Genomic DNA, 226,422 nt, shown 5'->3' with positions numbered 1-226,422 from the left:
ATGCGTGCTTGCGCGAGCAGCGCCTAGGGGTCTTCCCCAGGGCCGCATTACATGCGGAAATGCTCTCCCAGATAGACCCGGCGGACGGCGGGGTCGCCCACGATTTCATCGGGGTGGCCGTCGGTCAGCACCTTGCCTTCGCTGATGATGTAGGCGCGGTCGCAGATGCCGAGGGTTTCGCGCACGTTGTGGTCGGTGATCAGTACGCCGATGCCGCGTCCCTTCAGGAATCGCACGATGCGCTGGATCTCGATGACCGCAATGGGATCCACCCCGGCAAACGGTTCGTCCAGCAGGATGAAGCGCGGGCTGGTGGCCAGCGCGCGCGCGATTTCCACGCGGCGGCGTTCACCGCCCGACAGGGAGATGGCCGCGTTGCTGCGGATGTGGCCGATCTGCAGTTCTTCGAGCAGCGATTCCATCTGCTCGTTGATCTTGGGCGTGGACAGCGGGCGACCATCCGGCCCCAATTGCAGCTCCAGGACGGCGCGGATGTTCTGCTCGACCGTCAGGCGCCGGAACACGGAGGCGTCCTGCGGCAGGTACGACAGGCCCATGTGCGCGCGCTTATGGATCGGCATGGCCGTGATGACCGAACCGTCGATCTCGATGCGGCCGGCGTCGGCGGGCACCAGGCCCACGATCATGTAGAAGCTAGTGGTCTTGCCTGCGCCGTTGGGACCGAGCAATCCGACGACTTCGCCACTGACCACGGACAGGGAAACATCCTGTACCACGGTCCGGCCGTTATAGGTCTTGCGCAAACCGGTTGCGCGCAGGCTGCCCTGCTTGACGCCCGAAGGGGCGGAGGTTACCGGAGTCGGCACTGAAGGTTGGTTCATCGTGGCTGCGAGTGGTGTTGCATGGGAGACGTTCAACGTCCCTTCTTGGCGGCCTGTTGCTTGCGGCATTCGGCGATGGCGGCATCCGATTTGGCGCGTGGCTCAGCCACCGAGCGAACCCGGCCGCCCGCGGCGGCGGAGTTGGGGCCGCCGTGAGCTTCGTAAGTGCCGGTCTTCTCGTTGTAGCGTACCCGCTCGCCGCGAATGGTGTCGAACGGTTTCCCACAGACGTAGCGGATCACGACCGCTTGTCCGATCAGGTCGAACGTGCTCTTGGATCCGTCGTACTCGGCGCGCAGGCCGGTACCTTCGATGAGTTCGAAAGTTTCCGGGCGTTCCTGGCGGATGGTCACGATCTTGCCTTTGTTGGCGGTGGCCGTGCCGAACTGGTTGCCTTGCGCGTCTTCGTTCATTTCCAGCACGTCGGACGTCAGGGTCATGAGGCCGCGCGTCATGTTGACGTTGCCCGTGAAGACGCTTTTCTTCTTCACGTCGTCGTAATGCAGGGTGTCCGACAGGATCAGCGTGCTGGGCTCTTCGGCCGGCGCCGCCGCCTTGGGCGCCGGATCCGCGGCATGGGCCGCGGCGGACGCCGTCAGCAGGAGGGCGCCGAGCAAACGAGTCGTCGGAGCAAGGAGAATCCGGAGGTCGGTCATGGTTTTTTCTGATCAGTGTTGTTGGCGGGAATTTCGGTCCGGCGTTGCTGTTTGCCTTCGGAACCGGCAATTTCCACATCGGTCGATGCCGAAACCTGCAGTTGGCGCGTCTTGTTGTTGTAGTGCATGCCCGTGCCGTTCATGCGCGAACGGCCCTTGATGACTTCCGCCGGCAGGTCGGTGTAGACCACGTCGTCGTCGGGCAGGATGATCAACTGCTGGCTGCGCACGTCCAGCAGGTCGTTATTGGCGTCGGGCTGGCGCCGCACGTGGGCGTCGCCGTTCATGATGATGCGCTTGCCGCCTTGTTCCATGACGGCAGTCTTGGAGACGGCGACGGTGATGGGGTTGTTCTCATGTTGCCCCACGGCGCGCGGAGTCGTCACGTGGTAGGAGTCGTCATCGGGGAAATGTTCCGCGTATACGCCTTCCAGCCGGTTGATGGGACGCCCGTTGGGATCCGTGCGCAGCATGACGAAGTCGCGCGACCAGGCGTCCATCTCGTGGGTAATGCGGCGCGGCGGATCCGTCTGGATGGCCCGCTGCGCATAATCGGCCGCCCACCATGAGCCGGTGACCAGCACCAGCAGCAGGAACAGCGCGATCAGGGAGGGAAAGCGTTCTTTCATCGGGTTTGCCACAAGGGCTTAGGGGTTGCGGCGGCGGTCATTGGATGGCGCCGGGGCCGAGCAGGCCCGGCGCCGCCAGGAAGGCGCCGAGACGCCCCTGGGCCGCCAGCAGCAGATCGCAGCATTCGCGCACGGCGCCGTTGCCGCCGGTATGCGTGGCCACCCAATGCGCGGCCTGGCTGACATAGCCGGGTGCGTTCGGCACGCTGGCGGCGAAGCCGGCGCGCTGCAGGGCCGGCAGGTCGATGACGTCATCGCCCATGTAACCGGTCTGGTTAAGTTGGACACCGGATCGCTGCGCAAGTTCGGCCAGGGCGCCGCCCTTGTCCCGAACGCCCTGGATGACCTCGGCGATGCCGAGCTCGGCCGCGCGGCGCGCCACGATGGGGCCGGAGCGGCCCGTGATCAGCGCGACCTTCAGGCCGCCTTCCATCAGCAGGCGCAGCCCGTGGCCGTCCAGCGCGTTGAAGCGTTTTTGCAGCTCGCCGTTTTCTCCGTAGTAGAGGCTGCCGTCGGTCAGCACGCCGTCCACGTCGAACACCATCAGACGCACGGCGGCGGCGCGTTCGCGCACGCCGGCCGGGATGCGGGCAAGGACCAGCGCTTCGGCCGGATGAGTCACGGGAGCAGAAAGAGTCATAGTCATACCACTTTAGCGGCCATCAGGTCATGCATGTGTAGGGCGCCGAGCAGAACGCCGTCGTCATCCAGCACCAGCATGTGGTTGAGCCGTAGTTTGTCCATTTGCTGGGCGGCCTCGACGGCCAGCGCGTCGGGGGTGATGCTGCGCGGCGAGCGCGTCATGCCGGATTCGACGGTCAGGCTGCGAATGTCGCCGTGCCGGGCGATCAGGCGGCGCAAGTCGCCGTCGGTGAAGATGCCTACGGGGCGGTGTTGCGGGTCGGTTACGACGGTCATGCCCATACCCTTGGCCGACATGACTTCCAGCGCCTGCGATACCGGCGTGCCGGCGATTACGATGGGCAGGGCGTCGCCTTCGCGCATGACGTCGCGCACGTGGGTCAGCAGGCGGCGGCCGAGCGCGCCGCCGGGATGTGAGCGGGCGAAGTCCTGTGGTCCGAAACCGCGGGCCTCCAGACAGGCGACGGCCAGGGCGTCGCCCAGGGCCAGTGCCGCCGTCGTGCTGGCCGTGGGGGCCAGGTTCAGCGGGCAGGCCTCCTGGGCCACGCTGGCGTCCAGGTGGATGTCGGCCAGATTAGCCAGTTCGGACTGCGGATTGCCGGTGATGGCGACGAGCTTGGCGCCCATGCGGCGCGCCACCGGGAGGATGGTCAGCAGTTCCTGGCCGGAGCCCGAATAGGAAATCGCGATGAGGACATCGTCCTGGGTGATCATGCCCAGATCGCCATGGACCGCCTCGGCGGCGTGCACGAAAAAGGCCGGCGTGCCGGTCGAAGCCAGGGTCGCCGCGATCTTGCGGGCGATGTGGCCGGTCTTGCCGATGCCGCTGACGACCACGCGGCCGCGGCAGGCCAGCAGCATCGCGACGGTTTGCGTGAAGCTGTCGTCCAGCCTGGCCGACAGGTCCAGCAGGCCCTGGCATTCAATCTGCAGCGTTCTACGCGCAGATGCCAGCGCGGTCTCGGACGATGTTGTGGGATGGTCAGTCATACGTGGATTTTAATATCAGTATGCGGGTTTGCCCCGGGAAGGGGGCTATGGCATCCTGGCGGCTCATTTCAACGGCTTTCAATCCTTCTTTCCAGGCCCGCTCCATGTCCAGCATTTCCAGCCCCGTCCTTGGCACGCCCCTGTCTCCCCTGGCCACCCGAGTCATGCTGCTCGGCTCGGGCGAATTGGGCAAAGAGGTCATCATTGCCCTGCAGCGGCTGGGCGTGGAAGTCATTGCCGTGGATCGGTATGCCGATGCTCCGGGCCACCAGGTGGCGCACCGGGCGCATGTGGTCTCGATGACGGACCCGCAGGCCCTGCGGAAGGTCATCGAACAGGAACGGCCCCACGTTATTGTCCCCGAAATCGAAGCCATTGCCACCAATTTGCTGGTGGAACTCGAGGCGGCCGGAGTGGCCCGGGTGACGCCGACCGCGCGCGCCGCCCAATTGACCATGAATCGCGAGGGCATACGCCGCCTGGCGGCCGAAACCCTGGGGCTGCCCACGTCGCCTTACCGCTTCGTCGACACGGAAGAAGAACTGCGCCAGGCCATTGACGGGGGCATCGGCTATCCCTGCGTCATCAAGCCGGTCATGTCGTCCTCGGGCAAGGGCCAGTCCGTCATCAAGAGCGCCGATGACGTCGAATGCGCCTGGCGCTACGCCCAGGAGGGCGGCCGGGTGGGCGGCGGACGCGCCATCGTCGAGGGCTTTATCCGTTTCGACTACGAAATCACCTTGCTGACCGTGCGCGCCCGCGGCGCCGATGGCCAGGTCGAGACCCGCTACTGCGACCCCATCGGCCACAAGCAAGTCGACGGCGACTACGTGGAAAGCTGGCAGCCGCATCCGATGTCTCCCGCCGCGCTGGAACGCTCCCGGGAAATCGCGCTGGCGGTTACCTCCAACCTGGGCGGCCTGGGCATTTTCGGTGTGGAACTGTTCGTGGCCGGCGACCAGGTCTGGTTCTCGGAAGTCAGCCCGCGTCCGCATGATACCGGCATGGTCACGATGATCACCCAGGTCCAGAACGAATTCGAACTGCATGCCCGGGCACTGTTGGGCCTGCCCGTGGATACCAGCCTGCGCCAGCCCGGCGCCAGCAGCGTCATCTATGGCGGGGTCGATGCTGGCGCGGTTTCGTTCCACAACGTGGCCGAAGCACTGACCGAGCCCGGCACCGATATCCGTCTCTTCGGCAAGCCTGAATCCTTCGTCAAGCGTCGCATGGGCGTGGGGCTGGCCGTGGCCGAGGACGTGGCGGCGGCCCGGGCCAAGGCCAAGCGGGTGTCGGCCGCGGTGTCCGTCAAGGCCGGCTAACGCATCCCGCTTCCCCTTTTTCAGCAGCGGCCACCAGCTCCAGGGCAGGTGGCCGCTACCGTTTGGGCGCAGCAAATCGGCGCGGCAAACCCGCGCGGCGGCGGCTGCGCCTCAGGCGCTCAAACCTTGCGGCCATACCCCTTCCCATAGTGTGGTTTGCGCTTTCGCATAGTTTGTTCGATAATTTCAGAAATTTCTGAAAGCGGTGTAACTGCATTTATCAGCCGGGCCGAAGGCCCTGGCTTCTGCCGGTGTAGGTCGATCCATGGCTCTGTCCCCCCAAAACGAACGCTTCGTCCTGCATTTCGGCGAGATGGGTAGCCGCTGGGGCGTGAATCGCACGGTCGGCCAGATCTACGCCTTGTTGTTCCTGTCGCCCAAGCCATTGAACGCCGACGACATAGCCGAAACGCTCGGCTTTTCGCGCTCCAACGTCAGCCTGGGGCTGAAGGAGCTGCAGTCCTGGCGCCTGGTCAAGCTCATCCACCAGGTCGGCGACCGCCGCGACTACTTCGAAACTCCCAAGGACGTCTGGGAGATCTTCCGCATCCTGATGGAAGAAAAGCGCAAGCGCGAAATCGATCCCACGCTCACCCTGCTACGGGACACCTTGCTGGAGCCCCCATCGGGTCCCGATGAGGCCTACGCGCAACAACGCATGAACGAAATGCTGGAGCTCATCGAACTGTCCACCGGATGGTTCGATGAGGTTCAACGACTGCCGCCGGAAACCTTGCAGAACCTGATGAAGCTCGGTTCGAAAGTACAGAAGGTGCTGGGTTTCGCCGGCAAATTGCGGGGCAAGGGCTGACCTTGATCCGCCTCGATTTTTCAGGGAACCTCTATGAAGTTGTATGCAACGCTCGTAACATGGCGCGAGAGACGGCCTGGGAACCATGCCGGTTGCCGCGGCACCTCAACTGCTTGGGAGCGACCCAATGATTGATCTCGACGTCGTAAATCTGTCGCGATTCCAGTTTGCCGCGACCGCGCTCTACCACTTCCTCTTCGTCCCCCTCACGCTCGGCCTGTCGTTCATCCTGGCCATCATGGAAAGCGTGTACGTCATGACCGGCCGCGCCATCTGGAAGCGGATGACCATGTTCTGGGGCACGCTCTTTGGCATCAACTTCGCTCTGGGCGTCGCCACCGGCGTCGTGATGGAGTTCCAGTTCGGCATGAACTGGTCGTACTACAGCCATTACGTGGGCGATATCTTCGGCGCGCCGTTGGCGCTCGAAGGCTTGATGGCCTTTTTCCTCGAAGCCACCTTCGTCGGTCTCTTCTTCTTCGGCTGGAACCGCATGTCCAAGGTCAGCCACCTGGTGGTGACCTGGCTGGTGGCGTTTGGCACCAACTTCTCGGCGTTGTGGATCCTGATCGCCAACGGCTGGATGCAGAATCCGGTCGGTTCGATCTTCAATCCCGACACGATGCGCATGGAGATGACCGACTTCGCGGCGGTGATCTTCAATCCGGTGGCTCAGGCCAAGTTCGTGCACACGGTCAGCGCGGGTTACGTCGCTGGCGCCATGTTCGTCATGTCGATCAGCGCCTGGTATTTGCTGAAGGGCCGTCACATCGACCTGGCCAAACGCTCGATGGCGGTCGCCGCCAGCTTTGGCCTGGCTTCGGCTCTGTCGGTCGTGGTGCTGGGTGACGAAAGCGGCTACCTCACCACTGAACATCAAAAGATGAAGATCGCGGCGATCGAGTCCATGTGGCACACCGAGCCGGCGCCCGCGTCCTTCAACCTGATCGCCATCCCCAATCAGGCGGAGCGCAAGAACGACTTTGCGATCGAGATTCCCTACGTCATGGGCATCATCGGCACGCGTTCGCTCACCACGCCGCTGCTGGGCATCGACGACCTGATCCGGCGTGCCGAAAACCGCATCCGCGATGGCATGGTGGCTTATGACGCGTTGCAAAAGATCCGTGCCAATCCCAAGGACGTGGACGCGCGCATGGTCTTCGACAAGACCTGGCCCGACCTGGGTTACGCGCTGCTGGTCAAGCGCTACCAACCCGACATGAGCAAAGTCACCGAAGACGACATCAAGAAGGCGGCGGTCGACACCGTGCCGAATGTCGCGCCGCTGTTCTGGGCGTTCCGCATCATGGTGGCGGTGGGCATGTACCTGATCCTGTTCTTCGGCGTGGCGTTCTGGCTGGCCTCGCGCGGGCGGCTGGACAGCCGGCGCGGCCTGCTCAAGGTGGCGCTGTGGAGTTTGCCGCTGCCCTGGGTAGCCATAGAAAGCGGCTGGTTCGTGGCCGAATACGGCCGCCAACCGTGGGTGATCGAAGGCGTGTTGCCGACTTATTACGCGGCTTCCGGCCTGACCATCGCTGACCTGGCCATCAGCCTGACGATCTTCCTGGTGCTGTACACGGTGCTGCTGATCATTGGCGTGAAGGTGATGCTGCACGCCGTGAAGGCTGGACCGAAATCCGATGGGCCGGCGCCCGGCACTGCCGCCGCCGATCCTGTTCGCGCCGCCGTGCGGGCCTGAAGGAGAAGACAGCGATGGATACTCTTATTCCTTTCGACTACGGCACGCTGCGCGTGGTCTGGTGGGTGCTGCTGGGCGCGTTGCTCATCGGCTTTGCCGTCATGGACGGCTTTGACCTGGGCGTGGCCGCGCTGCTGCCCGTGGTCGCCAAGACCGACGTCGAGCGCCGGGTGGTGATCAACGTAGTGGGGCCGGTCTGGGAAGGCAACCAGGTCTGGCTCATCACGGCCGGCGGCGCCATTTTCGCTGCATGGCCTTTGCTGTATGCCGCTTCGTTCTCCGGGTTCTACCTGGCAATGATGCTGGTGCTGATCGCGCTGATCCTGCGGCCCGTGGGCTTCAAGTACCGCAGCAAGATGGAGGGCACGAGCTGGCGCAACCGCTGGGACGGCGTGCTGTGCTTCTCGGGCGTGGTGGCGTCGCTGGTGTTCGGCGTGGCCATGGGCAACATCATCCTGGGCGTGCCGTTCACGTTCGATCCGGTCACGCTGCGTCCGGTCTACGAAGGGCACTTCTATCAGTTGTTCATGCCCTTCGCGCTGCTGGCCGGCGTGCTCAGCGTGGTGATGCTGGCCATGCACGGCGCCGTGCTGCTGGCCTGGCGCACGGAAGATCCGGTCTCGTCGCGGGCCCGCAACTGGGGCAGGCTGTGCGCCTTGCTCACGGCCGCGTTGTTCGTGGCGGGCGGCTTCTGGGTGGCGGGCGGCGTCCCGGGCCATGTCATCACCAGCACGGTGGACATGGCTGGTCCGTCGGATCCGATGCTCAAGGCCGTGACGGTGCAGAACGGCGCCTGGATGGCCAATTACGCGAAATGGCCGTTGATGTGGATCGCGCCCGCGCTGGGCGTGGGTGGCGCACTGCTGGTGGCGCTGCTGCTGAGCGCGCGCGCCAACGTGCTGGCGTTCCTGGCGTCGTCGGTGTCGATCGCAGGCGTGATCCTGACGGTGGGCTTTTCGCTCTTCCCGTTCATCATGCCTTCGTCGACGAAGCCCCAGGCAGGCCTGACTATCTGGGACGGTTCGTCCAGCCACCTGACGCTGTGGATCATGGTGATCGCCGTCGCCGTGTTCCTGCCCATCGTGACCGTCTATACCGCCTGGGTCTACCGTGTTATGCGCGGCAAGGTCACCCAGGAATCGGTGGGCGACACGCCCAACTCATACTGAAAAAGGAGCCTCCACCATGTGGTATTTCTCGTGGATACTCGGTCTGGGCCTGGCGTGCGCCTTCGCCATCCTCAATGCAATGTGGTTCGAGCTGCGCGAGGGTCATACCCATGATCCGCGCGCCAGCCGTAACGACGAGTGAGCGGCGGTACTAGCAGCCTCGAGCACGATCCCTCGGCAACCCTGAACAAACCGCCGCGCGCTCAGTCGCGGTGGTTGATGGCGCTCGCCAAGGCGGCCAGGCTGCCGCTGATGCTGGCGGGCGCCGCGCCCCTGGTGAGCGGCGCACTGTTGGTCGTGCAGGCCTGGTTGCTGGCCAGCGTGCTCGACGCGGCCATCGTCCGGGACGTGCCCCGGCAGGATCTGCTGAGTGACATCTTGGCCATCGCGGGGCTCATGCTGCTGCGAGCCTGCATTACCTGGGCGGGGGAACGCGCGGGGGCGGACGCGGCCGAACGCATCAAGCGCCACGTGCGCCAGTCGCTGTTCAAGCGCCTGGTGCGGAAGGGACCTTACTGGAGCCGGGGCCAGGCATCCGGTGAACTGGCCAGCGCGGTGGTGGACCAGGTCGAAGCCCTGGACGGATTCTTCGCCAAATACCTGCCCGCCATGGCCGCGGCCGCCATGCTGCCCGTTGCCTTCTCCGTCGTGCTGCTGCCGATGGATGTGATCGCCGGACTGGTTCTTCTGATCACGGCGCCCTTGATTCCTTTATTCATGGCGCTGGTGGGCTGGGGCGCCCAAGGCGCGAGCCGCCGGCATTTGCGCGCCTTCGCACGCCTGTCGGGCTTTTTTGCCGACCGGTTGCGGGGCCTGTCCACTTTGAAGCTTCACGGCCGGGCCGAGGCCGAAGCGGCGTCCGTGGTCGCGGCCAGCGATGCCCTGCGCCAGCGCACGATGTCGGTGTTGCGCATTGCTTTCCTCTCGTCGGCGGTGCTGGAGTTCTTCGCGGCGCTGGGCGTGGCCGGGGTGGCCGTCTACATCGGTTTGACCTATCTGGGATTCCTGGACCTGCGCTGGTCGCCGCTGACGTTGCAGGCGGGGCTGTTCTGTTTGTTGATGGCGCCCGAGGTTTACGCGCCGCTACGCCAGTTTGCGGCGCATTATCACGACCGCGCGGCCGCGCTGGCGGCCGTTTCGCAGATCTCTTTGCTGTTCGACGGCTTGCCGCAGGAGGGCGATGTCTCGGCCGAGACCGTTTCGGACGGCCGCCAGCCCGCGCGCCAGGGCGGAGGCGCCGCTCTCGCCATTGCCGGCCTGCACCTGGATGCTCCGGGCCGCAGCCAGGCGGTACTGTCGGACGCAGGGCTGACCTTGGCCGCGGGCGAGCACGCCGCGCTGATGGGACCCAGCGGCATCGGCAAGTCCTCGCTTATCGAGGCGATCGCGCGGCTGCGCCCGTTTGAGGGAAACATACGCATCGATGGCTTGCGCTTGCCCGAATGGGACGAAGCGGCGCTGCGTGAGCGGGTGGCGCTGATCGGACAGAAGCCGCAATTGCTGGCTGGGTCCATCGCCGACAACATACGCCTGGGACGCCCGGATGCCTCCGAAGCCGAGGTGCAGGCCGCCGCGCGCCGCGCCTGTGTGCTGGAGTTCGCAGACGCCTTGCCGCAGGGGCTGGCGACGCCGCTGGGCGGGCGCGGACATGGCCTGTCCGGCGGCCAGGCACAGCGCGTTGCGCTGGCGCGGCTGTTCCTGCGCGATCCGGGCCTGATCCTGCTGGATGAACCCACGGCGCATCTGGACGAGGCCACGCAGGCGCGCGTGCTGGACGCGATCCTGGAATTTTCGGCCGGGCGCACCTTGCTGATGGCGACGCACGCGCCCGCGGTGGCGGCCCGGTTGGGCCGGACCCTGCGCGTAGCCGCCGGGAAAGTGGAAGACGCATGAAGAACCTGTTGCTGCTCCTGCCGCTGTATGCGCGCCGAAAAAGCGGGCTTTTACTCGCATTGTTCTGTGCGCTGGCTACCGTGGCTGCCGGCGTGGGCCTGTTGGGCGTTTCGGGTTGGTTCCTGACGGGCGCTGCCCTGGCGGGGGCGGGCGGCGCCTTCAATCTGTTCGCGCCATCTGCGCTTGTGCGCGGCTTGTCGTTTCTGCGCATCGTGGCGCGCTATGCGGACCGCGTTGTCGGCCATTCCGCCACGCTGCGCCTCTTGGCGGACCTGCGCGCCAAGGTGTTCTCGGCGCTGATCCGGCTGACGCCGCGGCAGCTGGCGCGCTACCGCGATGGCGACCTGGTGGCGCGCATGACGGGTGACGTCGACGCCCTCGACACAGTGTTTCTGTTCGTGCTTGCGCCGCTGGCCACCGCCGTGCTGGCGGGCGCGATATTGACCGCGGTATTGGGACTTTGGGTGCCCGCCGCCGCGCTGGCCTTGGCGCTGGCTTTGCTGGTGGCTTGCGTGCTGGTGCCTTTGTGGCTGCTGCGCGCGGCGCGCAAGCCCGGCGCCGCCGCTCAGGAAAGCGCGGCAGGCTTGCGCGCCGCAACGCTGGACGCGGTGGACGGGCATGCGGACATGGTGGCCTTGCATGCACAGGCGCAGACGGCGGCGCATTTCGAGCGCTTGTGCGAGGCCAGCGCACTGGCGCGCCGCAGCCAGGCACGGGTTGCCGCCCGCGGACAGTTCTTCCTGCAGGCCGCCGCTGGCGCCGCGGTGCTGGCCTTGCTTTGGTTCGGACTGGACACGATGGAGTCGGGACGGATCGAGGGCCCGGCTTTGGCTGGCCTGCTGCTCGCGGTTATCGGTATTTTCGAGGTTGCGGGCCCTATCATGCGGGGGGCGTCGCGCATGGGTTCGGCAATTTCGGCGGCGGGACGCATTCGTGAAGTAACGCAAAGCGAGCCGGACATGCAGGATCCGCCCGCGCCGCGGGCATTGCCCGACACCGGCGCGCTGGAACTGGATGGCGTGCGCTTTGCCTACTCCCCTCGAGACACGGCTGCGAGTCCGGCTGTGCTTGACGGCGCCAGCCTCCGTGTTGAGCCGGGTGAGCGAATTGCCATCCTGGGGCCCAGCGGCGCCGGCAAGTCGACCCTGCTGCACTTGCTCTTGCGCCTGGAGGATCCCCAGGCGGGGCAGGTGCGTTTTGGCGGCTGCGACGCGCGCGACTGCACACAAGCCGACTGGCACCGGCGCATCGCGCTGCTGTCACAGGACGCTCCGGTTTTCCTGGGAACCTTGCGCACGAACTTGCTCATCGGCGACCCCGAGGCGGACGATGCCGCCTTGTGGCGCGCATTGGACGCCGCAAGGTTGGGCGATTTCGTGCGCGGCTTGCCCGAGGGGCTGGATACCTGGGCCGGCGAGACGGGGTCGCAGCTGTCGGCCGGGCAGGCGCGCCGCCTGTGCCTGGCGCGGGTGCTGCTGTCGCCCGCGGCGGTCATCGTGCTGGATGAGCCCACTGCCGGGCTGGATGGCGAGGCCGAGGCGGCATTCTTCAGCGATCTGGCAGGCGCCGTGCGGGGACGCACCGTGGTGCTCGCCACCCATGCGGTCTTGCCTCCAGGGGCTGTCGACCGGCGCTATATCCTGCGGGCTGGCCGGCTACATGAATATGAATTGTCATCGGGGACGGCAATCCTGGCTTAAGCTCGGTTGCGAGGTTATAGTTCGCCTTGCTTCAATTCTTCAGGGCCGTCTTCCATGCAGACCGACAACGCCGAGTACATCCGGCGCACCATCCGCAGCGTTCCAGACTGGCCCCAACCCGGTGTCATTTTTCGCGACATCACGCCCGTGCTGCAGGATCCTCGCGCATTTCGGGTGCTCATCGATCTCTTCGTCTATCGCTACATGCGCCAGCGCCTGGATCTGGTTGCCGGCGTCGATGCCCGCGGCTTCATCATAGGCAGCGTGTTGGCCTATGAACTCAACCTGGGCTTCGTGCCCGTGCGCAAGAAGGGCAAGCTGCCGTTCCGCACCGTGGCCGAGGAATATTCCCTTGAGTACGGCAATGCGTCGGTCGAAATGCACACGGATTCGGTGCGCACCGGCCAGCGCGTTCTGCTGGTGGACGACCTGATCGCCACCGGCGGCACCATGCTGGCCGCCATCAAGCTGCTGCAGCGCCTGGGCGCCAACGTGGTCGAGGCTGCCGCCATCATCGACCTGCCAGACCTCGGCGGTTCGGCCCGCGTGGCCGCCACGGGCACCCCGCTGTACACAGTCTGTCAATACGGCGCTGACTCCCCGGCGTAGGAGTTACGCGTCCGACAAGCGCGGCTGGATGAAGTCCAGGAAAGCCTTGGTCTTCGCCGGCAGCATACGCGAAGGCAGCAGTGCAAAGAGCGGCAGGGGAGTCAGGCTCCATTCCGGCAGCACCCGCACCAGGCCGGCCTGCTTGATGGCGCGCTCCATGGCATCGAAGACCAGCAGGGGAGTGATGCCCAGGCCTTGTCCGGCCAGCCGTCCGAGCATGCCGACATTGTTGGCCGACAGGCGCCCCGACACCTGGACCCGCTCTACCTTGTCGCCCGAATGCAGCATCCAGAAGGAGGATTCCTCGCGCATGGTGGGGCGCAGGCATTCGTGGTGGCTCAGATCCGCCGGTACCCGCGGTTCGCCATGGCGGGCCAGGTATTCGGGCGAGGCATACAGCTGATGGGCCATCAGCACGATCTTGCGCGAGATCAGGCTGGAGTCCGGCTGTTGGCCAAAGCGCAGGATCAGGTCGAAGGGATTGCTGATCGGATCGATCGGACGCATGCTCAGGTCGAAGTCGCACTCGATGTCCGGATGCTGCTCGCGGAATTCGCTGATGACGGCGGGCAGGAACAGTTGCGCCAGGCTGGTGGGCAGGGAGATGCGCAGGCGACCCTTGGGCTGCACCGCCATGTCCAATAGTTGATCGTGCGCGATACGCGCTTCTTCCACGATATGCCGGCAGCGCTCGAAGTAGATGGCGCCCGCCTCGGTCAGGTCGATCTTGCGCGTGCTGCGGTTCAGCAGGCGCATGCCGATGCTGCGTTCGAGTTCGCTGACTCGGCGCGAGAGCGTGGATGTCGGAATATTCAAGGCTTCGGCCGCGTGGCTGAAGTTCTTGCGCTTGGCGACTTCGACAAATAGGGCGATGTCGTTAAGCTGGATATCCATGGGGCCCTCGATGTTCAAAATTCCATTTCTGGGGGATTTGTATGATAAATGGAATAATTGTCCCGCCAGCAGAAATGTCTATTTCCCCAAGCTGGATGGCGCGCCCGCCACATCGCCTGCGGATGTTTCGTTACCGAGCTTGCTTATGGCTGAACGCTGGCAAGGCTTGTCGTTGCTTGATCCGGCCCGGGAGTGTGCAGAAAATGCGCAGATTTTGGCGGTAGCAACCCGTAATTGTCCCATCTGTGCAAATATGTTCACCAAAATAAGGGTTTTTACTAGGCTGCAATCGCCAGATACTTCGTCCCAGCAATCAAATTGTCACATCGCACCTGCCAGCCTGGCAGAAGACGGTGTGCAAGGTTTAGGATGGAGTCATCTCAATGAAAGCCCTAGCTACCGCACTCATGGTTACCGCAACGCTGGTGGGTATGTCCGCCGCTCACGCCGATGGCAAGACGCGTGAACAGGTCCAGCAGGAACTGCAAGCCGCCAAGGCCGCCGGCCAGGTCACGTTTGGTGAACTGGACTACCCGCCCGCCACTGTCCAACGCACCAGCCTGTCGCGCGAGCAGGTTCAGCAGGAACTGCAAAGCGCCAAGGCTGCTGGTCAAGTGACCTCCGCCGAGCTGGACTACCCGCCCAAAGCCGCGGTGTCGCAATCCGGTGGCAAGACCCGCGAGCAAGTGCGCCAGGAACTGGCCGAGGCCAAGGCACGCGGCGAATACACCTTCGGCGAACTGGATTACCCGCCCCTGGGCCAATAAGTCGCCCCGCCCGCAAGAAAAGCCCCTCATGACGCCGAGGGGCTTTTTTCATGGCGGGTTGCCGTGGCCGGAACCTGCCTGCAATAGTGTCGCGTTTCCGCATCAAAACTATTCGCCGCTCACAACAACTGTTGTTGGTCTTTCATGCGCGGCAGGAGAATATCCAAGGCCCGCAGGATGTTTTGCGAGCCTTAATTCGCATTTGATATCAACACGTTAACGCAGGTTTCCAAAGAGAGCAGCTTGTAAGAAGGCCGTCATTATCCCAACCATGGAAAGTAGTTCTTCGAAATCCGGGTTACTTCGAATTGGCGCAGGCTGGACACTGATTCCAGTGCATGCGCCGCTAACTTGTTCGCAGCGGCACGCAGATTCCCGGCCCTGTGCGCGGTGGGTTTGCGGTTTGCCTTTCATCTCGCCATTTTGGGGACTTATATGAAGAAGACGCTATTGGCTGTCGCGCTGCTGGCTGGTTTTGCCGGCGCCGCGCAAGCCGCAGACTCCGTGACGCTGTACGGCTTGATCGACGCCGGTATCGGCTACGAGAAAGTGAAGTTCGACGGCAATTCGCAAAGCCGTTTTGGCGGCGTCCAGGGCGTGAGCAGTGGCTCGCGTTTCGGGCTGCGCGGCACTGAAGATCTGGGCGACGGCCTGCGCGCCGTGTTCACCTTGGAAGGCGGCTTCGGTCCCATGAACGGCAAGTCGTTGCAAAACGGCCGCCTGTGGGGCCGTCAGGCCACCGTGGGCCTGGACAGCGATACCTGGGGCCGCCTGGAATTCGGCCGCCAGACCAACCTGGCTTCCAAGTACTTCGGCTCGATCGATCCGTTCTCGATCAGCTACAACACCGCCAACATGGGTACCACGTTCGGTAGCGCCAACACGATGCGCCTGGACAACATGGTCCTGTACCAAACCCCCAGCATGGGCGGCTTCAAGCTGGGCGTGGGCTACTCGTTCAGCGCCGACGACGCGGTCAGCGACACGTCGCAGACCGGCTTCCAGACGGGCGACAACAACCGTGTGCTGACGGCGGGCGTGCAATACGTCAACGGCCCGCTGAACCTGGCCGCGGCGTATGACCGCTTCAACCCGTCCAATGGGCAAACCGGCGGCAAGTCCGAAGCGCGCATCCAGGAATACATCGTTGGCGGTTCGTATGACTTCGAAGTCGTGAAGGTCGCGGCGGCGTTCGGCCAGACCCGCGACGGCTGGTTCGTCGGCCAGAACATGGGCACCACGCCCGCCGGCATGCAGAACCTGGGCACGTTCAAGCTGGCCGATGGCTTCCGCGCCAACTCGTACATGATCGGCGCGACCGTGCCGCTGGGCCGCCACGCGGTCTTCGGTTCGTGGCAGCGCGCGACCGCGAGCAACGACAAGCTGACGGGCGACGATGCAACGTTCAATGTCTACAGCTTGGGCTACACCTACGACTTCACCAAGCGCACCAACCTGTACGCGTACGCCTCTTACGGCGACAACTACGCGTTCCAGCGCGATGCGACCGACACGGCTGTCGCCGTGGGTGTGCGTCACCGTTTCTAAGCCATAGGACGTCCGGCAAGACCTTGCTGAATGCGCGGCTCATCTCCGTGGGCCGCCGAGTGACAGCGAACCCCCCTACTGGTTGCCGCCGGACGTTTCTAGAGCTGGGAAGGGAAGGGCCTCCGCAAGGAGGCCCTCTCGTTTTGGCGGGGCGTGGAGGCGCTTTACAGGAACAGCTTATAGGCCGGGTTTTCGGTTTCGTTCCAGTGGGGATAGCCCAGTTCCGCCACAAAGCTGCGGAACTGTTTTTTGTCCGCGGGCGGGACCTGGATGCCGATCAGGATGCGGCCATAGTCCGCGCCCTGGTTGCGGTAATGGAAAAGGCTGATGTTCCAGTCCGGATTCATGGCGTTCAGGAAGCGCATCAGAGCGCCCGGGCGCTCCGGAAATTCGAAGCGGTACAGCAGTTCGTTGCGTGCCAGCGCCGAGCGCCCGCCCACCATGTGGCGCAAGTGGGTCTTGGCCATTTCATCGTGGGTCAGGTCCAGCGTGTCAAAGCCATGGCGGCGGAAGTTCGCGGCTATCTTGTCGGGCTCGGACGCCGATGACACCTGGATGCCGACAAACACGTGGGCGCGATCCGCATCGGAGATGCGGTAGTTGAACTCGGTCACGCTGCGCTCGCCCACCAGTTCGCAGAAGCGGCGGAAGCTGCCGCGCTGCTCCGGCATGGTGACGGCGAATACGGCTTCGCGCATTTCCCCCACCTCGGCGCGCTCGGACACGAAGCGCAGGCGGTCGAAGTTCATGTTGGCGCCGCAGGCAATCGCCACCAGCGTCTTGCCCTTCAGATTATGTTCGGCCGCATATTGCTTGGCGCCCGCGACCGCCATCGCGCCGGCAGGCTCCAGCACGCTGCGGGTGTCCTGGAAGACGTCTTTGATGGCCGCGCAGATCGCGTCGGTGTTGACGACTACGAAGTCGTCCACATACTGGCGCGTGAGCTTGAAGGTTTCGGCGCCCACCATCTTGACGGCCGTGCCGTCCGAGAACAGGCCCACGTCGTTCAGCTGCACGCGGCGGCCCGCGCGCACACTGCGCAGCATGGCGTCGGAGTCTTCCGTCTGCACGCCAATGATCTTGATTTCCGGACGCAGCTGTTTGATGTAGGCGGCCACGCCCGCGATCAGCCCGCCACCGCCGATGGCGACGAAGATGGCGTCGATCGGGCCGGGGTGCTGGCGCAGTATCTCCATGCCCACGGTGCCCTGGCCGGCGATGACGTCGGGATCGTCGAAGGGGTGGACAAAGGTCAGCTTTTCTTTCTTTTCCAGGATCTGCGCGTGGGCGTAGGCGTCGGAGAAGCTCTCGCCGGCCAGCACCACTTCGCCGCCCAGGCGGCGGACCGCGTCGATCTTCACCTGCGGGCTGGTGGTGGGCATGACGATGACGGCGCGGCAGCCGAGCCGGCTGGCCGCCAGCGCGACGCCTTGGGCGTGGTTGCCGGCGGACGCCGCGATGACGCCGCGGTTGCGCGCGGCCGGCGTCAAGTTGGCCATCTTGTTGTACGCCCCGCGCAGCTTGAAGCTGAACACCGCCTGGGTATCTTCGCGCTTGAGCAGCACCGTGTTCGAAATCCGTTGAGACAGCAGAGGCGCCGCTTCCAGCGGTGATTCGACCGCGACGTCGTAAACCTTGGAAGTCAGGATGCGTTTCAGATAATCAGTTGACATGGACTGCGGCTGGCGGCAAGAGTGGGGGGTGGACCAGATTATTGCACCCGCGCGCGGCTACACTCGCTCCACTATGGAAGAAAGTCTGTTATCCGCTGTGCATTGGATGCTCGGGGTGCTGGCGCTGCCCTCGGTGGGCCTGTCCGCGATCTTCACGGTCTCACTGGTGTCCGCCACCTTGCTGCCCATGGGCTCGGAGCCGGCCGTTTTCGGCTACATCAAGCTGGCACCGGACATGTTCTGGCCGGCCATCCTGGTGGCGACCCTGGGCAATACCGTGGGCGGAGCCATCAGCTACGCCATGGGCCTGGCGGCCGAACGCGCCGTGCAGCGCTGGAAGGAACATCATCCCCATCCGCATCCCGATTCGACCGAAGGCGGCCGCATGCGCGGGCGCTGGAACGAGCGCGCCCATGACTGGATCCACCGCATGGGGCCGCCGGCCTTGCTGCTGTCCTGGCTGCCGGCCGTAGGCGATCCCCTGTGCGCCGTAGCGGGGTGGCTGAGGCTGTCTTTCTGGCCTTGCGTGCTCTACATGGCCATCGGCAAATTCCTGCGCTATCTGGTCATGACCGCCAGCCTGCTGTGGTTTTTTCCAGGCCAGGTCTAGCGCTGATATCGCATTTAATTGGGGACATATAGTCCCCGCCATTCCCGGGTTTTGAGCGCGTCCTTAGGGGTATTAGGGGCCGGACTCCGCCAATGGCATAAAATAATTTTTTAAGGGCCCCCTCTTGCAGCCATGAACGCCCCACTCGCTAGCCACATCTTGAACGGGGCGATGCCGCCCGCAGCACCCGCGCGCTTGCGCGAAATCCCGTACAACTACACGTCGTTCTCCGACCGCGAGATTGTCGGCCGGTTATTGGGCGAAGACGCCTGGAGCCTGCTGAGCGATCTGCGCGGCGAACGCCGCACCGGCCGTTCCGCCCGGATGCTGTACGAAGTGCTGGGCGACATCTGGGTGGTGCGCCGCAATCCCTATCTGCAGGACGACCTGCTCGACAACCCCAAGCGCCGCAAGCAGCTCATCGAAGCCTTGCATCACCGCCTGGGCGAGATCGACCGCCGCCGCGAGCCCGACGTGCCCGCCGAAGCCGGCCATGATCCGCACCGCGATGAGAAGGTTGTCGGCCTGCTGGCGCGGGCGCGTTCCGCCATTGCCGCATTCGAGGGCGAGTTCGACCAGACCGCCATGATGCGCAAGCAGGCCCAGAAGGTGCTGGGTCGCATCACCGCGCGCGACAACATCAAGTTCGATGGCCTGTCGCGCGTGTCGCACGTGACCGACGCCACCGACTGGCGGGTGGAGTATCCCTTCGTGGTGCTGACGCCGGACTCGGAGGACGAGGTCGCCGCGCTGGTTACCGCCTGTATCGAGCTGGGACTGACCATCATTCCCCGAGGGGGCGGCACCGGTTATACCGGTGGCGCTATCCCGCTGACCTGGAAGTCGGCGGTGATCAACACCGAGAAATTCGACAAGCTGGGCAAGGTCGAGTCCTGTCTGCTGCCCGGGCTGACCGAGCCCGTGGCGGTCATCCATGCCGGCGCCGGCGTGGTGACCAAGCGCGTGTCCGAGGCCGCCGAAGCGGCAGGCTTCGTGTTCGCGGTCGACCCGACCTCGGCCGAAGCCTCCTGCGTGGGCGGCAACATCGCCATGAACGCGGGCGGCAAGAAGGCCGTGCTGTGGGGCACCGCGCTGGACAACTTGGCCTGGTGGCGCATGGTCGACCCGAACGGCAACTGGCTGGAAGTCAGCCGCCTGGACCACAACATGGGCAAGATCCATGACGTGGAAGTGGCGCGCTTCGAGCTCAAGTGGTTCGACGGCCGCGGCAAGCCGGGCGAACGCCTGCTCAAGACCGAAACGCTGGAAATCCAGGGCCGCGTGTTCCGCAAGGAAGGCCTGGGCAAGGACGTGACGGACAAGTTCCTGGCGGGCCTGCCGGGCATCCAGAAGGAAGGCTGCGATGGCCTGATCACGTCGGCGCGCTGGGTCCTGCACCGCATGCCCCGCCACACGCGCACCGTCTGTATGGAGTTCTTCGGCCAGGCGCGCGATGCGATCCCGTCGATCGTCGAGGTCAAGGGCTACCTGGACGGCGAAGGCCGCGCCCGGGGTGCCATCCTGGCAGGCCTTGAGCACCTGGACGAACGCTATCTGCGCGCGGTTGGCTACGCCACCAAGAGCAAACGCGGCGTGCTGCCCAAGATGGTCCTGATCGGCGACATCGTCGGCGACGACGAGGACGCCGTGGCCGCGGCATCCAGCGAAGTGGTGCGCCTGGCCAACACCCGCCATGGCGAAGGCTTCGTGGCCGTGAGCCCCGAAGCGCGCAAGAAGTTCTGGCTCGACCGTTCGCGCACCGCTGCGATCGCGCGCCACACCAACGCCTTCAAGATCAACGAAGACGTGGTGATCCCGTTGCCCCGCATGGGCGAATATACGGATCACATCGAACGCATCAACATCGAACTCTCGACCCGCAACAAGCTCAAGCTGCTGGGCGAGCTGGACGCGTATCTGTGCACGCCGCTGCCGGTCGGCAAGATCGATGACGCGGACATTGAAACCACCCGCGCGGAAGTGCTGGCCGAGCGTACCCGCGAGGCGCTGGAACTCCTGGCCGCGGTCAGGCAGCGCTGGCAGTGGCTGCTGGACAATCTGGACCTGCCGCTCTTGCAGGCGCTGCCCGAGCTGCATGGCCTGGGCCTGGGCGACCTGCAGCCGGCCTTGTCGGACCGCCTGGCGGCGCAGCCTGGCGCGCGGGTCTTCGACGTGGTGCAGGATCGCACCATCCGCCTGTCGTGGAAGACCGAGGTGCTGGCCGGACTGCAGCGCACGTTCTCGGGCGCGGCCTACAAGAAGATCGTCGACGAGATGATCGCCATCCATGGCCGCGTGCTCAAGAGCCGCGTGTTCGTGGCGCTGCACATGCACGCCGGCGACGGCAACGTGCACACCAATATCCCGGTCAACTCGGACGACTACGAGATGCTGCAGGAGGCCCATCAGGCCGTCGAACGCATCATGCAGATTGCCCGTGACCTGGACGGCGTGATCTCGGGCGAGCACGGCATCGGCCTGACCAAGTACGAATTCCTGACCGAGGCCGAACTGGCGCCGTTCCAGGACTACAAGCGCCGCGTCGACCCCAACGGCCACTTCAATGCCGGCAAGCTGATGCCCGGTGCGGATTTGCGCCACGCCTGGACCCCCAGTTTCAACCTGATGGGCCACGAGTCGCTGATCATGCAGCAAAGCGACATCGGCGCTATCTCGGAATCCATCAAGGACTGCCTGCGTTGCGGCAAGTGCAAACCGGTGTGCGCTACCCACGTGCCGCGTGCCAACCTGCTGTATTCGCCGCGCAACAAGATCCTGGCCACCTCGCTGCTGGTGGAAGCCTTCCTGTACGAAGAACAGACCCGGCGCGGCGTGAGCCTCAAGCACTGGGAAGAGTTCGAAGACGTGGCCGACCATTGCACGGTCTGCCATAAGTGCTACAACCCCTGTCCGGTCGACATCGACTTCGGCGACGTGTCCATGAACATGCGCGCCGTTCTGCGCCGCATGGGCCGGAAGTCGTTCAATCCGGGCACGGCCAGCGCCATGTTCTTCCTGAACGCCAAGGATCCGGCCACCATCAACGCCACCCGCAAGGCAATGGTGGGCGTGGGCTACAAGGTCCAGCGCGCCGCGCACGACCTGCTGTCCGGCCTGGTGAAGAAACAGACTTCCGCCCCGCCGGCGACGGTGGGCAAGCCGCCGTTGCGCGAGCAGGTGGTGCACTTCGTGAATAAGAAGATGCCTGGCGGACTGCCCAAGCAGGCGGCGCGCAAGCTCTTGGACATCGAGGACGCGAACTACGTGCCCATCATCCGCGATCCCAAGGCCACCACGGCCGACACGGAAGCGGTGTTCTATTTCCCGGGCTGCGGCTCCGAGCGCCTGTTCTCGCAAGTGGGCCTGGCCACGCAAGCCATGCTGTGGCACGCTGGCGTGCAGACCGTGCTGCCGCCAGGCTATCTGTGCTGCGGCTATCCTCAGCGCGGCAATGGCATGACGGACAAGGCCGAACAGATCATCACCGATAACCGGGTGCTGTTCCACCGTGTCGCCAACACGCTGAACTACCTGGATATCAAGACGGTCGTGGTCAGCTGCGGCACTTGCTACGACCAATTGGCGGGCTACGAGTTCGACAAGATCTTCCCGGGCTGCCGCCTGATCGATATCCACGAGTACCTGCTGGAAAAAGGCATCAAGCTCGAAGGGGCCAAGGGCGTGCGCTACATGTACCACGACCCCTGCCACACGCCCATGAAGCTGCAGGAGCCCATGAAGACCGTGCGCGCCCTGGTCGGCGATGACGCCATCAAGAGCGACCGCTGCTGCGGTGAATCGGGCACGCTGGCCGTCAGCCGCCCGGACATTTCCACGCAGGTGCGCTTCCGCAAGCAGGAAGAGCTGCTCAAGGGAGATGCCGCATTGCGCAGCGATGGCTTTACCGGCGACGTGAAGGTACTGACCTCCTGCCCGTCGTGCCTGCAAGGCCTGTCGCGCTATGAAGGCGACACCGGCATGGACGCGGACTACATCGTGGTCGAGATGGCGCGTCACATCCTGGGCGAAGGCTGGATGGAAGAGTACGTGCGCCGCGCCAACGCGGGCGGCATCGAGCGGGTGCTGGTCTAGGCCGGCGGTCCACGCAAGAGACGCGCAACAAAAAACCGCGGCCAGCGATGGCCGCGGTTTTTTGTTGGGGCACGGCTGGAAGGATTACTCCAGCTTGATGCCGGCCTTCTTGATCACGTCCGCCCAGGCGGCGCGTTCCTGTTCGGCGTAGGCCTTGAATTCCTGCGAGGACAGCGGCATCGGGATGACGCCCATGTCCAGGATCTTCTGCGAAACGGCGGGCGACTTCAGCGTGGCTTCCAGGTCGGTGGCCAGCTTCTTGACGACGGGCTCCGGCAGGCCGGCTGGGCCGACCAGGCCTTGCCAGGCATAGGCGGTGAAGTTGGGCACGCCTTGCTCGGCCATGGTGGGCACGTCCGGCAGCGCGGCGACGCGTTCCGGGGTGGCCGCGGCCAGGACGCGCAGCTTGCCCGCCTTGACGTTGGGCAGGCCCGATGCCAGGTCGATGAACATCAGGTCCACCTGTCCGCCCAGCAGGTCCTGGACGGCGGGAGCCGCGCCCTTGTAGGGCACGTGCAGCACGTTGGCGTTGGTGCGCTGCTTGAACAGTTCCAGCGCCAGATGATGCGGCGAGCCCGCGCCGGCGGAGGCCGCCGACAACTTGCCCGGCTCTTTCTTGGCGGCCTGGAGCACGTCGTCCACCGTCTTGAACGGCGAGTTGACGTTCACGGCCAGCAGCAGCGGGAACTTGGCGATGCCGCCGATGTAGGTGAACTTGGACGGATCGTAGGACAGCTTGGCGTACAGCGACGGGTTGAAGGCCAGCGTGCCCGAGTCGGCCGTGCCGACCATGTAACCGTTGGCCTCGGCCTGAGCGATGGCGGTGGCGCCGATGATGGTCGCCGCGCCGGGCCGGTTTTCGACCACGATGGTCTGGCCCAGCGGCTTTTCCAGGCCGCTTGCCACCGTGCGTGCCACGACATCGGTGCCGCCGCCGGCCGGGTAGGGCACGATCCAGCGGATCGGCTGGGCGGGCCAGGATTGGGCGGCGGCGGTGCCGGCTGCCAGGGACAGGGCGGCTAGCGCCAACAGGCGCTTCGCGTGCTTGTGCATGGGGTGTCTCCAAGTGCGGAATTGAGTATGGGCCGCCGCCGCAGGGCGTGCGGGGGGCCTGTTATGCGCCGATATTATGCCTTGCGTCCCCGGCAATCGGCGGATGTTTTGTGCCCTGTTTTCAGCGGCTTATTGCGGATCGGGGTAGTGGCGAGCCCCGAAAATCGCCGAGCCTATGCGCACCTCGGTCGACCCTTCTTCGATGGCCAGCTCGAAATCTCCGCTCATTCCCATGGACAGGCGGTCCAGCGATACGCCGGGCAGGTTCTCCTGGCGCAGGCGGTCGCGCAACTCGCGCAGGGCGCGGAAGCACGCGCGCACTTCGGCGGGGTCGGGTGAATTCACGGCCAACGTCATCAGGCCTTGCACGCGCAGCGTCGGGAAATCGGTGGCGACGCGGCGCAGAAAGCCGGCAACGTCGGCCGGATCCATGCCGTACTTGCTGGGCTCGGGCGAGGTCTTTACCTGCACCAGCACGTCCAGGGTCCGGCCTTCGTTCGTTAGGCGGCGATGCAGGGCTTCGGCGAGCTCCACGCGGTCCAGTGACTGGACCTCGGCAGCGTCGCGCGCGGCGTCGCGAGCTTTGTTGGTCTGCAGATGGCCGATCAGCACCCATTGCAGGCCCAGGCCGGCCAGGGCCGTGGCTTTCTGGCGGATTTCCTGCGTCTTGTTTTCGCCGTAGCGGGTCAGCCCCAGCGCCATGGCTTCGCGGATGGCGTCTTCGCCGAACGTCTTGCTGACGGGCAGCAGCGTCACGCTGTCAGGGCTGCGCCCGGCGCGCTCGCAGGCGCTGGCGATGCGTTGCTGGATCTGGGCAAGGCGCCCGGCCATGGTGTCTACAGCGGTCATTCAGCTCTCGGGTAGATACGGGATGTCCCATAGTGTAGGACTGTGCCGGATCGTTTAGCCACAACGCCCGGGCGCATCGTTGACCCTGTGCAATCGGCAGGCTTAGAATTTGAGGATATTTGTTTATATTTCAATGTTCTATGCCGTCCGGCGCCGCCCCAGCGGGCGACACGGTTTCCCACTTCCATAGTCTCCCGCCATGTCCACCGCAGCGCCTGAATACGCTTTTGCCACGCCTTTCCTGAATCCCCCCGCTTCCCCCATCCGATCGCTCATGCCGTATGCCATGCGGCCGGGCACCATTTCGCTGGCGGGCGGCTATCCCGCCCAGGAACTGTTCGACGTGGAAGGACTGTCGGTTGCAAGCACCCAGGTCCTGGCCCGCCTGGGCGCATGCTTGCAGTACTCCAATATCGACGGCCAGGCCAGCCTGCGCCACGAACTGGCGCGCCTGTCCGCCGAGCGCGGTCTTATCTGCAATGCCGATACCGAGCTGGTCGTGACCGGCGGTTCGCAGCAGGCTCTGGCGCTCCTGACCCGCGTCATGTTGCAGCCCGGGGACCACGCAATCATCGAGTCGCCCGCGTTTCCCAATTCCGTGCAGGCGCTGCGCTACACCGGCGCAACCGTGCATACGGTGCAATCCGGCCCCGAGGGCATCGACGTGGACGCGTTGGATGAACTGGCCGGCCGCATCAAGCCCAAGATGGTCTGCGTCGTCGCCTCGTTCTCCAACCCCTGCGGCGCGACCCTCACGCGCGAGCGCCGCTTGCGGCTGTTGGAACTGGCAGTCAAGCATCGTTTCCTGATCGTCGAGGACGATCCCTACAGCGAGCTGCGTTTTGCAGGCGAGGCGGTTCCGCCGATCGCTGCGCTGGCGCAAGGCGAGGCCCGCCATTGGGCCGTGTACCTGGCAAGCATGTCCAAGACGATGGCGCCGGCGTTGCGCATCGGCTGGCTGGTGGCTCCGCCCGAAGTCCGCCGCCGCTGTGTCAGCGCCAAGGCGGCCGACGACATGGCTTCGTCCGCCTGGATCCAGGAGGTCGTGGCCCAGTACCTGGCCAACGGCCGCTACGGCGAACACGTGCCGCGCATCCGTGCTGCCTACGGCCTGCGTTGCGACGCCATGGCTGAATCGCTGGCCCGCGAACTCAATGGCCGCGTCACCTTCAGCAAGCCCGAAGGCGGCATGTTCTTCTGGGCTCGCCTGACCGGCGAGATCGATGCCACGCGCCTGTTGCCCTATGCCATCGAGCACGAGGTCGTCTACGTACCGGGCAAGGCGTTCTATGCGGACGCGGCGCAGGCAGACCTGCATGCCATGCGCATGTCGTTCGCCACCATGAACGAAAGCCAGATCGCCCAGGGCATGGTGCGATTGGGCCGCGCGCTGGACGCCTGCGAAGCCAACGAGCCGGTATCGATCTCGCTGGCGGCCTGAACCCGGCTTGACGGCGCGCATCCGCCGCCGTCTTGCCTGTTGCTATGCTTTCTTGCCTGTCCGTCCCCGCGCTGGCGCGCAGGGACGCGCATACCTAAATAAGCGCTTGTTATTTGGTTTGGGCGCTTCATGTCTATAAGCTTCTTGCCTCGGCGCGTTATGGCGCCCGCAAAGCAGAACAGGAAACGAGGTCATGAACATTGCAAAAGGGTTGATCGGCGCGGCGTTGTTGGCGGCTGCGGCGCAGGGCGCGCAGGCGGCCACGCTGGACGTGGTGCGCCAGCGCGGCGCGGTGGCTTGCGGCACGACCACGGGCTTCGCGGGCTTTTCCGCGCCCGACGCGCAAGGCAAGTGGCAGGGGCTGGATGTGGACCTGTGCCGCGCCATCGCCGCCGCGGTGTTCGGCGACGCCAACAAGATCAAGGTAGTGCCGCTGAACTCGCAGCAGCGCTTTACCGCCCTGCAATCCGGTGAGGTGGACGTATTGACGCGCAACACCACCGTTACGCAGCAGCGCGACACCGCCTTGGGCATCATCCACGCCGGCATCAACTTCTATGACGGCCAGGGATTCCTGGTGCCGAAGTCCCTGGGCGTAAAGAGCGCCAAGGAAATCAACGGCGCCACCATCTGCCTGCAAACCGGCACGTCCAACGAAAATACGCTTGCCGATTGGGCGCGCGCCAACAACGTGAGCTACAAGCCCGTCGTGATCGAGACCTTCAACGAAGTGGTCAACGCCTTCGCCGCCGGCCGTTGCGACGTGTTCAGCACGGACGCATCGGGCCTGGCCTCGATCCGCATCTCCAAGCTGCAGAACCCCGACGACTACGTGGTGCTGCCCGAGATCATCTCCAAGGAGCCGCTGGGTCCGTTCGTGCGGCAGGGCGACGACGCCTGGTTGAACATCGTGCGCTGGTCGCTGTCGGCCATGATCGAGGCCGAGGAATACGGCGTGTCGTCCGTCAATGTGGATGAACAGACCAAGAGCGCCAACCCCAACATCAAGCGCATCCTGGGCGTCACGCCCGGCAGCGGCGCCAACCTGGGACTGGACGAGAAGTGGGCCTATAACATCGTCAAGCAGGTGGGCAACTACGGTGAGAGCTTCGAGCGCAACGTCGGCCAGGGCAGTCCCCTGAAGATCAAGCGCGGCCTGAATGCGCAATGGACGCAGGGCGGCCTGATGTACGCGTTGCCGATACGGTAATGGTGAGGGGGCTGCGCGCGCTGGGCATCGATTGCCCTGCGTGTAGCCCCGGAGGCTTTACCCGCGCCGGTAGAGTTCGGCGATCTTCACGAAGGCGGCGCGCAATTCCCGCGTGCCGCCCTGGAAGATCATCGGCCGGCCGCGATGCGTGAACACCACCAGCCGCTTGGAAAACAGCATAGGAACAAAGCGCGCGTAGCGCACGTCTTCCCAGGCGACCTCGCGGCGCGTGAACCAGGTTTGGCGCAGGCCGCGTTCGTCGATGGTGGTGATGGACGTCTGCATGTGCCACGACACGAAGAGCAGCCCAAGGAAGCACACCGCCACCACGGCGGCCAAGAGTGTATCGAAGGGTTGCGAGGGCGCGCGGATGGCCGTGGTGACCACCTGCACGCCGAGTACCGCCAGAATGACCCACGTCAGGATGCGGACCCAGTCGGGCCAGGCCTGGCCCGACAAGGGCAGGGGGCCGATGGCCCGCAGCAGCGCCGCGTGGTCCTCGGCGGAGGGCGTGCTGGCGGAAGCGCTCATGCGGTCCGTCATGCCGCCCGTTTGGCGGCAATGGCGTTGCCGGCGCGGCTGGAACCCTTGCGGTTCAGGTGAGCCGACATCCACTGGCCGATGTCGACCACGGCGTCGAAGTCCACGCCGGTATCGATGTCCAGGCCGCGCAGCATATACAGCACGTCTTCGGTAGCGACGTTGCCGGTGGCGCCCTTGGCATAGGGGCAGCCGCCCAGGCCGGCCACCGAGGTGTGGAAAATCGAGATGCCGGTTTCCAGCGCCGCCAGGATATTGGCCAGAGCCTGTCCGTAGGTGTCGTGGAAATGGCCGGAGATGCGCGCCGGATCAGCGACTCGGGTTACTGCCGTCATGACTTCGCGCACGCGCTTGGGCGTGCCCACGCCGATGGTGTCGGCCACGTCGATTTCATCCACCTGCATCGCCAGGTAGCGCTGCGCCACGTCCACCACCGCTTCCACCGGCACTTCACCCTGGTAGGGGCAGCCCAGCGCGCAGCTGATGCTGCCGCGCACGCGGATGCCGGCCGCCCGCGCGGCTTGCACCACGGGTTCAAAGCGGGCGATCGATTCGGCGATGGAACAGTTGATGTTCTTCTGCGAGAAAGCCTCGCTGGCGGCGCCGAAGATCACGATCTCGTCGGCGCCGGCGGTCAGCGCGCCCTCGAAGCCCTTCATGTTGGGTGTCAACACGGAATAGATGGTGCCGGGGCGGCGGTCGATGCGCGCCATGACTTCGGCGCCGTCGGCCATTTGGGGCACCCATTTGGGCGACACGAACGAGGCGGCTTCCACGTTGGGAAAGCCCGCGGCGGCCAGGCGGTTGACCAGTTCCACCTTGATGTCGGTGGGCACGAATTCCTTTTCGTTCTGCAGGCCATCGCGGGGCGACACCTCGACGATCTTCACGCGGGAGGGCAAAGCCATGTCTATTCCTGTCTCGGGATGGGAAGCGCGCCACGGCAATGCGGCGACGCAATCTGCACAATATTAGCGCCATAGGGCAGACGCTGTTTGCGGGATCGGCAAAGGCCAATGGCCTTGGGAGAGTCCCCTAATTCAGGCGTTGGTACCGGCCGTCGTCCAACCGGACGATACGGCCTTGCAGCTCCAGTTCGACTAGTTGCGCCTGCAGGCTGGCGGTGTCCATCCCGCTGCGCGCCTGGACCGCGTCCAGGTGCAGCGGATCGTAGCCCAGCGCATCGAGCACGGGGTGGTCAGGCAAGGGGGCGGCAGCGGGTTGGGCGCGTGTGGCGGGAGTCGGGTTGCCGCCCAGTTCGTCCGTGATGTCGCGGGCGGTTTCGACCAGCTTCGCGCCCTGGCGGATCAGGGCGTGGCAGCCGCGCGATAGCGGCGAATGTATGGATCCGGGAATGGCGAAGACCTCGCGCCCGCCTTCGGCGGCTAGGCGGGCGGTGATCAGCGATCCGCTCTGGCGGGCGGCTTCCACTACCAGCACGCCGCGCGCCAGCCCCGCCACGATGCGGTTGCGCTTCGGAAAGTGCTGCGGCAGCGCGCCGGTGCCCAGCGGTAGTTCCGATACCAGCGCGCCGTGCGCGGTAATGCGGTGCGCCAGGTCGCGGTGGCGGGCGGGGTAAATCCTGTCGATGCCGGTGCCCATGACCGCCACGGTGCCGGCGCCTTCGGGGCCGGCGTCCAGCGCGCCTTCATGGGCCGCGCCGTCGATGCCCAGGGCCAGGCCGCTGACGACACGCCAGCCGTGCCCGGCCAGATGCCGTGCAAAGGCCCGGGCGTTCTCCTGGCCGCCAGGGGTGGCGTTGCGCGCGCCCACCACGGCAAGCGACGGTCCCTGCAGGAATGCCGGATCGCCCGCGACATAGAGCAGGATGGGCGGATCGGCAATGGTCAGCAGGCTTTGCGGATACGTCGGGTCCGCCAGCGTCAGGACGTGCCGTCCCGGCGCAGCCGCCCATTCCAGCGCGCGCTCGACCTGCTCAGCCATCTCTGGCGGCATGGGCGCGGCCAGCTGCCGCGCCAGCGCCTCGGGCAGATGACGCGACAGTGCCGTGGCGCGCTGCGCGTAGATCTGTTCCGGCAGGCCCAGGGCACCCAGCAGCGTGCAAGCGGTGGCGGAACCGATATTCGGCTCCAGGGACAGGCGCAGCCAGGCGGCGAGTTCAGAAGGGGATTGCGTAAGCGGCATGGGGCGGGCGCGTAAGAGCGTCGATGGGGCGAGAGTGTCGCATGCGGGGCGCGCGGGCGCCGGGCCGGGGGGACTGATTTGCGCCTCAGGAGGGCAGGAATACGCGGGTCTGCGCAATGCCGCCAATCCCGAAATTAGCCGAAAACTATTAGAAATCAAGAGTCTAATGAATTAAACTCTTATGTAAACCTGACTACCGGCAATTCCCCCGCAATGGCTTTACTTCCTATTCTCCGCTACCCGGACCCGCGCCTGCATAAAAAGGCCAAGCCGGTCGCCGAGGTCGACGACCGCATCCGTCAACTGGTGCGCGACATGGCCGAAACCATGTATGACGCTCCGGGTGTAGGCCTGGCCGCGACCCAGGTCGACGTGCACGAGCGTGTCGTCGTGATCGACGTCTCCGAGGAAAGCAATCAGCTACTCGTGTTGATCAATCCCGAGATCACCTGGCGCAGCGACGACTACAAAATCTACGAAGAAGGGTGCCTGTCGGTGCCTGGCATCTACGACGAAGTCGAGCGTGCATCCCGCATCCGCTGCAAGGCGCTGGATATCGACGGCAAACCGTTCGAATTCGACGCCGACGGGCTGCTGGCCGTGTGCGTGCAGCACGAACTGGACCATCTGGAAGGCAAGGTGTTCGTGGAATACCTGTCCAACCTGAAGCAGAACCGCATCAAGACCAAGCTGAAGAAAGCCGAGCGCGAAGCGCTGCGCGCATAGGGGGCCCATCCCTCCAACCCGCTGCGCGGGCCCCTTCAAGGGGGCCGCGCTGGCGGACCGGCGAAGCCGGATCCGCGGCGCCCCGGATCGGTCAGTGTCCCTGGCTGCGGGAAAGCCCTTCTTTGAACATCTGTTCCATTCTTTGTTCTCCATCCCATGCGCCTAGTCTTTGCCGGCACGCCGGAATTCGCCCGTATCGCCTTCGACGCCTTGCGCGCCGCCGGCCATGAAATTCCCTTGGTGATGACCCAGCCCGACCGCCCGGCCGGCCGCGGGTTGAAACTGACGCCCAGTCCCGTCAAGCAGGCGGCGCTGGAAGCGGGTATCGAGGTCGCCCAGCCGCGCAGCCTGCGCCTGGACGGCCGCTATCCCGAAGAGGCCAGCGAGGCCCAGGCCCTGCTGCAGCGCGTGGCACCCGATGTCATGGTGGTGGCCGCCTATGGCCTGATACTGCCGCAATGGGTGCTGGACCTGCCGCGCCTGGGGTGCCTGAATATCCATGCCAGCCTGCTGCCGCGCTGGCGCGGCGCCGCGCCCATCCAGCGCGCCATCGAGGCTGGCGACGCGCAGACTGGCGTGACCATCATGCAGATGGACCAAGGCCTGGATACGGGCGACATGCTGCTGGAACGCGTCGTGCCCATAGCAGGCGACACCACTGCGGCCGAATTGCATGACATGCTGGCGGTTGCCGGCGGCGAGGCCATCGTCGAAGCATTGGCCGCCCTGTCGCAGGGCGGCCTGACGCCGCGCAAGCAGCCCGAGGCCGGTGTCACCTATGCGGCCAAGCTCGACAAGGCGGAAGGGGCGCTGGATTGCACCCAGCCGGCCGAGTTGCTGGCCCGCCGCGTGCGCGCTTTCAATCCCGTGCCGGGCGCGAGCATCCGTCTGCCCGGCCTGGCTGATCCGGTAAAGGTCTGGCGCGCGCAGGCGCTGGACCAGGCCACCTCGGCCGAGCCCGGCAGCGTCTTGCGGGCCGATGCCTCAGGCATCGATATCGCTACGGGCAACGGCGTGCTGCGCCTGCTGGAACTGCAGAAGGCTGGCGGCAAGCGCCAGCCGGTGGACGTGTTTGCGCGCGGCTGGCAGCCCGCCTGAACGATGCCGGAGCCGGGCGGCTCCGGGGCCCGATTTCAATACAGGGTGCTGGCCACGCGAGCGGGCAGTTCGCGGTCGTAGGTGACGCCGTCGAACGTGCCCGCCGTCAGGTCCGACAGGATGCGGCCGACGCTGGGCAGTGCGTCGCGCGGCACCTGCGTTGCGGGGTCCCACAGCTTGGAGCGCAGCAAGGCTCGCGAGCATTGGAAATACACCGTGTGCACGTCCACGATCAGCACCGACCGCGGCAGCTTGCCGTCCATTTCGAAGCGCGCCAGAAGCGCGGGGTCGACGCTGATCCGCGCCGCGCCGTTGACCCGCAAGGTCTCGCCCACGCCGGGTACCAGGAACAGCAGAGCGACTCGCGGATCCGCCAGGACGTTGCGCAGGCTGTCGATGCGGTTGTTGCCGCGGCGGTCCGGCAGCAGCAGCGTCTTGTCGTCCTCGACCACCACGAAGCCGGCGGGGTCGCCGCGTGGCGAGGCGTCCAGTCCGTCGGGCCCCGCGGTTGCCAGCACGGCGAACGGCGCGGCTTCGATGAAGGCGCGGTAGTGCGGATGCACGTGATCCACTTCCTTCTTGAGAGAGGCTTCGCCTGAGGCGCCATACAGCGCTTGCAGGGCGTCTGCGTCGGTGACCAGATGGGCGGGATCAATGTGCATGGCTCGGGTTCCAGGTTCAGGCCAGCGCGGCTGGCAGGTCGGCAACGGTCAGAAAGAGTTCATCGGGGCCGCGCCCGCGCAGGGCCTCGACATGGTTGTAGCCCCAGGCGACGGAGCCGACGCGCACGCCGGCCTTGCGGGCGGCGTCGATGTCGCGCATTTCATCGCCTACCAGCAGGAAGCGTTCAGGGGCGGTACCGTGCTGCTTGAGCAGGCGGTCGATCTTGGCGGACTTGCCGAATAGATCGGTGCCGCATTCGTAGTCGTCGAACAGGGCGGCGGTTTCCGGGCCCAGCACGCGTTGCACGTTTTCGATGGAATTCGAGCTGACCACCGCCAGGCGCAGCCCGGCGCCCTTCAGGCGCGCCAGCGCGTCCGGAATGCCGTCGAACATATGCACGCTGGGATCGATTTCCTGCATCAGCGTGCGCACGTGGGCCATGATGGCTGGCAGCTTCCACAGCGGTATGCCCAGGAATTTGAGGATCTCGGCGGCATCGCGATGGCGCAGCTGGTCGCGTTCCGACGCGTCGATCTTGCGGAAACCGTACTTGTCGGCGACGGTGTTCAGGATGGAGTTGAACCAGGGCATGGTGTCCGCCAAGGTTCCATCGAAGTCGAAAGCGGCAATGTCGTATTTCAAATCGCGGATCTCTAGATGCCGTTGGGATGCAGCAGATAGTGGACAACGGGCGCCAGCGCCTCGAGCGGCGGCGCGCTGGACACGACGCGGGCGGCGTTGGTCCAGGGATAGTCCAGCCCCAGCAGCCAGCCGAACACCGCTTCCATGTCGTGGGCGGGCAATGACACCATGGTCTCGATGGTGATGACGAGATGAGTGGCGCGATAGGGCTCCGCCTGGAACTCCCAGTCGTAGCGGCCACAGCCCACGCGCACATTGCCGGTGGCCTTTTCCGTCATGCCCACGATCCAGTCGCACTGGTAGGTGGGCAGCCGGGATCCCGCCTCGGGGCGCGCCAGGTAGAACGTGTAGACGTTGTCGTAGGTCTGGCCGAACTTGCGCACCAGCGTGTCGGTTATTGCGGCCAGGCCATGGGACTCGGGCGGAAAAGCGATGGCCTGCGTGCGCAAGGCCATCTTCAGCACCGCATCCGGGGCGAACGCACGGGCCATGTAGTGCGGGCGGTTCTCGTCCTTGGCGTGAAAGTAGTCGCGCAGTACGGACTCGGTGCTCGCGGGAGTCAACGCATGGGTAGACATTGCGGGGCTTCCGTTGGGGTCTGGTTAGGGGAGGGCGTCAGGCCTTGATCTGTTCGAACCATTTCGAGACATTGGGCGGTTCGTACATGGCGTAGCGGTCCAGCAGCAAGGCGGGATCCTCCTCCACGACCAGCATATCGCGATGCTGGGGGCGGATGAATTCTTCCTCGACCGCGTGGTCCACGAACTGGACCAGCGCATCGTAGTAGCCGGCGATGTTCAGCAGGCCGCAGGGTTTCTGGTGCATATTCAGTTGCGCCCAGGTCCAGACTTCGAAGAACTCTTCCAGGGTGCCCGCGCCGCCCGGCAACGCGATGAATCCGTCGGCCTTTTCCATCATCATGGCCTTGCGCTCGTGCATGTTCTGCACCAGGTGCAGTTCGGTCAGGCCACGGTGCGCCTGCTCTTTCTTCATCAGCAGCTCGGGGATCACGCCGATCACGCGGCCGCCGCCAGCCAGCACCTCATTGGCCACCACGCCCATGATGCCTACGACCGAACCGCCATACACCAATCCCAGATCGCGCCGCACCAGTTCCCGGGCCAGCACGCGGGCCTGTTCGATGTAGTCCGGCCGGGCGCCCGGGTTCGAGCCGCAATACACGCAGATGTTCTTCAGAGTCATAGATATTGGGTGATGCCTATCCCGTTACAGATTGCGTCACGGGTTTTGGGAAGCCCATAGTTTACGCAAGGTTCGAAAACCGTTTTGGCCACCTCAATTTAGGGCCGGAGGCAATGTTTGGACACAGCATGTTCCGCCACGATCGGTAGACTGGGTTGTTCGGAGAGACTGGAAATCCAGTGTCGCAGTGCTTTCACTTAACCAAGAGGAGCCACGATATGGAACAAGCAACCCGTACCCCCCAACAGGCCGGCCGCCCGTTCGAGATGGACGTCAAGGCGATACGCGCCAAGGCGCGCAAGGACATCGAGTCCGGCGCCGTGACCGACACTTATCGCGCCGACCGCCAGACCGTGCTGAAGCTGCTGAACGAGGCCTTGGCCACCGAGATCGTCTGTGTGCTGCGCTACAAGCGCCATTACTTCATGGCGCGCGGACTGAACGCCGAGCCCGTGGCCGCGGAATTCGCGGAACATGCCACGCAGGAACAGGATCATGCCGACAGGCTGTCGGAACGCATCGTGCAGCTGGGCGGCGAGCCCAATCTGTCGCCCAAGGGCCTGCTGGAGCGCAGCCACTCCGAGTACGTCGAAGGAACGTCGCTGGAGGACATGATCAAGGAAAACCTGATCGCCGAGCGTATCGCCATCGATAGCTATCGCCAGATGATCGAATACATCGGTGAGCAGGACTCCACCACGCGCCGCCTGCTGGAAGACATCTTGGCCGTGGAAGAAGAGCACGCCGACGACATGTCGGACTTCCTGGCCAAGCGTTAGCGCGCGCGCTGCGCTGCCGCGGCGCGCGCGTCGTGGTGGCGCGCCGCCGCGTCGAGCGCCGCATGATGCGCTTCGGCCCAGCGGTCCAATGCGATCAAGGCCACGTTCAGGGACTGGCCCAGCTCGCTCAGCCGGTAGCTCACATGCGGCGGCACGGTGCCCAGGTCCTCGCGCAGCACCAGGCCATGGCGCTCCAGCTCCCTGAGCGTCTGCGTCATGACCTTTTGCGAAATTCCATCCAGCCTGCGCAGCAGCTCGCTGTTGCGCAGGGGACCTTGCTCCAGCGCGGGCAGGATCAGCGGCACCCATTTCCCGGCGATCAATTCCAGCGCGCGCCGCGACGGGCATGATGCGTCGAAGACGTCGCCTGCGGACGGGGATATCGAGGGCTTTTTCATGGTTACCAAAAGGTGCGTACTTGTTCTTTGGTAACTATAGTCTCTAAGCTAGCCGTTCCCTAATCCTGGCAGGAGGCCGTGATGGCCTGGTTGATTCTGGTCGCCGCGAGCGCGGTGGAAATCGTGATGGCGCTGGCATTGAAGTACGCGGACGGGTGGACGCGTTTCTGGCCCAGCGTGATCGGCATTGCCGCCGCGCTCGGCAGCGTATTCCTGCTTACGTTGGCCATGAAGCAGCTGCCCGCGGGCACGGCCTATGCCATCTGGACGGGTATCGGGTCCGTGGGCATCACCGTGCTGGGGATCATGCTGTTCGGGGATTCGCCATCGGCCGCGCGCCTGCTTTGCATCGCGATGATCGTGGGCGGGGTGGCGGGGCTCAAACTGCTGGAAGCCTGAGCCCCGGGGACCGAGTTCAGATCGTGTCGGCCCAGAGGTCGTACTCGTCGGAATCGGTGACGCGGGCGCGCACCAGATCGCCCGCCTTCAGCGGCTTGTCCGAACTGACATAGACGCAGCCGTCGATCTCGGGCGCGTCAGCGCTGCTGCGGCCCACGGCGCCATCTTCGTCCACTTCGTCGATCAGCACGTCGATCTCGCGGCCCACTTTCTTTTCCAGGCGCGCGGTGGAGATCGATTGCTGCAGCTCCATGAAGCGTTCCCAGCGATCTTGCTTGACTTCGTCCGGCACGGGATTGTCCAGCAGGTTCGCGGGCGCGCCTTCCACCGGCGAATATTGGAAACAGCCCACACGGTCCAGTTGCGCTTCCTGCATCCAGTCCAGCAGGTACTGGAAGTCTTCCTCGGTCTCGCCGGGGAAGCCAACGATAAAGGTCGAGCGTATCGTCAGGTCCGGGCAGATTTCGCGCCAGCGCTTGATGCGGGCCAGGGTCTTGTCCTCGAAGGCCGGGCGCTTCATGGCCTTCAGGATGCGCGGGCTGGCGTGCTGGAACGGGATGTCCAGGTAGGGCAGGATCTTGCCCTCGGCCATCAGTGGAATCACCTCGTCCACGTGGGGATACGGATACACGTAATGCAGGCGTGTCCAGACGCCCATATCGGACAAGGCCGTACAGAGTTCGGTCATGCGCGTCTTCACCGGACGGCCATTCCAGAAACCGCTGCGGTACTTGACGTCCACGCCATAGGCGCTGGTGTCCTGCGAGATCACCAGCAGTTCCTTCACGCCAGCCTTGACGAGGCGCTCGGCTTCGCTCAGCACGTCGCCCACCGGCCGGCTGACGAGGTCGCCGCGCATGGAGGGGATGATGCAGAAGCTGCAGCGGTGATTACAGCCTTCCGAGATCTTCAGATAGGCATAGTGGCGCGGCGTGAGCTTGATGCCTTGCGGCGGCACCAGGTCCAGATACGGATTGTGGTCCTTCTTGGGGGGCGCGGCCTGATGCACGGCTCGCACCACTTCTTCGTATTGTTGCGGGCCGGTCACCGCCAGCACGCTGGGGTGCACGTCGCGGATCACCGATTCCTCGACGCCCATGCACCCGGTCACGATGACCTTGCCGTTCTCGGCGAGGGCTTCGCCAATGGCTTCCAGCGATTCCGCCTTGGCGCTGTCGATGAAACCACAGGTATTGACGACGACCACGTCCGCGTCGTTGTACTCGGGCGTGACGACGTACCCTTCGGTGCGCAGTTGGGTCAGGATGCGTTCGGAGTCGACCAGGGCCTTGGGACATCCCAGGGAAACGAATCCCACCCGTGGGGTTCGGCCGTCGGCGTTGGCGGCGGCGATGGTGTCGGCCAGGGCGGAGGTGGCGGACGCGTTCGCGTCAGCGTTGTTGGCCTTGCCGGGGCCCTTGCCAGGCCGGGAAGTTTCGAGGATTTCCAATGTAGTTCACCAAAAAATCGCGCGGCGAGCAGGTGGCGCGGCGGATGTGTTGTTCGTGTTAAGCGAGGCCCGGGGGCGGGCCTCAAATAGGTTCAGCGTGTTCGTTGGCGGGCCACGGGGGCAGCTCTCGCAGGGTCTCGGGATGCAACATGGCTACTTGCAGCAGGGTTTTCGCCGCGCCCGAGGGGGTGCGCCGCCCTTGCTCCCAATCCTGCAGGGTGCGTACGCTCACCCCCAGCAGTTCAGCGAAATCTGTTTGCGGCAGGCCCACGCGGCTGCGTGCTTCGCTGATGTGCGACGCCTGCCACGGTGCGCTGGACGCAGTCGGGGCTGCATTCTTCATGGATCTTCAAAAGTCGGGTGGCGCCTGTGTGATGTCCCGGGTTCAGGGCGTTGCGCCGTGATGGCGGCGTAGGCGAATTTTGAATTATACGGCATTGCCGTAGTCCCGAGGGCGGGAGTCCATGCGGAATGGGAACTGCCGGTGGCTTGACGGGCCGTGGAATGCTTTCTGCCCTGCACGCCAAAGTTCAAGAGAGCGGCGTACTGCGCCGGTATAGCGCCAGCGTTCCCGCCAGTCCGATCAGCAGGCCGCCGCACACTCGGTTCAGCCAGCGCAGGCCGGCGCCCTGGAAGGCGCGCACCATTTGCGCGCCCAGCGTCGCGTAGGCCAGCATCACGGCGACATTCATCAGCGCCATGACGCTGGCCAGCACGGCGTACTGCGCAAGCAGCGGCGCGGCCGGATTGATGAACTGGGGCAGGAAGGCGGACATGAACAGCAGCGCCTTCGGGTTGGTCAGGGCCACCGCGAAGCTGCGCAGGCCCAACGCCAGGCCGGCGGGGCGCCGGGTTTCCGCTTGCGCGGCCGGCATGACCAGCGCCGCGTCCGAGCGCAGCATCTTCCAGCCCAGGTAGGCGAGGTAGGCCGCGCCCACCCATTTGATGAGCTGGAAGGCGATTTCGGACGCCGCCAGCACTACGCCCAGGCCTGAAGCGACCGCGCCGATCAGGACCAGGTCGGCCAGCACCGCGCCGCCCATGCCCCAGCAGGCAGCGCGCACGCCATGACGCGACCCATTGCTCATCGCGAGCAGGACGGTGGGGCCCGGGGTGATGATGGTGACGGCCGAGGCCAGGATGAACAGCAGCAGGGTGGCAAGGGTCATTGGGTGGCTCCGTGGCTGGGGCCAGTGTGCCGCGACGGCCGCCGTTCGTCCAGGTCCGGCTACCATAGCGGTCTTATCTCCTGAATTCGCATCATGTCCACCCGTCCCGACTCCCCCAATCTGGCCCCTCCGCTGTCTTCCGTCCTGCTTTCCAGCGCGGAGGTGGTCGAAGGCGTGCTGGACGGCCGTTCGCTGACGGACGCGCTGGCCGACGTGGAGTCGTCCCTGCGGCCCGCCACGCAGGCCTTGTCGTTCCATGCCATGCGCTACCTGGGCTGGGCCGACGCCGTAGGCCGCGAGATGGTGCAGCGCTATCCCAGCGTGCTGTTCGAATCCTTGCTGCTGGTATCGCTGACCCTGTTGAAGGAAGAGGGCGAGGCCGCCTCGGCCCTGCCGGGCATGCCGGTCTACGCTGCGCACACGGTGGTGGATCAGGCGGTGACCGCCGCGTCCCGCACCCGTGCCCTGGCTTCCTATAAAGGCATGCTCAACGCCTGCCTGCGCCGTTTCCTGCGGGAGCGCGCGGCCCTGGGGGCCGCCGTTGCCGACAGCCCTGAGGCCCAATGGAATCACCCTGGCTGGTGGGTCAAGCAGCTCAGCGTGGCCTACCCGCAGCAATGGCGCGAGATCCTGGCTGCGGCCAATCTGCCCGCTCCGCTGACCTTGCGCGTCAACCGGCGCCGCGCCAGCCGCGAGCAGGTACTGGCGGCCTTCCAGGCTGCCGGCCTTGCCGCCGAAGCCGTCGGACAGGCCGGCCTGGTGCTGGCCACCCCCAAGCCGGTGACGCAATTGCCCGGTTTCGCCGAAGGCTGGTGGTCGGTGCAGGACGCCGGCGCGCAGCTGGCGGCCGAATTGCTGGCGCCCGCGGATGGCATGCGCGTGCTGGATGCCTGCTCGGCGCCGGGCGGCAAGACCGCACATCTGCTGGAGCTGGCCGATATCGACCTGCTGGCCCTGGACGCCGACGCCAGCCGGCTGGACCGCGTCGGGCAGAACCTGGACCGGCTGGGCCTGGCAAGCAACCGTGTCCAGTTGAAAGCGGCTGATGCCGCCGATCTGGACGCCTGGTGGGACGGCAAGCCGTTTGATGCCGTGTTGGCGGATGTGCCCTGCACGGCGTCGGGCATCGTGCGGCGCCATCCGGACATCCGCTGGCTGCGGCGCGAGAACGACGTGCGTCGCACGGCCACCCTGCAGGCCAGGATCCTGGATGCGCTCTGGCGCACCGTGGCGCCCGGGGGGCGGCTACTCTACGTGACCTGCTCGATCTTCCCTATCGAGGGAACCCGCCAGGCACTGGAGTTCATGCAGCGGCACCCCGAGGCGCTGCGGCTGGATGCGCCCGGCCAGTTGCTCCCCGTTGCTGTCGATGCAACACCCGCGGCCCAGCATGACGGGTTTTTCTATGCCTTGTTTGCCAAGCAGTCCTGAATCGCCAAGAATAGGGGCATGACGTAGTTCCGGTGCCGTATGTCCATTATTCCGCGCTTATTTCTCGGGTTGTTGCTCGTATCTGCCTTGCTTTCCTTTGTGCCGGGCGGCGAGGCGCATGGGGCCGAACCCAAGGTCACCGAGGTTCGCCCGGCGGTGCGCGACGGCAAGCTCGAAATCGACGCGGACATCGAGTTCGAATTGAACTCCCAGTTGCGGGAAGCGGCCCAGCGTGGGGTGCCGCTGTATCTCACCGCCGATCTCACCATCACGCGTGAACGCTGGTGGTGGTTCGACAAGTCCCTGGTTGACACTTCCCGTACGTGGCGCATCATCTACAACGCCCTGACCCGGCAATGGCGCGTAGGCGTGGGCGAGTTGACCTTCCCGGTCGCCTCGCTGGATGACGCCATGGGCGTCATCCGCCACATCCGCAACTGGCCGGTGGCGGACGCCGGCGACTTCGACGCCGACGTCCTGTACGGCGGCCAACTGCGCCTGCGCCTGGATACCTCGCTGCTGCCGCGGCCCTTCCAGGTCAACGCCCTGAACAGCAGTTCCTGGGTGCAGGCCACTCCCTGGATGGACTTCACGTTCGTGCTCAGCGACAAGGAGAAAGACCCATCATGAGGCTTTTGCTTCGGCTGGCCCTGATGGTAGGCGCGGTAAGCGGCCTGGCGCTGCTGGGGTTGCTGGCGTGGTCCACCGGAAACGCCTCGCGCTTTGCGCGCTATTACGACACGCTGCTGGTGCTGAACGGCATTTTTGCGCTGGCACTCTTCATCTGGGTGGTCGCGCTGACCGTGCGGTTGGCCCGGCAGATTCGCAGGCGGCAGTTCGGCGCTCGCTTGACGGCCCGTTTTTCGCTGGCGTTCGCGTTGATCGGCGTGGTGCCCGGCGCGCTGATCTACACCGTGTCGGTGCAGTTCATGTCGCGCTCGATCGAATCCTGGTTCAACGTGCGCGTGGACACGGCCCTGGAAGCCGGCCTGAACCTGGGCCGCGCCGCGCTGGATTCGCTGCTGGCGGATCTGGACGCCCGCGCGCGCTCCATGGCCATGGAATTGAACCGCAGCTCCGACAGCGGCGTAACGCTGGCCTTGACGCGCTTGCGCGAGGCCAATGGCGTGCAGGAAGCCATGGTGTTCACGGGCAGCGGGCGCATGATCGCGTTCTCGACCAGCCAGTACGGCCAGTTGCTGCCGGCCACGCCGCCATCCACCGTCATGAACCAGCTGCGGCTGGCGCGCGGCTACTCGGCCGCTGAAGCCGACGACCCCGTGGCGCCTGGCGCCGAAGGCGGCCTGCATTTGCGCGTGGTGATTCCGCTTACCGGTCCGGACCGCTACGACAACCTGCTGGGACCGGCCTCCGAACCTCGCTGGCTGCAGCTGCTGCAGCCGGTGCCCGAGCAGATCGCCCATAACGCCAACCTGGTGCAGCAAGGCTTTCGCGACTACCAGGAGCTGGCGCTGTCGCGGCTGGGCCTGCGCAAACTCTATGGCATCACCCTGACCCTGGCTCTGTTGCTGGCGGCGTTTGGCGCCATCGCTGTGGCGTTGTCGTTGTCCAAGCGGTTGGTGCGGCCGCTGCTCAGCCTGGCCGGCGGCACGCAGGCCGTAGGGGTGGGCGACTACCGGCCGCTGCCCGAACCTCCGGAACGCGACGAAGTCGGCCAGCTCACGCGGTCCTTCAATGCCATGACGCGCCAGCTCGACGAGGCCCGCCGCATGGTCGAGAGCAACCGCCAGCAGCTGGAGCGTTCCAATGTCTATCTGGAAAGCGTGCTGTCGAACCTGTCCTCCGGGGTGCTGGTGTTTGACGAATCTTTCCGCGTCACCACCGTCAACCAGGGTGCCCAGACCATATTGGGCGCGGACTTGCGCTCGGTGATCGGCCGTCCGCTGGAGACGGTGAGCGGCATGCTGGAGTTCGCCAACATCGTGCGGCAGGCATTTTCCGCCCATGCCGCGGTGGGCTCCGAACGCCAACATTGGCAGCAGCAATTTGAAATCGCCCCGGGCCAGGGCGACGCGCCCGCCGCGGCCCAACCCCTGACCCTGCTTGCGCGCGGCACGCACCTGCGCGTGGATGGGCGCGGCAACGGCTATCTGGTGGTGTTCGACGATATCACCGAAGTGATCTCGGCCAACCGGACCGTGGCCTGGGGCGAGGTCGCCCGCCGCCTGGCGCACGAGATCAAGAACCCGCTGACGCCGATCCAGCTGTCGGCTGAACGCCTGGCCATGAAGCTGGAGGGCAAGCTGCCCCCCGCCGAGGCCCAGATTGTCGAGCGTTCCACCAATACCATCGTCAATCAGGTGGCGTCGCTCAAGCAGATGGTGGACGACTTCCGCGAATACGCCCGCACGCCGCCCGCCGTGATGCAGCGGATCGATTTCAACGCCCTGGTGGCCGACGTGCTGTCGCTGTATGGATGGGACCCCGAAGGCGGTTCGCCGCGCCTGGCTGCCGAGAAGGCCCTGAACCTGGACGTGACGCTGGCGCCGGACCTCCCGCCCATCGAGGGCGATCCCACCCAGTTGCGTCAGGTGATCCACAATCTGATGTCCAACGCCCGCGACGCGATCGCCGAGCAGGGCGGGCAAGGCCGGGTCAGCGTGACCACGCAGCTCATGCGCAGCGAACAGCCCGACCGGGCGGCCCATCAGGCGCTCAGGTTCACCGTCGCCGACACGGGACCGGGCTTTCCGCCCCAGGTCATGCAGCGCGCGTTCGAGCCCTACGTCACCACCAAGTCCCACGGGACTGGGTTAGGATTGGCTATCGTACGCAAGATCGTGGAAGAACACGGCGGCCGTATAGACCTTGCCAACCGCAAGGAGGGGGGCGCGCGGATCTCCATATTGTTGACCCGGCTGGCGTCCGAGGCCGATACTATGGACGCGACCGCGCAAGAAAAGGATAATGCGGCTACGCAATAGGTGGATGCTTTATGGCCAGAATTCTGGTGGTTGACGACGAAGTCGGTATACGCGAGCTTTTGTCGGAAATCCTATACGACGAAGGACACACGGTCGAGCTGGCTGAAAACGCGGCGCAAGCGCGCGCCGCACGCTTGCGCATGCGTCCAGACCTGGTGTTGCTGGACATCTGGATGCCCGACACGGACGGCGTCAGCCTGCTCAAGGAGTGGGGCTCACAAGGCCTGCTCGACATGCCCGTGATCATGATGAGCGGTCACGCCACCATCGATACGGCAGTCGAAGCCACGCGCATCGGCGCCATGGATTTCCTCGAAAAGCCGATCACGCTGCAGCGCCTGTTGAAAACCGTCGCCGCCGGCTTGGCGCGCGGCCGCGCGCCGCACCCGGCGCCCGCCGCTGCGCATCCGGCAGTCGCCAGCGCCGCCGTCGCGCTGGAAGACGAACTGGATCCTCCGGTCCTGGCCGCCGCTCCCGCCAACGAAGTTCCGGTCACCTCCAATGGCCAACTGGGCAGCATCTCGCTGGACCAGCCGCTGCGCGAAGCGCGCGATGAATTCGAGCGCATCTATTTCGAATACCACCTGGTTCGCGAAAGCCACAGCATGACCCGGGTGTCGGAACGCACCGGGCTGGAACGTACCCATCTGTACCGCAAGCTCAAGCAATTGGGCATCGAGTCCGCCCGCAAGCGGAGCTCATGAAGATCCTGATCATGGGCGCTGGTCGCGTAGGCACCAGCGTGGCCGAGAACCTGGTGTCCGAAGAGAACGACATCACGGTGATCGATTCGGATCCCGTCCAACTGCAATACCTGCAAGAACACTTTGACCTGCGGGTCGTCCACGGCGACGGCTCGCAGGTATCGGTGCTGGAAGCCGCCGGCGCCGCCGACACCGACCTGCTGATCGCCTGTGCCGCGTCCGATTCGGCCAACATGGTGGCCTGCAAGATCGCGCGCCAGTTGTTCAATATTCCCCGCCGCATTGCCCGCATCCGCTCGGTCGAGTTCGCCGAACACCCGGAACTCATGAGCGAAGAGGGCTTTTGCATCGATGCGCTGATCAGCCCCGAGCGCAGCGTCACCACGTATCTGCACAGCCTGATCGAGTTTCCAGAGGCGCTGCAGGTGGTGGAGTTCGCCGAAGGCCGGGTCAGCGTCGTGACGGTGCGGGTCGGGGCGGGCAGCCCCATGGCCCATTCCCCCGTCGACAAGCTGCGCGATGTCTGGCCCGACGTCAAAGCGCGCGTGATCGATGTGCTGCGCGGTGGCCGGCCGCTGAGGGCTGGCAGTGGCACGGTGATCGCCCCGGGCGACGAAGTGGTGCTGGTGGTGGATTCGCGCGATGCGCGCCGCGCGGTGCGGCAGCTGCGTGAAGCCGAGCGCGCCGTGCGCCGCGTGATGATCGCGGGCGGGGGCAATATCGGCCTGCGCCTGGCGCGCCAACTGGCCGAGGAAAAATACAGCGTCCGCATCATCGAACGCGACCAGAAGCGCTGCGAGTACCTGGCAACCCAGCTGCCCGACAGTGTGCTGGTCCTGCACGGCAGCGGCACGGACGAAGCGCTGCTGGAACGCGAGAACATAGAAGACATGGACACGTGGCTGGCACTGACCAGCGACGACGAAGACAACATCATGTCCTCCCTGCTTGCCAAGCGGCTGGGTGCGCGCAAGGTGATCGCGCTGATCAACCGCCAGGCCTACGGCGAATTGATGCAGGGCAGCCATATCGATATCGCGGTGTCGCCGTCCCAGGCCACCATGAGCGAACTCCTGCGCCACGTGCGCCGCGGCGACGTGGCCGCCGTGCACCGGCTGCGCCAGGGCGTGGCGGAAGCGCTGGAGGCCATCGCCCATGGCGACCGCTCCACTTCCAAGGTGGTCGGGCGCGCGGTCGGCCAGATCAGCCTGCCCAAGGGTGCCAGCATCGGCGCGCTGGTGCGCGAGGACGAGATCATCCTGCCGGACGCCGATACCGTCATCGAATCCGACGACCACGTCATTGTCTTCGTGCCCTCGCGCCGGCAGATGCCGCGCGTGGAAAAGCTGTTCCAAGTTTCGGCGTCCTTCTTCTGATGCGCGCCGCTTCCTTCCTTCTGCGCGAGCCGCGCGCGGCCGGATAGCTCCATGAAGCGCGTCCTGGGCACCCTCTATATCCTGGGTCTGACGATGGTGATGTTCGCCCTCACCATGCTGATCCCCTTGACCGTCGCCTATGTCGGGGGCGATGCGGCGCGCGAGGCGTTCCTGGACGGCTTCCTGATCTCGGTGGGCATTGGCGGGGGGCTGGCGGCCGTGACGCGTCGCGCCCGTTGCGAGCTGCGGGCGCGGGACGGTTTCGTGCTGGTGTCGGCCGTGTGGGCGGGCCTGCCCCTGCTGGCTGCCATTCCGCTGCTGCTTTACTTCCACGGCGCCGGCTTGCCGCTGTCGTTCACCGGCGCCTACTTCGAGGCCATGTCGGGCCTGACCACTACCGGCGCCACGGTCCTGACCAACCTGGACACGCTGCCCGCCTCGATCAACCTGTGGCGCGCCACGCTGATCTGGATCGGCGGCATGGGCATCCTGGTGCTGGCCGTGGCCATCCTGCCCCTGCTCGGAGTGGGCGGGCATCAGGTGGTGCGGGCGGAAACGCCCGGCCCGATGAAGGACGAACGGCTCACGCCTCGCATCGCCAGCACCGCCAAGGCGTTGTACGCGGTCTATTTTGTCTTTTCCATCCTGTGCTTCCTGGCCTATCGGGCGGTGGGGTTATCGTGGTTTGAAGCCTGGTGTCACATGGCCACCACCATGGGTCTGGGAGGCTTTTCCACTTGGGACGACGGTTTCGCCCATTTCGATTCCGTGGCGGTGGAAATGGTGGCAATGGTGTTCATGCTGATTGCCGGCATCAACTTCGCCACCCACTTCAACGCCTTCCGCCAGCGCAGCGGGCGTGCCTATCTGCGGTGTCCGGAGGCGATTCCCTACCTGGTCGTGGTGCTGGGGGTGGGCCTCGTCATCTCCGTGTTCCTGTTTCTGAAAGGGGTCTATACCGATCCGCTGCAGGCGCTGCGCTACGGCATGTTCAACACGATTTCCATGGCTACCACCACGGGCTACGCCAATACCGACTTCGCGCAGTGGCCGCTGTTCGCCCCGTTGACCATGTTGCTGCTGTCGGGTTTTGCCACCTCGGCGGGGTCTACCGGGGGCGGCATCAAGATGATCCGGGCGATCCTCCTGGTCAAACAGGCCCGCAACGAGCTGGTAACAATGTTGCATCCGCACGCCGTGAGTCCGGTGCGCATCAATGGCCGGGCGGTCGAGACCCGCACCATGTCCTCCGTACTGGCGTTCATGCTGTTCTACGGCCTTTCCATTGCGGTTTTCACGAGCCTGCTGCTGCTCTCCGGCCTGGACCCGATCACGGCTTTCTCGGCCGTTTTCGCCAGCGTCAACAACACCGGTCCCGGGCTCGGCCCGGTAGGCCCCATGGGCAATTTCGCCGTGCTCTCCGATTTCCAGATCTGGGTCTGCACCTTCGCGATGCTGATCGGGCGCCTGGAGCTGCTGACGGTGCTGGTGCTCTTCACCCCGATCTTCTGGCGGAAATAGAGTGGGGGGGGCCCACGCAGCGCACGCTGCGCGTGCTTGCTGCCCGACGAAGCCGCGGATTTCCTAGGTAATAACCCTAAAAAGGGTTTTCCCGCCCCCTCCCGAAAGCCCCGTCCTGGCTACCTATGCGGGCATCGCGGGCCGGGAGGCCGCGCCATTTCTACGCCGTGAGCACTCGCTCACTTTCCTTCACAGGGAAAAACCGATTGCTTCGTGATGTTGCACATAAATGTCACGATTTTCCATCTTTTTGCCATAAAACAGCGGCTATCATGCGTGCACAAGCTGCCGTCTAGTGCCCCCCGGGAAGTTTCCGGGCTTCAAGGTCGAACGGCGCATACCCTCATCAAACATTCAGAAAGGAGTCCGAGATGGAACAGATCCCGTTCATTTCGTCGGCCCCCAACACCCTGGGCATCGAGCTCGAGCTGCAACTGATAGACCCCCGCAGTTTTGACCTGACCGCAGCCTCGGACGAGCTGCTGGCCCAAATGGCCAACCATCCCATCGCCGACCGCGTTAAACCGGAAATCACGCGGTCCATGATCGAACTGAACTCCTCGGTGCATGAGCACCCCATGGGCCTCTTGGCCGAGATGCGCGAAATGCGCGATGCGCTGATCGAAGCGGCGGACGCCGTGGGCGTGTCGGTTGCCGGCGGCGGCGCACATCCTTTCATGCGCTGGCAAGAGCGCTCTATTTCGGACACCCCGCGCTTCCAGTACCTGGCCGAAATGTACGGTTACCTGGCGCGTCAATTTACGGTTTTCGGCCAGCACATCCACCTGGGCGTCAAAAGTGGCGACGATTCCATCAAACTGTTGCGCCGCCTGTCGCCCTATGTGCCGCATTTCATCGCGCTGTCGGCCTCGTCGCCGTATTGCGAGGGCGTGGATACGCTGTTCTCGTGCTCGCGCCTGAACGCGGTCAACAGCTTCCCGCTGGCCGGGCACATGCCGCCCGAAGTGAAGGATTGGTACCAGTTCGAGGCGCATCTGGCGCAGCTGCGAGCCTACGGCCTGGCGGAAAGCATCAAGGACCTGTACTGGGACATCCGTCCGAAGCCGGAATTCGGCACCGTCGAGATCCGCGTTTGCGATACGCCGCTGACAGTCGAGCGCGCCTGCCAGATCGCGGCCTTTGCCCAAGCCCTGGCAGTGCTGCTGATGCGCGAGGGCGATCCCGGCGACGGCGCCTGGCTGTCCTATCGCAGCAACCACTTCCAGGCCTGCCGCTTTGGCCTGCAAGGCAGTTACGTGACGCCTGACGGCCAGCGCCTGCGGCTGATGGACCACCTGCGCAACCTGTTCCAGCGTCTGATGCCGGTGGCCGAGGAACTGGGCACGGGCGACATGATCGCCGCCTTGCGCGATGAATCCATGCGCAGCGGCAACGATTCCCGCTGGCTGCGCAGTCAGTTCCATCGCTTGCGCGATCTGCCGCTGGTGGTGGAAGCCATGTCCAGTGCATGGCGGGGCATTGCTTCGCCCGGGGTAGGACCGGCCGAGCCCACGGCAGTCCTGAGAAGGCGCATCCGCGCGACCTCCGAGCCCATGTCGTCCCTGCCGGCTTCCGAGCCGGGGGTCAGCGTGCCCATTCCGGAACGTCTGCACTGACAAGGCGGCCGGCAGGCGAAAGCGTGCCGGCCATGCCCGCTGAGCGCGGCTGGGCCGGGTTCAGGGAGCCCGGTGCCGGCCGCCGATGGCGCTGACCGACAGCCGGGTTTCGCCGGCCGTGGTGCGATGCGCGGCCGCGCGCCAGGCATGACCGTAAGCGACCTCGATGCTCAGGACGATCAGGCCGTCCGGCCGGCGCTGCGCTTCCAATGCGCCGCAAAGACGGTCGCGCCAGTCCCGGCCCACCAATCCGCCGCGCCGGCCTTCGGCAGGGTTGCCGCCCAGCGCGCGCACGTCCTGCAGCAGCTTTTCGGGGCTGCGGTAGGTCAGGGTCAGGATCTCCTGGTCCATGACCGGGTCCGCGAAGCCGTTTTCCACCAGCAAGTCGCCGAAGTCATGCATGTCCACGAAGGATGGCGTGGCTGTGCGCAGGCCGGCGTCGTCCAGGGCCTGCCGCAGCTCGCGCAGCGTGGCCGGTCCCAGACAGGAAAACATGGCCAATCCGCCCACTTTCAGGATGCGCCGCCATTCCGCCAGCACGGCGTGGGGGGCGCGGTGCCAGTGCATGGCCAGGTTGGACCAGACCAGTTCCAGCGATTCGGGCGCCAGGCCCGTGCCCGCCAGATCGGCGTTGACGAAGGCCGGAGCGGCCGGACCGCGCCGCGCCAGCTTGCCGATCCAGGCCGACAGACCGGCCGGCGCATGGCGCTTGCGCGCCTGCTCCAGCAGCGGTTCACAGTTGTCCAGGCCGGTATAGGCGGCGTCGGGATAGCGTTCGCGCAGCAGCGGCAGGTTGTCGCCCGCGCCGCAGCCTGCGTCCAGCATCGCCTGGGGCTGGACACGAATGTATTGCAGGCGCCCCAGCATGCGGCGGGCGACTTCCCCATAGAGAAACTGGGCGTCGGACAGGTCGCCGCGGCGGGCGAACTGCCTGGGGACGTCGGCGCTGACGATGGGCAGGGTGGGGAGCGTTGCGGATTCTGGCAGGGACATTTCGGTCGCGTCCGCGTCTTCGTCGCGGGCGGATCATGGTTTCATGAGGGATGGCATCCATTATTGCGCATCCCGGCCGCGGCTTCCGATTGCCCCTACGGGCAATGGGGCGGTGGCTGTTGTCGCGGGTAGGCTGTGATTGCCCGTTGTGCGGCGCCCGCGTGGCCGGCGCGCGCCTCTGCGAGGGGTGCGAGGCGGATATCCGCGGGGGCCCGCCGCCGCGTTGCCCTCGTTGTGCCTTGGCGCAGCGGCCGGACACACCGCATTGTGCCGCCTGCCTGGGCACGCCCTGGGCGTTTTCGCGCACGGTTGCGGCCTTTGACTATGCGCCGCCCGCCGATACGCTGATCCTGATGCTCAAGACCCGGCTACGGCTCAGCATGGCGCCCGTGCTTGCCCGGCTGATCGCTGCGGCGGCGGCTCGCGACGCTCCCTTGCTGGACGGCGCCTTGCTGGCGGCCATACCGGCCAGCCGCGCGTCGCTGCGCCAACGCGGCATGAATCCGGCCGCCGAAATCGCCCGCAGCCTCGCGGCCGAGCTCAACCTGCAGGTGGCGCGCGGGCTATTGCGGCGCCGGCGCGAAGCCCCCCGGCAGACCGGACAGGGCCGCCGCGCCCGCCGGCTTGGGGCGCAAAACGTGTTTTATTGCGTGGGCGACGTCCGCGGACGGCACGTGCTTGTCGTGGACGACGTCATGACCACGGGCAGCACGGCCAATGATGCGGCTTCGGCGCTACTGGCCGCCGGAGCGGCGAGCGTCACGATGCTGGTGGCCGCGCGCACCCCCTGAGTCCGTCCCCGGGTAAATCGGCGACAATTCCGGGTGTGCGGCGTCTCCAGCCGCAAGCCGTCTTGAGTTCCTAGCGCCATGTTCCACGTCATCCTCGTCTGTCCCGAAATTCCCCCCAATACCGGCAACGCCATCCGCTTGTGCGCAAATACGGGCGCGCAGCTGCACCTGGTGCGCCCCTTGGGGTTTGAGCTCGACGATGCTCGCATGCGCCGCGCGGGGCTGGACTACCACGAATGGCAGCCTGTCCGCGTGCATGACTCGCTGCAGGAGGCCTTGGCCGACACGGGCGCCGCGCCATCCAGCATCTACGCACTGACCACGCATGCGCAGCGCAGCGTGGCGGATATCGGCTTCAAGCCGGGCGATGTGTTCGTGTTTGGGCGGGAAACGGCGGGCTTGTCGGAAGAACATCAGGCGATGTTTCCGCCCCAGCAGCGCCTGCGGCTGCCGATGCGTGCCGGCCAGCGCAGCCTGAACCTGTCCAATGCCGTCGCGGTGACGGTGTTCGAGGCCTGGCGCCAGCAGGGGTATGAAGGGGGAGTGTGATGGGGGCGCGTTGCATCCAACGCGCGTGACCCATCAACGTGGCGCCGGAATCAATCCAGCGACAGATTCAGCTTTTCGATCACCTGGTCCCAGCGCGCCTTTTCGTTCTTGATACGCGCGGTGAGGGCTTCGGGCGTGGACGGCGCGGGCGTGAAGTACTGCAGTGCCAGCTGTTTGCGCACCGCTTCGCTGTCGATGATGCGCGCCAGTTCGCTGTTGAGCCGTTCGACGATAGGCGTGGGCGTGCCGGCCGGAACCAGTACGGCGTTCCAGGAAATGGCTTCGAAATCGGGATAGCCCTGGGATGCCATCGTAGGCACGCCCGGCAGTGCTTCGCTGGGCTGCAGGCTGGTCACTGCCAGCAGCTTCACCTTGCCGTCACGCGCCTGGGGCACGGCGATGGCAGGCACCATGAAACCGGCCTGAACGTCGCCACCGATGATGGCCGAGATGACCTGCGGAAAACCGGAATACGGAATATGGGCCAGGTCCACGCCGGCGCTTTCCTTGAACATTTCCATCGCCAGGTGAGCCGAGCTGCCCGGGCCGACGGAACCGTAGTTCAGCGAATTACCGCGGCCCTTCACCAGCGTGACGAAGTCCTTGACGTTATCGACCTTCAAGCTGCTGGGCACCACCAGCACATTGGGGCTGGTGCCCACCAGCGAGACCGGTTGCAGGTCGCGCAGCGGATCGTAGCCCAGCGTCTTCTTGTACAGCGTGGGCGCCGTGACCAGAGGACCGTTGATCGTGTAGAGCAGGGTGTAACCGTCCGGTTTGGCCTGGGACACGATGCGGGTGCCGATGTTGCCGCCGGCGCCCGGCTTGTTGTCGATCACGATGGGCTGGCCCAGCGCCTGGGACAGCGGTTCCGAAATCGTGCGCGCCAGGATGTCCGGCGACGAGCCGGGCGGGAAGGGGACGACCATGTGGATCGGACGGTCGGGCCAGTCGGCGTGGGCGGCGGCCGGCAGGATGGCGGCCAGGCTGAGGCACAGGCCGCGTAGCAGCGGGCCGACCCGGAACTTGCGGGTTTGCGTCATGAAGGATGTCTCCTCGGGGTTGTGCGGGGTGTTTGTTTTTTTGGGCGGGTCAGTGGGGCCCGGGGGCCGTCGCTGCGCCCGGTTGGCCGTCAGTCGCGCCGCTTTCGTAGCGGGCATCGCGCGCCAGCAAGGCGGACACGGCCGTCATGGGAGCCACGCCGTCGAACAGCACGGCGCAGACGGCTTCAGTGATTGGCAATTCGACGCCGATGGCGCGGGCGCGCTCCAGCGCGGCGCGGGCGCAGCGCACGCCTTCGGCCGTGATGCCGCTGGCCAGGATGTCGGCCAGTTTGCGACCGGCGCCGATTTCCAGGCCGACGCGGCGGTTGCGCGACAGCTCGCCAGTCGCGGTAAGCACCAGGTCGCCCAGGCCGGTCAGCCCGGCGAAGGTCTCGGCTTGCGCGCCCAGCGCCACCCCGAAGCGGGTCATCTCGGCCAAGCCGCGCGTGATCAGCGCCGCGCGGGCGTTCGTGCCCAGGGCCAGGCCGTCACAGATGCCGCAGGCGACGGCGATGACATTCTTCAGCGCGCCGCCGACTTCCACGCCGACCAGGTCGGTGCTGGCGTACACGCGCAGGGCCGCGCCATGAAAGGCGGCGGTCGTGGCTTCGCGCAAGGCGGGGCTATCGCTGGCCACGGTCAGCGCCACGGGCAGGCCCTGGGCGACTTCACGCGCGAACGAGGGGCCCGACAGTGCGCCACCCACGGCGCCGGGCAGTGCCTCGCGCATGATTTCGTGGGGCAGCCTGGCCGTGTCGGCTTCGAAGCCCTTGCACGTCCAGACGATGGGGGTGTCCTGCAATCCCAGCGCGGGCAGCCGGCGGGAAAGCTCGTCACAGATGGCGGTCAGCCCCGCCACCGGTACGCCGAGCACGATCAGGCGGCGCGCCCCGGGTTCCTGGAGGCTGCGCAACGTGGCGTCGAGGTCTGAGGAAACATTCAGTGCCTGGGGCAGGGAAATGCCAGGCAGGTAGCGCGCGTTCTCGTGCGTGGCGGCCATGCCGGCCGCCTGCGCGGCGTCGCGCGCCCAGAGTACGGTGGCGTGGCGGCGGCTAGCTGCCGCCGCCAGCGCGGTGCCCCAACTTCCCGCACCCAGGACGGCGACGCGCAGGCGTGGCGGATCGGGATTTTTCATCGCCGAGCCGCCTCAAGATGAAAAGCGCCCCCACGGGGGGCAGCAAGCCGAAGGCGCAGCGTGGGGGCTCTTTTCATGGGACGCCGCGGCCTGCTTACTGGCGGGTCGCGCCGGGAGGCAGGATGATGCCCGAGTCGCTACCGTTGCCGTTGGCGGCGCCTTGTTGTTGTTGCAGCTCGGCCAGGCGCTGTTCGTACAGGGCCTGGAAATTCACTTCGGTCAGGTGCAGCGGCGGCATCGAGGTGCGGGTGATCGCATCGGCGATATTGGCGCGCAGGTAGGGGTACAGCATGGTCGGGCAGACGATGCCCAGCAGCGGATCGAGCTGTTCCGCGGGGATGTTGGCGGCCTCGAAGATGCCCGCTTGCGTGCCTTCGACCAGGTACACGACCTTTTCATTGACGCGGGTGGTGACCGTGACGGTGACCGTGGTTTCGAACACGGTTTCGGCCAGGCGCTGACCGCCCACGGTGATGCTCACCTCGACCTGGGGCGCTTCTTGCTCCAGGAAGACGTGGGGGGCATTCGGCATTTCCAGCGAAAGGTCTTTCAGGTAGACGCGCTGCAGATTGAACGAGGGCGCGTCGTTGCCGCCTTCTTGCTGGGAGTTTTGGTCTTGATCAGCCATGAGTATTTCCGTTGGTGGGAGGGGCAAAAAGGGGAGGTACAGCCTGTGTGTCAGCCGTTGAGCATGGGGGCCAGGCCGCCCGAGCGGTCCAGGGCCATCAAGTCGTCGCAACCGCCGACATGGGTATCGCCGATGAAGATCTGCGGGACGGTGCGCCGGCCGGTGCGTTCGATCATGACCTCGCGCTGGGACGGATCCCGATCGATCTGGATGATTTCCAGGTCCGTCACGCCGCGCTGCTCCAGCAAGGCCTTGGCGCGGGCGCAATAGGGACAATAGTCCTTGCTGTACATGACGACTTTGTTCATAGGCGCTCCTGTGGGTACAAGAATAGGTAGATGGGGGCGCGGCCCCTGGCTTCAACCCTTCTGGGTCACCGGCAGGCTGGCGGCCGACCAGGCGCGCATGCCGCCTTCCAGCGGCACCACGTCGGCGAATCCCTGGGCGCGCAGCTTGGCGGCGGCGCGGGCCGAGTCGCGGCCATTGTCGCAAACCACGACCAGCGGCTTGTTCTTGGGCAGCGAAGCGGCCTTTTGCTCCAGGTCGGCTGCCGGCACGTTGCGTGCCTGGGCGATGTGGCCGGCCTGGAACTGTTCGGCGGGGCGCACGTCGACCCAGACCGCCTGGCGCTGGTTGACCATCTGGATGGCCTCGGTCGTGCTCACTGCCGACCCGGTGCGGCCTTTGCGCAGGGCCGGGATGGCCAGCATGATGCCGGAGATCACGGCAACGGCGACAATGAAGATGTTGTTTTTATCGAGCAAGAATTGCAAAAGGTCCACGGGGCATCCTGAAGTGCGGCGACTAGCCTGGTATAGGCGAACCCTGATGCGCCGCGCCGCGGAAATGGGCGGGTGCGCCGGGGCAAAATCAAGGGCAAAATCGCTCAATTATAAAATGAGCGCATTCCTTCACTTTAACCCGCGTTACAAGCGTCCCAAATCATGCACAAACTCGTTCTGATGCGCCACGGCGAAAGCCAGTGGAATCTGGAAAACCGCTTCACCGGTTGGACCGACGTCGACCTGACCGAGACCGGCCGCGAACAGGCCCGCAAGGCCGGCGAACTGCTCAAGAAAGAAGGCTACACCTTCGACCTGGCTTACTCCTCGCTGCTCAAGCGCGCCATCCGCACCCTGTGGATCGCCCTGGACGCCATGGATGCCATGTACACCCCGGTCGGCGTGACCTGGCGCCTGAACGAACGCCACTACGGCGCGCTGCAAGGCTTGAACAAGGCTGAAACGGCGGCCAAGTACGGCGACGAGCAAGTGCTGATCTGGCGCCGCGCCTATGCCATCGCCCCGGAGCCGCTGGCGCTGGACGATGAACGCCACCCGCGTTTCGACAAGCGCTACGCCAAGGTGCCCGCAGACCAGCTGCCCGCCACCGAATGCCTGAAGGACACCGTGGCCCGCGTGCTGCCGTTCTGGAACGAATCGATTGCCCCGGCCATCCGCGCCGGCCGCAACGTCCTGATCGCCGCCCACGGCAACAGCCTGCGCGCCCTGATCAAGCACCTGGACAACGTCTCGGACGACGACATCGTCAATCTGAACATCCCCACGGGCCAGCCGCTGGTCTATGAATTGGATGATGACCTGCGCCCGATCCGCCACTATTATCTGGGCGATGCCGCCGAGATCGAGGCGGCCATGGCCGCCGTGGCGGCCCAGGGTAAGGCTAAGAAGGACTGATATTCCTATGCGTCGCGCGGCAGGGTTGTTGTTGGCGGTCATGCTGACCGGTGGGGCGCTGTCGGCTCGCGCCGCGCCCAACGACCTCGCCGGCCGCCAGTCGGACGCGGAAAAGCAGCAGGCCGCCTTGCGCGATCGCATCGAGAACCTGCAAAAGGATATCGACGACCGCGAGGCTGCCCGCAAGGAAGCGGCCGACGCGCTCAAGCAGTCCGAATCGGCCATTTCCAAGATCAATCTGCGCCTGCGGGAACTGGCCGAGGCCAACCGCCAGGCGCAGGCCGACCTGACCAGCCTGGAAAAGCAGATCGGCGCGCAACAGGTCGTGCTGGCCAAGCGCCGCACGGAACTGGCCGAGCAACTGCGCACCCAATACACCAGCGGCTTGTCGCCCTGGACGGCCCTGCTGTCCGGTGACGATCCCCAGGTGTTGGGGCGCAACCTGGGCTATCTGGATTACGTGTCTCAGGCCCGCGCCAGCGCCGTGCAGGCCTTGCGCGCCGATATCGAGCGCTTGGCTGCCCTGCAGGAGCGCGCCGACGCCCGCCGGGCCGAGATCGAAAAGGTCGTGGCGGAAACCTCCGAGCAAAAGACCGCGCTCGTCGGTCAGCAGAAGGAGCGGGCCACGCTGCTGGCGCAGTTGGAAGGGCAGATTGCCGCCCAGCGCGCAGAAGCCAACAAGCTGGGACGCGACGACCAGCGTCTGTCGCGGCTCATCACCGATCTGGACGCGGCCATCGCCAAGCAGATCGAGGAGGCCCGCCGCCTCGAGGAAGCCCGCAAGCGGGCCGAGGAAGTCCGCCGGGCGGAAGAGGCGCGCCGCGCCGCCGAAGAAGCCAAAAAGCGCGCCGACGCCGAGCGCCGCGCCGCCGAGGATGCCCGCAAGAAGGCCGAGGCCGACCGCAAGCTTGCCGCCGACAACGCCAAGCGCGAGCGGGATGTCCGTGAGGCCCGCGATGCCGCCCAGGCGCGTGAGCAGGTCGAGGCCGCCAGCCGCCAGAACCGCGGCCCGGTCGCGGTGGCCGACCCGGATGCCGCCGGACTGCGTCCGGCCGAGCAGAAGCAGTCCCGGGTGACCACGCCCGAACCGCCGCCTGCGGCCAAACCCGCGGAACCGCCCAAAAAGGCGGAACCTGTCCAGGAGAATCCCGCTCCAACCCGTATCGAGCCTGCCCAGCAGACCCAGAGCGCGCGCGCCGCGCCGGCGGTGGGCGGCGGCAACGGCTTGCGCCACGGACTTTCCATGCCGGTGCGCGGACAGATACAGGGGCGTTTCGGGGTCGATCGTCCGGATGGCGGCGTATGGCGCGGCGTGGTGCTGCGCGCGCCCGAGGGCACGCCGGTCAAGGTGGTGGCCCCGGGCACGGTGGTCTACGCCGATTGGCTGCGTGGTTTTGGCAACCTCATCATTGTGGATCATGGGCAGCAGTACCTGACCGTCTATGCTTACAACCAAAGTCTGCTCAAACGGGTGGGAGATTCGGTGACGGGTGGCGATACTATTGCTACGGTAGGAGCAACCGGCGGCCAAGTGGAATCCGGCCTATACTTTGAAATTCGCCATCGTGGCGCTCCTGTGGATCCGGCACAATGGCTGGCGCAGTAGATTGATGTCGTTGGTAATTACCAAACCCCATCGGCGAAAACAAAATTCGGGAAGTGTGCATGGGCACTCGTAAGTTTCGCGGTTTCGGTCTGATTGCCATCGGTGCGGTGGCTGGTGTTTTGCTCAGCGTAGGGGTGACGGCCGTCGCCCAGCGCGGCAGCCCCTTGCCCCTGGACGAGCTCAGGCAGCTGAGCAACGTGTTCGCCGCCATCAAGAACAACTACGTCGAGGCAGTCGACGACAAGACCCTGATCGACAACGCCATTTCCGGCATGGTGTCGAACCTGGATCCGCACTCCGCCTACCTGGATGCCGACGCGTTCCGCGAAATGCAGACGGCCACTCAAGGCGAGTTCGGCGGCCTGGGTATCGAGGTCGGCGCGGAAGACGGCTTCGTGAAGGTGATCTCGCCCATCGAAGACACGCCTGCCGCCCGCGCGGGCGTCATGGCCGGCGACCTCATCATCAAGATCGACGACACGCCCACCAAGGGCATGACGCTCAACGACGCGGTCAAGCTCATGCGTGGCGCGCCCAAGTCGCCGATCACGTTGACCATCATGCGCGCCGACCGTCCCCAGCCCATCGTGCTGAAGATCGTGCGCGACATCATCAAGGTGCGCAGCGTGCGCAGCAAGATGCTGGATAACGGCATCGGCTACGTCCGCGTCGCCCAGTTCCAGGAAAAGACGGGCTCCGACCTGGCCAAGCAATTGAAGGACCTGGGCGCCAAGGAAGCTCCCAAGGGCCTGGTGCTGGACCTGCGCAACGACCCGGGCGGCCTGCTGACCAGCGCCATCGGCGTGTCCGGCGCGTTCCTGCCGCCCGACTCGGTGGTGGTGACCACCGACGGCCGTACCCCGGACGCCCGCCACAAGTACCTGGCCACGCCGTCGGAGTACGCACGCGGCGAAAGCAACTACCTTGCCGGCCTGCCGGCCTGGACCAAGACGGTGCCGATGGTGGTGCTGGTGAACGTGGGCTCTGCCTCGGCCTCCGAGATCGTGGCCGGCGCCTTGCAGGACCACAAACGTGCCAAGGTCCTGGGCAACCGCACTTTCGGCAAGGGCTCGGTGCAGGTGATCCTGCCCTTGTCCGAAACCACCGCGGTCAAGCTCACGACCTCGCGCTACTTCACACCCAGCGGCCGCTCCATCCAGGCCACCGGCATCGAGCCTGACTACGTCGTGGCCGACACGGCCGAAGGCGATCTGTTCCGCCTGCCGCGCGAAGCCGACCTGCAGCGCCACCTGTCCAACCAGCAGACGGCCAACGAAGTGAAGTCCAGCGCTGGCGAAGACAACGTCGACGTGCCGGCCAAGGTGTTTGAATTCGGCGGCAAGGATGACTTCCAGCTGCAACAGGCCTTGAACGTGCTGGCTGGCAAGCCGGTGCAGAAGGGTTCGGCCCGCGCCCAGGCCAAGGCGGATGCCAAGGCCGGCGGCGGTGTGCCCCAGCGCATGAAGATCACGCCGACCGGAGTCGAGCCCAACAAGGACAAATGAACGACGAGCAACTGCTGCGCTACGCCCGCCACATCCTGCTCGACGAGCTGGGAATCGAAGGGCAGGAAAAACTGCTGGCGGCGCGTGTGCTCATCGTGGGGGCGGGTGGACTGGGTTCTCCCGCCGCGCTCTACCTGGCCACCGCCGGCGTGGGCGACATCACCCTGGCCGACGACGACGTCGTCGAGCTGAGCAACCTCCAACGCCAGATCCTGCACACTAGCGCCAGCGTCGGCCGTCACAAGGCGGAATCCGGACGCGATATGTTGGCGGCCTTCAATCCACAAACGCGGGTCCATGCCCGGGTTGAACGGCTTGAAGGCCAGGCGCTGTCCGACGCCGTCGCGCAGGCGGACCTGGTGCTGGACTGCACCGATAACTTCGCCACCCGTCACGCCATCAACCGCGCCTGCGTGCAGCACCGCAAGCCGCTGGTTTCCGGCGCCGCGATCCGCTTCGACGGCCAGGTCAGCGTCTATGACCTGCGTGACGATAACGCGCCCTGTTACCACTGCCTGTTTCCGGAAGGCGACGACGTCGAGCAAGCCAATTGCGCGACGATGGGCGTCTTCGCTCCGGTCGTCGGCATCATCGGCAGCATGCAGGCCGCCGAGGCCCTCAAGCTGCTGTCCGGCGTGGGCGAAAGCCTGTCGGGCCGCCTGCTTTGGCTGGACGTGCGCACCATGCAATGGCGCAGCGTCAACGTCCAGCGCGATCCCGAATGCGCGGTCTGCGGCCATCGCGGACACTGATCCAGCGTCCGGGATTGGCCCCGCGGACAATATTAAAGGCTTGAAATACCTGCTATAACGCCAGCCAGCCTACCCGAAAGCGGGTAGATGGCCAGGGACGTGACCGCGTGGATACAGCACTGAAGTTCAGTTTGCCCAAATGGCGCCTGACGCGTTGGCTGACGCATTCCGGGCACGATACCCCTGCGGACATCCGCTCGGCGCTGATCGCCAGCTTGTTCGGCACGCTGCCTATTTTTGCCGGCGGCGTCATCAATACCCTCATGATCGCCGGCGTGGTCGCCTGGCGCCGTCCCGAACCGCTCTACCTGTCATGGCTGGCGATGGAGGTGCTGTTGGCGGTGGTGCGCGTTCTGATCCTGCGGTCCGCCCTGCGCGCCGCGCCCAGGGGCGGGAACACCCATACCGATATCTATATCCTGCTGGCATTGCTGTGGGCGTTCAGCGTGGGCTATGGGGTCTTCGTCACATTCATCAATGGCGACTGGCTGGCTGCCACACTGGCCGGCGTGTCCTGCGGCGCCATGGCGGGCGGCATCTGCTTTCGCAACTATGGCGCGCCGCGGCTGGTCGGCGCCATGATCTTCCTGAGCCTGGGGCCCATGTGCCTGGGCGCGGCTTTCACGGGCGAATACGTCACCGCCATCGTCTTCATCCAGATTCCGTTCTATCTGGTCAGCATGAGCATTGCTTCGCACCGGCTCAATCGCATCCTGGTGTCCACCATGCTGGCCGAACGCGACAGCGAACGCCGCGCCAGCCAGGACGCGCTGACCGGCCTGGCCAACCGTGCCGGCCTGCAGGCCGCGCTGGAGCGCGTCTGCACCAGCGCGCGCGGCCAGGACAGCTCTGCGGCCCTGCTCTATATGGACATGGATGACTTCAAGCTCATCAACGACACCTATGGCCATGCCGCCGGCGACCAGGTGCTGACGACCATCGCCCAACGCATGCGGTCCATGCTCCGGGTGGACGACGTGGCGGCGCGGATCGGCGGCGACGAATTCATCGTGCTGGTGACCGGCATCGACGCCACGGCCGCCCTGCGTTTGGGCGAACATCTGCTGCACGATGTCTCGCAGCCGATCACGCTGATGGACGGCACGCGGGTCAACGTGGGGCTGTCCATCGGTATTTCCATCGTTTCGGGTGCCAATCGCAGTCCCGAGGCGGCGCTGCATTCCGCCGATGCCGCGCTCTATCGCGCCAAGGCGCAGGGCGGGCGCTGCTGCGCCGTGGCCGGGGTCGAAGAGGTCGAGAAGATCGTGCCCGGCGGCGAACCCGCCGTGGCCTGAGCAACCCCCAGCGGGACCGCGCAGCCTTCTTGTTCCACTCGAAAGCAATGTAATTCGCAGCCAAAAAGTTATCAGATAACCTGAAAAGTATGTCTATAATGCGCCAATGTTGACCAAGAGCCTCACGCTGACCGAACAGGTCGCCCGCCAGATAGCCGCCGATATCGCTGGCGGCGCCTATCCCGTCGGCGCCAAGCTGCCTGCGGGGCGCGTCCTGGCCGAGCAATACGGCGTCAGTGCCGCGGTCATCCGCGAGGCTACCGAGCGCTTGCGCGCCCAGGGTTTGATCCAGAGCCGGCAGGGATCTGGCAGCACCGTGCTGTCGCGCACGGGCGCGCAGGGCTTCCAGCTGTCCGCAGGCATCGCCGTGGACCGCAAGCAACTGGCCGGCGTGTACGAATTGCGCATGGAACTGGAAGGCGGCGCGGCCGCGCTGGCGGCGCAACGGCGCGACGACGCGGACCTGACTGCCATGGCGCGCGCCTTGGCGGACCTGGAGTCGCACCTGGAAGATCCGGAGCGGGGCGTGGAACACGACATCGCCTTTCACCGCGCCATCGCCGCCGCCACCCACAACAGCTGCTACCAAGACTTGTTGCAGTACCTGAACCTGCAACTCCGCCTGGCCGTCAGTACCGCGCGCAGCAATAGCCGCCTGCAGGCGGGCCTGACGGCTGCCGTGCACCAGGAACACGTGGCCGTCTTCGAGGCCATTCGCGCGCGCGATCCCGAACGGGCGCGGCATGCCGCTGCCCGCCACTTACAGCAGGCGGCCAGCCGCCTGCAACTCGATCTACTCTCTCCCGCCGCAAGGCAGACATCATGAGCGCATCCGACTTTACGCAACGCCTGGTCCAGGCCCTGGGTCCCGACACCGTCATTACCGCCGAAGCGGACATCGCGCCCTGGCTGTCCGATTGGCGCGGTCTGTACAAGGGCAATGCCCAGGCGGTGGTGCGTCCGCGCACGACCGCCGAGGTCGCCACCTGCCTGGCGCTCTGCCAGGAGGCCGGCGTGCCGGTGGTCCCGCGCGGCGGCAACACCGGCCTGTGCGGCGGCGCCACGCCGGATGGCGGCGTAGCCAATGTGGTGCTGAGCCTGGACCGCATGAACGCGGTGCGTTCCATCGATACCATCGCCAACACCATGGTGGCCGAAGCCGGCGCCATCCTGGGCAACCTGCGCCGCGCCGCGCAAGACGCCGGCCGCCTGCTGCCGCTGAGCCTTGCGGCGGAAGACTCCAGCCAGATCGGCGGTAACGTGGCCACGAACGCGGGCGGCGTGAACGTGGTCCGCTATGGCATGGCGCGTGAGCTGGTGTTGGGCCTGGAGGCCGTATTGCCCACGGGCGAGATTTTTCACGGCCTGCGCACCCTGCGCAAAGACAACACCGGCTACGACCTCAAGCAATTGCTGATCGGCTCCGAAGGCACGCTGGGCGTCATTACCGCAGTCGCCCTGCGTCTGTTCCCGCGCACTGACGTGCGCTCGGTGGTACTGGCGGCCGTCGAGTCGCCGGCGCAGGCGCTGCAATTGTTCGAAATCCTGTTCGAACAATGCGGTGCGCGCCTGCAGGCATTCGAGTATTTCTCGGGGGATTGCCTGGATCTGGTGCTGGCGCACGCCGCAGGGGTGCAGGAACCGTTCGGGCAGCGCTACCCCGCCTATGTGCTGGTGGAGTTGGCGGACACTGCGGACGAAGCGGCGCTGAACGGCCTGGTGGAGAACGTCATCGGCACGGCGCTGGAGCGCGGTCTGTGCCTGGACGCGGCCGTCTCCGCATCGCTGGCCCAGTTGCAGGCGCTGTGGAAGCTGCGTGAGGAAATCTCGGAGGCGCAGCGCGCCGATGGTCCCCACCTGAAGCACGACGTATCGTTGCCGATCGAGCGCATCCCCGACTTCATGGAGTCCGCCGAAGCGCGCGTGCGCGCGCTGTACCCGGACATCCGCCCCTTCATCTTCGGCCATTTCGGCGACGGCAACCTGCACTACAACCTGTCGCGCCCGGCCGGCGCGGACCGAGATTGGGTCGCTGTGCATGGGGAGGCGATCACGGACGCGGTGTTGGATGAGGTAAATCGTTACGGCGGGAGTATTTCTGCCGAGCACGGGATCGGGCAGTTGAAACGGGACCATTTCCTGCACAGCAAGGATGCGCTGGAGCTGCGGTTGATGCGGGAAATCAAGGCTGTGTTGGATCCTGCGGGGATTATGAATCCTGGGAAATTGCTGTAGTTGGCTTGTTGGGCGTGTCAGTCATAGTGACCGCGCGGAGCTTCGTAGGTTGTTTGTCGGTGTGCATAAGCGAAGCTTCTTAGGCCGCACGGCGGCGCGGGCGGCATGGCGGCGAGCGCCCACGATTGCGGTCCGGAGCGTTCGCTCCGGACTGCCCCGTCGTCATCTTCGTCACCGCCTTCGGCGGTTCCTTCATATTCCCTCGGGCGCATCGAGGTTGCTCGCCGCCATGCCGCCCGCACCGCCGTGCTATCTGCGTCTTGGCTTGTTGCGTCGCCAGAGCCGTGTTCAATGGCGAGTCTTGCGGGGCCCGCTCATTGCGGCCGCCCGGGCGGCCGTAATGAGCATGCGCGCTCGTGTGCGTCGTGATGGATGCGCTGGCGCGAATGCGACGAGCGGTTTGCTAGGGGTTGTCGCCGTTTTTTGGGGGCGGTGATGGGTGGCGCGCGTTGGACGGAAGCTTGCGCACGCAGTCCTCTCGCGCGCCGCCCATCGGGTGGTGGAGTTGAAATGACGAACGTTTGGCGCCTCATGACGTTTCCGTGGGATGGGTGAAGCTCCAAGTAAGAACCCCAGCGTCCAGCACACGTAGCCCACGGCCGGACCCTTACACGCTCCCCCCTTCCTGTCCACCTCCACGCACTCTCCACCAGCGCGCAGCGTCATCATCCGACGCGAGACACCGCGTAAGCCCCCAAAGGCCGCCCGGGCGGCCGGCCGGGGGCGGGCCCCGCAAGATCCTCGCCCACCCCCCCCGGTGGCGAGAACGCCAAGCACACCGTTCGCCCCAGCGTCCGTGAAGATTCAATAGCAGAGCCTGTCGCGTCGGGGGCCTGCCATGCGCGGGGCGTCGATAAGCCCGAGGGAATCCGTAGGAGTCGCCGAAGGCGAGGACGAGGATGACGATGGGGCAGTCCGGAGCGAAGGCTCCGGACCGCAATCGTTGCCCCGCGCATGGCAGGCCCTCGACGTGACGGGCGTCTTAAGAACCAACACCCGTCACAAGAACAACATCACTGCCGATGATAAACCTCGGCCCCCTTCTTAACGAACTCGATGGACTTCTCCTCCATCCCCTTCTGCAGCGCATCCTTCTCACTGACCCCCTGAGCCGCCGCATAATCCCGTACATCCTGCGTGATCTTCATCGAGCAGAAGTGCGGGCCGCACATCGAGCAGAAGTGCGCCACCTTCATGGAGTCCTTCGGCAGCGTCTCGTCGTGGAATTCCTTGGCGGTGTCCGGGTCCAGGCCGAGGTTGAACTGGTCGTCCCAGCGGAACTCGAAGCGTGCCTTGGACAGGGCGTTGTCGCGGATCGCCGCGCCCGGATGGCCCTTGGCGAGGTCGGCCGCATGGGCTGCGATCTTGTACGTGATGATGCCGTCCTTCACGTCCTTCTTGTTCGGCAGGCCCAGGTGTTCCTTGGGGGTCACATAACAGAGCATCGCCGTGCCGTACCAGCCGATCAGCGCGGCGCCGATGCCGGAGGTGATGTGATCGTAGCCGGGCGCGATGTCGGTGGTCAGCGGGCCCAGCGTGTAGAACGGCGCCTCGTGGCAGTGTTCCAGCTGCAGCTCCATGTTTTCCTTGATCATCTGCATCGGCACATGGCCCGGGCCTTCGATCATGACCTGCACGTCATGCTTCCATGCCACCTGAGTCAGTTCGCCCAGTGTCTTCAGCTCGGCGAACTGCGCCTCGTCATTGGCGTCGTAGCCCGAGCCCGGGCGCAGGCCGTCGCCCAGCGAGAAGCTGACGTCGTAGGCCTTCATGATTTCGCAGATTTCCTCGAAGCGTTCGTAGAGGAAGCTCTCCTTGTGGTGCGCCAGACACCACTTGGCCATGATGGAGCCGCCGCGCGAGACGATGCCCGTCATGCGGTCGGCGGTCATCGGGATGAAGGGCAGGCGCACGCCGGCGTGGATGGTGAAGTAGTCCACGCCTTGCTCGGCCTGCTCGATCAGCGTGTCGCGGAAGATTTCCCAGGTCAGTTCCTCGGCCTTGCCGTCCACTTTCTCCAGCGCCTGGTAGATCGGCACGGTGCCGATGGGCACGGGCGAGTTGCGGATGATCCATTCGCGCGTTTCGTGGATGTGCTTGCCGGTGGACAAGTCCATGACCGTGTCGCCGCCCCAGCGGATCGCCCACGTCATCTTTTCCACTTCCTCGCCTATGCCGGAACTGACGGCGGAGTTGCCGATGTTGGCATTGATCTTCACCAGGAAATTGCGGCCGATGGCCATCGGTTCCACTTCCGGGTGGTTGATGTTGGCGGGAATGATGGCGCGGCCGCGCGCGATCTCGTCACGCACGAACTCGGGAGTGATGGCGGCGGGAATGGAAGCGCCGAACGATTGGCCGGGGTGTTGGCGCAGCAGTCGCTTGACCATTTTCTCGCCGTCGGGGCCGCTGTCGCGCAACGTCTGCAGATAGTGCTCGCGGCGCAGGCTTTCGCGGATCGCCACAAATTCCATTTCCGGCGTGATGATGCCGCGACGGGCGTAATGCATCTGCGACACGTTGGCGCCGGACTTGGCGCGGCGCGGCGGGCGCTGCAGGTCGAAGCGCATGGCCGTCAGCTTGGGATCGGTCAGGCGTTCCTTGCCGTAGTCGCTGGTCGGGCCCGACAGCACTTCCGTGTCGCCGCGCTCTTCGATCCAGGCGCGGCGCAGTTCGGGCAGGCCGCGGCGGATGTCGATCTTGGCTTCGGGGTCGGTATAGGGGCCGCTGCAGTCGTAGACCGTCAAGGGCGGGTTTTTCTCGCCGCCGAACATCGTCGGGGTGTCGTCCTGTTCGATTTCACGGAACGGCACGCGGATGTCGGGGCGCGAGCCCACTTCATAGACCCGGCGGGATTTGGGCAACGGCGCGACGGCCGCGGCGTCGACTTCGGCGGTGGCGGCCAGGAATTTGGGATTGGCGTTCATGGAAAGCTCCAAGCGAGTGGTTGGAGCCGATCGGGAAGGAATTCCCGCCGCGCGCGCAAGGACGCATGGCGGGAATACGGCTCCCAGCATCGGCATTATCCGTACTGGTACGAAGGGACTCTCTCAACACGTCCGGCCATGTAGGCGGGACGAGTACCCCTGCGCGAAAGCGAAGTATAGAGGCTGGCGCGCGTTCCGACGAATCGCCCGGCTGCTGCGCCGCGTCAGCCAGTGCAGGCGGGAGCTGGTATTACAGCTTTACAATTGGATTCAGACTGGGGCGACACTGTCATTCAGGTTCTGTACACTTTTCCCAGTACCGGGGATGAAGTCGCATCGCCTGGTCTTAGTCCACTTAAGAAGGAATCGAGCATGCAACTGAACCTACGCAAATTGGCGCCCGCCCTTGTAGTCGTGACGTTGGCGCTAGCGGGTTGCAAGACCGCCCCGACTAAGACGTCCGGCGACACGGCCACGCCGCAAGCTGGCCAAGAGGCCACCAAGCCTGCCGTTACCGCGGCATCGGTGGACTTCTATCTGGCGCAGAAGCAACCCGCCGCGGGCCTGCGCGAAATTGCCTTGCCCGATGGCAAGCTGTATATGCAGACCGTGCCCGTCCTGACGCGTGCCGACCTGACCGACGCCGCCGCGCTGGTGGACCGTCAGGGCCAGAACTTCGTCGGCCTGCGCTTCTCGGAAGCCGGCGCTCGCAAGCTCAATGACGTCAGCTCCAAGAACGTCGGCAACATGCTGGCGCTCGTCATCGACCAGGAACTGGTCGCCGCTCCGCTCATCGGTGAGCCGTTGAACCGCGGCGTGCTGGCCTTTGGCGTGCAGTCGGCCCAAGCCGCTTCGGAAATTGCCGCCAAGATCCGTGGCGACGCAGCCGTGCCGCCAGCGGGCGGAGCTGCTCCGGCCCCCGCTGCCAAGCCCTGAGTTGGTACAGTGATAAAGAAAGCCCGGCATGCCGGGCTTTTTTTCGTCTGCACTATGGGGCAGACCGCGATCAGCCCAGCTTGCGCCCGCGCGTCTTCGCGCCGCGGCGGACCAGTATCGTCTTTTCGATGAAGGCCTGCGTAATGGATTCGAGCACCAGGCGGTCTTCAGGCGTAAGCGACTCGAACTGCGAGGGCGAAATGTTCGGGAAGGGCCAGGGCGCCATGGGGCGCGGTCGCATGCCGGGACGTGGCTGGGGTTCCGCCAGGCCCGGTGAGGGAAGCGTATTGCTGAGGTCGTAGCCTTCCACGGGCAGTTCCATGGGGCCCTTGCCGGTTTCCAGCCATTCGGCCTCGACTTTCAGGACTTGCGCCAGCTTGCGGGCCGAGCGGCTTGAATGCCGCAGCCCGCTTTCGTAGCTGCCGATAGCGCTTTGCGAGATGCGCGCCAGACGCGCGAGAGCCTTTTGCGTGTGGCCACGCAGCAAGCGGGCATGCTTCAGCCGGTCTGAGAATGTTTTCACAGGGCGATTGAAGCTTGCTGGTTACATTCTTTGGTGGTTATAAATATTACATAAGTGATATTTATGGGGGAGTAGGAGCATGGAGAAACGGGGCAGCGTGCTCGTCCTGCGGTTTGACGACACGGCGACCGAGGATCTCGCCAAGGCGTTGCGCCTATTGTGTTGGCAGGTCCGCGTCTTCGATTCTTGCGCGGTCTTGCTTGACGATCTGCGTGCCCACGGCGCCGACGTGCTGGTGCTGGACGGGGCCGCGCAGGGCGTGTCGGATACCATCTCGATGCTGCGTGGCGCAGCACCGTCCGTGGCGCTAGTCTGGCGGGCGGTGGCCGCCAATACGTCCGAACGTATTGCCGCACTGGATGCCGGCGCGGACGTGTGCGTGTCGGCCGGCATGGATCCTTTGGAATGGGACGCCATGCTGCGTAACCTGTACCGTCGCTCGTCGCCTGCCGCCTTGCCTTGGCGGGTCGATTCCAGCGCGAGCGCGCTGTCCGGACCTGCCGGAGAGAGACTGCCGTTAACGGCGGCGGAGCGTGCCTTTTTTGTCCGCTTGTTGAACGCACCCGGCTACTGTTTGCGCCGGGAATGCTTCATGCCGGTCGGCGCGCGCGCCTCCCAGGACGGGGCGCGGCGGGTGGATGTGTTGTTGTCGCGGCTGCGCAGCAAGGCGCGCAGCCTCAATATCGAATTGCCCGTACTGGCCGTGCGCGGATGGGGCTACATCCTGCTACCGGAAGGCCGGGCAAGCGGCCTCAGAGCACGACCAGGTTGTCTCGATGCATGAGCTCGGGCTCAGTCATGCTGCCCAGGATGCGCGCGATCTGCGACGAAGGTTGGCGCAGAATGCGGCGGGTGTCGGCCGATGAATAGTTGATCAAGCCCCGAGCGCATTCGCGCCCTTGGCTGTCGACGCAAGCGACCACGTCGCCGCGGCCGAACTCGCCGTCCACTTCGGTCACGCCGATGGGCAGCAGGCTCTTGCCTTCGCGCAGCAGGGCCTGCACGGCGCCGTCGTCCAGCACCACGCGGCCACGCAGTCGCAGGTGGTCGGCCAGCCATTGCTTGCGTGCAGACCACACCGGCAGCACGGCGCGCAATTCGCTGCCTATGCATTCGCCTTGGGCCAGGCGCGTGAGCACGTTGCGTTCGCGGCCGGATGCGATCACGGTATGGGCGCCGCTGTGCGCGGCGCGCTTGGCCGCGAGCACCTTGGTCAGCATGCCGCCGGTGCCGATGCCGCTGCCGGCGCCGCCGGCCATGGCTTCCAGGGCGGGGTCGCCGGCCTGTGCGTGCGACATGAACTTGGCGTCGGGATTCTTGCGCGGGTCGGAGTCGTACAGGCCGCGTTGATCCGTCAGGATGATCAGGGTGTCGGCTTCGATCAGGTTGGTGACGAGTGCGCCCAGCGTGTCGTTGTCGCCCAGCCGGATTTCGTCGGTGACCACCGTGTCATTTTCGTTCACGATCGGCACCACACCCAGGCGCAGCAGCGCGAACAGCGTGCTGCGCGCGTTCAGGTAGCGGTGGCGGTCGGCCAGGTCTTCGTGCGTCAGCAGGATCTGGGCGGTGCGCAGGCCGTACTCGGCAAAGGCCGCCTCATAGGCCTGGCAAAGACCCATCTGGCCCACTGCTGCTGCGGCCTGCAATTCGTGCATGACCGAAGGGCGCTTGCGCCAGCCAAGGCGGGCCATGCCTTCGGCGATGGCGCCGCTGGAGACCAGCACGATCTGCTTGCCTTGCTTGTGCAGGGCGGCGATCTGCGCGGCCCAATGCGCCACGGCGGCGCGGTCCAGGCCTCGGCCTTCGTTGGTGACCAGCGACGAGCCGACTTTGGCGACGAGGCGCTGGGCGTTGGTGACGACGGAAACGGCGGTTGTTTCAGCTGACATGATGGAAGCCGGCTGCGGCGAGAATAAGGACGTAATCGTAAGGACTGCGATTATGGCTTATTCGTCGTTGCCGCGCGGCGCGGGCCGCTGGTCGGCATCCGAGCGCTTGTCGTCGAAGCGCGGGTCGGGGGCGACATAATTGTCGTCCGCCTTGTCTTGCGACAGGTGTTCCTTTTCGCGTTCGGCGTCCAGGTAATCCTGCAGCGCGTAGATCAGGTCCTGCGTGCCTTCGCCCGACAGGCCGGAAATGCCGAACACCGGGCCCTTCCAGTCGTAGAGTTCAAGGAAGCGGCGCTTGGTGTCTTCGGGATCGGGCACCATGTCCAGCTTGTTCAGCACCAGCCAGCGCGGCTTGGCGGCCAGTTCGGGGTCGTAGCGGCGCAGTTCCTCGACGATGGCGCGCGCATCCACCACGGCCTGCTCGACCGGATCGGCATCCGGATCGGGCGTGGACACGTCCACCAGGTGCAGCAGCACGCGGGTACGCGCCAGGTGGCGCAGGAACAGGTGGCCCAGGCCGGCGCCTTCGGAGGCGCCTTCGATCAGCCCGGGGATGTCGGCCACGACGAAGCTGCGCGACGGCGAGGTACGCACCACGCCCAGGTTCGGGTGCAGGGTGGTGAACGGGTAGTCCGCGATCTTGGGTTTGGCGTTGGAAATACGGGTGATCAGCGTGGACTTGCCGGCGTTGGGCAGGCCGAGCAGGCCCACGTCCGCCAGTACCTTCAATTCCATGCGCAGGTAGCGGTGCTCGCCTTCCTTGCCGGGCGTCCATTGGCGGGGCGCACGGTTCACGCTGGATTTGAAGTGGATGTTGCCCATGCCGCCCTGGCCGCCAGCGGCCAGCACCACCTTCTGGTCGTGCTGGTTCAGGTCGAACAGGACTTCGCCGGTGTCGGCGTCATGGATGATGGTGCCGACCGGCACGCGCAGCGTGATGTCGGGAGCAGCGGCGCCATACTGGTCCGAGCCGCGGCCGTTTTCGCCGTTCTTGGCGCGATGCAGGCGCGCGTAGCGGAAGTCGATCAGCGTGTTGATGTTGCGGTCGGCAACCGCATAGATCGAGCCGCCGCGGCCGCCGTCGCCGCCATCCGGGCCGCCCTTGGGGATGAATTTTTCGCGGCGAAAGCTCGCCACGCCATTGCCGCCTTTGCCGGCGACGACTTCGATGGTGGCTTCGTCTACGAATTTCATGATGTCCGCGCGTGTAGTAAGTAGTGGGGCCCAGGCCCGTCATCGGGCAAGGCCAGGAGGCAGGGGCCGGAACCTTCCGGCAGCTGCCCTAAAACAAAAAAAGCTTAAAACAAAAAAGCCCTGCCGCATGCGACAGGGCTTTTGCCGTTCTGGAACGCGGCAAGCCGCGTTACTGACCGTGCTTGTCCGATTACTCGGCAGCGACGATCGAAACGGTCTGCTTGTTCAATGCGCCCTTGAAGCCGAATTGAACCTTGCCGTCGACCAGCGCGAACAGGGTGTGGTCCTTGCCCATGCCGACGTTCACGCCAGCGTGGAAGCGCGTACCGCGCTGACGCACGATGATCGAACCAGCGGGAATCAATTCACCGCCAAATGCCTTGACGCCCAGACGCTTCGATTCTGAGTCGCGTCCGTTCCGCGTAGAGCCGCCGCCCTTTTTCTGTGCCATGTTTAGCTCCTGCTAAGTGGTACCGAGTCGCTTCTTAAGCCGTGATGGCTTCGATGCGGATTTCGGTGTAGTTCTGACGGTGGCCCTGACGCTTCTGGTAGTGCTTGCGACGGCGCATCTTGAAGATCTTGACCTTGTCGTGGCGGCCTTGCGCAAGAACCGTTGCCTTGACCACGGCGCCGGAGACGAGGGGCGTGCCAACTTTCAGTTGGTCGCCTTCGCCCACGGACAGCACTTGGTCCAGGGTGATTTCTTGCCCAATGTCAGCCGGTATCTGTTCTATCTTGAGTTTTTCGCCAGCGGCAACGCGATACTGCTTGCCACCGGTTTTTACGACCGCGTACATGGGGTATTCCTTAAATAGGTAAATGGGTTCATCCGCGCTGTCCGCCCTGCTGGGCGGGTTGCCGCTCCGGCAGGACGCTTTTGTCTCTTGGCGCCAGAGCCTGGCAAGAGAGAAAAGGTCTTGATGCTAGGAAGGTTCAAAACCGGGGTTTAAAGCCGGGGCTGAAGCCTGCTCTTGCACCCAGAGGGGTGGCGCAAATGCAACCGACGTAATTCGGGCATTGCTGACCGAATCTGCGATATTAGCCTGGGACTTTCAGAAAGTCAAAAAGCTGTTGCAGGTTAAGGGCTTAGGTGTCGCGTGCACGCTTCAAGCGCCGGGGATCACGCGCAAGGCGATGTCCCGTGCCACGAGCCGGATGCCTTCCATGGCGTCGCGGCGATGGGCTTCGTCCAGACGATCGGTGGGGATGGATGTGCTGACGGCTATCCGCTTGCCCAGGGGCGTCACGCCTACGTAAGCGGCGAAGCAGACCAGCCCTGTCGCCACTTCTTCGAGATCCTGCGCCAGCCCGGTGTTGCGCACCTGCGCCAATTCCTGGTCGAGCGCGGCGCGGGTGGCGAGACTGCGCTCGGTGACGCGCGGCAGCGTATCCGGCACGCGGGCGGCCAGGTCTTCGGGCGACAGGCTGGCCAGCAGCGCCTTGCCGAGCGCGCAGGCGCTTGCGGGCAGCCGCAGGCCCAGGTCCGACACCAGGCGTACCGGGCGGCGCGCGTCTTCGCGGGCCAGATAGACCACGTCGAAGCCGTCCAGCGTCGCGAGCTGCACCACTTCGTTGTGCCGCGCCACGAAGGCGCCCGCGGCCGCCTGGAAAGCGGTCTGCAACCCATCCTGGCGCAGGTAGGCGGAGCCCAGCGCCATCAGTTCGATGCCCACGACGTAGCCGCCATCGCGCCGTTCGATCCAGCGCCGCTGTTCCAGGCAATCCAGCAGCAGGTACAGGGTGCTGCGGGCGAGCTTGCAGGCTTCGGCCAATTCCGAGGCTTTGACGGGCCTGCGGTGGCTGGCAAGCACCCGCAGGATGTCGTGCGTGCGCCGAATGGCGGGGACGTCATATTCCGAGGCCATAGTCAGGTTGTCCAATATATTGGACATAAATTCATGATGTTGGACATGATAATGGAAGTCTCCTAGACTGCCTCGCAAACCATTCCAACCGAGGCGATACATGGACCAAGCAAGGATGCTGCCTGTCGATCTGGGGCAGGCACTGCTAGTGGGGCGGGTGTGGCGGCCGGGGGCCGTGAATGGCCCCAGCGTGGTGGCGGTGCGCCGGGGCGAAGTCATCGACATCACCGCCACCGTGCCCACCATGGCCGACCTCCTGGACCGTCCCGACCGCGTGGCCCTGGCGGCCAGCGCGGCGGGCGAGTCGCTGGGCGATGCGCAGGCCCTGGTGGCCGCCAGCACGGAGGGGCAGAACGGGTTGCGCCTGTTGGCGCCCTGCGACCTGCAACCCGTCAAGGCGGCGGGTGTCACCTTTGCCATCAGCCTGCTGGAACGGATGATCGAGGAAGAGGCGGGCGGGGATGCCAGCCGCGCCGAGGAAATCCGCGTCCGCATGCAGGCGCTGATCGGTTCCGACCTGTCCCGGCTGCGTCCGGGGTCGCCGGAAGCGCTCAAGCTGAAGGCCGAGCTGATCGAACGCGGCCAGTGGTCGCAATACCTGGAGGTGGGCATCGGTCCGGACGCCGAGATCTTCTCCAAGGCGCCGCCCATGGCGTCGGTGGGGACCGGCGCGCAGATCGGCGTGCTGCCCGAATCCCGCTGGAACAATCCCGAACCCGAGATCGTGCTGGCGGTGGACAGCCGCGGCGAAGTCGTCGGCGCCACCTTGGGCAACGACGTCAACCTGCGCGACATCGAAGGCCGCAGCGCCTTGCTGCTGACCAAGGCCAAGGACAACAACGGTTCGTGCGCCATCGGGCCGTTCATCCGTTTGTTCGACGGCGGCTTCACGATGGACAGCATCCGCCAGGCCGATGTGTCCCTGCGCATCGAGGGCCTGGACGGCTTCGTGCTGGACGGCGTGAGCCACATGCGCGAGATCAGCCGCGATCCGCTGGACCTGGTGCGGCAGGCCTGCGGCAGCCATCACCAGTACCCGGACGGCTTCATGCTGTTCCTGGGCACCATGTTCTCGCCGACCCAGGACCGCATGGGGCCGGGCACGGGCTTTACCCATAAGCTGGGCGACCGCGTCGTGATCGCCTCCGAGCGCCTGGGCGCGCTGGTCAACGAAGTGCGGCTGGCCACGGAGATCGCGCCCTGGAATTTCGGGGTGCGCGCGCTGTATGCCAATCTGGCCGCCCGGGGTCTGCAGGGATCCTGACCGACCGAATACGGCATAGCCGCCGGGGAGGGCGCGCGCCGGGCGCCGCCTGGCCCGGCGATTCCACCAAGGGGCGGCCCGCGCCCGTCACACCCCGTATAATCCTTGGTCGAATCCTCCCGCCGCCTCCGGCGGGCCCAGCGGTAAGAGCCGGTCTGCGTCCGCGCCACGGCTCGTTTCACTCTCCCGGATACGTCTTGAATCTCCCCGAGCTTGTTGCCCCCATTGCAGACGATATGAAAGCCGTCGATGCGGTTATCCGCGAGCGGCTGAACTCCGACGTGGTCCTGATCCGCACGATCGGCGACTACATCATTGGAGCGGGCGGCAAGCGCATGCGTCCGGCCATGGTGCTGATGGTGGCGCGTGCCCTGGGTTATGAAGGCACGCATCACCAGTTGCTGGCAGCCGTGGTGGAGTTCATCCACACGGCCACGCTGCTGCACGACGACGTGGTGGATGAATCCGACCTGCGCCGCGGCCGCGAAACCGCCAACGCCGTCTTTGGCAACGCCGCCAGCGTGCTGGTGGGCGACTACCTGTATTCGCGCTCGTTCGAGATGATGGTGGAAGCGGATTCGATGCGCGTCATGAGCATCCTGTCCGAAGCCACAACGGTGATCGCCGAGGGCGAGGTGCTGCAACTGCTGAACGTGCACGACCCGGACGTTTCCCAGGAACGCTACCTGCAGGTGGTGCGCTACAAGACCGCCAAGCTGTTCGAGGCCGCCGCCCAGGTGGGGGCCGTGCTGGCCGGCGCCACTCCCGAACAGGAAGCCGCCGCAGCCGCCTACGGCCGCCACGTGGGCACCGCCTTCCAGCTGGTTGATGACGTGCTGGACTACAGCGGCGACGCCGCCGCCCTGGGCAAGAACGTGGGTGACGACCTGCGCGAAGGCAAGCCCACGCTGCCGCTCATCCGCGTGATGGAAGTGGGCACCCCGGAACAGCAGCAACTGATCCGTGACGCCATCAAGACGGGCGACGCCGACTTCGCGGCCGTGGCCGCCGCCATCCAGGCGACGGATGCCCTGGAACACGCCCGCCAGGCCGCCATCGCCGAGGCCGACCTGGCCCGTCAGGCACTTTCTGGCTACCCCATTTCCCCTTTTCAAAAATCTCTGTTAGAATTCTGCGCTTTCGCGGTGAACAGAGATCGCTAAGCGAATTAGGCAAAAATTTTTGGAAAACCCGATTGGAAAACCCGATTTGGGGAACCCAGTAGCCTGAAGCGTAGCGGTACCGTCAAAGCGAAAGATGATCTGGTTGCACTGAGCGCAGCCAAATCAAGAAAGTTGAAGTAACCGGGGCGTAGCTCAGCCTGGTAGAGTACTGCGTTCGGGACGCAGGAGTCGGAGGTTCGAATCCTCTCGCCCCGACCACTGATTAGTGGTCACACCCGACAGAAGACCCTTTAGCCGCATGGCCATCGGGTCTTTTTTGTTGCCCGTCGTTATTGTTGACTATGTGGCTTGGCTGTGTAGCACCACCGTGTTGCATGACTGTGGCAACGCGTGCTTGCGTACCGGCATTCTTGCATTCGCATGTCGGACTTGGTCATCCCCTCGTCATCGCGCCTCTCTAGACTCCCGCCTTTTTTGAACAGGCAGCAGAGATGACGAAGCACGGCAAGAACGGACAGATCGGTACGCAAGACGTGGAGCAGGTGGCGGAAACATCGCTGCTCGTACCGGATGACCGGAGGCGTAGCTTGCTGCGCGCCGGCCTGGGGGTGACGCTTTTGCCCATGGGCGGTTTCCTGCTCAGCGGCTGCAACAGCGGTGGCGATGACGACGATGCCGAGGACGGCGATGGCGGTACCGGCAAGCCCCAGCCGGCTCTGGTGTCGAGTTTCGCGCTGGCGGTGTTGCCCGACACTCAGTTCTATTCGCGTTACGCCACGGACGCCGAAAACCAGCAGTTCATGCGCAAGTACGGCAGCGAACCCTTCCAGGCCCAGACGCGCTGGGTGGCCGAGCACGCGCAGGCGCTCAATATTCCCTTCCTGGTTCATCTGGGCGACGTGGTCGACCAGCAGGGCAAGCCTGATCAATGGAAGGTGGCGAGCGCCGCGATGAAGGTGCTGGAAGATGCCAAGGTGCCGTACTCGATCCTGGCGGGCAATCACGATGTGATCGTCGATCGCGACTACGTGGACGAGAGCAGCCAGTCGGCCAACACGGACGCGCAGCGCGATCTGGCCAAGGAACCGTATCTGCAGCATTTCAGCGCCACCCGCGCCAGGCAGCAGGCCACCTTCGGCGGTCGCGACGCCAGCGGCTTCCACGAGTATCACGTGTTCGAGGCCGAAGGGCAGAAGTTCCTGGTGCTGTCTCTGTCTTGGCGCGTGTCGAACGACGCGCTGGCCTGGGCCACCCAGGTGCTGCGCGCCAATCCCACCTTGCCCGCCATCCTGATCAACCACCAGCTGCTCAATATCGACAAGGACGGCATCAGTCCTCTGGAAGTCCCCTACGGCAAGATGCTGTGGGAGAAGCTGATCCGCGACAACGATCAGATCTTCATGACGCTCAATGGCCATTACCACGGCGCGACGCGGCTGACCAAGACCAACGCGTACGGCAATGCGGTGGAGGAAATGGTAGTGGACTACCAAATGGCTTATCAGGGCGGAAACGGCCTGATGCGCTTGTACGAATTCGACCTGGGCAACAACGAGATCCGGGTGCTGTCGTTTTCGCCGTGGGTGCCGCAAAAGCCCAAGGACACGCTCAATGCCTTCGATCAGGCAGTGCTGACCGCGCCCAACGAGCAGTTCACGATCAAGATGGACTTCGCCAGCCGGTTCTCCGGTTTCAACAAGACGTTCAAGGCCGCGAAGCCCTCGCATACCTCGCTGGTCGAACAGGCGACGGCGCTGATCCTGGCCAACTACACGGATCCCGCCACCGTCGAACAGAAACCCGCCGCCAATGCCGATGACTACCCGCTGGTGGCCGGAACCCTGGCGCATTGGCGCTTCTTCGGCGGCAAGGCAGGACAGCCCGTCAAAGTGGGCGAAACCGTCGCGGACGTGACAGGCCTGAACCCGATACGCCGCGCGGCGCTCAATGTGGATGGCGTGGCTGGCGCACAGGAAGGCGACCTGCTTTGGTCGGACGATCATCACTATCTGTCCGCCGCGCCGGGTTCGGTGCGCTTCCTGAACACAGACAAGAACACGGCGCGCATGAGCTACTTCACCACCGATGCCGCCGCTGCGATCAACAGCGCCACGGTGCCTGGCGGCTATACGGTCGAGGCTTTCCTCAAGATCGACAAGGACTGGAGCGCCCAGAAGCATGCCTGGATGAACGTGATGACGCGCGACGGCAAGCGCGGCGACCTGGCGGGCTTCAATGGCGGCGATCCGGAATCCCCGCCCCTGATCTTCGCGTTGTCGAGCCTGCGCGAGATCCAGTGGGAGGTCGTGCCGGTCGTGGCGGGCGAGCGCGGCGGGAAGACGAATTGGTCCGGTGAAATCATCGCGGACAAGTGGCTGCACGTCGCGGTGGTGAACGACGACGCCACGCACGAGACCATCCTCTACATCGAGGGCGCGCCGGTACTGCGCAACGTCAGCAACGCGCCCGGTCTGGCAACGCTGGCCGCGGACATGCCTTGGGTCATCGGGGCAGGTTCGTGGGATGGCGAGCGCGCCGATGGCTTCTTCGGCAGCATTGGCGAGATCCGCATAGTCGACAAGGCGCTCAAGCCGGCGCAATGGCTGACCGCTCGCCGCGCCACGGCATAGCGATCAAGGCGGAATGCGCGAGCGCGTGTTCCGCCTGCGCTCAACGCGTCATGGGGGCGGCCGCTGCCTCGGCCGCTTCCGCGCGCAGGCATTCGATCAAATCCAGCATGCGCGGCGACAGATCCAGACTATGGTGCCGCACGATGCCCAAAGGGCCGAACACGGGCGGCAGTTCGATGTCCAGGATGGCCAGCTCACGGCCGCTGGCCGGGTGGCGGGCGACGCAGCGGGGCAATAGCGATAACAGGTCGCTGCTGGCCATCAGCATCATGTTGTTCAACGCCGAAGCCGATTCGATGCGCGACGGCGGGTACTGGCCATGGCGCTGCAGCAGCATGTCCAGGCCGATGCGCGCGGGGCTGCCGCGGGGCGGCATGATCCAGGGGTAGGCGGCCAGTTGCGTCCACGAGACCTGTGCCACGCCCGCCAGCGGATGCCCGTTGCGCGCACACACGCACATCGGTTCCTCGTACAGCACTTGCGCCATGGTGTCGGGCGTGCGCACGGCTGCGCCCATGCGCGCGACCAGCAGGTCGAGCTTGCGGGTGTGCAGGTCGGGCACCAAGGCTTCCAGCGAACCCTCGCGCACCAACACATTGACATTGGCGGCTTGCCGTTCGAAGCGCAGCAGCGCGCGCGGCACCAGGTAGGCGGCCGCCGCGGAGTTGACGCCGAGATGAATGGTCTCCACGTCCAGGTCGGGCGCGCCGGACCATTCGCCGCTCATGCGTTCCAGGTCGCCCAGGACCCAGCGGGCATGCCGGATCAGGGAGTCGCCGTGGGGAGTGGGGAAAGTGCCTTTTGGCGTCCGGTCGAACAGCCGCGCGCCGAGCATGTCTTCCAGTTCGGCGATCATGCGCGACACCGCGGGCTGGGTGGTGGCCATGCGTTGCGCCGCCGCGCCGACGTTGTGGACTTCATCCAGCAGCAGCATGAGCTGCAGATGGCGCAGGCGTAGCCGGCCGCGCAGATACCAGCCAGGCTGCAGGGTGGGCACGGCGCTGGGAGGATTCATTCTACATACCAAGTCTGATATGGAAAGGCAAAAATATATCATTGGACTGGAATGATGGGCTGGCAGATGATCCTTGCCAGCGAGCTCCCCGGAACGAGGCGAGCCGCAGGATGGAGACAATCATGCTGAAACGTGTGCGCGGCGCGCTGGCCGCCTTGAGCCTCGCGGTGCCCTTGGTGGCCTGCGCGGCCTATCCGGACCGTCCGGTTACGCTGGTCGTGCCGTCTGTACCCGGGGGCGCTGCCGATAACGTGGGACGCCTGGTTGCCGCGGAAATGTCCCGGCAATGGGGCGTTCCCGTCATCGTGGAAAACCGCGCGGGAGGAGCCGGCGTCATCGGCACCCAGGCGGTGGCTCGGGCCAAGCCCGACGGCTATACCTTGCTGCTGGGGCCGGACGCCTCGTTTACGGCGGTGCCGTATCTGATGCAGGACGTGCCGTACCGAACCGAGGACTTCGCGCCGATCGCCACGCTATCGACCCTGCAATACGTGCTGGTCGCCTCGCCTGCCGCGCCGTTCAAGTCCTTGCGCGAACTGCTGGACCAGGCGCGAGCCCGGCCCGACGTTATTACGTATGCCAGCGGCGGCCCGGGTTCGACCCACCACCTGGCAATGGCGCTGTTCGAACACGCTGCCGGCATTTCTCTCAAGCACGTGCCGTACAAGGCCGCGCCCCAGGGGTTCGTGGGCGTCATGGGCAACCAGGTCGACCTGATGTTCATCGTTGCCAGCACGGCCGTGCCGCAGATCAAGGCGGGCAAGGTGCAGGGCCTTGCCAACGCCGGCGCGGCGCCCATCGCGGGCGCGCCTGATTTGCCGATGGTGAAAGACGAGGTGAAGGACTTCACCTTCTACAGCTGGTTCGGCCTGTTCGCGCCGGCGCAGACGCCGCAGCCGGTGCTTGCCGAACTGCAGCGCTCCATCGCAGCCGTCCTTAAGAGCCCGGAGGTTCGGGACAAGATGCAAGCCCAGGGCATGATCGTGGGCGACGAGGACGGGCAGGGCCTGCGCGACCGTATCGCCCACGACATCCGCCTTCTCGCGCCCGTGCTTTCCGACATCAAAACCGCCACCAGCAAGCAGCAATGAAACGTCCCAACATCCTGCTCATCACGACCGACCAGCATCGCGGCGATTGCCTGGGCTTTGCCGGGCGGCGGGTCAAGACGCCGCATATCGACCATCTGGCGCGCAGCGGCACGCATTTTGCGGCCTGCATCACGCCCAATGTCGTCTGCCAGCCTTCGCGCGCCTCCATGCTGACAGGCCTGCTGCCGCTGACGCATGGCGTCTGCGACAACGGCATAGACCTGGACTTGCGCACCGGCGAGGCGGGCTTTGCCGGCAGCCTTGCCGCCGCGGGCTACGACACGGGCTTCATCGGCAAGGCGCATTTCTCCACCCACCACACGTTCCAGGCCACGGGACGGCCCGAGTGCCAGTACAGCGAGGCAGGCATGGGCCCGGGCTGGGCGGGACCGTATATGGGATTCGAGCACGTAGAGCTGGTGGTCGAGGGCCATAACTACTGGCTGCCCACGCCGTTGCCGGGAGGCTTGAACCATTCGCGCTGGCACTATGGCGACGGACTGGGAGAGTTGCGCAACCAGCTGTACCAGACCGATCTGGGGCCGGCCAGCGGCGCGCCGCAAACCTTCCATTCCGCATTGCCGGTGGCCTGGCACAATTCGACCTGGATCGGCGACCGGACCATCGACTATCTGCGGGAGCACCGAGACAGCCCGTTCTGCCTGTGGGCTTCGTTTCCAGATCCGCATCACCCTTTCGATTGTCCTGAACCTTGGTCGCGCCTGCATCATCCCGACGAAGTGGATCTGCCGCGGCATCGCGTCACCGACTACGACCGCCGGCCCTGGTGGCACAGGGCCAGCATGGAGAGCAAGCCCATGGGCAACGCGGAGGTGCAGGCGGTGCGCCAGAATTTCTCGCGGATGCCGACCCAGTCCGACGAGGCGCTGCGCCAAATCATCGCCAACTACTACGGCATGATTTCGCTGGTGGACCACCAGATCGGGCGGGTCATGAAGGCCCTGAGCGAGTATGGCCTGGACAAGAACACCCTGGTGATCTTTACGTCCGACCATGGTGAATGGCTGGGCGACCATGGGCTGATGCTGAAGGGGCCCATGCCGTACGAGGGCCTGCTGCGCGTGGCCATGGTGGCCAGCGGGCCCGGCGTCGTGGCCGGGCAGCGGGTGGAAGACCCTGTGTCCACGCTGGACCTGGCAGCGACCTTTTACGACTACGGCGGCGCGTCCGCCCTGGGGCCGGTACATGGCCGCAGCCTGCGTGCGCTGCTTGAAGGCCGGGATGCCGGCCGTGAGTTCGCGCTGAGCGAATGGGACGTGGCGGCATCGCGCTGCGGCGTGGAGCTGAAGTTGCGCACGGTGCGCACGCGCGACTGGAAACTGACCATGGAACTGGGAAGCGGCGCGGGCGAGATGTATTGCCTGTCCGAAGATCCGGACGAGATGGACAATCTTTTCGATGATCCGGGCTACGCCGCCCAGCGGCGGGAACTGACGGACATGCTCGAAAGCCGGCCCGCCGACCAACTGCCGGTCCGCGTTTCGGCGTCCGGCATCGCCTGAGCGCGTTGCATTGATCGAATCTGTGAAAATACCAACTTCCAGGGATATGCCATGCTGCCGGCCTGAGACATAGTTCAGTCTGGGCAATTCCGCCCGCTCTCATCCGATGACTGCCCATATGCTTGCTTCCGAGTCGACGCTGCCTGCCCCGGTGCTGCTGGTGGAGGACGAACCCCTGATCTGCCGCCGGCTGGAAGGCTTGCTGCTGCAGCTCGGCTATGCGCCGGAAGCGCTGGTGTTCGCGGCTACGCTGGCGCAAGCGCGCGAGAGGCTCGCCAGCCAGCCGTTTGCGCTGGCGCTGGTCGATCTGGGTCTGCCCGACGGCAATGGCACGGAGCTGATTGCAGAGATGCACGCGGAAGATCCCAGCCTGGCGATCCTGGTCATTTCTGCCTGGAGCACCGAAGACGCGATTCTTGCCGCGTTGCGCGCAGGCGCGACGGGCTACGTACTCAAGGAGCGGGACGACCTGGAGGTGTCCCTGTCGATACGCAGTGTGTTGCGGGGAGGCGCTCCCATCGACCCCTTCGTGGCGCGCCGCATCATCGAAGAGCTGCGCCCCAGGCCGGCGAGCCCGGCCAATGCCGGGGGCCCGGAAGCGGGCGATTCCGCCGATCCGGGCGAAACACTGAGCCCGCGTGAAAGCCAGATACTGCGCCTGGTGTCCGAGGGACTGGGCAACCGCGAGATCGCCGAGGAGCTGTTCTTGTCGCGTTACACCGTGGAATGCCACGTGAAGCACATTTATCGCAAGCTCGCCGTTTCTTCTCGGACTCGGGCGATACACGCGGCGCGCACGCGCGGCCTGCTCGATTGAAGTGGCTGGCCGTCCTGTGGCTGGCATTATGGCTGGCGCCGGCCTGGGCGCAGGAGCCGGCGGGCGCCTGCACGGCGCAGGTCTCGTCCGTACAGGTTGCCAAGGGTAGCGATGACGGCCGGCGACCGGATGCGGCCCAGTGGCAGGCCGTGCAGCTGCCGGATGACTGGAGCGCCCGTTGGCCGGGGTACAGCGGCACGGCCTGGTACCGGATAGGCTGGCGCCATGACTGCCATGGCACAGGGCAGGTTGCGCTGGCGCTGGAATCCGTCGTCATGGCGGGCGAGGTCTACATCAATGACCAGCGGATCTGGAGCGATGCGCATCTGACCGAGCCGCTTTCGCGCAGCTGGAACATGCCGCGGTATTGGCTCATCCCCGATGCCCTGGTGGGTCCTGGCGAGAATACGTTGTGGATCCGGGTGGTCGGTGTGGCGGGTCAGTCGCCTGGCCTGGGGCCGGTTCACCTGGGCGGGCAATGGACGGTGCTGCAGTTGTATGAGGACCTGTGGTGGCGCCATCGCACGCTGTTCACGTTGAATCTGATCGTGTCGGCCGTCCTGGGCGGGCTGTGCTTCTGCATCTGGCTCATGCGCCGAGAGCAGCGCGTTTACGGCTGGTATGCGCTGATGGCCCTGTTCTGGGTGCTGTTCATCGCCAACGTCCTGATGACCAGTCCCTGGCCTTTCCCGAACAGTCTCATGGCGGCACGCGCCAACATCATGGTGCTGGTGCTTTATGTCGCCTGTTTCTGCATCTTCACCTGGCGCTTTGGCGGGCAGTCCCTGCCGCGCGTGGAAAAGGCGCTGTGGGTGCTTACAGCCGCGTTGCTGGCGCTGGAGGCGTTCGTGCCGCAGGGACAGCTGGCCAGGGTGCAGTTGGGCATCGTGTTGATCGTGTCAGGGATTTTCTTCGCCAATTGCCTGCAATTCCCCCTGCACGCGCTGCGTACGCGCAAGCCGGAGCACGGAATGCTGGCGGTGTGTCTGCTTGTCTTTCTGGCGGCCAGCGCGCACGACCTGCTGCGGGTGCTTAAGCTCATCGATACCGAAAGCACCTACACGCCGTTTACCAGCGTGGTGGTCACGCTGTGCATGTCTGCCGTGCTGGGGCTGCGTCACGCGCGCAATGTGCGCCGTATCGAACGCTTCAACCAGGAGCTGGCGGACGGCATCGACCAGGCGCGCACGGAGCTGGCCACGACCCTGGAGCGCGAACACACGCTGGCGCTGGCCAACGCCAGGCTGCAGGACAGGCTGCAGATCGCCCATGATCTGCACGACGGCCTGGGCGGCTCGCTGGTGCGCATGATGGCGATGGTGGAGCAGGCCAGCACGCCGGTGCACAGCCAGCAATTCCTTTCCATGCTCAAGCTGCTGCGCGACGACCTGCGGCAGACCATCGACAGCGGATCGAGCGCAGGCATCAAGGTGCCGGCCACGCCACGTGAGTGGATAGCGCCTTTGCGCCATCGCTTCATGCAGCTGTTTGACGAGCTGGATCTGCAGGCCAACTGGCGGGTTCCCGAGCAGTGGCTCGCGCCGCCCAGTGCCCTGCAATGCATGGCGCTGACCAGGCTGGTGGAAGAGTCGCTGGCAAACGTGCTGAAACACAGCCGCGCTCGGCGTGTGGAGGTAGCGCTGCGCCAGTCCGACCCGGATAGCCTGGAGCTGCGTATCGAAGATGACGGTGCCGGTTTCGATGTGGCGGCGGTGCTGCGGGCTGGCATCAGCGTCGGCATGCGCAGTATGCATACCCGTATCGCCCGGGTGGGAGGCCAGCTCAATGTCGCGTCGCGGCCAGGGCAGACGGTGCTGACGGCCACGCTGGCGCTGAGGGCGCCCCAGGGTCAGGCCCTGGCTTGAGGCAGCTACTTGGCGGTGTTTTCGTCGTCCACCGTCAGACCGCCGCTTTTCATGATGCCCTGGGCGATTTCCTCGGCGGATTTCCCGCCAAAGCCATGTTCGCCCGCGGTGATGCGGAAGCTGTCGCCTTCGAGCGGGCTTTGGAGCGTGGCGGATGACAGCAGCACGCCAGCCGAACGCAGCTGGATGCGTTTACCGACGCGATCGCGAGTGAAATCGGCCAGGGCCTGGCGGCTTTCCGGCTTCAGTTCGACGTCCACCATCCTGGCGGAAGTGTGCGGATCGACGCCGGCGGTGGCCCGCTCGACGTGCAGCACGACGGTTTCGGCGTATGCCGCGCAGGGCAGCAGCATGGCAAGGGCCGCGGCGCGGGCGAGTTGTCTCATTGAGGGCATGGCAGACTCCTTCTGGCGCAAGCCCGGGCCCTGCTCCAAGCAGCGTCCGGACGACTCCTCCATCCTAGCCTATGTCGCGCAAGGCCATGGCCTTGCGAGAGAGGGCGCCGCGGGCGTCGTGGCAGACGGGGCAAGCGCGCGTCGGCAATGAGCGCTATGCTTCGCGGCGCGAAATCCGGCCCGGCAAATCCGTCGCAGCGCCGGCGAGGCACCGCTGGACGCAGGCGTGCCCGAGCACGCGGATGGGAGCGCGCTCCGATTTGCGCCTCGGCCCAAGAGCAAGGCTGATGTTTACCAAGGAGAGTCTTATGGCAGTCGTACGGGGTATCTGGCTTTTGTCTGGTCTGCTGCTGGCCGGCGTCGCACATGCGGGTTCGGCGCCGGCGGAACTGAATTGCGTGTCGGAAAGCGGCAAGGTGGCGCTGGAAGGCGTGATCCCGTCGCCGTCTTCGGAAGAGCTGACGCTTAAGCTGCGTTACGCCGACGGCGGCCTGGCATTCAATTCGGACGCGAATGCCAGCTATGTGGTGACGGATTTTCCGCAGTCAGTGTTCACACTGGTAGTGGCAACGCAGGCACAGCCATTGACGCTGTATGCGTTGCCGTCCAGCGTCGCGGTAAAGAAGAGCGAGAACGGCGATGCCGCGGGCAAGTTCCAAGCCAAGCTGACGGCTCCGCGCCCGCAGAGCGTATCGGGCGTGCAGGCCACCACGCCGCTCAAAGCCACGCTGAACTGCGAGTACCGGTATTCGCTGTAAGGCGGTGCAGCGCTGACGCCGGCTGACCGATGGCGGGCCCGCCAGCCCCTTTTCTCCCGAGGATGCGGCCTCTGGTGGAAAAGGGGCTTTTTCTCGTTAGAAGCCGGCGGATGCGCGTTGATGTGCGCATGCTATGAGCACGTTGATGCGTCCGGCTGTTGTTATTGCGCCGCATTTTTCCCCATTATGGGCTGTGAGACCCCTCAAAATTGACAGTTTTCTGAATAAAAGCTGACTATTTGTTGAATGTAAAAATAAGAATACATATCATTGGCGCTCTTAAAAAACCAAAGATCGCGCTGATAGCGCACCCGCCGCGGGGCGGTTTCTGAAAGAGTCCAATGAGCAAAGCAGATCGATCGACGGCCTATGCCAAGGCCGGTGGCAACACTACGGCGTCCATTTATGCGGCGGTATGCGGCGCACTGGTGTCGCCGGGCCTGGCGCTGGCCCAAGGAAGCCTGGCGCCCGGCGCCGTGCACGAATTGTCGCCCGTCCACGTGCAGGGGCAGGCAGTCAGCGATGGCTACGAAGCCAACATCGCTTCCTCCCCGAAAATGACGGCGCCGCTGCTGGATACGCCGCGTTCGGTCACGGTGATCACGGAACAACTGATGCGCGATCGCGCGGCCACGTCACTGATGGACGTGCTGCGCACCGCGCCGGGCATCACTTTCGGCGCAGGCGAAGGCGGAACACCCACTGGCGACCGGCCATTCGTGCGCGGCTACGAGGCCAGCACCGACATGATGGTCGACGGTATGCGCGACCTGGGCCGCTTCTCGCACGAAACCTTCAACCTGGAGTCGGTCGAAATCCTGAAGGGGCCGAGCTCCGCCTATTCAGGCCGCGGTTCGACCGGCGGCAGCATCAACCTGGTCAGCAAGAGCCCCAAGCTCGAGAATTTCGCGGAAGGCACGGTCGGTGTGGGCACCGACGACAACTGGCGGCTGACGGGCGACGGCAACTGGGCCTTGGGGGAAAGTTCGGCCTTCCGCCTGAATTTCATGAAGCAGGGCGGCGACATCCCGGGCCGCGATCACGTCGAAACCGACCGCTGGGGCGTCGCACCCTCGTTCTCCTGGGGCCTGGGCACGCCCACGCAGGTGACCCTCAGCTACTACCACCTGCAGAATGACGACACGCCGGACCTGGGCATTCCGTTCAAGAATGAATCGCGCCCTGGCCGCGTCACCCCGCCCAAGGTGGACCGCGACAATTACTACGGCCTCATCGGACGCGACTACCGCAAGAACCAGGCCGACATGACCACCTTGATGGTCGAGCACAAGTTCAGCGACAAGTTGAAGCTGCGTAACGGCACGCGCTACAGCGAATCGACCAACGAATATGTGATGACACGCCCGTCCTTCGACAATTGCGCGGCGCGCGTGGGCGGCCGGCCCAACCCCGCCTACGGCGTGGCGCCATGCTCGAACGAGGCGGAGGGCGTGCGAATGAGCAAGGCCCTGCGCAGCCTGAACCAGACCAATCGGTCCTTCATCAATCAGACCGACATGTTCGGCGAGTTCACTGCGGGCGGCCTGCGGCACAGCTATGTGGCCGGCCTGGAGTTCAGCACCGAGACGATCAGCAAGCGCGACGGCGTGCCTGCGGGCGGTTTCGACAAGACCCTGCTGGACGATCTGTACAACCCGAACCCGCATCAACCGCATACCGGAAGCCTCAGTTGGGGGCCGCGTTACGACGCTGCCAAGACCATCACGCGCGCTGCTTACGTGTTCGACACGGTCAAGTTCAGCGAGCAATGGGAAGCCAATGCCGGCCTGCGCTATGACAACTACCGTGTGACCAGCGGCAATGTCGAGCGCACCGACAATATGTGGAACTACCAGTTGGGCCTGGTCTATAAGCCCGCACCCAACGGCAGCATCTATGTGTCCTACGGCACTTCGTCCAATCCCTCCGGCGAAACGGCGGGCCAGTCCGGCGGAGCGGATGGCGCGGCAGGCGGCCGCCTGACCGCGGGTACCGCGGCATTGGCGCCCGAGAAGAGCCGCAGCATCGAAGTCGGCACCAAATGGGACGTGTTTGACGAGCGCCTGTCCTTGACGGCTGCCGTATTCGAAACCCGCAAGACCGACGCCCGCAGCTCCGATCCCATCACGGGCGACGTGACGTTGTCAGGCAGCAACCGGGTGCGCGGCATTGAACTGGGCGCGGCGGGATCCATCACGCCCAAGTGGCAGGTGTGGGGCGGGTACAGCTACATGGATCCGAAGGTCACCAACTACCAGAGCGGCGGCACCGACTACAGCGGCAAGCAGATGAAATTCATCGCGCGCCAGAGCGCCAGCCTGTGGACTACCTACAAGTTCATGCCCGAACTGACGGTGGGAGCGGGCGCCACCTACACGGGCAAGCGCTACGTGGATGATGCCAACGTCTACCAGTTGCCGTCCTATTGGCGCTACGACGCGATGGCGGCTTATCAGTTCAACAAGAACTTCGGCCTGCAGCTGAACCTGAACAACCTGACCGACGAAACCATCTACGAGGCGTCGCATGTGGGCTTGTTCAGCTACGTGGCGCCTGGCCGTTCGGCGATGCTGACCGCCACGTTCCGCTACAACTGAGGGACAGCGCGCCGGCGCCGCAGCCGCGGCGCCGGCTTGTCGCATTTGACGCTTAGTCGATGCGCGCGCCGGAGATCTTGACGGCCTGCGCCCACTTCGCGATTTCCTGCTGCACGAAGGCCTGGAACTGTTCAGGCGTGGAAGGCGTGAACTCGCTGCCGGAGGCGGCGAGCTTTTCCTTCGTCTTCGGATCGGCCATGACGTCGCGCATGTCAGCCGAGATTTTCTCCACCAGCGGCTTGGGCGTGCCCTTAGGGGCGAAAAAGCCCGACCATGGCGGCGCGGCATAGCCAGGGAAGCCCTGCTCGGCCACCGTGGGATAGTCGGGCGCGCTGGCAAAGCGTTCGCCCGTGGTCAGCGCCACGATCTTCAGTTTGCCGCTCTTGGCATACGCCTGGACAGCGGGCAGGCCAGTGATGCCCACCTGGATCTGGCCGCCCAGCAGGTCGGTCACCATCGGCGAGCTGCCACGGTAAGGAATGTGCGAGATCTCGAACTTGCCTTGGTTCTTGATCAGTTCCATGCCCAGGTGCGACGCCGTGCCGTTGCCGTCCGAACCATATGAGTAATGGGCGTCGGGCTTCTTCAGCAGGGCGATAAGCTCCTGCAGGTTGTTGGCCGGCACGTCGTTGTTGACGATGATGGCATTCGGATAAAGCGTGGCTTGCGTGATGGCCTCGAAATCCTTGACGGGGTCATAGCGCATGTTCTTGTAAAGCGAGGTGTTGATGCCGTGCGAGCCCGTCACGCCCAGCACCAGGGTGTAGCCGTCCGGCGCGGCGCGCGCCACGTATTCCGAACCGACGTTGCCGCCAGCGCCGGGCTTGTTCTCGACGACTACCGGTTGTCCCCACTTCTTGGAGAGGCCTTCCGCGACCAGGCGCGCGGTGATGTCAGTGGCGCCGCCCGCAGGGAAGGGCACGACGATGGTGACGGCGCGGTTGGGGAAATTGTCCACACCTTGCGCAAAGGCTGGCGCGGCGGCCAGGCCGACAGCGCCGGCGACGAGCGCCAGCAGCGTGCGGCGGATGGCGGGTCGCGCGGGGCGCCCGTGTGTTGCGGAGGTAGTCGTGTACTTCATGGTTCAAGCCCCTTGTGTGATGTAAGCCTTGCGTGAAGTGGGTAGCGGTGGCCGCTGCTTTACAGCGCGGTGTATCCGCCGTCCGCGCGTATGTCCGTGCCCGTAATGAACGAGGCGGCATCGCTGATCAGGAAAATTGCCGTCTGCGCGATTTCGTCGACGGTGCCCAGGCGCCCCGCCGGATACTTGGGCGCCAGTGTGGCTGCCGCGGCCTGGGCGCTGCCGTAGCGCGCGACCAGCCTGCCTGTCAGTACCGCGCCGGGAGACAGGCTCAAGGCGCGGATGCCGTCGGCCGCGTGGTCCACTGCGATGGCACGCGCCAGCGCAATCAGGCCAGCCTTGCTGGCGCCATAGGCGCCGCGGCCCGGCGCGGCCACGCTGCCCAGTTGTGACGCGATGTTCAGCACCACGCCGCCACCTGCGCGCGTCATGTGGGGGATGGCGTATTTGCTCATCAGCCATGCGCCGGTCAGGTTCACGTCCAGGGCCTGGCGCCACTGCTCCAGGGTCAGGTCCGCGACTTTGTTGCCCGGCGTGGCGACGGCGGCGTTGTTCACCAGCGCGTGCATGGAGCCCCAATGCGCTGCTGTTTTTTCGATGGCGTCGCGAGCGTCGTCCGGGTTGCTCACGTCGCAAGCCAGCGTCAATACGCGGGCGCCCGTCGGATCCAATGTCTGGCCGCATTGCGCGAGCAGCGCCGGGTCCCGGTCCAGCAGGGCCACGCGGGCGCCGGCGCGCAGGCAGTGCGCCGCGATTGCCTGGCCTAGCCCGCCGGCGGCGCCGGTCACGATTACTGTCTTGCCGTGCAATGCGGTGATGTCCGTCGTCATAGCGGCACCGTTCCCAGCGAAGCGCCGCCACAGACGTAAAGTGTCTGCCCGGTGATGGCGCCGGCCTGCTCGCCGAGGAAGAAGGCGATGGTTGCCGCGACTTCGCGAGCGTCGATCAGGCGCCCCAGCGGCAGGTCCACCCGTGGCGGCGCGCCGCGCTTGGGATCGTGCAGCATGGGCGTATCGACTGCGCCGGGCGCGACCACGTTGACGGTAATGCCGCGGCCGATGAGCTCGGCCGCCAGGCTGCGCGCCAGCCCGATCTGCGCCGATTTCGTCGCGGCATAGGCGAGACGGTGTGCGCGCCCCAGCACGGCGCGGCTGGACACCAGTACGATGCGGCCGCGCCTGTCGGGCAATTGGGGAGCCAAGACGCGCGCAAGCGCCATCGGCGCGGCTCCATGAAGCTTCCACAGAAGGTCCGCGTCTTCCGGGCGTGTGTCCAGCGCGCCGCCGGTGCGGACCACGCCGGCGCAATGCGCCAGCGCGGTTGGGGCGCAGTCTTGCAGCTGGGCGCCCAGGTCATGCAAGGCGCGGTCATCGGCCAGGTCGCAATCGAGGTGGCGATACTGCGCGTGTCCGTGGATGGCGGCGGGAGCGATGTCCACGCCGGTCACCTGCCAGCCAGATGCCAGCAGGCTTTCCGCCAACGCCAGTCCGATGCCCGAGGACGAGCCTGTCAGGACGCAATGCGCCTGCGCATTCCGCTCAGTCATGACAGTACGCTCAGTCGGCCAGGGTCGTCAGGCGTTTTTCCATGGCGCGCATCTGCTCGTAGCCCATCAATTGCATGATGTCTTCGATGCCCACCAGCAGGTCGGGGCGGTCCGCGGGCACGCCACTGGCGATCACGCCCTGCATCACCTGCAGCGCCTCGCGCATGCCATGTATGGCGGCGGCGGGAAGCATGCGCGGCAGGCTGATACGCTTGACGCCGATTTCCTTCAGGCGCGGCAGCGGAATCAGCGGCGTGGTCGGACGGTTGCGGATGCCGAAGCCCATGTTGATGCTGACGGGAATGCCGGCGGCGTCGACCAGGCGCTTGATGTCGTCCTCGGTGCGGACCGCGTCGGGAAACAGCATGTCGGCGCCGGCCCGGGCGTATGCGCGGGCGCGCTTGACCGCTCCTTCGATGCCTTCGATGGCCAGCGAGTCCGTGCGGGCAATGATGACGAAGTCATCGTCGCGTCGCGCCAGGCAGGCGGCCTCGATCTTCTTGACCATTTCAGCTTCGCTCACCACATCCTTGCCAGGCATGTGGCCGCAGCGTTTGGGGCTGACCTGGTCTTCGAGGTTGATGCCGGCGACGCCGGCTTCCTCGAACATCTGTACCGTGTGATAGACGTTCACGGGATTGCCGTAGCCGGTGTCGGCATCGGCCGTGAGCGGGATGGAGACCGAACGCGCCAGGTGGCGGCAATGGGTCACGTTCTCCGACAGGCCCATCACGCCGATGTCGGCGATGCCCAGCAGCGCGTTCGACACGGCCGCGCCGCTGGTGCAGGCGGTTTTGAAACCCGCGGCTTCGACCAGGCGGATGCTGTATCCATCGTACACACCGGGCGAGACGATGAAGGGTTCGTTCTTCAGCAAATGCCGGAACTGGTGGCGCGGGTTGTTCATGTCGTACTGCTCCAAAGGGCGTTAGGCGGCCGAGACTGGGTGTCCGGCAATGCCGGACGCCCCTTCCGCCAGATGATCAAAAAGATGTTGCGCCGCGCGTTCGATGTGCGAGCGCATGAGCGATTCCGCCAGCTCGGCGTCGCGCGCGCGGATGGCGCGCAGGATCTGCCAGTGCTCGGCGTAGGCGTCGTCCTTGCGCTCCAGCACGGTGCCGGAGTGCCGGCGATAGACGCGCAGCAGGTGATAGAGGTCGCCGCAAAGGGCGTTGATGATGCGGTTGTTGCCGCTGGCCCGCACGATGCGTTCGTGGAAGTCGAAGACACGCGGCGCGGGCGAGCCGCCATTGGACGCGTCCAGGCGGCGCTGGCGGTCCTGTTCCAGCTCGACCAGCAACTGCGCGATTTCCTCGTCGCTCATGCGGCGGGTGGCCAGATTGCAGGCGACGCCTTCCAGCGCCATGCGCATCTGGAAGAGTTCCAGCGCGGATTCCGCCGAGAGGGTCACCACGCGCGCCTTGATGTAGGGCTCGCGCGTGATGAGCTGGATGCCCTGCAGGCGGCGCACGGCCTCCCGCACCGGGCCGCGGCTGACGCCGAATTCTTGTGCCAGCGCGACTTCATTAATGACGCTACCTGGGGCCAGCCGGCCTTGGTAGATCGCATCCAGCACCTGGTCGAACACCACGTCGGCCAGGGGGCCGGAGGCGTCTTCCTTGGTGGCGATGGAGGTCGTGGCGGTGTTCATAGTGTTGACAGCCTATCAAAGGGATCTTAAAAGTGTCAACTCTTTTGAAGGTGACATTGTTTGGGTCCGGATGCCTGCCTGCGGGCAGTTGCATGGATATTTTGTCTATTTTACAGACGGTTATCGGGGTATTCCCTAGCGCTATAGGGCGCACCCATCTATCTACACTTTCAATGCGGTGGCGGTAATCTGTATTCTTGCCATATGAAGCCTCTGGCGGTCCTGGCAATAGTGTTGACACTATTGTTTTGTAAGCCGTAAGATGGCCTCAGTTGAGATTTTCCTTATTACCGCTGCCATGATCCAGTCTTTCCCCTGTTGCGGCAGGACGCTACGCTACGCGGACCTGTCCGCCGCGGCCCATGCCGCTGGCCGGGACATCCGCGACTATCCCTATGTCATCCGCGTGCTGCTGGAGAACCTCTTGCGGCACCGCGCATGGGGGGCTGCCGTTACGGCTGAGGAAATCGGCAGGCTCTGGGCGTGGCGTGAGCACCCCGGCGCTGATCTGCCTTTGCATGTGGCCCGGGTGATCCTGCCTGATTCCAGCGGCCTGCCGGTGCTTCAGGACCTGGCGGCGCTGCGCGACGCCGTGGCGCAGGCCGGGGGAGATGCCGCGCGGGTGGATACCAGGATTCCCGTGGACCTGATCGTCGATCACTCCCTGCAGGTCGATTATTGGGGCGACACGGGGGCGGTGCAGCGCAACCTGCGCCGTGAATTCGAACGGAACGACGAGCGCTACCGATTCCTGAAATGGGCGCAGCAGGCTTTCAAGGGCTTGCGCGTGATTACGCCCGGCATAGGCATCATCCATCAGGTCAACCTGGAATACCTGGCGCCCGTGGTCGCGCGCCAATCGCGGCCGGACGCCGAATGGGCCTATCCCGATTTCGTCATCGGCGGCGATTCCCATACGCCCATGATCAACGCGCTGGGCGTCCTGGGCTGGGGAGTGGGCGGCATCGATGCCGAAGCGGCGCTGCTGGGCCATGCCTACACGTTCCCGATACCGGAAGTCGTAGGGGTGTGCTTGCATGGCGCCATCACGGCTCCCGCGCTCACCACCGATGCCGCCTTGCTGATTACGCAACGGCTGCGCGGGGAAGGCGTGGTGGGCTGCATGGTGGAGTTCTTTGGACCGGCCGCCGAAACGCTCAGCGTGCCGGAACGCGCCACCATCGCCAACATGGCGCCCGAGTACGGCGCCACTTGCGGCTTTTTCCCCATCGACGAACGTACGTTGGACTATGCCCGGATGACCGGGCGCGACGCCGAGCAACTTGCGCTGATCGAAGCCTATGCGCGGAGCAACAGCCTGTGGCGCGCAGCCGGTGAAACCGCGCCGGCTTACAGCCGCGTGATAGAAATCGATCTGTCGGCGGCGAGGCCCAGCATGGCCGGCCCTCGCCGACCGCAGGATCGGATGGACGTCGCTGAGGTCGCAGCGGATTTCCGCCGGCGCCTGACCATGTCCTTGCCCGACGGCGGATTCGGCGTGGACGGGACCGCGCGTCCGCCCAGCCGCGAAGTCCTGGGCCACGGATCCGTGGCGCTGGCCGCCATTACCTCTTGCACCAACACCTCCAACCCCAGCGTGATGCTGGCCGCCGGCCTGGTTGCGCAGAAGGCGCTGGCGCGAGGCCTGACACCGCCCGCCTGGGTCAAGCGGTCGCTGGCACCCGGTTCGCGCGCGGTCACGCGTTACCTGGAATCGGCGGGCCTGCTGCAGGCTTTGCAGGCGCAGGGCTTTCATGTCATCGGGTACGGATGCACCACTTGCGGCGGTAAATCCGGTCCTCTGGATACGGCTGCCGCGGATGCCATCACGCAAGGCGGGCTGGTGGCGGCCGCGGTGCTGTCGGGCAATCGCAATTTCGAAGGACGTATCCATAAGTTGCTGCGCGCCAACTACATCGGGTCGCCCGCGATGGTGGTCCTATACGCATTGGCGGGCAGAATCGATCTGGACTTCGAGCATGAGCCATTGGGGCCGGGCGCCGACGGCGCGCCCGTCTATCTGCGGGATGTGTGGCCCAGCCAGGAAGAGATCGCCGCGTTGCTGCCATTGGCCGCGGCCCCCGGATTGTTCGCCGACGTGTATGACCCCGCCAGTCTGGACAGCACCATCTGGCGCGATCTGAAAGCACCTTCCGGCCTGCGCTTTCCCTGGGATCCGCAGTCGCAGTACCTGGTCGAGCCGCCGTTCTTCAAGACCGAGCCGGGCCGCGATGCGTTGGCGGATCTGGAAGCCAGCCTGACGCGCGGGCGCGTGCTGGCGGCGTTCGGCGACTCGCTGACGACCGACCATATCTCGCCCAGCGGCGAGATTCCGGCCGACACGCCCGCCGGCATGTACCTGATTGCCAACGGCGTGGCGCCGCGCGACTTCAACACTTATGTGGCGCGCCGCTGCAATCACCATGTGATGACCCGCGCCACCTTTGCCAATATCCGCATCAAGAACGCATTGGTGCCGGGCGTGGAAGGCGGCGTGACATGCCATTTTCCCAGCGGTCAGCGCATGGCAGTGGTGGATGCCGCGGAGGCGTACCGCGCCGCGGGCGATGCCAGCGTGATCCTGGGAGGCAAGGACTACGGCATGGGCAGCAGCCGCGACTGGGCCGCCAAGGGGGCGGCGCTGCTGGGCGTGCGCGCCGTGATCGCGGAATCCTTTGAACGCATCCACCGCGCCAACCTGGTGGGCATGGGCGTGCTGCCGCTTGCGTTCGCGCCCGGCGAGGGCTGGCGCCAACTGGGTTTGACCGGCGCCGAAACGCTGCGTTTCGGAAACGTGGCTAACGGCGTGCTCAAGGGCGAACCTATAGACGTCGTCGCCGAGGACGGTGCACGACGCATCCGCTTCCTGGTCTACGCCCAGGTGTTAACGCGGGCCGAACGCAAACTCATGGCTGAAGGCGGCATTCCCGCCAGCGTTCTCAATGGCTTCTTGAATGACACGGAGGCCGCGGGCGCGGCCCATTGCTGAAAAAACGCATTACTCAGGAAACAAGACATTATGCTGGATCTGTTACTCACCAATGCAAGACTGTATTTGCCGCAGCAGGGACTGACCGAAGGCGTGCTCGGCGTCATTGACGGCCGCATCGCGATCATTGCCGAGCCAGGCACGCCACTAGAGGCCCGCGAAACCATAGACTGCCAAGGGCTGTGGGTGCTGCCGGGGCTGATAGATCCGCACGTGCATTTCGGCTTCGGCTCGCCCGAAACGGACTTCGAAACGGAATCGCGCTTCGCTGCGTTGGGCGGCACCACTACCGTACTGTCGTTCCATCGCTCGGCGGACATCCGGGATTCCTTCGAAAAGGTGCGCGACCGCGCTTTGTCGCAAAGCTGCGTGGACTTCGGCTTTCACTTCGGCATCACCAGCAATCTGCACGTGGAAACGCTGGAGGAGATCTCGCGGCGCTTCAACGTGAATTCGTACAAGCTCTACATGATGTACAAGGGCGCGGCGGGGCTGTCCAAGGGCTTTACGGATATCGACGACGGCCTGCTGTATTCGGCGCTGCGCGCCACCGCCGCGATTCCAGGCGCCATCATGGGGGTGCACTGCGAGAACGTCGAGGTGATTCCGGTGCTGAGGGATCCGCTACGCGCGGCGGGCCGCGACGATCTGAAGGCCTGGAACGAACAAAGCCCGGACTTCCTGGAAGCCGAAAACGTGCACCGCGTTTGCTATTTCGCGGCGAAGACGGGCGCTGCGGTCAATATCGTGCACCTGAGCAGCCGCGAAGCGCTGGACGAGGCGCGGCGCCATCGCCGTACGGCGGATGCACCGCCCATCTACGTCGAGACCTGCCCGCACTACCTGTTTTTGAACGACGAGTCGCCCGCCGGCACCTACGCCAAGGTCAACCCGCCGGTGCGTGGGCAAAGCGATGTGGACGCCATGTGGGAAGGCGTGCTGGACGGGTCCATCACCACCATAGGTACCGACCACGTGCCGCGCAAGCGCGCCACCAAGGATACGGACATCTGGGCCGCCAGCAACGGCTTTCCGGGAACCGGCCTGATGTTGCCGATCCTGCTGCATGAGGGCTATCACCGCCGCGGCGTGCCGCTGGAAATCCTGATGAAGGTTGCCGCCGAGAACTCCGCGCGCATCTATCGCATGCCCGGCAAGGGCAGCATCGAGATCGGCAAGGACGCCGACCTGGTGCTGGTCGACCCGGACCTGGAGCGCACTGTCGATCCCGCCACGCTGGAGTCGAATTCCGATTATTCGCCCTACGAGGGCATGACCCTGAAGGGCTGGCCCGTGCGCACTTTGGTGCGCGGCCGCACCGTGGCACTGGACGGCCGCATCACCGATGCGGCGCGCAGCAATCCTGGCGGCCGCTACCTCAAGCGTCTTTGAACTGAACCCACTCTTTTTCTGGCAGGCATTACCATGAGCGAAACCAAGCGAATCTGGGACGACTTTCTGACCGAGCGCGACAAGCAGGTCCTGGCGCAAGCCGGCTATGGCAAGCGCGGCGGCTTCGGCAAGCGTCCGGCTCTGTTCATCATCGACGTTCAATACAACTTCTGCGGCGATACGCCCCAGGACATCCTGGAAGGCCTGAAGCAGTACCGTACCCACTGCGGCCGCGAGGCCTGGGACGCGGTGGCGCACATCGTCCCGCTGCTGGAACTGGCGCGCGACAAGAACATTCCTGTTTTCTACACCGAAAGCGGCCGCCGCGCCGATTTGCTGGATAGCGGCGTGCAGGTGGGCAAGAACCACCGTGGCGGCGAAAAGACCGTGCTGGCCAACACCCATGCCACCCAGACCGTGGAGCCGCTGGCGCCGCGTCCGCAGGACATCCGCATCACCAAGCAGAAGCCGTCGTGCTTCTTCGGCACCATCTTCATGAGCCACCTGAACTTCCTGGATGTGGACACGCTGATACTGGTGGGGTGCACATCCTCGGGATGCCTGCGGGCCACGACGGTGGACGCATACTCGTACAACTTCAAGGTCATCATTCCCGAAGAGGCGGCGTTCGACCGCTTCCAGGCCAGCCATGCGATGAGCCTGTTCGATCTTAATTGCAAGTACGCGGACGTGATTCCGTCGCGTGAAGTGCAGGATTACCTGCGCAACCTGCCGGCGCCCGACGCCGCCAACCAGGGCTGAGCAACGCCATGCCGGTTGCCGCCGAGCCATTGCCGGTCTATCTGCTGACGGGATTCCTGGGCAGCGGCAAGACCACGCTGTTGTCCCGCCTGGTGCGCAGCCCGCGCTTTGCCGACACGGCCGTGGTCATCAATGAGTTCGGCGAGATCGGCCTTGACCATATGCTGGTGGGCAAGGCCGATGACACGGACGTGGTGCTGTTGGATTCGGGCTGCCTGTGTTGCGCGGCTACCAGTTCGTTGCAGGACACGCTGGAATCGCTTTATTACCGGCGCCAGCGAGGGGAGATTCCGCCATACACCCGCGTCGTGGTGGAGACATCCGGCTTGGCAGACCCCTGTCCGGTGATCAACACGCTGTCGGCAGACCCGCTGATCGCCCGTCATTACCGTTTCGGCGGCGTGGTGGCGACGGCGGATGCGCTGCATGGCGCCTCCACGCTGGACGCATACCGCGAAGCCAGCACCCAGGTCGCCATTGCCGACCGTATTGCGCTGACCAAGGTCGATCTGGCCGATGAGGCAACCATCCAAACGCTGCTGGCCACGCTGCGCGGCTATAACGCCAGCGCGGAAATCCGCCGGGTTTCGCCCGATACCGTGGGCGAGGACGCGCCGGCGCTGTTCGATGGATTGCGCGCCGAACACCTGGACGCGGCCATTCTGCAGGTGGGCGCGCCGCCGGTCGCGGGTCCGCTCGCGCACGTGCTGCGCTACGGCATCGTGTCCTACGCCTACCCGCAAGGCCGTCCGGTGGGCTGGGAGGATTACGCGCGCTGGACCCGGCATATGCAGAGGCAGGTCGGCGATCGCCTGCTGCGCGCCAAAGGCCTGTTGCGCTGGACGGATGGAACCCTGCGCGCCGTGCACGGGGTGCGGCATGTCTTCGCCACGCCCGAACCGGTCGCCGTGCCGCAAGGCGCGGCGCAGGCAGGCGCCATGGTCCTGATCGTGCAGGATCTGTCGGCCGAGGAAGTGGACGAGGCGATCCGGCCGTTGGGAATGTGACGCCGGAAAGCGTCGCTGCTCTCAGGAACGGGCGCCCTTGTCCAGGTGCAGCGCCACCACGTCGGTGTCCGCGCCGGCCAGGGCGGGATATCGCATCCTGACCAGCGGATCGTGTCCGGGCACGATGTGGTCGGGAGATTCCGCGAATTTCAGCAAGATCTCGTAGCCCGCCAGCATGTCGGCCACGTTGTCGACGATGGGGAAGGGCGCGTCCCGTTCCATATTGTCGTAGTAGTGGCTGGCATCCGAGGCCAGCACCATCCAGCCGCGGGCGGTGTGCACGCGCACGGCCTGCAGTCCGCGGGTATGGCCGCCGATGTGCAGCAGCTGCAGGCCGGGCGCGATCTCGTCATGGCCGTGGTAGAAGGCCACTCGCTTGTCATAGACGCCTCGCACCACGTCGATCACGTCCTCCACGGCATAGGCGTGGCGCAGCATGTCGAAACGCATGTTGCAACCGCAGGCATAGTGCAGTTCGCTTTCCTGTATATGCAGCCGGGCCTGCGGCAGCTTGCGGATATTGCCGGCGTGATCGTAGTGCAGATGCGTGACGATGACGTCGCGGATGTCGGCGGGCGAGATGCCCAGTTTCGCCAGGGCCTCGATCGGGCAACGCAGGAACTCGCGGCCGCGCGCGCGGGCGGCGTCCTCGTTGAATCCCGTGTCGACGAGGTAGACGCGCGTGCCGTTGCGTATGACCCAGACGAAATAGTCCATCGGCATCGGGCCGTCATGCGGATCCGGTGGGGTGATGAAGTTCTGGTTTTTCCGGCGCGCCACCGTGGCGTAGCGCAGGGCATAGATTTCATAATCGGGCAGCGTCATGCGATGGCTCCGGTTGTGCGCAGGTGGTCCAGTTCGGGCCGAAGATACTCCAGCAGGCGTCGAGGGTTCTCTACCATGGGGAAGTGTCCCAGGTCCGGCATGGCCTGAAAGCGCGCACCCGGAATCAGGGCGGCCACCCGGCGGGAATCCTCGGGGCTGGCTGAATAGTCGTACGCGCCGGTCAGCAGCGATATGCCGAAGGCGTCGGCGTTCAGGCCAGCCAGGTGCGTGGCGGCGTCGAAGTCTTCGCTATAGAACCAGAGATCGTTGGCGTAGACGTTGAAACCGCCCTGCGAGTAGATCCAGGCCGCTTCGCGGCGGGCCTGCAAGGTGGCGGCTGGCCCCATCAGACCGCGCACGTAGGCGGGGTTGTGCGCCGCCTGGTTCACCTGGGGATGGCAAAGCATGGGAGTGCGGCGTCCGGCCGCCCTGTAGGGCGCCTCCAGCGCGACGACGCCGGTCACGTCGGCGGGGCTGCGCGCCGCGACCAGCAGCGCCATCGCCGCGCCCATCGAACAGCCCAGCAATGCCGCTGGCGCGCGCGCGACCTGGCGGATCACCGCCAGGCAGGTCTGGAGATAGGCGTCGCGGGTGAGGCCGGCTTCGGTCCAGGCCTGGCCGGGCAGCGGCATGCTGCGTCCGTGGCCAGGCATATCGAATGCGATCATGCGCCATTGCTCGCGCAACCCGGGGTCGGCCATCAGTGCATGGTACTGGCGGGAGTCCGCGCCGGCCGTGTGCAGCATCAACAGCGGCGGCCCGGCGTCGAGCCCGCTGGTTTCATAGTAGAGGGAGGTCTGGGAAGGCCCGATGTCTATCGTGGCGTAGGCGCCGGAAATCGGGCTGCGGTCCAGCAGTTCGGGCGCCGCGGCGAGCTGGCCGCGAAGGATCTCGAACAGCCGCTCCAGCGCATGCAGGGCCTGCGCGATGGCCAGTGCATCGCCGCTGATGCGCAGGCCCTGCGCCTGGCGACGGGCTGCGGTAAAGGAGTGGTAGCCGGGGGGCGGGGTGTCGTTGAGCAGCTTCTGCCACGTGTCGGGCGGCGCGCTGACGACGATGCATTGCGAGGGGGCGGCGGGTTGGCCGGCCCAGACCGCTATTCTTTCCTCCGGCCCGGGCCCTGCCTGCAGCCAGATGGCGCAGGGCAGGCCGCGGGCGGCCAGGATGAATTCGCTATCCTGCTGAGCCAGGGCTGCCCCGGCCTTTAGTTTCTGGGCGATCGCCTTCACTGTCGGATGTCTCCTGTTGCTGGCGCTTGAGCACTTCGAGCGCAGTGCGTTCCGCGTTCACGATGTGGCTTTGCGCCGCGCTTTGCGCGCCTTGCGGATCCCGAGCCCGGATGCGCTCGAAGATCAGGTCGATTTCAGCCATGCTTTCCGGCAGCCGGTCGGCGCGCGCGAAGGAGGTGGCGCGCAGCAGATTGATCCGCGACAGCAAGCCCGGCAGCATGTCCTTGATCAGGTCGTTGTCACAGCCGCTTAGCAACACGTCGTAGAAGTCGCGCTTGGCGGCCAGCAGGGCCGATTTGTTGTTGCCCTTGGCCTGGCGGTGCAGGGCGTCGACCGCCTTGCGCAGGCGCTCCACGTCGGCATCGCTCGCAAGCCTGGCGAATTCATGCGCGGCAAAGCCCTCAAGCAGGGCGCGTAACGCATAGAGGTCGCGGGCGGCTTTTTCCGTGATGCGCACCACCGTGGGGCCACGGTGCGGCTCGATGGAAATCAGGCGTTCGGCTTCCAGGGTGCGCAGCGCCTCGCGCAGCGTGCTGCGGCTGATGCTGAGTTGATCGCACAGTTCCTGTTCGCGCAGGCGTTCCCCGCCCTTGATCCGCCCGTCCATGATGGATGTGCGCAGGAATTCCTCTACGCGGGTGCGCAGGGTGCCGGGTTTCTCGAATACCGCGCCTGTCGGGGTGGCCATGGCTGTCTCTCGCTTATGCTGGCGGCAAGCCCGCGCGCTGGCGCCGGCTCATCGCCGCGCCGCGGCGAACCGCCGTGTCTACGTAAAGACGCAATATATCCCGTCGGCGGGCCATGGTTACAGCCCGAGGTAGGCCGCGCGCACGCGGCTGTCTTCCAGCAATTCGGCGCTGGGCCCGGACAGCACCAGGGAACCCGACTGGAGCACGTAGGCGTACTCCGCTACCGATAGCGCCAGGCGCGTGTTCTGCTCCACCAGCAATATGGTCAGGCCGCTGCGATGGATGTCTATCATCGCCTGGTGCATTTCTTCGACGATCTTGGGCGCCAGGCCATGGCTGGGCTCGTCCAGCAGCAACAGCCGGGGTTCCAGCATCAGCGCGCGGCCAAAGGCCACCATCTGCTGCTCGCCACCCGACAGCGTGCCGGCCTGCTGGCGGCGTCGTTCGCGCAGCCGCGGGAACAGCGCGTAGATCCTGTCGCAGCCGCGCTTGATCCCCGCCATGTCGCGGCGGCGGGTATAACCGCCCAGGTAAAGATTCTCTTCGACCGTCATTTCCGGAAAGACATGGCGACCCTCCGGCACGTGGGCGATACCCAGTTCGGGGATGCGATGCGGGGGCAGGCGCAGGATCTCCTGTCCGTCGAACTTGACGCTGCCGCCGACCTTGTCCAGCAGGCCGGAGATGCAGCGCAGCAGCGTGCTCTTGCCGGCCGTGTTGGCGCCGACCACGGCGATGAAGCCGCCTGCGGGCACGTCCAGCGTGATGTCGCGCAGCACCGGACTGCGGTCGTAGGCGGCGGTCAGCCCCTGGATCTGCAACAGGCTCATGCCGGCACCTCCAGCTGTTCCAGCGATTTGCCCAGGTAGACCTCGATTACCGTGGGATCGGCCGCGATCTGCGCCGGGCTGCCCTCTGCGATCTTCTGGCCGAACGACAGCACCAGAATCCGGTTGCACAGGCGCATGATGGCGCGCATATGGTGTTCCACCACGATGAAGGTGATGCCCGATTCGTCGCGCAGGGTGCGGATCAGGTCCAGCAGGGCGTCCATCTCGGATTCATTCAGCGCCGCCATCACCTCGTCCAGCAGGAAGACCTTGGGGTCGGTGCACAGCGCGCGCGCCAGCTCCACGCGCGCCTGTTCCGGAAACGAAAGCTCGCCGGCCGGCTTGCGCGCGATGCTGGACAGGCCGACGCGGTCCAGGTTGTCGAGCGCAAGCGCCCGGGCGCGGCTCACGTCATAGCGCAGCAATCCGCCGACCAGCACGTTGTCCAGCACCGTCATTTCGGGGAACAGCGCCACGTTCTGGAAGGTCTTGGTCATGCCCAGCGCCGCGATCTGGTGGGGCCGCAGGCCGCTGATGTCGCGTCCCTCCAGTTCGATGCGGCCGCCGTTGCCGCGGTACAGCCCGACCAGCAGGTTGAACAGTGTGGTCTTGCCCGCCCCGTTGGGGCCGATGAGGCCGAGGATGTCTCCGCGGGCCACATTGAACGACACGTCGTCCACGGCTTTCAGACCCCCGAAGCGGCGCTGGATGTGGGACACCTTTAGGATGTCAGGCATGTTGGCCTCGCGTCAGGTTGCGCAGCCGGGTCCACAGCGCCGACAGGCCGCGCGGCTCGATCAGGATGATGGCGATGAGGATCAGCCCGAAAGCCAGCTGCGATACGCCCGCCGTGTGACCAGACAGCCAGTCGTTGAACACTTCTTCCAGCGGGATGATGACCAGCGCACCGATCAGCGGGCCGGCCACGGTGCCCACGCCGCCGATGATGCAGATCAGCGCCACGCGCACCGAAACGCCGACCAGCGAGAAGACCGTGTCCGGATCGAAGAAATAGATGAACTGCGCGTACAGCGTGCCGCAGGCGCCCATGAGCGCGGCGGAGATGACGGCGGCAAGGATGCGGGTACGGGCGGTGTCCACGCCGATCACCTCGGCCGCCTGCGGATTGGCCTTGACCGCGCGCAGGCGGTAGCCCAGGCGCGAATGGCTGATCAGCGCAAAGACCACCGACGTGATGACCGCGGCCCCCAGCATCAGGTAGTAGTAGGGGATGCTGGATTTGAACTGCATCTGGGCCAGGCCTTCCGAGAACGGAATCGAGACGCCTACCGGCCCGCCCGTCACGGAGGCCCAGGTGTTGGCGATTGCGCGCAGCACCTCGCCGAAGGCCAGGGTGGCCAGCGCGAAATAGTGTCCGCGCAGGCGCATGGTGGGCAGGCTGAGCAATGCGCCCGCAACCGCGGCTACCGCCATGGCGGCGACGATACCCAGCCAGGGCGAAATGCCGTAGCGCATCAGCAGCAGCGTCGACGTATAGGCGCCCAGCCCGAAGAAGGCCGCGTGCCCCAGCGAGATCTGGTTGGCCAGGCCACCCACGATATTCCACGACTGACCCATGGCCGCGAACAGCAGCACCAGCGTCAGGACCCGGATGCCGTAGCCCTGGTCTTCCATCAGCCATGGCACGATAAGGGCGGCCGCCAGCGGCAGCGCCCACAGCAGGAGTTGTCGGTTCTTGGCCATCAGCCCGCCCTTTTCAAAAGACCTTCCGGGCGCACGGCCAGCACCAGGATGAAGATGGCGAACAACGCCAGGTTCTGAAGTTGCATCGGCAGTACCAGCGAGGACAGCGACTGGATCACGCCGACCGCCACGCCGCCCACCACCGCGCCTATCACGCTACCCAGCCCGCCCAACACCACGGCGGTGAACATCAGCACGCTGAACTGCGCGCCGACGGTGGTGGAGGCGGTCAGGTAGGGCAGGATGATGCCGCCGCCCAGCGCCGTCATGCCCACGCCCAGCCCGAACGCCAGCTGATGCACGCGGTGCGTGGAGATGCCGGACAGCCTGGCGGCCATGGGATCCTGGGCGGTGGCGCGCACCGCCATGCCCCACCAGGTTTTCTTCAGCACCCACCAAAGCGCCAGCCCGGCCACGGACGCGACCGCGAAAGCCAGCAGGTAGGGCGCGCTGAGCAGGATAGGTCCCACGGCCAGCGCCGTCATCTGGTAGGGCGTCTGCACCGAGCGGAACTCGGAGCCGAAGAGGATCAAGGCCAGATTCTCCATGACGATGAGCAGGCCCACCGTCAGGAAAATCTGCGCCACCGCCGGCGCCTTCAGTACCCGGTTGATCAGGTACTTCTGCGTCAGTACGCCCAGCACGAAGGCCACCGCGAACGACAGCAGCGACCCCAGCAGCGGGTCCAGACCGAGCAGTTTCCAGGCGAAATACGCCACGAACATGCCCACCATCAGGAATTCGGCCTGGGCGAAGTTGACGATGGACACCACCCCGAAGACGAGCGTGAGCCCGATGGAGATGACCGCGTAGACCCCGCCCAGCAGAATGCCGTCCACCAGTGCCTGCAGGAATTGCATGACTGTTCTCCGCGCCCGGGGCTCAGGAGGCCGTGATGATGCGGCCCTTGGCCAGCGCCTGTGGCCAGACCGACACCAGTTCGCCCTTCTGCCACTGGACCATGATGGGTTGCGCCATGGTGTTCAGGCCATTGGCATCGAAGTGCACGCCGCCGCCCGACATCACGCCTGCCCAGCCCTGGTCGTACTTTTTCGCTCGCAAGGCCTGGGAGACAGCTTCCGGCTTATCGGAGGCGGCGACTTCCAAGGCCTGGGCCAGCACGCCCGCGCATACGGCGTGTTCCAGCGCCTCGTGCGGCATGAAGGTGCCGAAGCGCTTGCGGTAGCGTTCGGTGTATTCGGGCGCCTGGTCGTAGTTGGCCGGGGCGATCGACAGCACGGCTTCCGAGTACTGGCCGAGTGCCTTGGCGAAATCGGGAATGACATAGCCCGCCGCTCCGCCCACGATGGGCACGGTCAGGCGCTGTTGCCGCATGACGCGGATGATCAGCAGGCTGTCGTTCAGGTAAGAGATGGGAAAGACGATCTGGGCGTCCGATCCCCGCAGCTTGCTGATCAGCGGGGTGACGTCGGTGATGCCCAAGGGATAGGCCTCGTCCAGCACGATCTGCGTGCCTGCCGCCTTTGCGGCATTGCGCACGCCGACTGCCTGCGAGGTGCCGTAGGCCGTGTCTTCGTACAGCAAGGCGATTTTCTTGATGTCCGAGGCGCCCGCCACGACCGAGGCGGCGTAGTCGTATTGCGCGCGGCCCAACACCGAACCTTTGGAAACCACCTGGAAGATGTGCTTGAAGCCTCGCTCGGTGAGCACGTCGGAGAACGACATGGTGAGCAGGGGAATGCCGCGGCGCTCGGTCACTTCCGATACCGCCAGCGTCAAGGACGACGCGTAGGCGCCAATGATGGCGACGCAGCGGTTCTGCGTGATCAGCCGCTGCGCCACCGTCGCCGCGGTGGTGGGTTGGGAGGTAGCGTCGGCGATGATGAGCTTGAGCTTGGCGCCGCCCATGGCCTTGATGCCGCCGGCCGCGTTGATCTCGTCGGCAGCAAGCTCCAGCCCCTGGCGCGAGTTGATGCCGAATTGGGCGTTGGCGCCCGACAGCGGCAAGATCACGCCCACGTTGATTTCCGACGGCGCGGCCAGCGCCCGTCCGGGCAAGCTGGCTGCCAGCGCGGCTGCGCCCAATCCAGCGACGAATTCCCTGCGCCCGGGCCGCATGGCCTGTTGGGGTTTTGTCATGTCTGTCTCCTGGCTTTTTCGTGTGCGGCGCAAGGCTGCCGGCCCTGCGCTCTGCGGCACATTATTGTGCTCAAATTTTAAGCAGTCAAGAAGATTGTCTGACAATCTGACTATTGACGATGTTTGGATAATTGACTGACAATCAGACAAAACAGATTGGGCAGACGCCTGATCCGCCGCCCGCCACACCACCACGAAAAGAGGAACTCATGGCAGACATCAAATCCGAAACCCAGGCCCTGTTCGACCAAGGCCTGAACCTGCGCCGCGAGGTGCTGGGCACCGAATACGTGGACGGCTCCCTGGCCCGCGCCAACGAATTCATGATGGCCTTCCAGCACATCACCACCGAATGGTGCTGGGGCTACACCTGGGGCCGCCCGGGCCTGGAAAAGAAGACGCGCAGCATGCTCAACCTGGCCATGCTGACGGCGCTGAACCGTCCCGCCGAGATCAAGCTGCACGTCAAGGGCGCACTGAACAATGGCGTGACGGTCGAGGAAATCAAGGAAATCCTGCTGCAGGCCACGGTCTATTGCGGCATCCCGGCAGGGCTGGATGCGTTCAAGGTCGCCAACCAGGTGCTGGAAGAAGAGGGCGCCTTCAAGGAGTCCAAGGCATGAGCGCCCCGCAAGAGCGCGTGGGCCTGATCGGCATCGGCAGCATGGGTTGGCCGATGGCCGCCCGCCTGGTGCAGGCCGGCTTTTCAGTCACGGTGTTTGACGCCGTGCCGGGCCAGGCCGCGAAGTTCGCGCAGGAAGTAGGCGGCCAGGCCGCCGTTACCTGCGCCGAACTGGCAGCACAGTCGGACATTATCTTCACGATGCTGCCCACCAGTGCGATCGTCGAGCAGGTGCTCAACGGTGAGCAAGGCGTGCTGGCGGGTCTGCGCCCGGATAGCGTCGTCGTGGACATGAGTTCCGGCGTGCCGGCGCACACGCAGCGCCTGGCGCAGGCCGTGGCCGCGGCAGGCGGCGTCATGGTCGACGCGCCGGTGTCAGGCGGAGTGCCGCGCGCCCGTACGGGCGAGCTGGCCATCATGTACGGCGGCCCCGCGGCGACGCTGGAGCGCGTTCGCCCGGCGCTGTCCAGCATGGGCACGTCGATCACGGCGGTGGGCGAGGTGGGCAGCGCCCACGCCATGAAGGCCTTGAACAACCTGGTGTCCGCGGGCGGCTTCCTGATCGGCGTCGAGGCGATGCTGATCGGACAGCAGTTCGGCCTGGATCCGAACGTGATCGTCGACGTGCTCAACGCGTCGACCGGCATGAACAACTCCACCCAGAAAAAGTTCAAGCAATTCGTGCTGTCGCGCCAGTTCAATTCCGGGTTCGGCCTGGACTTGATGGTCAAGGACTTGGGTATCGCGCTGGGCATCGCAACCGATACCGGCACGCCCACGCCGTTCGCCTCGCTTTGCCGCGAGTTGTGGGCCTCGGCCGGCAAGACGCTGGGCAAGGGGCAGGACCACACCGCCGTCGCGCGCCTGTCCGAGCAACTGGCCGGCGTGGAGCTGGGCGCCAAGCCCAAGGACTGACCAAAGCCGCGGCCGGGCGATACGCCCGTGCCGCTCCCATGCCAACGAAGCACAAGTATCCGCCGGAACAAGGCGGAGGGCCGGCTGTTGCCGGCGCAAATGAAAACCGAGGAGCAAAACCATGAGAAAGACCTTACTGGCGTCCGCTGGCGCCTGCCTGTTCGTGTTCAGCGCCCTGGCGGGTGCGCAGACCTACCCCGCCCGCGCCATCTCAATGGTGGTGCCCTATGCGCCCGGCGGTTCCACGGACGGCCTCGCTCGCATTGTGGCGCAGGCCATGGGCGAGAATCTGGGACAGCCCGTCGTGGTCGAAAACCAGGGCGGAGGAGGCACCATGATTGGCAACCAGCGCGTCGTGCGCGCCGCGCCGGATGGCTACACCATCACTTTCGGCAATATGGGGTCGCTGGCAATTGCGCCGTCGCTCTACCCCGCCAGCAAGTTCGACCCGCGCCGCGATATGACCGCGATCGGACTGGTGGCCACCGTGCCCATGGTGCTTTCCGTCAGCAAGGCCAGCGGCATTACCAAGCTGTCCGATTTCGTCGAGCGCTTGCGCAAGCAAGGCAAGGACGTGAACTTCGGCAATGCTGGTTCGGGCTCGACCAGCCACATCGCGGCGGCCTACTTCCTGCACGTCACCGGAACGCAAGGCATGCAGATCCCATACCGGGGCGCGGGACCCGCGATCAGCGACCTGATGGCCGGCACGGTTGATGCCGTTATCGACCAGACGGTCACGATGATTCCTATCCACGAGGGCAAGCGCGTTACCGCCCTGGCGGTGGCCAGCGCGAGCCGGTTGCCTCAGATTCCCGACGTGCCCACCTTTGCGGAGGCGGGCGTGCCCGACTTCAACATGAGCGTATGGAACGGCATTGCAGCGCCCGCCGCTACTCCGCCCGAGGTGGTTGCCCGACTGGAGCAGGCGTTGGCGGCGGCGCTGAAAAATCCGGGCGTGCGCGAGTCGCTGGGCAAGCTCGCCGCCCAGGCGCCCGGAGAAAAGGAGCAGGGGGCCGCCGCCTTTCAGGCGCTCATTGCTCGCGATGTGCCGCGCTTTGCCACGTTGATTAAGGAGGCCGGCATTACGGTCAACTGACCGCCGGCACAAATGGGATAGGGCTGGCTTTCAGTCTGCAAGATGGGCGTGCGTCCGATAAAGCGTGCCCTGCTTGCCGGATGTCTATGCTTTCCTGGCATAGTCTGCTCAGTCCAGCGCGACCGGCTTGCGCAGCCAAAGCAGTATGCCCTCCCCATCCCAGTTTCCCGTTCCTGCAGATGTCATCGCGGCCTTCGACTTCGACGGCACCCTAACCCATCGCGACACCCTCATTCCCTTCCTGGCCCATCTTTCGTGGGGCAGGCTGCTTGCGGCGCTACTGTGCGCCGCGCCCGCGCTGGCCGGGTTTGTGCTGCGCATGCGCAGCAATGAGGAGGCCAAGGCGGCGCTTTGCCGACGTGCCCTCAAGGGCCGCTCGCATTCCGAACTGGCTCGCATCGCGCGCGCATGGGTGCCCGCCATTCCATTGCGCCGCGCGCTGGTGGAGCGGCTGCGCTGGCATCAGCAGCGTGGCGACCATTGCGTCCTGGTGAGCGCCTCGCCGGACATCTACCTGGAAGCGGTCTCGCGGCATCTGTGCTTCGATGACCTGATCTGCACCCGGATGGCAGTGGACGAAAAGGGGAGGCTCTCGGGCGACTTCGACGGACCGAATTGCTGGGGGGCCGAAAAGATGCGCCGCCTGATCGAGCGCTTCGGCCCCCCGGAACGGTATGAGCTGTACGCCTATGGTGACAGCCGCGGCGACCAATGGATGATCGATGCCGCCCAGCACGCCTGGTATCGCGGCCAGGCGGTCAAGCCATGAGCGCCGTCCTTGCGCTGCTGCGTCCGCAGCAATGGCTGAAGAACGCCTTCGTGCTGATGGGATTGATTTTTGGCCACGGGTGGACGGACTCCGAACTGGTATTCGGTGTCGGCCTGGGATTCGTGGCATTCTGCCTGGCCTCCAGCGCGATTTATGCGTTGAACGACTATCACGATTGCGCCGCCGACGCCGCCCATCCGACGAAGCGTCATCGCCCCATCGCCAGCGGGCAGGTCGGGCTGCCGACCGCGCGCGCCTTGATCGCGGTGTTGGCAGGCGCGGCGTTGGGACTGCCGCTGGCTTGCGGGCAATGGCCAGTGGCGCTGGCGGTGGCCGCCTATCTGCTTTTGAACATCGCCTACACGCTGCGCCTGAAGCACAAGGTGCTGGTCGACGTGTTCTGTATCGCCGCCGGCTTCATGCTGCGGCTGGCCTGTGGCACCTATGCGGTAGGCATCACGCCGTCCCGTTGGATGCTCTTGTGCAGTTTCATGCTGACCTTGTTCCTGGGCTTCGCCAAGCGGCGCGCGGAAATCGTCGCGTTGCCAGGTGGCGCCCTCGCCATGCAGGGCAGCACGCGTATCGTGCTGCGCCATTACAGCCCGCAACTGCTGGACAATCTGGTGGCCATCACGGCCAGCGCCAGCCTGCTCACTTACGGCCTGTATTCGGTCGACCCCGAGACCGCGGCGTTGCATGGCACCGCGCATTTCGTCCTTACCCTCCCGATCGTGACGTTTGGCGTCTTCCGCTACCTGCATCTGCTGTACAACGGCGGCTCGGGCGAGGAGCCGGGCCGCGACCTGCTGGCCGACAACCAGATACGCATCGCGGTCGCGGCCTGGGCAGTGGTGGTGCTCTTGCTCGTGGGAACCTGACGGTGGCATATCTGTGGCTGATTCTCAGCGGGGCCTGCAGCGTGGCCGCGAGCGCGGCGCTCAAGGTGGCGGGGTCGGGATCCTCAAGGGCGGCGTCGGCTTCGCTCCTGGCGCAGACATTGCCTTACGTGATGGCCGTCGGCGCCTATGGCCTGGGTTTTGGCTTCTACGCGCTCGCGCTGCGCCAGCTGGACCTGACCCAGGCCTACCCGCTGATGGTCGCATGCGCCATCGTTGGCGTGTTTGGCTACGGCCTTCTGTCCGGTGCCGAGTCCATTTCCGTAATGCGCATGGCGGGCGCGTTCTGCATCGCCGTCGGCGTCTTCCTGATGTCGAAATAGGCGCCAGGGCATTCCATGAAACAGTTTTTCGATAGTCCGGCCTACCGCGGGTTTCTATTATCCTGTGCCTACGTCGTCATTGCGGCCGCTGTCATCAATGGCTTCTACACAAAGTGGAGACTGGGCGATGGGCACCCGTCATTCGGCTTGTCGCAGATGGTGGAGGGAACGGCGCATCGTCCGTACGTGTATCGGCAGTTTGTGCCCGCAATAGCCAATGGCATCCAGAACTTGCTGCCGCCGGCTACCGTTGCGCGCCTTTCCGAGCGCCTGGCGGAACCTCGCAGGCTGAATAGCCGTTCGGGGCTGGCGATGCGTTACCCAGCGTCCGAAGCGCTGGTGCCGGCCTTTACCTTGCGCTATCACCTCGTTTACTACCTGACGTTCTTCGCGCTCCTGGCAGCACTGTTCGTTATGCGGCGGGTATGCCTGGCGGTGGGGGCGGACGCGGTGGCCGCGACGCTCGCGCCGGCCGCAGTCGCGCTGATGCTGCCGTTCTTCCTGACCGAAGGGGGCTATTTCTACGACTTCTTTGAGTTGCTCTTCATGATGAGCGCCATGCTGCTGGCAATGGGCGCGTCCCCAGGCAGGCCGCTGCGGCTGATCGCCCTGCTGCTATTGGCGGGCGTGGCCACCTGGAATAAAGAGGCGTTTTTCTTCTTTGCGCCCGCCCTGTATCCGTTGCTGCGGCGCAATCTCTCGCGCACGCAGGCGACGGCGCTGGTGGCGGGGCTGGTCTTCGTGTGCGGTTGCGTCTATCTGGCCCTGCGCATGCGGTTTGCGGGGAATCCGGGTTCGACGGTCGACTTCCAGTTGTGGGACAACTTGCGCTTCTACGTCGACCCGGGCAATTGGCTGCGTACGGAGAGCACCTACGGCGTGCTGCTGCCGCGCGGCTTCGGAATCGTCAGCCTGCTGGCATGCACGGGTATTGCCGTCTGCGGCTGGGCGCGCCTGCCGCGAACCATGCGCCGGCATGCATTGCTGGCCTTATCCATCAACCTCCCGTTGTTCCTGCTGTTTTGCTCGCCAGGCGAAATGCGCAACCTCAGCATGCTGTATCCCTCGCTGCTGGGCTTGCTGGCGCTGGCCACGATGGCCTGGATACGCCCGGCAGCCGCGTGTCGGCCAGAGCGCGACACCGCCTGAACGCTTCATTCTTGTTACACGAATAACGGGTTTACCCTATGTTCCTGTGCACCTCAAATTTGTATGATGACCCGATAACTTGAACTCAAGAGACACGTCATCATGCTGGCCCCGCAGCCGTCTGTACCGCAAGTCCGCCCCTGCCTTCCAGGGGCTTTCCATGACTGACGAATCCCGCATCCGCGAAGAAATCTGCACCGTCGGCGCCAGCTTGTACAACCGTGGCTACACGGTCGGCGCGGCCGGCAACATCAGCGCCAGGCTGGACGACGGCTGGCTGATCACGCCAACGGACGCCTGCCTCGGGCGCCTGGATCCCGCTGACTTGGCCAAGGTCGATCTGGCCGGCAACTGGGTGTCTGGCGCCAAGCCCTCCAAGACCCTGGTGCTGCACCAGGGCATCTATCGCGCCAGCCCCGAGTCGCGCGGCGTGGTCCATACGCATTCCACCCACCTGGTCGCGCTGACGCTGGCGGGCGTGTGGCGACAGGACGAGGTACTGCCGCCCATCACCCCATACCAGGTCATGAAGGTGGGCCGGATTCCGCTGATCGGCTATCGCCGCCCAGGAGACGCGCAAGCCGCGGCCGAGGTGGCCGCCGTGGCGGCGCAGGTGCGCGGCGCGCTGTTCGAACGACTGGGGCCCGTTGTGTGGGAGCGCTCGGTGTCGCATGCCTCTTATGCGCTCGAAGAACTGGAAGAAACCGCGCGGCTGTGGCTGATGAGCGATCCCCGCCCCGAGCCGCTCGGGCCCGAAGCCATCGAAGAATTGCGTGCCGTCTTCGGCGCGCGTTACTGATCCATTTATTCAGAAAGCCCTCCCGCCGCCTGCCTGCGGACTGGAAAGGCGCATCCTCTTGGAGACTTGCATGCCCCCGATGGAAACCACGCTCGGCGCGCAGCCCGTGCCGCCGAAGCAGGCAGATTCCCGCGAAACCGCGCGGGCCTACGCCAAAGTGTTCTGGCGGCTCGTGCCGTTTCTCATGCTTTGCTACGTGATCGCCTACCTCGATCGGGTGAATGTCGGCTTTGCCAAGCTGCAGATGTCGCAAGATCTGGGCTTCAGCGAAACCGTGTTCGGCCTGGGCGCCGGTGTTTTCTTCATCGGTTACTTCCTCTTCGAAGTGCCCAGCAACCTGTTCATGCACAAGCTGGGCGCGCGCATCTGGATCGCCCGCATCATGATTACGTGGGGGATTCTGTCGGGTCTCTTCATGTTCGTCGAAACGCCCACCGGCTTCTACATCCTGCGTTTTCTGCTGGGCCTGGCCGAAGCCGGCTTCTATCCGGGCGTGATCCTGTACCTGACCTACTGGTATCCGGCTCATCGCCGCGCCAAGATCATCGCGCTGTTCATGTCAGCCATCCCCGTGGCCGGGATTTTCGGCAATCCGCTGTCCGGCTGGATCATGGAAGCGTTTCATGGCACGCACGGCCTGCAGGGCTGGCAATGGATGTTCCTGATCGAAGCCATTCCCGCCTTGGTCATCGGCGTGGTGACCATCATGTACCTGGACAACGGCATCGCCAGCGCCAAATGGCTTACCGCCGAAGAGAAGCAGATACTGACCCGGGAAATCGAACAGGACCAGAAGCAGACCGGCACGCAAAAGCATTCGGTGCGCGCGGTGTTCGCCGACAAGCGCGTGTGGTGGATGTGCCTGATCTACTTCGCCTTTGTCGCGGGCCAGTACGGCCTGACGTTCTGGATGCCTACCCTGATCAAATCCACTGGCGTCACCGGCGCCTTCAACATCGGCCTGCTCAGCGCCATCCCGTTCATCTGCGCCATTGTCGTGATGAACCTGCTGGGCCATTCCGCCGACAAGCGCCGCGAGCGCCGCTGGCACTTGATCGTGCCGGCGCTGCTTGGCGCCGTGGGATTTTCCGTCGCGGCGTCCTTCGCCGACAACACCGTCGTATCGCTGGTCTTTCTGTCGATGGCGGCCGCTGGCGTGCTGACCTGCGCGCCCCTGTTCTGGTCGCTGCCGACGGCCTTCCTGTCGGGCACCGCAGCGGCTGCGGGTATCGCCATCGTCAACTCGGTAGGTAACCTGGCGGGCTTCGCCAGCCCCTACATGATCGGCTATCTCAAGGATCTGACCAGTTCCACCGCGTCCGGCATGTACGTGTTGGCGGGCGTGCTGGTCGTTGGCGCTATCGCGGTCTGGTTCACGCCGGCCAAGCTGGTCAATCGCTGACGCGCCGTTTTCGTTCACAAGGAATTGCAATGCCACGCCTGGCCGCCAACCTCACCATGATGTACACCGAGCACCCCTTCCTGGACCGCTTCAAGGCGGCGGCAGGGGATGGCTTCACCGGAGTGGAGTTTCTGTTTCCGTACGAGTTCACCGCCGCCGAGCTCAAGTCGCGACTGGATGGCAGTGGCCTGGAGCAGGCCCTGTTCAATGCGCCGCCCGGAGATTGGTCCGCCGGCGAACGCGGCATTGCTTCCCTGCCGGGCCGTGAAGGCGAATTCGAGCGCGGCTTCGACCAGGCGCTGGAGTACGCCGCGGTGCTCGGCAACCGCAAGCTGCATGTGATGGCGGGCCTGATCCGCCCGGAACAGGACCGCTCGGCGCACCGCGAGGTCTACCTCAAGAACCTGGCATCGGCTGCGCGCGCGGCGGCGTCGGCCGGGGTCACCGTCGTGATTGAACCCATCAACACGCGCGACATTCCCGGCTTCTTCCTGAACCGCCAGGATGAGGCCCAGGCCATCTGCGCCGAGGTCGGCGCGGACAACCTGAAGGTGCAGTTCGATATCTACCACTGCCAGATCGTCGAAGGCGATATCGCGATGAAGCTGCAGCGCGATATCGCCGGCATCGGCCACATCCAGATCGCTGGGGTGCCCGACCGGCACGAACCCGACCTGGGCGAGCTGAACTATCCCTACCTGTTCGAGCGCATCGACGCGCTCGGCTATACGGGCTGGATCGGCTGCGAGTACCGTCCCAGGGCCGGCACGTCCGCGGGTCTGGGCTGGGCCCACCCCTATCTTGCCAATCACTGAGCATTCCACCATGAAAATCCTGATCACCGGCGGCGCCGGATTCCTGGGCCAGCGCCTGGCCCGCAAGTTGCTGGAACAAGGCTCCCTGACGCTGGACGGCGCGCCGCAGGCGATTACACAGATCGACCTGCTGGACGTCGCCAAGACCGACGCGCTGGCGGACCCCCGCGTGCATTCCATCGTGGGCGATATCGCCGACCCCGCCGTGCTGCGGCAAGCCATAGGCACGGATACGCGCGCCATCTTCCATCTTGCCGCCATCGTCAGCGGCCAGGCCGAGGCGGACTTCGACCTGGGCATGCGGATCAACCTGGACGCGTCGCGGGCGTTGCTGGAAACCTGCCGCGCACTGGGCCACAAGCCCCGCGTGATTTTCACCAGCTCGGTGGCTGTGTACGGCGGCGTCTTGCCTGAAACCGTGCGCGACGACACCGCGCTCAATCCCCAGTCGTCCTATGGCACGCAAAAGGCGATCGCCGAATTGTTGCTGGCCGACTACACGCGCCGCGGCTTCGTCGACGGCCGCGTGCTGCGCTTGCCCACCATCAGCGTGCGTCCCGGCCGCCCGAACGCGGCGGCCTCGTCGTTCGCCAGCGGCATCATCCGCGAGCCCCTCAACGGCGAGGCCGCGGTGTGCCCGGTCGGCGCTGACACGCGCCTGTGGCTGCTGTCCCCGCGCGGCGCCATCCAAGCACTGATTGCCGGCTGCGAACTGCCGGCGCAAGCGGTGGCCGACCGCGCTCCCATCAATCTGCCGGGCGTGTCCGTCACCGTGGCCGAGATGGTGCAGGCCTTGCGCGAGGTGGCCGGCGACGAGGTCGCCGATCGCATCACATGGCAGGCGGACGAACGCGTCGAGCGCATCGTGGGTAGCTGGCCGGGCCGGTGGGACACGGCCCGCGCGACCCGGCTGGGCCTGAAGGGTGACGGCGACTTCGCCGAGATCATCCGCGCCTACATCGCCGACGACCTGCCGCGCTGAGTGCGCGACGCCCTGCTTCCCAGTTTTTCTATGGACGATGTAACCATGAGCCATCCGCAAACTACCCCGCGCCGCGTCGGCGTCATCGGCCTGGGCGCAATGGGCGCCGGCATTGCGCAAAGCCTGCGCCGCGCTGGCCACGAGGTGCACGCCTACGACATCAGGCCCGGCGTCGCCGCCGCCTTTGCCGCTGAGGGCGGGGTGGCGTGCACCACGCTGGCCGACATGGCCGCCGCCTGCGACATCGTCATCAGCGTGGTCGTCAATGCGGAACAGACCGAAGCGGTGCTGTACGGCGATGCAGGCATCGCCGCCTCGCTACGCCCGGGCGCCGTATTCGTGATGTGTTCCACCGTGGATCCCAACTGGTCGATCGCGCTGGAAGCGCGGCTGGCGGAGCAGGGCATCCTGTATGTGGACGCTCCCATTTCCGGCGGCGCGGCCAAGGCTGCCTCTGGTCAGATGACCATGATGACCGCGGCCCGGCCGGCCGCCTACGAGGCCTGCGGCGCCGTTCTGGATTCGATGGCCGGCAAGGTCTATCGCCTGGGTGACCGCGCGGGCGCGGGCAGCAAGGTCAAGATCATCAACCAGTTGCTGGCGGGCGTGCACATCGCGGCCGCGGCGGAAGCCATGGCGCTGGGCCTGCGCGAAGGCGTGGACGCCGATGCGCTGTACGAAGTGATCACGCACAGCGCGGGCAATAGCTGGATGTTCGAAAACCGCATGGCCCACGTCCTGGCGGGTGATTACACGCCATTGTCGGCGGTGGACATATTCGTGAAGGACCTGGGCCTGGTGCTGGACACCGCCCGGCATACCAAGTTTCCCCTGCCGCTGGCGTCGACCGCGCATCAGATGTTCATGCAGGCCTCCACGGCCGGGCATGGCCGCGAGGACGACAGCGCGGTGATCAAGATTTTCCCGGGTATTTCCCTGCCGGAGGCGAAATGAGCATCAAACTGGGCTGTATCGCCGACGATTTCACCGGCGCCACCGACCTGGCCAACAATCTGGTGCGCGCCGGCATGCGCGCCGTGCAGACCATCGGCGTGCCTGGAACGCCGCTGCGCGGGGACGCGGACGCGGTGGTCGTGGCACTGAAAACCCGTACCTTGCCCGCCGCCGAAGCCGTGGCGCAGTCGCTGGCGGCGCTGGAATGGCTGCAGGCGCAGGGTGCCGAGCAGATCTATTTCAAGTATTGCTCCACCTTCGACAGCACGCCGCAAGGCAACATCGGCCCCGTCACCGACGCGCTCATGTCGCGGCTGGGCACGGCCTTTACCATCGCGACGCCAGCGTTTCCGGATAACAAGCGCACCGTATTCAAGGGCTATCTGTTTGCGGGCGACGTGTTGCTGAACGAATCTGGCATGCAGCACCACCCGCTGACGCCCATGACCGATCCCAACCTGGTCCGGGTGCTGTCCGCGCAGACCTCGCGCAAGGTCGGGCTGGTCGACTACAGCGTCGTCGCGCGCGGCAGCGACGCGATCCGCGCGCGCATGCAGGAACTGGCGTCCCAGGGCATCGAGATCGCCATCGTGGACGCCGTGTCCAACGAGGATCTGCTGGTGCTGGGACCGGCCTTGCGCGGCATGCCTTTGGTGACGGCGGGTTCGGGCGTGGCCATCGGCCTGCCGGCCAATTGGGGCTTGTCCGCCGGCCAGACCGCGAGCCTGCCACGAACCCCGGGGCTGCAGGCGGTGGTGGCCGGCAGTTGCTCCGCGGCCACCAACGGGCAGGTCGCCGCGTTCATCGAAAGCGGACGCCCGGCATTGGCGCTGGATCCGTTGCGCCTGGCGGCGGGTGAGGACGTCGTGGGCGAGGCGCTGGCCTGGGCCGAGTCGCGCATGCTGGACGGGCCCGTGCTGGTCTATTCGACCGCGCAGCCCGATCAGGTGAAGCAGGCCCAGGGCGCGCTGGGCGTCGAGCGCGCTGGATCGCTGATCGAGGCCGCCATCGCGCGCATTTCAGTCGGGTTGGTCGAACGCGGCGTACGCCAGTTGATCGTCGCGGGCGGCGAGACTTCCGGCGCCGTGGTGCAGGCGCTGGGACTGGAACAGATGGCCATCGGCGAACAGATCGATCCGGGCGTGCCCTGGTGCTCGGGCTACGCGCCGGCGGCGCAGGGCGATGTCAGCATCGCGCTGAAGTCCGGAAACTTCGGCGTCCGGGATTTCTTCACCAAGGCGTTCAATACGCCTTGACGCCCGGCGGCTAGCGGTGCGCCTGCCGCAGGCGCTTGGCCGCGTTCACCATGTGGATGCGCGCGGCTTCGCGCGCACCGTCCACGTCCTTCTTGCGGATCGCCTCGACGATGGCGATGTGTTCCTGCAGCACGTCGCGCATCAGGCTCGCGTGGCGGGCCTCATTGCCGCGCGTCACACGCGTGGCCGCTTCCATGAACTGGCTGACGAAGGCCAGTGTCGTCATGAAATAGGGATTTCCTGTGGCGCGCGCGATGCTGCGGTGGAACGCCACGTCTTCCTTCACGCCGTCGCCGCCGTTTTCGACTGCCTGCGAAATGGCGGCCAGCGCTGCGTCGATGTCGACCATGTCCTGCTTCTTGCGCACCGCGGCGGCCTGGGCCGCGATCTCTGTTTCCAGCGCGCGGCGCAGGTCCACGATGTGCAGCACGGCGTCCAGCGTAGACAGTTCGGCCGCGTCGATGCGCAGCGCCCGGTTGCCACTGGGGCCGGTGACGTACACGCCGCTGCCTTGCCGGGCTTCCACCACGCCATCTTGGCGCAGCCGCGAGACCGCTTCGCGGATGACGGTGCGGCTGACGCCGAATTGTTCGGCCAGTGCGCTCTCGGTCGGAAGCTTGGCGCCGGGCAGCACTCGACCTTCGTCGATTTCGGCGCGCAGGCGCTTGGCGACGGTATCGGTCAGCGTGGGCGGGGAGGGTAGTCGGGGAAACGCCATTGATGGGGAGGACAGGAAAGGCCGGCCTCCGCTATGGCGGCCAGGGCAGGAGCAGCGTCGATGATAACCGGTAGCCGTCGTGGCCCGGCACACACGCGCTTGGCCCGAGGCCGTGGCGCCATCAGCGTGGCGTCGGCGGCGCGCTGCCGCCCGATTTTGCACGCGCTTCCAGCAGGCAATCGATGAAGCACTGCGCGGCTGGTGTCGGCGGAGAGTCCGCGCGGGTCAGGATCGATACCCGGGCGGCCGGCAGGTCGTGCGCCAAGGGCAACATGCGCAGGCCGCGCGGCAGCAGGCTGTGGTCGAACAGGTTGCGCACGAAGATGCCCAATGCATCGCTTTCGGCAATGATGGCCAACGCAACTGCGATGGATTGGCAGGGGATGACGTCGCGGGGCGCCGGCAGCTTGTGGGCAGCGAAGGCCAGCCGCAGCAGGTTGGCGGGCGCCTGGATATTGCCGGGCAGCAGCCACAGGGCATCGTGCAGTTCGGCCAGGCTGGTGGCCCGGCGCAGCGGATGGCCGGCACGCGCCCCGACCGCGAGCGGCAGCGTGAAGAGCGGGCTGCGCGCGAAGCCGTCGTCGATGTCGCCGTCGTACTCCGTCTGCACCAGGAAATCGTAGCGGCCCGATTCCAGCTGTTCATGGCTATAAGGCGGCGCGACCTCGTTGAATGTCACGGCCACGCGCGGCATGCGCGCGCGGAAGGCGGCCAGCGCGGCCGGCAGGATCGTCAGCGCGGCCGAACTGAAGGCGAGATTCAGCGTGCCGCCTTCGCCATCGCGCATCTGGCCGATCTCTTCCTGCGCCTTGCGCGCTTCCTGCAGGATAAGGATGGCGCGCTTGTATAGGGCTTGGCCGTAGCTCGTCAGTTCCACGCCCCGGGCGCTGCGCCGCACCAGTTCGGCGCCCACGCTCTGTTCCAGCTCGCGCAGGCTGCGCGTCGCCGCGGGCTGGGTGACGAACAGCGCGCGTGCTGCAGCGCGGATGCTGCCGTGTTCGGCCATCAGTACGAAGGCGCGCAATTGGCGCAAGTTCATGGGACGCGCTCCGGATCCGGCGGATCGATTTTCGCCATCGTATAAGAAAAAGTATGCACTGGAACAAAAATGCTGTCTTTTCCTTATCGTCTGTCGTCCGTATATTCGTGTCCACGGGGCAGGCGCAGCGTCCGGATTCACGGACCGGCCGTCACCGGAACGGACATCAAGGGGAAAAAATGTCTATCGCTATCGCCGCCGCGCCGGGGCGGCAGGACCTTCATACGCCGACCATGCGCCGGCGGGTCATCGCCGGCACCACCATCGGCAACGCGCTGGAGTTCTTCGACTTCACCGTCTTCACATTCCTGATGCTGGTCATCGGGCCGCTGTTTTTCCCGGCCGCCTCGGGCTACGGGCAATTGCTCTTGACCACCGCCACCTTCGGCGTCGGCTTCCTGATGCGGCCGGTAGGCGGCATGCTGATCGGATCCTATGCGGACCGCCACGGACGGCGCGCGGCCATGACGCTGACCCTGTGGTTGATGGGTCTGGGCTGCGCACTGATCGCGGCTGCGCCGACCTACGCGCAAATGGGAGTGGTGGGGCCGGTGCTGATGGTGCTGGCGCGGTTGATCCAGGGATTTGCAGCAGGCGGGGAAGTGGGCGCATCGACCACGCTCTTGGTCGAGCACGCGCCGCCCGAGAAGCGCGGCTTCTACTCCAGCTGGCAGTTCGGCAGCCAGTCGCTCGGTGTGATGCTGGGGGCGCTGACGGTGGCCTTGCTGACCGCGGCGCTGAGCAAGGAGCAGATGCAGGCCTGGGGCTGGCGCGTGCCTTTCGTCATCGGCATCCTGACCGTGCCCGTAGGCGCCTACATCCGCCGTAATCTTGAGGAAACGCTGGAGCAGCCCTCCCGTACCGCCGCAGACCATCCGCGGGCCGCGACTGGCCATCAGCCCCTGCGCCGCGTGTTTGCCGAACACAAGGCGCCAGTGGCCAAGGGCATCCTGCTGGTAATCGGAGGCATGGTGTGCGCGCAGATTATCGGGTTCTACATGCCGGCCTACGCCAACAAGGAGCTGGGTCTGCCTGCCACTTCCACCCTGTTCGCCAGCGTGGTGCTGGGCGCCATTGGCTTCCTGCTCGCGCCGTTTGTCGGCATGCTGGCCGACCGGGCCGGGCGCAAGCGGGTGATCTTCTGGTCCCGCGCGGCCACCGTGGCTGCCTTGCTGCCATGCTTCCAATGGCTGGTGTCCGCGCCCAGCACCGGGCGCCTGATGACGGTGATTGCCTTGCTGGCGGTGCTGCTGGCGTTGCAGACCGCGCCTGTCATCACAATGCTGCCGGAACTGTTTCCGAAGGCGGTGCGCACGACCGGAATGTCGGTCGTGTATGGGCTGGGAATATCCGTGTTCGGCGGCTTTGCCCAGTTTTTCGTGACCTGGCTGCTGCACGTCACCGGAAATCCGATGGCGCCGGCCTGGTACCTGATGGTGACCGTGACGCTTTCCACCGTGGTGCTGTTCTGGATCCAGGACCGTACCGGCCATGAAATCGACAACCGCGAGGCATGAGCATGCAGTCCATCACACGCTATTTCTCCTCCAGCTACGCGCAGGCCCGCGACCGCTTCCTGTCCGCCGCGGCGCCCTTGGCCGCGCACGTCCAGTCTTACGCGATCGAGCCGCTGGGCAGCGAAGGCGAACCCCTGGCGACAGACGTGGCGCTGATCGGTGACGCGAACGCCGAGCGGCTGCTGATCATGACCTCGGCCACGCACGGCGTGGAGGGCTTTTGCGGCTCGGGCTGCCAGCTCGCGCTGCTGGATGACGCGCCCATGCTGGAGCGGGCGAGGCGCGCGGGCGTGGCGTTGCTGCTGGTGCACGCCGTCAACCCGTACGGTTTTTCGTGGGTCGCGCGCACGGATGAAGGCAACGTGGACCTGAACCGCAATGCGCAACCCTTCGGCAGCCAGGCATTGCCGGCCAACCCCGGCTATGGCCTGGTTCATGGCCTGCTGCTGCCGCAAGAATGGCCGCCCACGGATCAGAACCGGCAGGATCTCGCGCGCCATATCGAGCAGCACGGCCTGCCCGCCGTGACCCAGGCCGTTTCGCAGGGACAGTACACCCATGCCGACGGCCTGTTCTATGGCGGTGATCGTCCCGCGGCGTCGCTCGTGAACCTGCGCGACATTCTGCAAACCCATGCCAGCCGTTATGCACGCATCGGTTGGATAGACGTGCACACCGGCCTGGGACCGCGGGGCCATGGCGAGAAGATCTATGCGGGCCGCCGCGACGAGGCCGAGGTGGCGCGGGCGCGGCGCTGGTGGGGCGCCGATATCGCCGTGCCATACCAGGGCAGTTCCGCCTCGGTGGACATCACCGGCCATCTGGCAGGTCTGATTTACCAGGCCTGCCCCGATTCCGAACCCACGCTGATGGCTTTGGAGTTCGGCACCCAGCCGTGGGCCGACGTGGTTCTCGCGCTGCGCGGGCGCAATTGGCTGCGCGCCCATCCCGAAGCCGGCGACGCGTTGCGGCGCGAGATCCTGCAGGCGACGCTGGACGCGTTCTATTGCGGCCAGGAAGATTGGCAGGGCATGGTGCTGGGACAAAGCCGGGTGGCGGTGCTTCAGGCGCTGTGCGGGCTGCAAGCATAAGCCCGGAGCAAAACGGCGGCAGCGCTTTTCGGCGGACGTGCTTGGCGCCGGCTGCCTGAGCCGGATGGGGCGTCGGTTGGATGAGTGTCCAAACGGCGCCCTTTTTCTTGCCTTGCAATTGAAATGTTATATCATTTGCTCCTTGTTTGTAATGATATAACATTTAAAGAGGGCAAGAATGAACGGCAAGAAGCAGGGGCGGGTGCGTGAAATTGGCGCAAGAGGCGGTCGGCGGGCACGTTTCACGGGCGGCCTCAAGCCCTTGGCCTGCGCACTGATACTGGCCGCGCCGGCGGCTCAGGCCCAGACGGCGCCGGATGCCGCTGGAGCCAGGACGCTGGCTCCCATCACGGTCTCGGCCAATCCGCTGGGGTTGGACCTGAACAGCACCACGTTGCCGGCATCGGTGCTGGAAGGCGACGAGTTGATCGAGCAGCGCAATGGCACCCTGGGCGACACGCTCAAGAACCTGCCCGGCGTCAATAGCGATACCTTTGGCGGCGGAGCCAGCCGCCCGGTGATCCGCGGCCAGACGGCGCCCCGTGTAAAGGTGCTGTCCGACGGTTCAGAGGTAATGGACGCGTCCGGCATTTCTCCTGACCATGCCGTGACGGTGGAACCGCTGCTGGCCGAGCGCATCGAGGTACTGCGCGGGCCCGCCACGCTGCTGTACGGTGGCGGCGCGATCGGCGGTGTGGTCAACGTCGTGGACAAGAAAATCCCCACGGCGGTACCCGAAAAAGGCATCGAAGCCGAAGCCGAATTGCGCGGCGCCACCGGCACCAAGGAGCGCGCGGGCGCGGTAGGCATCACCGCGGGCGAAGGCCAGTTCGCGGTACGCGTCGAGGGCCTGAAGCGCCGCACCAGCGACTATGACGTGCCGGATTGGCCCGGCGGAAAGCTGGAAGGCTCATACAGCGAATCGTCACAGGGCTCGGTGGGCATGTCATGGATTACGCCGCGCGGCTACGTGGGCCTGGCGTTTACGCACCTGGAAAGCAAATACGGGCTGCCTGGGCATAACCACGAATACGAAGGCTGCCATCCCCACGGCACCCATCTGCACTGCGGCGGCCACGACCATGATCACGAAGAAGAGGGGCACGATCACGACCATGATCACGAACACGGTGGCGTGCCCTACGTTAAGCTGCGCAGCAACCGCCTCGATCTGCGCGCCGAATACCAGGATCCTTTCGCGGGCTTCGAAAAAATCCGCGTGCGCGGAGGGTTGACGGATTACCAGCACGACGAGATCGAAGGCGGCGAGGTGGGCACCCGTTTCAAGAACAAGGGCTACGACCTGCGAGTGGAAATGCAGCACAAGCCAGTTGCAGGCTGGCGCGGCGTGGTGGGCGTGCAGAACGCCTACAGCGATTTCCGCGCAGATGGCGAAGAAGCTTTCCTGCCGCGCAGCAAGACGCGCTCCTATGGCCTGTTCGTGCTCGAGGAATACCAGCTGAACGATTGGCGCTTCGAACTGGGCGCGCGTCAGGACTGGCAGCGCATCTCGCCCACTGGCGGCGCGCAGCGCAGCAGCCTGTCTGGCACCTCTTTGTCGGCCGCGGCCATCTGGGATTTCGCGCCGCAGTATTCGGTGGCGCTTTCCCTGTCGCGCTCGCAGCGCCTGCCCACCGCGCAGGAGCTGTATGCCGACGGGGTGCACCTGGCTACCAACACGTATGAACTGGGCAATCCGGACCTGAGCCGCGAGACTTCGCACAACATCGACCTGACCTTGCGCAAGCACGCCGGCGACACGACGTTCTCGGCCAGCGTGTTCCACAACCGCGTGAAAAACTACATCTACGCCAACACGCTGGACCGCTACGAGGATTTCCGTCTGATCGAATACTCGCAGCGCGACGCGGAGTTCACGGGCGTGGAAGGCGAGCTGCGTCACCAGTTCACGCCGGTGTTTTCGGCTGCCGTATTTGGCGACTACGTGCGCGGCAAACTGACCGGCGGCGATGGCAACCTGCCGCGCATTCCGGCGGCGCGCGCCGGCTTGCGCGCCAACATGAAATGGCAGCAGTGGTCGGGCGGCGTCGAGTATGCGCGTGTGTTCGCCCAGAAGGACATTGCCGCGTACGAGGACAGCACGCCCGGCTACAACATGGTCAACGCAGTGGTCGCGTATCGCGGCCAGTACGGCGCCACGGGCTATGAAGTCTACCTGCGCGGCACCAACCTGCTGAACAAGCTGGCATACAACCACGCGTCCTTCATCTCCACGGTGGCCCCGCTGCCCGGACGCAGCGTGCTGCTGGGCGTGCGCATGACTTACTGACGAATCCATCCCAAGCAGCTAATGCGCCATGGCGGAACGGGTGGATCCCGTTCCGCCATTTTTTCGTTCTACGGGTAGACCCCGATACGTTCCCCGTTGACGCCTACCGGGCCGGGTTCCTAGAATCAAATTTGTGATCACATATCAAAAATAGCATTCAGGGGACGCAGCATGGCCCAACACGATCTCTTCGATCTCCAAGGCAAGGTTGTCTTGATCACCGGCGCGGCAGGCGGTATTGGCGCTGCGCTCAGCCGGGCATATGCCCGGGCGGGCGCGACGCTGGTGCTGACCGACCTGGCGGGGGAAAAGCTCGACGCGCTGGCGTCCGAGTTGCGCGGATCCGGCGCCAAGACCGGAAGCTACGCGCTGCAAGTGGAAGACCGCGCGGCGTGCTCGGCGGTCGTGGCCGAGGCGGTGGCGGCCTTCGGCGGGGTCGACGTGTTGGTGAACTGCGCCGGGGTCAACACCCGCATGCGGCCAGAGCAGTACGCGGAAGACGTCTGGGACCGCATCATCGGCATCAACCTCAAGGGCAGCTTCAACATGTGCCAGGCCGTGCACGCCCAGATGCAGGCGCGCGGCAAGGGCAAGATCATCAATATCGGTTCCATCCTGGCGCTGGCCTCCAATGCCATGACGGCAGCCTACTCGGCCAGCAAGGGCGGCGTACTGCAATTGACCCGTTCCCTGGCCTGCGCCTGGGCCGCCGACGGCATCAGCGTCAACGTTATCCAGCCGGGCTGGATCGACACCGCCTTGTCGCGCCAGGCGCGCGTGGACATTCCCGGACACGCCGAGCGCGTCGTCGCCACCACGCCGATGGGCCGCTGGGGCGAACCCGAAGACCTAGTCGGCCCGGCCCTGTTCCTGGCCAGCGCCGCGTCCGACTTCATGACGGGGGCGAGCGTGGTGGTGGACGGCGGCGTGACGGCGCACATCTGAACGCCTAGCGGCGGCCCGAAAGAACAACGAGGGAACGGCATGCGATTCGAGGAACTCCGGCAGAAGACGCCCGTGCATGAACTGGTGGTGGAAGAAAGCGACTGGGCGCAGCTGACGCGCGCCGAGGCGCTGCGCCTGACGACGCTGTTCCTCGCGGCGCGCCGCTTCGAGGAAAAAATCCTGCAGCTGGACAAGCTGAACCTGGTGCACGGACCGGCGCACTCCAGCATCGGCCAGGAAGGCGCCGCCGCGGGCTGCATCGCGGCCTTGCCGCCGGATACGCTGATGAACGGCACCCATCGCGCCCATCACCAGTGCATCGCCAAGGCCATCAATGCCTTGTACGGCGAGGACCTGGATCCATCCGCGGCGGGCCTGACCCTGGGCATGCGCCAGGAAATCCAGGGGATGATGCATGAGATCCTGGGCCTGAAGGACGGCTGGACCGGGGGGCGCGGCGGCTCCATGCATTTGCGCCGCGCCGAACTCGGCATCATGGGCACCAACGCCATCGTGGCCGGGGGCATCCCGATTGCCTGTGGCCATGCCTATGCGGAAAAGCAGCGCGGCTCGGGCAAGACCATGGTGACGTTCTTCGGAGACGGCGCCGTGCACCAGGGCGCCACCCATGAAGCGATGAACCTGGCGGCGCTTTACAGCCTGCCCATGATCTTCTTCCTGGAGAACAACAAGTACGCGGTGTCCATGAGCGTGGAGCAGTCCACCTACGAAACCGAGCTGCTGACGCGGCCCCAGGGCCATGGCATCGCGGGGGTCAAGGTGGATGGCATGAATCCCTTTGCCACCTGGCTTGCGACGCGTTGGGCGCATGAGCATATTGCCCGCACGGGCCGGCCGGCCTTCATCCTGGCCGAGGTCTATCGCTACTATCACCAGAGTTCGTCGATTCCAGGCAGCGCGTTCGGCTACCGCACGCGCGAAGAAGAAAACGCCTGGAAGGCGCGCGACCCCTGGCTGTTCCTGCAACAGGAGCTGAAGGCTCGCGGCATCCTGCGCGAGAACGAACTCGCGGCTGTCGATGCCACCGTGACCGACGCCGTGGAGGCTGCCGCCGCGTCCTGCATCGAAGGCACCGGTTCGTCGGCGCGCATAAAGGCCAGCCTGTGGCCCGCCGCGGCCAGCGTGGACGAGAACCTCAATAGCGACATGTCGGAGTTCGAGGGCGTGCGCTATGCCGAGGCCGAGGACTATACGCCCGAGGACATGGAACCTCTGTCCTATATCGAGGCGATGTCCCGGGCCATGGGGGCGCGCATGGCCGAGGACGACAGCATCCATGTGTTCGGCGAGGACGTGGCGAACATGGGCGGCGGCACGGTCGGCGCCACGCGCGGGCTGACCGAGAAGTTCGCCGGCCGGCTCGTCAACACGCCCATTACCGAAAACGGATTCTGCGGCCTGGCCACCGGCGCGGCCCTGTCGGGGCTGAAGCCCGTGGTCGAACTGATGTACAGCGACTTCTTCCTGGTGGCGGGCGACCAGTTGCTGAACCAGGCGGGCAAGATCCGCCATCTGTTCAATGGCACGGCTGCAGTGCCGCTGGTACTGCGCGCCCGCATCCCCGGGCCCGAAGGCTACGGCTCGCAGCATTCCATGGACCCGGCTGGGGTATTCGCCCTGTTCCCGGGCTGGCGCATCCTGGCGCCTTCCAACGCCTTCGACTACGTCGGCCTGCTGAACTCGGCACTGCGTTGCAAGGACCCCGTGCTGGTGATCGAGCCGCAGCAACTGCACAAGCGCAAGACACCGGTGCCCAAGGTCCTGGACTATTACATCCCGATCGGCCGCGCCAAGCGCGTGCGCGAGGGTGACCAGATCACGCTGCTGACCACCCTGACCATGGTGGAAGAATGCTGCCGCATGGTGGACGAGACGGGCATCCGCGCGGATGTCATCGATCTGCGCACGCTATCGCAACGCGATATCGATTACGACACTATTGGCCGTTCGGTCATGAAGACGGGCCGCGTCGCCATTGTCGAACAGACCACGCGGGGCGCCAGCCTGGGCGCGCTGATCGCGGATGAGATCCAGCGCCGCTATTTCGATTATCTGGATCAACCGGTCAAGCGCGTCACCGGCCGCTGGGCGCCGCCCGTGGTTTCGCAGGCGCTGGAGCGCGCCGCGCTGGCAGGCGAGGACGACATCCGTTCCCTTATCCAGGAAATGCAGGCCGACAGCGCGCTGTCGGCGGCCCGTTCGGAGAGCGTCCATGCCGCGCGCGCTTGAGGGCAAGACCATACTGATAACGGGCGCGGCTGGTGGAATCGGCCAGGCGACCGCGGAGGTGTGCGCGGAGCAGGGCGCTTCGCTGGTGCTGGCGGACCGCGAGGCCCCGCAGGAACTGGCCGAGCGTTTGGCACGCGACGGCGCGCAGGCACGCGCCATCGCGTTCGACGTGACCGACCGGGCCGCGGCCGAGGCCGCCGTGGCGGCTATTCCGCGCCTGGATGCATTGGTGGCCAACGCGGGCTATTGCCCCTGGGACGATTGGAACGAGACAGGCTGGGACGAGGTTTTCCACCAGGTCATCGATATCAACCTGCTGGGGCTGATGCACTTGACGCGCGCCGCGTTGGCAAAGATGAGCGCGCAGCGCGCCGGCCGCATGGTGCTGGTGTCTTCCGTGGCGGCGCGCATGGGCGGGCTGGCCGCCAGCCCGCATTACGTTGCGGCCAAGGGCGGCACGCACGCCTTCGTCAAATGGCTGGCCCGCAAGGCGGCCGATTCCGGAGTTACCGTCAACAGCGTCGCGCCCGGCGCGACCGAGACGGGCATGACCCGGGGGCAGACTTTCGATGCGAATAGAATTCCGCTGCGGCGCATCGCCCGGCCTCGCGAAATCGCCTTGCCCATCGCCTTTCTCTGTTCCGATGGCGCGAGCTACATCTGCGGCGCCACCCTGGACGTGAACGGTGGCGTCTACATGAATTGAGACGACATGGACAACAGCACACTGGAAGGCCTGCTCGACAAGCAGGAACGCATCACCGTCGCGGACCAGATCTACCAGCGGACCCGCGAGCTTCTGATGAGCGGCGCCGTGCCGCCAGGAGAAAAAGTCACGTTGCGCGGCCTGGCTTCGGTACTGAATACCAGCCCTATGCCGGTGCGCGAAGCCGTCAACAAGCTGGTCGCCGAAGGCGCGCTCGAAATGTTGCCCAGCCGTGGGTTGCGCGTGCCCAAGCCGGGTTTGACCAAGTTCCGCGAAATCGTGCGCATCCGCTGCTGCATGGAGGGCTTTGCTGCGGCCGAAGCCACCAAGATCATGACGGATGCGACGGTTGCGCGTATCCAGCGCCATGCCGACGATTTCGACAAGCTCGGGCATCAGCGCAAGATCGACACCTTGAAGACCATCGAGGCTAACCGCAACCTGCATTTCACGCTGTACGAGGCGGCGGGCATGCCGCTGCTGGTGACCATGATCGAGAACATCTGGCTGCAGATCGCGCCGCTGTTTTCGCTAAGCATGGGCAGCAAGGACCGCAAGTCGGAAAGCTGGGAGTCCTTCAGCCACCACACCGCCCTGCTGGATGCACTGAAACGCCGCGACGCCGAAGGCGCGCGCGCGGCGATCGTGGCGGACATTTCGGACGCTGCCCAGTACATCGAGAAGATAGGCAATCTGGCCAACACATAGAGCGAGTAAGACATGGATATCGAGGTCGTGATGCCCGCCATCGGCGCGGGCACAACGCAGGGCAAGATACTGCAATGGTTGAAGCAGTCCGGCGACACGGTCAAGGTAGGCGATATCCTGGCCGAGATCGAAACCGACAAGGCAGTCATAGAACTGGAAGCCCTGGATGACGGCGTGCTGGACCGCATCCACGTGCCCGCAGGCGATACCGAGGTGCCGGTGGGGGACGTCATTGCGACGCTGATGCGCAAAGGGGGCGGGGCGCGGCCACCCGCCAACCCGCCGCCCGCCGCCGCGCCCGTCAGCGCGCCCATCAGCGCGCCCATTGCGGCGCCCGCTCCGGTTGCCGCTGTCGCCGCGCCTGCCGACGCCCGCTCCGGCCTCGCCGAGCATCGCCTGTTCGCCAGCCCTTCGGCGCGGCGCCTGGCGCGGGCGCTGGGCGTGGACTTGCATGCGCTGGCAGGTAGCGGCCCGAATGGCCGTATCGTCAGGGTAGATATCGAGAACGCCGCGGCCGCGCGGCCCGCGCAGTCCGCGCCTGCCGTTGCGGTTCCTGCCGGCGCCGCGCTGCAGCCGCATACGCCCATGCGCGCCACCATTGCGCGCCGCCTGGTCCAGTCCAAGCAGCAGGTGCCGCACTTCTACCTGACGGTCGATTGCCGCATGGATGCAATGATGGCCGCCCGCGCCGCGCTCAATGCGCGTGGCCAGTCCGCGCCGGAGCCCGTGCGTCATTCCCTGAACGACCTGCTGGCGATGGCGGTGGCGCGGGCGGTGGCACGGGTGCCGGCCATCAATGCGCAATGGACGGACGAAGGCATCGCGCGGCTTGCCCAGGTGGACCTGAGCATAGCCGTGGCGCTGGATTCCGGGCTTATCACGCCCATCGTGCGCAATGCCGACCGCAAGTCCTTGAGCGAGATCTCCGCCGAGATCGCGCAACTGGCCGAGCAGGCGCGCCGAGGCCGGCTGCGGCCCGAACAATACGAAGGCGGCAGCCTGACGCTGTCGAACCTGGGCATGCATGGCGTGCGCGAGTTCGCCGCCATCATCAATCCGCCGCAAAGCGTCATCCTGGCCGCGGGCGCCGTGGTCAGACAGCCCGTAGTCGACGGCGACGACATCCGCGTGGGCCATGTCATGAGCCTGACGCTGTCGGCGGATCACCGGATAGTTGATGGCGCCTTGGGCGCGCGCTTCCTCGGCGCGGTAAAGCAATTGCTGGAGAATCCGATCGAATTGATTCTCTAGCGTCCTGGGCGGGACCTGGACGATTTCCACGGCATCAGCGCGCAGGGTGGACCGCGAACGGCACACAGACCGAGGGCGGAAGCAAGTCGAAGCAGCATTACAAAACGTCTGGAGACAAGGTAATGAAAAAGCAGAAGCAGCTATTCCACATCGCTTGCGCGGCCGCCTTCATGGCCATTGCGCCGGGTGCGTGGGCACAGGCCGACATCAAGATCGGCTACAACAGCGACATGTCGGCCAGCGGCTCGGCCGACTTCGGCGTGTCGGCCCTGTCGGGCGCGCGCCAGGCCGCCGAAGAGATCAACGCGGCTGGAGGCGTGCTGGGGCGCAAGCTGGTCATCGTGCCGCGCGATGACGTGGGTTCGCCGCCCAAATCGATCCAGAATGCCAACGAACTCGTGGACAACGAGAAGGTCGTGGCGATGCTGGGCGGCGTGAACTCCGGCAATATGCTGGCGTGGTTGCATATCGTGCAGCAAAAGAAGGTCCCGACGATTTCGCCGTCGGCCACGGCCACCGAAATCACCAACCGCTATAGCAAGGAACCGGCGAACTACATCTTCCGCGTATCCATGCGCGACCTGGACCAGATTACGCTCCTGGCCGCCTATGCGGCCAAGGCCACCAAGAACAAGAAGATTGCCATCATCGCGGATACCACCGGCTACGGCCAACAGGGCGCCAAGGACGCGGCGCACGTGCTGGGCCTGTACGGCATCACTCCGGTCGCCAACGAGAAGTTCGGTCCCAAGGACACGGACATGTCGTCGCAGCTGAACAAGATCAAGGCCGCGGGCGCGGATACCGTGATTGTCTATGCGCTGGCGGACGCCAATGGGCACCTGATGCGCAGCCAGGAAAAGATCAACTACTTCCCCGTGACGCTGGGTTCCTGGGCCAACCTCAGCCCTCCGTTCCTGCGCATCGCGGGACCGGAACTGGCCAAGAAGATGATCTTCACCGCGTCGATCACCGAGGACTCCACCCCGCAATCCCGCGCCCTTTACGACGCCATCATCAAGAAGGAAGGCAAGCTGCCGACCTACGTTTTCGCCGCCCATGCCTATGACTCGGTCAAGATCCTGGCCGCCGCGATGACCCAGGCCAATTCAACGGACGGCGAAAAGGTGCAGCAGGCGCTGGACAAGCTGGGCAAGGTGGACGGCGTGATCAAGACCTATGCGCCGGCCTTCACCAAGGAAAACCACGAAGCGTTGTCCTACCGCGATTTCCGCCTGGTGCGCTGGATCGACGGCAAGGTCGTGACCGTGGATGACGAGGTCAGCCGCAGCATCAAGCCGGAAGAGCTCAAGCAGTAAGGCGGGCGCCAGCGCCGGCTCCCGGGTTCAGGGCTGGCGCTTGCTCAGGTGGTTGACGAAGAGCTTGGCGGCGGTGGGCAGGGCGTCGAAGGAGCGCACGCAGATCTGGATCTGGCGCCGTGCCCACGGCTCGGTCAGCGGAATGATGCGGATGTCGAACATGACCGAGTAGCGGCGGGCGATGTCCAGGGGCAGCACGCCGATGCCCAGCCCCGAGTTCACCATGAAGCACAGCGCGTCGAAGCCGGTGACCTGCACCTTGAGCTGGATATTGCGCTTTTCGTCGCTGGCCGCGTTGGACAGGATGCGGTTGATTGCGCTGCCGCGATGCAGGCCCACAAAGTCGTGTTCCAGCGCATCGGCGAAGCGGAATCCCGGTTTGTCCTGCAAGGGATGGTCGGCGGGCACCACCAGCGCCAGCGTGTCTTCGCGGTAGGGATGGATCTCCACGTCGTGGTCTGGCGCGGTGCCGGAGAAGATGCCCACGTCGGCCGCGTTTTCGGCGACCGACTTGATGATCGTGGAGGTGATTTTCTCTTCCAGGTCGACCTGTACGTTGGGATAGTCGTTCAGGAAGAGCTTGATGTCCTGGGGCAGGAACTGGGTGATCGCGGAAATATTCGCATGCACTCGGATGAAGCCGCGCAGGCCGCGCGAGTAATCCCGCATGTGCACGGAGATTTCGTCCAGCTCATGCAGGGCGCGCCGCGCCATGGTGGACAGCGCGATGCCCGCCGGGGTCGGGCGGATGCCTTTGTTGGTGCGGATGAGCAGCCGGATCTTGAGGTTCTCTTCCAGCTCGCTGATCCGCTTGCTGATGGCCGCCGCGGCGATGTGTTCGTGTTCGGCCGCCGCGGCGATGGTGCCTTGCTCGACCACGCTGATGAAGAGCTTGAGGGAGGTGGGATCGAGACGCATGGCAAGGCGGGCGGAAAGGCGGACGAGACGGTCCATTGTAGCCATGCCGGGTTTTGTCATCGCGGATGGCGATGGCGGCATCGCTAATCACTGCTGTTGCGGAGGCCGCCGCCAGGGCTATCCTCCCCCAAAAATTTCGCCCGGCCCCAAGCGCGGACCGTGCGGAGCATGACGGATGGAGCGCGAGACAAATGAATCTGCAGAATAGCCAGCTGCTGCGGCAGCAGGCCTACATCGGCGGCGCCTGGTGCGACGCCGACAATGGCGCCACCATCACGGTGCGCAATCCCTTCGACGCCAGCGTGCTGGGCACGGTGCCCAACCTGGGGCAGGCCGAGACCGCCCGTGCCATCGCGGCAGCCGATGACGCCCTGCCGGCCTGGCGGGCCAGGACAGGCAAAGAGCGCGGCGCCATCCTGCGCAAATGGCATGCGCTCATCGAGGCGAACGCCGACGACCTGGCCCTGCTGCTGACGCTGGAGCAGGGCAAACCGCTGGCCGAGGCCAGGGGCGAACTCAACTACGCGCTTTCCTTCGTGGAATGGTTTGCCGAAGAGGCCAAGCGCGTCTACGGCGATGTGCTGCCCCACACCCGCGGCGATCAGCGCATGCTGGCCATCCGCCAGCCCGTGGGCGTGTGCGCGGCGATCATCGCCTGGAACTTTCCCTCGGCATTGGTGACCCGCAAGGTCAGCCCCGCATTGGCCGCCGGCTGCACCGTGGTGCTCAAGCCATCCGAGCTGACCCCCTTTACGGCGCTGGCGCTGGCCTGGCTGGGCGAGCAGGCCGGCATCCCGCCGGGCGTGCTCAACGTGGTCATCGGCGACCCCGCGCCCATCGGCACGGAACTGACGCAGAACCCCACGGTGCGCAAGCTGACCTTTACCGGCTCCACGCAGACGGGCCGGCTGCTGATGCAGCAAAGCGCATCCAACATCAAGAAGCTGTCGCTGGAGCTGGGCGGCAACGCTCCCTTCATCGTGTTCGAAGATGCCGACCTGGACGAAGCCGTGCAGGGTCTGGTGCTGTCCAAGTTCCGCAATGCCGGCCAGACCTGCGTCTGCGCCAACCGCGTCTACGTGCATGCCAGCGTCGCCGATGCCTTCAATGAAAAATTGTTGGCGGAGATACGCCGCATGAAGGTGGGCGGAGGCCTGGAAGACGGCGTCACGCAGGGACCGCTGATCGACCGGCGCGCCGTGGACAAGGTGACCCGCCTGGTGGACGACGCCACCGCGCGCGGCGCGCGTCTGCTGGCAGGCGGCAAGCTGCGCGAGCCCGGTACCCTGCTGTACGAGCCGACGTTGCTCGCGGGTATTACGGATGCCATGGAACTTGCGCGCGAAGAAATCTTCGGGCCGGTGGTGGGCATCAGCACCTTCGAATCCGAAGCGGCCGTGCTGGCGCGCGCCAACGACAGCGCCTCGGGCCTGGCAGCCTATTTCTATACCGCCAACCTGGAACGGGTCTGGCGCATGATGGAGGGGCTGGAGTACGGCATCGTCGGTGTGAACACCGGCGCCGTGTCCAACGAGGTGGGCCCGTTTGGCGGCATCAAGGAGTCGGGCGTGGGCCGCGAAGGCTCCAAGTACGGCATCGAAGAGTTCCTGGAAATCAAGTACGTCTGCCTTGCCGGCAAGTCGTTCAACGCGATTCCCTGACGCCCGCGGATCCAGACATGAGCCAAGCACAGCCCTCCCTCCGCGATGCGGATCAGTTCGATTATGTGATCGTGGGGTCCGGCGCGGCCGGTTCCATCCTGGCCAACCGCCTGAGCGCGGACGGTTCCACCGTTTGTGTGCTGGAGGCCGGTCCGCCTGACCGCAGTCCCTATCTGCACATTCCCGCCGGCTTCATCAAGGCGGTGTTCAATAAGAAGTACGCCTGGCAGTTCAGCAGCGAAGGCACGGCGCAGACCAACGGGCGGCGAGTGCCGATTCCGCAGGGGCGCACCCTGGGCGGTTCGACTTCCATCAACGGCCTGGTCTACAACCGCGGCCAGGCGGCGGATTTCGATCATTGGGCGGCGCTGGGCAACACCGGCTGGTCCTATGACGAGGTGCTGCCGTACTTCAAGTCCATGGAACGGCGCGTGGGCGGCGAGGACCGCTACCGCGGCCGCAAGGGCGAGCTGCCGGTTACGGACATAGACTGGATCCATCCGCTGTGCGAGGCCTTCATTGCCGGTGCGGTGGAGCAGGGCATTCCCCGCAATCCCGACTACAACGGCGCGGAACAGGCCGGTGTGGGTTACTTCCAGCGCACTATCGACCGCGGCTGGCGCATGAGCACGGCCAAATGCTTCCTCAAGCCCGCCATGGGCCGAAAAAACCTGGAAGTGCGGACCTACGCGCAGGCAACGCGCATTCTGTTCGACGGCGGCAAGGCGGCGGGCGTCGCCTACTGCCATCCGGCGCATCCTTCGCAAGTCCGCGCGGTGCGCGCGCGCCGCGAGGTGATCGTGTCCTGCGGCGCGATCAACACGCCGAAACTGCTGCAGCTATCCGGCCTGGGGCCGGCAGAGCTGCTGCGCCAGCACAACATCGACGTGGTCTGCGACCTGCCCGGCGTGGGCGAGAACCTGAGCGACCATTATTCGGTGCGCGTCGTTGCGCGCGTGAAGAACAGCCAGACCATGAACCAGCTGGTCAAGGGGCTGAGCCTGGCCGGCCAGATCAGCCGCTGGCTGATGAAGCGTCCCAGCATCATGGCGTTGAGCCCGTCGCTGCTGCACTACTTCTGGAAGTCCACGCCAGACTTGGCGCTGCCCGACCTGCAAGGCGTTTTCACGCCCGCCAGCTACAAGGAAGGCTATGTGGGCATGCTGGACGACTTCCCCGGCATGACGGCGGGCGTCTGGCAGCACCGGCCGGAAAGCCGTGGGCAGGTGCGCATCCGCTCGGCGGACCCGCTGCAGGATCCCGTGATCCTGGCCAACTACCTGGAGAACGAGCGCGACCAGATGACGCTGGTGCGGGGCATCCGGCTGGCGCGCCAGCTGCTGCGTTCGCAGGCCCTGTCGCCGTACTTCGAAAGCGAGGTGCTGCCCGGCCCGATGTGCGAATCCGATTCCGAACTGCTGGATTTCGCGCGCCGCTATGGCGTGTCGTCCTATCACGTCAACGGCACGGCCCGCATGGGACAGGCCGATGACAAGTACGCGGTGGTCGATCCACAGCTGCGGGTGCACGGCGTTGGCAACCTGCGCGTCATCGATTCCTCGGTGATGCCGGCCATGCCTTCGGCCAACATCTGCGCGGCCACCATGATGATCGGCAACAAGGCCGCCGACCTCATCAAACAATCCTGAATTGCCAATCAGCGGTCACCAGAGTGATCCAGAAGGAGACAAGATGTACCTCAAGCATTTCCCCAAGACGATGAAATCCCTGCTGCTGGCGGCGGCGCTTGCAGGCGCCAGCGGCGCCGCCTTGGCCGACGATATCAAGATCGGCTTCAACAGTGATATGTCGGCCACCGGTTCGGCGGATTTCGGCATTTCCGCGCTGGCGGGCGCGCGCCAGGCGGCCGACGAACTGAACGCGGCCGGCGGCGTGCTGGGCAAGAAGGTCGTCATCGTCGAGCGCGATGACGTGGGCGCGCCTCCGAAGGCCATCCAGAATACGAACGAGCTGGTCGACAACGTCAAGGTCAACGCCATGCTGGGCGGCGTCAACTCCGGCAACATGCTGGCCTGGCTGCATCTGGTGCAGCAGAAGAAGATTCCGACGATTTCGCCGGTGGCCACCGCGACCGACATCACCGGCCGCTACGCCAAGTCGCCGGCCAACTACGTGTTCCGCGTGTCCATGCGCGACCGCGACCAGATCGCGCTCCTGGCGGCCTACGCCGCCCGCGCCAGCAAGACCGGCAAGGTCGCCATCATCGCCGACACCACGGGCTACGGCCAGCAAGGCGCCAAGGATGCGGTCGAGATCCTGGCCCTGCACAAGATCACGCCCGTGGCCAACGAGAAGTTCGGTCCCAAGGACACGGACATGTCGTCGCAGTTGAACAAGATCAAGAGCTCGGGCGCCGATACGCTGATCGTCTACGCCTTGGCGGATTCCAATGCGCACGTCATGCGCAGCCTGGAAAAGATCAACTACTTCCCGACCACGCTGGCCTCCTGGGCCAACCTGAGTTCGCCGTTCCTGCGCATCGCCGGTCCCGAGCTGGCCAGCAAGATGATCTTCACGGCGTCGATCACGGAAGACTCCTCGCCGGAATCCAAGGCGCTGTACGACACGCTGATGAAGCGCGATGGCCGGGTCCCGACCTACGTTATGGCCGCGCAGGCTTATGACTCCGTCAAGCTCATTGCCGCGGCCATGGAGCAGGCTAAATCGGCCGAAGGCGAGGCGGTGCAGGCGGCGCTGCAGAACCTGGCGCAGGCCAAGGGCGTCATCAAGACCTACGAAAAGCCGTTCACCGCGGAAAACCACGAAGCGCTGTCCGTGAAGGACTTCCGGCTGGTGCGCTGGATCGACGGCAAGGTGGTGACGGTCGATGACGAGTACACCCGCGCCATCAAGCCGGAAGACCTGAAGCTGTAAGGCGGCGCGGCAACGATAAGGATCTCTCCCCGGGGCGCGGAAGCGCCCCGGGGAGTCGTCAATAGGGGGGCATCCAGCATGCAAATACTACAAGCCATCTTGAGCGGGCTGGCCATGGGCAGCGTCTATGCCCTGGTCGCGTTCGGGTTCAGCATCACGTACACCACGACCAAGACCTTCAACTTCGGACAGGGCGCGTTCCTTGCGCTGGCCGGCCTGATCGGCATCAGCGCCATTCTGCTGGTCAGCCAGGGCAAGCTGATCGGCTTTCCGAATCCGGAAGACGTGACCTGGGGGACATTCCTGTTCGCCCTGCTGGCCGCGATGCTGGTACTCAGCCTGCTGGGCTACGTGCTCTACGTCACCGCCATCCGCCACTTCGTGGGCGAGGCGGGGCTGTCTTGGGTGATGAGCACAATCGGCTTCGGCATCATCATCCAGAACCTGGCGTTGCTGATTTGGGGCCCGGCCCCCATTGCGGTGGCTTCGCCCCTGGGCGAGGGCGTTATCACCGTCCTGGGCACCGGCGTGCGCCCGCAGGAGATCCTGGTGTTCGGCACCACGCTGGTGCTGATGATCGTGTTCGACTGGGCCTTGCACAAGACCAAGATGGGCAAGGCGGTGCGGGCGGTGGCTTTCAGCAAGACCGCCGCCAGCCTGATGGGCATCAATGCCAATGCGGTGGCGGTCGCCGTGTTTGCAATCAGTTCCGCGCTGGCCGCGATCGCGGGCGTGATGGTTGCGCCGATTGCGACGGCTTCGGTCTTCGTGGGCACGCTGCTGTCGCTGAAGGCCTTCTCGGCCGCGATCCTGGGCGGCCTCGAGAATCCTCGCGGTTGCATCTTCGGCGGCTTCCTGATCGGGCTGCTGGAGTCGCTGATCGGCCTCTGGTATTCGAACCTGCGCGAGATCGCGGTGTTTGCGCTGATCATCGTGGTGCTGTATTTCCGCCCGGCTGGCATTCTCGGCCGCGTGCATGCGGAGAAAGTATGAAGCTCTCCAAAATCCTCATCCCCCTGGTCATTGCGGCGCTCGCCATCGGTTATGCCTACTCGGGCCTGAATGACTTCTATCTGCTGATCCTATTCAACATCGGGGTCTATTACATTGCCGCCACCGGCTTCAATATCCTGGTCGGCCAGACCGGACAGAAGTCCTTGGGCCATGCCGGCCTGTTCGGCGTGGGCGCCTACACGGTGGCGCTCCTGACCGTGAATTATCAGGTCGACCCCTGGTTGGCGCTTGCCTGCGCCGCGGTCGTGTCCGCGATTTTTGGCGTGGTGATCGCGATTCCCGCGCTGAAGGTCAAGGGCCCCAGCCTGGCCATGGTCACCATCGCCTTCGGCCTTCTGATCGAGAAAATCGTGTCCGAATGGACCGACGTGTTCAAGGGGCAGGAAGGTTTTTATGGCATTACTGGCCTGACGTTCGGCGGTGCCACGCTGGACAGCCGCCAGTGGGTAGTGGTGGTCGTGGTGCTCGGCCTGGCGCTGCACGCCATGACCTCGCTGCTGCTGAACGGACGTTTCGGACGCGGCTTTGCCGCCGTGCGCACCTCCGAAATCGCGGCCGAGAGCGTGGGCATCAGCGTGTACCGCTTCAAGATCCTGGCTTTCGCCATCAGCGCGATCACCTGCGGCATTGCGGGCGGGCTGGTGGCGCAGCAGAACCAGTACATCAACTCCGACTTCGTCAATTTCAACCTGTCGGTGTTCTTCCTGGTGCTGGTGCTGTTCGGGGGTCGCACCCCGGGCGGCTCCTTCCTGGGCGCGGTCGTGTTGACGGTTATCGACGCCATGCTGGCGCGTTGGCCGGAAGTTCAGCATTTTGCCTACGGCCTCATCCTGCTGTTCGCGCTCTACGCCATGCCTGAAGGGTTGGCCGGCCTGCTGGCGAAGGTGCTGCCCAAGCGCGGCCAGCGCGAGGCGCTGGCGGCCCGGGCGGGCGATGCCGACTGGACTCCGGCGCCGCCGGCCTCCCGCGGCGGCGCGGCATCCAGCTTCCTGGAAGTGAAGGACCTGTACAAGGCGTTCGGCGGCGTCGTGCCGACCAACAAGGTGTCGTTCACGCTGGAGCAAGGCGCCGTGGTGTCGTTGATCGGCCCCAATGGCGCCGGCAAGACCACCACGCTGAACCTGTTGTCGGGCCTGGTGGTGCCGGACGCTGGCAGCATTCGGTTCAAGAACCGTCAGATGGTCGGCCTGTCGCCCAATGAGATCGCCGCATCGGGTATTGGCCGCACGTTCCAGAACCTGAAGCTGTTCGACGGGCTGAGCGCCCTGGAGAACGTGATGGTGGGTTTCTACCGCGTGCAGAAATCCAGCTTCTTCTCCAATCTGCTGGGCCTGCCCGCGAGCCTGGCTGAAGAGCGGCGCATCCGCCAGCAGGCGTATGCCATCCTCAAGTTCTTCGAGCTGGACCGTTATGCGGACGAGCCCGCCAACAGCTTGCCCTACGGCTTGCAGCGGCGCCTGGAAATCGCCCGCGCGGTCGCGGCGATGCCGGACCTGCTGCTGCTGGACGAGCCGGCCGCGGGCCTGAATCCGGCTGAAACTGAGCAACTGACCGAACTCATCGTGAAGCTCAAGAACATGGGCCTGACCATTCTGCTGATCGAGCATCACATGGACCTGGTCATGGCCATTTCCGACCACATCGTCGTGCTGGACTACGGCGTGAAGATCGCCTCGGGGCTGCCGAACCACATCCAGGAGAATCCGAAAGTCATCGAAGCCTACCTGGGCGCGCCGGCATAGGAGACCGCAATGAGCCGTTTACTGGACATCAAGAACCTGGCGGTGAGCTATGGCGCCGTCAATGTCCTGAAGCAGGTGTCGCTGCATGTGGACACGAACGAGATCGTGACCATCATCGGCGGCAATGGCGCAGGCAAGAGCACCATGATGCGCGCCTTGTCGGGCATCGAGAAATCCACCGGCGACATCGCGTTCGCCGGGCAGGACATGGGCGGAGTCAGCGCACACAAGCGCGTCGGGCTGGGCATTGCCCATGTGCCCGAAGGCCGCCAGGTGTTCCCTGACCAGACCGTCCACGACAACCTGATGCTGGGCGCCTTCCTGCGCAAGGAGTCACCCGCCGAACTGGCCGCGGAAATCGAGAACTGCTTCGCGATGTTCCCGCGCCTGAAAGAACGGCGCGACCAGTACGCGGGCACGCTGTCGGGCGGCGAACAGCAGATGCTGGCGATCTGCCGCGCGCTGATGAGCAAGCCGCGCATCCTGATGCTGGACGAGCCTTCGCTCGGCCTGGCACCGCTGATCGTGGCCGAGATTTTCAAGATCATCAAGTCGCTGAAAGAGCGCGGCATGACGATTCTGCTGGTCGAGCAGATGGCCAATCAGGCGTTGGCGATTTCCGACCGCGCATATGTCCTGGAAGTGGGCTCCATCGTGATGGAGGGCACGGGCCAGGAGTTGTTGGCCAGCGAGCGCGTGCGCGAGGCCTATCTGGGCAAACACAAGAGCTGACGAGGCAATCATGTCATCCAAACCATTGAGCGGAATCCGAGTGCTGGAATTGGGCCAGCTGATCGCCGGACCGTTCGCCGCCAAGATGCTGGGCGAATTCGGCGCCGAGGTCATCAAGATCGAGCCGCCCGGCAAGGGCGATCCGCTGCGCAACTGGCGCCTGATCCACGACGGTACGTCCGTCTGGTGGCAGGTTCAGTCGCGCAACAAGAAGTCGGTCAGCCTGGACCTGCGCAAGCCCGAGGCGCAGGATCTGATCCGGACGCTGGTCAAGGACATCGACGTGGTGGTCGAGAACTTCAAGCCCGGCACCATGGAAGGCTGGGGACTGGGGTGGGAGGAACTGCGCGCCATCAATCCGCGCCTGGTGATGCTGCGCGTGTCGGGCTATGGCCAGACCGGCCCGTACCGTGATCTGCCCGGCTTCGGCGCAATCGGTGAAGCCATGGGCGGCTTGCGCCACCTGAGCGGCGAGCCGGACCGCACCCCGGTACGCGTCGGGGTGTCCATCGGCGATTCGCTGTCGGCGTTGCACGGGGTCATCGGCATCCTGCTGGCGCTGCGCGCCCGCGACCAGAACGGCACCGGCCAGATGATCGACGTGGCGCTGTACGAATCCGTATTCAACATGATGGAAAGCCTGCTGCCGGAATACTCGGTGTTCGGAGAGATCCGCCAACCCGCCGGCAGCAGTCTGCCGGGCATCGCGCCCAGCAATGCCTACCGCTGCCAGGACAACAAATATGTGCTGATCGCCGGTAACGGCGACAGCATCTTCAAGCGGCTGATGGGTGTGATCGGCAGGCTTGACCTGGCCGAGGCCCCCGAGCTGGCGAACAACGCCGGCCGCGTGAAGCATGTGGTCATGCTGGATGACGCGATTTCGCAATGGACGGGCCAGCATCCGCTGGACGAGGTGCTGGCGCGCTTGAACGATGGGCAGATTCCGGCCGGGAAGATCTATGACGTGGCCGACATCGCGGCCGACCCGCATTACCGGGCGCGCGGCATGATCCTGGATGGCGCGCTGCCCGACGGCACGCCGGTGCAGGTGCCGGGCATCGTGCCCAAATTGTCGGAAACCCCGGGCGAAGTGCGCAGCTCCGCGCCGGCGCTGGGCCAGGACACCGACGAGGTGCTGGGCGGCCTGGGCATAGACGAGGCGCAACGCCAGGACTGGCGCGCGCGCGGCATCATCTGAGGAAAGCGGCCATGAATATGACCAACCCCGGAACCAACGCCAGCCGCCAGCGGCTGTACATCCAGGAGGTCGCGCCCCGCGACGGCTTCCAGAACGAAAAGCAGTTCATCGAAACGCAGGACAAGATCGCATTCATCAACCGGCTGTCCACCAGTGGTTTCGCCAAGATCGAGGCGACTTCCTTTACCTCGCCCAAGGCGATCCCGGCCTTGCGCGATGCCGAAGTCGTGATGCACGAAATCGAGCGTCATCCGGACGTCGTCTATACGGTGCTGGTGCCGAACGTGCGCGGCGCGCAGCGGGCGCTTGAGTGCAAGGTTGACGAGGTCAACCTGGTGATGTCGGTCAGCGAGACCCACAATCGCGCCAACCTGCGCATGACGCGCGAGCAGTCATTCGAACAATTGAGCGATGTGGTCAACGCGGTCCGCGGCAGCCGGGTCGCCATCAATGTGTCTCTGTCCACGGTATTCGGCTGCCCCATGGAAGGCGACATCAACGCCTTCGAGGTATTCGAACTGGTGGGACGCTTTGCCGCGCTGGGCGTGGACGGCGTGACGCTGTGCGACACCACCGGCATGGCCTATCCCACGCAGGTCGGCAAGATCGGCCGCGAGGTCCGCAAGCTGTTCCCCGGCCTGACCACGACCATGCATTTCCACAATACGCGCGGCATGGCGCTGGCCAACACCCTGATGGCCATCGAAGCCGGTATCGACCGCTTCGACGCGTCGCTGGGCGGCCTGGGCGGTTGCCCCTATGCACCCGGTGCCAGCGGCAATGTCTGCACGGAAGAGCTGGTGCACATGCTTGAGTTGATGGGCTACGACACTGGCGTGGACCTGGACGCCATACTGGGTATCTCGGCGACCTTGCCCGCGCTGGTGGGGCATGACATCCCCAGCCAGCTGCTCAAGGCGGGGCCGCGCCTGACCCTGCACCCGGCGCCAGACTTTGGCGCTTGAATTCGGCGCCCGATCTGGGCGCTTGATATGACGGCGAGGGCAGGCCGGGCGCGTGTGCTAATTTCCATGCATGCCGCCTGGTCCGGAGCCCGCCATGTTGAAGTTCGCCGCCAATCTTTCGATGATGTACACGGAACACGCGTTCCTGGATCGCTACGCGGCCGCTGCGGCGGACGGGTACACCGGGGTGGAATGCATGTTTCCCTACGAGGCGCCCGCCGCCTTCGTGCGCGAGCGCATGGACGCGGCGGGCGTCACCCAGGTGCTCTTCAATGCGCCGCCCGGCGTTGCCGCGCGCGGCGAACGCGGCCTGGCTGCCTTGCCGGGTCGGCAGGAGGAGTTCCAGGCGGGCATTGAGCAGGCGCTGTGCTATGCCACGGCGCTGGCTTGTCAGAACATCCATGTGATGGCGGGCCTGGTCCCACCCGACGCGTCGCGCGAGGCCATGCTGGATTGCTACCGCGAGAACCTGGATTGGGCGGCGCGCCAGGCGCGCTCGGCCGGGGTCACCGTGCTGATCGAGCCGATCAATACCCGCGATATTCCCGGCTATTTCCTGAACCGCCAGGACGACGCGCACGCCGTTGTGCAAGCCGTCAACGCGCCCAATCTGAAAGTGCAGATGGATCTCTACCACTGCCAGATCGTCGAGGGCGACGTCACCATGAAGTTGCGCGAATACTTGCCCACCGGGCGGGTCGGCCATCTGCAGATCGCCGGGGTGCCGCTGCGCCAGGAGCCCGATCGCGGCGAACTGGACTATGGCTGGGTGTTCGACGTGTTGCGCGAACTGCGGTACAGCGGCTGGATAGGCTGCGAGTACCGTCCTGCCGCCGGCACCTCGGCCGGCCTGCGCTGGTTGTCCGCCGCCCGTACCTGAGGTCCGCGGGACTTCGGGTTTTTCCGGTGATGTGCGCGGACGCTTCGGGTCGGATAATAAATCATTAATATGTTAAATAAATGGGCAAGCGAGGAGAGCGCGACATGTTCAAAGGCGTAGTGCGGCGGGCCTTGCTCGCGGCGGCGTTGACCGGGTTTTCAGCCATTGCCGGCCAGGCCGCGGCCGGGTTTCCGGACCATCCGATCCGCTGGCTGGTGCCATTCAGCGCGGGCGGTGGCAGCGACATCGCGACCCGCATCGTCGCCAAGCACGTGGGCGATGCGCTGGGACAACCGGTTGTCGTGGAAAACCGGCCGGGCGCTGCCACGATCGTCGCCGCGCAGGAAACCGCTCGTGCCGCGCCCGACGGCTACACGCTGTTGACCGCAGGAATGAGCACGCTGGCACTGAATCCCTGGCTATACCAGAAGCTGCCCTACGACCCGGGAAAGGATCTGACGCCGGTTTCCACGCTGGTATCGCTGCCCATCGTGCTGGTCGTGTCGCCGGATTCTTCGATGCATACGCTGGCGGACGTGAAGGCTTATCTCAAGCGCGACAAGCCGGGCAGCTACGCATCGCTGGGCGTGGGCAGCCCCCATCACCTTGCCATGGAGCTTTTTCTGGATACCATCCAGGGCCGGGCCACGGCCATTCCGTACAAGGGCACGCCGCCCGCCCTGCAGGACGTGGCTGCTGGCGTGGTGCCGATGATGATGGCCGACCTGGCCGCCGCCCGTCCGCTGATCCAGGCGGGCAAGTTGCGTGCCATCGCGGTGCCGGCCGCGCAGCGTTCCGGGCAATTGCCGCAAGTGCCCACATTCGCCGAGGCGGGTGGCCCGGCCTTTGAGGCGGCCGCCTGGCAGGGCGTGGTTGCGCCTGCCGGCACGCCCGCTCCGGTGGTCGAAAAACTAAGCGGGGCAATCGCGCAGGCCTTGCGTTCGCCTGAGGTGGCCGAACAGCTCAAGCTGCAGGGCATGGAGCCCACGGGAAGCACTCCGCAGGCCTTCGCGGATTACGCACGCAAGGAATACGAGCGTTGGGGCGCGGTGATCCGGAGCAAGAACATTTCCGCTCAATGACGGCGGACGGTAACAGCCGCCGCAAGGTGTAACCGGCGCGCGCGCGAGCACGGCGCGGGCGTACGATAAAGGCACGTACATCCTGCCCGGCAGCCCGGGCAAGGAGCACATCATGTCTCTGATCGTAGCAGCCCGGTTCGAAGGTTTCGAGGCGGCGCAGGCCGCGGCCGAGCGTCTCTCGGCCAGTGGCTTTCCCCACTGGGACATCAACACCTTCTACGTGAATCCGGCGGGCGAGCATGGCCGCTATCCCTTGGGTGGCGACCGCCGTTCCGACCCGGACTCGGGGCGCGCCGACATCGGGGCGTTCCTGGGCGCCGGCGCCGTAGGGGCCGGCTTTGCGGTGTTTGGCGGGTTCGTGATGTCCGAGATCAGCGACTCCACGCCGCTGATCCTGGCCGCCGCCGGGGTGGGCGCCTATCTGGGATCGCTGTTCGGCGCTTTGTGGGTGACGGGCCACGGCAGCACCCAGCATGGCCACTTCAACCCCGATTCGCATGCCGAGATCCGCCAGGCCGGGGTGATGGTTGCCGTGCGCACACGGCCGCAGCGTGAAATGCTGGCGTGCCGCATCCTGCGTGACGCCGGCGGCGCGGACGTGGAACATGCCAACGGCCGCTGGCGCAACAACCACTGGGAAGACTTCGACCCGTTGGCGCCGCCCCAGCGCGAGATCGGATTCGGCTGAAGCGGCATCGGACCGCGGCGGCGACGCGCGTCCGCGCTCAATCCGGCGCGGGCGTGGGGGCGGTATTTTGCCGTCGGGCCGTGGCGGCGCAGCCCGCGGAAGCCACGATGATGCCGCAGATGGCCAGCCATTGCGTTTGCGACAGCTGTTCGTTCAGTACGATTACACCTGCCAGCGCACCCATGGCGGGCTCCATGCTCAGCAGCACGCCGAAAGTCTTTTGCGGCAGGCGCCGCAACGCCACCATTTCCAGCGAATAGGGCAAGGCACTGGACAGCACGCCCACCGCAATGCCGGCCAGGATCAAGGTCGGATCCAGCAGGGCCGTGCCGGCATGCGCCGCGCCGATGGGCAGCGCCACCAGCGTCGCCGCCGTCAGCCCGAGCGACGTGGCCTGTCCGCCATGCACGTTGCCGGCCATCTTGCCGAAGATGATGTAGAGCGCCCAGCACACCGCCGCGCCCAGTGCAAAGGCGATGCCGACGGGATCCAGGTCATGCACCGATTGCCCCGTGGGAATCAGCAGCACCAGGCCGGCGATGGCGCAGCCGATCCAGACGAAGTCGATGGCGCGACGTGACAGTGCCACCGCCAGGGTCAACGGGCCGATGAACTCGATGGCGATGGCCACGCCCAGCGGCAGCGTGCGCAGGGCCATGTAGAACAGCAGGTTCATGCAGGCCAGCGTCACGCCATACAGCGCGATCTTGGCCGCCGCCTGGCGCGTCAGCGGAAAGCGCCACGGGCGCCAGATCGCCACCAGGATCAGCGCGCCGATGGCGATCCGGTAGGCGGTCGTGCCTTGGGCGCCCACCATGGGAAAGAGCGACTTGGCAAACGAGGTGCCCACGCACAGCGAGGCCATCGCGCCGATCAGCGACAGCACGGGGAGCAGGGTGGAAGAAGACGCGTTGCGTCCGGTGTTCAGGGTGGCGGCGGTCATGGCAAGGGTGGAAAAGCTCGCTACGTATCGGGACGGCAGGGGACTATAGGGACGGCAGGGGGCGTCAGGCGTTTCAGGGCGTCAGGTGTTCGGCGGTGGAGTAGAGCACATACAGGGCCAGGCCGAGCATGACGGCACCGAGCAGGCCCTGCTGCATCCGCAGGAACCAGGGGTTGCGGCCTACCCAGCCCCGGATGCGCGAGGCGCCGTAGGCGAAGAAGCTGCCATAGGGCAGGCTGAGTACCTTCATCGTCACGCCCAGCACCAGCATCTGTATCCACACCGGGCCGTTGTCGGGCGTGGTGAACTGCGGCAGGAACGCGATCATAAACAGCAGCACCTTGGGATTCAGCAGGTTTGTCGTGAATCCCTGCCAGAAGGCGTCGCGCGCGTCCCCGGGCCGCGCCGCCAGCGACACGTCGGCCGAGCGCGCGCAGCGGATGATGGCCTTGATGCCCAGATAGCCCAGGTACAGGCCTCCGGCCGCCTTGATGCCCATGAACAGGGACGGAAATGCCTGCAGCACCGAAGCCAGGCCCAGCACCACCGCCGGCACCTGGATGAATCCGGCGGCGACATTGCCCAGGACACTGTGGAAGGCAGGGCGGAAGCCCTGCGTCATGCCCCGGGAAAGCGTCAGCGCCATGTCGGGGCCCGGCGTGAGTTTGAGCGCCGCGTCGGCGGCGAGGAACAGCAGAAAAAGCTGGAGTGACGGCATGATACGGGGGTGGGACGTACCCGCGGCGCGGGCAGAGGGCTTCCAGTGTAAGCAAGCCGGAAGATAAATTCCTGCATCCCGGCGGGCGGAAATGAAGTTTCCCTTCAAAATGGGGTCGGATTCCGTCGCAGCCGGGCTTAGAATCTATCCGCGGGCGTTTCCCGGCCTGCTTCCAGCCGTTCCGAGACCCGTTCCGAGGCCCTTATGGAACTAGACGATTTCGACCTCCAGATCCTGCAAAGCATGCAGGAAGACAATCAGCGCACGAGCCAGGAAGTTGCGCAGCGCGTGAACCTGTCGCCGGTCTCGTGCCTGCGCCGGATGAAACGCCTGCGCGAGTCCAAGATCGTGCTGGGCGACGTTTCCGTGGTCGACCCCGCCGCAGTGGGCCGGGCGATCATGATGGTCGTGCTGGTGACGCTGGAGAGCGAGCGCGCCGACAAACTCGACCAATTCAAGCGCGCGATGCAGTCCGCGCCGGAAATCATGCAGTGCCTGTCCGTCACGGGCGAGGTGGACTTCGTGCTGACCATCACCATGCGCGACATGGCTGAGTACGAGGCCTTTGCCCAACGCAATTTCTGGGGCAATCCCAACGTCAAGCGCTTTTCCACCCTGGTGGTATTGAATCGAGCCAAGTACGGGATGACGGTGCCGGTGGGCTGATTCCCGGGCGCTGCCTTGCGCCGGAACGCGGCGCGTTTTCGCGACATCCAACCCCATATGCAAGCAAGACGCCACGCCATCCCGGCGAGGGCTTCGCGCCTGCATCCATCGTATCGGGGGCGGAGATGAAAGCGATTCATGCAAGATGGTTCTACGCACTGGCCTTGGTCAGCTGCAGCGTGTTTGCCCACGGCAATGGGCCGACGGATCCGCAGATCGCGGCCATTGTCGTGGTGGCCAATCAGGTCGACATCGACGCCGGCAAGCTGGCGCGGGACAAGACCGGCAACAAGGATGTCCGCGAGTTCGCCACGTTGATGGTGACGGATCATTCCGCCGTCAACAAGTCGGCTAGCGAACTGGTGCAGAAGCTCAAAGTCGCGCCTGAACCGAACGCGACCAGCGACAGCCTGCAACAAGGCGGCGACAAGAACCTGGCCGCGCTCAAGGGGTTGAATGGCGCCGCCTTCGACAAGGCCTATGTCGACCACGAAGTGGCCTATCACGAGGCTGTAATCCAGGCGCTGGACACGACCCTGATTCCCGGCGCGCACAATGCGGAACTGAAGGCCTTGCTGGTCAAGGTGCGGCCCGCATTCCTCGCACACCTGGAACACGCCAGATCCCTGCAAAAGAGGCTCAACGGTGGCTGATCCTTCCCCACTCGCGGCGAGAGGGCGCGCCGCCGTGGCCGCCCTGTGCGCGGGGCTGGCGCTGGCTGGCGGGCCCGCAAGCGCCCAACAGGCCCCGCCCGGCACGCAGCTGGCCGAGCATGTCGTAACCATAGAAGGGATGCAGTTCATGCCAGCGACGCTGATGGTCAAGCGTGGCGACACGGTCACCTGGATCAACAAAGATCTGGTCCCGCATACCGCGACCGCCGTTTCCAAAGCGTTTGATTCGGGTGTGATCGCGTCGGGCGCGTCCTGGACCTACACTGTGCGGGAGGAAGGGAGCAGCGCCTATGTCTGCCTGTTCCATCCGACCATGCAGGGAACCCTGATTGCGCAATGATGCGCGGGCGGAGGCCTGACCCATGACTGCACTTGCGGCGCTGGCGCCGACGCCGGCCGAGGATGATGACCTGGCCCTTGCGCATCGCATTGCGGCGGGCGAGGAAACTGCATTCGAATTGATGATGCGGCGGCACAACCGACGCCTCTACCGCCTGGCGCGCGCCACGCTGCGTAACGATGCCGACGCCGAAGACGCCCTGCAGGAGGCCTATCTGGCGGCCTACAGGCACATCGGAGATTTCCGCGGCGAATCGACGCTGTTCACCTGGCTGTCGCGGCTGTTGCTCAACGAGTGCTACGGCCGGTTGCGCAAGCACAGCCGCCGCGAGGCGCTGTTTCCCATCGCCGACGATATAGAGCATGAGGTTGATGCGATGACCATCAACGACTTCGACCCGCCATACCACGCCGCCGCCCGCGCCGAAATCAGAGGCTTGCTGGAAGCGCGGCTGGACTCCTTGCCCATCGCGTTCCGCACCGTGTTCGTGTTGCGCTCGGTCGAGGAACTGTCCGTAGAGGAAACGGCGCGCTGTCTGGACATCCCCGAGGCCACCGTCCGCAGTCGCCACTTCCGCGCCAATGCCTTGCTGCGTGAAGCGCTCGCGCGGGATATCGGGGCGGTGGAGAAGAGCCTGTTTGAGTTCGATGGGGATGATTGCGACAGGGTGGTTGCGCGGACGCTGGCGCGGTGGCGAGCATAAGCAGCCTGCGCGTTCATTTCGCGCCCCGCAACCGCAGTGCATTGAAAATCACCGAAGCCGAACTCAGGCTCATCGCCAGCGCTGCGATCATGGGCGACAGCAGCCATCCCGTGAAGGGATAGAGCAGGCCGGCCGCTATCGGCACGCCGATGCCGTTGTAGATGAAGGCGAACATCAGGTTCTGCCGCATGTTGCGCACGGTATCGAGCGAGATCTGGCGCGATGCGGCGATGCCGCGCAGGTCGCCCTTGACGAGCGTGACCTGGCCGCTGTTCATGGCCACGTCGGTGCCCGTGCCCATGGCCACGCCGACATCGGCGCGGGCCAGCGCGGGCGCGTCGTTGATGCCGTCGCCCGCCATCGCCACCACGTGGCCGTCCTTTTGCAGTTTTTCGACCAATGCCAGCTTGTCGGCTGGCTTGACCTCGCCGTGCACCTCGTCGATGCCCAGCGCGGCGCCGACGGCTCGGGCGGTGGTCAGGCCGTCCCCCGTCGCCATCACGATACGCAGGCCACTGTCATGCAGGTGCTGAATGGCTTCATGCGTGCTTGGCTTGATGGGATCGGTGACGGCGAGGATGCCAGCGAACTGCCCGTCGACGGCCAAGTGCATGATGCTGGCGCCTTCGCCGCGCAGGCGCTCGCCGTCCGCGCGCAACGCCTCGACCTGCACGCCTTCCTGTTCCATCAGGGCAGTGTTGCCCAACGCCAGGCGCTTGCCGTCCACCGTGCCGCGCACGCCGATGCCGCTGCCGGAGTCGAAGTCTTCGGCCTTGGCCAGCGCAAGGTTCTGCGCCCGCGCCGCGCTGACGATGGCGTCGGCAAGCGGATGTTCGCTGCCCTGATCCAGGCTGGCGGCCAGGCGCAGCACCTCTTCTGGTGTGTATCCTGGCGCGGCGATCGCTTGATCGAAAGCTGGCTTGCCTTCGGTCAGCGTGCCGGTCTTGTCCACGATCAGCGTGTCTACCTCGCGCATTTTCTCGATTGCCCCCGCATCGCGGAACAACACGCCCTGCGCGGCGGCACGCCCCGTGGCCACCATCACCGACATGGGCGTGGCCAGGCCCAGGGCGCACGGGCACGCGATGATAAGCACCGCGACCGCATTGATCAGCCCATAGACCCAGCTGGGCTCCGGCCCGAAGAAGCCCCACACCAGCAGTGTGGTGATTGCAACCAGCACCACGGCGATGACGAATTTTCCGGCCACTACATCCGCCATGCGCTGCATGGGCGCCTTGGAGCGCTGCGCGGTGGCAACCATTTGCACGATCTGCGCCAGCATGGTGGCGGAACCCACTTTTTCCGAGCGCATCACGAGGCTGCCGCTGGTATTGAGTGTGGCGCCGATCAGCTTGTCGCCTTCGCGCTTGGTGACCGGCACCGGTTCGCCCGTGAGCATGGATTCGTCGACGGCGCTGCGGCCTTCGGTGACCACACCATCCACCGGGATCTTCTCGCCCGGACGCACGCGCAGCAGATCGCCCACGTGCACATGGTTCAAGGGCACGTCTTCTTCACCGCCATCGGCATTGATCCGCCGTGCCGTCTTGGGAGCCAGCCCAAGCAGGGACTTGATCGCCGCGGACGTCTGCGAGCGCGCCTTCAGCTCCAGGATCTGCCCCAGCATGGTCAGCGAAATGATGACCACTGCCGCCTCGAAGTACACCGCCACGCGCCCCATCGACACGAAGGAATCCGGAAATACGCCCGGGGCGAGGGTGGCGACGACGCTGTAGACGAATGCGGCCGCCGTGCCCAGGCTGATCAGCGTCCACATGTTCGGGCTGCGATGCACGAAAGACTGCCAGCCGCGCACGAAGAACGGCCATCCCGTCCAGAACACTACCGGCAAGGACAGCGCCAGCTCCAGCCAGCTCTGGGTCGCCATGTCGAACCAGCCCAGGCGATGGCCGAACATGGCCAGGGCGGCCACGATGATCGTCAGGGGTAGCGTCGACCAGAAGCGGCGCTGGAAATCCTTCAGCTCGCTGTTGTCTTCTTCGTCCAGCGGAATGATCGGTTCCAGCGTCATGCCGCATTTGGGACAGCTCCCGGGGTGGTCCTGGCGGATCTCCGGATGCATGGGGCAGGTATAGATCGTGCCGGCAGGCACGTCAGCGGGGGCGGCAGCGGGTGCTGCTGCGGGCTGCTGCGCGGGGTCAGCGGCACTTGAGTGGTGGTGACCGTGATGCGCTTGTGGATCGCGGCCGCCATGTCCATGCGCGGGTTGATCCTGCTCCTGTCCCTTAGGCACCAGATGCATCTGGCATTTTGGGCAGCGGCCCGGCTGGTCCTGCCGGATTTCCGGGTGCATGGGGCACACGAAGAGCGTGCTTTCCTTCGACGCAGCGTCGCCGTGACGAGAGTGATTCATACCCATCCCTTTTTGAGTCCTGGTGTGATCCGTCGCGTTGCCATTATGCCGAGGCCTGATGCCTGCGGTGCGGCAGTTCTCCATGTGCGCCCAGCATCCCGAGACTCAAGGCGTACGCATTGAACAAGGAGGGCGGGGTTTTCATCGTCGGCTCCTTTGTGGTCCAAAAGTGCATGGACTCCAGTGTGGAGCGGCGACGGGGGCGTGGAGGTTACGCGTAGATTACTTTTTTGTAATGTTGGACGGGCGGCCGGGTGGGGGGCCTTATCTGTTCTCGGGCCAGCGCGTAAACACGGCATCCTGCTCCAACGCCCGCGCGCGCCAGGCATTGAGCAGTTCGGCCAGGGATTCGTGGGTGAGTCCGTAGGTTTCCGCCAGGCTGGAATTGCGGCCCACGAAATGCCGGTTGAATCCGGCTTTGCCGGCACGGTCGACGGCGGCATCGTCGAAAACGATGAGCTTGGGCACCGCGCGGCTGACGTTGGCCACGGTGAACTCGCTGGTGTCCTGCCAGCGTATCGTCCTGCTGTTCCACACGTGGCGGGTGTCGAAGCCATCGCGGCCCAGCCGCAGGGCGGTGTCGTCTTTGGCGGCGCGCACGAGCAGCATGACCGCACCGAGCAGAAAGAACACGGAGCCCGGCCACAGGATCAATTGCTTGAGCGGGGGCAGCGACTCGTGCAGCAGCATCCATAGTATTACGCCGCCAAAGGCCGCTGACAGGAAGGAGAAAACCAGCAGCTTGCCTTTCGCGGCCCTGAACTCCAATGGGCCTGGATAGCGGGCCAGCAGCGTCGTGGCCGAGCGCGACTCGCGCTGCAGCAACCTCGGCCATATCTGCAGCACGGCAGTGAGGGCGCAGACGCCGAAGAACAGTGTGACGGGAACTCCCGCCTCGGCGCCATCCAGGATCATTCCTGCGCCCAAGAAGACAAATACCACGCTGATCACCAGGCAGGCATAGGCCAATAGATTCGGTCGCGTTCGGCCGGGCGGGCGCGGCGCTGCATGGGGAGTCGGCGGTTGCGTCATGGAGATCGAGTGTAGCGGCTAGGCAGGCGGGCGTTGCGCGTTGCGCGTTGCGCATCAAAGCTTGTGCCGGGCCAGCACCTCGTCGCGCGGTCCCGCATCCACCACGCGCCCCGCTTCCATTACCACGATGGTGTCAAAGCGGTTGAGCAAGCTGGGACGGTGCACGGAGGCCACGATGCATGCCGAAGGAAACGCGGCGTACATGCGGTCGAACACCCGGCCTTCGGCTTGCGGGTCCAGCGCGCTGGTGGGTTCATCCAGCAGCAGCAAGCTGCTTCCCTGCGCGGCAAGCGCCCCGCGCGAGAGAGCCAGGCGTTGCCGCTGGCCGCCAGAAAGATTGCTGCCCCGCTCGTTCACCGGGCTGGCCAGGCCATTGGGCATGCGTTGTAGCACTTCGTCGAACACGCCGGTATGCACGGCGGCTTGCAGCGCCTGTGCATCGGCGGGTTCGCCAAAGGTGAGGTTTTCCTGCACGCTGGCTTCGAAGACTTCGGCTTCTTGCGGAATCAGCGTGGCCAGCGTGCGCAGTTCGGCCCAGGCTACCGGTTTGCCGTCGCGCAGCAGTTCGCCTTGTTGCGGCGGATAAAGTCCGGCGAGGGTGCGCAGCAGGGTGCTCTTGCCGCCGCCGCTGGCGCCGATCAGCGCTACGCGTGAGCCCCGGCGCAACACCAGGTCGACGCCATGCAGGCCGCCGCGTCCTTCGTCCGAATAGCGCCAGGTCGCGCCGCGCAACTCCAGGGTCTGCCACGGCGCGTCTGCGCGCACGGCCGGCACGGCCGCTTTGGGATCTCCGGGGGCCTGCCAAATGGGCTCGGCGCTGCTGTAGTCCGTGTGCATGCGCGAGAAACTCTGGAAGTTCGAGGCGATGGCGCTGACGACCGAGGCGGCCTGCTGGGCATATTGGTAGATCATGAAGATCGTGCCCAGCAGCAGCGCCTGGCCGGGTTCGCGGTGCCGCAGCACATATTCCACGACCAGAATCCAGGTGAGGCACATGCCTGCCAGGTCCACCACGCACCACTTGACCTCGTTGACCCACAGGGCGCGACGCAGGGGCTTCATGACGGTTTCCAGGCGGCGGCCGAGGATCTTGCGCGAGGCGGCCTGCAAGCGCAGGCCGATCACGGTGCCGGCATTGCTGATGAAGTCGAGCAAGGCCGCGACATAGCGGCGTTCCTCGTCGTTCTCGGCACGCGCCAGCCGCATCAGCGCCAGGTCGAACCGCAGCGTGACCAGGGCGATGATCAGATAGCCGGTCACGGCGACGATGCCGCTGACGTGCGATAGCAGGGTCAGCGCCACCAGCGGGCCGATGAAGTTCAGGGCGCTGTGCAGGTATCCGTACATGCCTCGGGCAAATCCCGACAGCGCGCGGCTGGATTGCAGCACGCGGTGCTGCAGGTCGCCGGAATGGCGGCCATCGCGCCAGGTCAGCGGAGCGGCCGCGATGCGGGCGTAGAGGTCGTCGGCCAGCCGCTCGCGGACATGCACGCCCACATTGCCCTCCAGGACGCGCCCCGGACCATGGAACACCCAGGACATCATGTAGCTTCCGACCAGGAACAGTATCCAGAGGCCGGCCGTGGACATTTCGTTCTGCTGCAGGGCGTTGATGGCGTGGGAGGCCAGCCAGGGCAAGGTCAGCTTTACCAACTGCGCACCCGACAGCAGGGCGACGGCGCCCATCAGTTGCCGGCGCGCGCCCTCGGCGTATTGCCATAGCGCGCGATACAACACGAGCGCGGCGCGGCCCATGCCGATGGAGGAAGACGGGGAAGAGGAATCAGGCTTCATCGCGTAAGAGGAAAGTCAGGGGGCAAGCCGTTGCCTATGCTATCCGACCAGCGCCGCCGGGGCTCCAAAGCAAAAAGCCCCGCCAAAGGCGGGGCCAAGTGCTTGAATTCATTGGTGGCCTGGGGCGGAATCGAACCACCGACACAAGGATTTTCAATCCTCTGCTCTACCGACTGAGCTACCAGGCCAACGCGAAAGTCCGCCACTATACACAATATCCGCGTTACGTGGGGGCGGGGCCGTTGCCGGACGGGGCGCGGCGGGCTTGCGTGAGCACGGCGCCCGCGTCCTCGGAAATGCTGCGCAGGTGCAGGTCGGTCTGCGGGAACGGTATCCCGATGCCCGCACGCGTCAGCGCCTCATACATCCGTGTCAGCATGTCGCTGCGGATGGACATCCACTGGTCGAAGTCGGGCGTCCACGCGCGGACGCTGAAATCCAGGGTGCTGGCGCCAAAACCCATGAAAAGCGCAATGGGCGCCGGTTGCGAGGAGACGCCCAGCGTTCCGCGCGCCACCGAGCCCAGCAGTTCGATGGCCTGTGCGGGATTCGTGCCGTAAGCCAGGCCGACGTTGATTTCTATGCGGCGGTTGCGATCCAGCATGGTCCAGTTGGTCAGCTTTTCCGACAGCAGGGTGCCGTTCGGGACTACCACGTCGGCGCCTTCGAAGGTCTTGATCCGGGTGGCGCGCATGCCGATGTCGCGCACCTGCCCCGAGGTGTCGCCGATCTCCACCACGTCGCCGGGCTGGATCGGGCGCTCGAACATCAGGATCAGGCCGGACACGAAATTGTTGACCACGTTCTGCAGGCCAAAGCCTATGCCCACGCCCAGGGCGCCGAGCACGATGGCCAGTTGGCTGGTCTTGACGCCGGCCGCCGACAGGGCGACCGCCAGGCCCAACAGGAGAACCGAGTAATAGGTCAGCGAGGCGATGCTGTTTCCCACGCCGCGGGGCAGCGGCATGCGGGCCAGCACTTCGTCGTGCAGCACCAGGCGAATGGCCCGTGCGGCCCAGAACGCGATCAGCACGGAGATCGCGAACACCAGGATGTTGCCCAGGCTGAGCGTGATGTCCCCAAGCGCCAGCGTGTACGACAGCACCTTGGTCGTGATGGCGTAGGTGGCCCGCAGAATGCGGAATCGGTCCATCGTGTACAGCGTCCAGCCCACCACCGCGGCGGCCGTCACCAGGCGGATCAACAATTGCACGAGAGGCGGGGCATGTTCGCGCGCGATGCGGAAGCGCGACACCCCCGGCCGAGCCAGCATCAATTGCAGCAGGGTGATGATGATGGTGACCCCGGCGTACAGCATCAAGCCGAAATAGCCGCTGCTGATGATGGCGCTGGTCAGCATTTCGGCCATCGACAGATTGCCGACCAGATTGGCGACGCCGGCGGCGGCCAGCAGGACCACGGCGCCCCAGGCGCTGACGCGCAATATCCGGTGCAGCCGGCCGGGCGCCTGCGTGTCGCCGCGGCGCTTGGCGCGGGCAAGCAGCCACAGCGCGGTCACCAGGGCCAGCAGGGTCATGGCCAGGTTGTGCAGGCGGTAAAGCGTTTCGCTGGCAAGGAAGAAGACGCCCAGCCGCTCCACCAGATAAAGGCCCGTGATCGCATAGGGCCACAGGTCCAGGGGTTCGCGCGTGGTCGGCGGCAACAGGCGCAGGACGGGCACCACGGCCAGCAGCAGCGCTATCTGCAGCACGATCAAGGGCGCGTCGGGCTCCAGCAGCTGCACGCCCATCATGGCCAGCAGCAGCCAGGCGGACAGCGGGCGGCCCAGCACCCGCGCAGCCGTCTCGCTCATTTCGCCAGCGCGGATGGCATGACGGCTGTGCCAGGCCAGCCAGAGCAGCAGCGGCAGCAGCACGAGCTGCAGCACGTGCAAGGCGCGCTGGTTGCTGGTGTCGGCCGCGGCGTACTGGCGGGCGAAGCGCAGTTCGAGGTCCAGGCCGCTGCGCAGATAGGCCATGGCGTCGCTGCGGGCGGTAGAGGTGAAGGTGGCGTCCCAGAGCGGTGGAGCGTCCAGTTCGAGCAGGCGGGCATCGATGTAGTTGATGGCGTCGGCGACCGCGCGTTGTCCCGCCTGGATGCGTTCTTCTACGGAGTTGGCGCGTTGGCCCAGTGCAATCTGGCGGGCGAGCGGCACCGAAAGGGCTTGTTCGGCACGCGCCAGCTGGGCGATGACGGAGTCGATACGGCCTGTGAGGGCAGGGGGCAGGTCAGCCGCGCCGGGCGCGTTCTTGAGCGCCTGCCATGCTTCCCGCCGGCGGGCCAGTTCGGCGGCATCGCTGGCGTAGGCGGCGGTCGCCTGCCGCATGTCCTCCTGCCAGCTCGCGAAACGGCGGGCGTCGAACATCCAATGCCGCTCCAGGCTTTCCAGCCGCATGATGGGCAGGGTGCGCAGCTGGGCGGGCTGGAATTGCTGGAGCTTTTCGTCGATGGACCGGGAAATCGCTTCCAGGCGCGGTGCGAGCGCGTCGGTCGGGTCGGCTCCGGCGATGCGCTCCAGGACCCCTTCGGCGTAGCGGTGATCGGTGTCCGCGCGCAGCGGAATGTCCGCCACCAGGATGGCCTGGGCCTGCGTGGTGGGTGGGGCGAGATGGGCAGGCGCCGTCGCGGCGCTCTGTCCGAACGCGGGGCCAAGCAGGCCGGCCAGCAGTGCAATCAGGCCGAATAGCGCTTTTGCTGTTGCTTGGGCGCGCATGTCGCGGCTCCGGTGGATGGAAGGCGGCGGGCTACGGAGAAGGGCGTCTTACGATATCGCGGAAGCGTGGGCGGGGGAAAGGGGCGGAAACGGCGCGCCTCTGGAACTGCGCTGCAAGCGGAAAACAAAAAGCCCAGCCGGCAAGGGCTGGGCTTTTCTGGAACGCCAACCTGCTTTTGAGCGGGTTGGCCCCCTGATGAATCAGGAGTTCCAATAATTCTGGTGGCCTGGGGCGGAATCGAACCACCGACACAAGGATTTTCAATCCTCTGCTCTACCGACTGAGCTACCAGGCCAACGAAGTCCGCAACTATACACAATTTTTGAGGCTTGCGCCAGCGTAGGGCAAAAATCTTTGGGTACCGCCGTCCCCGGCAGGCCGCAACCCTCGGACTGTTGGGCGGACGGCACGAAAGGTGCGACCCAGGGTCGCGCCCGAGGGCAGAACTGGCCTGGGGATAACCCGCAGGGGTATAATCGTTAGCGGTCTGACGCTGCGGACTGGTTTAGAACCCCCGGTTTGGAACCCCCGGTTTGCGGCGCCTCGTTCTTAGTGGCAGTACTTAACGCTTACGCACGGATGGCCCGGCCATCCCTTCTACATGTCGGTAGCTGTCCTTGCCTTCGGTCTGAATCACACGTCCGCGCCGGTTTCGGTCCGCGAACGCGTGTCCATGCCCGTCGATCTGGTGAAGCCCGCGCTGGAAGGCCTGCGTTCGGCATTCGGCGGCTCGGTCCGCGAAGCCGCCATCCTGTCCACCTGTAACCGCACCGAAATCTATTGCGCAGCCGACGGCCACGTGGCCGATCAACTGCCCGCCTGGCTGGCTGATTACAACCGCCTGGACGCCGGCACGCTGCGCCCGCATCTCTATCGCCATCACCAGGACGACGCCGTGCGTCACGCTTTCCGCGTGGCCAGCGGCCTGGATTCCATGGTGTTGGGCGAAACCCAGATTGTGGGCCAGATGAAGGACGCCGTGCGCGCCGCCGGCGAAGCCGGATCGCTGGGCACCCTGCTGCACCAGATGTTCCAGCGGACCTTCTCCGTGGCCAAGGAAGTCCGGTCGCAGACCGCCATCGGCGCGCAGTCCGTGTCCATGGCCGCCGCCGCGGTGCGCCTGGCCGAGCGCGTGTTTGGCAATCTGGACCAGGCCCGCACGCTGTTCATCGGCGCGGGCGAAATGATCGAATTGTGCGCCACGCACTTCGCCGCGCAGCGTCCGCGCAGCATGGTGGTGGCCAACCGCACGGCCGAACGCGCTGAAGTCCTGGCCAACCGCTTTGCCGCCAGCACCATGAAGCTGTCGGACCTGACGGACCGCCTGTCCGAGTTCGACGTCATCGTGTCCTGTACGGCAAGCTCCCTGCCCATCCTCGGCCTGGGGATGGTGGAACGGGCGACGCGCCTGCGCCGCCACCGCCCCATGGTCATGATCGACCTGGCCGTGCCGCGCGACATCGAACCCGAAGTCGGCCGCCTGGACGACGTCTACCTGTATTCGGTGGATGATCTGGGCCGGCTGGTGCAAACCGGCACCGACGCGCGACGCGCGGCAGTGGTGCAGGCTGAAGCGATCATCGAAACCCGTGTCCAGGGCTTCATGCACTGGATGCAATCCCGCGAAGTGGTGCCTGTCATCCGCGACCTGCATCAGGCCGCCGAAGACGTGCGCAGCGCCGAGCTGGAACGCGCCCGCCGCCTGCTGGCGCGGGGCGAATCGCCGGAGGCCGTGCTCGAGCAACTGGCCCACGGCCTGACGCAAAAGTACCTGCACGGCCCGCTGGCGGCTTTGAACCGCAGCGAAGGCGACGACCGCAAGCAACTGCTTGCCTGGATGCCGCGCCTCTTTCCCGGCCGCGACTCCCGCCGTTAGCGACTCTGCCCTACGCCCCGCCTCCTGGCGGGCGTTCGTCTTTTGGGCGCCCGCTATCCGCTTTCCCGCTTTTCTTTTTGGTCATTCCCCATGAAATCTTCCATGCGCAGCCGGCTGGAGCACCTGTGTCACCGCCTCATCGAGGTCGACGCCCTGCTCGCCGAACCGGAGACCGCGTCCGATATGGACCGTTTCCGCAAGCTTTCGCGCGAACGCGCGGAACTGGAGCCCGTGGTCGAGGCGTTCACCGCCTTCGCCCGCACCGAAGATGACCTGGCCGCGGCCCAGGAAATGCTGTCTGATCCGGACCTGAAATCCATGGCCGAGGACGAGATCAAGTCCGGCCGCGCCAAGCTCGAGGAACTGGAAGGCGCGCTGCAATTGCTGCTGTTGCCACGCGACCCCAACGACGGGCGCAGCGTGTTCCTGGAAATCCGCGCCGGCACGGGCGGCGACGAAAGCGCGCTGTTCTCTGGCGACCTGTTGCGTATGTACACGCGTTACGCCGAACAGCGCGGCTGGCGGGTGGAGCTGATGTCCGAGAGTCCGTCCGAGCTTGGCGGCTACAAGGAAGTGATCGCGCGTATCGACGGCGACGGCGCCTATGGCCGCCTGAAATTCGAATCCGGCGCGCACCGGGTGCAGCGCGTGCCCGCCACCGAGGCGCAGGGACGCATCCATACCTCGGCGTGCACGGTCGCGATCATGGCTGAAGCCGACGAAATGTCGGAAATCGTCATCAACCCCAGCGATCTGCGCATCGACACCTTCCGCGCCAGCGGCGCGGGCGGCCAGCACATCAACAAGACCGATTCGGCGGTGCGTATCACCCACCTGCCAACCGGGCTGGTGGTGGAGTGCCAGGACGACCGCTCCCAGCACCGTAACAAGGACAAGGCCATGCAGGTGCTGGCCGCGCGCCTGAAGGACAAGGAAACCCGCGAACGGCAGAGCAAGGAAGCCGCCGAGCGCAAGAGCCTGATCGGCTCGGGCGACCGTTCCGAGCGCATACGCACCTATAACTTCCCGCAAGGCCGCGTGACCGACCATCGCATCAACCTGACGCTGTATAAGCTGCAGCAGATCATGGAAGGCGATCTGGAAGAGTTGACCGGCGCGCTGATCTCCGAACACCAGGCCGAGCAGCTGGCGGCCCTGGGCGACGACATCTGAGCCTGCCCATGACACCGCCCCAGCTGAAAAGCCTGCTGCTCGATACGCGCCTGCCACGCCTGGAAGTGCGCATGTTGCTGGAGCACGTGCTGGCCAAGCCACGTGCGTGGCTGCTGGCGCACGACACGGACCCCTTGCTGAGCGAGACGGCTGCGGCCTACGAGGCCTTGGCCCAGCGGCGTCTGGCGGGGGAGCCCATGGCTTATCTGGTGGGCCATCGTGAATTCATGGGCCACCGCTTCCGCGTGACGCCGGATGTGCTGATTCCACGCCCAGACACCGAAGTGCTGGTGGAAACCGCGCTGGAATGCCTGGCCGGCCTGGCCGCGCCGGCGGTGCTGGATCTGGGCACGGGCAGCGGCGCGATCGCGATTTCTATCGCCTTGGCGCGGCGCGATGCGCGGGTGATGGCGTCGGACCTCAGCGCGGCCGCGCTGGCGGTGGCGGCCTCCAACGCCTGGGACCTGGCCGCCTCCGTGCGCCTGGTCGAAGGCAGCTGGTATGACGCCGTGCCGGCGGGCGAGGGCTTCGACCTGATCGTGTCCAATCCCCCCTATGTCGCCTGCGACGATCCCCACCTGGATCAGGGCGACGTGCGTTTCGAGCCGCGTGGCGCGCTGACCGATGAAGCGGGCGGCCTGGAAGACCTGGCCCGCATCATCCAGGGCGCGGGCCGCCACCTCAAGCGGGGCGGCGCCCTGTGGCTGGAGCACGGCTGGGACCAGGCGCAAGCCGTGCGGGACCTGCTGGCGGGGGCCGGATTCCAGGATGTGCACAGCCGCAAGGACCTGGCTGGCATCGAGCGGATTTCCGGCGGCCGGCTGTCCGCCTGACCGGATTCCCGGTGCGGGGCCCGGGGTATCCGGGCGGATTTCCCCGCTGTACCTATAATTGGCGTATTCCGTTATGCCTGTCCAAGAGACCACCATGAGCGACGTTCAAGAATTCATCCGCGAAACCGTGACCCAGCACCCCGTCGTGCTGTTCATGAAGGGCACTGCCCAATTCCCGCAATGCGGCTTTTCCGGCAAGGCCATCCAGATCCTGAAGGGCTGTGGCGTGAAGAAGCTGGTCACCGTCAATGTGCTGGAGGACGACGAAGTCCGCCAGGGCATCAAGGAATTCTCCAACTGGCCCACGATCCCGCAGCTGTACGTGGCCGGCGAATTCATCGGCGGCTCGGACATCATGAACGAGATGAACGAATCCGGCGAACTGAAGACGCTGCTGGACCAGTCCGGCGCCACGGCCTGATCAGTCCATGCGGCGACTGGTCATCGGCATCACGGGCGCCACTGGCTCCCTGTACGCCGTGCGCATGCTGCAGGCATTGCGCGGCGTGGACGATGTCGAAACGCATCTGGTGGTGTCGGCGTCCGGCGTGCTTAACATCAAGCACGAGCTGGACGTCAGCCGCCACGATGTCTATGCCCTGGCGGACCACGTGCACAGTGTGCGCGACGTGGGCGCTACGCTGGCCAGCGGCGCGTTCCAGACGGCCGGCATGGTCATCGTGCCGTGCTCCATGCGCACCTTGGCAGCGGTGGCTCACGGCCTGTCGGATAACCTCATTACCCGCGCCGCGGACGTTACCCTCAAGGAACGCCGGCGCCTGGTCATGATGGTGCGCGAGACGCCTTTCAACCTGGCGCACCTGCGCAACATGACTGCGGTCACCGAAATGGGCGGCATCGTGTTTCCGCCGCTTCCGGCGTTCTACCACCGGCCCGCTTCCATCGAGGAAATGGTGGACCACACCGTGGCGCGGGTGCTGGAGCTGTTCGATATCATCGTGCCCGGGCCGCATTGGGAAGGCATGAAGTAACGATCGCTGCATAAAAAAGAGCTCCAGTCCGGAGCTCTTTTTGTTTGCGCGACGGCGGCGGGTTGTTGACGCCTACACCGTTGCGATCGGGGTGACCGGCGATCCAATGGCGTGCGGCAGACGCAGGGGCGGGGCGGTCAGCATGAAGTGGTGGCGGCCGTTGGCATGCAGCCAGTCCGCCAGGTCCTTCAGGTACCAGAGTTCCGCCAGCGGCAGACCCAGCTTGAACAGGCAGTGGTGATGCAGCGGCAGCATGGCGCGCGGGCCGGTCTTTTCGCGCGCGGGGTAGGCTTCCACGGCGTAGTTGTCGGCGCAGATGGCGGCAATGCCGCTGTCCGTGATCCATTGCAGCAGCGCTTCGTCGGTGCCGTCCAGCGCGGCGCCGTAGGTGTGCAGCGTTTCGGCGTCGGGCTTGCCGTTCATGGCAACGACCGCTTCCGCGTAGCCGGTGCGCAGCACCAGCATGTCGCCCGCTTCGACGCTGATGTTGTCGGCCTTCAGCACGTGCATCAGTTCCGCGTGGCCGATCAGCGTGCGCCCGGGGCCGTAGTGGCGGAACAGGTCCACCAGCACGCCGCGGCCCTGCATGCCTTTCTGTGCCAGGTTTTCGACACCCAGCTTCAACGCCGCGGACGGGCCGCCGCTGTTGCAGCCGCAACCGGTGTGGTCGCCGTCGGCCGGGCCGATGACATCCACGCCGGCCTGGTAGCCGTTGTAGTAGCGGAGCTCAGCCTTGCCGTCGCCATCGGCGTCGAACAGCGCGCCCACGTGGGCCAGCGCGTCCCATTGCGTGGAGTACTGCATGGACAGCAGTACCTGGTCGTCGCTCAGCACATCCACCGCGTCCGGGTTGACGTTGCGCAGCGGGAAGTTCAGGTAGGGCGTGTCCGCGAGACGCGTCGGGCTCAGCTGCGGCGGATGGCGGCGCGGGTTGAGCACGTTGCCGCCGGGCAGGTCCAACGGCAGCGACAGGCAGAAGGTCTTGCCGGCGCGGATTTCTCGCGCGCCTTTCAGGACCTGTTCTTCGGTGATGAGGTTCAGGCGGCCGAGTTGGTCGTCGGGTCCGAAGTCGCCCCAGTTGGAGCCTTCGGGCCGGTTTTTCCAGCGCTGCATGCCGTTTACCCCTTCAGGAAGTCGACGACCGCGCGGGTGAAGGCTTCCGGTTGCTCCCAGTTCGAGATATGGGAGGTGTTCAGTTCGACATAGCGCGCGCCAGGAATGGCTGCGGCCAGTTCACGGCCTTGGGCCGGGGTGGCCGCCAAGTCGTGCGTGCTGCTGATGACTAGCGTGGGCGCCTTGATCGAGCCTACCTGCTCGCGGAAGTCGGCGTCGCGCAGCGCGGCGCAATTGCCCGAGTAGCCGGCGTCCGGCGTGCGGCGCAGCATGTCGATCAGGACCTGGGTCAGGCCGGGCTCCGCGGCGCGGTAGCTATCGGTGAGCCAGCGCTCGACCAGCGCGGGCGCCATCTTTTCCAGCGTCTGCTCGGCGACCGCGGCGATGCGGGCGCTCCAGCCTTCGGCCGAACCGATACGCGCGGCCGTATTGCACAGGATGAGCTTGTCCAGCAGCTCGGGACGCGCCAGCGCCAGCCACAAGCCGGTGGGGCCACCCATCGACAGGCCGCAGAAATGCGCGCGCTTGATGCCCAGGTGGGCCAGCAGCTCGGCCACATCGTTGCCCAACTGCTCGAAGCTGTATTCGCCTTCGGGGAGGGACGACTTGCCATGGCCGCGGGTGTCGTAGCGCAGCACGCGGAAGTGCTTGGTCAGTTCGGGGATCTGGCGAGCCCACATGTCAGCGCAGGTGCCCAGCGAGTTGGAGAGCACGAGCACCGGCGCGTCGGCGGGGCCATCGATGACGTAGAACAGCCGTGCCTGGCTGAGATCGGCGTAAGACATGCGGGTTTATTCCTTGCGATTACAGATGGCAGACGCCGTCGACGTAGGCCTTGCGCCAGCGCGTGATGGTCACGCGTTCGAAGAGGTCGGCCTTGGAAAACGGATCGGCGTCGATGAACTGCTGCGCGGCTTCGCGCGTTTCCAGGGCAACGATGTACAGGCCGCCGCCGGCGTCCTTGCCGTCGTCCTGCAGCTTGGCGCCGCAGGCCAGCAACAGCTGCTTGTTCGCGTCCAGGTATTCCAGGTGCGCGGCGCGATGCTGCTGGCGCACTTCCTGGTGGCCGGGCTTGTCGAAGGTTTCGATGATGTAGGGCATCGGCCGCTCCTGATCAGATTGCCGAGGGGTGGCGTGCCAGCGCCGTGACGTTGATGTCCATGTACGGGAACAGCGGCAGCGACGACAGCAGCGTGTGCAGTTCGTCGTTGCTTTCGACGTCGAAGATGCTGACGTTGGCGTAGCGGCCGGCCACGCGCCACAGATTCTTCCACTTGCCGTCGCGCTGCAGTTGCTGCGCCAGGGCCTTCTCATCGGCCTTCAGCTTGTCGGCGCGCTCGGCGGGCATGTCGACGGGAAGATTGACTTGCATTTGAACCATGAACAGCATGATGACTCTCTCCAGGAATGCCGCTCCGGCCGGGCCGGAGCGCGGGATCACGAAAACTCAGCGGGAAAACTTCAGCGGCAGGCCGGTCAGGCGCAGCAGCTCCTCGGCAGTGGTGTCGCCGAACATGTCGATGACGGTTACGCCGTCGGCGCGGATGTCGAACACGGCCACGTCGGTGTACACGCGCGATACGCAGCGCACGCCGGTCAGCGGATAGGTGCAGGCTTCGACCAGCTTGCTCTGGCCTTCGCGGGTCTGCAGTTCCATCATCACGAAGACGTCCTTGGCGCCGATGGCCAGGTCCATCGCGCCGCCCACTGCCGGAATGGCGTCGGGCGCGCCGGTGTGCCAGTTGGCCAGGTCTCCATGCTGCGACACCTGGAAGGCGCCGAGCACGCAGATGTCCAGGTGGCCGCCGCGCATCATCGCGAACGAGTCGGCGTGATGGAAGAACGAGCAGCCCGGCAGCTCGGTCACGGGCTGCTTGCCGGCGTTGATCAGGTCGTAGTCCTCGTCGCCCTTGGCGGGGGCTGGGCCCATGCCCAGCATGCCGTTTTCGGTGTGCAGGATGACTTCACGGTCGGCCGGCAGATGGTTGGCGACGAGTGTAGGCAGGCCGATGCCCAGGTTCACGTAGGCGCCTTCAGGAATGTCCTGCGCGACGCGGGCGGCGATTTGGTCGCGGGTCAGTTTGGTGCTCATTGCTGCTCCTTGGCGGCCGGGGAGGCTTGGATCTGCACGACGCGTTTCACGAAGATGCCGGGGGTCACGACGGTTTCGGGGTCCAGCTCGCCCAGTTCGACGACTTCGCGCACTTGTGCCACGGCGACACGGGCGGCGCTGGCCATGATGGGACCGAAGTTGCGGGCGGTCTTGCGATAGACCAGGTTGCCCCAGCGGTCGCCGCGCTCGGCCTTGATGAGCGCGTAGTCAGCATGCAGCGGATACTCCAGCACGTACTGGCGGCCGTTGATCTCGCGGATTTCCTTGCCGTCGGCCAAGGGCGTGCCGTAGCCGGTGGGCGTGAAGAACGCGCCGATGCCGGCGCCGGCGGCGCGGATGCGCTCGGCCAGGTTGCCCTGGGGCACGAGCTCAAGCTCGATCTTGCCGCTGCGGTACAGGCCGTCGAAGATTTGCGAGTCCACCTGGCGCGGGAACGAGCAGATGATCTTGCGCACGCGGTTGGCGCCCAGCAGGGCGGCCAGGCCGGTGGTGCCGTTGCCGGCGTTGTTGTTGATGATGACCAGGTCCTTGGCGCCCTGCTCCAGCAGTGCGTCGATCAGTTCCATGGGCTGGCCGGCAGTGCCGAAGCCGCCGATCATGACGGTGGCGCCGTCGGGTACGTCCGCCAGGGCGGCGGCCGCGCTTGCAACAAGCTTAGAAATCATGATGTTTGCTCATAGGTGGCGTGTCATAATTTGTTCTTAATTAGAACTTTCGTTCTTCTGAAGAACATCGTTTCATGGGGATGAGCCGAGCGTCAAGGCGAGCCGGCGCGGCGTAATCTCCATTTACTCTTTTTGCGGTAGACGGATGGCCGAGCAAGATACCCAGCAACCCAGCGACAGCTACGTGCAGTCCTTCGCGCGCGGCTTGTCCGTGATCCGGGCTTTCGGCCCCGACCGTTCGCAGATGACGCTGTCCGAGGTCGCGGCGGTGACAGGGCTGACGCGCGCCGGCGCGCGCCGTATCCTGCTGACGCTGGAGCACCTGGGCTACGTCACCGTCGACGACCGCAAGTTTTCCCTGACCCCGCGCATCCTGGAACTGGGCTATGCCTACCTGTCCGGCACGCCGCTGTGGAACCTGGCGCTGCCGTACATGGAAGAAGTGGCCGAGCAGACGCGCGAGTCGTGTTCGGTGTCTGTGCTGGAGGGCGCGGACATTGTCTACATCCTGCGCCTGTCCACGCACAAGGTCATGACGATCAACTTGGCCGTCGGCAGCCGCCTGCCGGCCTGGGTGACCTCGATGGGCCGCGTGCTGCTGGCGGGGTTGACGGAGCCGGAGCTGGACCGGGTGCTGGCGCAGAGCCAGATCCAGTCCTATACGCCGCACACCGTTACCGATATTGCCGAGCTCAAGCGCGTGCTGGCCCGCGTGCGCGCCGACGGCTACGCCTGCGTCGCCCAGGAGCTGGAGCCGGGGCTGCAGTCGGTCGCGGTGCCCATCATGGACCGCAGCGGCCGCGTGATCGCCGCGATGAACGTCAGCGGCCACGCCAATCGCTTCACGCGAGAGGAAATGCTTGAGGCCTTCCTGCCGCCTCTGCGCCGCGCGGCCGACCAGATCAACCACGCCCTGCTGCGCCGCTAGGCACGCCAGGGGGCGGAAGAGGGTGGCTGACGTGCGCATGGCGGGCCTCAGATGGGGGCGACGCCCAGCGTCGTGCCGCCGCAGACGTACAGCATCTGGCCGGTGACGAAGCCGTTGTCAGGCGACAGGAAGAACATCGCGGCGCGCGCCACGTCTTCCGGCGTGCCCAGGCGCTTGACCACGATACTGTTGATGATGCGTTCGGTTTGCGGCGCGCCTGCCGGATTGCTCTTGGTGAAGAGGTCGGTGGCGATGGGGCCCGGTCCGATGGCGTTGACGGTGATGCCGTCGCCGCCCAGTTCCATGGCCAGCGTGCGGGTCAGGCCGACCAGGCCCGCCTTGGTGGCCGAATAGACCACGCGGTCCGGCTTGCCCAGCGCGGCGCGCGACGACATGTTCACGATGCGGCCGAAGCCAGCCTCGCGCATGGCGGGCAATGCCGCCTGCACCAGGATCAGCGCGGTGCGCAGATGCAGGTTGACTACGTAATCCAGGTCCGCCAGCGTGGCCGTGTCGGCCGTGCCGGGGCGCGTCGCGCCGGCATTGTTGACCAGGCCCACAATGTTGTAGGCCTCGGTCACTTCCCGGGCGACTTCCTTGGTGCGGGCTTCGTCGGTCAGGTCCGCCTGATACGACACCAGTCCCGCGGGCGGATTCTCGGGCAGCTTGTAGTCGATGTTGACGACCTTATGCCCCGCATCCAGCAGCATGCGGATGATCGCCGCCCCGATCCCGGCGCTGCCGCCGGTCACGAGATACGCAGTAGGTTTGCTCATATCAGTTCCCTATTCCAAATTCCAACGCAGGCTGAAACGCTGCCGGTACTAATTCGTCTGTCCTCTCCCCTGGCGGGGACACCGCCAGATCCGGCTTTGCCGGTCTGCAGGTGTCGTCCCCAGGGGCGGCGCGCGTAAGCGCGTATGGGGGGCTTAATGCGTCAAGTAACCCCAGAGGAGGACCGCGGTGATGTGGATCACACCGACCCACAGCATCATGATGACGGTATAGCCCATGACGTCGCGCAGCTTGAGCTTGGACAGCGCCAGCGCGGGCAGGATCCAGAAGGGCTGCACCAGGTCGTTCCAGGCGTTGCCCAGCATGACGGCCATGGTCGTCTGGTTCAGCGCGCTGCCGATTTCCTTGGCGGCGTCGATCATGAACGGACCCTGGATGACCCAGTGGCCGCCGGCCGACGGTGCGAAGAAGTTGATGACAAACGAGCTGATCAGGCCCCAGAACGGCAGCGATTCGGGCGTGGCCACGTCAACGAACACTTGCGAGATCGTGGTGACCAGGCCGGAAGCGGCCATGATGGCCATGATGCCGGCGTAGAAGGGGTATTGCAGGATGATGCCGGAGATCGTCTTGATGCCTTCGGTGAGCTTGGCGACGTAGGCGGCCGGGGTGCCCAGCAGGATGATGCCCAGGAACAGGATGATGAAGTTGATCAGGTTCAGGTCCAGCGAACCGCCGTCCATGAAGTGGAACGTCACGTAGGCGATGCCGAGCGCGCCGATCAGCAGGCTCAGGATGCGGCTGTTGTTCAGCTTCGAGGCCAGGGTGCCTTTTTCCAGCAGGTCTTCGGCGGCGCTGGCGGTAGCGGTGTCGCGGTCGATGGCCGGGTCCACTTCAACGATCTTCTCGCCCTTTTTCGGGTGCAGCCAGGCGTTGAGCAGCGGCAGCGTCACGATGATGACCAGGCTGGTGATCAGCATGGGCACCGAGAAAATGGTTTCCGACAGCGGGATGGTGCCCATCTGCTTGGCGGTGGGGTGGTTCGGGGTGGCTACCAGCACGGGGATGCTGGCCGACAGGCCCAGGCCGTACATGGTGAAGCCGCTGTAGGCGGCGGCGATGATCAGCGGATAGTGCACGCCCTTGACCTTGAGCGCCAGCTTCTTGGCGACGATGCCGCCGATGACCAGGCCGAAGCCCCAGTTCAGATAGCTGCCGATGCCGCCGACCAGCGTTGCCACAATGATGGCGGTGTGCGGCTTGTGCACGTGGCTGACGATGCGGTTGAGCAGGCGGTCGGTGAGCGGCGCGGTGGCCAGCACGTAACCCATCGCCAGGATCACGGCCATTTGGGTCGTGAAGGCCAGCAGGCTCCAGAAGCCGTTGCCCCAGGCGCGCGTAATGTCGCCGATGCCTTTGCCTTCCACGCCCATGGCCAAGAGCACGGTGAGCAAGGTCAGCGCGATGGCGAACACGAAGGGGTCGGGCAGATACTTGCGCATCAGCTCCGTAAAGAATGAAGCCAGTTTATTCATGGTGCCTCCTACGAACTCCGGTAAGGCTAAGTTTTCTCGTGTCTTGCGCCGCCCTGGCGCCGGGTGTCGGCGGGGGCGGGTGGGACGATGGTTTTCTTTGTGTGGTTGGGCTTGTGGCCCGATGGCGCTGGTGGCGGAAAGCCCCGCGCCTTATGTAGTGAATGCTTGCTGGCGCGGCCGTCAGGACCCGCTGGCCTTCTCGTTGAGCCAGGCGGCGAGTTCGCCGAGCGCGGCGCTCTTTTCGCGCAGCACGCGCTCACGGCGCTCCGGGCTCCAGGTGTAGAACCCCTGGCCGCTCTTGGCGCCGATCTGCCCGCTTTCAACCTTGCTCTTCAGCAGTTCGGAGGGTTCGGTGCGGTTTTCCAGGTCTTTGTAGAGATAGCTGGCGATCGCGTAGTGCACGTCGATGCCATTCATGTCGCGTTGTTCCAGCGGACCCGACAGGGCCAGGCGGATGCCCAGGCTCCACTTGACCACTTCGTCGATGTCTTCGGCGCTGGCTACGCCTTTCTCCAGCAGCGAGATGGCCTCGCGGGCCAGGGCGTGCTGGATGCGGTTGGCGATGAAGCCCGGAATGTCCTGGCGGACCAGCACCGGGCGCTTGCCGGCGTGGCGCAATGTGGCCATGACCTTGGCAACGGTGTCCTCGGAGGTGCCGTCGTTGCGCACGACTTCCACCAGGGGGATCACGTCGGCGGGCGTAAAGAAGTGGGTGCCCACGAAGCGGTCGCGGCGCACGACGGCGCTGGCGATGGCGTTGATGGACAGGCCGGAGGTATTGGTGGCGAAGAGGGTGTGCGCGGGGCAGAGGGAATCGAGCTTGGCGAAGATGCCGCGCTTGAGCTCCAGGTTTTCCGGCACGGCTTCGATGACCAGGTCGCTGTTGCAGGCCGCTTCCAGCCCGGGCGCGACCTGAATGCGCTGCATCGCTTCCTGGACCTGGCCGGGCGCGTACACATTCAGTTGGCGGTCTATGGTTTGGAGCGCGCGATCCAGCGCGCCTTCCATCGGATCGATCAGGACGACATTCAATCCCTTCGAGGCGAACAGCGCGGCAATGCCGCTGCCCATGGCGCCTGCGCCGACGATGGCGAGATTCTTGAGGGGGGTATCCATGATGGTTCGCTCGGTACTGATATGCCGGGCTTTGCGGGCGGGCACGTGCGGAACCAGGATACTTTCTGTCTCTTCCGGTGTGCCTTCCTGTGCGCCTGGCCAGAAAAATCGTTTTGTTCTATATGCGAACATTTGTGCGTATATAGAATTTCTGAAAGAGATAGTACTAAAAGTCGCGGGGGGCGGACAAATGAGGAATTTTTGGTGTCCGTCTGGTGGACGCCTGAGGAGGGAGCGGGCCGCCCCGCGCCGGAATGGCGCGGGCCGGGTCCCTCACCCAATGGAGGTCTTGCATGCCGCGCGCCGCGGCGCGAGCAATGCGTCAGCCCGAGTTGCGCAGCCCCGCCGCAATCCCGTTGATGGTCAGGTGGATGGCGCGCTGCACGCGCTTGTCGACCTCGGCCTCGGGATGCTTCTGTGCCGCGCGGTGGCGGCGGATCAGGTCGATCTGCAGGTAGTTGAGCGGATCGATGTAGGCGAAGCGCTCGCGCAGCGACGCCTGCAGCGTGGGGTTGTCGGCCAGCAGTTCGCGCTGGGTCAGCAGCTTGAGCATGGCCAGCGTGCGGCCGTGCTCGGCGCTGATGGATCCGAAGATGCGTTCGCGCACGCCGCGCTGCGGCACCAGTTGCGCATAGCGCGCGGCGATCGCCAGGTCGGATTTGGCCAGCACCATTTCCATGTTCGACAGCAGCGTGCGGAAGGCGGGCCAGTCGCGTGCCATTTCGCGCAGCTGCGCGAGGCGGCTGCGGCGCGAGCGCGGCGCGTCCGGGGCGCCGGTTTCAAGATAGGCCTCGATCGCCGAGCCCATGCCGTACCAGCCGGTCAGCATCAGGCGGCATTGCGCCCAGGAAAAGCCCCAGGGAATGGCGCGCAGGTCTTCGATGCGCTGGCCCTTTTTGCGCGAGGCGGGGCGCGAGCCGATATTCAGGCCGGCGATTTCGCTGATGGGCGTGGCGGCGAAGAAGTAGTCGGCGAAGCGCGGGGTGTCGTAGACCAGGCCGCGGTAGGTGCGCTGTGCGGTATCCGACATGAAGGACATGGCCGGACCGTGCTGGGCCATGTGCGCGTCTTCGGCGCTGGTGGCTTCGGCGCGCGGCGCCAGGCTGGATTCCAGCGTGGCGGCGACCAGGAGTTCAAGGTGCCAGCGGCCGACCTCGGCGTCCTTGTACTTGCTCTGGATGACTTCGCCTTGTTCGGTGAGGCGGATCTGGCCGGCTACGGTACCCGGGGGTTGCGCCAGGATGGCGTCAAAGCTGGAACCGCCGCCGCGGCCGACCGAGCCGCCGCGGCCGTGGAACAGGCGCAGGCGCACGTTGCGGGCGGAGAACACGTCGACCAGCGCGCGCTCGGCCTGGTAGAGAGACCAATTGGACGTGAGGAAGCCGCCGTCCTTGTTGCTGTCCGAATAGCCCAGCATGACTTCCTGCGCGCCGTTCTGCGCCAGCTTCACGCGTTGGCGGACTTCGGGCAGGTCCAGCCAGGCGGCCATGATGTCGGCCCCGCGTTGCAAGTCGGGGATGGTCTCGAACAGCGGCACGACCATCAGGCCATCCTCGGGCTGGATTTCCTGTCCGGCCGGCGCGATGAGGCCGGCTTCCTTTTGCAGCACCATCACTTCCAGCAAGTCGCTCAGCGTTTCGGTATGCGACACGATGGTCTGGCGCACGGCCTGCTTGCCGTAGCGGGCCCGTCCGGCCGCAGCCGCGCGCAGCACGGCAAGTTCGCGCGTGGTGTCTTCGGTATAGGCGATCCAGGGGGAGGCCAGCGGGCGCGCCTGCGCCAGCTCGGCGCGCAGTAGTTCGACGCGTTGCTCCTCGGTCAGGGCCAGATAGTCCAGCGGCTTGCCGTCGTGCTGCGTGCCCGCGCAGGTGAACAGTTCGGCCAGTGCGCGCTCGTGCACGTCGGAGCTCTGGCGCAGGTCCACCGTGGCTAGATGGAAGCCGAACACTTCCACGGCCTGCTGCAGGCCGGCCAGGCGCAGCTTGCCGATGGGCGAGCCGTGGTGGGCGGCCAATGATGCGGCGATGACGGCCAGGTCCGCGGACAGTTCTTCAGGCCGCTCGTAGGGGATGGCGGCGACGGTGCTGCGTCGTGCGAGGTCCTGGCCCGTCAGGCGCTGCGCGGTGGCGGCCAGGCGGGCGTATACGCCGACCAGCGCGCGGCGGTAGGGTTCGTCGCGGCGGTGGGGAGAATCGTCGCCGCTGGCGTCGGCCAGCGCCAGCAATTGGGCGTCGACACCGATCAGCAAGGTGGTGACCGATAGCTCCGCGCCCAGCGCGTGCACTTCTTGCAGATAGTGTTCGAACAGTACGGTGGCCTGGCGCAGCAACGCGCGTTCCAGGGTATTGGCGTCCACGTTGGGATTGCCATCGCGGTCGCCGCCGATCCAGCTGCCCATGCGCAGGAACGGCTCAAGCGGCGGGGGCGGCGCGGCAAACGGCTTGGCGGATTCGCGGTTCAGCAGCTTGGACAGGTCGCCGTACAGCCGAGGAATGACCTGCAGAAAGGTGCTGCGGTAGTACGACAGCGCGTTTTCGATTTCGTCGGCCACGGTGAGCCGCGTGTAGCGCAGCATGCGGGTCTGCCACAGCGTGGCCACGCGGCCGAGCAGCGAAGCGTCCAGGTCGGCCAGTTCCTCGGGGGTGAGGGGGCCTTCGCGCTGCGTCAGCGCGGCGGCGATTTCGCGGTGCACGTCCAGCGTGCTCTTGCGCTGCACCTCGGTGGGGTGCGCGGTCAGCACCGGCATCACGCAGGCCTCGGCCAGCAGGCGGCGAATGCGCGCCACGCCCACTCCGTGGCGCCCCAGCGTCTGCACGGCTTCGCGCAGGCTGCCGCGTGCGGGCGTGTCGTCGGCGATGGCGCGCGCGCGCTGGCGGCGGTTCTGATCGCGGTCTTCAGCGATGTTGGCCAGGTGCAGGAAGTAGCTGAAGGCGCGCGCGACCGAGTTGGGATCGCTGCCTTGCAGGCGCTTGACGCGCTGCTCCAGCAACTTGCCGTCCGCGTCATTGCCTTCGCGGCGGAACTTCACCGCCGTGCGGCGCAGGGTTTCAATGGTGTCGAAGACGCGTTTGCCCTCGCATTCCTCGATGACGGTGCCCAGTAACCGGCCTAACAGCCGGATATCGTGACGCAAGGGTTCTGCTGAATCGGACTGCGGGCGCATGGCATTCATCTGGCGGGGATCCGTCGAGGCTGCTGAAGGGAAAGGAAGACAATACGGGGCGTTGCAGGTAAACCGGAAAATGAATCTGACCGACGATTTTACGCAGCGATCCTTACGGCGAAGTCGTGCCGCTGCGTTAAAGTCCGACTAATTCCTTCGTCTTTCCAGAAGCCCCCTTTTATGCAAAATCACCAACGTCGCGCGCTCGTGCTGTTTTCGGGCGGCCAGGATTCCACGACTTGCCTGGCCTGGGCGCTGGACCGCTACGCCCATGTGGAAACCGTGGCCTTCGATTACGGCCAGCGCCACCATATCGAACTGTCCGCGCGGCTGAATGTGCTGCGCGAGATCCGCGGCAATTTCCCCGACTGGGCGCCACGCCTGGGCGAGGACCATCTGCTGGACCTGAAGGTGCTGGGGCAGGTGGGCGACACCGCCATGACCAGCGACCGCGCCATCGAGATGCAGGCCAACGGCCTGCCCAACACCTTCGTGCCCGGCCGCAACCTGCTGTTCCTGACGCTGGCGGCCGCGCTGGGCTACCGCCGCCAGCTGGACGTGCTGGTGGGCGGCATGTGCGAAACCGATTTCTCCGGCTATCCCGACTGCCGCGACGACACGATCAAGGCGCAGCAGGTGGCGCTGGGACTGGGTCTGGGCTCCCGGGTCACGATCGAGACGCCTCTGATGTGGATCGACAAATCCGAAACCTGGGCGCTGGCGCACCAACTGGGCGGCGACGCGCTGGTGGAAACCATCGTCGAGGAAAGCCATACCTGCTATCTGGGCGAACGCGGCGCGCGCCATGACTGGGGTTACGGTTGCGGTGAATGCCCGGCTTGCAAGCTCAGGAAGATCGGCTGGGAGAAATGGGTCGTGGCTTCCGCCGCCGAAGGTTGACCCGCTGGCGCCGGGACTCGCGCCGAGGCGCGGGCGCGTTTGCCGGGTCTCAGGCGTACGCCGTGCGCGCTCTTTGTATGAACTTGCACCTTAGCGCGAACGCCGCCGCACAGATTGCCGCCGCCAGGCCCGCCGATAGCGCCATCGCGCTACGCGTGCCGTAGCTGTCTACGATGTAAGCATAGGCCACCGGCGAGGCGGCGGTAAGCAGGAAGCTGGGAATCAGCAGGGCGCCGACCAGCGCGCCGTAGCTGCGAAAGTCGAACAGCGCCAGCGGCAAGGTGCCGCGTGTAATGGTCAGCAGGCCATTGCAGGCGCCGTAGAGCAGGGCATAGGCGGCAGTCGCATAGAGATTGCCGCCGGACAGCAACGCCAGCAGAAAGCAGAGCGGCAATACCGCGCAGACCGCCAGCGTAAGCGTCAGGGGATGCAGGCGAGAACCCAGCGCCACGTCGGCCAGCCGGGCCGCGAACTGACCGACTCCCCATAGTGCCGCAACGCTGACCGCGGCGGCAGCCGCGAGGCCCAGGCCCGACAGCAGCGAAATCAGATGGGCGGCGTTGCCCGCCGCCAGGAAATTGGTCAGCATGGCGATCAACGCGTACAGCACGCCCGCCAGCCGGCGTTCGGCTGCGTTGCGCGTGAGGCCGGACGAAGCCTTGTCCTTGCCGCCCGCTGCCGCGGAGTAGCGTCCGCGGGGCAGCGCCAGATACAGCGGTAGCGTGGCCAGCGCCAGGGCGGCATACGCCAGCACCGCAGCGCGCCAACCCAGCCATTCCGACAGCGCGTGGCCCACCGGCCACATCACCGTGGACGCCAGTCCGCCGAACAACGTGATCTGCGACATGGGCCGGCGTGCCGAAGGGCCGGCGGCGCGGGCGAGCGACGCAAAGGCCGCGTCGTACAGGCACAGCCTCATACCCACGCCCAGCACGGCCCAGGCCAGGAAGTACCCGGGAAGGGCGTGCGCCATCGCAAGGCCCGCGCAGCCCAGCGCGCCCAGCACCGCGCCCGCGGGCATGACGCGGTGTCCGCCCCAGCGGTCCACGGCCATGCCGGCCAGTGGAGATACCATGGCCATCACCACGATGGCCGCCGAGAATCCGCCATACACCGTGGCCGCGTTCCAGCCGAGGTCAGCGGCCATGGCCGGGCCCAGGGCGCCTATCAGGTAGTACGTCACGCCCCAGCCGACCAGTTGGGTCAGCCCCAGGCAGACGATGGCGCGCGGCGGGATCACGGCCGCTGCGGCGGTGTGGTGTCGCCCTCGCCCAACGCGCGCTGCATCAGCACCGTATCGCGCCATTCGCCGTGTTTGTGTCCGACCGAGCGCAGCGTGCCGGCGGGGTGGAAGCCCTGGCTGGCATGCAGCGCCAGCGACGCAGCGTTGCGGCTGTCTCCCACCACGGCCAGCATCTGGCGCCAACCTGCGGCGGTACAGCGTTCGATCAGCGCGGCCAGCAGCTTGCCGCCGATGCCCAGGCCAGAGCGGCCCGCTTTCACGTACACCGAATCCTCCACCGTGTGCCGGTAGGCAGGACGCGGGCGATAGGGCGTGACGTAGGCATAGCCGACGACCTCGCCATTGATCTCGGCCACCAGATAGGGCATTTCCTTTTCCAGGACGCTGGCGCGGCGTTGGCGCATTTCGGCAATGGAAGGCGGTTCCAGTTCGAACGAGGCCGTGCCGTGCTGCACGTGGTGGGCATATATCGCCTTGATGGCGGGCAGATCGGCTTCCGCGCTGTCGCGGATGAGGACGGTGGAGGAAGGAGACGACATGGCGGGCCGTGAGGGCTATCGAGGAAGGAACAAGCCGCCAGTGTCGCGCAAGCTTATTTATTAATAAAGCTTTGGTCTATTATGATTTGAATAAGTAAAACTTTGGATTTAGCGATGCGCGGCCTCAACCTGGACCACTTGCGCACCTTTGCGCAGGTGATCGAACTGGGCAGCTTTTCCGCTGCTGCGGAACGGGGCGGGGTGACCCAGCCCGCCGTCAGCCTGCAGGTCCGCCAACTGGAACGGCGCTTTGGCCTGAAGCTCGTGGAACGCGTCGGCCGCCGCGCCGGGCCGACCGCGGCCGGGCTGGAACTGCTGCAGCACGTGCGGGTCATCGACGCCGCGCTGGCGCAGGCCGAGCTCGCCATGACCGCGCATGCCTCGCAGGTATCCGGCCGCGTCCGGCTGGGCACGGGCGCCACCGCCTGCACCTATCTGCTGCCTCCCATCCTGGCCGACCTGCGGCGGCGTTTCCCTGCCCTGGACATCGTCGCCAGCACCGGCAACACGGCGGACATGCTGCGCGGACTGGAGAACAACACGCTGGATATCGGACTGGTCACTTTGCCTGCGCCAGGGCGCATGTTTCAGGTCACGCCGGTGCTGGAAGACGAGTTCGTGGCAATCTTTCCCGCCGGCGATCCGGCGTCCATTCCCGCTGCCGCCACGCCGCAGGCGCTGGCGCAGTTGCCGCTGGTGTTGTTCGAACCGGGCGCGCGCACCCGCCGCCTGGTGGACGACTGGTTCGAGCAGGCCGGCCTGGCCGCCAAGCCGGTCATGGAGCTGGGCAGCACAGAGGCCATGAAGGAGATCGTCGCCGCCGGCCTGGGGTGCGCGATCCTGCCCAGGCTGGCCGTGTCAGGCGCGGGGCGGCGCAAGGCGCTGGAGCTGCGGTCGCTTGCGCCGCGTCTGTCACGCAGCCTGGCCATCGTGCTGCGCCGGGACAAACCGCTCAGCCGCGGGCTGCGGCATCTGCAGGAGGCGCTGCTGGCGTTGCGTGAGTGAACGCATACGGGTGGAATACGTCCACGGGCAGCTGGTTGCAGGCTTCCACGCATTCGCGCACCGCCGCCATGTCCGAGAAGTCCAGGCCGCTGCGCACGCCGTGCAGGTCCAGATTCAGGGCCAGCGTCACCAGGTCCACGTTGCCGGTGCGTTCGCCGTTGCCGAACAGGCAGCCTTCCACGCGCTCTGCGCCGGCCAGCACCGCCAGCTCCGCCGACGCTACCGCCGTGCCGCGGTCATTGTGCGGATGCACGCTGAGGATGATGCTGTCGCGTCGTGCCAAATTGCGGTGCATCCACTCGATCTGGTCGGCATAGACGTTGGCCGTGGTGCACTCTACGGTGGACGGCAAGTTGATGATCATCTTGTCCCGCGGCGTCGGTCCCCAGGCCTCGCTCACGGCATCGCACATTTCCAGCGCAAACTCCAGTTCCGCCAGGCTGAAGGTTTCAGGTGAGTATTCATAGATCCAACGGGTTTCGGGGCGGGCATCGGCAAGCGCGCGTATCTGGCGCGTGCCGGCCAGGGCGATCTCCTTGATCTCCGCCTTGGTCATGCCGAACACGATTCGGCGCCATTGCGGCGCAATGGGCGCGTAGAGGTGCACGATCGCCCGGGACACGCCGCGCAGTGCCTCAAAAGTGCGTTCGATCAGGTCGGGACGCGACTGGGTCAGCACTTCGATGGTGACGTCGCCGGGAATGCGGCGCTCTTCGATCAGCTGGCGCACGAAATTGAAATCGGTGTCGGAGGCCGAGGGGAAGGCCACCTCGATCTCCTTCAACCCCACGGCCACCAATTGTTCAAAGCAGCGCAGCTTGCGCGTCGCGTCCATCGGCTCGATCAGCGCTTGATTGCCGTCGCGCATATCGGTGCTCATCCAGATGGGTGGCGTCGTCAGGCGCCGCGACGGCCAGGTGCGTTCCGCATAGTCGCGGGCGAAGGGAAGGGTGGGACGGTATTTGTGCTGGGGTTGTTCAAGCATGGAAACCTCCGGCCGGGATGCGGCGGCAGTCGGCCGCCCGCGTTCAGAGGCGGGACGGCCAGGCAAGGGGAGGTGGCGGCAGGGTCCGTCAGAGGGCCCTGGGCTGCCGGGCGGCCACGGGGCGCAAGGCCCGGCAACCGCGCGCTAGTCGCAGCGCTAGAACAGGGCGGCCCATCCCACCAACCCGCGCGCAGCCGGCGGCCGCAAGCGCGGCACGGAAGCGGATAGCGGCGGACTGTGCGGACACGGACATGGGGTGAATTGGGTAAAGCCTGAAGGATGCGAGGATGATAGGTACACTGGAAACGACCGTCTAACGCCATTCTGGCCACAATCATCGCAAAATGGACATACCCGCCGCCCGCGCGCCCTACAAACCCGCAGATCTGGATTTGTTCCCCTACGAGTCCTCGCGCCGTCCGGTGGCCGGGTTGGCCGTGGATTACGAGGACGGCCATCGCATCCGGCGCCATCGGCATCGCCGAGCCCAACTGGTTTATGCGATCTCCGGGGTGATGGTGGTGGATACGGACGCAGGAATCTGGGTGGTGCCCCCCACCCGCGGCGTGTGGGTGCCTGCCTGGGTGCCGCACGGCATCCGTATGAGCGGCCAGCCGCGCATGCGCACGGTGTTCGTCGAACCCGGCGCCGCTGACCACTTGCCCGACCAGTGCTGCGTGTTGTCGATCTCGCCCCTGTTGCGCGAGCTGATGGTCGCCGCGGCGGAGGTACCGCTGGACTGGGCGCCCGGCACGCGCGACGGCCGGTTGATGATGCTGCTTTTGGACGAATTGCGTCAGGAGCCCGCGTTGCCCCTGCATCTGCCGCAACCCACCGAACCTCGTCTGGCGCGTATCTGCCGCGCCATCGTGCGGCATCCGGAACGTCAGGACGGCGCGGCCGATTGGGCGCGCGCGCTGGGGGTGGACCCGAAGACGGTGCACCGGCTGTTCCTGCGCCACACCGGCATGACTTTCGGCCGCTGGCGCCAGCAGGCGCGGCTGCTGGCGGCGATGGAGCGGCTGGCGCGCGGCGAGCGCGTGCTGGAAGTGGCGCTGGACCTGGGCTACGAAAGCCCGAGCGCGTTTGCCGCCATGTTCCGCAAGGCCGTGGGCGAGCCGCCCAGCGCATTTGCGGCGCGCGGGGTGGCGTCCGCCTGATGGCCGCGGCGGCGTCCCGTGGACGGCCCAGAGACGGCCGGCCCCGGAACCAGCGTATTATTTAACGTTTTGCCGCCTACGCTAACAGCTACAGCCAGAGACAAACCATGCCGCACTACCGCTCCCGCACCTCGACCCACGGCCGCAACATGGCCGGCGCCCGCGCCCTGTGGCGCGCCACCGGCATGAAGGATGGCGACTTCGGCAAGCCGATCATCGCGGTAGTGAACTCGTTTACGCAGTTCGTGCCGGGCCACGTGCACCTGCGCGACCTGGGCGCGCTGGTTGCCAAGGAAATCGAGGCTGCCGGCGGTGTCGCCAAGGAATTCAACACCATCGCCGTGGACGACGGCATTGCGATGGGCCACGGCGGCATGCTGTATTCGCTGCCCTCCCGCGAACTGATCGCCGACTCGGTCGAATACATGGTCAACGCGCATTGCGCCGACGCCATGGTCTGCATCTCGAACTGCGACAAGATCACCCCCGGAATGCTGATGGCCGCCATGCGCCTGAACATCCCGGTCGTATTCGTGTCGGGCGGTCCCATGGAAGCGGGCAAGGTCAAGTCGCCCACTGACGGCAAGGTCATCGCCAAGATCGACCTGATCGACGCCATGATCAAGGCCGCGGACCCCAACGTATCTGACGCCGATGTGGCCGAAGTCGAACGCAGCGCCTGCCCGACCTGCGGCTCCTGTTCCGGCATGTTCACCGCCAACTCGATGAACTGTCTGACCGAAGCCATTGGCCTGGCCCTGCCGGGCAACGGCACCATCGTCGCCACGCACGCCTGGCGCCGCGGCCTGTTCGAACAGGCCGGCCGCCTGGTGGTGGACCTGTGCCGCCGCTATTACCAGGAAGAAGACGCCTCGGTCCTGCCGCGCAGCATCGCCACCAAGAGCGCGTTCCAGAACGCCATGGCGCTGGACGTGGCGATGGGCGGTTCCACCAACACCGTGCTCCACCTGTTGGCCGCGGCGCAGGAAGCGGGTGTGGATTTCACCATGGCCGACATCGACCGCATCTCGCGCAAGGTGCCCTGCCTGTGCAAGGCGGCGCCCGCCACCGACAAGTACCACATCGAAGACGTGCATCGCGCGGGCGGCATCCTGGGCATCCTGGGCGAACTGGCGCGCGCGGACCTGCTGGACCTGTCCTGCGGCAACGTGCACAGCGGCACGCTGGGTAATGCAATCAAGCAGTGGGACGTGGCCGGCGGCGCCGGCGAGGAAGCACAGAAGTTCTATCGCGCGGCCCCCGGCGGCATTCCCACCACGGTGGCTTTCAGCCAGGATGCCACCTTCCTGACGCTGGATACGGACCGCAAGACGGGCTGCATCCGCAGCAAGGAAAACGCTTATTCGAAGGATGGCGGCCTGGCCGTGCTGTACGGCAACCTGGCAGAAAAGGGTTGCATCGTGAAGACGGCTGGCGTGGACGAGTCGCAATGGGTCTTCACTGGCCGCGCGCGCGTCTTCGAAAGCCAGGATGATGCCGTCGAAGGCATTCTGGGCGACAAGATCGTTCCGGGCGACGTGGTGGTGATCCGCTACGAAGGCCCGAAGGGCGGTCCGGGCATGCAGGAAATGCTGTACCCCACGTCCTACCTGAAGTCCAAGGGCCTGGGCAAGACCTGCGCTCTGTTCACGGATGGCCGCTTCTCGGGCGGCTCGTCGGGTCTGGTGATCGGCCACGCTTCGCCGGAGGCGGCGGAAGGCGGCACCATCGGCCTGGTGGAAGAGGGCGATGTGATCGAGATCGACATCCCGAACCGCAAAATGCATCTGGCCGTGTCCGACGAGGAACTGGCGCGCCGCCGCGCGGCGATGGATGCGCGGGCCGACGGCTGGGAGCCGGTCGGGCGCGAGCGTGTCGTGTCGCAGGCGTTGCAAGCTTATGCTGCGTTGGCGACTTCAGCGGATCGCGGGGCGGTGCGGGATTTGTCGCAGCTGAAGCAGAAGGGCAAGCGGTGATTGTTGGCTGCTGACTTTTGAGTAGGGCGGCGCTTTTGGGCGCCGCTTTTTTTTTTGGCTGTTGTTGTGGCTCGCGCTTCTTAGGTCGCCCGTTGGCGAGGGCGGCGTGGCGGCGAGCGCCCACGATTGCGGCCCGGAGCCTTCGCTCCGGGCTGCCCCATCCTCATCCTCGTCCAGGCCTTCGGCCTTCCCTTCGGATTCCGTCGGGCGCATCGAGGTTGCCCGCCGCCACGCCGCCCGCGCGGCCGAGAGTGACGGGCAACCCAAGCGTCATCCCCGACCGTAATTCCAGCAGCGTAACAAGCCCAGACTCAAGTAGCACGTCGGCGCGGACGGCTGGGTGGCCTACGAAGAGCAACGGCCTTTGCCAGCAATCTGCAAACCCAAGAAACCCTCGCCTACTTCCCCGCGCTATCCGCCCACCCCTTGGACAACTCCACGGCCTGCCTCCACCGCTTCATCCGCGCATCCCGCACAGATTCCGGCCAAGTCGGCTCGAACGTGCGTTCCGCCTGCCACTTCGAGGCAAACTCATCCAACCCCGACCAGAATCCCACCGCCAATCCCGCCAGGCCGGCAGCTCCTAGCGCCGTCGACTCCGATACCCGGGGGCGCACGACCGGTACGCCCAGCAGGTCTGCCTGCATCTGCATCAGCAGGTCATTGCGGGCGGCGCCGCCGTCCACGCGCAGTTCGGTCAGCGCGATGCCGCTGTCCCCGTTCATGCAGGTGAGCAGCTCGGCGCTTTGCAGCGCGATGGATTCCAGCGTGGCGCGGGCGATGTGAGCGCGGGTAGTGCCGCGGGTCAGGCCGACCAGCGTGCCGCGCGCATAGGGATCCCAGTGCGGCGCGCCCAGGCCGGCAAAGGCCGGGACCATGAAGACGTCGTCCGTATCGGCCACGCTGGCGGCCAGGGATTCGATTTCTTCCGAACGCTGGATGATGCCCAGCCCATCGCGCAGCCATTGCACCGCCGCGCCGGCCACGAACACGCCGCCTTCCAGCATGTAGGTCGGGCGCCAGCCCGCGTCGGCGGCCTGGGGCAGGCCCCAACCCACCGTGGACAGCAGATTGTTTCGGGACTGCACGGGCTTCTCGCCCACGTTCATGAGCATGAAGCAGCCGGTGCCGTAGGTGTTCTTGGCCATGCCGGGCGTGAAGCAGGCCTGGCCGAAGGTGGCGGCCTGCTGGTCCCCGGCATTGCCGGCGATCGGGATCGAGCCGCCCAGCCATTCGGGCAGGGCTTCGCCCACCACGGCGCTGCTGGGCGCGATTTGGGGCAGCACGCTGCGCGGGATCTTGAGCAGCGCCAGGATCTCGTCGTTCCAGTCCTGGGTATGCAGGTCGAACAGCATGGTGCGAGACGCGTTGCTTGGGTCGGTGGTGTGCACGGCACCGCCGGTCAGTTGCCAGATCAGCCACGTGTCCACCGTGCCGAAGGCCAGTTCGCCGCGTTCGGCCATCTGGCGCGCGCCCGGCACGTGGTCCAGCAGCCAGGCAAGCTTGGTGCCGGAGAAATAGGCGTCCAGCACCAGGCCGGTCCGCGATTGCAGGAATGCGGCATGGCCGTCCTGGCGCAACTGGTCGCACATCGGCGCCGTGCGGCGATCCTGCCAGACGATGGCGCGCGCAAGCGGGCGGCCGGTGGCGCGTTCCCAGATCAGGGTGGTTTCGCGCTGGTTGGTGATGCCGATGGCGGCGATGTCGGCGGCGGTCGCGCCAGCATTGCGCAGGGCCTCACGCGCCACGTCCAGCTGGCTATGCCAGATCTCGCTGGCGTCGTGCTCTACCCAGCCCGGCCGCGGATAGTGCTGGCGGAATTCGCGCTGGCCTACGCCGCGCACCACGCCTTCACGATCGAACACGATTGCGCGGGAGCTGGTCGTTCCCTGGTCCAGGGCTAGGACAAATTCATTCGTCGTCACTTTGTTTGGCGCCGTTCAGGTGTGCCCCGGCCAGAGGGTCGAGGCGTCTAAAGGAGAAGGTCGAAGCCATGCACAGCACGCCGACGACGATGAAGCCCGCGACGACGTCGCGAATCGCCAGCGTTTCCGCGCCGCGCAAGGACATGCTGATGTTCAGCGTCACCGCGGCCACGCCCACGCCCAGGCTGATGCCCAGTTGTTGCGCCATGGCAGCGAAACTGCTGGCGCGGCTCATCTTGGACGGGGGGATGTCAGCATAGGTTAGCGTATTTACCCCGGTGAATTGCAGCGAACGGAAAAAGCCGCCGACCAGCAGCACGGCGATCATCAGCCACACCGGCGTCGTGGGTGTGAAGGCGCCGCAGACCACGATGAACGCGCCCGCCAGCAAGGCGTTGACGGTCAGCACGCGGCGAAAGCCGAAGTACCTGACGATGGGCGTGGCCACGAACTTCATCAATAGCGCGCCCGCGGCGCTGGCGAAGGTGATCAGGCCGGCCGAGAAAGGCGTGAGGCCGAAGCCGACTTGCAGCAACATGGCCAGCAGGAAGGGGGTGGCGCCCACGGCGAAGCGGCACAGATTGCCGCCCAGCGTGGAGATGGCGAAGGTAGGGATCCGCATCAGGGACAGGTCGATGATGGGATGTTCCGTGCGCCGAGCGTGCCAGCCATAAAGCAGGCCGCAGATGGTGCCCACGGCGATCAGTCCCAGCAGCACAGGCAGGGGCATCACGTCGCGGCCGATGGCCTCGAAGCCGCTGACCAGGGTGGCCAGGCAGATCGCGCTGAGCAGGAACCCCGGCCAGTCCAGGCGCGGAGCGGATTCCTCGCGGATTTCCGCGACATAGCGCAGCACCAGAAAAATGCCCAGCACGCCGATCGGGATATTGATCAGGAAGATCCAGTGCCAGGACATATAGGTGACCATGAACCCGCCCAGCGGGGGGCCGATCACCGGGCCCAGCAAGGCCGGAATGGAAAGAAAGGACATGGCCTTCAGCAAGTCCTGCTTGGGCACGGTGCGCAGCAGGATGATGCGCCCCACGGGGACCATCATCGCGCCCGCCATCCCCTGGACGACGCGGGCCAGGACCAGCTGCGGCAGGTCCTGGGACAGCGCACAGGCCACGGAACTGAGCGTGAACAGGCCGATAGCCGCCACGAACACGCGCCGCGCGCCGTAGCGGTCGGCCGCCCAGCCGCTGACAGGGACGAATACCGCCACCGACAGCAGATAGGACGTAATGGCCACGTTGAGCCGCACGGGGGTGGATCCCAGGGCGTGCGCCATGGCCGGCAGAGCGGTGGCCACCACGGTGGCGTCCAGCATCTGCATGAACAGCGCGCAGCCTACGATGAAGGGGATCATGCGCGCCGCGCGCGCTGCTTGCTCACTGGCGGACGAGGCGGGGCGGGCTGCTGCTGCGGTTTCTGCGGACATGGCGGGAGGGGGCGATGGGTGCCGCGAGATTGTAACGCCGGGGGGTAGCCCGCCGTGAAGTAAACTCCCCCTATCCGAAACCCACTGAAATTGGTGCCATGGCGACCAACTACGAATCCGAGATCACCCTTTTCCTGAAGGACTACAAGAAATCGCACCCTGGCACTGAAGAGCGCCAGCGCGAGGGCCGCGCCCGTCTTTGGGACAAACCGCAGGACTCGGAACTGCTGGAAGGCTTCCGCGCGGCCCGCGTGCCGCAAAAGCCGTACGTCTACCAGGCCGATTGAGCCCATTGCGGCAACCATGGCCCAACACGCTTCCGTCCCGGGCGACGCCCTGGCCGCGCTAGTGGAACCGCCCGTCGACAGCACGCCTGACACGATCGACAGCGTGGCGTTCGCTCGCCTCTATGGCGAGCCCCTGTTCCAGATGCCCACGGACCTGTACATCCCGCCGGATGCGCTGGAAGTGTTCCTGGAAGCGTTCGAAGGGCCGCTGGACCTGCTGCTCTACCTGATCCGCAAGCAGAACTTCAATGTGCTGGACATCCCCATGGCGGATGTCACGCGGCAGTACCTGTCGTATGTGGACCAGATCCGTATCCACAACCTGGAACTGGCGGCCGAGTACCTGCTGATGGCGGCGATGCTCATCGAGATCAAGTCGCGCATGCTGCTGCCGGTCAAAAAGACCGACACCGGCGAAGAGCCGGAAGATCCGCGCGCCGAACTCGTGCGCCGCCTGCTCGAGTACGAGCAGATGAAGCTGGCCGCCCAGAAGCTGGACGCGATGCCGCAGCTGGGCCGCGACTTTGTCAGCAGCCAGGCGGTGGCCGACCTGAGCGTGGAGCGCATGCTGCCGGAAGTCAGCGTGGACGACCTGCGCGCGGCCTGGGCCGACATCATGAAGCGGGCCAAACTGAACCAGCATCACCACATCACGCGCGAACAGCTGTCCGTGCGCGATCACATGACGCACATCCTGCGGCGCCTGAACGACGTGCGCTTCATGGAATTCGGCGACCTCTTCATGGAGCGCGTCCGCGAGGGCGCGCCCGCGGCGGTGGTTGTCGTGCATTTCATCGCCATGCTGGAGCTGGCCCGCGAGTCCTTGCTGGAAATCACGCAGGCCGAGCCCTATGCTCCCATCTATGTGCGCCTGGCCTATACCAGCGTGGCGGCGGTCGCGGCCTGATCCTGACCGGGCTGCCCCCAACCCCGGAGAAATCCCTTGAAAGTCGTACACACCATCCAGGAATTGCGCGATCACCTGCGCGGCCAGAATCGCGTGTCGTTCGTGCCCACCATGGGCAATCTGCACGAAGGCCACTTATCCCTGATGAAGCTGGCGCGCCAGCATGGCGACCCGGTGGTGGCCAGCATCTTCGTGAACCGGCTGCAATTCGGCCCGAACGAAGACTTCGACCAGTATCCCCGCACGCTCGCTGCGGACATCGAGAAGCTGGAGCGCGAGCGCGACGTCTATGTGCTGTTCGCACCGAACGAACGCGAGATGTACCCGGAGCCGCAGAATTTCCGCGTCCAGCCGCCCGATGACCTGGGCGACATCCTGGAAGGCGAATTCCGTCCCGGCTTCTTCGAAGGCGTCAGCACCGTGGTGCTGAAGCTGTTTTCCTGCGTGCAGCCGCGCGTGGCCGTATTCGGCAAGAAGGACTACCAGCAGCTGATGGTCGTGCGCAACATGTGCCGGCAGTTCCAGTTGCCCGTGGAAGTGCTGGCGCACGAGACCGTGCGCGCGGAAGACGGCCTGGCGCTGTCCTCGCGCAACCGTTATCTCAGCGACGCCGATCGCGCCGAGGCGCCTGCGCTGTATGCTGCGCTACGGCATGCCGGCCAGCGCCTGGCGCAGGGCGAGCGCGACGCCGCCGCGCTGGAGCGCGAAGCCATCGACACCCTGACTCAGCGTGGCTGGCAGGTGGACTACGTGGCTGTGCGGCGCCAGCGCGACCTGAAGCGTCCGGAGGCGGCCGACCTGCAAGCCGGCGAACCGTTGGTGGCCTTGGCGGCCGCCAAGTTGGGCAGCACTCGCCTGATCGACAATCTGGAACTGGCCTACACGGCCTGAGGCGGCAAAACGGGGGGTGGCGTCTATGTCCACCCCCTGACAGAATTGCCAGCTTATATCTCGGCGGGCGGCGGATCAGACTCGGTGTAATCCTACATTGCAAGCGAGTCGCCCCATGCACATGCCCCGTCCTGACCTGGAAGCTGTTCTTTCTTCGCTCACTCCCCGCGAACGGCAGATCGTCACCTACGTGGCAGCCGGCCGTCCCAACAAGGTCATCGCCATAGACCTGAGCATTTCGCTGCGCACCGTCGAAGCCCACCGCTCCCGCATTTTCACGAAGCTGCAAGTCCGTAACGCCATGCAATTGGCATGCCGGTTGTGCGAACACGGGCGTTCCGGTGCGTCGCCCGTGCCGGGCGCGGCCGGCACGGATGGCCCACGCGGGCTGCCGTTGCCGCCCGGGCTGGCCGCAGCGGGCAGCCCGGGTTCGGCCCATGTCTTGCATGAACAGCCAGCGCCGGCATACGGCAATTGTCAGACGGACCTCGCGCCTACCCATTCCAAGGCGGACCCCGATCCAGGATAGGCCCGCCCTGACAGCCATCCGCCGGATGCGCTAGTCCAAAAGCATCGGGCCTGACGAACGCAGTGTTCGTCAGGCCCGGCCTGGAGCTTCGGGTTGCCGAGCGGCGGCGCGTAAGGCGGCGCGTAAGGCGGCGCTTAACGGCCGCCGGCAGGCGTCACGGGCACTTGGGCGCTGCGGCCTTGGCCAGTTCGTCGATCGGGTCCAGATCCGGCTGGCGGGTCAGGTTGTAGTTGAGATTGGGCGTCTGGCCGTCGATGGAGCGCACGCGCAGCACGTTGTTGGCCGCAACCACGAACTCCGCGCGGCCATTGCCCTTGCTGTCCATCAGGATGACGCGCGGCGGGCGCTCGTCGGTGGCGTCCCAGCAGCCTTGCTCGGTGACGGGCGGACCTTTCTTGGGGTCATCTTCCAGATAGGCCACTCGGCCGCGCCAGCGACCATTGGGCGCCAGAGTCAGTGTCACGCGCTGCGCCGTGCACTGCATGGCGGGCGAGAAGCACGGCAGGGTGCCCATGTAGGTCTGCGGTTGCGGCACTAGGTTCTGCACGGCGGCGTTGGGGGCAGCCGGGCTGGCGACGGGGGCGCTCGCCGCCGATGCCGAGGTGGCGGTATGTTCGGTTTCCGCAGGAACGGCCTGGCCGTCTTCGGTGGTCTGGCCACCGGCGGCAGCCTGGGCGGCCTGGTTCTGTTGCTTGCGCGGAGCGTCGGGCTTGAGCGCGATCTGCACCTGCGACGGCGCGCGGATGACGCTGCGGTAGCCCGCGCCCGAACCCTGGTACTGCGCGTCGGTCACGGTGCTTTCGGCAGGCGGGTCGTAATAGCCTTCGGTTTTCTGTTGGGCACAGCCAGCCGCGCCCAATGCGGTGCCTGCGAGCAGCAGCCCCATGACGCTGAGTTTGCGGGAGCGGGTACCGAGTTCTACGCGCGCGGTCATGGCAGCTTATCCGTGTGGTGAGTCTGTCTCCGATTTTACGCACTTATGCGAAGATTCGATACGTTCCCCTTAGCCGCTCTTGGGTATCGTCAACACTTTATGCACTATTTACGACACGGCCGCTGCCGACCCGCGCCACGCTCCGCCGCCCGCCCTGGTGGCGGCGGCGTTGCGGCCGTGCGCCACGCGGGCGGATGACGGTGATGCGGCATGTCTTCGATCTGCCCCTGAGCGCGTTCATCGGCCTGGCGGCGCTGGCGGGCCTGTTCGTCGGCAACTGGCTGACGGTGCTGACGCACCGGCTGCCACGCATGATGGAACAGGAATGGCAGGCACACTGCCAGGACGCCGCAGGCAAGCCGCCGTCCGATATCCGCTATGGCTTGTGGTCGCCGGCCTCGCACTGTCTCGCCTGCGACAGCCCGGTGGTCGGCTGGCGACGGCTGCCATTGCTGGGATGGTTATTGTTGCGGGGCCGCTGTGGCGCTTGCGGCGCGGCCATCGGATGGCGTTACCCGGCCATCGAGTTGCTGACCTGCGCGCTATTCGCCGCATGCGCCTGGAGGTTCGGCGCGACTCCGCTCGCTGTGTCCGCCATGGGGCTCTCGGCCGTGTTGGTGGCGCTGGCCTGGATCGACTTCGAATCCACGCTGCTGCCCGATGTGCTGACGCAGCCGTTGCTTTGGGCCGGATTGCTGGTCAATTTGTTCGATGCCTACACCAGCTTGCAGATGGCGGTGGTGGGGGCCGTGGCGGGCTACGTCTTCCTCTGGGTTATCTTTCATGTATTCCGCCTGCTGACGGGGCGTGAGGGCATGGGCTATGGCGACTTCAAGTTGCTGGCGGCGCTGGGCGCATGGTTCGGCGTGGAAGCCCTGCCGACGCTATTGCTGAGCGCATCGCTGTTGGGCGTGTTGATCGGCGGCGCGCTGACGTTAAGCGGCCGCGCCCGTCGCGGACAGCCACTGCCCTTCGGCCCCTATCTGGCACTGGCGGGCGTCGTGACGCTGCTGGCAGGCGGCGAGCAGGGGCTCGGGCGGTTTTTGCAGTAGGGCGGTTCATGCCCTGCATGGGATGGTCGGTATGTTGAAAATAGGTCTGACGGGCGGCATCGGTTCGGGCAAGTCCCGGGTGGCGGACATGCTCGCGGAGTGGGGCGCCACGTTGGTCGATACCGACGAGATCGCGCGTGCGCTGACCGCTGCTGGCGGGGCCGCCATGCCTGCGATCGAACGTGAGTTCGGATCCCGTGCCTTGACGCCCGATGGCGCGCTGGACCGCGGGTGGATGCGCGAGCAGGCATTCACGGATCCGCAGGTGCGCCAGCGCCTGGAGGCCGTGCTGCATCCGGTCATTGGGCAGGAGACCGAGCGCCAGGCTGCCGCGGCGCGGGGCGCCTACCTGGTCTTCGTGGTGCCGCTGCTGGTGGAGTCGCTGCCGCGCTGGCGTGCGCGCCTGGACCGCATCTGCGTGGTGGACTGCGACCCGGACACTCAGGTGGCGCGGGTGCAGCAGCGCAGCGGGCTGACGGAGCCAGCCATCAGGCGTATCATGGCAGCACAGGCTGCGCGGACAAGCCGTCTGGAAGTTGCCGACGACGTCATCATCAATGACGGCGACACGACGCCAGAACAATTGCGCGCGCAGGCGAAGACCCTGCATGACCGCTGGCTGGCGCTGGCGAGCACGACGGGCCGACCTGCCCAAGACCAGGCCGGCACCCCTGAATAATATTGGCCCGCCGGCCAAACACAGATGGGCCTGTAAAAAAGCGTGATTGTTTACGAATACCCCTTCAATGAGCGCATCCGCGCTTATCTGCGGCTGGAGTACCTGTTCGACAGGCTGTTCTTCTTTGCTCGCGAGGGGGACTCGCGGCAGCATCAGGTTGCCGTCACCTCCCTGTTCGATCTGCTTGACGCCTGCGAACGCACCGACGTCAAAGGCGCGGTCCTGCAAGACCTGGAGCGCCAGCGCCTGGCGCTGGTTGGGCTGCGCGATCATCCCGGCGTGGCGCAGGATGCGCTTGAAGCGATGCTGCGCGAAATGGAAAAAGTGACCACGGCATTGGCCGCGCCGGGCAAGACCGGCCAGTCCCTGCGTGAAAACGAATGGTTGACCAGCCTGCGAGGCCGCCTGTCCGTGCCCGGCAGCGCCACGCAGGTGGACATGCCCTCGTACTTTGCGTGGCAGAACAAATCGGAAGCCGCCCGCTGCGCGGATCTGCAGGCCTGGGTGGCGCCCTTTATTCCCCTGTATGACGGCCTGACCCTGGCCTTGCGCCTGTTGCGCGAATCCGGCCGCAAGGCCGACATCGTGGGCGAGCAGGGCGCTTACCAGCAGATGCTGGGCGGCAAGCAATACCAGTTGCTGCGGGTGTGGCTGGACCCCAGCCAGGGCGTATTTCCAGAGATCAGCGCCAATAAGTACATGATCTGGATACGTTTTTCTACGCAGGACGGCGAATTCAAACCCCAGCAGGTCGCGCGCGACGTCCCCTTCCAGATGACGCTCTGCAGCTCCTGACAGCGGCGCGGCGGGCCTCCTTGCCTTAAGGCAGGGCCGCTTAGGGCAGGGCCGCTTAGGGCAGGGCCGCTTAGGGCAGGGCCGCGTAAGGCAGGGCTACTTAAGGCAGGGCTACTTAAGGCAGGGCCGCTTAGGGCAGGGCCACTTAAGGCAGGGCCGCTTAAGGCAGGCCCGGCGGGTCACCGCGCCAGGCAGCCCTGCGGCGCGTAGCCGCCGCCGGAGGCGCCTGACGGAAGTGGCCGGGCAGCCGCCCGCGCGTTTCGCTCGGCCAGATTCCTGTTGCTCCCAGTTTCAACTCGGCCTCGCGGCGCTGGAAACCGGGACTGTCTGGTAGACAATACGGCTTTCTCCGCCCGTGCCGGAACTGTTCCATGCCTGATAGCCGTCCCGTATCTCCGCCCACCCGTTGGACCCGCCGCCGCCTTGTCGGGCTGGCGCTGGTATTGCTAGTTGCGGCGGGCATCGCCTGGCTGGTGCTGCGGCCCGCGGCCAAGCCGGGCGGCGCAGGCGGGCCCGGGGGGCGGCCAGGGGGCAGGCCTGCGGCGGGAGCCGTGATGAATCCCGCGGTGCCGGTGCGCATCGCCACCGCCACCAAGCAGGACATCGACATCTACCTGAAGTCGCTGGGCACGGTCACCGCCTACAACACCGTCACCGTGCGCAGCCGGGTCAGCGGCGAACTGGTGGAAGTGGCCTTCCAGGAAGGCCAGCGGGTCAAGGCCGGCGACCTGCTGGCGCAGGTGGATCCGCGGGCGTTCCAGGTGGCGCTGGATCAGGCCCGCGGCACGCAGATGCAGAACCTGGCGCAGCTGGAGAACGCCCGTCGCGACTTGCAACGCTACCAGGCGCTGTACAAGCAGGACTCGATCGCCAAGCAGCAGGTCGATACGCAGGCGGCGTTGGTGCGTCAGTATGAAGGCACGGTCAAGAGCGACCAGGCCAATGTGGACAATGCCCGGTTGCAGCTGGACTACGCGCGGATCACCGCGCCGATCAGCGGCCGCCTGGGTCTGCGCCAGGTCGACCGCGGCAATCTGGTGTCCAGCTCGGACACGAACGGCCTGGTGGTCATTACGCAGACCCAGCCGATTTCCGTGGTGTTCACGCTGCCCGAAACCCAATTGCCCGAGGTGCGCGCCGAGATCGCGGCCGGCAAGACCCTGGCCGTGGACGCCTATGACCGCGCGGACACCCGGCGCATTGCGACGGGTCAGCTGGAAACGATGGACAACCAGATCGACGTGACCACCGGCACCCTGAAGCTGAAGGCGCGCTTCGAGAACGCGGATGATGCGCTCTTCCCGAACCAGTTCGTCAACGTGCGCCTGCACGTGCTCACGCGCAAGGACGTGACCGCGATTCCCACCGCCGCCATCCAGCAGGGCTCGGCGGGCGCCTTCGTATTCCTGGTGCAACAGGACAACACCGTGCAGGTGCGGCAGGTGAAGCTGGGCGCGGTCAACAACGGCATGGTGGCCGTCAATGAGGGCCTGCAGCCGGGTGACCGCGTGGTCGTCGAAGGCACCGATCGCCTGCGTGCCGGCGCCAAGGTCGAGGTGGTGGGCGGCTCGGACGTGATCCCCGCCACCCGCGACAAGACCCTGGGCGCGGGCGCCCCGGCCGGCACCACGCCGCCGTCCAAGTAAGCCGGTACACGCCGTGAGCCCGTCGCGCCTCTTCATTCTGCGTCCGGTGGCCACCACGCTGTCCATGGTGGCCATCCTGATCGCCGGTTTCATCGCCTACCGGTTGCTGCCCGTTTCGGCCCTGCCGGAAGTGGACTATCCGACGATCCAGGTGGTGACGCTGTACCCGGGCGCCAGTCCCGATGTGATGACTTCGTTGGTGACCTCGCCCCTGGAGCGGCAGTTCGGGCAGATGCCGGGCCTGAACCAGATGTCGTCCACCAGTTCGGGCGGCGCGTCGGTCATCACGCTGCAGTTCAACCTGACTTTGCCGCTGGACGTGGCCGAGCAGCAGGTACAGGCGGCGATCAACGCGGCCTCGAACCTGCTGCCCAGCGACCTGCCGGTGCCGCCCACGTACAACAAGGTCAATCCCGCTGACGCAGCGGTGCTGACGCTGGCGATCACTTCGCCCACCATGCCATTACCGCAGGTGCGCGACCTGGTGGATACGCGGATTGCCCAGAAACTGTCGCAGATTCCTGGCGTGGGCCTGGTCAGCGTGGCGGGCGGCCAGCGGCCGGCCGTGCGCGTGCAGGTGAACCCGCAGGCCCTGGCGGCCAACGGCCTGTCCTTGTCGGATCTGCGCACCGCCATCGTAGGCGCCAACGTCAACCAGCCCAAGGGCAATCTGGATGGGCCGCAGCGGTCCACCACCATCAACGCCAACGATCAGCTCAAGACGCCCACCGACTACAACGACCTGATCATCGCGTACAAGAACAATGCGCCATTGCGCCTGTCGGACGTGGCGCGCGCGGTCGAGGGCGCGGAAGACACGCGCCAGGCGGCGTGGGCCGGCGACAAGCCCGCCATCCTGCTCAACATCCAGCGCCAGCCTGGCGCCAACGTGATCGATGTGGTCAACCGGATCCAGGCGCTGCTGCCGCAACTGCGCGCCGCCTTGCCGGCGACCCTGGACGTGAGTGTGGTGTCGGACCGCACGCAGACCATCCGCGATTCGGTGGCCGACGTGCAGTTCGAGATGATGCTGGCAGTGGCACTGGTGGTCATGGTGACCTTTGTGTTCCTGCGCAGCCTGACGGCCACATTGATTCCCAGCGTGGTCGTGCCGCTATCGCTGGTCGGCACCTTCGGCATCATGTACCTGGCCGGCTTCTCCATCAACAACCTGACCTTGATGGCGTTGACGATCGCCACCGGCTTCGTGGTGGATGACGCCATCGTCATGATCGAAAACATCGCCCGCCACATCGAGGAGGGCGAGACCCCGCTGCAGGCCGCGCTCAAGGGCGCCTCGCAGATCGGCTTCACGCTGATTTCACTGACCTTTTCTTTGATCGCGGTGCTGATTCCGCTGCTCTTCATGACCGAGGTGGTGGGACGGCTGTTCCGCGAGTTCGCCATCACGCTGGCTGTGTCCATCCTGATATCGCTGGTGGTGTCGCTGACCTTGACGCCGATGATGTGCGCGCGTCTGCTGCGCGCCGAGTCCGAACAGAAACATGGCCGTTTCCATCAGGTGACGGGCGCCTTCATCGACCGCGTGATCGCGGGCTATGACCGCTGGCTGCAAGTGGTGCTGCGCCATCAGCCGTTGACGTTGCTGGTGGCGCTGGCGACCTTTGCCTTGACCGTGCTGCTGTATCTGGTGATTCCGAAGGGGTTCTTTCCGCAGCAGGACACCGGCCTGATCCAGGCGATTACCCAGGCGCCCCAATCAATTTCTTTTCCTGCCATGGCCGAACGCCAGCGCGCGGCCGCCCGCCTGGTGCTGGAAGATCCCGACGTGCAGGCCGTGTCCTCCTTTATCGGGGTAGACGGCAGCAACGCCACGCTCAGCGCCGGACGCATGCAGATCGCGCTAAAGCCGCAGGCCGAACGCAACGGCGACCTGCGCACGGTCATGGCGCGCCTCGCGCAGTCCCTGGACAAGCAGGACGGCCTGACGGTCTATATGCAGCCGGTGCAGGACCTGACCATCGAGGACCGCGTGAGCCGCACGCAGTACCAGATGACCCTGTCCAATCCCGACCTGAAGGTACTGAGCGAGTGGACGCCCAAGCTGGTGAATCGCCTGCGTCAGGTGCCCGGCCTGAAGGACGTGACCGACGACCTGCAGGACGACGGGCTGCAGACCTGGGTCGAGATCGACCGCGACGCCGCGTCGCGCCTGGGCATCACGGCGGCGGTGATCGACGAGGCGCTGTACAACGCCTTTGGCCAGCGGCTGATTTCCACCATCTTCACGCAGTCCAACCAGTACCGCGTGGTGCTGGAGGTCGAACCGCAGTTCCAGGTGACGCCGGCCTCGTTGGGCCAGATCCACGTGCCCACGTCCACCGGCGCGCAGGTGCCGCTGTCGTCCGTTGCCCACATCAGCGAAGGCAAGACGGTGCTGGCCGTGAACCGGCTCGATCAGTTCCCCATGGTGACGGTGTCCTTCAACCTGGCGCCCGGCGCCTCGCTCTCCAGCGCAGTTGTGGACATAGCGGCGGCCGAGGCCGAGATCGGCCTGCCCACCGGCATCGAGACGCGCTTCCAGGGCGCGGCGCTGGCGTTCCAGAATTCGCTGTCCAGCACCCTGTGGCTGATCCTGGCCGCCATCGTGACAATGTACATCGTGCTGGGGGTGCTGTACGAAAGCTACATCCACCCCATTACCATCCTGTCCACGTTGCCATCGGCAGGCGTGGGGGCGCTGCTGGCGCTACTGATCAGCGGCACGGAATTGGACATGATAGGCATCATCGGCATCATCCTGCTGATCGGCATCGTGAAGAAGAACGCCATCATGATGATCGACTTCGCGCTGGACGCGGAGCGCAAGCGGGGTTTGAGCCCGCGCGCGGCGATCCATGAGGCGGCGCTGCTGCGCTTCCGGCCCATCCTCATGACTACGCTGGCCGCCTTGTTCGGCGCGCTGCCGTTGATGCTGTCGACCGGCACGGGCGCCGAACTGCGCCAGCCGTTGGGCCTGGTGATGGTGGGCGGGCTGCTGTTGTCTCAGGTGCTGACTCTGTTCACCACGCCGGTCATCTACCTGATGTTCGACCGCATGTCGCGCCGCTGGCGCGGCGTGGACCAAGCGCCTGCGGGGGATGCGTCATGATTCTGTCGGCACCGTTCATCGTCCGGCCGGTGGCGACCACGCTGCTGAGCCTGGCGGTCGTGCTGGCGGGTCTGCTGTCGTTCTTCCTCTTGCCCGTGGCGCCGTTGCCGCAGGTGGACATCCCTACCATTTCAGTATCCGCCAGCCTCCCGGGCGCCAGTCCTGAGACCATGGCGTCCAGCGTGGCCACGCCGCTGGAGCGATCGCTGGGCAGCATCGCGGGCGTGACGGAAATGACCTCCAGCAGTTCGCAGGGGTCCACCCGCATCACGCTGCAATTCGATCTGTCGCGCGACATCAACGGCGCGGCCCGCGATGTGCAGGCCGCCATCAACGCGGCGCGTTCGTTGCTGCCGACCGGCCTGCGCAGCAATCCCACGTATCACAAGTCCAATCCTTCCGATGCGCCCATCATGACCCTGGCGCTGACGTCCGACACGCTCAGCCAGGGGCAGCTCTACGACATTGCCTCCACCATCGTGGCGCAGAAGCTCTCGCAGGTGGACGGCGTGGGCGAGGTGACGGTGGGCGGCAGTTCCCTGCCGGCGGTGCGCGTGACCGTGCTGCCGGGGGCGCTGGCAAACCGCGGCGTGTCGTTGGACCAGCTGCGTACCACGCTGGCCAATGCCAATGCCAACCGGCCCAAGGGCGTGCTCGAGAACGACCGCTACCACTGGCAGGTGATGGCCAGCGACCAGCTCAGCCGCGCCGAGCAGTACCGGCCGCTGATCGTGGCATGGAAGGACGGCGCGCCGGTGCGCGTATCCGACGTGGCCCGCGTGGAGGATTCGGTCGAAGACCTGTACCAGACCGGCTTCTACAACGATCGCAAGGCGATCCTGATGATCGTCAGGCGCCAGGCCGACGCCAACATCATCGAAACCGTGGATGCCGTGCGCGCCCAGTTGCCGATCTTGCAGGCACTGATGCCCGCGGACGCCAACATGACGGTGGCGCAGGACCGCACCCCCAGCATCCGGGCCTCGCTGCACGAAGCCGAGCTGACGCTGATCATCGCGGTGGGCCTGGTGGTGCTGGTGGTGCTGCTGTTCCTGCGGCGCTGGCGGGCGGCCATCATTCCCAGTGTGGCGGTGCCGGTATCGTTGATCGGCACGTTCTGCATCATGTATCTCAGCGGCTTTACGCTGAACACCATCTCGCTGATGGCGCTGATCGTGGCGACCGGCTTCGTGGTGGATGACGCCATCGTGGTGCTCGAGAACATCATGCGCCATGTGGAGCGCGGCATGTCGCCCATGCGCGCGGCGCTGCGCGGTTCGCGCGAAGTGGGCTTCACCGTGCTGTCCATGAGCCTGTCGCTGGTGGCGGTGTTCATTCCCATCCTGTTGATGGGGGGCGTGGTCGGGCGCTTGTTCCGCGAGTTCGCGGTAACGCTGTCGGCCGCCATCCTGGTGTCGCTGGTGGTGTCGCTGACCCTGACGCCGATGATGTGCGCGCGGCTGCTACGCCAGGAGACGCCCGAGGAAAAGCCGGCGGGTAGGCTGGCGCGCTGGTCCGAGCGCGGTTTCGACGCCATGATGGACGGCTATCGCAGCACCCTGCGCTGGGCGCTGACGCACAACCGTCTGATGATGCTGATACTGGCCGTCGCGGTGGGGCTGAACGTCTACCTGTACACCGTGGTGCCCAAGGGCTTCTTCCCGCAACAGGACACGGGCCAATTGCTGGGCTTTTTCCGCGTGGACCAGGGCACCTCGTTCCAGGCCACCCTGCCCAAGCTGGAGGCCTTGCGCAAAGTAGTGCTGGCGGATCCCGCTGTGCAGAGCATGACGGGCTATGCGGGCGGACGGGGCGGCAGCAACAGCAGTTTCATGCAGATCCAGCTCAAGCCCCTGGGCGAACGCAAGGTTTCGGCGGACGTCGTCATCAACCGCCTGCGCGGCAAGCTGCAGAATATGCCCGGCGCGCGCATGTTCCTGGTGTCGCAGCAGGACATACGGATCGGCGGCCGCCAGAGCCAGGGCTCCTACGATTACACGCTGATGGCGGGCGATCTGCAGCTGCTGCGCACCTGGATGCCTAAAGTGCAGCAGGCGATGGCGCAGATTCCCGAGATCACCGATGTGGACACCGACGTCGAGGACAAGGGCCGCCAGATCAACCTGGTGATCGATCGCGAGGCGGCTACCCGCCTGGGCATCAGCATGTCCACCATATCCACGGTGCTGAACAACTCGTTCAGCCAGCGCCAGGTGTCGGTAATGTACGGGCCGCTGAACCAGTACCACGTGGTGCTGGGCGTGGACCCGAAATTCGCGCAGGACATCGAATCGCTCAGGCAGGTGGAGGTCATTACCGAGGCCGGCGCGCGCGTGCCGCTGTCGGCCTTCACGCGTCTGGAAAACGCCAACGCGCCGTTGAGCGTGCAGCACCTGGGGCTGTTCGTGGCCGACACCATCTCTTTCAGCCTGGCGCCGGGTGTGTCGCTGGGCCAGGCTACCAGCGCGATCGATGCCGCCGTGGCGCGCATCGGCCTGCCGTCGGACCAGATACAGGCGGGTTTCCAGGGCACGGCCGCGGCCTTGCAGCAGACATTGGCGCAGCAGCCCTGGCTGATCCTCGCCGCGCTGGTCACGATGTACATCGTTTTGGGCATCCTGTACGAAAGCTTCGTGCACCCGCTGACCATTCTGTCGACCCTGCCGTCGGCCGGCCTGGGCGCGCTGCTCGCGCTGCTGTTGGTGCGCTACGACTTCACGCTGATTGCCTTGATCGGGGTGTTCCTGCTGATCGGCATCGTCAAAAAGAACGCCATCATGATGGTCGACTTTGCCCTGGATGCGGAGCGCACCCAGGGCATGAGTCCGCGGGACGCCATTTTCCAGGCATGCCTGACGCGTTTTCGTCCCATCATGATGACGACGATGGCCGCCATCTTTGGCGCGTTGCCGCTGGTGCTGGCCACCGGCGCAGGCGTCGAGATGCGCCAGCCGCTAGGCATTACCATCGTCGGCGGCCTGGTCCTGAGCCAGATCCTTACGCTGTACACCACACCCGTGGTCTATCTTTACCTGGACCGCTTCCGCCTCTGGGCCGCGCGCCGGCGCGCGCCCAAGGACGGGTCCTCCGCTTCCATAGAACCCATATGATGCGCGACGCCACGCCAGTCCCGAGCCTCTTTCTTTCCCGCAGCATCGCCGCGGCCGCGCTGTGCGCGCTGCTGGGCGCATGCGCGGTCGGCCCTGATTACGAGCGCCCCGCGCTGGACGTGGGCGCCGCCTACAAGGAGGGCCAGGGGGAGGTCGAGGGCTGGAAGCCTGCCCGGCCGCTGGACCAGGCGGAACGCGGCGAATGGTGGCGCGTGTATGACGACGCGACGCTGAACGATCTGGTGGCGCGCTTGAATGCCTCGAACCAGACCGTTGCCCAGGCCGAGGCCAACTACCGGCAGGCCCTGGGCCTGGTGCGCGGCGCGCGCGCCGGTTTCTTCCCGACGGTGGGCGCGGGCGCGGGCATGACGCGCGCGGGGAGTGGCGGCGGACAAAACGGCTCCTCGTCGTCGTCGGGCAGCAACGTCTCGAACCAGTATTCGCTGACGGGTAGCGTCAGCTGGGAAGTGGACTTGTGGGGCCGGGTGCGGCGCAGCGTGGAATCCTCGGAGGCGAGCGCCGCCGCCAGCCTGGCCGACCTCGGCGCCACGCGCCTGAGCGCGCAGGCCGCGCTGGTGCAGGCTTATCTGCAATTGCGCGTGCTGGATGAGCAGAAGCGCCTGCTGGATGCCACGGTGGCTGCCTACGAAAAATCCCTGCAGCTGACGCAGAACCGCTATGCCGTGGGCGTGGCCGGCCAGGCCGACGTGGCCGTGGCGCGCACGCAGGTGGAAAGCACGCGGGCGCAGTCCATCGACCTGGATTGGCAGCGCGGCCAGCTTGAACACGCCATCGCCGTGTTGATGGGCCAGGCGCCGTCGCAGTTCAGCCTGCCGCCCACGGTGTTTGCCTTGCAATTGCCGCAGATTCCGGTGGGCTTGCCGTCCGAGCTGCTGGAGCGCCGCCCAGACGTGGCGGCGGCCGAGCGCCGCGCTGCGGCCGCCAATGCGCAGATCGGCGTGGCGCAGGCCGCGTGGTTCCCCAGCCTTACGCTGTCCGCGGATGGGGGCTTCCGCAACGGCCAGTTCGCCGAATTGCTGACGGCGCCGGCGCGTTTCTGGTCGCTGGGGCCGGCGCTGGCGCTGACGATATTCGACGGCGGTGCGCGCGAAGCGCAAGTGGAACAGGCCCGCGCATCCTACGACGCGCAGGCGGCCGCCTATCGCCAGACGGCCCTGACCGGGTTGCGCGAGGTCGAGGATTATCTGATCCAGCTGCGTGTCATGGAGAATGAACAGGTGGTGCAGCGCCGCGCACTCGAAGCGGCGCGCGAATCGCTGCGTCTCACCCAGAACCAGTACAAGGCGGGCCTGGTCGATTACCTGAGCGTGGCGGTGGTGGATGCCACGGCGCTCAATAGCGAACGCAATGCGCTGAGCCTGCTGGGCAACCGCTTCGCGGCCAGCGTCAACCTGATCGTGGCCCTGGGTGGCGGCTGGGAAGGACTGCCGCGCGCGGCAGAGCAGGCGCGGGCTGACCAAGCGGCGCCCGCGAGCGCCGCACCGCCCGCGCTGCCCTGACGTTCGGGCGCGCTGGGCGTGGCCGAACGCCGGTGCCGCCGCAGCCCGCCTGCGGTCAACCGCGAGGCAGGAAGGTAATGACCAACCAGGCCGCCGCCGCGGGCACCGCGAACACCAGCAGCAGGATGGGTAGTTCCTCTCGCACCGTGTAGCCGGCGCGCGTGACGCCGACCCACATGTTGACGATCGCCATCAGCAGCCACGCTGGCAGGAACAGTTTGGCGGCGGCAATCGAGCCGGCGGCGTCGCCGCCCCATTGCTTGCCGAACAGCGCGAACACGGCCAGCAGCAGCAGGCCTCCGACGATGGTCAACAGTACGTGCATGACGCGGCTCCTATTTGGTGGTGTAGCCGCCGTTGATCAGAATCGTCTGGCCGGTGATCCACCAGCCATCCGACACCAGGAACCGGATGAAGGGAACGACGTCTTCAATATCGGTCAATCCGGTTTTCGAGAATGGCGACAAGGCGGCTGCGGTCTTATGGTACGCCACGGCGTCGGCGCCTTCGGCCGGATAGAAGAACGGCGTGTCCATGGGGCCCGGTCCCACCGCGGTCACGGAAATGCCACGTTCGCCGAATTCCTTGGAGGCGGCGCGCGTGTAGTGCTCCACAGGCGCCTTGGTGCCGGCGTAGGCTGCGTAGAAGGGCGTGTAGGCGCCCAGCAGCGACGTCACCAGGGTGCAGATCTTGCCGTTGTCGTTGACGTGGCGGCCGGCTTCCTTCAGGAAGAAGAATGCCGACTTGGCGTTTACCGCCGCCATATCGTCGTACTCCGCTTCGGTGATTTCGGTGAAGGGCTTCTTCAACACTTTGCCGACGGTATTGATCGCGATGTCCGGACGGCCTACCGCAGCTGCCGCGTCGGCGAAGAGTTTCTCCATCGCGCCGGCCGAGGTCAGGTCGGCCTGCAGGGCAACTGCCTGCGCGCCGGCGGCCTTGACGGCGGCGACCGTCGCCTCCGCGTCCGCCTTGGTGCTCGCGCTGTTGTAGTGCACCGCCACTGCCCGGGCGCCCTGTTGCGCCAGGTCGCGCGCGATCAGTCCGCCCAGGTTTTTCGCGCCGCCCGCGATGATGACGGTTTTGCCTTTGATTCCGTGGTCTGCCATGGTCCTCTCCGCTATCGGCCCGCCGGATGCGAGCCCCAATGCAGACGATGATATATTCCAAAAAAACCGCATAAAACCGCTATTCCTGGTATGTATATCCAGAAATCGCGAACAATGTTGCCTTGCTGGAGAGGCCCGCCCATGGATCGCATCGATCTGTTCCGCGTCTACGCCCGCGTTGTCGAATGCGCGAACTTCTCGCGCGCGGCGGATACGCTGGGCCTGCCGCGTTCCACCGTGTCCGCCGCCGTGCAGGAGCTGGAGGGACGGCTGGGCGCGCGGCTGCTCAATCGCACCACGCGGCAAGTGGCGCCCACGCAGGAGGGCGCGGCCTTCTATGAGCGTTGCCTGCGCCTGGTGGCCGACATGGAGGAAGCGGAGAATCTATTTCGCCATGCCTCGGTGGGCCCCAGCGGCATGTTGCGCGTTGACGTGCCCGGGCGCGTGGGCCGCCTCATTGTGGCGCCGGCGCTGCCGGCATTCCTGGACGCCTATCCGCAGATCGACGTCACGTTGGGGGTGACCGACCGCGCGGTCAACCTCATCGAGGAAGGGGTGGATTGTGTGTTGCGGGTCGGCGTATTACCCGATTCCGGCCTGGTGGCGCGGCCGATAGGCATGCTGCGCCTGATCAACGTCGCCAGTCCGGCCTATCTGGCGAGCCATGGCCTGCCCTTGACGCCGGACGACCTCGCGGCCGGCCATGGCTGCGTGAACTACGCCTCGCCCTCGACCGGCCGGCTGGCGCCCTGGGAATGGCAGGATGGTGGCATGTTGCGCACCCTGCAATTGCGCGGACGGGTCACGGTCAATAGCGCCGAAGCCTACATCGCCAGCTGCGTCGCCGGGTTGGGGCTGATCCAGATTCCGGCCTACGACGTACAGCCGCAGATTGCCGCGGGTGAACTGGTCGAAGTCATGCCGGACTATCGGCCCGCGCCGATGCCGATGACATTGCTCTATCCGCAGCGGCGCCAGCCATCGCGGCGAGTGCAGGTGTTTGCGGATTGGCTGGAAACGCTGTTGCGGCCGATCTGCGAGAGCCACTGAATAAAACAGGCCGGCCGCCGCGAGGGGCTGGCCGGCCTTTTGGGGGATCCCCGGCAGCGGCGGCTACAGCTGGATCGCCGACAGGTCAGGGCGACGCAGGTGCCAATCGGTCGCGGCCTGGAAGGCCATGCCGATTCGGCCCAGCGCGCCTTCGCCATTGGGCTTGCCCAGCAATTGCACGCCGATGGGCATGCCGTCCGCGGCAAATCCGGCGGGCAGGGCCAGTCCGGAAGCATTGACGTAATTGCCGGGGCGGGTGAAAGCCGCCAGCGGCGTGGCGGCTTCGTCCACTTCCTCCAGCGGGCAGGCAGCAAAGGGCAGGCACGGCGCAAGGACGGCGTCATAGTCGCGCATCCAGTCGCGCCAGGCTTCGCAGGCGCGGGCATGGGCCTGCAGCGCCAGTACGTAGTCGGCGGCGCCGAGCTGCTTGCCGCCCAGCACGCGGGCGCGCACATAGCGGCCTAGGGGCAGGCTGTCGTCTTCGATGTAGTCGCGATGCTGGGCGTAGGCTTCGGCTGCGATGATCAGGCCGTTGCGCAGCATCATGTCGTGGAAATCGAAGGGGAAGGGCGCCTCGACAAACTCCGCGCCCAGGTCCGCCAGCGCGCGCCGCGTGTCGTCCAGGGCGCCCTGCACGGCCGCGTCGACGGCAATGGGGTACTGCGCTTGCGGCATAAGCGCGATGCGCACGCCCGCGAGCGGTTTCGCGCCCGCGCGCGGTTCGCGGTAGCGGTAAGCGGGGATGCCGCGCGTCACGGGGTCGCGTGGATCGGGGCCGGAGAGCGCTTCGGTCAGCAACAGGGAGTCGCGAGTGTCGCGCGTCAGCGGGCCGATGGAATCCAGGGTATGGGACAACGCCACCGATCCATACAGGCTGATGAGTCCACGGCTTGTCTTCAGGCCCGTGATGCCGTTTAGCGCGGCGGGGATCCGCACCGAGCCGCCGGTGTCCGAACCCAGCGCGGCGGGCGCGAGGCCGGCGGCCACCGCCACGCCGGAGCCGCTGGAAGAGCCGCCGGGAATGCGGGCGCGCACCAGATCCCAGGGGTTGCGCGGGGTGCCCATGACGGGGTTGGTGCCCCAGCCGCCAAACGCGAACTCCACCATGTGGGTCTTGCCGAGCACCACCATGCCGGCGTCGAGCAGGCGGGTCACGGCGGTGGCGGTGACTTCGCTGCGGCGCTGGCGCCAGGCTTGCGATCCGGCCGTGGTGAGCTGGCCCTGGATATCGCACAGGTCCTTGACCGCCACGGGCAGGCCGTCCAGCGGGCCGAGCAGGCCGTAGCCCGCGCGGCGGCGCGCGTCGGCGGCTTCGGCCAGGCGCAACGCGCCCTCGCGGTCGACGCTGACGTAGGCGCCCAGCGCCGGGTTGGCACGGTCGATGCGGTCCAGGTAGTGCCGTGCCAGTTCCACCGAGCTGTAGCGGCCGTCGGCCAGGCCCTGCGCAAGTTCGCTGAGCGTGGCAAATGCAATGTCAGACATGTTTTCCTCGGGTGATGTCATGCGCGGCGCGCGGCTGCCGCGCGCCGTGTTCCTGCTTGCGCGATCAGCGCTTGTTCCAGTCGGGGGCGGGGTACACCGGCTTTTGCGTGGCCACGTCAGCGGGCCAGACCGGGACCATGCCCTTGCCCGGCAGCAGTTGCACCACGGGGAAGGGCATCAGCAGCTGCTTGCCCGTTTCGTCGATGGCATAGGGGCCTGCCATGACGGTGAGCTTGCCCGAGAGGTCCAGCGAGGCCTTCTTGAGCGCGGCTGCGTCGGTGCTGCCGGCCTGCTTGACGATTTCCTCGGTCAGCGCGCCCGCGCCGTAGGCCAGCGCGGTCTGGAAGTCAGGCGGGAACTCGGCCTTGGGGAAGCGCTGGTCGTAGGCGGTGGCGAACTGTTCGCGCGTCATGCCGGCGTTGACCTTCCAGTTGATCGCGGGGTGGTAGTTGGTGTGGCTGTAGATGTAGTTGGAGTCCGCGCCAATGGCCTGGAATTGCGGGGTCGACGCATAGACCATGAAGACGTAGGGGAAGTTGATGTCCAGCTGCTTCATCTGGCGCGTCATGCTGATCAGGTCACCCTCATAGGAGGTCGGCACCAGCGCCTCGGCGCCCGCCGCGCGGGCCTTCTGCAGGATCGTGCTGAAGTCCTTCTGGCCCTTGGGGTACTTCTCGAACAGCACGACTTCCATGCCGTTCTTGACGGCCTGCTCCTTGCCGCCTTCGGCCAGGCCCGCCGGGAACGGTTCATCCGAGTACAGCAGGGCGACCTTCTTCACGCCCTGCTTGGCGGCCAGTTCCATGTTGGCGCGCAGCATCGCCGACACCGGCATCTGCGTGCCCGACACCATGTTCTTGAAACCCTGCTTGTACAGATCGTCGCTGGCGGCGGACCAGACCATCATGTATTTGCCCAGGCGCTCGGTGACGGTGGCGGCCGCCGCGGTCAGCGTCGAGCCGAAGGGGGCGAACACCAGATCCACTTTTTCATCGACAATCAGGCGTTCGTAAACGCGGGTCACCATTTGCTTGTCGCTGCGGTCGTCCAGCTTGACCAGCTCGACGGGGTATTTCTTGCCCTTGACTTCGATGCCGCCGCGGCGGTTGACGTCGTCGACCCAGAGTTCGACGCCGCGCACGCCCGACTGCGAAGCGAGCGCGAAACTGCCGGTGGACGATACCGTCATGCCGACGCGGATCTTGTCCGAGGTCTGGGCGGCGCCCAGGGCAGGGGTGAGGGCGGCGATGGCCAGGGCCAGCGCCGGTATGCGGGACAGCCAGGGTTTAGCGTGCATGGGAGGTCTCCTATCGTTTTTGGTATGCGGCCCCGCGTTCCGTGGCGGACCATCGGACACAGGCCTGGTGCTGGGCAATGTTTGCTCAACACGCGAGATAGCGTATAACAAATAGGCATGGAGCGCACGCCTTGAATAAATTGAATTACCGACAGACCGAAATGTTGTGGGCCATCGTCATGGCGGGGTCCATCAGCGGGGCTGCGCGGTTGCTGAACATCTCGCAGCCGGCCGTCAGCCGGATGCTGGCGCATACCGAGAAGGCGATGGGCGTGACGCTCTTTGAGCGGGTCCGCGGCAAGCTCCGGCCGACCTCGCAAGTGCAGAGCCTGTTTGAGGAAATCGAGAAAACGCAACGCATGATGCAGCGCGTCAATGACTTGGCCGACGCCCTGGCGGAGCACGGCACCGGGGTGCTGCGCCTGGCGTCCATTCCCAGTCTGGCGCAGTTCCTGGTGCCGCGCGCCGTGGCGCGCTTTCAGCAACGCCATCCGGAGTTGCTGCTGCGGCTGAACACGACGGCGCTGCCCACCCTGATTACCGATGTGCTGCAGGGGGAGGCCGAGCTGGGGCTGGTGGTCATGCAGGCTGATCACCCATTCCTGACCTCCCAGCCGCTGCACGTCGGGCGCATGGTTGCCGCCATCCCCAAGGCGCATCCGCTGGCGGGTCGTGCTCAGGTGAGCCTGGCGGACCTGTCGCCGCATCCGCACATCGTCGTGGGTACGCGCATGCCCTTCGGCATGCTGGTGCTGGGCGCTTTCGAGCAGGCGGGCCTGCCCTGCCGCATGTGCGCCGACGTGCCTTGGAGTCAACTGGCCTGCGCCCTGGTGAATGCCGGGGTGGGGATTGCGATCGTGGACGAATTTACCGTCATGCAGAACACCATGCCCGACGTCGTCATCGTGCCGTTGGTCGAGCGTATCCCGCTGAATATCTCGGCCGTCTATGCCAGCAATCGCGAGCCTTCATCCATCGCGCTGGCGTTCATCAAAGAGCTGCGCGGCGTGCTTGCCGAGGCATTTCCGGCCGAAAATAAGGGTTAGTCCTTAACTTGCAGTTATGGTTTGAACTGGTCATAATCGCCTCCAAATAAAGCGGCCGTCCAACCCGGAAACGGCCCGGAGGAAGACATATGAGCAGCAGTCCCGTCCTGGCGGCGGGCGCCGCCTCGCATCGCGCGCAGGATCAGCGCGCATTGCGGTTGCGCACCCGCATCGCCGTAATCGTCTTTGCCGCCCTGGCCGCGGGCCTGGCGCTGATCCCCATGACGACGTCGAACATCTCGTTCGCGTTCTACCTGATGCTGTGGATCACCATGGCCAGCGCCATGAATATCTGCGTCGGCTTTACCGGCTACCTGCCGTTTGGCTACGTGGTGTTCTACGGCGTGGGTTCCTACGCGACGGGCATCTGCTACAAGATCCTGGGCTGGCCCATCCTGCCGTCGCTGCTGGCGGCGGGAGGCGTGGGCGTAGCGATTGCGCTGCTGCTGGCGCCCACGCTGCGCCTGCGCGGGGTGTACTTCGGGATCGTGAGCCTGGCGCTGGCCACCATCGTCAAGCTGATCATCTCCAACCTGCCGCAGTCCTTCACAGGCGGCAGCATGGGCATCATCCTGTCCAACGCCAACAATCCCACGCACAGCTACTACGCCATGCTGGCCGTGATGGGCGCGACGCTGGCCACCGTCACCTGGCTGTCGGTGTCGGGCCTGGGCCGCGCGCTCAAGGCCATCCGCGACGATGACGGCGCCGCCGCCTGCGTGGGTATCCACGTGCCCAACACCCGTCTCAAGGCCTGGCTGCTGGCCGCGCTGTTCCCGGCGCTGGCGGGCGGTATCGAGGCCTGGTACACGAACGTGGTGGATCCGGAATATGCCTTCCACGTGCTGATCACCGCCAAGAGCATCATCTACGCGATGGCGGGCGGCTTCGGCACCATTCTCGGGCCGGTTGTCGGCACGCTGGCGCTGCTGGGCATCGACCACATGATCTGGCAGAAATTCCCGGTGGTGAACCTGCTGCTGTTAGGCCTGATCATTGTGCTGCTGATGCTGTTCCTGCCGCGCGGCATCGTGGGCAGCCTGATCAAACGCAAGCCGCAACTGCGCCGCTACATCGCCTGAGGAACCACCATGACCGGACTGATTATCCAAGGGCTGATCAACGGCCTGATCCTGGGCGCCATCTACGGGCTGATCGGCGTGGGGCTGAACGTGATCTTCGGCGTGCTGCGCGTGGTCAACTTTGCGCACGGCGAATTCCTGGTGCTGGGCGCCTACTTTGCCTTCTATCTGATGGAGTATGCAGGCATCAACCCCCTGGTGGCGCTGCCGCTGGCATTCGCTGCATTTTTCCTGGCGGGCTATCTGCTCTATTTCGTACTGATCCCGCGCCTGTCCAAGGCGGACGATCCCGAGATCAGTTCGCTGCTGCTGATGTTCGGCGTGTCCATCATGCTGGGCGCCATCATGCTGCTGGTGTTCGATGCCGACGCCCGTTCGCTGCCCTATGAAATCGAACCCGTCTTCCTGAAGTTCGGACCTGTGCTGATCCCCACCGTGCGCCTGCTGGCGCTGGTCATTGCGCTGGCCATCATCGGCGCGCTGACGGTATTCCTGTACCGCAGCCAGCTCGGCAAGGCGCTGCGCGCCATCATCATGAACCGCGACGCGGTGCGCATCGTGGGCATCAATGCCGAACGCCTGTCCGCCGTGGCCTTCGGGTTGGGCATAGGCCTGGCCGCCGCCAGCGGCGTGCTGGTGGCGATGGTGTTCCCCTCGTTCTCGCCATTCATGGGCAACGATTACACCCTGATCGGCTTCATCGTGATCGTGCTGGGCGGCCTCGGCCATCCGGTCGGGGCGCTGGTGGGAGCGCTGCTGTTCGGCGTCACGGAGCAAGTGTCGGTGGTGTTCTTCAACCCTTCCATTGCCACCATCTGCGGCTTCACGCTCATGGTCGCGACCATCTTCATCCGGCCCAGCGGACTCTTCGGCCGCCAGGCGTTGCGCTAAAAGGAGCCTGACACATGTTGAAAGTCAGCAATCTCAAGAAGCGCTTCGGCGGGTTGGTGGCCCTGCAAGGCGTGGACCTGGACGTGCCTCGCGGTTCCATCCTGGGTGTCATCGGCATGAACGGGTCGGGCAAGACCACCATGCTCAACTGCATTAACGGCATCTACACGCCGGACGAAGGCCGCATCGAGCTCGATGGCCGGAACATCGCCGGCAAGCAGATCCACGAGGTCGCCCGCCTGGGCGTGGGGCGCACCTTCCAGGTGCCGCGCATCTTCCGCCAGCTGACCTTGCTGGACAACCTGGAGGTGGCGCAGCAGCAGACTGGCCGCAGCGCGGATGAGCGCTATGCACAATCCGAGTACTGGTTGCACAAGGTGGAGCTGCACAGGCTGCGCCACAACTACGCCGAAGAGCTGTCTGGCGGGCAGCAGAAACTGGTGGAGCTGGCGCGCATCATGGTGGCGCGGCCCAAGGTGGTGCTGCTGGACGAACCCTTCGCGGGCGTGAATCCGGCGCTGGCGCAGTTGCTGATCTCGGTGATCCGGGAACTGCCGAGCGAGCACGATTGCTCGGTGGTGCTGGTTTCGCACGACCTGACCTCGATCTACCAGTTGTCCCATCACATCATCGTCATGAACGAAGGCGCCATCCTGAGCCAGGGTAACGCCGAGCAAGTGCGCGCCGACCCCCGCGTGGTCGAAGCCTATCTGGGAGCCTGAAATGAGCACGTCGATACTCGCGCTGGAAGACGTGACCGTGGCGTACCACGGCGACATCACCATTCTGAACCACGTCAATATCCAGGCGCGCGCGGGCAAGGTGACCGGGGTTATCGGACCCAACGGCGCGGGCAAGTCCACAGTGTTGAAGACGATGTTCGGTTTCCTGCCGCCGCGCACCGGCCGCATCACGCTGCGCGGCGCGGATATCAGCGCACAGCCTTCGCATGAGCGCGCGAGCCACGGGGTGGCTTTCGTGCCGCAGCACCGCAGTCTGTTCGGCGAGCTGTCGGTGCACGACAACCTGCTGCTGGGCTGCTGGCCGTTCCGCGGCGACAAGACTCGCGTGCGTCAACGTATCGATTCGGTCTACGACCGCTTCCCCATCCTGGCGCAGAAGCGCGACGACCCCGTGTCCAGCATGAGCGGGGGGCAGCAACGTTTCGTGGAATTCGGACGGGCCTTGCTGATCGAACCTTCCGTCATCCTGCTGGATGAGCCCACGGCCATGCTGGCGCCGAAAATTTCCAAGGAGATCTACGGCCTGATCCGCGGATTCGCGGACGAGGGCATGACGGTGGTGCTGGTGGACCAGAACGTGCGCCGGTGCGCCGAGGTGTCGGATTACATGTACATCCTGGAGCTGGGCCGCAACAAGGCCGAAGGTGGGCGCGAGGCCTTTGACGACGGCGGAGGCTTGCGCGAGATGGTTGCGTCCTGGATGGACTACAAGATCGATTGAGGAAGAAGGGGGCGGCGAAATGGCCGTCCCGGGCAAAGCATTACCGGGCGTGAGCACATCCGCTTGGGCGGCCAGGTCGCACTACCGTAAAAGGCGCGTAGCGCCGCTGCCACGCCCGCCCGACTTTGCATTATTTGACGATCCGGCAAGACCTGCCTTGCGCTAATCTGGTTGCGCCATCATCTTCACGGCGAGGCCCATGCCATGACCTTTCTCGCAAGCGCCAACTTGCTGCGCCGCCGCGACGGGCACGAAGCCCGCGTCACCTTTGTCGAGCTGTTCTTCGATCTGGTGTACGTCTTCGCGGTCACCCAGATCTCCCACGGCCTGCTGCACGATCTGACCTTGATGGGCGCGCTCCACTCTCTGGTGCTGTGGTTCGCCGTATGGCTGGGCTGGCAATACACCTGCTGGGTCACGAACTGGTTCGATCCCGACGCCGTGCCCATGCGCGTCATGCTGTTTGCCGTGATGCTGGCCGGCCTGGTCTTTGGCGCTGCCCTGCCGGGCGCATTCGGCGCTACCGGGCTGGTGTTCGCCGTCAGCTACGCGCTGATCCAGGTGGGGCGCACGCTGTTCATCGTGTTGCATCTGGGGCCTGCGCATCCGCTGGCACCCAACTTCCGCCGCATGTTCGCCTGGCTGTGCGTGTCGGCGGTCTTGTGGATTGCCGGCGGACTGTCTCAGGACGGCACGCGCCTGGCGTTGTGGGCGCTGGCGGTGGCCTGCGAGTATCTGTCGCCCATGATCGGCTTCCGCTTTCCGGGCCTGGGTCATTCCACCACCAGTGAATGGACGATCGAGGGCGGACACCTGGCCGAGCGCTGCCAGCTGTTCGTCATCGTGGCGCTGGGCGAAACCTTGCTCATCACCGGTGCCACGCTGGCAGGCCTGGAGCGCTGGAGCGCGCCCGCGTTGATTGCGCTGCTGGCCGCATTTCTGGGCACGGCCGCCATGTGGTGGGTGTATTTCGACACCAGCAGCCGCGACGGCAGCGAGGCCATCGTGCATAGCAACGATCCAGGCCGCATCGGCGCCTGGTTCCACTATGTACACGTCGTCCTGATCGCCGGGGTGATCGTGTCCGCCGTGGCCAACGAGCTGGTCATCTTGCATCCGGACGGGCGCATCGCCATGCCGGCGGCGGCTGCGCTGATCGGTGGCCCGGCGCTCTACCTGGCTGGCAACGGCATTTATAAGACAGTGGTCTACGGCCGCTTCCCGCTGTCGCACGTGGTGGGGCTGGTGTTGCTGGCCGTGCTGGCGCCCGTGGCCTTTGTGACCGACAACCTCATGGTGGGTGGTTTGACCACATTGATCATGATTCTGGTGGCGGCTTGGGAAAGCGTATCGCGGCGTAGGGCACATGCCGGCGTTCCGCAAGGAATCGTGGAGTAGCGGCAATCCGAAGAGGGCCGGAGGCTGCCCCAGAGGGAGCGGTTGGATGCTCCCGCGGAGCTGGCAGACGGCGGCTTTCAGCAAAGCCGCCGCGCGGCTCAGAGCACCCCGCGTATCCCGGCAATGCCATGCGCTCCATGGCGCAAGGCCTGTGACACGGTCTGGGTGGACTGCCCGCCCAGCGCGAACACGGGAATGCCGGCATCGTGGATGCCTTGCACGAAACCTTCCCAACCCAGCGTCGGAGCGCCAGGATGGCTGGGCGTGTCCAGCACCGGACCCAGCACCGCGAAATCGGCGTCCAGATCCCGTGCGTGGATGATTTGGGCGTTGTCGTGCGCGGACACGCCGACCAGCGCGCCTGCGGGGAGTTCGGGGCGGGCCGTGAGCTTGGCGGCATCGGCCGCGCGCAGATGCACGCCGTCGGCCTCGCGCCACCAGGCGGCGGGGTGGACGCTGTTGACCAGTACCCGGGCGCCCGCGGCGCGGCAGCGCTTGAGCACCTGCTGCAGTACTTCATGCAGCGAAGGGGAAGCGACCCCGTCCGGCCACTGCGGTTCGCGCAGCTGTACGAGTTTCACGCCGCGCGCCAAGGCGGCTTCCAGCCGGCCGAGGAAGGCGGCCACGCCCGCCCGCGAACCTACGGAACTGATGCCGTAGGTGGTGGGCAGTTGCAGCCAGCGCAACGGGGGCAGGGCGGCAGGCAGCAGGTCGCCGACGGAGGCTGCGTTGGCCGGGTCTACCCATTCCAGGCGCTGGTTTTCCAGGCTGCGCGGTTCGCCTTCCCAGCCGGTGACGTGGCAGAACGCCAGGCGCACCGTGGTGTGAGGATAGGCGTGCACATAAGTAACCCAGGGGCGGGATTGCGTGACGCGGATGCCGATTTCTTCCTGCAGTTCGCGCGCCAGCGCTTGCAGCACGGTTTCGCCGGGCTCCAGCTTGCCGCCGGGCAGCTCCCACCAGCCTGCCCAGGGCTTGCCTTCAGGGCGCTGGCCCAGCAGCAGCATGCCGTCGGGGCGCAGGATCAGGCCGGCGGCGACGTCGATGATTTTTTCAGACATGACGGGCCGCCCAGTCGCGCGCGAATTGATAGGCTACGCGGCCCGAACGCGAGCCGCGCTCGATGGTCCATTGCAACGCCTCGGTGCGCGAGGGTTCGATCTGCGATTCGGGGCAGCCCAGTTCGCGCAGCCAGTGATAAACGATGTCCAGGTAGTCGTCCTGCTTGAAGGGGTAGAACGACAGCCACAAGCCGAAGCGCTCGGACAGCGAGATTTTTTCCTCGACCGTTTCGCCGGGATGGATTTCGCCGTCGGGCTGATGCTTGGCCGCCAGGTTCTCGCTCATGTATTCCGGCATCAGGTGGCGCCGGTTGGAGGTGGCGTAGATCAGCACGTTGTCGCCGGCGGCCGATACCGAGCCGTCCAGCACCGACTTCAGCGCCTTGTAGCCGGCCTCGCCTTCCTCGAACGACAGGTCGTCGCAGAACACGATGTAGCGTTCCGGGCGGGCAGCCACCAGTTCGACGATGTCGGCCAGATCGCCGAGGTCCGACTTGTCCACTTCGATCAGGCGCAGCCCGCGGTCGCCATAGGCGGCCAGCATTGCCTTGACCAGCGAGCTCTTGCCGGTGCCGCGGGCGCCGGTCATGAGCACGTTGTTGGCCGGCTTCTTTTCAAGGAACTGCACCGTATTGCGGTCGATGATGCCCTTCTGGCGCTCGATGTGCTGCAGGTCCGCCATGTCGATGCGCGCCACGTGGCGCACGGCGTCCAGCCAGCCGCGGGCGCCGCGCTTGCGCCAGCGGTAGGCGTGGGCGGTCCAGTCGATTTCGGGCGTTGCGGGCGGAAGCCAGGCTTCCAACTGCGCCAGCACGCGCTCGGCGCGCTGGATAAGGGTGGAGAACTCGGTTGCGGTCACGTCTGAAGTCCCGGAAGTTGCGGATCAGGAGCGGTAGTCGGCGTTGATCGACACGTATTCGTGCGAGAAGTCGCAGGTGTAGACCGTGTCGCTGACCTGGCCGCGGCCCAGGGCGATACGCACCTGGATCTCGGCCTGCTTCATCACGCGTTGGCCGTCGGCCTCCTGGTAGGCGGGGTTGCGGCCACCGTCCTTGGCCACCAGCACATCGTCCAGCCACAGGCGGATGTTGGAGACGTCCAGGTCTTCGATGCCGGCGTAGCCCACCGCGGCCAGGATCCGGCCCAGGTTGGGGTCCGAGGCGAAGAACGCGGTCTTGACCAGCGGCGAATGGGCCACTGCGTAAGCCACCTTCAGCGCTTCTTCGGTGTTGCCGGCTTCTTCGACGCGGATGGTCATGAATTTGGTGGCGCCTTCGGCATCGCGGACGATCTTGGTGGCCAGGTCCAGCGCGGCGGCCGTCAGGGCTTCGCGCACGGCGGCGTAGGCGGGATCGGACTCGGCGTTCACTTCGACGCCCGACTTGCCGGTGGCGGCGATGATGAAGGAGTCGTTGGTGGAGGTGTCGCCATCGACCGTGATGCGATTGAACGAGGCGTCGGCGATTTCACCGGCCAGCTTGGACAGCAGGGGCTGGGCGATGCCGGCGTCGGTGGCCAGGAAGCTCAGCATGGTGGCCATATTGGGCCGGATCATGCCGGCGCCCTTGCTGATGCCGGTGAACGTGACGGTCTTGCTGTCGATCTGGACTTTGCGCGAGTGGATCTTGGGCAGCGTGTCCGTGGTCATGATGCCGTGGGCGGCGCTGAACCAGTGGTCGGGACCCAGGTTGGCGATGGCGGCGGGCAGGCCGGCCACCAGGCGATCCAGCGGCAGCGGCTCCAGGATGACGCCGGTGGAAAACGGCAGGACCTCGGCGGCGGACACGCCCAGCAGCTTGCCCAGCGCGGCGCAGGTGTCCTTGGCCTTCTGCAGGCCTTCTTCGCCGGTGCCAGCGTTGGCGTTGCCGGTATTGATGACCAGGGCGCTGATCGGGCCGCCGGCGGCCAGATGGGCCTGGCAGACCTGCACGGGGGCGGCGCAGAAGCGGTTGCGCGTGAAGACGCCCGCCACGCTGGTGCCCGGCGCGAAGCGGAATACGGTCAGGTCGCGTCGGTTGGCTTTGCGGATGCCGGCCTCGGTAACGCCGATTTCAACGCCGGCAACAGGAAAAATTTCGGACTCGGAGGGGATCTGCAGATTAACGGCCATGACTTCGTCTCATGTATGAGCAGGACGGAATCGCCGCCAGGCGAGGCGGCGCGCGGGGGAAAGCTTCGTATTATCCCACCGGATTGGGACAGCGTCCGGTCAGGGACCGATCCGCATGGCGGCCACGTCCAGCACGCCGGCCTCGCGGTTTCCCAGCACGCTGCGCACGGCGCCGTCAGGGGCCTGCAGCACCGACTTGCCGGCGGGCACGTCTTCGCCGCCCGCGCGGCGCGCCGAGCGTCCGCGCGATGGGGAAAACAGCAGATCGCCCGGTTGGGCGCCCGGCAGGCGGGAATTGGCGGCCATCACCCGGGTGCCGGGCTGGTAGGTCATGTCGCCCAGCACGGTTTCGCGAGCCAGCAGACCCTCGAAATCCAGCATGCGGCGTTGACTGTCCAGCTGCATGTCCACCTTCAGCAGCGGCATGCGGGCGACGTCCAGCGCCTCGCTGCCTTCCGTGCGCAGCAGCCAGCGCGGCGCATCGGGGGCGCCTGCGGGAATGGCTTTCAGCCAGGCGCCGGGCGGCACGGCTTGCTGGTTCAGGGTATTGCCGATGGCCAGGTGGCAACTGGCGAAGCGGGGGTGCCCGTCGCGCAGGACGAACTCCAGGCGATGCCCGTGCGCGCACAGCCAGCCGTCCAGCGCCTGGTCGCGGGCGATCTCGACGGACAGGGTCTCGGCCTGTTTGGCGCTGGCGGGGTAGCGGAACACGCGCGTGGCGGCAATGCCCTGGATGGAGGCGAGGTGGCCGTCCGGGAATACGGCGAGGTCGAACGAGGCCAGCTCGCCCGGCGTGCCCAGGCTGAGGACGGTGCCGGCCGGCATCTCCACGCCTGCCAGCTGGGTGGCCTGGGGCAGCACGGTCTTGCGCTCGGCGTCGGCCTGGGCGCTTTGGCGGGCCGAGAACCACAGGCTGAACTGCTGATAGGGGAAGATGGCGCCCACGATGGCAAGGAAGGCCATCAGGATGGCGCCGCCGCGCCGGTGGCCGCCCAGCCATTCCCTGGCGCTGCGGGTAGTGGCCAGTACGGCCAGCCAGGTCAGCAATGTGGCAAGGCAGGCCAGCGACGCGGCCATCAGCACGTAGAAATTACCGCCAGGAAGAGAAACCGGAATCATGGCGGCAATTATGCGCCAATCCGCAAGCGGACATAGGCGCGGACGGGTGTTCAGTTCCGGGCGGATTCCGAGCGGGTGGCCACCACTTGCAGCTTCAGTTCGCCCAGGGCCTGGAACAGCGCATTGCGGGTATTTTCGGGCAGGTCGCCAAACATGGACTTGACCCAGGATTCGTGGGCGCGGGCCATGCGGGCGAAGCTCTTCTTGCCCAGGGGCGTGAGTTTGATGAGCGAGCTGCGGCGGTCGGATTCGACTTTGGTTCGCACCACCAGGCCTTCCTTTTCGAGCTGGTCGGTGATGCCGGTGATATTGCCGTTGGTGACCATCATGTGGCGCGACAGCTCGCCCATCTTCATGCCTTTGGGCGCGCGCTGCAATTGCGCCATCAGGTCAAAGCGCGGCAGCGTGGTGTCGAATTCATTGCGCAGGCGGCTGCGAATCTCGCTTTCGACGAGATTGGCGCAGGTCAGCATGCGCAGCCACAGGCGCAACGCATGGTGATCGTCGGGCGCGGCGCGGGATTCCAGGTCGGGAGTGTCGGTCATGGCTATGGAAATTACCGGGAATGAGGGGCGGGCGCCAGAGGCTTCCGAGCGAGGATCGCGGGAATCGCCGTCGGTCGCGTAGTGGCGGCGTGATCGGCGCGCTTCTTGAGTATCGGCGGGATGTCGGGTACTGTCGCGCGAACGTTGTGCCGGGCAACCGGCGTGGCGCGATCATAGGTGCGGCGGAGGGTAACCATGGCGGTAGCTTATTAGTAAAAACCCTTTGGTAAAAACCCTAGACTTGTTTTGCCGAATACTTTAAACCTAAACTATGAAGCACGCCAGCCTTGGCTGTGCTGCACGAAGTTTTTCGAATCGCGATTTCAAAAAAGAACACCCTCTGCGCGGGCTCGCGCACGGAGCACACCACCATGCGTTTGATCACTTCCCTTCTGGCCGCCGCCGCCCTGGTGCCGGCACTGGCCGGCGCCGACACCATCAAGGTCGGCATCGCCAACGACATCTCCGGCCCCTTCTCCGCGCTGGGCGCTGAAGCCCGCGACGGCTTCAATCTCGCCTTCAAGCAACTGGGCAGCAAGCTGGGCGGACAGCCCGCCGAATTCGTGCAGACCGACATGGGCGGCAACCCCGACCAGGCCCGTCAACTGGTGACGCGCTACATCCAGCGCGACAAGGTTGATTTCTTCACCGGCCCCATCGGCTCGAACGTGGCGCTGGCCGTCGGCCCCGCGCTGTTCGCGGCCAAGGTGCCGTACCTGTCGAACAATCCCGGTCCCAGCCAGTTCGCGGGCGCGCAGTGCAATGCATACTGGTTCGGCACTTCCTACCAGAACGATGCCTTCCATGAAGCGGCCGGCAAGGTCGCGGCGGACCGCGGTTTCAAGAAAATGTTCATCATGGCCCCGGATTATCCGGCCGGCAAGGATGCATTGAACGGCTTCAAGCGCGGCTACAAGACCGCCCCGGGCGACGAGGTCTATACCAAGCTCGGCCAGATCGACTACGCGGCGGAACTCGCGCAGATCCGCGCAGCCAAGCCGGACGCCGTCTATATCTTCCTGCCGGGCGGCATGGGGATCAATTTCGTCAAGCAGTTCGTGTCGACCGGCCTGTCGCAAAGCGTCAAGCTGATCGGCCCGGGTTTCTCGGCCGACGAGGACGTGATCCAGGCGGTGGGCGAGCCCATGCTGGGCATGTACAACACGGCGCAATGGGCGCACGACCTGGATGTGCCGCAGAACAAGGCCTTTGTCGAAGCCTTCCGAAAGGAATACAACGGCCGCTATCCCTCGGTGTACGCCGCCCAGGCCTACGACGTGATCATGGCCATGGACGCCGCCGTTAAACAGGCGGGCGGCAAGGCTACGGACCGCGAAGCCATCGTGCGCGCGCTGGAAAAGGCCGACTACCCGTCGGTGCGCGGCAGCTTCACCTACGGCAAGAACCACTACCCCATCCAGTCCTATTACCTGCGCGTCGTCGACAAGGACGGCAGCGGCCGCATCACCAACAAGCTGGTGGGCAAGGTGTTCGACAAATACCAGGACGTCTACGTCGGCGAGTGCAAGCTGTAGAGGGAGCCCACGCCCCGAAGCGCTGCGCGCTTCCCCCTCAAGGGGGCATGCCTGCGGACCGGCGGAGCCGGATCCGCGGCATCCGGATCGGGTGCACCTCTGCACGCGCGGCGCTGGGTGCGCCAGCGTGATGGGCAATCAGATGGCTTTAATGATCAGGCCGCGAGCTAGGCCATCGGCAATTCGCGGCAGGGGGAAGTTTTCATGACGTTTACGCTGATCGTCGAGCAATTGCTGAACGGTCTGCAGTTTGGGTTGATGTTGTTTCTGATCGCGGCCGGGCTGACCCTGGTGTTCGGCATCATGGACATCATGAATCTGGCTCACGGCTCGCTCTACATGGCCGGCGCCTATGTCGCCGCCGAAACCATGCAGCGCACAGGTTCCTTCACCGCCGCCGTCCTGGTAGCGGCAGTCGCCACCGGCATCGTCGGCGTGGTGCTGGAACTCACGCTGATCCGCCGCCTCGCGCTGCGCGATCACCTGGCCCAGGTGCTGGGCACCTACGCGGTCATTCTGATCGCCAATGATTTGGTCAAGATGATCTGGGGGCCGGCCCCCGTCATGCTGAACATGCCGGCCGCGCTGTCCGGCCCGGTGCGGCTGCTGCCCGACCTGCTCTATCCCGCCTACCGGCTCATGATCATCGTCTTCGGCGTGGCCGCCGCGGCGGGCCTGTACTGGTTCGTGACGCGCACCCGGGCGGGCGTGCTGGTGCGGGCGGGCGCATCCAACCGCCAGATGGCCACGCTGATGGGCGTGCGCGTACCGCTCCTGTTCCTGGGCGTGTTCGTGCTGGGCGCCATGCTGGCCGCGGTGGCGGGCGCCTTGCTCGGCCCGATCACCTCGGTGCAGGTGGGGATGGGCGAGGAAATCCTGATTCTCGTGCTGGTGTGCATCGTCATCGGCGGCATCGGGTCCATTCGCGGCGCTTTCGTCGGCGCGTTGCTGGTGGGCATGGTGGACACGGCGGGGCGGGCCTTCCTGCCCATGCTGTTGCGCCAGGTCTTTTCTCCGGCTGTAGCCTCCAGCGTCGGACCGACGCTGGCCGCGATTGCCATTTACGTATTGATGGCGGCAGTGCTGGTGTTCCGGCCCTCCGGCTTGTTTCCGGCGAGAGGGTAAGCATGAAATCCACGATCTGGACCGTGGTCCTGCTGCTTGCGCTGGCGGTCTTCCCCTTGGTGGCGCCGGCGCTGGGCCTGGACTTCTATATTTCCTTCGTGCGGCGCGTGCTGATCTACGCGTTGGCCGCGACCAGCCTGAACCTGATCCTGGGCTACGGCGGCATGGTGGCGCTGGGCCACGCGGCCTTCTTCGGCGCGGGCGCCTACGCGGTCGGCATCCTCGCCATGTCGGGCGTCACGTCGGCGCTGGTGTCGTGGCCCGTGGCCATGTTGCTGGCGGCGCTGCTGGCCTGCATCACGGGGGCGATTTCGCTGCGCACCCGGGGCGTGTACTTCATCATGATCACGCTGGCTTTTGCGCAGATGCTGTTCTACATCTTTATCTCGCTGCGCCAGTATGGCGGCGAGGACGGGTTGAACCTGCCGGGCTATTCCAGCCTGCCGGGCATCGACCTGGCCAATGACGTCAGCTTCTATTACCTGGTGCTGGTGCTGTTCGCGCTGATCATGTGGGTGTTCGGACGGGTAGTGGCCTCGCGCTTCGGCACCGCCCTGCAGGGCATACGCGAAAACGAGTCGCGCATGGAATCCATGGGCTATCCGGTCTATCGCATCAAGCTGATGGCCTTCACGCTGAGCGGCGCGGTGGCGGGGCTGGCTGGCGCTCTGCTGGCCAATCACAACCTCTTCATTTCCCCCAGCCTCATGCATTGGACTCAGTCGGCCAACCTGTTGATCATGGTGCTGGTGGGCGGCATCGGCCTGCGCTATGGCGGCGTGGCAGGCGCCGTGGTCATGCTGACCCTGGAGGAAGTGCTGCGCCTGTGGACGGAATATTGGCACCTGCCCTTGGGCGTGCTGCTGCTTTGCGTGGTGTTCGGCGCGCCGCGTGGCCTGGTGGGGCTGTTCGGCCCCCTGTTCAGCGGCCGCGCCGCTGCTCCCCAATCCGGCAAGGTGGGATCATGAACGCTACCGTAACGCCGGCCCTGCAGGCGTCGGGGCTGGTGCGCCGCTTCGGCGCGCTGGTCGCCACCGACAATGTGTCGCTATCCCTGAACCCGGGCGAGATCCACGCGCTCATCGGGCCCAACGGCGCGGGCAAGTCCACGCTGATCCATCTCTTGTCGGGGACGCTGGCGGCGGATTCGGGCACGTTGAAGGTGGGCGGGCGCGACGTCACCGGCATGAACGCCCACCAGCGCGTCTCCGCCGGGCTTTCGCGCTCGTACCAGATCACCAATATTTTCAAACAGTCCACCGTGCTGGATAACCTGGTGCTTGCGGTGCAAGCGCATGCTGGCAGCAGCTTCCGCTTCTGGAAGCCGCGGGCCGCGGAATCCGCCCTGTACGAACAGGCTCGCGAACTGGCCCGCGAATGCGCCATCGACGCCAGCCTGCTGGAGCGCCCGGCCGGCACCTTGCCGCACGGTGAGCAGCGTAAGGTGGAGTTTGCGCTGGCCCTGGCCGCGCGCCCCGCCGTGCTGTTGCTGGACGAACCCATGGCGGGTATGGGGCCCGATGAAACCGTGCGCTTGACCGAATTGATTGAATCCATGCGGGGCCGCGCTGCCATGCTGCTGGTCGAGCACGACATGCAGGCAGTGTTCCGGCTGGCCGATCGCCTCTCGGTGCTGGTGTATGGGCGCGTCATTGCGACCGGCACCCCCGACGAGATCCGCGGCAACCCGGAAGTGCGGCAAGCCTATCTGGGCGACGAGGAGACCGCGTGATGCTGACCATCGAATCCGCCAAGAGCGGTTACGGCGCCAGTCAGGTGCTGTTCGGCGTGGACCTGCAGATCGGAGCGGGCCAGGTGGTAACCCTGTTGGGCCGCAATGGCATGGGCAAGACCACGCTGTTGCGCACATTGTTCGGCCAGTTGCCTTTGCGCGGCGGCAAGATCCAGTTCGCCGGGCAAGATATCAGCGGCTGGAGCCCGGACCGCATCGCCCGGGTGGGCATGGCCATCGTGCCGGAGGGGCGTCAGTGTTTTCCCAACCTGACGGTACGCGAGCACCTGACCGCCTTCGTCGCCGCCCGCAATCCGGACATCGGCGAACCTTGGACGCCCGAACGCGTATTCGAACTCTTTCCACGCTTGCACGAACGTGCCCGCAACATGGGCAACCAGCTCTCGGGCGGAGAACAGCAGATGCTGGCCATCGGCCGCGCCCTGGTCACCAATCCGCGGCTGCTGATCCTGGACGAAGCCACCGAAGGCCTGGCGCCCAAGATCCGCGAAGAGATCTGGAGTTGCCTGGCGCGTTTGCGCCAAGCCGGCCAGACTATTCTGGTGATCGACAAATATGTCGAGCGGCTGTTGAGCCTGGCGGACCGCCACGTCATCCTCGAGCGCGGCAAGGTCGTGTGGACGGGGGACTCCCAGGCCTTGGACGCGGACCGCAGCCTGTGGGAGCGCTACCTGGGCGTGTAGTAAGAAAGCTGCAATGGAACCGGGTAAAAGCCGGCTGTCGTGACATAAAAAGCAATAAACCGACATTTACATTGCAGCGCTGAAACTAAGAACGGGGGAACGCCTTACAGGCGTTTGCACCTGTTTCAATTGGAACCACTGTTCTCTAAACTTGTCGCGCCGGACGTGCCGCGTGGGTACGCCCGCATCAGGCTCATGGCCGAACAAGCGGGGCAATCGCGCGGCAAAGGCTGGTTCCCGGCCGAAGCCCATTCACGCGCCCCTTTTTACGCACGTTACGTCTTATCAGGCTGTCAGGAAGACTTTGCATGGCGAAATGGGGTTTGCGCAGAAAATCGTTGATGGCGCTGTTGCTGGCGTGCCTGGTGGCGTTGGCGCCAGCGGCCCTGATCGGCTGGCAGGTGCTGGACGGGGTCAGGGAGCACTTCGGGCGTGCTTTTTCCGACAACTTCACGCAATTGAACCGCCAGCGCATCCTGGCGCCGGTCTCTCGCGAACTGGCCCTGTCGCTGCGCCTGGCGGACAGCGAGGTCACCCGCCGCTGGTTGCGCCATGAGAGCGATCCGGCCGCCCGCGAGCTCTTCTTCCGCGAAGCCGATGGCTACCGCCGCGATCTGCTGGGCCGTGCCTATTTCATCGCCAGCGCGGCTTCTGGCAACTATTACTTCAACGACGACCAGCCCCTGTCGGAGACGCCGCGTTATACGCTGAGCAAAAGCGCGGCGGATGATGCCTGGTTCTACCTGACGTTGCGCTCGCCGGCAAAATACAACATCAACGTCAATCCGGACCTGAAGCTCAAGACGACCAAGGTGTGGATCAACGTCCAGGTGCGCGATGGCGACCGGGTCATCGGCCTGACCGGCTCCGGCCTGGACGTCGGCGGATTCCTGCACGAATTCGTCAATAGCGGCCAGCCGGGAGTCACCCCCATCATCGTCGACGAGGAAGGCGCGATCCAGGCGCACATGGATGCCTCGCTCATTGCCTACAACTCGGGTGCCGGGGGTGCGGGCGCCGGCCGCGGCATGGTGTTCGACCTGTTGGACGGCGGCGAGGGGCGCTCCGAGCTGGCCGCCGCCATGAAGGCGGCCCGGGCCGCGCCGCAATCGGTGCAATCCGCATGGGTCAAAATGGATGGCATCCGCCAGCTGGTTTCCGTGGCCTACATGCCGGAGCTGCATTGGCACGTGCTGACGGTGGTGGACCTGGGCGCCGCCCGGGTGCTGGATACGGATTGGCTTTGGCCCGCCGCCATCGGCCTGGTGGTGCTGTTTGCGGCCATGCTGCTGTGCTTCGGATACGCAATCGAACGGCTGATGTTGCGTCCCCTGCGCCGCCTGCAGCAGTCGGCTCGGGCGATAGCGGACGGCAGCTACGACGTGCGCCTGCCGCCGGGCGGCCAGGACGAGATCGGCGACCTCAGCCGCGCATTCGGCGTGATGGCGGACAAAGTGCGCCAGCACACGGCCGAACTCGAAACCAAGGTACGCGAGCGTACTTCCGAACTCGAGGACGCCAACCGCGCCATGGCCGCCGCCCATAAAAAGATCGACGATTCGATCGACTACGCCAGCCTGATCCAGCGCGCTATCCTGCCGGACCGCCAACTCACCCAATCCTTGGGCGCGCACCATTTCGTGCTGTGGAAGCCCCGCGACGTGGTGGGCGGCGACTTCTACGTGTTCCGTTCCGACGGCGCCAATTGCCTGTTGGGCATCATGGATTGCGCCGGCCACGGCGTGCCCGGCGCCCTGATGACCATGCTGGCCCGCGCGGCCATAGACCTGGCGATCACCGAGGTGGGGCCAGCGGATCCGGCCGCCATCCTGACGCGCACCGACAGCGCCATCCGCGCCATGCTTGCGGACGCGCAATTGCCGCGCGCGCTGGCCACCAATACCGATGCGGCCCTGGTTTATATTGACCGCCAAGCCGGCAGGCTGCTCTATGCCGGCGCCAAGATCAGCCTCTACGCGAGCAACGGTGAAGCGTTGCGCGAGGTGCCCGGCGGCAAGCGGGCGCTGGGGGACAAGCGTACCGAGATCTACGAAAACATCGAACTGAAGATGGAACCCGGCTGGACCTTTTACCTGGTTACGGACGGGTTCCTGGACCAGGCCGGGGGCGAGCACGGCTTTGGCTTTGGCAATACCCGGTTCGCGGAAATGCTCAAGACGCACGCGCGCCGGCCGTTAACCGAACAGGCGGCCGCTTTTACCCAGGCGCTGGCCGAGTACCAAGGCGGACGCCCGCAGCGTGATGACATCACCCTGCTGTCGTTCCGTTTCGAATAAACGTTATCAGGGCGGTGACCCCCATGAATGCCTCCGATCTATACGCATTGGGCGAACGGTTCAATCAGAATCGCACCCTGTTGTGCTTTAACGGACCGATTTCCCGCAGCCTGATCGAGGAAATCGGCAATGCGCTCAAGAACTACCTGAACGCGGAGCACGTGCGGCCAGCCGAGGCCATGGACGTTTTTTCGGTCTACATCGAAATGATCCAGAACATTCGCCAGTACGCCGCGCTGCATGGCGACGGGGATGCCTCGGCAACCGTGGTGATAGGGCGGCGCGATGAAAGCCGCTACGTGGTGTCCGCGGGCAATCTCGTCAAGGCGGAGGACGGACGGTCGCTGGTCGCGCGCATCCAGGAACTGGCGGCGCTGGACAAGGCGGCGTTGAAAGCCGAATACAAGGCGCAGCTGCACAAGCCGCGCGCCCAGGGCGTCGCCTCGGGCGCGGGACTGGGCCTGATCGACATCGCCCGCCGGGCCGGCGCGCCGCTGGAAGCCAGCCTGACGCCTGCCGCGACGCCAGGGCAGGCCTTCTTCAGTCTGAGCGTCGTGATCTGAGCCGCGCCTGTCCAAGAAATATATTTGGAGCAATTGATGAAAGATTTGAATATTCCCGGGACCCAGTCCACGCCTGCCATTACGGCCGACACCGCGGCCGGCGTGTTGACGATGCGCGGCGACTCCTACCCCGAGAATTCCTTCGAACTGTTCGGTCCGGTCATTGAATGGGTCGAGGCCTACCTGCTGAGCAGCGCCGCACCCTTGAAGCTGGAATTGGAACTGCTGTACCTGAACACCAGCAGCATCAAGTCCGTCATGGACATTTTCGATCTGCTGGAAGCGGCTCATGGCAAAGGCCGTGAAGTCAGCGTTACCTGGTTCTACGACATGCGCAATGAGCGCGTGGGCGAATTGGCCGAGGAATTCAAGGAAGACTGCACCTTTCCATTTTCGGTCGTCGGCCGCCAATGAAATCCGACGCCGCCCAGCTGGACAAGCGCATCGCCGAATTGCTGGCGGACCCGGCCTATCAGGGCCATCCGTTGCATGAAGCGCTTGGCGCGCTTTGGCGGCATACGGCCGAGCAGATGGCGCGCATCGAGCGCGTGACCCAGCTGTCGGATGCCTACCAGAGCATGGCGCACGAGCGCGAGCTGGGCCTGTGCGACCGTTTTGACCGGCAGCTGCGTCGCCTGACCCGCATAGCGCGCATTTCGGACCACTATCAGAACATGATGCGGGACCTGAATTCGGCGTTGCTCGAAACCTCCAACCGCGATCCCCTTACCGGGCTGTTGAATCGGCGCGCCTTGATGGAAATGATCAAGCAGGAGGTTTTGCGCGTTTCCCGCGGCGGCCCCACTTTCGTCGTGGCGATGCTGGACGTGGACCACTTCAAGTCCGTCAACGACCGCTATGGCCATGAAACGGGCGACCGCGCGCTGGTCGAGCTGGCTGGCGCGCTGGGCAACAACCTGCGTGAATACGATCTGTGCGGCCGCTGGGGCGGCGAGGAATTCCTGGTGTTGCTGCCCAGCACCCAGCCCGAGGGCGCGCAGCGCGTCATGGACCGGCTGGTCGGCGCGGTGCGGGCCCTGGCGATTACGGTGGGGGATGGCGTATTGCGATTGACGGTCAGCATAGGCATGGCATATCACCAGTTGGGAGAAACCTTCTCTGAAACGCTCAGCCGCGCGGACCAGGCCTTGTATCTGGCCAAGCAGGACGGACGCGACCGCGTCGAACTCGGGTTTCCGAAACGCTGAATGAAACCGGATCAGCTGTTATCCGGCATGGAGCCCCATATGCTTGATTCCTATCCAGGGGTCACCGGCGAGCGCCCGCAAGGCGCCGCGTGGCACCCGGGCACATACCTGGCGTCCATGGATCGGGCGCTGTTGCTGTTCGATTTCAACCCGGCCGGCTCCTTGTTGAACGCCAATGCCAACTTTCTTGCCTTGACGGGCTACGCGCGCGAAGAGGCTCTGGCGCTGCGCCACGACATGCTTTGCGACAGCATGGACGGGGGCAAGGGCATCGTCGGCGGCGAACAGGTGTGGGCCAGGCTGCTGGGCGGCAAGCATTTCACCGGCACCTGCCGGTACCGCAAGAAGGACGGCGGTTTCGTCTGGATCGAAGCCACCTACATGCCTATCGCCGACGAAGCCGGCGAGATCGTCCGCATTTCCGTCATTTCCCGCAAGTCCATCGCAGACGCCGACCGCCAGGAAGAGATCCGACTCCTGCTGTTGGGTATCAATGAAACCGGCAACGCGGTCGCGGTGTCGGGCCGCGATGGCCGCATTGTCTACGTGAACGACGGCTTTCAACGCATGCTGGGCTTTGCGCGCGGCGACGCCGTGAACCAGGAGCTGGGAGAACTGCTGGCCGGCGGCAGGCAGGATGGCGGCACGCGCGAGGAGCTAGGCCGCCGCATCGCCTGCCGCGAGGGCTACCACAAGGACGTGCTGGTCTACGACCGCGCCGGCCGGCCGCTGTGGGTGTCGGTGATGGCGAACTCCGTATTCGATGAACGGGGCGCCCTGGTCAACATCGTCGACGTGCTGACGGACATCACGCCCACCAAAGTGCATGAAGTCCTGCAGCGCCGCGTGCTGCAGGCCATGGTCAACGAGGCCTCGGTGGTCGAGGTCATGAATATGGTGTGCCGCGAGGTCGAGCGCCTGGCGCCCGAGGTGGCCGCCAGCGTCCTGCGGGTGGACGACGCCGGCCTGTTGCGGCCGCTTGCCGCGCCCAGCCTGCCGCAGGCCTATGCCGACGCCCTGGACGGCGTGGCCATCGGCCCGCAGGCGGGCGCTTGCGGCACCTCCGCGTACCTGGGACGGCCCGTGATCGTGCCGGACATCTCCACCGATCCGCTGTGGGACGACTACCGCCATCTCCCGCTGCCCGAAGACATGAAGGCCTGCTGGTCGTCGCCCATCAAGTCCAGCGACGGCCGGGTGATAGGCACTTTCGGCTTTTATTTCCGCGAACGGCGCCTGCCCGACGATTTCCATCACCGGCTGGTGGACGTGTGCGTATACCTGTGCGCGCTGGCGCTGGAGCGCGAGGAGGCGCGGGCCCGCATCCGCCAACTGGCGTTCTATGACGAGCTGACCGGGCTGCCCAACCGCAACCTGCTGCTGGCCCAGGCCGAGCAGGCCATTGCGCGCGCGGAACCGGAGCGCAGGCGGGTCGCCGTGCTGTTCCTGGACCTGGACCGCTTCAAGCAGGTCAACGATACGCTGGGGCATCCCATTGGTGACGCGTTACTGCGCGACGTGGCGCAGCGCTTGCGGCGCCTGGCGCGCGCGACGGATATCGTGGGCCGGCTGTCGGGCGACGAGTTCGTGATGCTGATGCCGGATTTCGAGCATGGCCGTCTGACCGCCGCGGCCGAGCATGTGCTGGTGACCCTGGCCCATCCTTTCTCGGTGGGCGGCATCACGCTGAATCCGTCGGTCAGCATCGGCATCAGCGTTTTCCCTGAAAACGGGCGCGACATGGATACGCTGCTGCGTCATGCCGACATGGCCATGTACCAGGCCAAGACGGCGGGACGCAACCGTATTTCCTTCTTCAGCGCCGAGATGAACCGCCAGGCGCAAGAACGCCTGGCGCTGGAGGCGGCCCTGCGAGACGCGCTGGAGGCCAAGGCGTTGCGACTGCACTATCAGCCGCAGGTGGGCCTGAAGAACGGTCAGCTTTATGGGGTTGAGGCGCTGGCCCGCTGGCGCCATCCGACCCTGGGCGATATCTCTCCGGCGCGTTTCGTGCCGCTGGCCGAGGAATGCGGCCTGATCGGCGACCTGGGCGACTGGGCGGTGCGCGAGGCATGTTCGCAGTTGGCGGTATGGCGCGCCAAGGGCTTGCGCGTGCCGTCGGTGTCGGTGAACCTGTCCGCAACGAATTTCCACAACCTGAACCTGCCGCGGATGATCGAGGCGACGCTTGCCGAGTTCGGGCTGGCCGCAGCAGATTTGATGCTGGAGATCACGGAAGGCGTCGTGCTGGATGCGACGGCTGGCACGCTGCGGACCATCGCCGAGCTGCACCGCCTGGGCGTGCGCCTGTCCATGGACGATTTCGGCACGGGCTACTCCAGCCTGGGGCATTTGCGCCGCCTGATTGTGGACGAACTGAAGCTGGACCGCAGTTTCGTGCAGGGCCTGGAAAGCGACGACGCGGCACGGGCCTTGACCAGCGCGGTGATTCGCATCGGGGAAAGCCTGAGCCTGCCTGTGGTGGCAGAGGGCGTCGAGAACGAGGAACAGCGGCGGTTCCTGATCGAGCAGGGATGTGCGGCGGGGCAAGGCTTTCTGTTTTCTCCGCCGTTGCCGGCTGCTGATCTTGAGGAGTGGTTGAGAGGTAGACCGTAAGGGGGGGGCTGCTGGCGTTTCGTGGTTTTTAGGTGTTGGTTTTTAAGTGTTGGTTCTTAAGGCGCCTGTCGCGTCGGGGACTCGCGATGCGCGGGGCAACGATTGCGGTCCGGAGCCTTCGCTCCGGACTGCCCCGTCGTCATCCTCGTTGCCGCCTGCGGCGGCTGCCTACGGATTCCCTCGGGCTTATCGACGCCCCGCG

206 protein-coding genes and 3 tRNA genes are annotated in these 226,422 nt (G+C 65.6%); 125 read left to right on the top strand and 84 right to left on the bottom strand.

Annotated features, from left to right (window positions below; translation table 11 throughout):
* Positions 1-47: 47 nt before the first annotated feature.
* Genes lptB through CEY08_RS24130 form a run of 5 tightly spaced genes read right to left on the bottom strand, consistent with a single transcriptional unit; the run spans position 48 to position 3,759 of the window.
* The gene (gene lptB, locus CEY08_RS24150; protein ID WP_042796108.1) at positions 48-842 is read right to left on the bottom strand and encodes an LPS export ABC transporter ATP-binding protein; all 795 of its coding nucleotides are present in this window, start codon (positions 840-842) and stop codon (positions 48-50) included.
* Between the two features lie 32 nt (positions 843-874).
* Positions 875-1,498 (bottom strand): lipopolysaccharide transport periplasmic protein LptA, encoded by a 624-nt coding sequence (lptA, locus tag CEY08_RS24145; protein ID WP_042796109.1) that lies wholly within the window; start codon positions 1,496-1,498, stop codon positions 875-877.
* The gene (gene lptC, locus CEY08_RS24140; RefSeq protein ID WP_063641413.1) at positions 1,495-2,127 is read right to left on the bottom strand and encodes an LPS export ABC transporter periplasmic protein LptC; all 633 of its coding nucleotides are present in this window, start codon (positions 2,125-2,127) and stop codon (positions 1,495-1,497) included. The genes lptA and lptC overlap by 4 nt, the downstream gene beginning before the upstream one ends.
* 37 nt (positions 2,128-2,164) lie before the next feature.
* Positions 2,165-2,767 (bottom strand): KdsC family phosphatase, encoded by a 603-nt coding sequence (locus CEY08_RS24135; protein WP_042796111.1) that lies wholly within the window; start codon positions 2,765-2,767, stop codon positions 2,165-2,167.
* A gap of 2 nt (positions 2,768-2,769) precedes the next feature.
* Positions 2,770-3,759, bottom strand: coding sequence for a KpsF/GutQ family sugar-phosphate isomerase (locus tag CEY08_RS24130; protein ID WP_042796112.1), 990 nt, complete (start codon positions 3,757-3,759; stop codon positions 2,770-2,772).
* 104 nt (positions 3,760-3,863) lie between these two features.
* Between CEY08_RS24130 and purT the strand changes: the two genes are divergently transcribed.
* The 8 genes from purT to CEY08_RS24090 all read left to right on the top strand — a co-directional run bounded on the left by purT (position 3,864) and on the right by CEY08_RS24090 (position 12,965).
* The gene (gene purT, locus CEY08_RS24125) at positions 3,864-5,081 is read left to right on the top strand and encodes a formate-dependent phosphoribosylglycinamide formyltransferase (RefSeq protein ID WP_076818042.1); all 1,218 of its coding nucleotides are present in this window, start codon (positions 3,864-3,866) and stop codon (positions 5,079-5,081) included.
* Positions 5,082-5,346: 265 nt separating this feature from the next.
* On the top strand, positions 5,347-5,892 hold the full coding sequence (locus CEY08_RS24120) for a GbsR/MarR family transcriptional regulator (protein WP_042796113.1): 546 nt from the start codon (positions 5,347-5,349) through the stop codon (positions 5,890-5,892).
* A gap of 127 nt (positions 5,893-6,019) precedes the next feature.
* Positions 6,020-7,594, top strand: coding sequence for a cytochrome ubiquinol oxidase subunit I (locus tag CEY08_RS24115; RefSeq protein WP_042796114.1), 1,575 nt, complete (start codon positions 6,020-6,022; stop codon positions 7,592-7,594).
* Between the two features lie 14 nt (positions 7,595-7,608).
* The gene (cydB, locus tag CEY08_RS24110; protein WP_063641412.1) at positions 7,609-8,763 is read left to right on the top strand and encodes a cytochrome d ubiquinol oxidase subunit II; all 1,155 of its coding nucleotides are present in this window, start codon (positions 7,609-7,611) and stop codon (positions 8,761-8,763) included.
* 16 nt (positions 8,764-8,779) lie between these two features.
* On the top strand, positions 8,780-8,905 hold the full coding sequence (cydX, locus tag CEY08_RS24105) for a cytochrome bd-I oxidase subunit CydX (protein WP_042796116.1): 126 nt from the start codon (positions 8,780-8,782) through the stop codon (positions 8,903-8,905).
* A 77-nt stretch (positions 8,906-8,982) separates the two neighbouring features.
* The gene (gene cydD / locus CEY08_RS24100) at positions 8,983-10,656 is read left to right on the top strand and encodes a thiol reductant ABC exporter subunit CydD (protein WP_232033901.1); all 1,674 of its coding nucleotides are present in this window, start codon (positions 8,983-8,985) and stop codon (positions 10,654-10,656) included.
* Entirely contained in the window at positions 10,653-12,356 is a 1,704-nt protein-coding gene (gene cydC, locus CEY08_RS24095) for a thiol reductant ABC exporter subunit CydC (protein WP_076816639.1), read from the top strand. Before cydD ends, cydC begins: the two co-directional genes overlap by 4 nt.
* 54 nt (positions 12,357-12,410) lie before the next feature.
* Positions 12,411-12,965, top strand: a complete 555-nt coding sequence (locus tag CEY08_RS24090) for an adenine phosphoribosyltransferase (protein ID WP_042796119.1) — start codon at positions 12,411-12,413, stop codon at positions 12,963-12,965.
* 3 nt (positions 12,966-12,968) lie between these two features.
* On the opposite strand, the gene CEY08_RS24085 is transcribed toward CEY08_RS24090, so the two are convergent.
* The gene (locus CEY08_RS24085) at positions 12,969-13,859 is read right to left on the bottom strand and encodes a LysR family transcriptional regulator (protein ID WP_013396712.1); all 891 of its coding nucleotides are present in this window, start codon (positions 13,857-13,859) and stop codon (positions 12,969-12,971) included.
* A 383-nt stretch (positions 13,860-14,242) separates the two neighbouring features.
* On the opposite strand from CEY08_RS24085, the gene CEY08_RS24080 reads away from it, so the two are divergent.
* Positions 14,243-14,626 carry a DUF4148 domain-containing protein gene (locus CEY08_RS24080; protein ID WP_063641409.1) on the top strand — a complete coding sequence of 128 codons (384 nt, stop codon included), beginning with the start codon at positions 14,243-14,245 and terminating at the stop codon, positions 14,624-14,626.
* A 435-nt stretch (positions 14,627-15,061) separates the two neighbouring features.
* Entirely contained in the window at positions 15,062-16,174 is a 1,113-nt protein-coding gene (locus CEY08_RS24075) for a porin (protein WP_042796121.1), read from the top strand.
* A 164-nt stretch (positions 16,175-16,338) separates the two neighbouring features.
* On the opposite strand, the gene ilvA is transcribed toward CEY08_RS24075, so the two are convergent.
* Positions 16,339-17,886 (bottom strand): threonine ammonia-lyase, biosynthetic, encoded by a 1,548-nt coding sequence (gene ilvA / locus CEY08_RS24070; protein ID WP_223306564.1) that lies wholly within the window; start codon positions 17,884-17,886, stop codon positions 16,339-16,341.
* A 34-nt stretch (positions 17,887-17,920) separates the two neighbouring features.
* Here ilvA and CEY08_RS24065 point away from each other — a divergent pair, with 34 nt between their 5' ends.
* A complete protein-coding gene (locus CEY08_RS24065; RefSeq protein ID WP_042796123.1) occupies positions 17,921-18,457 on the top strand; it encodes a YqaA family protein in 537 nt (178 codons plus the stop codon).
* Between the two features lie 132 nt (positions 18,458-18,589).
* Positions 18,590-22,549 carry a DUF3683 domain-containing protein gene (locus CEY08_RS24060; RefSeq protein WP_063959574.1) on the top strand — a complete coding sequence of 1,320 codons (3,960 nt, stop codon included), beginning with the start codon at positions 18,590-18,592 and terminating at the stop codon, positions 22,547-22,549.
* An 84-nt stretch (positions 22,550-22,633) separates the two neighbouring features.
* Here the strand turns inward: CEY08_RS24060 and CEY08_RS24055 are convergent, their stop codons facing one another.
* Together CEY08_RS24055 and CEY08_RS24050 are read right to left on the bottom strand one after the other, a co-directional pair.
* Positions 22,634-23,602, bottom strand: a complete 969-nt coding sequence (locus CEY08_RS24055) for a Bug family tripartite tricarboxylate transporter substrate binding protein (protein WP_076816637.1) — start codon at positions 23,600-23,602, stop codon at positions 22,634-22,636.
* Between the two features lie 129 nt (positions 23,603-23,731).
* Positions 23,732-24,451, bottom strand: a complete 720-nt coding sequence (locus tag CEY08_RS24050) for a YggS family pyridoxal phosphate-dependent enzyme (RefSeq protein WP_076816635.1) — start codon at positions 24,449-24,451, stop codon at positions 23,732-23,734.
* Positions 24,452-24,650: 199 nt separating this feature from the next.
* Between CEY08_RS24050 and CEY08_RS24045 the strand changes: the two genes are divergently transcribed.
* Positions 24,651-25,892, top strand: a complete 1,242-nt coding sequence (locus CEY08_RS24045; RefSeq protein ID WP_063641404.1) for an aminotransferase-like domain-containing protein — start codon at positions 24,651-24,653, stop codon at positions 25,890-25,892.
* Between the two features lie 193 nt (positions 25,893-26,085).
* Complete coding sequence (locus tag CEY08_RS24040) at positions 26,086-27,102, top strand: amino acid ABC transporter substrate-binding protein (protein ID WP_042796126.1); 1,017 nt, start codon at positions 26,086-26,088, stop codon at positions 27,100-27,102.
* A 57-nt stretch (positions 27,103-27,159) separates the two neighbouring features.
* Here the strand turns inward: CEY08_RS24040 and CEY08_RS24035 are convergent, their stop codons facing one another.
* The 3 genes from CEY08_RS24035 to dprA all read right to left on the bottom strand — a co-directional run bounded on the left by CEY08_RS24035 (position 27,160) and on the right by dprA (position 29,787).
* On the bottom strand, positions 27,160-27,633 hold the full coding sequence (locus tag CEY08_RS24035; protein WP_042797515.1) for a membrane protein: 474 nt from the start codon (positions 27,631-27,633) through the stop codon (positions 27,160-27,162).
* Positions 27,634-27,641: 8 nt separating this feature from the next.
* Positions 27,642-28,550: a hydroxymethylglutaryl-CoA lyase gene (locus CEY08_RS24030; protein WP_042796127.1), complete on the bottom strand. Its 909-nt coding sequence runs from the start codon at positions 28,548-28,550 to the stop codon at positions 27,642-27,644.
* A 127-nt stretch (positions 28,551-28,677) separates the two neighbouring features.
* Positions 28,678-29,787, bottom strand: a complete 1,110-nt coding sequence (gene dprA / locus CEY08_RS24025; protein ID WP_063641402.1) for a DNA-processing protein DprA — start codon at positions 29,785-29,787, stop codon at positions 28,678-28,680.
* A 213-nt stretch (positions 29,788-30,000) separates the two neighbouring features.
* Between dprA and def the strand changes: the two genes are divergently transcribed.
* Both def and fmt read left to right on the top strand, forming a co-directional pair.
* Positions 30,001-30,513, top strand: a complete 513-nt coding sequence (gene def, locus CEY08_RS24020; protein ID WP_006389914.1) for a peptide deformylase — start codon at positions 30,001-30,003, stop codon at positions 30,511-30,513.
* Between the two features lie 156 nt (positions 30,514-30,669).
* The gene (gene fmt / locus CEY08_RS24015) at positions 30,670-31,611 is read left to right on the top strand and encodes a methionyl-tRNA formyltransferase (protein ID WP_063959576.1); all 942 of its coding nucleotides are present in this window, start codon (positions 30,670-30,672) and stop codon (positions 31,609-31,611) included.
* A gap of 35 nt (positions 31,612-31,646) precedes the next feature.
* Here the strand turns inward: fmt and CEY08_RS24010 are convergent, their stop codons facing one another.
* From CEY08_RS24010 to CEY08_RS23995, 4 genes are read right to left on the bottom strand one after another with little or no spacing between them, the layout of a single operon-like run.
* A complete protein-coding gene (locus CEY08_RS24010; protein WP_076816632.1) occupies positions 31,647-32,273 on the bottom strand; it encodes a pyridoxamine 5'-phosphate oxidase family protein in 627 nt (208 codons plus the stop codon).
* 16 nt (positions 32,274-32,289) lie between these two features.
* The gene (locus tag CEY08_RS24005) at positions 32,290-32,916 is read right to left on the bottom strand and encodes an HAD hydrolase-like protein (protein WP_042796130.1); all 627 of its coding nucleotides are present in this window, start codon (positions 32,914-32,916) and stop codon (positions 32,290-32,292) included.
* An 11-nt stretch (positions 32,917-32,927) separates the two neighbouring features.
* Positions 32,928-33,494 (bottom strand): hypothetical protein, encoded by a 567-nt coding sequence (locus CEY08_RS24000; protein ID WP_042796131.1) that lies wholly within the window; start codon positions 33,492-33,494, stop codon positions 32,928-32,930.
* 37 nt (positions 33,495-33,531) lie between these two features.
* The gene (locus CEY08_RS23995; protein ID WP_042796132.1) at positions 33,532-34,119 is read right to left on the bottom strand and encodes an LOG family protein; all 588 of its coding nucleotides are present in this window, start codon (positions 34,117-34,119) and stop codon (positions 33,532-33,534) included.
* Between the two features lie 218 nt (positions 34,120-34,337).
* Here CEY08_RS23995 and CEY08_RS23990 point away from each other — a divergent pair, with 218 nt between their 5' ends.
* Entirely contained in the window at positions 34,338-34,898 is a 561-nt protein-coding gene (locus CEY08_RS23990) for a ferritin-like domain-containing protein (RefSeq protein WP_076816630.1), read from the top strand.
* On the opposite strand, the gene CEY08_RS23985 is transcribed toward CEY08_RS23990, so the two are convergent.
* Complete coding sequence (locus CEY08_RS23985) at positions 34,895-35,296, bottom strand: winged helix-turn-helix transcriptional regulator (protein WP_076816628.1); 402 nt, start codon at positions 35,294-35,296, stop codon at positions 34,895-34,897. The genes CEY08_RS23990 and CEY08_RS23985 overlap by 4 nt on opposite strands.
* Positions 35,297-35,377: 81 nt before the next feature.
* Here CEY08_RS23985 and CEY08_RS23980 point away from each other — a divergent pair, with 81 nt between their 5' ends.
* Positions 35,378-35,695: a DMT family transporter gene (locus tag CEY08_RS23980; protein ID WP_042796135.1), complete on the top strand. Its 318-nt coding sequence runs from the start codon at positions 35,378-35,380 to the stop codon at positions 35,693-35,695.
* Positions 35,696-35,711: 16 nt separating this feature from the next.
* On the opposite strand, the gene rimO is transcribed toward CEY08_RS23980, so the two are convergent.
* The 3 genes from rimO to CEY08_RS23965 all read right to left on the bottom strand — a co-directional run bounded on the left by rimO (position 35,712) and on the right by CEY08_RS23965 (position 38,314).
* Positions 35,712-37,049 (bottom strand): 30S ribosomal protein S12 methylthiotransferase RimO, encoded by a 1,338-nt coding sequence (rimO, locus tag CEY08_RS23975; protein WP_042797516.1) that lies wholly within the window; start codon positions 37,047-37,049, stop codon positions 35,712-35,714.
* Positions 37,050-37,227: 178 nt separating this feature from the next.
* On the bottom strand, positions 37,228-37,488 hold the full coding sequence (locus tag CEY08_RS23970) for a helix-turn-helix domain-containing protein (protein ID WP_042796137.1): 261 nt from the start codon (positions 37,486-37,488) through the stop codon (positions 37,228-37,230).
* Between the two features lie 187 nt (positions 37,489-37,675).
* Positions 37,676-38,314, bottom strand: a complete 639-nt coding sequence (locus CEY08_RS23965) for a LysE family translocator (RefSeq protein ID WP_063960169.1) — start codon at positions 38,312-38,314, stop codon at positions 37,676-37,678.
* 93 nt (positions 38,315-38,407) lie between these two features.
* Here CEY08_RS23965 and rsmB point away from each other — a divergent pair, with 93 nt between their 5' ends.
* From rsmB to CEY08_RS23930, 7 genes are all read left to right on the top strand, one after another.
* Positions 38,408-39,745, top strand: a complete 1,338-nt coding sequence (gene rsmB / locus CEY08_RS23960) for a 16S rRNA (cytosine(967)-C(5))-methyltransferase RsmB (protein WP_076816625.1) — start codon at positions 38,408-38,410, stop codon at positions 39,743-39,745.
* Between the two features lie 39 nt (positions 39,746-39,784).
* Positions 39,785-40,375, top strand: coding sequence for a DUF4390 domain-containing protein (locus CEY08_RS23955; protein WP_082884668.1), 591 nt, complete (start codon positions 39,785-39,787; stop codon positions 40,373-40,375).
* Positions 40,372-42,690, top strand: coding sequence for a sensor histidine kinase (locus CEY08_RS23950; protein WP_042796139.1), 2,319 nt, complete (start codon positions 40,372-40,374; stop codon positions 42,688-42,690). Before CEY08_RS23955 ends, CEY08_RS23950 begins: the two co-directional genes overlap by 4 nt.
* Before the next feature lie 11 nt (positions 42,691-42,701).
* Positions 42,702-43,394: a response regulator gene (locus CEY08_RS23945; RefSeq protein ID WP_042796140.1), complete on the top strand. Its 693-nt coding sequence runs from the start codon at positions 42,702-42,704 to the stop codon at positions 43,392-43,394.
* Positions 43,391-44,770 (top strand): Trk system potassium transporter TrkA, encoded by a 1,380-nt coding sequence (gene trkA, locus CEY08_RS23940; protein ID WP_059378200.1) that lies wholly within the window; start codon positions 43,391-43,393, stop codon positions 44,768-44,770. Before CEY08_RS23945 ends, trkA begins: the two co-directional genes overlap by 4 nt.
* 51 nt (positions 44,771-44,821) lie before the next feature.
* On the top strand, positions 44,822-46,291 hold the full coding sequence (locus CEY08_RS23935; RefSeq protein ID WP_063641397.1) for a TrkH family potassium uptake protein: 1,470 nt from the start codon (positions 44,822-44,824) through the stop codon (positions 46,289-46,291).
* Positions 46,292-46,662: 371 nt separating this feature from the next.
* Positions 46,663-47,907 (top strand): YbdK family carboxylate-amine ligase, encoded by a 1,245-nt coding sequence (locus CEY08_RS23930; RefSeq protein WP_042796141.1) that lies wholly within the window; start codon positions 46,663-46,665, stop codon positions 47,905-47,907.
* A 60-nt stretch (positions 47,908-47,967) separates the two neighbouring features.
* Here the strand turns inward: CEY08_RS23930 and CEY08_RS23925 are convergent, their stop codons facing one another.
* Positions 47,968-48,900 (bottom strand): methyltransferase domain-containing protein, encoded by a 933-nt coding sequence (locus CEY08_RS23925; protein WP_042796142.1) that lies wholly within the window; start codon positions 48,898-48,900, stop codon positions 47,968-47,970.
* A 239-nt stretch (positions 48,901-49,139) separates the two neighbouring features.
* On the opposite strand from CEY08_RS23925, the gene CEY08_RS23920 reads away from it, so the two are divergent.
* Both CEY08_RS23920 and CEY08_RS23915 read left to right on the top strand, forming a co-directional pair.
* Entirely contained in the window at positions 49,140-49,691 is a 552-nt protein-coding gene (locus tag CEY08_RS23920; RefSeq protein WP_367648565.1) for a ComF family protein, read from the top strand.
* 78 nt (positions 49,692-49,769) lie between these two features.
* Entirely contained in the window at positions 49,770-50,240 is a 471-nt protein-coding gene (locus CEY08_RS23915; RefSeq protein ID WP_042796144.1) for a tRNA (cytidine(34)-2'-O)-methyltransferase, read from the top strand.
* A 50-nt stretch (positions 50,241-50,290) separates the two neighbouring features.
* Here CEY08_RS23915 and CEY08_RS23910 read toward each other — a convergent pair whose 3' ends face one another.
* The 5 genes from CEY08_RS23910 to CEY08_RS23890 all read right to left on the bottom strand — a co-directional run bounded on the left by CEY08_RS23910 (position 50,291) and on the right by CEY08_RS23890 (position 53,828).
* A complete protein-coding gene (locus CEY08_RS23910; RefSeq protein ID WP_042796145.1) occupies positions 50,291-51,283 on the bottom strand; it encodes a Bug family tripartite tricarboxylate transporter substrate binding protein in 993 nt (330 codons plus the stop codon).
* Positions 51,284-51,332: 49 nt separating this feature from the next.
* Complete coding sequence (locus CEY08_RS23905) at positions 51,333-52,418, bottom strand: NAD(P)H-dependent glycerol-3-phosphate dehydrogenase (RefSeq protein ID WP_076816623.1); 1,086 nt, start codon at positions 52,416-52,418, stop codon at positions 51,333-51,335.
* 94 nt (positions 52,419-52,512) lie between these two features.
* Complete coding sequence (gene secB / locus CEY08_RS23900; RefSeq protein WP_063641392.1) at positions 52,513-53,046, bottom strand: protein-export chaperone SecB; 534 nt, start codon at positions 53,044-53,046, stop codon at positions 52,513-52,515.
* Positions 53,047-53,096: 50 nt separating this feature from the next.
* A complete protein-coding gene (gene grxC, locus CEY08_RS23895; protein ID WP_042796147.1) occupies positions 53,097-53,354 on the bottom strand; it encodes a glutaredoxin 3 in 258 nt (85 codons plus the stop codon).
* Positions 53,355-53,405: 51 nt separating this feature from the next.
* On the bottom strand, positions 53,406-53,828 hold the full coding sequence (locus CEY08_RS23890; protein ID WP_042796148.1) for a rhodanese-like domain-containing protein: 423 nt from the start codon (positions 53,826-53,828) through the stop codon (positions 53,406-53,408).
* A 162-nt stretch (positions 53,829-53,990) separates the two neighbouring features.
* On the opposite strand from CEY08_RS23890, the gene gpmA reads away from it, so the two are divergent.
* The 7 genes from gpmA to CEY08_RS23855 all read left to right on the top strand — a co-directional run bounded on the left by gpmA (position 53,991) and on the right by CEY08_RS23855 (position 62,136).
* The gene (gene gpmA, locus CEY08_RS23885) at positions 53,991-54,743 is read left to right on the top strand and encodes a 2,3-diphosphoglycerate-dependent phosphoglycerate mutase (protein ID WP_063641391.1); all 753 of its coding nucleotides are present in this window, start codon (positions 53,991-53,993) and stop codon (positions 54,741-54,743) included.
* A 7-nt stretch (positions 54,744-54,750) separates the two neighbouring features.
* Positions 54,751-56,349 (top strand): peptidoglycan DD-metalloendopeptidase family protein, encoded by a 1,599-nt coding sequence (locus tag CEY08_RS23880; protein WP_076816621.1) that lies wholly within the window; start codon positions 54,751-54,753, stop codon positions 56,347-56,349.
* Between the two features lie 59 nt (positions 56,350-56,408).
* Positions 56,409-57,854: a S41 family peptidase gene (locus CEY08_RS23875; protein ID WP_042796151.1), complete on the top strand. Its 1,446-nt coding sequence runs from the start codon at positions 56,409-56,411 to the stop codon at positions 57,852-57,854.
* The gene (locus CEY08_RS23870; RefSeq protein WP_042796152.1) at positions 57,851-58,606 is read left to right on the top strand and encodes a HesA/MoeB/ThiF family protein; all 756 of its coding nucleotides are present in this window, start codon (positions 57,851-57,853) and stop codon (positions 58,604-58,606) included. The genes CEY08_RS23875 and CEY08_RS23870 overlap by 4 nt, the downstream gene beginning before the upstream one ends.
* A gap of 107 nt (positions 58,607-58,713) precedes the next feature.
* On the top strand, positions 58,714-59,901 hold the full coding sequence (locus CEY08_RS23865) for a GGDEF domain-containing protein (RefSeq protein ID WP_042796153.1): 1,188 nt from the start codon (positions 58,714-58,716) through the stop codon (positions 59,899-59,901).
* Positions 59,902-60,007: 106 nt separating this feature from the next.
* Positions 60,008-60,727, top strand: coding sequence for a FadR/GntR family transcriptional regulator (locus CEY08_RS23860; RefSeq protein ID WP_042796154.1), 720 nt, complete (start codon positions 60,008-60,010; stop codon positions 60,725-60,727).
* Entirely contained in the window at positions 60,724-62,136 is a 1,413-nt protein-coding gene (locus CEY08_RS23855; protein WP_042796155.1) for an FAD-binding oxidoreductase, read from the top strand. Before CEY08_RS23860 ends, CEY08_RS23855 begins: the two co-directional genes overlap by 4 nt.
* A 1,013-nt stretch (positions 62,137-63,149) precedes the next feature.
* Here the strand turns inward: CEY08_RS23855 and thiC are convergent.
* Positions 63,150-65,063, bottom strand: a complete 1,914-nt coding sequence (thiC, locus tag CEY08_RS23850; RefSeq protein WP_063960181.1) for a phosphomethylpyrimidine synthase ThiC — start codon at positions 65,061-65,063, stop codon at positions 63,150-63,152.
* A 372-nt stretch (positions 65,064-65,435) separates the two neighbouring features.
* Here thiC and CEY08_RS23845 point away from each other — a divergent pair, with 372 nt between their 5' ends.
* The gene (locus CEY08_RS23845) at positions 65,436-65,999 is read left to right on the top strand and encodes a SecDF P1 head subdomain-containing protein (protein ID WP_076816618.1); all 564 of its coding nucleotides are present in this window, start codon (positions 65,436-65,438) and stop codon (positions 65,997-65,999) included.
* 70 nt (positions 66,000-66,069) lie between these two features.
* Here the strand turns inward: CEY08_RS23845 and CEY08_RS23840 are convergent, their stop codons facing one another.
* Positions 66,070-66,522, bottom strand: a complete 453-nt coding sequence (locus CEY08_RS23840; RefSeq protein WP_076816616.1) for a helix-turn-helix domain-containing protein — start codon at positions 66,520-66,522, stop codon at positions 66,070-66,072.
* Positions 66,523-66,601: 79 nt separating this feature from the next.
* Here CEY08_RS23840 and CEY08_RS23835 point away from each other — a divergent pair, with 79 nt between their 5' ends.
* Complete coding sequence (locus CEY08_RS23835; RefSeq protein ID WP_042796158.1) at positions 66,602-67,306, top strand: response regulator transcription factor; 705 nt, start codon at positions 66,602-66,604, stop codon at positions 67,304-67,306.
* On the opposite strand, the gene proB is transcribed toward CEY08_RS23835, so the two are convergent.
* The 5 genes from proB to CEY08_RS23810 form a co-directional block, all read right to left on the bottom strand.
* Positions 67,275-68,411: a glutamate 5-kinase gene (proB, locus tag CEY08_RS23830; protein ID WP_042796159.1), complete on the bottom strand. Its 1,137-nt coding sequence runs from the start codon at positions 68,409-68,411 to the stop codon at positions 67,275-67,277. The two genes, CEY08_RS23835 and proB, sit on opposite strands and share 32 nt — an antisense overlap.
* A 57-nt stretch (positions 68,412-68,468) precedes the next feature.
* Positions 68,469-69,605: a GTPase ObgE gene (gene obgE, locus CEY08_RS23825; protein WP_042796160.1), complete on the bottom strand. Its 1,137-nt coding sequence runs from the start codon at positions 69,603-69,605 to the stop codon at positions 68,469-68,471.
* Between the two features lie 190 nt (positions 69,606-69,795).
* The gene (gene rpmA, locus CEY08_RS23820; RefSeq protein ID WP_006389959.1) at positions 69,796-70,056 is read right to left on the bottom strand and encodes a 50S ribosomal protein L27; all 261 of its coding nucleotides are present in this window, start codon (positions 70,054-70,056) and stop codon (positions 69,796-69,798) included.
* 34 nt (positions 70,057-70,090) lie between these two features.
* Positions 70,091-70,402: a 50S ribosomal protein L21 gene (gene rplU, locus CEY08_RS23815; RefSeq protein WP_006216228.1), complete on the bottom strand. Its 312-nt coding sequence runs from the start codon at positions 70,400-70,402 to the stop codon at positions 70,091-70,093.
* Positions 70,403-70,711: 309 nt separating this feature from the next.
* Positions 70,712-71,470, bottom strand: coding sequence for an IclR family transcriptional regulator (locus CEY08_RS23810; RefSeq protein WP_076818037.1), 759 nt, complete (start codon positions 71,468-71,470; stop codon positions 70,712-70,714).
* A gap of 100 nt (positions 71,471-71,570) precedes the next feature.
* Between CEY08_RS23810 and CEY08_RS23805 the strand changes: the two genes are divergently transcribed.
* The 4 genes from CEY08_RS23805 (at position 71,571) to CEY08_RS23790 (ending at position 76,488) form a co-directional block, all read left to right on the top strand.
* Positions 71,571-72,734 (top strand): fumarylacetoacetate hydrolase family protein, encoded by a 1,164-nt coding sequence (locus tag CEY08_RS23805; protein ID WP_076816614.1) that lies wholly within the window; start codon positions 71,571-71,573, stop codon positions 72,732-72,734.
* A 197-nt stretch (positions 72,735-72,931) separates the two neighbouring features.
* Positions 72,932-73,897, top strand: a complete 966-nt coding sequence (gene ispB / locus CEY08_RS23800) for an octaprenyl diphosphate synthase (protein WP_042796162.1) — start codon at positions 72,932-72,934, stop codon at positions 73,895-73,897.
* Positions 73,898-74,039: 142 nt separating this feature from the next.
* A tRNA-Pro gene (locus CEY08_RS23795) sits at positions 74,040-74,116 on the top strand.
* A gap of 233 nt (positions 74,117-74,349) precedes the next feature.
* Entirely contained in the window at positions 74,350-76,488 is a 2,139-nt protein-coding gene (locus CEY08_RS23790; protein WP_084738634.1) for a laminin G domain-containing metallophosphoesterase family protein, read from the top strand.
* A gap of 40 nt (positions 76,489-76,528) precedes the next feature.
* Here the strand turns inward: CEY08_RS23790 and CEY08_RS23785 are convergent, their stop codons facing one another.
* Complete coding sequence (locus CEY08_RS23785; RefSeq protein ID WP_076816611.1) at positions 76,529-77,503, bottom strand: LysR family transcriptional regulator; 975 nt, start codon at positions 77,501-77,503, stop codon at positions 76,529-76,531.
* A gap of 122 nt (positions 77,504-77,625) precedes the next feature.
* Between CEY08_RS23785 and CEY08_RS23780 the strand changes: the two genes are divergently transcribed.
* The 4 genes from CEY08_RS23780 to CEY08_RS23765 all read left to right on the top strand — a co-directional run bounded on the left by CEY08_RS23780 (position 77,626) and on the right by CEY08_RS23765 (position 82,799).
* Positions 77,626-78,594, top strand: a complete 969-nt coding sequence (locus CEY08_RS23780; protein ID WP_076816609.1) for a Bug family tripartite tricarboxylate transporter substrate binding protein — start codon at positions 77,626-77,628, stop codon at positions 78,592-78,594.
* Positions 78,591-80,117, top strand: coding sequence for a sulfatase-like hydrolase/transferase (locus CEY08_RS23775; protein ID WP_063641380.1), 1,527 nt, complete (start codon positions 78,591-78,593; stop codon positions 80,115-80,117). The genes CEY08_RS23780 and CEY08_RS23775 overlap by 4 nt, the downstream gene beginning before the upstream one ends.
* 106 nt (positions 80,118-80,223) lie before the next feature.
* Positions 80,224-80,934 carry a LuxR C-terminal-related transcriptional regulator gene (locus CEY08_RS23770; protein WP_076816607.1) on the top strand — a complete coding sequence of 237 codons (711 nt, stop codon included), beginning with the start codon at positions 80,224-80,226 and terminating at the stop codon, positions 80,932-80,934.
* Positions 80,931-82,799: a sensor histidine kinase gene (locus tag CEY08_RS23765; protein ID WP_042796167.1), complete on the top strand. Its 1,869-nt coding sequence runs from the start codon at positions 80,931-80,933 to the stop codon at positions 82,797-82,799. Before CEY08_RS23770 ends, CEY08_RS23765 begins: the two co-directional genes overlap by 4 nt.
* Positions 82,800-82,804: 5 nt before the next feature.
* Here CEY08_RS23765 and CEY08_RS23760 read toward each other — a convergent pair whose 3' ends face one another.
* Positions 82,805-83,194, bottom strand: coding sequence for a SecDF P1 head subdomain-containing protein (locus tag CEY08_RS23760; protein ID WP_042796168.1), 390 nt, complete (start codon positions 83,192-83,194; stop codon positions 82,805-82,807).
* Positions 83,195-83,502: 308 nt separating this feature from the next.
* Here CEY08_RS23760 and CEY08_RS23755 point away from each other — a divergent pair, with 308 nt between their 5' ends.
* Complete coding sequence (locus CEY08_RS23755; protein WP_042796169.1) at positions 83,503-83,952, top strand: hypothetical protein; 450 nt, start codon at positions 83,503-83,505, stop codon at positions 83,950-83,952.
* Positions 83,953-84,293: 341 nt separating this feature from the next.
* On the top strand, positions 84,294-86,549 hold the full coding sequence (locus tag CEY08_RS23750) for a TonB-dependent receptor (RefSeq protein ID WP_076816604.1): 2,256 nt from the start codon (positions 84,294-84,296) through the stop codon (positions 86,547-86,549).
* Between the two features lie 52 nt (positions 86,550-86,601).
* Here the strand turns inward: CEY08_RS23750 and CEY08_RS23745 are convergent, their stop codons facing one another.
* From CEY08_RS23745 to CEY08_RS23725, 5 genes are read right to left on the bottom strand one after another with little or no spacing between them, the layout of a single operon-like run.
* A complete protein-coding gene (locus CEY08_RS23745) occupies positions 86,602-87,630 on the bottom strand; it encodes a Bug family tripartite tricarboxylate transporter substrate binding protein (RefSeq protein WP_076816602.1) in 1,029 nt (342 codons plus the stop codon).
* A gap of 59 nt (positions 87,631-87,689) precedes the next feature.
* Positions 87,690-88,460 (bottom strand): SDR family NAD(P)-dependent oxidoreductase, encoded by a 771-nt coding sequence (locus tag CEY08_RS23740; protein ID WP_076816601.1) that lies wholly within the window; start codon positions 88,458-88,460, stop codon positions 87,690-87,692.
* Entirely contained in the window at positions 88,457-89,176 is a 720-nt protein-coding gene (locus tag CEY08_RS23735; RefSeq protein WP_042796171.1) for an SDR family NAD(P)-dependent oxidoreductase, read from the bottom strand. The genes CEY08_RS23740 and CEY08_RS23735 overlap by 4 nt, the downstream gene beginning before the upstream one ends.
* A 10-nt stretch (positions 89,177-89,186) precedes the next feature.
* Entirely contained in the window at positions 89,187-90,083 is an 897-nt protein-coding gene (locus CEY08_RS23730) for an isocitrate lyase/PEP mutase family protein (protein ID WP_042796172.1), read from the bottom strand.
* A 21-nt stretch (positions 90,084-90,104) separates the two neighbouring features.
* Entirely contained in the window at positions 90,105-90,827 is a 723-nt protein-coding gene (locus CEY08_RS23725) for a GntR family transcriptional regulator (protein ID WP_076816598.1), read from the bottom strand.
* Between the two features lie 298 nt (positions 90,828-91,125).
* Here CEY08_RS23725 and acnA point away from each other — a divergent pair, with 298 nt between their 5' ends.
* The 4 genes from acnA to CEY08_RS23705 are packed head-to-tail and all read left to right on the top strand — an operon-like array spanning position 91,126 to position 96,977.
* On the top strand, positions 91,126-93,816 hold the full coding sequence (acnA, locus tag CEY08_RS23720) for an aconitate hydratase AcnA (protein ID WP_076816596.1): 2,691 nt from the start codon (positions 91,126-91,128) through the stop codon (positions 93,814-93,816).
* A 30-nt stretch (positions 93,817-93,846) separates the two neighbouring features.
* The gene (locus tag CEY08_RS23715) at positions 93,847-95,208 is read left to right on the top strand and encodes a dihydroorotase (protein WP_063641373.1); all 1,362 of its coding nucleotides are present in this window, start codon (positions 93,847-93,849) and stop codon (positions 95,206-95,208) included.
* Between the two features lie 33 nt (positions 95,209-95,241).
* Positions 95,242-95,970, top strand: a complete 729-nt coding sequence (locus tag CEY08_RS23710) for an isochorismatase family protein (protein ID WP_042796175.1) — start codon at positions 95,242-95,244, stop codon at positions 95,968-95,970.
* A gap of 8 nt (positions 95,971-95,978) precedes the next feature.
* The gene (locus CEY08_RS23705; RefSeq protein ID WP_076816594.1) at positions 95,979-96,977 is read left to right on the top strand and encodes a CobW family GTP-binding protein; all 999 of its coding nucleotides are present in this window, start codon (positions 95,979-95,981) and stop codon (positions 96,975-96,977) included.
* A gap of 21 nt (positions 96,978-96,998) precedes the next feature.
* Here CEY08_RS23705 and CEY08_RS23700 read toward each other — a convergent pair whose 3' ends face one another.
* From CEY08_RS23700 to CEY08_RS23665, 8 genes are all read right to left on the bottom strand, one after another.
* Positions 96,999-97,802, bottom strand: coding sequence for an N-acyl homoserine lactonase family protein (locus CEY08_RS23700; RefSeq protein WP_076816591.1), 804 nt, complete (start codon positions 97,800-97,802; stop codon positions 96,999-97,001).
* Complete coding sequence (locus CEY08_RS23695) at positions 97,799-99,031, bottom strand: alpha/beta fold hydrolase (protein WP_076816589.1); 1,233 nt, start codon at positions 99,029-99,031, stop codon at positions 97,799-97,801. The genes CEY08_RS23700 and CEY08_RS23695 overlap by 4 nt, the downstream gene beginning before the upstream one ends.
* Entirely contained in the window at positions 98,976-99,719 is a 744-nt protein-coding gene (locus CEY08_RS23690; protein WP_042796179.1) for a GntR family transcriptional regulator, read from the bottom strand. The genes CEY08_RS23695 and CEY08_RS23690 overlap by 56 nt, the downstream gene beginning before the upstream one ends.
* A gap of 117 nt (positions 99,720-99,836) precedes the next feature.
* On the bottom strand, positions 99,837-100,550 hold the full coding sequence (locus CEY08_RS23685; RefSeq protein WP_042796180.1) for an ABC transporter ATP-binding protein: 714 nt from the start codon (positions 100,548-100,550) through the stop codon (positions 99,837-99,839).
* On the bottom strand, positions 100,547-101,287 hold the full coding sequence (locus CEY08_RS23680) for an ABC transporter ATP-binding protein (protein ID WP_076816586.1): 741 nt from the start codon (positions 101,285-101,287) through the stop codon (positions 100,547-100,549). Before CEY08_RS23680 ends, CEY08_RS23685 begins: the two co-directional genes overlap by 4 nt.
* Positions 101,280-102,254, bottom strand: coding sequence for a branched-chain amino acid ABC transporter permease (locus tag CEY08_RS23675; protein WP_042796182.1), 975 nt, complete (start codon positions 102,252-102,254; stop codon positions 101,280-101,282). The genes CEY08_RS23680 and CEY08_RS23675 overlap by 8 nt, the downstream gene beginning before the upstream one ends.
* Positions 102,254-103,114, bottom strand: a complete 861-nt coding sequence (locus CEY08_RS23670; RefSeq protein WP_042796183.1) for a branched-chain amino acid ABC transporter permease — start codon at positions 103,112-103,114, stop codon at positions 102,254-102,256. The genes CEY08_RS23675 and CEY08_RS23670 overlap by 1 nt, the downstream gene beginning before the upstream one ends.
* Positions 103,115-103,136: 22 nt before the next feature.
* The gene (locus CEY08_RS23665; protein ID WP_042796184.1) at positions 103,137-104,354 is read right to left on the bottom strand and encodes an ABC transporter substrate-binding protein; all 1,218 of its coding nucleotides are present in this window, start codon (positions 104,352-104,354) and stop codon (positions 103,137-103,139) included.
* A 209-nt stretch (positions 104,355-104,563) separates the two neighbouring features.
* Here CEY08_RS23665 and CEY08_RS23660 point away from each other — a divergent pair, with 209 nt between their 5' ends.
* The 13 genes from CEY08_RS23660 (at position 104,564) to otnK (ending at position 116,335) form a co-directional block, all read left to right on the top strand.
* Positions 104,564-104,977, top strand: coding sequence for a carboxymuconolactone decarboxylase family protein (locus tag CEY08_RS23660; RefSeq protein WP_042796185.1), 414 nt, complete (start codon positions 104,564-104,566; stop codon positions 104,975-104,977).
* Positions 104,974-105,891 carry an NAD(P)-dependent oxidoreductase gene (locus tag CEY08_RS23655; RefSeq protein WP_042796186.1) on the top strand — a complete coding sequence of 306 codons (918 nt, stop codon included), beginning with the start codon at positions 104,974-104,976 and terminating at the stop codon, positions 105,889-105,891. The genes CEY08_RS23660 and CEY08_RS23655 overlap by 4 nt, the downstream gene beginning before the upstream one ends.
* 121 nt (positions 105,892-106,012) lie before the next feature.
* A complete protein-coding gene (locus tag CEY08_RS23650) occupies positions 106,013-106,990 on the top strand; it encodes a Bug family tripartite tricarboxylate transporter substrate binding protein (protein WP_076816584.1) in 978 nt (325 codons plus the stop codon).
* Positions 106,991-107,135: 145 nt separating this feature from the next.
* Positions 107,136-107,759, top strand: coding sequence for an HAD-IB family hydrolase (locus CEY08_RS23645; RefSeq protein ID WP_076816582.1), 624 nt, complete (start codon positions 107,136-107,138; stop codon positions 107,757-107,759).
* Positions 107,756-108,637 (top strand): decaprenyl-phosphate phosphoribosyltransferase, encoded by an 882-nt coding sequence (locus tag CEY08_RS23640; protein ID WP_063641367.1) that lies wholly within the window; start codon positions 107,756-107,758, stop codon positions 108,635-108,637. Before CEY08_RS23645 ends, CEY08_RS23640 begins: the two co-directional genes overlap by 4 nt.
* 2 nt (positions 108,638-108,639) lie before the next feature.
* A complete protein-coding gene (locus tag CEY08_RS30025) occupies positions 108,640-108,978 on the top strand; it encodes a DMT family transporter (protein ID WP_063641366.1) in 339 nt (112 codons plus the stop codon).
* Positions 108,979-108,993: 15 nt separating this feature from the next.
* Complete coding sequence (locus tag CEY08_RS23630; protein ID WP_076816577.1) at positions 108,994-110,127, top strand: hypothetical protein; 1,134 nt, start codon at positions 108,994-108,996, stop codon at positions 110,125-110,127.
* Positions 110,128-110,287: 160 nt separating this feature from the next.
* Positions 110,288-110,926 (top strand): 3-oxo-tetronate 4-phosphate decarboxylase, encoded by a 639-nt coding sequence (otnC, locus tag CEY08_RS23625; protein ID WP_076816574.1) that lies wholly within the window; start codon positions 110,288-110,290, stop codon positions 110,924-110,926.
* A gap of 79 nt (positions 110,927-111,005) precedes the next feature.
* Positions 111,006-112,328, top strand: a complete 1,323-nt coding sequence (locus CEY08_RS23620; RefSeq protein WP_042796192.1) for an MFS transporter — start codon at positions 111,006-111,008, stop codon at positions 112,326-112,328.
* Positions 112,329-112,357: 29 nt separating this feature from the next.
* Positions 112,358-113,143, top strand: a complete 786-nt coding sequence (gene otnI, locus CEY08_RS23615; protein ID WP_076816572.1) for a 2-oxo-tetronate isomerase — start codon at positions 112,358-112,360, stop codon at positions 113,141-113,143.
* A 10-nt stretch (positions 113,144-113,153) separates the two neighbouring features.
* Positions 113,154-114,125 carry a D-erythronate dehydrogenase gene (denD, locus tag CEY08_RS23610; protein ID WP_076816569.1) on the top strand — a complete coding sequence of 324 codons (972 nt, stop codon included), beginning with the start codon at positions 113,154-113,156 and terminating at the stop codon, positions 114,123-114,125.
* Positions 114,126-114,170: 45 nt separating this feature from the next.
* The gene (ltnD, locus tag CEY08_RS23605) at positions 114,171-115,079 is read left to right on the top strand and encodes an L-threonate dehydrogenase (protein ID WP_063641564.1); all 909 of its coding nucleotides are present in this window, start codon (positions 114,171-114,173) and stop codon (positions 115,077-115,079) included.
* The gene (otnK, locus tag CEY08_RS23600) at positions 115,076-116,335 is read left to right on the top strand and encodes a 3-oxo-tetronate kinase (protein ID WP_076816566.1); all 1,260 of its coding nucleotides are present in this window, start codon (positions 115,076-115,078) and stop codon (positions 116,333-116,335) included. Before ltnD ends, otnK begins: the two co-directional genes overlap by 4 nt.
* A gap of 10 nt (positions 116,336-116,345) precedes the next feature.
* On the opposite strand, the gene CEY08_RS23595 is transcribed toward otnK, so the two are convergent.
* Together CEY08_RS23595 and CEY08_RS23590 are read right to left on the bottom strand one after the other, a co-directional pair.
* Complete coding sequence (locus CEY08_RS23595; protein WP_042796197.1) at positions 116,346-117,053, bottom strand: FadR/GntR family transcriptional regulator; 708 nt, start codon at positions 117,051-117,053, stop codon at positions 116,346-116,348.
* 121 nt (positions 117,054-117,174) lie between these two features.
* A complete protein-coding gene (locus CEY08_RS23590) occupies positions 117,175-118,092 on the bottom strand; it encodes a LysR substrate-binding domain-containing protein (RefSeq protein WP_076816564.1) in 918 nt (305 codons plus the stop codon).
* Positions 118,093-118,271: 179 nt separating this feature from the next.
* On the opposite strand from CEY08_RS23590, the gene CEY08_RS23585 reads away from it, so the two are divergent.
* The 9 genes from CEY08_RS23585 (at position 118,272) to CEY08_RS23545 (ending at position 130,169) form a co-directional block, all read left to right on the top strand.
* Positions 118,272-119,609, top strand: coding sequence for an MFS transporter (locus CEY08_RS23585; RefSeq protein ID WP_063960217.1), 1,338 nt, complete (start codon positions 118,272-118,274; stop codon positions 119,607-119,609).
* 2 nt (positions 119,610-119,611) lie between these two features.
* Complete coding sequence (locus CEY08_RS23580) at positions 119,612-120,700, top strand: M14 family metallopeptidase (RefSeq protein WP_076816562.1); 1,089 nt, start codon at positions 119,612-119,614, stop codon at positions 120,698-120,700.
* Positions 120,701-120,878: 178 nt separating this feature from the next.
* The gene (locus CEY08_RS23575; protein ID WP_232033766.1) at positions 120,879-122,990 is read left to right on the top strand and encodes a TonB-dependent receptor domain-containing protein; all 2,112 of its coding nucleotides are present in this window, start codon (positions 120,879-120,881) and stop codon (positions 122,988-122,990) included.
* Between the two features lie 171 nt (positions 122,991-123,161).
* The gene (locus CEY08_RS23570; protein WP_063960218.1) at positions 123,162-123,935 is read left to right on the top strand and encodes an SDR family NAD(P)-dependent oxidoreductase; all 774 of its coding nucleotides are present in this window, start codon (positions 123,162-123,164) and stop codon (positions 123,933-123,935) included.
* A 39-nt stretch (positions 123,936-123,974) separates the two neighbouring features.
* Positions 123,975-126,185: an alpha-ketoacid dehydrogenase subunit alpha/beta gene (locus tag CEY08_RS23565; RefSeq protein ID WP_088607811.1), complete on the top strand. Its 2,211-nt coding sequence runs from the start codon at positions 123,975-123,977 to the stop codon at positions 126,183-126,185.
* Positions 126,169-126,891 (top strand): SDR family NAD(P)-dependent oxidoreductase, encoded by a 723-nt coding sequence (locus CEY08_RS23560; protein ID WP_042796203.1) that lies wholly within the window; start codon positions 126,169-126,171, stop codon positions 126,889-126,891. The genes CEY08_RS23565 and CEY08_RS23560 overlap by 17 nt, the downstream gene beginning before the upstream one ends.
* A gap of 6 nt (positions 126,892-126,897) precedes the next feature.
* Complete coding sequence (locus CEY08_RS23555) at positions 126,898-127,599, top strand: GntR family transcriptional regulator (RefSeq protein WP_076816559.1); 702 nt, start codon at positions 126,898-126,900, stop codon at positions 127,597-127,599.
* 12 nt (positions 127,600-127,611) lie between these two features.
* Entirely contained in the window at positions 127,612-128,850 is a 1,239-nt protein-coding gene (locus tag CEY08_RS23550) for a dihydrolipoamide acetyltransferase family protein (RefSeq protein WP_076816557.1), read from the top strand.
* Between the two features lie 122 nt (positions 128,851-128,972).
* On the top strand, positions 128,973-130,169 hold the full coding sequence (locus CEY08_RS23545) for an ABC transporter substrate-binding protein (RefSeq protein WP_042796206.1): 1,197 nt from the start codon (positions 128,973-128,975) through the stop codon (positions 130,167-130,169).
* Positions 130,170-130,196: 27 nt separating this feature from the next.
* On the opposite strand, the gene CEY08_RS23540 is transcribed toward CEY08_RS23545, so the two are convergent.
* Positions 130,197-131,087, bottom strand: a complete 891-nt coding sequence (locus CEY08_RS23540; RefSeq protein WP_042797523.1) for a LysR family transcriptional regulator — start codon at positions 131,085-131,087, stop codon at positions 130,197-130,199.
* 191 nt (positions 131,088-131,278) lie between these two features.
* On the opposite strand from CEY08_RS23540, the gene CEY08_RS23535 reads away from it, so the two are divergent.
* From CEY08_RS23535 to CEY08_RS23485, 11 genes are all read left to right on the top strand, one after another.
* Entirely contained in the window at positions 131,279-132,748 is a 1,470-nt protein-coding gene (locus CEY08_RS23535) for an NAD-dependent succinate-semialdehyde dehydrogenase (protein ID WP_076816555.1), read from the top strand.
* Positions 132,749-132,765: 17 nt separating this feature from the next.
* Positions 132,766-134,397: a GMC family oxidoreductase gene (locus CEY08_RS23530; RefSeq protein WP_076816553.1), complete on the top strand. Its 1,632-nt coding sequence runs from the start codon at positions 132,766-132,768 to the stop codon at positions 134,395-134,397.
* Between the two features lie 43 nt (positions 134,398-134,440).
* Positions 134,441-135,643: an ABC transporter substrate-binding protein gene (locus CEY08_RS23525; RefSeq protein ID WP_063961175.1), complete on the top strand. Its 1,203-nt coding sequence runs from the start codon at positions 134,441-134,443 to the stop codon at positions 135,641-135,643.
* A 78-nt stretch (positions 135,644-135,721) separates the two neighbouring features.
* Positions 135,722-136,636, top strand: coding sequence for a branched-chain amino acid ABC transporter permease (locus CEY08_RS23520; protein WP_076816550.1), 915 nt, complete (start codon positions 135,722-135,724; stop codon positions 136,634-136,636).
* Positions 136,633-138,399, top strand: coding sequence for a branched-chain amino acid ABC transporter ATP-binding protein/permease (locus tag CEY08_RS23515; protein ID WP_076816548.1), 1,767 nt, complete (start codon positions 136,633-136,635; stop codon positions 138,397-138,399). Before CEY08_RS23520 ends, CEY08_RS23515 begins: the two co-directional genes overlap by 4 nt.
* A 9-nt stretch (positions 138,400-138,408) precedes the next feature.
* Positions 138,409-139,131, top strand: coding sequence for an ABC transporter ATP-binding protein (locus tag CEY08_RS23510; RefSeq protein ID WP_076816545.1), 723 nt, complete (start codon positions 138,409-138,411; stop codon positions 139,129-139,131).
* 10 nt (positions 139,132-139,141) lie between these two features.
* Complete coding sequence (locus CEY08_RS23505; protein WP_063641353.1) at positions 139,142-140,332, top strand: CaiB/BaiF CoA transferase family protein; 1,191 nt, start codon at positions 139,142-139,144, stop codon at positions 140,330-140,332.
* Positions 140,333-140,343: 11 nt separating this feature from the next.
* Complete coding sequence (locus CEY08_RS23500) at positions 140,344-141,297, top strand: hydroxymethylglutaryl-CoA lyase (protein ID WP_088607810.1); 954 nt, start codon at positions 140,344-140,346, stop codon at positions 141,295-141,297.
* Positions 141,298-141,391: 94 nt separating this feature from the next.
* The gene (otnI, locus tag CEY08_RS23495) at positions 141,392-142,177 is read left to right on the top strand and encodes a 2-oxo-tetronate isomerase (RefSeq protein WP_076816543.1); all 786 of its coding nucleotides are present in this window, start codon (positions 141,392-141,394) and stop codon (positions 142,175-142,177) included.
* A 104-nt stretch (positions 142,178-142,281) separates the two neighbouring features.
* Positions 142,282-143,259 (top strand): Bug family tripartite tricarboxylate transporter substrate binding protein, encoded by a 978-nt coding sequence (locus CEY08_RS23490; protein WP_076816540.1) that lies wholly within the window; start codon positions 142,282-142,284, stop codon positions 143,257-143,259.
* Positions 143,260-143,371: 112 nt separating this feature from the next.
* Entirely contained in the window at positions 143,372-143,947 is a 576-nt protein-coding gene (locus CEY08_RS23485) for a hypothetical protein (RefSeq protein ID WP_042796214.1), read from the top strand.
* 37 nt (positions 143,948-143,984) lie between these two features.
* Here the strand turns inward: CEY08_RS23485 and CEY08_RS23480 are convergent, their stop codons facing one another.
* Together CEY08_RS23480 and CEY08_RS23475 are read right to left on the bottom strand one after the other, a co-directional pair.
* A complete protein-coding gene (locus CEY08_RS23480; protein WP_076816538.1) occupies positions 143,985-144,890 on the bottom strand; it encodes an EamA family transporter in 906 nt (301 codons plus the stop codon).
* 73 nt (positions 144,891-144,963) lie between these two features.
* The gene (locus tag CEY08_RS23475) at positions 144,964-145,608 is read right to left on the bottom strand and encodes a LysE family translocator (protein WP_082884661.1); all 645 of its coding nucleotides are present in this window, start codon (positions 145,606-145,608) and stop codon (positions 144,964-144,966) included.
* 204 nt (positions 145,609-145,812) lie between these two features.
* Here CEY08_RS23475 and CEY08_RS23470 point away from each other — a divergent pair, with 204 nt between their 5' ends.
* From CEY08_RS23470 to CEY08_RS23455, 4 genes are all read left to right on the top strand, one after another.
* Entirely contained in the window at positions 145,813-146,274 is a 462-nt protein-coding gene (locus tag CEY08_RS23470; protein ID WP_042796215.1) for an Lrp/AsnC family transcriptional regulator, read from the top strand.
* Positions 146,275-146,399: 125 nt separating this feature from the next.
* Positions 146,400-146,927: a DUF4142 domain-containing protein gene (locus CEY08_RS23465; RefSeq protein ID WP_042796216.1), complete on the top strand. Its 528-nt coding sequence runs from the start codon at positions 146,400-146,402 to the stop codon at positions 146,925-146,927.
* Positions 146,920-147,288: a cupredoxin domain-containing protein gene (locus CEY08_RS23460; protein ID WP_076816536.1), complete on the top strand. Its 369-nt coding sequence runs from the start codon at positions 146,920-146,922 to the stop codon at positions 147,286-147,288. Before CEY08_RS23465 ends, CEY08_RS23460 begins: the two co-directional genes overlap by 8 nt.
* Before the next feature lie 22 nt (positions 147,289-147,310).
* Positions 147,311-147,991, top strand: a complete 681-nt coding sequence (locus CEY08_RS23455) for an RNA polymerase sigma factor (protein ID WP_076816534.1) — start codon at positions 147,311-147,313, stop codon at positions 147,989-147,991.
* A 13-nt stretch (positions 147,992-148,004) separates the two neighbouring features.
* Here the strand turns inward: CEY08_RS23455 and CEY08_RS23450 are convergent, their stop codons facing one another.
* The 6 genes from CEY08_RS23450 to CEY08_RS23425 form a co-directional block, all read right to left on the bottom strand.
* A complete protein-coding gene (locus CEY08_RS23450) occupies positions 148,005-150,368 on the bottom strand; it encodes a copper-transporting P-type ATPase (protein ID WP_408609554.1) in 2,364 nt (787 codons plus the stop codon).
* Between the two features lie 264 nt (positions 150,369-150,632).
* Positions 150,633-151,310, bottom strand: coding sequence for a hypothetical protein (locus CEY08_RS23445; protein WP_126389670.1), 678 nt, complete (start codon positions 151,308-151,310; stop codon positions 150,633-150,635).
* Positions 151,311-151,454: 144 nt separating this feature from the next.
* Positions 151,455-153,194 carry an ABC transporter ATP-binding protein gene (locus CEY08_RS23440; protein ID WP_223306411.1) on the bottom strand — a complete coding sequence of 580 codons (1,740 nt, stop codon included), beginning with the start codon at positions 153,192-153,194 and terminating at the stop codon, positions 151,455-151,457.
* Positions 153,195-153,306: 112 nt separating this feature from the next.
* Positions 153,307-153,382 (bottom strand) — tRNA-Phe (locus CEY08_RS23435).
* 35 nt (positions 153,383-153,417) lie between these two features.
* A complete protein-coding gene (locus tag CEY08_RS23430) occupies positions 153,418-155,907 on the bottom strand; it encodes a mechanosensitive ion channel family protein (protein ID WP_063961161.1) in 2,490 nt (829 codons plus the stop codon).
* A 220-nt stretch (positions 155,908-156,127) separates the two neighbouring features.
* Positions 156,128-156,203 (bottom strand) — tRNA-Phe (locus CEY08_RS23425).
* A gap of 306 nt (positions 156,204-156,509) precedes the next feature.
* Between CEY08_RS23425 and hemA the strand changes: the two genes are divergently transcribed.
* From hemA to CEY08_RS23400, 5 genes are all read left to right on the top strand, one after another.
* Positions 156,510-157,784: a glutamyl-tRNA reductase gene (gene hemA / locus CEY08_RS23420; protein WP_042796220.1), complete on the top strand. Its 1,275-nt coding sequence runs from the start codon at positions 156,510-156,512 to the stop codon at positions 157,782-157,784.
* 90 nt (positions 157,785-157,874) lie between these two features.
* On the top strand, positions 157,875-158,957 hold the full coding sequence (gene prfA / locus CEY08_RS23415) for a peptide chain release factor 1 (RefSeq protein ID WP_042797529.1): 1,083 nt from the start codon (positions 157,875-157,877) through the stop codon (positions 158,955-158,957).
* An 8-nt stretch (positions 158,958-158,965) separates the two neighbouring features.
* Positions 158,966-159,790 (top strand): peptide chain release factor N(5)-glutamine methyltransferase, encoded by an 825-nt coding sequence (gene prmC, locus CEY08_RS23410; RefSeq protein WP_076816527.1) that lies wholly within the window; start codon positions 158,966-158,968, stop codon positions 159,788-159,790.
* 94 nt (positions 159,791-159,884) lie between these two features.
* Positions 159,885-160,211, top strand: coding sequence for a Grx4 family monothiol glutaredoxin (gene grxD, locus CEY08_RS23405; RefSeq protein WP_042797530.1), 327 nt, complete (start codon positions 159,885-159,887; stop codon positions 160,209-160,211).
* A gap of 7 nt (positions 160,212-160,218) precedes the next feature.
* Positions 160,219-160,782: a UbiX family flavin prenyltransferase gene (locus tag CEY08_RS23400; protein ID WP_054457626.1), complete on the top strand. Its 564-nt coding sequence runs from the start codon at positions 160,219-160,221 to the stop codon at positions 160,780-160,782.
* A 72-nt stretch (positions 160,783-160,854) separates the two neighbouring features.
* On the opposite strand, the gene CEY08_RS23395 is transcribed toward CEY08_RS23400, so the two are convergent.
* From CEY08_RS23395 to CEY08_RS23370, 6 genes are read right to left on the bottom strand one after another with little or no spacing between them, the layout of a single operon-like run.
* The gene (locus tag CEY08_RS23395) at positions 160,855-161,895 is read right to left on the bottom strand and encodes a cyclase family protein (RefSeq protein ID WP_042796224.1); all 1,041 of its coding nucleotides are present in this window, start codon (positions 161,893-161,895) and stop codon (positions 160,855-160,857) included.
* A 5-nt stretch (positions 161,896-161,900) separates the two neighbouring features.
* The gene (gene pcaD / locus CEY08_RS23390; protein WP_076816525.1) at positions 161,901-162,680 is read right to left on the bottom strand and encodes a 3-oxoadipate enol-lactonase; all 780 of its coding nucleotides are present in this window, start codon (positions 162,678-162,680) and stop codon (positions 161,901-161,903) included.
* Positions 162,681-162,699: 19 nt separating this feature from the next.
* Positions 162,700-162,996, bottom strand: a complete 297-nt coding sequence (locus CEY08_RS23385) for a YciI family protein (protein ID WP_063641344.1) — start codon at positions 162,994-162,996, stop codon at positions 162,700-162,702.
* A 13-nt stretch (positions 162,997-163,009) separates the two neighbouring features.
* Positions 163,010-163,285 (bottom strand): muconolactone Delta-isomerase, encoded by a 276-nt coding sequence (catC, locus tag CEY08_RS23380; RefSeq protein ID WP_042796227.1) that lies wholly within the window; start codon positions 163,283-163,285, stop codon positions 163,010-163,012.
* A 57-nt stretch (positions 163,286-163,342) separates the two neighbouring features.
* The gene (locus CEY08_RS23375; protein WP_076816523.1) at positions 163,343-163,987 is read right to left on the bottom strand and encodes a 3-oxoacid CoA-transferase subunit B; all 645 of its coding nucleotides are present in this window, start codon (positions 163,985-163,987) and stop codon (positions 163,343-163,345) included.
* On the bottom strand, positions 163,984-164,673 hold the full coding sequence (locus tag CEY08_RS23370; RefSeq protein WP_042796229.1) for a 3-oxoacid CoA-transferase subunit A: 690 nt from the start codon (positions 164,671-164,673) through the stop codon (positions 163,984-163,986). Before CEY08_RS23370 ends, CEY08_RS23375 begins: the two co-directional genes overlap by 4 nt.
* 145 nt (positions 164,674-164,818) lie before the next feature.
* Here CEY08_RS23370 and CEY08_RS23365 point away from each other — a divergent pair, with 145 nt between their 5' ends.
* On the top strand, positions 164,819-165,601 hold the full coding sequence (locus tag CEY08_RS23365; RefSeq protein WP_042796230.1) for an IclR family transcriptional regulator: 783 nt from the start codon (positions 164,819-164,821) through the stop codon (positions 165,599-165,601).
* A 47-nt stretch (positions 165,602-165,648) separates the two neighbouring features.
* Here CEY08_RS23365 and CEY08_RS23360 read toward each other — a convergent pair whose 3' ends face one another.
* The 4 genes from CEY08_RS23360 to ppc all read right to left on the bottom strand — a co-directional run bounded on the left by CEY08_RS23360 (position 165,649) and on the right by ppc (position 172,159).
* Positions 165,649-166,377 carry an SDR family NAD(P)-dependent oxidoreductase gene (locus tag CEY08_RS23360; RefSeq protein ID WP_042796231.1) on the bottom strand — a complete coding sequence of 243 codons (729 nt, stop codon included), beginning with the start codon at positions 166,375-166,377 and terminating at the stop codon, positions 165,649-165,651.
* 153 nt (positions 166,378-166,530) lie between these two features.
* On the bottom strand, positions 166,531-167,871 hold the full coding sequence (locus CEY08_RS23355) for a short-chain fatty acid transporter (protein ID WP_042796232.1): 1,341 nt from the start codon (positions 167,869-167,871) through the stop codon (positions 166,531-166,533).
* 180 nt (positions 167,872-168,051) lie between these two features.
* Complete coding sequence (locus CEY08_RS23350; protein ID WP_063641341.1) at positions 168,052-168,987, bottom strand: 3-hydroxyacyl-CoA dehydrogenase family protein; 936 nt, start codon at positions 168,985-168,987, stop codon at positions 168,052-168,054.
* Between the two features lie 322 nt (positions 168,988-169,309).
* Entirely contained in the window at positions 169,310-172,159 is a 2,850-nt protein-coding gene (gene ppc / locus CEY08_RS23345; protein WP_076816520.1) for a phosphoenolpyruvate carboxylase, read from the bottom strand.
* Between the two features lie 171 nt (positions 172,160-172,330).
* Here ppc and queC point away from each other — a divergent pair, with 171 nt between their 5' ends.
* A complete protein-coding gene (gene queC / locus CEY08_RS23340; RefSeq protein ID WP_042796234.1) occupies positions 172,331-173,050 on the top strand; it encodes a 7-cyano-7-deazaguanine synthase QueC in 720 nt (239 codons plus the stop codon).
* Positions 173,051-173,099: 49 nt separating this feature from the next.
* Here queC and CEY08_RS23335 read toward each other — a convergent pair whose 3' ends face one another.
* Positions 173,100-174,290 (bottom strand): MFS transporter, encoded by a 1,191-nt coding sequence (locus CEY08_RS23335; protein ID WP_076816518.1) that lies wholly within the window; start codon positions 174,288-174,290, stop codon positions 173,100-173,102.
* The gene (locus CEY08_RS23330) at positions 174,287-174,832 is read right to left on the bottom strand and encodes a GNAT family N-acetyltransferase (RefSeq protein ID WP_076816515.1); all 546 of its coding nucleotides are present in this window, start codon (positions 174,830-174,832) and stop codon (positions 174,287-174,289) included. The genes CEY08_RS23335 and CEY08_RS23330 overlap by 4 nt, the downstream gene beginning before the upstream one ends.
* A gap of 114 nt (positions 174,833-174,946) precedes the next feature.
* On the opposite strand from CEY08_RS23330, the gene CEY08_RS23325 reads away from it, so the two are divergent.
* A complete protein-coding gene (locus CEY08_RS23325) occupies positions 174,947-175,837 on the top strand; it encodes a LysR family transcriptional regulator (protein WP_076816512.1) in 891 nt (296 codons plus the stop codon).
* Here CEY08_RS23325 and CEY08_RS23320 read toward each other — a convergent pair.
* Complete coding sequence (locus CEY08_RS23320; RefSeq protein ID WP_076816510.1) at positions 175,785-176,822, bottom strand: 2-isopropylmalate synthase; 1,038 nt, start codon at positions 176,820-176,822, stop codon at positions 175,785-175,787. The genes CEY08_RS23325 and CEY08_RS23320 overlap by 53 nt on opposite strands.
* A gap of 344 nt (positions 176,823-177,166) precedes the next feature.
* On the opposite strand from CEY08_RS23320, the gene CEY08_RS23315 reads away from it, so the two are divergent.
* Positions 177,167-177,982 (top strand): AraC family transcriptional regulator, encoded by an 816-nt coding sequence (locus CEY08_RS23315; RefSeq protein ID WP_076816507.1) that lies wholly within the window; start codon positions 177,167-177,169, stop codon positions 177,980-177,982.
* 107 nt (positions 177,983-178,089) lie between these two features.
* Positions 178,090-179,958, top strand: coding sequence for a dihydroxy-acid dehydratase (gene ilvD / locus CEY08_RS23310; protein WP_042796238.1), 1,869 nt, complete (start codon positions 178,090-178,092; stop codon positions 179,956-179,958).
* 398 nt (positions 179,959-180,356) lie between these two features.
* Here the strand turns inward: ilvD and glpK are convergent, their stop codons facing one another.
* Complete coding sequence (glpK, locus tag CEY08_RS23305) at positions 180,357-181,883, bottom strand: glycerol kinase GlpK (RefSeq protein ID WP_076816505.1); 1,527 nt, start codon at positions 181,881-181,883, stop codon at positions 180,357-180,359.
* Positions 181,870-183,324, bottom strand: a complete 1,455-nt coding sequence (locus CEY08_RS23300) for a DHA2 family efflux MFS transporter permease subunit (protein WP_076816503.1) — start codon at positions 183,322-183,324, stop codon at positions 181,870-181,872. Before CEY08_RS23300 ends, glpK begins: the two co-directional genes overlap by 14 nt.
* Before the next feature lie 98 nt (positions 183,325-183,422).
* Between CEY08_RS23300 and CEY08_RS23295 the strand changes: the two genes are divergently transcribed.
* The 4 genes from CEY08_RS23295 to CEY08_RS23280 all read left to right on the top strand — a co-directional run bounded on the left by CEY08_RS23295 (position 183,423) and on the right by CEY08_RS23280 (position 185,938).
* Positions 183,423-183,611: a DUF3460 family protein gene (locus CEY08_RS23295; protein WP_042796240.1), complete on the top strand. Its 189-nt coding sequence runs from the start codon at positions 183,423-183,425 to the stop codon at positions 183,609-183,611.
* A gap of 16 nt (positions 183,612-183,627) precedes the next feature.
* On the top strand, positions 183,628-184,518 hold the full coding sequence (locus CEY08_RS23290; protein ID WP_042796241.1) for a segregation and condensation protein A: 891 nt from the start codon (positions 183,628-183,630) through the stop codon (positions 184,516-184,518).
* Positions 184,519-184,554: 36 nt separating this feature from the next.
* Entirely contained in the window at positions 184,555-185,409 is an 855-nt protein-coding gene (panC, locus tag CEY08_RS23285; RefSeq protein WP_042796242.1) for a pantoate--beta-alanine ligase, read from the top strand.
* Positions 185,410-185,524: 115 nt separating this feature from the next.
* Positions 185,525-185,938: a response regulator transcription factor gene (locus tag CEY08_RS23280; protein WP_076816500.1), complete on the top strand. Its 414-nt coding sequence runs from the start codon at positions 185,525-185,527 to the stop codon at positions 185,936-185,938.
* Between the two features lie 154 nt (positions 185,939-186,092).
* Here CEY08_RS23280 and CEY08_RS23275 read toward each other — a convergent pair whose 3' ends face one another.
* Positions 186,093-186,872 carry a copper resistance protein NlpE N-terminal domain-containing protein gene (locus CEY08_RS23275; protein ID WP_063641327.1) on the bottom strand — a complete coding sequence of 260 codons (780 nt, stop codon included), beginning with the start codon at positions 186,870-186,872 and terminating at the stop codon, positions 186,093-186,095.
* Positions 186,873-187,075: 203 nt separating this feature from the next.
* Between CEY08_RS23275 and CEY08_RS23270 the strand changes: the two genes are divergently transcribed.
* The 7 genes from CEY08_RS23270 (at position 187,076) to CEY08_RS23240 (ending at position 198,786) form a co-directional block, all read left to right on the top strand.
* On the top strand, positions 187,076-187,924 hold the full coding sequence (locus tag CEY08_RS23270; RefSeq protein WP_063641557.1) for a prepilin peptidase: 849 nt from the start codon (positions 187,076-187,078) through the stop codon (positions 187,922-187,924).
* Between the two features lie 31 nt (positions 187,925-187,955).
* Positions 187,956-188,603, top strand: a complete 648-nt coding sequence (gene coaE, locus CEY08_RS23265; protein WP_076816498.1) for a dephospho-CoA kinase — start codon at positions 187,956-187,958, stop codon at positions 188,601-188,603.
* Between the two features lie 42 nt (positions 188,604-188,645).
* Positions 188,646-189,398 (top strand): cell division protein ZapD, encoded by a 753-nt coding sequence (gene zapD, locus CEY08_RS23260; RefSeq protein WP_042796245.1) that lies wholly within the window; start codon positions 188,646-188,648, stop codon positions 189,396-189,398.
* Between the two features lie 371 nt (positions 189,399-189,769).
* Positions 189,770-191,044 (top strand): MdtA/MuxA family multidrug efflux RND transporter periplasmic adaptor subunit, encoded by a 1,275-nt coding sequence (locus CEY08_RS23255; RefSeq protein WP_063641326.1) that lies wholly within the window; start codon positions 189,770-189,772, stop codon positions 191,042-191,044.
* Positions 191,045-191,057: 13 nt separating this feature from the next.
* The gene (locus tag CEY08_RS23250) at positions 191,058-194,156 is read left to right on the top strand and encodes an MdtB/MuxB family multidrug efflux RND transporter permease subunit (RefSeq protein ID WP_076816495.1); all 3,099 of its coding nucleotides are present in this window, start codon (positions 191,058-191,060) and stop codon (positions 194,154-194,156) included.
* Positions 194,153-197,266 carry a multidrug efflux RND transporter permease subunit gene (locus CEY08_RS23245; RefSeq protein ID WP_076816493.1) on the top strand — a complete coding sequence of 1,038 codons (3,114 nt, stop codon included), beginning with the start codon at positions 194,153-194,155 and terminating at the stop codon, positions 197,264-197,266. Before CEY08_RS23250 ends, CEY08_RS23245 begins: the two co-directional genes overlap by 4 nt.
* On the top strand, positions 197,263-198,786 hold the full coding sequence (locus tag CEY08_RS23240; RefSeq protein WP_076816490.1) for an efflux transporter outer membrane subunit: 1,524 nt from the start codon (positions 197,263-197,265) through the stop codon (positions 198,784-198,786). The genes CEY08_RS23245 and CEY08_RS23240 overlap by 4 nt, the downstream gene beginning before the upstream one ends.
* Positions 198,787-198,841: 55 nt before the next feature.
* Here CEY08_RS23240 and CEY08_RS23235 read toward each other — a convergent pair whose 3' ends face one another.
* Together CEY08_RS23235 and CEY08_RS23230 are read right to left on the bottom strand one after the other, a co-directional pair.
* Positions 198,842-199,111: a hypothetical protein gene (locus tag CEY08_RS23235; protein WP_042796248.1), complete on the bottom strand. Its 270-nt coding sequence runs from the start codon at positions 199,109-199,111 to the stop codon at positions 198,842-198,844.
* A 10-nt stretch (positions 199,112-199,121) separates the two neighbouring features.
* Entirely contained in the window at positions 199,122-199,895 is a 774-nt protein-coding gene (locus CEY08_RS23230; RefSeq protein ID WP_042796249.1) for an SDR family oxidoreductase, read from the bottom strand.
* A 141-nt stretch (positions 199,896-200,036) separates the two neighbouring features.
* Between CEY08_RS23230 and CEY08_RS23225 the strand changes: the two genes are divergently transcribed.
* On the top strand, positions 200,037-200,945 hold the full coding sequence (locus tag CEY08_RS23225) for a LysR family transcriptional regulator (protein WP_042796250.1): 909 nt from the start codon (positions 200,037-200,039) through the stop codon (positions 200,943-200,945).
* A gap of 63 nt (positions 200,946-201,008) precedes the next feature.
* Here the strand turns inward: CEY08_RS23225 and CEY08_RS23220 are convergent, their stop codons facing one another.
* Complete coding sequence (locus tag CEY08_RS23220) at positions 201,009-202,427, bottom strand: amidase (protein WP_076818029.1); 1,419 nt, start codon at positions 202,425-202,427, stop codon at positions 201,009-201,011.
* Positions 202,428-202,491: 64 nt separating this feature from the next.
* Positions 202,492-203,724: an amino acid ABC transporter substrate-binding protein gene (locus CEY08_RS23215; protein WP_063641320.1), complete on the bottom strand. Its 1,233-nt coding sequence runs from the start codon at positions 203,722-203,724 to the stop codon at positions 202,492-202,494.
* A 161-nt stretch (positions 203,725-203,885) separates the two neighbouring features.
* On the opposite strand from CEY08_RS23215, the gene CEY08_RS23210 reads away from it, so the two are divergent.
* The 6 genes from CEY08_RS23210 to CEY08_RS23185 all read left to right on the top strand — a co-directional run bounded on the left by CEY08_RS23210 (position 203,886) and on the right by CEY08_RS23185 (position 209,605).
* Positions 203,886-204,770 (top strand): LysR family transcriptional regulator, encoded by an 885-nt coding sequence (locus CEY08_RS23210; RefSeq protein WP_063641555.1) that lies wholly within the window; start codon positions 203,886-203,888, stop codon positions 204,768-204,770.
* A gap of 89 nt (positions 204,771-204,859) precedes the next feature.
* The gene (locus CEY08_RS23205; RefSeq protein WP_042796252.1) at positions 204,860-205,852 is read left to right on the top strand and encodes a branched-chain amino acid ABC transporter permease; all 993 of its coding nucleotides are present in this window, start codon (positions 204,860-204,862) and stop codon (positions 205,850-205,852) included.
* Positions 205,853-205,861: 9 nt separating this feature from the next.
* On the top strand, positions 205,862-206,743 hold the full coding sequence (locus CEY08_RS23200) for a branched-chain amino acid ABC transporter permease (RefSeq protein ID WP_042796253.1): 882 nt from the start codon (positions 205,862-205,864) through the stop codon (positions 206,741-206,743).
* A 14-nt stretch (positions 206,744-206,757) separates the two neighbouring features.
* Positions 206,758-207,465, top strand: coding sequence for an ABC transporter ATP-binding protein (locus CEY08_RS23195; protein ID WP_042796254.1), 708 nt, complete (start codon positions 206,758-206,760; stop codon positions 207,463-207,465).
* Between the two features lies 1 nt (position 207,466).
* A complete protein-coding gene (locus CEY08_RS23190) occupies positions 207,467-208,207 on the top strand; it encodes a branched-chain amino acid ABC transporter ATP-binding protein (RefSeq protein WP_042796255.1) in 741 nt (246 codons plus the stop codon).
* Positions 208,208-208,411: 204 nt separating this feature from the next.
* Complete coding sequence (locus tag CEY08_RS23185) at positions 208,412-209,605, top strand: low temperature requirement protein A (protein WP_042796256.1); 1,194 nt, start codon at positions 208,412-208,414, stop codon at positions 209,603-209,605.
* Positions 209,606-209,703: 98 nt separating this feature from the next.
* Here CEY08_RS23185 and CEY08_RS23180 read toward each other — a convergent pair whose 3' ends face one another.
* From CEY08_RS23180 to CEY08_RS23160, 5 genes are all read right to left on the bottom strand, one after another.
* Complete coding sequence (locus CEY08_RS23180) at positions 209,704-210,666, bottom strand: Nudix family hydrolase (protein ID WP_076816488.1); 963 nt, start codon at positions 210,664-210,666, stop codon at positions 209,704-209,706.
* Positions 210,659-211,525, bottom strand: coding sequence for an ATP-binding protein (locus tag CEY08_RS23175; protein WP_042796258.1), 867 nt, complete (start codon positions 211,523-211,525; stop codon positions 210,659-210,661). The genes CEY08_RS23180 and CEY08_RS23175 overlap by 8 nt, the downstream gene beginning before the upstream one ends.
* A 24-nt stretch (positions 211,526-211,549) precedes the next feature.
* Positions 211,550-212,776 (bottom strand): bifunctional glutamate N-acetyltransferase/amino-acid acetyltransferase ArgJ, encoded by a 1,227-nt coding sequence (argJ, locus tag CEY08_RS23170; RefSeq protein ID WP_076816485.1) that lies wholly within the window; start codon positions 212,774-212,776, stop codon positions 211,550-211,552.
* A gap of 99 nt (positions 212,777-212,875) precedes the next feature.
* Positions 212,876-213,895: a hypothetical protein gene (locus tag CEY08_RS23165; protein ID WP_042796260.1), complete on the bottom strand. Its 1,020-nt coding sequence runs from the start codon at positions 213,893-213,895 to the stop codon at positions 212,876-212,878.
* Positions 213,896-213,945: 50 nt separating this feature from the next.
* A complete protein-coding gene (locus CEY08_RS23160) occupies positions 213,946-214,440 on the bottom strand; it encodes a MarR family winged helix-turn-helix transcriptional regulator (protein ID WP_076816483.1) in 495 nt (164 codons plus the stop codon).
* 371 nt (positions 214,441-214,811) lie between these two features.
* Here CEY08_RS23160 and CEY08_RS23155 point away from each other — a divergent pair, with 371 nt between their 5' ends.
* The 10 genes from CEY08_RS23155 to CEY08_RS23110 all read left to right on the top strand — a co-directional run bounded on the left by CEY08_RS23155 (position 214,812) and on the right by CEY08_RS23110 (position 226,220).
* On the top strand, positions 214,812-215,975 hold the full coding sequence (locus CEY08_RS23155; protein WP_076816480.1) for an ABC transporter substrate-binding protein: 1,164 nt from the start codon (positions 214,812-214,814) through the stop codon (positions 215,973-215,975).
* A 204-nt stretch (positions 215,976-216,179) separates the two neighbouring features.
* Positions 216,180-217,100 carry a branched-chain amino acid ABC transporter permease gene (locus tag CEY08_RS23150; protein WP_013391329.1) on the top strand — a complete coding sequence of 307 codons (921 nt, stop codon included), beginning with the start codon at positions 216,180-216,182 and terminating at the stop codon, positions 217,098-217,100.
* Between the two features lie 2 nt (positions 217,101-217,102).
* Entirely contained in the window at positions 217,103-218,068 is a 966-nt protein-coding gene (locus tag CEY08_RS23145) for a branched-chain amino acid ABC transporter permease (protein ID WP_042796263.1), read from the top strand.
* Positions 218,065-218,832, top strand: a complete 768-nt coding sequence (locus CEY08_RS23140) for an ABC transporter ATP-binding protein (protein ID WP_042796264.1) — start codon at positions 218,065-218,067, stop codon at positions 218,830-218,832. The genes CEY08_RS23145 and CEY08_RS23140 overlap by 4 nt, the downstream gene beginning before the upstream one ends.
* Positions 218,832-219,536, top strand: coding sequence for an ABC transporter ATP-binding protein (locus tag CEY08_RS23135; protein WP_042796265.1), 705 nt, complete (start codon positions 218,832-218,834; stop codon positions 219,534-219,536). The genes CEY08_RS23140 and CEY08_RS23135 overlap by 1 nt, the downstream gene beginning before the upstream one ends.
* A gap of 308 nt (positions 219,537-219,844) precedes the next feature.
* Positions 219,845-221,833, top strand: a complete 1,989-nt coding sequence (gene siaA, locus CEY08_RS23130) for a biofilm regulation protein phosphatase SiaA (protein WP_197723190.1) — start codon at positions 219,845-219,847, stop codon at positions 221,831-221,833.
* A gap of 23 nt (positions 221,834-221,856) precedes the next feature.
* Positions 221,857-222,396, top strand: a complete 540-nt coding sequence (gene siaB / locus CEY08_RS23125; RefSeq protein ID WP_042796266.1) for a biofilm regulation protein kinase SiaB — start codon at positions 221,857-221,859, stop codon at positions 222,394-222,396.
* A gap of 36 nt (positions 222,397-222,432) precedes the next feature.
* Positions 222,433-222,810 (top strand): biofilm regulation phosphoprotein SiaC, encoded by a 378-nt coding sequence (siaC, locus tag CEY08_RS23120; RefSeq protein WP_042796267.1) that lies wholly within the window; start codon positions 222,433-222,435, stop codon positions 222,808-222,810.
* Complete coding sequence (siaD, locus tag CEY08_RS23115) at positions 222,807-223,604, top strand: biofilm regulation diguanylate cyclase SiaD (protein ID WP_042796268.1); 798 nt, start codon at positions 222,807-222,809, stop codon at positions 223,602-223,604. Before siaC ends, siaD begins: the two co-directional genes overlap by 4 nt.
* Positions 223,605-223,643: 39 nt before the next feature.
* Positions 223,644-226,220 carry a sensor domain-containing protein gene (locus tag CEY08_RS23110; RefSeq protein ID WP_232033765.1) on the top strand — a complete coding sequence of 859 codons (2,577 nt, stop codon included), beginning with the start codon at positions 223,644-223,646 and terminating at the stop codon, positions 226,218-226,220.
* Positions 226,221-226,422 lie beyond the last annotated feature (202 nt).

It is taken from the genome of Achromobacter insolitus, assembly GCF_002209555.1.
GTDB lineage: Bacteria > Pseudomonadota > Gammaproteobacteria > Burkholderiales > Burkholderiaceae_B > Achromobacter > Achromobacter insolitus.
This window is presented reverse-complemented; position numbering and strand designations above follow the sequence as displayed.

Bases quoted from the DNA above. Each gene is read 5' to 3' on its own strand.
- lptB (WP_042796108.1), bottom strand. From the start codon at position 842: ATGAACCAACCTTCAGTGCCGACTCCGGTAACCTCCGCCCCTTCGGGC.
- lptA (WP_042796109.1), bottom strand. From the start codon at position 1,498: ATGACCGACCTCCGGATTCTCCTTGCTCCGACGACTCGTTTGCTCGGC.
- lptC (WP_063641413.1), bottom strand. From the start codon at position 2,127: ATGAAAGAACGCTTTCCCTCCCTGATCGCGCTGTTCCTGCTGCTGGTG.
- CEY08_RS24135 (WP_042796111.1), bottom strand. From the start codon at position 2,767: ATGACTCTTTCTGCTCCCGTGACTCATCCGGCCGAAGCGCTGGTCCTT.
- CEY08_RS24130 (WP_042796112.1), bottom strand. From the start codon at position 3,759: ATGACTGACCATCCCACAACATCGTCCGAGACCGCGCTGGCATCTGCG.
- purT (WP_076818042.1), top strand. From the start codon at position 3,864: ATGTCCAGCATTTCCAGCCCCGTCCTTGGCACGCCCCTGTCTCCCCTG.
- CEY08_RS24120 (WP_042796113.1), top strand. From the start codon at position 5,347: ATGGCTCTGTCCCCCCAAAACGAACGCTTCGTCCTGCATTTCGGCGAG.
- CEY08_RS24115 (WP_042796114.1), top strand. From the start codon at position 6,020: ATGATTGATCTCGACGTCGTAAATCTGTCGCGATTCCAGTTTGCCGCG.
- cydB (WP_063641412.1), top strand. From the start codon at position 7,609: ATGGATACTCTTATTCCTTTCGACTACGGCACGCTGCGCGTGGTCTGG.
- cydX (WP_042796116.1), top strand. From the start codon at position 8,780: ATGTGGTATTTCTCGTGGATACTCGGTCTGGGCCTGGCGTGCGCCTTC.
- cydD (WP_232033901.1), top strand. From the start codon at position 8,983: ATGGCGCTCGCCAAGGCGGCCAGGCTGCCGCTGATGCTGGCGGGCGCC.
- cydC (WP_076816639.1), top strand. From the start codon at position 10,653: ATGAAGAACCTGTTGCTGCTCCTGCCGCTGTATGCGCGCCGAAAAAGC.
- CEY08_RS24090 (WP_042796119.1), top strand. From the start codon at position 12,411: ATGCAGACCGACAACGCCGAGTACATCCGGCGCACCATCCGCAGCGTT.
- CEY08_RS24085 (WP_013396712.1), bottom strand. From the start codon at position 13,859: ATGGATATCCAGCTTAACGACATCGCCCTATTTGTCGAAGTCGCCAAG.
- CEY08_RS24080 (WP_063641409.1), top strand. From the start codon at position 14,243: ATGAAAGCCCTAGCTACCGCACTCATGGTTACCGCAACGCTGGTGGGT.
- CEY08_RS24075 (WP_042796121.1), top strand. From the start codon at position 15,062: ATGAAGAAGACGCTATTGGCTGTCGCGCTGCTGGCTGGTTTTGCCGGC.
- CEY08_RS24065 (WP_042796123.1), top strand. From the start codon at position 17,921: ATGGAAGAAAGTCTGTTATCCGCTGTGCATTGGATGCTCGGGGTGCTG.
- CEY08_RS24060 (WP_063959574.1), top strand. From the start codon at position 18,590: ATGAACGCCCCACTCGCTAGCCACATCTTGAACGGGGCGATGCCGCCC.
- CEY08_RS24055 (WP_076816637.1), bottom strand. From the start codon at position 23,602: ATGCACAAGCACGCGAAGCGCCTGTTGGCGCTAGCCGCCCTGTCCCTG.
- CEY08_RS24050 (WP_076816635.1), bottom strand. From the start codon at position 24,451: ATGACCGCTGTAGACACCATGGCCGGGCGCCTTGCCCAGATCCAGCAA.
- CEY08_RS24045 (WP_063641404.1), top strand. From the start codon at position 24,651: ATGTCCACCGCAGCGCCTGAATACGCTTTTGCCACGCCTTTCCTGAAT.
- CEY08_RS24040 (WP_042796126.1), top strand. From the start codon at position 26,086: ATGAACATTGCAAAAGGGTTGATCGGCGCGGCGTTGTTGGCGGCTGCG.
- CEY08_RS24035 (WP_042797515.1), bottom strand. From the start codon at position 27,633: ATGAGCGCTTCCGCCAGCACGCCCTCCGCCGAGGACCACGCGGCGCTG.
- CEY08_RS24030 (WP_042796127.1), bottom strand. From the start codon at position 28,550: ATGGCTTTGCCCTCCCGCGTGAAGATCGTCGAGGTGTCGCCCCGCGAT.
- dprA (WP_063641402.1), bottom strand. From the start codon at position 29,787: ATGCCGCTTACGCAATCCCCTTCTGAACTCGCCGCCTGGCTGCGCCTG.
- def (WP_006389914.1), top strand. From the start codon at position 30,001: ATGGCTTTACTTCCTATTCTCCGCTACCCGGACCCGCGCCTGCATAAA.
- fmt (WP_063959576.1), top strand. From the start codon at position 30,670: ATGCGCCTAGTCTTTGCCGGCACGCCGGAATTCGCCCGTATCGCCTTC.
- CEY08_RS24010 (WP_076816632.1), bottom strand. From the start codon at position 32,273: ATGCACATTGATCCCGCCCATCTGGTCACCGACGCAGACGCCCTGCAA.
- CEY08_RS24000 (WP_042796131.1), bottom strand. From the start codon at position 33,494: ATGTCTACCCATGCGTTGACTCCCGCGAGCACCGAGTCCGTACTGCGC.
- CEY08_RS23995 (WP_042796132.1), bottom strand. From the start codon at position 34,119: ATGACTCTGAAGAACATCTGCGTGTATTGCGGCTCGAACCCGGGCGCC.
- CEY08_RS23990 (WP_076816630.1), top strand. From the start codon at position 34,338: ATGGAACAAGCAACCCGTACCCCCCAACAGGCCGGCCGCCCGTTCGAG.
- CEY08_RS23985 (WP_076816628.1), bottom strand. From the start codon at position 35,296: ATGAAAAAGCCCTCGATATCCCCGTCCGCAGGCGACGTCTTCGACGCA.
- CEY08_RS23980 (WP_042796135.1), top strand. From the start codon at position 35,378: ATGGCCTGGTTGATTCTGGTCGCCGCGAGCGCGGTGGAAATCGTGATG.
- CEY08_RS23970 (WP_042796137.1), bottom strand. From the start codon at position 37,488: ATGAAGAATGCAGCCCCGACTGCGTCCAGCGCACCGTGGCAGGCGTCG.
- CEY08_RS23965 (WP_063960169.1), bottom strand. From the start codon at position 38,314: ATGACCCTTGCCACCCTGCTGCTGTTCATCCTGGCCTCGGCCGTCACC.
- rsmB (WP_076816625.1), top strand. From the start codon at position 38,408: ATGTCCACCCGTCCCGACTCCCCCAATCTGGCCCCTCCGCTGTCTTCC.
- CEY08_RS23955 (WP_082884668.1), top strand. From the start codon at position 39,785: ATGTCCATTATTCCGCGCTTATTTCTCGGGTTGTTGCTCGTATCTGCC.
- CEY08_RS23950 (WP_042796139.1), top strand. From the start codon at position 40,372: ATGAGGCTTTTGCTTCGGCTGGCCCTGATGGTAGGCGCGGTAAGCGGC.
- CEY08_RS23945 (WP_042796140.1), top strand. From the start codon at position 42,702: ATGGCCAGAATTCTGGTGGTTGACGACGAAGTCGGTATACGCGAGCTT.
- trkA (WP_059378200.1), top strand. From the start codon at position 43,391: ATGAAGATCCTGATCATGGGCGCTGGTCGCGTAGGCACCAGCGTGGCC.
- CEY08_RS23935 (WP_063641397.1), top strand. From the start codon at position 44,822: ATGAAGCGCGTCCTGGGCACCCTCTATATCCTGGGTCTGACGATGGTG.
- CEY08_RS23930 (WP_042796141.1), top strand. From the start codon at position 46,663: ATGGAACAGATCCCGTTCATTTCGTCGGCCCCCAACACCCTGGGCATC.
- CEY08_RS23925 (WP_042796142.1), bottom strand. From the start codon at position 48,900: ATGTCCCTGCCAGAATCCGCAACGCTCCCCACCCTGCCCATCGTCAGC.
- CEY08_RS23915 (WP_042796144.1), top strand. From the start codon at position 49,770: ATGTTCCACGTCATCCTCGTCTGTCCCGAAATTCCCCCCAATACCGGC.
- CEY08_RS23910 (WP_042796145.1), bottom strand. From the start codon at position 51,283: ATGACGCAAACCCGCAAGTTCCGGGTCGGCCCGCTGCTACGCGGCCTG.
- CEY08_RS23905 (WP_076816623.1), bottom strand. From the start codon at position 52,418: ATGAAAAATCCCGATCCGCCACGCCTGCGCGTCGCCGTCCTGGGTGCG.
- secB (WP_063641392.1), bottom strand. From the start codon at position 53,046: ATGGCTGATCAAGACCAAAACTCCCAGCAAGAAGGCGGCAACGACGCG.
- grxC (WP_042796147.1), bottom strand. From the start codon at position 53,354: ATGAACAAAGTCGTCATGTACAGCAAGGACTATTGTCCCTATTGCGCC.
- gpmA (WP_063641391.1), top strand. From the start codon at position 53,991: ATGCACAAACTCGTTCTGATGCGCCACGGCGAAAGCCAGTGGAATCTG.
- CEY08_RS23880 (WP_076816621.1), top strand. From the start codon at position 54,751: ATGCGTCGCGCGGCAGGGTTGTTGTTGGCGGTCATGCTGACCGGTGGG.
- CEY08_RS23875 (WP_042796151.1), top strand. From the start codon at position 56,409: ATGGGCACTCGTAAGTTTCGCGGTTTCGGTCTGATTGCCATCGGTGCG.
- CEY08_RS23870 (WP_042796152.1), top strand. From the start codon at position 57,851: ATGAACGACGAGCAACTGCTGCGCTACGCCCGCCACATCCTGCTCGAC.
- CEY08_RS23860 (WP_042796154.1), top strand. From the start codon at position 60,008: ATGTTGACCAAGAGCCTCACGCTGACCGAACAGGTCGCCCGCCAGATA.
- CEY08_RS23855 (WP_042796155.1), top strand. From the start codon at position 60,724: ATGAGCGCATCCGACTTTACGCAACGCCTGGTCCAGGCCCTGGGTCCC.
- thiC (WP_063960181.1), bottom strand. From the start codon at position 65,063: ATGAACGCCAATCCCAAATTCCTGGCCGCCACCGCCGAAGTCGACGCC.
- CEY08_RS23845 (WP_076816618.1), top strand. From the start codon at position 65,436: ATGCAACTGAACCTACGCAAATTGGCGCCCGCCCTTGTAGTCGTGACG.
- CEY08_RS23835 (WP_042796158.1), top strand. From the start codon at position 66,602: ATGGAGAAACGGGGCAGCGTGCTCGTCCTGCGGTTTGACGACACGGCG.
- proB (WP_042796159.1), bottom strand. From the start codon at position 68,411: ATGTCAGCTGAAACAACCGCCGTTTCCGTCGTCACCAACGCCCAGCGC.
- obgE (WP_042796160.1), bottom strand. From the start codon at position 69,605: ATGAAATTCGTAGACGAAGCCACCATCGAAGTCGTCGCCGGCAAAGGC.
- rpmA (WP_006389959.1), bottom strand. From the start codon at position 70,056: ATGGCACAGAAAAAGGGCGGCGGCTCTACGCGGAACGGACGCGACTCA.
- rplU (WP_006216228.1), bottom strand. From the start codon at position 70,402: ATGTACGCGGTCGTAAAAACCGGTGGCAAGCAGTATCGCGTTGCCGCT.
- CEY08_RS23810 (WP_076818037.1), bottom strand. From the start codon at position 71,470: ATGGCCTCGGAATATGACGTCCCCGCCATTCGGCGCACGCACGACATC.
- CEY08_RS23805 (WP_076816614.1), top strand. From the start codon at position 71,571: ATGGACCAAGCAAGGATGCTGCCTGTCGATCTGGGGCAGGCACTGCTA.
- CEY08_RS23790 (WP_084738634.1), top strand. From the start codon at position 74,350: ATGACGAAGCACGGCAAGAACGGACAGATCGGTACGCAAGACGTGGAG.
- CEY08_RS23785 (WP_076816611.1), bottom strand. From the start codon at position 77,503: ATGAATCCTCCCAGCGCCGTGCCCACCCTGCAGCCTGGCTGGTATCTG.
- CEY08_RS23780 (WP_076816609.1), top strand. From the start codon at position 77,626: ATGCTGAAACGTGTGCGCGGCGCGCTGGCCGCCTTGAGCCTCGCGGTG.
- CEY08_RS23775 (WP_063641380.1), top strand. From the start codon at position 78,591: ATGAAACGTCCCAACATCCTGCTCATCACGACCGACCAGCATCGCGGC.
- CEY08_RS23770 (WP_076816607.1), top strand. From the start codon at position 80,224: ATGACTGCCCATATGCTTGCTTCCGAGTCGACGCTGCCTGCCCCGGTG.
- CEY08_RS23760 (WP_042796168.1), bottom strand. From the start codon at position 83,194: ATGCCCTCAATGAGACAACTCGCCCGCGCCGCGGCCCTTGCCATGCTG.
- CEY08_RS23755 (WP_042796169.1), top strand. From the start codon at position 83,503: ATGGCAGTCGTACGGGGTATCTGGCTTTTGTCTGGTCTGCTGCTGGCC.
- CEY08_RS23750 (WP_076816604.1), top strand. From the start codon at position 84,294: ATGAGCAAAGCAGATCGATCGACGGCCTATGCCAAGGCCGGTGGCAAC.
- CEY08_RS23745 (WP_076816602.1), bottom strand. From the start codon at position 87,630: ATGAAGTACACGACTACCTCCGCAACACACGGGCGCCCCGCGCGACCC.
- CEY08_RS23740 (WP_076816601.1), bottom strand. From the start codon at position 88,460: ATGACGACGGACATCACCGCATTGCACGGCAAGACAGTAATCGTGACC.
- CEY08_RS23735 (WP_042796171.1), bottom strand. From the start codon at position 89,176: ATGACTGAGCGGAATGCGCAGGCGCATTGCGTCCTGACAGGCTCGTCC.
- CEY08_RS23730 (WP_042796172.1), bottom strand. From the start codon at position 90,083: ATGAACAACCCGCGCCACCAGTTCCGGCATTTGCTGAAGAACGAACCC.
- CEY08_RS23725 (WP_076816598.1), bottom strand. From the start codon at position 90,827: ATGAACACCGCCACGACCTCCATCGCCACCAAGGAAGACGCCTCCGGC.
- acnA (WP_076816596.1), top strand. From the start codon at position 91,126: ATGATCCAGTCTTTCCCCTGTTGCGGCAGGACGCTACGCTACGCGGAC.
- CEY08_RS23715 (WP_063641373.1), top strand. From the start codon at position 93,847: ATGCTGGATCTGTTACTCACCAATGCAAGACTGTATTTGCCGCAGCAG.
- CEY08_RS23710 (WP_042796175.1), top strand. From the start codon at position 95,242: ATGAGCGAAACCAAGCGAATCTGGGACGACTTTCTGACCGAGCGCGAC.
- CEY08_RS23705 (WP_076816594.1), top strand. From the start codon at position 95,979: ATGCCGGTTGCCGCCGAGCCATTGCCGGTCTATCTGCTGACGGGATTC.
- CEY08_RS23700 (WP_076816591.1), bottom strand. From the start codon at position 97,802: ATGACGCTGCCCGATTATGAAATCTATGCCCTGCGCTACGCCACGGTG.
- CEY08_RS23690 (WP_042796179.1), bottom strand. From the start codon at position 99,719: ATGGCCACCCCGACAGGCGCGGTATTCGAGAAACCCGGCACCCTGCGC.
- CEY08_RS23685 (WP_042796180.1), bottom strand. From the start codon at position 100,550: ATGAGCCTGTTGCAGATCCAGGGGCTGACCGCCGCCTACGACCGCAGT.
- CEY08_RS23680 (WP_076816586.1), bottom strand. From the start codon at position 101,287: ATGCCTGACATCCTAAAGGTGTCCCACATCCAGCGCCGCTTCGGGGGT.
- CEY08_RS23675 (WP_042796182.1), bottom strand. From the start codon at position 102,254: ATGGCCAAGAACCGACAACTCCTGCTGTGGGCGCTGCCGCTGGCGGCC.
- CEY08_RS23670 (WP_042796183.1), bottom strand. From the start codon at position 103,114: ATGCAATTCCTGCAGGCACTGGTGGACGGCATTCTGCTGGGCGGGGTC.
- CEY08_RS23665 (WP_042796184.1), bottom strand. From the start codon at position 104,354: ATGACAAAACCCCAACAGGCCATGCGGCCCGGGCGCAGGGAATTCGTC.
- CEY08_RS23660 (WP_042796185.1), top strand. From the start codon at position 104,564: ATGGCAGACATCAAATCCGAAACCCAGGCCCTGTTCGACCAAGGCCTG.
- CEY08_RS23655 (WP_042796186.1), top strand. From the start codon at position 104,974: ATGAGCGCCCCGCAAGAGCGCGTGGGCCTGATCGGCATCGGCAGCATG.
- CEY08_RS23650 (WP_076816584.1), top strand. From the start codon at position 106,013: ATGAGAAAGACCTTACTGGCGTCCGCTGGCGCCTGCCTGTTCGTGTTC.
- CEY08_RS23645 (WP_076816582.1), top strand. From the start codon at position 107,136: ATGCCCTCCCCATCCCAGTTTCCCGTTCCTGCAGATGTCATCGCGGCC.
- CEY08_RS23640 (WP_063641367.1), top strand. From the start codon at position 107,756: ATGAGCGCCGTCCTTGCGCTGCTGCGTCCGCAGCAATGGCTGAAGAAC.
- CEY08_RS23630 (WP_076816577.1), top strand. From the start codon at position 108,994: ATGAAACAGTTTTTCGATAGTCCGGCCTACCGCGGGTTTCTATTATCC.
- otnC (WP_076816574.1), top strand. From the start codon at position 110,288: ATGACTGACGAATCCCGCATCCGCGAAGAAATCTGCACCGTCGGCGCC.
- CEY08_RS23620 (WP_042796192.1), top strand. From the start codon at position 111,006: ATGGAAACCACGCTCGGCGCGCAGCCCGTGCCGCCGAAGCAGGCAGAT.
- otnI (WP_076816572.1), top strand. From the start codon at position 112,358: ATGCCACGCCTGGCCGCCAACCTCACCATGATGTACACCGAGCACCCC.
- denD (WP_076816569.1), top strand. From the start codon at position 113,154: ATGAAAATCCTGATCACCGGCGGCGCCGGATTCCTGGGCCAGCGCCTG.
- ltnD (WP_063641564.1), top strand. From the start codon at position 114,171: ATGAGCCATCCGCAAACTACCCCGCGCCGCGTCGGCGTCATCGGCCTG.
- otnK (WP_076816566.1), top strand. From the start codon at position 115,076: ATGAGCATCAAACTGGGCTGTATCGCCGACGATTTCACCGGCGCCACC.
- CEY08_RS23595 (WP_042796197.1), bottom strand. From the start codon at position 117,053: ATGGCGTTTCCCCGACTACCCTCCCCGCCCACGCTGACCGATACCGTC.
- CEY08_RS23590 (WP_076816564.1), bottom strand. From the start codon at position 118,092: ATGAACTTGCGCCAATTGCGCGCCTTCGTACTGATGGCCGAACACGGC.
- CEY08_RS23585 (WP_063960217.1), top strand. From the start codon at position 118,272: ATGTCTATCGCTATCGCCGCCGCGCCGGGGCGGCAGGACCTTCATACG.
- CEY08_RS23580 (WP_076816562.1), top strand. From the start codon at position 119,612: ATGCAGTCCATCACACGCTATTTCTCCTCCAGCTACGCGCAGGCCCGC.
- CEY08_RS23575 (WP_232033766.1), top strand. From the start codon at position 120,879: ATGAACGGCAAGAAGCAGGGGCGGGTGCGTGAAATTGGCGCAAGAGGC.
- CEY08_RS23570 (WP_063960218.1), top strand. From the start codon at position 123,162: ATGGCCCAACACGATCTCTTCGATCTCCAAGGCAAGGTTGTCTTGATC.
- CEY08_RS23565 (WP_088607811.1), top strand. From the start codon at position 123,975: ATGCGATTCGAGGAACTCCGGCAGAAGACGCCCGTGCATGAACTGGTG.
- CEY08_RS23560 (WP_042796203.1), top strand. From the start codon at position 126,169: ATGCCGCGCGCGCTTGAGGGCAAGACCATACTGATAACGGGCGCGGCT.
- CEY08_RS23555 (WP_076816559.1), top strand. From the start codon at position 126,898: ATGGACAACAGCACACTGGAAGGCCTGCTCGACAAGCAGGAACGCATC.
- CEY08_RS23550 (WP_076816557.1), top strand. From the start codon at position 127,612: ATGGATATCGAGGTCGTGATGCCCGCCATCGGCGCGGGCACAACGCAG.
- CEY08_RS23545 (WP_042796206.1), top strand. From the start codon at position 128,973: ATGAAAAAGCAGAAGCAGCTATTCCACATCGCTTGCGCGGCCGCCTTC.
- CEY08_RS23540 (WP_042797523.1), bottom strand. From the start codon at position 131,087: ATGCGTCTCGATCCCACCTCCCTCAAGCTCTTCATCAGCGTGGTCGAG.
- CEY08_RS23535 (WP_076816555.1), top strand. From the start codon at position 131,279: ATGAATCTGCAGAATAGCCAGCTGCTGCGGCAGCAGGCCTACATCGGC.
- CEY08_RS23530 (WP_076816553.1), top strand. From the start codon at position 132,766: ATGAGCCAAGCACAGCCCTCCCTCCGCGATGCGGATCAGTTCGATTAT.
- CEY08_RS23525 (WP_063961175.1), top strand. From the start codon at position 134,441: ATGTACCTCAAGCATTTCCCCAAGACGATGAAATCCCTGCTGCTGGCG.
- CEY08_RS23520 (WP_076816550.1), top strand. From the start codon at position 135,722: ATGCAAATACTACAAGCCATCTTGAGCGGGCTGGCCATGGGCAGCGTC.
- CEY08_RS23515 (WP_076816548.1), top strand. From the start codon at position 136,633: ATGAAGCTCTCCAAAATCCTCATCCCCCTGGTCATTGCGGCGCTCGCC.
- CEY08_RS23510 (WP_076816545.1), top strand. From the start codon at position 138,409: ATGAGCCGTTTACTGGACATCAAGAACCTGGCGGTGAGCTATGGCGCC.
- CEY08_RS23505 (WP_063641353.1), top strand. From the start codon at position 139,142: ATGTCATCCAAACCATTGAGCGGAATCCGAGTGCTGGAATTGGGCCAG.
- CEY08_RS23500 (WP_088607810.1), top strand. From the start codon at position 140,344: ATGAATATGACCAACCCCGGAACCAACGCCAGCCGCCAGCGGCTGTAC.
- otnI (WP_076816543.1), top strand. From the start codon at position 141,392: ATGTTGAAGTTCGCCGCCAATCTTTCGATGATGTACACGGAACACGCG.
- CEY08_RS23490 (WP_076816540.1), top strand. From the start codon at position 142,282: ATGTTCAAAGGCGTAGTGCGGCGGGCCTTGCTCGCGGCGGCGTTGACC.
- CEY08_RS23485 (WP_042796214.1), top strand. From the start codon at position 143,372: ATGTCTCTGATCGTAGCAGCCCGGTTCGAAGGTTTCGAGGCGGCGCAG.
- CEY08_RS23480 (WP_076816538.1), bottom strand. From the start codon at position 144,890: ATGACCGCCGCCACCCTGAACACCGGACGCAACGCGTCTTCTTCCACC.
- CEY08_RS23475 (WP_082884661.1), bottom strand. From the start codon at position 145,608: ATGCCGTCACTCCAGCTTTTTCTGCTGTTCCTCGCCGCCGACGCGGCG.
- CEY08_RS23470 (WP_042796215.1), top strand. From the start codon at position 145,813: ATGGAACTAGACGATTTCGACCTCCAGATCCTGCAAAGCATGCAGGAA.
- CEY08_RS23465 (WP_042796216.1), top strand. From the start codon at position 146,400: ATGAAAGCGATTCATGCAAGATGGTTCTACGCACTGGCCTTGGTCAGC.
- CEY08_RS23455 (WP_076816534.1), top strand. From the start codon at position 147,311: ATGACTGCACTTGCGGCGCTGGCGCCGACGCCGGCCGAGGATGATGAC.
- CEY08_RS23450 (WP_408609554.1), bottom strand. From the start codon at position 150,368: ATGAATCACTCTCGTCACGGCGACGCTGCGTCGAAGGAAAGCACGCTC.
- CEY08_RS23440 (WP_223306411.1), bottom strand. From the start codon at position 153,194: ATGAAGCCTGATTCCTCTTCCCCGTCTTCCTCCATCGGCATGGGCCGC.
- CEY08_RS23430 (WP_063961161.1), bottom strand. From the start codon at position 155,907: ATGCGCGCCCAAGCAACAGCAAAAGCGCTATTCGGCCTGATTGCACTG.
- hemA (WP_042796220.1), top strand. From the start codon at position 156,510: ATGTCGGTAGCTGTCCTTGCCTTCGGTCTGAATCACACGTCCGCGCCG.
- prfA (WP_042797529.1), top strand. From the start codon at position 157,875: ATGAAATCTTCCATGCGCAGCCGGCTGGAGCACCTGTGTCACCGCCTC.
- prmC (WP_076816527.1), top strand. From the start codon at position 158,966: ATGACACCGCCCCAGCTGAAAAGCCTGCTGCTCGATACGCGCCTGCCA.
- grxD (WP_042797530.1), top strand. From the start codon at position 159,885: ATGAGCGACGTTCAAGAATTCATCCGCGAAACCGTGACCCAGCACCCC.
- CEY08_RS23400 (WP_054457626.1), top strand. From the start codon at position 160,219: ATGCGGCGACTGGTCATCGGCATCACGGGCGCCACTGGCTCCCTGTAC.
- CEY08_RS23395 (WP_042796224.1), bottom strand. From the start codon at position 161,895: ATGCAGCGCTGGAAAAACCGGCCCGAAGGCTCCAACTGGGGCGACTTC.
- pcaD (WP_076816525.1), bottom strand. From the start codon at position 162,680: ATGTCTTACGCCGATCTCAGCCAGGCACGGCTGTTCTACGTCATCGAT.
- CEY08_RS23385 (WP_063641344.1), bottom strand. From the start codon at position 162,996: ATGCCCTACATCATCGAAACCTTCGACAAGCCCGGCCACCAGGAAGTG.
- catC (WP_042796227.1), bottom strand. From the start codon at position 163,285: ATGCTGTTCATGGTTCAAATGCAAGTCAATCTTCCCGTCGACATGCCC.
- CEY08_RS23375 (WP_076816523.1), bottom strand. From the start codon at position 163,987: ATGAGCACCAAACTGACCCGCGACCAAATCGCCGCCCGCGTCGCGCAG.
- CEY08_RS23370 (WP_042796229.1), bottom strand. From the start codon at position 164,673: ATGATTTCTAAGCTTGTTGCAAGCGCGGCCGCCGCCCTGGCGGACGTA.
- CEY08_RS23365 (WP_042796230.1), top strand. From the start codon at position 164,819: ATGGCCGAGCAAGATACCCAGCAACCCAGCGACAGCTACGTGCAGTCC.
- CEY08_RS23360 (WP_042796231.1), bottom strand. From the start codon at position 166,377: ATGAGCAAACCTACTGCGTATCTCGTGACCGGCGGCAGCGCCGGGATC.
- CEY08_RS23355 (WP_042796232.1), bottom strand. From the start codon at position 167,871: ATGAATAAACTGGCTTCATTCTTTACGGAGCTGATGCGCAAGTATCTG.
- CEY08_RS23350 (WP_063641341.1), bottom strand. From the start codon at position 168,987: ATGGATACCCCCCTCAAGAATCTCGCCATCGTCGGCGCAGGCGCCATG.
- ppc (WP_076816520.1), bottom strand. From the start codon at position 172,159: ATGAATGCCATGCGCCCGCAGTCCGATTCAGCAGAACCCTTGCGTCAC.
- queC (WP_042796234.1), top strand. From the start codon at position 172,331: ATGCAAAATCACCAACGTCGCGCGCTCGTGCTGTTTTCGGGCGGCCAG.
- CEY08_RS23330 (WP_076816515.1), bottom strand. From the start codon at position 174,832: ATGTCGTCTCCTTCCTCCACCGTCCTCATCCGCGACAGCGCGGAAGCC.
- CEY08_RS23325 (WP_076816512.1), top strand. From the start codon at position 174,947: ATGCGCGGCCTCAACCTGGACCACTTGCGCACCTTTGCGCAGGTGATC.
- CEY08_RS23320 (WP_076816510.1), bottom strand. From the start codon at position 176,822: ATGCTTGAACAACCCCAGCACAAATACCGTCCCACCCTTCCCTTCGCC.
- CEY08_RS23315 (WP_076816507.1), top strand. From the start codon at position 177,167: ATGGACATACCCGCCGCCCGCGCGCCCTACAAACCCGCAGATCTGGAT.
- ilvD (WP_042796238.1), top strand. From the start codon at position 178,090: ATGCCGCACTACCGCTCCCGCACCTCGACCCACGGCCGCAACATGGCC.
- CEY08_RS23300 (WP_076816503.1), bottom strand. From the start codon at position 183,324: ATGTCCGCAGAAACCGCAGCAGCAGCCCGCCCCGCCTCGTCCGCCAGT.
- CEY08_RS23295 (WP_042796240.1), top strand. From the start codon at position 183,423: ATGGCGACCAACTACGAATCCGAGATCACCCTTTTCCTGAAGGACTAC.
- CEY08_RS23290 (WP_042796241.1), top strand. From the start codon at position 183,628: ATGGCCCAACACGCTTCCGTCCCGGGCGACGCCCTGGCCGCGCTAGTG.
- CEY08_RS23280 (WP_076816500.1), top strand. From the start codon at position 185,525: ATGCACATGCCCCGTCCTGACCTGGAAGCTGTTCTTTCTTCGCTCACT.
- CEY08_RS23275 (WP_063641327.1), bottom strand. From the start codon at position 186,872: ATGACCGCGCGCGTAGAACTCGGTACCCGCTCCCGCAAACTCAGCGTC.
- CEY08_RS23270 (WP_063641557.1), top strand. From the start codon at position 187,076: ATGCGGCATGTCTTCGATCTGCCCCTGAGCGCGTTCATCGGCCTGGCG.
- coaE (WP_076816498.1), top strand. From the start codon at position 187,956: ATGTTGAAAATAGGTCTGACGGGCGGCATCGGTTCGGGCAAGTCCCGG.
- CEY08_RS23255 (WP_063641326.1), top strand. From the start codon at position 189,770: ATGCCTGATAGCCGTCCCGTATCTCCGCCCACCCGTTGGACCCGCCGC.
- CEY08_RS23245 (WP_076816493.1), top strand. From the start codon at position 194,153: ATGATTCTGTCGGCACCGTTCATCGTCCGGCCGGTGGCGACCACGCTG.
- CEY08_RS23240 (WP_076816490.1), top strand. From the start codon at position 197,263: ATGATGCGCGACGCCACGCCAGTCCCGAGCCTCTTTCTTTCCCGCAGC.
- CEY08_RS23235 (WP_042796248.1), bottom strand. From the start codon at position 199,111: ATGCACGTACTGTTGACCATCGTCGGAGGCCTGCTGCTGCTGGCCGTG.
- CEY08_RS23230 (WP_042796249.1), bottom strand. From the start codon at position 199,895: ATGGCAGACCACGGAATCAAAGGCAAAACCGTCATCATCGCGGGCGGC.
- CEY08_RS23225 (WP_042796250.1), top strand. From the start codon at position 200,037: ATGGATCGCATCGATCTGTTCCGCGTCTACGCCCGCGTTGTCGAATGC.
- CEY08_RS23220 (WP_076818029.1), bottom strand. From the start codon at position 202,427: ATGTCTGACATTGCATTTGCCACGCTCAGCGAACTTGCGCAGGGCCTG.
- CEY08_RS23215 (WP_063641320.1), bottom strand. From the start codon at position 203,724: ATGCACGCTAAACCCTGGCTGTCCCGCATACCGGCGCTGGCCCTGGCC.
- CEY08_RS23210 (WP_063641555.1), top strand. From the start codon at position 203,886: ATGTTGTGGGCCATCGTCATGGCGGGGTCCATCAGCGGGGCTGCGCGG.
- CEY08_RS23205 (WP_042796252.1), top strand. From the start codon at position 204,860: ATGAGCAGCAGTCCCGTCCTGGCGGCGGGCGCCGCCTCGCATCGCGCG.
- CEY08_RS23200 (WP_042796253.1), top strand. From the start codon at position 205,862: ATGACCGGACTGATTATCCAAGGGCTGATCAACGGCCTGATCCTGGGC.
- CEY08_RS23195 (WP_042796254.1), top strand. From the start codon at position 206,758: ATGTTGAAAGTCAGCAATCTCAAGAAGCGCTTCGGCGGGTTGGTGGCC.
- CEY08_RS23190 (WP_042796255.1), top strand. From the start codon at position 207,467: ATGAGCACGTCGATACTCGCGCTGGAAGACGTGACCGTGGCGTACCAC.
- CEY08_RS23185 (WP_042796256.1), top strand. From the start codon at position 208,412: ATGACCTTTCTCGCAAGCGCCAACTTGCTGCGCCGCCGCGACGGGCAC.
- CEY08_RS23180 (WP_076816488.1), bottom strand. From the start codon at position 210,666: ATGTCTGAAAAAATCATCGACGTCGCCGCCGGCCTGATCCTGCGCCCC.
- argJ (WP_076816485.1), bottom strand. From the start codon at position 212,776: ATGGCCGTTAATCTGCAGATCCCCTCCGAGTCCGAAATTTTTCCTGTT.
- CEY08_RS23165 (WP_042796260.1), bottom strand. From the start codon at position 213,895: ATGATTCCGGTTTCTCTTCCTGGCGGTAATTTCTACGTGCTGATGGCC.
- CEY08_RS23160 (WP_076816483.1), bottom strand. From the start codon at position 214,440: ATGACCGACACTCCCGACCTGGAATCCCGCGCCGCGCCCGACGATCAC.
- CEY08_RS23155 (WP_076816480.1), top strand. From the start codon at position 214,812: ATGCGTTTGATCACTTCCCTTCTGGCCGCCGCCGCCCTGGTGCCGGCA.
- CEY08_RS23150 (WP_013391329.1), top strand. From the start codon at position 216,180: ATGACGTTTACGCTGATCGTCGAGCAATTGCTGAACGGTCTGCAGTTT.
- CEY08_RS23145 (WP_042796263.1), top strand. From the start codon at position 217,103: ATGAAATCCACGATCTGGACCGTGGTCCTGCTGCTTGCGCTGGCGGTC.
- CEY08_RS23140 (WP_042796264.1), top strand. From the start codon at position 218,065: ATGAACGCTACCGTAACGCCGGCCCTGCAGGCGTCGGGGCTGGTGCGC.
- CEY08_RS23135 (WP_042796265.1), top strand. From the start codon at position 218,832: ATGCTGACCATCGAATCCGCCAAGAGCGGTTACGGCGCCAGTCAGGTG.
- siaA (WP_197723190.1), top strand. From the start codon at position 219,845: ATGGCGAAATGGGGTTTGCGCAGAAAATCGTTGATGGCGCTGTTGCTG.
- siaB (WP_042796266.1), top strand. From the start codon at position 221,857: ATGAATGCCTCCGATCTATACGCATTGGGCGAACGGTTCAATCAGAAT.
- siaC (WP_042796267.1), top strand. From the start codon at position 222,433: ATGAAAGATTTGAATATTCCCGGGACCCAGTCCACGCCTGCCATTACG.
- siaD (WP_042796268.1), top strand. From the start codon at position 222,807: ATGAAATCCGACGCCGCCCAGCTGGACAAGCGCATCGCCGAATTGCTG.
- CEY08_RS23110 (WP_232033765.1), top strand. From the start codon at position 223,644: ATGCTTGATTCCTATCCAGGGGTCACCGGCGAGCGCCCGCAAGGCGCC.